Raw genomic sequence first — 230686 nt, 5'->3', positions numbered from 1 at the left:
CCGCGAAGCGGTGGAAAATACGCTCGGCATCGGATCGGGACACGGGCCGACAAACCATTTCGCTTTTAAACGAAACAGCTTAAAAACAAGCCGATGAGATCACCAGCTGATGGTGATCTCTTTCGCATTTGCTACGGTATGCGCTTTTCATCTGGACAAGGTTATGATATGATAGGAATTAAGATCAGGTACTAATACTATGTCTTTATTAAATATAGGAGGCTTTATACATATGAATTTTTCACTTGAAGGCCGCAACATTGTTGTGATGGGGGTAGCCAACAAACGCAGTATCGCGTGGGGCATTGCGCGCTCCTTGCATGAAGCGGGTGCACGTTTGATTTTCACATATGCAGGCGAACGCTTGGAGAAATCTGTTCATGAGCTTGCCGGAACGTTAGAACGCAACGATTCCATCATCCTTCCTTGCGATGTAACAAACGACGCAGAAATCGAAACTTGCTTCGCAAGCATTAAGGAGCAGGTCGGTGTAATCCACGGTATCGCGCATTGTATCGCGTTTGCCAACAAAGAAGAGCTTGTCGGCGAATACTTAAACACAAATCGTGACGGCTTCCTTTTGGCTCATAACATCAGCTCATATTCTCTGACTGCTGTTGTTAAAGCGGCACGTCCAATGATGACTGAAGGCGGCAGCATTGTCACTTTGACGTACCTTGGCGGAGAGCTTGTGATGCCAAATTACAACGTTATGGGTGTAGCGAAAGCTTCTCTTGATGCAAGTGTGAAATACTTAGCTGCTGACTTAGGAAAAGAAAATATCCGCGTTAACAGCATTTCTCGGTCCGATCAGAACATTATCTGCTAAAGGCATCAGCGATTTCAACTCCATTTTAAAAGATATCGAAGAGCGTGCGCCGCTTCGCCGCACGACAACACCTGAAGAAGTGGGCGATACAGCTGCGTTCTTGTTCAGCGATATGTCCCGCGGGATTACAGGTGAAAATCTTCACGTTGATTCAGGTTTCCATATCACTGCCCGCTAAGCAGGATCTATATCAAGCAATCCCGAATAGGGATTGCTTTTTTATTTCTTCTGATTTTCAGCTTTCTGTCATATAGATAGAATATGACACAATCGGAGGGATGAAGATGTCTAATAAGAAAAGAAACGCGGATAAAAAACCGCTCATGTATATTGTTCAGCCGGATTATGCAGAAACCACAAGATCATCCATGCAGGAGATTGTCATCAAAAGAAAGGCCGACAAACCCGCTCCGCCAAAAGCTGAGGAAAAGCCGGCTTACCTTGAGAAGCAGCAGGAGGAAGCCGTGGCACAGGATGTCCTGCAAGCAGACCAAAAGCCTGCAGCCGAACCAGTGAGTCAGCAAACACAAGAGGTGAGGGAGCCAGAGAATATAAAGAACCAGCTGGAGGAGAAAGCAGAGCCGCAGGCCGTAGAAGAAACCGTCGAACACGAGCCCCCGAAAGCAGAAAAAAAGGAAGAGCCTGCACTTGAGGCCAGGAAGCCTGAAAAAGAACCGGAAGCTGTCCATAGTGCTGATAAAGCGGAGGAGAAAGCACCGTCAGCACGAAAAGTGAAAAAACCGATGAGCAAGATGACGATCCACGAAAAAATTGACTTTTTAACAAAGCTGCCTCATAACATGCCGAGAGCGCTTTGCTTGATTGAAGCCAATGGAAGAACGTACAGAGGCGTGATTGTCGGAAGAAGGAATGATTCCGTCCTGCTTCGAACAACCGGAAACGGAGCCCCGACCGAGCTGGCAATCGATGATATTACCTCTTTGCACCCGCTCGGATTTTAATGAAAATGAAAAGAAAAAAGCTGCCCGGCTGATGTTCCCGGGCAGCTTTTTTCCATAGAGAAAAGCCTGCAGGCCTGCAAGCTTTTCCAGCTTATGATTAATGATGATGATGATGTGTACGATTGATTAATCGAGGATTTAAGCAGTTGACTGCGCAGAAGCAGTCTAAGTCTACTTCAATACAGTAGTTCGTTTTTTCAAGTCTGAACACTTCACAAACCGTATCCTTATCGGTGAAGTCCAAAATGTGTTTGTGTTCGTCGAATGCGATTAATAATGACAGAGTTGCGCAGCTGTCATGAACTTTTTCTACTCTGAAAAATACTGTATTAAAGCAAGGGCCGTTATCGAGTTCGCCGACATTTCCGAAAGCGACCAAAGGATTTGATTTTGATGTAAATAGCACGAAAGGCACTGTATCGCCTAGCGAATGGGTTGGTGACAAAAGCTTTGAATGGCAGCTTGTCGGGCAATCCTCTTCAACAGCGTTTTGCAGTTCTTCAATATTTTCTATTGCTTCACGCACGCAGCATGATGTTTTCTGGCTCATATTATCCCTCCTGCCTTATAAATTTGAGACTGGCGAAATGATGGAGAGTCAGCTGCCTCACGCTGGAAGCAGCTGAATGATTTACACCCGTAATAGAGTTTGGAAGGGGATTCCTCTTTACAAGTGTTTATCCATTGTGATGATGCTTTTTATCCTTATGAGGCGAAGTTCTGTCAACTAACTCTGGCGACAGGCACTGAATGGCACAGAAGCATCCAAGATCCACTTCAATGCAGAAATCCGTTTTTTCAAGCCCGAAGAAATCCGGGTCGCAAGGGTGGCAAACACTTAAGGTATCGCCTTTAACATCGACCGGGCGTAGAATCGACAGGGTTGCACAGCAATCACATAATTTTTCAACGCGGAAGAAAATGGACTCAAAGCATTGCATATCATCCACAAATCCCCCCACGTTTCCGAATGTGGAGAACAATCCGCCTTTTTTATCAAACAAGAGAAACGGAATTGTGTCTTTACCTGCAATTGTCGGATTCAAAAGGTTTGTATAGCAGCCAGTCGGACACTGTTCCTCAACTGCCTCCTGCTCTGCTAAAATCTTTTCCACTGCATCGCATACACAGTTCTCATGCCGGCCATGGGTTTTTCCGCAGCTCATTGATTTCAGCTCCTTCTTTATAGGGTATTTGACTTTAGTCCTTAACAACATATGTACCCGTGCCCCACTTGGTGTGGGTGAACGTCTATATATTCATCATATGCTTGGAAAATAAGAAAAAGCAGAGCGTTTTTGGCTCTGCTTTTAGGTCCTAGAGGACAAGAGTGATAACTAGGATGGCTACGAGGGTATTTGTTGCTGTAGAGATAAGGGTTGCGATATCAGCATCTACTGTTGTGACGTTTACGCCGCGGGAGCATTCGATGAGAAGTTTTTGGCGGTTTACTTGTTTGTTAGCTGTAAGCTGTAACAAATCTTGTGCGACTAATTCGGCAATTACGCCGTCTGCAATGGATGTCAGAGTAGCCGTTACGACTGCGGCATTAAGTGCTGTTACAACTGATGTTACGGCTTGAACGTCTGTAGATGAAACGTTGATGTCACAAGAATCTCTAATAATAATTGTCTCATCGGAGACTTGTTTGTTGAGATTTGCCTGGGCTAGATCTTGGTCGATAAAGGCGTTGTCATTGCCAAACCCATTGTTATTGCAGCAAATATCACAATTGCATTTTCTTTCTTCTTTTTCTTTCTCTTTGTGCTCTAATGGATGGTCACAGTCAGGATCAAGTGCAACCCAAGAGTATGGTCTGCTTTCCATATCTATTCCTCCTTTTCTTTTACTGTTATTAAATGAGCGAGCCTCTTACTTTGACTGAGGCATATATCCTGATGAAGTTCCCTATTTTTTATGATTAATTTGAATTGTTATTGTTTTGCCGTCTTTGTCTGAGCTGTTCAATGAGCTGCTCTCTGCGGCTTAGCGGTTTTTCGTTCTTTTGCTCTTGCATGGCTGCTTCTTCTTTTTTCTTCTTTTGGTTTTCTATTAGCGCTTGTGATTTAGCTTGTAAGTCTTTTACAAGATTCAAGAGCATTTCTTTTTCTTCGTCTGATACTTTTTTCATTTTGTCTTTCGTCACACCATGTTTAGAAAATATATTTTGGACCAGCAATTTCGTCATTGGATCAACTTCTGGAAGCTTCGCAAGCTCTTCTTTTAATTTGTCATTATCTGACATTTGTTTTCACCTCGTCTTATAAGTTTGTGAAAAAGAAAGGGTTAAAGGACGTCTAGTTCACTGAGAATGCTATTTAACACCTGAAGCAAGATTTGTACAAAGGTTATTATCTCGTCAGCAGACAAAGTAATTTTGATATTTCGGCTGTTGATAATTTTAATGATGGTTCTTTTTTTAATTTGTGAGCTATCGAGAATAAGAATCTCACTTGCCACTGCGTCAGCCAAATCCTCGTCGGCGATAATGAGCTGAGTCGCCACGATAATCATGGTTGTCACAAAGGCTTGTATAGAAAGGGCAGATGTTATATGTGACGTATCTATTGTGATATTTTCGCAATCAATCACTTCGATCTGCTGCTCGAATTCGCTTGATAATTGCTCAAATATTGCAGGGTGCAGGGATTCGATTTTTTCTTCAAATGACATAACCTTCACTCCTTTCTTATCCATACTCTATATAATGCAAATGGGGTGCAGAGCGGAATAATAAAAATAACCAATTTTCCTCCGGACAAGATACAATTCATGAAGAATAGGGTTTTCGCATATATGTGAAGGGATCATGATTGGCAAAGGAGTGAACGAGTGGTTATTAATGGACTGACAATTGCTCTTCTTTCGCTTGCGGTCTTTCGGCTTGCTCGCCTGCTGGTGTTTGACACGATTATGGCGCCGCTTCGCAGTCTGTTTCATGAAGAGAAGGAGGAAAAGGATGCGGACGGGAACATTGAAACCTATATCGTGATTAAAGGAACTGGTCTCAGGGCGTTTATAGGGGAATTGCTGAGCTGCTATTGGTGCACAGGCGTATGGTGCGCCGGCTTTTTGATTTTATGCCAGGCGTTGATCCCGCAAGCAGCGCAGTGGCTGATTTTACTTTTGGCGATCGCGGGCCTTGCCGGCATCATAGAAACGCTTGTATCAAAATGGCTGCAGGAATGAGGCATTCCCACCAGCAACTTTCCGTCAGGATACGCATAAAGTAGCATATATGACATAAGGAAAGGAAGGGAGCAAAAATGAATCAATATAATAAACCTTCCCAAAAATCTCCATATACAGATTCGTCGTATCAATCAAAAAAGATAAAAAAGAAGGGCTGCGGGTGCGGAAATAAAAAGAAAAAGCCTCAATAGCCTGGCAAAGAAACCGGAGAACTCCGGTTTTTTGTTTTTTAACAGGGCGGCCGCAACCGGCATATATCATAAGCGGGGGGATCAAAGTGAATGAGTTTGAAAAATGGATAGAAGGAAGGTATGAACCGCACGAACAAAAGCAAAAAGAGCATGAAGACACGATGGGCAGCATCAGAAAAGACTTGGATGCATTTGATAAAGCAGGTCTGGAATTTGAAGATGAGATTGAAGCGTTGGCTGAAAAAACAGAGGCCTTACTTAAAAAACATCAAGCTCAATATGATCAATCGTAAATCCGCAAACGCCCTATGCGAATATCCAAGCCAATCCAAGCAGCTCACATAGTGTATAGAGAGTAAAGGAGGTGCTTATCTATGGGCTTTGGATACGGATTCGGTGGTGGTGGCTGCTGCGGCGGCTACGGTGGCTATGCCGGCGGTTACGGCGGCGGCTATGGTTCAACATTTGTTTTGTTGGTCGTATTATTCATTCTCCTCATCATCGTAGGTGCATCTTTCTTTTAAGATGTATTGAGGAAGTACGGGTTATAACCCGTACTTCCTTGCCTTGTGTTTATTTTTAAAAATGTTGGAAAAGCACATTGTATTATGTGCATTCATACAATACCGTATTACTCCGCCAAAAGGAGGCGCATTATGGATAATCAATTTTTTAAGAATATCGAAAAGAAAACAGGTGTGAAGATGCAGGATGTAATGAATCTTGCCGGATCACTCCAAAACGCTAATTTTAAAGATGAAAATACAGTGCGCAGTGTCATTAACCGCGTAGCGCAGCTGGCAAACAGACGCGTGCCAAAAGAATTAGAAGATAAAATCGTGGAATCTATTACAAGCGGAAAAGAAAAGCTTGATTTTGGCACGATTTCTAAAATGATGGATAATAAATAAGCAGATGGCCTGGCTGATTCACTGCAGCAGGCCTTTTTTTACGGTAAAAACCCGGCAGTAATCTGCCGGGCTGTTAATGATGCAAGGGCTGTCTTGCTTTCTGTAGCAGGGGATACAAAAATCTTGAGCGGTTGGCTGTTTTGCCGCGCCTGTTTGCGGGGCAAGACAAATATAAATGCTGTTTCGCCCGTGTCATCGCTACATATAAAAGGCGTCTTTCCTCCTCAAGAGCGGCCTCGTCTCCTTTTCTTGCCGTTTCTAATGAGAAATCGTGCGGAATTGAGCCGTCTACAGTGCCTAACACGTAGACTGTTTTGAATTCAAGGCCTTTTGACCGGTGAATGGTCATCAGCTGAACGCCATGTTCATCCGTTCTGTTTTTCTCAGCGGCCCTCATATGATCCACGTGGGCAAGAAAGTCAGGAATCGTTTTGAACTTCTTGGCGACGACCTTGATATCACGCAGGTCATCGGAGCCTTTTTCTAGCTTGTTGCCCTCATTGCCCCGTTTTTTTAGATACTCGGAGAAGCCCATTTTTCCTTCTGCAAAGGTGATGGCTTCTACAGGCTTCATCGTGCGCAGGCTTGCGAAAAACGGTACGATTTTCTTGATTTTGTCAAGCTGAAACGGCTTCAGATCAGGCAGTTTGGCCAGCGCTTGAATCATCGAGCAGTCTTCGGTAATCGAGAGCGCCTTCAGCGTATTCAAAGCGGACTGCTTTAAAAACAAGGCGGGAAGCAAGTGCTTAATCGCTTCAGTGTCATCCTCATTTTGGCTTGCATACAAGTAGGCGAGAATCTGACGGACGATCCGTCTGCTATAAAACGATTGGACGCCGCGGTCAGCTGTATACGGAATTGACGATTGATGAAGCCTTTCATAGATAGCGCGGCCCCCGCTGTTTGTGCGGTAAAGAACCGCAAAGTCTTCTGGACTGGCGCCGTTTTGAATTTTTTCTTTGATATCGGAAACGACCATTGTGGCTTCTTCCTCTTCGTCGTAAGGATAAAAAAGCACAGGGACCTGAATGTCATCACGAGCGGCTTCAAGCGTTTTGGCATACCTGTTTTTGTTCTTTTTCACGACGATGTCAGCACTAGAGACGATCGGATGCGTAGATCTGTAGTTCGCAGTTAAATAGATCGTCTTCGCTCCGGGATAATCCTTTTGGAAATCAAGAATGAAAGACGGATTGCTGCCGCGAAACGCGTAGATGGACTGGTCATCGTCTCCGACACAGCACAGGTTTTGCTCCGGGCTGGCGAGCATTTGCATGATTTTGTATTGAACCGGATTAATGTCCTGAAACTCATCGATTAAGATATACGTAAACCGAGATTGATATTGTTCCAGAAGGTCAGGCCGCTCGATAAACAATTCATAGCAGGCTGAAGCCATGTCATCAAAATCAAATTGGCTATGTTCTTTTTTCTGGCGTTCATAATGTTCATATAAACGATAAACTTGTTTTTCCCACTCATCTTTTAGAGGGATGCGTTCATTTGGGACATAAGTGTTTTTCCAAAAACCGATCTGCTGCAGAGCTTGGTCAACTGGGAACTCTTTCTCATCGATGCCCTCCTCATAGAGTGCTTTTTTGATATATTGTTCCCGCTGCCACTCCATTTTCAGCAGATGCTCACCGTTCCATTTAGCAGAATCATAATGATATAAGATTTTATAAAACAGACTGTGGAATGTTCCTGTGACAAGTCTTCTGACTTTTGCCTGCTGTAATCCGTACTGGTTCGCCATACGCTCTTTCATTTCAGCGACAGCTTTTGTTGTAAAGGTGACAAGCAGCATGTTTTCCGGCGGTATGCCCAAGTGTTCGATCATGTGGGCGGCACGGGCTGTCAGCACGCGTGTTTTTCCGCTCCCCGCACCTGCAAGCACAAGCAGCGGGCCTTCTGTTTCCGTGACAGCTTTCAGCTGATCCGTGTTTAAACCGACAGACGGAAAAAGGCTCGTATTGGGTTCTATTGTTTTTGGAACAAATGGTGTTCCTGGTTTAATGCTTCTTGGACGGTGCCATTCCGTGACAGCCGGGGACGAGTCAGCGGCGATCGCTTTTCCCTTTGGCAAACGAATGACACCAGATTCCTGATCATCTTCTTTTTTTTCCTCTTTGGCGGGCTTCGGAGCGCACGCCTCCTCACATGCCGGGAAATCGCCTGGCTGGCGATGGATAAACTTTGGCGGATCGGCGATGTTAAGCCGTAACAAAACGGGATTTCCGCAATGAGAACAAAATAAATGTCCTTTTATTCCTTCTTCAAAGAGGAATTGATAATGTTCTCTCGAATATGTATGTAAATGTATAATTCGATCATTCAGTCGGGCGCATTTCAAAAAGGGGTCCTCCCAATCAAAAGGTGTTCATTACAGACAATGACTATCATATCAAAAGAAATGTGTTTCAAAAAGTAAGTTTAAGGGAAAAGAGACAGCAGAGGGGTGGGTATCGTATGATATATGCAGGTCACATTCAAAACCAGCAATACGCTCAATATGCTAATAGAACGATTGGACATAAGCAGGATTATGCCGGAACCGAAAAAATCAGCTATGTCCCGTTTCAGCGGGTATACAAAGAACTTGAAAAACAGCAGGAGAATCAAACGGCTGCTGAAAGAAAAGTAAACGAGGCAAAACGTAAGCGCTCTCTTTATAAGAGATTGCGAGAAAAAGGAATGGGCACATATATTAATCGATATGTATAAAAAACCGTTCATACGAGAGAACGGTTTTTTATATGCGGAAAAATCCGGATCTTAATAGACCCGGATGCTGTTTAGTCTTTCATCATTTGTAAGTGAGGAATGCCGGCATCGAGGAATTCTTTTTCGGAAAGCACGCGATACCCGTATTTCTTGTAAAACGGCACAGCCTGTGTTTGCGCGTTTAAAATGAAACCGGAAGCGCCGCCGTCTGAAGCGGCTTTTTCGAGCGCCTTCATAATGATGCCGCCGACACCGGCTGAGCGGTGGCTTTTCAATACGCAAATGCGCTCTAACTTGCCGTAGCCGTCCTTCAAACGCCATCTTCCGGCGCCGACAGGCTTTTCACCATCATACACGACGATATGTTCCGATTCATTTTCAAGTTCGTCAATTTCTTCTTCAGCAGGCACGTTTTGTTCTTTGACAAAGACTTCTTCTCTTACATAAAAAGCATCTTTCAGTTGTTCTTCATTTTTTGCGATCACTGCTTCCAAACATTATTCTCCTCTGCCTAACAAGAAGGTTTCGTAAACTGTCCACGATCCGTTTTCCAGCTGGTAAAGCAAGTGGAAACGGTCAACAATTTCTTCATGCGACACTTCCTGCATTTTTAATTGTCCCAGCACATCTGAATGCTCATCGTCGGAAAGATTTTGGCCGACCGTCACATGCGGAACGAAATTATATTCCTGTTCGCCGGCCAACACACCGGTGTATAGCTTTTCATTGAGTGTTTTTAACTCATCCGTCGGCTCTGCTTTAATATAAATGACATTATTGACAGGCGCAAATGAGCTGTATTTTGTCAATTTGAGAACGACTGGGTGGGACTCTTTTGCGATGTTTCTCAAATGCGATACGAGCTGATCCGCTTTCTCCTCCGCACATTCAAACGATGCTCTCAGCGTCAAATGTGGCGGGATCAGAGAGTAGCTTGGGTCATAGCGCTTTCTGTAAGAGTTTGCAAGGTCTTGGAGCTTTTTTGATGGAAATAAAACGATTCCATATTTCATATTATGTCCCTCCTGGAAATAAAGTATGATAGAGTGTTAAAGCATTTTTTTCAGCGCCGGGGTGATGAGCGGCTGCCAGTATGTCCATTTGTGGTCTCCGTCAAATGGCTCAAAATCATAATCGGAAAGCTTCTTCTCCAGCAGCTGTTTCAGCTCCTGATTCGGTTCTGTAAAGTCCAGAATGTTCCCGTCTGTCGTGTGGACGTCAGTTTCTTTTGTTCCGATTTGGTGATAAATAGAGAGGTGTTTGATATCGTCAGACTGTTTCACGGCTTCTAGCACATGTTTGTCAACATAGGGAGACTGCATGATGATGTTGCCAAACATATTCGGATAATCAAGCGCTGTCATAAGTGACACGGTTGCTCCGAGCGAATCACCGATCAGCGTTCGGCCGTAACCGACCTGATAGGTTGGATACTCATCATCTGCAAAAGGAACGAGCTCATGGGCGATGAACCGTTTATACGCCGAAAATTTTGAACCCTCCGGATGGTAGGTGTTTCTGCGCTCTTTTACATCCTTATAAGGAACACCGATAATAATGCTCCGGTCTATTTCGTGTTTTGACAGCAATTCCTCGGCCTGTCTGCCGATTCTCCCCAGCCTGAAATAATCGTGGCCGTCCTGCGCGATAATGACATGGTATTTATAAAGCGGGGAGTAGTTGGACGGCAGATAAACAAGTAAGGTCATTTCCTCATTAAGCTCTTTTGAAAAGAATTTCTTTTCTTGCACTGTGCCGTTTTTTGGTGCCATAAAAACATTCCTCCAGGACATCACTATACTTTCTTGCATTTTCAATTATTGTACCATGAATTATTAGAAATTTCTCTCTTTAAACGGTTCGGCACACGAAGAAAAAAGTGTTGAAATAAACTGTGAATTGCGCTAATATAAAACAATCAGAAAATTGAAATCGATATTTCTTATCGTGAGAGGTGGAGGGACTGGCCCTTAGAAACCTCAGCAACCGGCTTGTTTTGCATGTGCAAAGCGCCAAGGTGCTAAATCCAGCAAGCGTTTTTTATGCTTGGAAGATAAGAAGAAGCGTTAAACCCCTTCTTCTTATGAAGAAGGGGTTTTTATTTTGAAAAGGGAAGGTGTCAGCTATATGTCACAGCACGTTGAAACGAAATTAGCTCAAATTGGGAACCGTAGCGATGAAGTCACGGGAACAGTGAGTGCTCCTATTTATTTATCAACAGCATACCGCCACAGAGGGATCGGAGAATCAACCGGATTTGATTATGTCCGCACAAAAAATCCGACACGCCAGCTTGTTGAGGACGCGATCGCTAACTTAGAAAACGGCGCAAGAGGGCTTGCCTTTAGTTCGGGAATGGCTGCTATCCAAACGATTATGGCGCTGTTTAAAAGCGGAGATGAACTGATCGTTTCATCGGACTTATATGGCGGCACGTACCGTCTGTTTGAAAATGAATGGAAAAAATATGGATTGACCTTTCATTATGATGATTTTAGCGATGAGGACTGTTTACGCTCTAAGCTGACGCCGAATACAAAAGCCGTGTTTGTGGAAACGCCGACAAATCCGCTCATGCAGGAGGCGGACATTGAACGTATTGCCCGGATTACAAAGGAGCACGGTCTTCTGCTGATCGTAGATAATACATTTTATACACCGGTCTTGCAGCGTCCGCTTGAACTGGGGGCAGACATTGTCATTCACAGCGCAACAAAGTATTTAGGCGGGCATAACGATCTGCTTGCGGGACTTGTCGTGGTAAAGGATGAGCAGCTCGGAGAGGAAATGTTTCAGCATCAAAATGCGATCGGCGCCGTCCTGCCGCCATTTGATTCGTGGCTTTTGATGAGAGGAATGAAGACGCTGAGCCTAAGAATGCGCCAGCATCAGGCAAACGCGCAGGAGCTTGCGGCGTTTTTGGAGGAGCAGGAAGAAATTTCAGATGTGCTGTATCCCGAAAAAGGCGGCATGCTGTCCTTCCGTCTGCAAAAAGAAGAGTGGGTCAACCCATTTTTAAAAGCGCTGAAGACCATTTGTTTTGCAGAAAGCCTCGGCGGGGTGGAAAGCTTCATTACATACCCTGCGACCCAGACGCACATGGATATTCCTGAAGAGATCCGTATCGCAAACGGGGTCTGCAATCGATTGCTGCGCTTTTCTGTCGGAATTGAACATGCGGAAGATTTAAAAGAGGACCTAAAACAGGCATTATCTCAGGTCAAAGAGGGAGCTGTTTCATTTGAGTAATCACAATTGGACGCTGGAAACCCAGCTCGTGCATAATCCATTTAAAACAGACGGCGCAACCGGGGCGGTCAGTGTGCCGATTCAGCACGCCTCGACCTTTCATCAATCTTCATTTGAAGAATTCGGCGCATTTGATTACAGCCGCTCTGGCACGCCGACAAGAACAGCTCTTGAAGAAACAATTGCCGCACTGGAAGGCGGAACAAGGGGATTTGCTTTCAGTTCAGGCATGGCTGCCATCTCAACAGCCTTTTTACTGCTGTCACAGGGTGATCACGTTCTTGTGACAGAAGATGTATACGGCGGAACCTTCCGTATGGTGACAGAGGTGCTGACTCGGTTTGGCATTGAGCATACGTTTGTCGACATGACGGATCGTAATGAAGTGGCGCGGAATATCAAGCCGAACACAAAGGTCATTTATATGGAAACACCATCAAATCCGACACTTGGGATTACGGATATTAAAGCAGTTGTTCAGCTTGCAAAAGAAAATGGCTGCCTGACCTTTCTGGACAATACATTTATGACGCCGGCACTGCAGCGTCCGCTTGATCTCGGTGTAGATATTGTGCTTCACAGCGCAACCAAGTTCTTAAGCGGACACAGCGATGTGCTCTCAGGTTTGGCTGCTGTCAAGGATGAAGAGCTTGGGAAGCAGCTGTATAAGCTGCAAAACGCGTTCGGCGCCGTCCTTGGCGTTCAGGATTGCTGGCTTGTCCTGCGCGGATTAAAAACATTACAGGTCCGTTTAGAGAAAGCGAGCCAAACAGCCCAGCGGCTTGCGGAGTTTTTCCAGAAGCATCCGGCGGTCAAGCGCGTGTATTATCCGGGACTGTCTGATCATCCCGGCGCTGAAACCCATAAAAGCCAGTCGAAGGGAGCGGGCGCAGTGCTATCTTTTGAGCTTGAAAGCAAAGAGGCCGTTAAGAAATTAGTCGAGAATGTGTCACTTCCGGTCTTCGCTGTCAGCCTTGGCGCAGTGGAATCGATTTTGTCTTATCCGGCAACGATGTCTCACGCGGCAATGCCTAAGGAAGAGCGTGAAAAACGCGGCATTACTGATGGCCTGCTCCGTCTTAGTGTGGGAGTCGAACATGCAGACGATTTAGAGCACGATTTCGAACAAGCGCTGAAAGAAATTGCACCAGTGGCGGTTCGTTAAAAAGAAGCCGGTGGCCCGGCTTCTCAGATTGTAGACAAAGTCCTAAAACGGTTTCTGTTTTAGGATTTTGTCATCTTTTCAGCGTGATTGAAAACCTTTGAAGTCTAGGAAGAACGAGCATTGGAGCGGAGCGAATGTTATAATTCGTGAGCACTAACGCGCAGGACTGACAACGAATGCGAGGGTTCGTCGACACGCTGAGAAGCCGGGGATGGCCCGGCTTCTTTTATTGTTCATCATCAGGATTCAAAACCGCGAGGACTTGATGATCCTCCCAAACGCCATTAATTTTTACGTTTTTTCGGGCGATGCCTTCTTTATGAAATCCCGCTTTTTCTAAAACACGCATGGACCCGAGATTACGGGGCATCACACCGGCTTCAATTCGATGAAGTCTCAATTCGCGGAACGCATAATCAACAACCAATCTGACAGCCTCTGTCATAATTCCCTTTCCGTTATGAACCTTGTCTAAAAAATACCCGACGAACGCAGTTTGCAGCGATCCGCGGAGGATCTGAAAGAGTGAAACCGTTCCGATTAATCTTTCGTTTGACACTGTAAAAATGCCAAAATGATATTCTTCATCTTTCTCAAGTCTTTGCTGATACTCAGTTATTCGTTTTCTTTGCCCCTCAACCGTATAATAATCGTCTGCGCGTATCATAGAAAACTGTTCGAAGAAATCTCGATTTTCGCTTTGCAGCCGCAGATTTTCTTCGGCATCCGTTACTTCTAAAGGTCTAACATAAATGGTTTTTCCTTTTAGCATACAGTGACCTCTCCGTTCTCATGTCAGATTCCTCTTACATTATTCTCAGGGAAATGCAAATATCCTTTTTATAAGAAGGAAGAAAACCAATTTCCCATAAAAGTGCCAACATAGTTGCCGATTAAGTAGCCGAGCGTACCGACAAGCATGATCGGAGCGACAAGCTCCCGCCATCCCTTGGCAATTGCCATCGCAGCCGCAGTCGTCGGTCCCCCGACAGCAGCGTTGACGGCGAGCAGAATTTCTTCAAGCCGAACGCGGAACAATTTTCCGACAGCTAAGGAAACCGCTAAATTGCTGATCGCAATGATAAACACAAATAATAGAATAAGAGGCGCATTGGTAACGATTAAGCGCAGATCTGCAGGAATGCCAATCACCACAAAAAACAAATAAATCAAAAAGGTTCCAAGCTCTTGAGATCCATTGAGCCTTTCAAAAAAACGCGGGAAAAGAAAAATGATAAGAACAGTTAAAGACGTAAGCATTAGATACTGATCGCCAAGCGTTCCGGTCAAAAGAGGATGAGAAAAAACGCTTTTACAATAGCCGGAAACCTTCACACTAACCGAAACAAGAGCAAAAGCAGCACCGGCATTATAAGCAATATCCTTTAAGGAGATACCCTTCCGTTTCCAATAGCTTTCAGCACTGTTTTCGCTGTTTCCTTTGGCTTTCACTTTCTCCTCAAACGGCATGGCATAGTGCCGCTGAAACCATTTGAGTGCAGGAATGCTGATTAATATAAAAAACAAAAGTGCCATCATAAAGTTATCAGCCACAACGGTAGCTGACACATATTCACCAGGCGTCTCAAATTTTGCCGCCATCGCCGCAAAGTTGACCCCGCCGCCGATATAAGAGGCGCTGATCATCCCGCCGATTTTATCGAGATAAGGAATATGCTGTTTGAGCAGAAAAAAAGCAAGAATGCTCCCAAGCACAGTGCCAGCGGAGCTAATCAGAAAAATAAACAGCAAACGCCTGCTTTCCTTAAAAATCTGCCGCACATTGATCTGAAACAGCAAAAGAGGGATCGCCAGCGGCACTACATAAGACCATACGGTATCATATACAGGCGACTCAACAGGAAGCACTCCTACATTCGTAAACATCATAGCACCTGCAAGCGCGATAATAGCGCCCGACACAGCGGACGCCCACTTAAAGCGCTGCTCCACCCCGATGCTCACTGCCGCCCACACCGCAATAAACCCCCACAATACCCAAACATCATCGGAAGAAATCAAAGAATGCAAAACCCCATCACCCCTGTTATTAGAAAATTAAGACATATTATAATAGCCGGGGAACAGAACAGCAAGTCCGGAAAAAGTTTTTCTAAAAAAGCAGTTGACGAATAAAAGGGAAGGTTATATAATAGAAATTGTCAGAAAGACAACAACATACCCAGCAACACATACATATCATGATTCCGTAGCTCAGCTGGGAGAGCGCTACCTTGACAGGGTAGAGGTCGCTGGTTCGAGCCCAGTCGGAATCATAGCTTAAACCCTTGCGTAGCAAGGGTTTTTTTACTTTGCTTTAATAAAGGCGGTTTATCAAATTCGCAAGTTGTTGGCAAACTGTTGGCGAACTTGATTTTTTGGCGAAGTAAAAAAAGGCCCCTTGAATTTCCAAGGTGCCTAAAGGATTAAAGCTTCAATCAACGCTCTTATACCTTTCCGGGATCTTGTCTCTCCAAACAAGCATAAGGCTTTTAAGTTTTTCTGTTTCCATGGAACTTTTGTCGTTTTCACTTTCTGTATAAAGGTGTTCTACGACTGTTTGATCTTTTTTTATATATGCAATGGTGGTGTTTAATTGAATCTCATATTCTTCAGAAGAGCCATCCAATACTTCTTGAATAATTTTTAAGTATTCATCAGCTTCATCCACCGAAACAATGTCTTCAATGAAATCAGAAAAGTATTCTAGTTCTGTAGGAAGAACTATTCTTAAGTATCCTAAAGGGTCTCTTTTAAATTCAAATGAATATTCCATGATCAATCATTCCTTTGGTTTTTTATATAAAGGATAAGCAGTTGCTATTGAGCCATCCTTATTAAGGTACATCTCCACATCAATTCCTGATGAAGTTTTGCCGATATACTTATTATCTCGTATTTGTTTTTTGTTTTTGTAAGCTTCGGAAATTGTATTGTAAACTTTTACTCTATCCCATTCTTTTGGAAAGAAAGATGACTTCGCTACTTTTTTTACTCCTTTTACTTCTACCTTAGCTCTATATACCCCATTTATATCAGGTACTTCTTCTGTTCCTGGAATTATTCTGCTACCACTCATCATACTCTCATGATGATAACCTACAGCTTTGTTTTTTCTGTTAATTTCTCCATGATATACGTGCTTTACTGTTTTTTTAGTAATACCATTTGTGCCTCTATTACCATTTGGATTAACAGATTTAGTGAGAACACTCTCTTTTTTATCTTCCGCAATACTTTTTAGCAGCGGAGTATTTTTCACGTTAATGGTTTTCTCAGCATCTTGAAGGATTCCTTCTAATGCAGGAGTATATCGATTGACAGGAGAATTGACAAACTGTTTTACAGACTTTCCACCTTTCTTAACTGTGCCACCAGCTGCTTTCCCAACTTTAGCAAGATCTTTCGAGCCTGTTGAGACAGAGGACTTTCCACCTTTCAATAACAGAAGGCTTCCGCCCAAATAAGTAACATAGTGCAGCCGTGTGTATGCATCCCCGTGAATCATTTTTGTATCCCAATTATCCTTCAATGTGTCAACCATGCTTTGAAAGGCAGCTTGATAGTCGTATTCCAAAACGGTATCCAGCACTTTTTGAGGATCCTTGTTTAAGTTGTCAATCGTCCAACCGATATTCCATCCAAATTGAATGGCTCCTTCACCGGTATCCTTGGCAAGATCGTATATACCAACAATCGCACCCTTGGCGCCATCACCTATGATTTGCAACACTTCTTTTCCGTTATCCATGAAAGCTTTACGCTGTTCAAGAAATGAAACAAATTCAAGCTGCTCAGGGGTAAGATTCTCATAGCCGACCTTCTTGGCAATTTCTAAGTATTCATCCGGATCCGTCACTCCGTCAGCTAGCTTCTTCTTTAAATCTTTGATTTCTCGTTCTTTCGCTTCATCTTTCTTGATCTTCAAATAAGCTTCAGTCTGTTTCTCAATATCGCCTTTTTTCTTATGTATGTCACTTTCACGGTACGCCTTGGCGTTGTAGTGAATGGGTGTGGCGTTCTTCCCTTTGCCTGTGGATTCCTCAAGCTTTTGGAAGTCCTTCTTGATGAATTGCTCGTTTGGCTCTGACTGGGCATATTCAGTAACAAGTGCTTCGTCCACGCTACCTAGTTTGTCGACTGTTTTTTTGCGCTTGTCCTCCGCATTGGCGAGTTCGTCTTTGAAGTTTTCTGTCGAGAACAAATCAAGCGGAAGTATATCGTCAATATCATTTAAGATATCCTTCATGGCTTTCTTTTGTTCTGACATAATAGATTTTGATTTTGTGTAGGCGTTAGCCAGTTCGTGTTCTAAGAAGGATTCTTCTATATATGCATCAGATAAGCTGGCGTCCTCTAAAGTGCCTGAAATGCTCGTCAAGAAAGCAATTTTCATATCAAGTAAGTCAATCCAATTGTCAGCTACACCTGCATGATCTTGATAAAATGCTTTGATGTTGTCGGCGCCTTTTCCGGAAAACTCACTGTCATCTAAATCAGCTACGGCTTTAAAGGCCTTCTTGAGATTGACCATCTGACTTCTTAATTCTTTGTATTCCTTTGCGCGTTTATCTGCTTCGGAAAGCAACGTTTTAGCTTCAAATACTTTCATGTTCATATCCTTTCATCGGAATTCCTAACCAAGATATTACCATGGAAGAAAGAAGAAAAAGACATATACGTATTTCGAAAGTGGAAAATGATTAATTCGGTCTAGGTCTTTGTTCTTATTTATTGTGTTGTTAAGCAATTGGTGATAGGCCAAGCTCGAATGGTCCCGGGAACCGTAATTTGATTGGTGTTGGTATTGTTATAGCAAGTCAGGATGCGCTGAATACTACACTGCTGAAAAGCTAGCTATCAAGTTTGTAGCGTAGCTGCTTAAAGAGTGCGGCTGGGGAACTTGATCGTGTCCGTACACATCAGAACTGGAGCGGAAAGTATTGCCTGCACCGCATTTTAGCTGAGGGCAGATGAAACCAAGTTAAGTCAGCCATTGAGTCAGAATTGAAGGTGCTGGGAGGAAAGACAACATCTAAACTGTTATCATCTGCGTCTAAAGCTTCTGGGGGCATTTACACAGTCAAAAAAAGTGATACTCTTCCGTTTTTTAATAAAAAGGGAGTTTAATTAATGATTAAAAAAATTCGATATAATTAATGAAGTATCGACAGAAGATTGTTACCACAAATGCAAAGCAAGAAACGAAAGTGCCCATGCAAATATGCCGAACGTTACAAAGAATCTAAGAAAAGTTTCATATTTTGTAAGTTTCCGTTCTTTTTTTATTTTGCCTAATTTCCAGTAAAGGGCGTAGCCGGAGAACAATAAAATTATTTGTCCCAGTTGCGACACGGACTCTAAAAATTCTATACCATTCATTGATTTCACCTCTTATTTAATTATCGCAGGCTGAAAAACCGTTTCCAACAGTTATATAAAAATTAAGCAATCCGTAATATGTTTAATGGTATATGAAATGATGTTTCCCTTATCCAGTTATTATTTTAACGAAGAAGAACTTTTTTACTAAATCTAGATAAAGCGGAAGGATATTTCTATAGAGAAGTTTATTCACGTTATAAGTTGAATCCATTGTAGGTTTTAAGGCTGGTATTGTTTTAAATTCAGCCCTCGTTGAGTCATTTGTGGGGTCTACTGCGATAAAAGCAAATTACCACGCAAAAAGAGCCCATCTTATATAAGGCGGGCTTTATACCAATAGAAAAAATGTTGTTATGCCTATTTACAATGATCACAACATTTATAAATCACTTACACCAGCCAGTAAACCTATAAGACTCAAAACAATTGTTATAGCAAGGAAAGCCCAGACTAACGCAGCATATGGAGTGTTAATTCCTGTGCTTTCTTTCCACTTGGAAAATCGACTTGTTCTGAATTTTCCTAGCTGAATACATAAAATTACGTTTAATAATACTGATATGACAAGGGCTGTTACTAAATATAAGTTCAAACCCATCAACCTTTCTTTTATAGGCTTTATCCTAGTGTAATCTATAAGCAGATGTAGATTTCAAGTGTCATTATTCATGTTTTTTTCAGAGACTAAATATGATTGTGGAGTTGTTGTAAAGATTCTGATAGAAGGAGTACCATGAAAAAGTTTGCGGTTTTTTGCGGATATACATATTTTTAGGAATGTTAGAATGTTACATAAAGGGTGGGGCTGTCGGTTTATTAATGCAGTATATGATTTTAAAAAAACTCAGGAATAATATTGAGTTGAGAAGATAAAATAAAAACCCCATTTTTAAAGTCCAAAATGGGGTTATTTCTTAATATCATATTAAGTTGCTGCTCTATCTGCGACCTTATAAGTGGACTGCTCAGAAAGAGCGTATGAAGCGCTAGATACTCCAACAACGCCAAGCAAGAGCGCTAAACAAATTGCAATTTTACATTTTTTCATTTAAATGCTTCCCCCTTTGAATTTGTTTGCGTGCTTCAATTGCCATTTGATAAAAATCGACCGCATCATGTCTGTCTTCTTTGTTGGTCAAAAAATCAGCAACAGCAACAGCGTATTCTTCCATATCACCGTAAAGGTTTTTCTCTTCGAAGAACTTGAACACTTCTCTAAGTGTTTGTAAGTCGAATGATAAATAAAGGCCTTTAACCAGTTTTAATTTCTCGGTTACTTCCTGGTTGTTGTGTCGGGCAGCAACCTTCTGACCTTCCTGGTATAATTCTAATGCAGCCTTTAAATCATTTTTCTTTGCTTTGACATATGCCAGATTAAAAATCGCTTTGGACTCATAAATGTGTTTTCGATCCTTATGAATTTCATAGGCGATTTGAAAATGTTTCTCGGCATTGTCAAGTTCTTCAAGGTTATTATAGCATAATCCCACGTTAAAATGAGCTGAACCAATTAAATGTTGCTCCCCTATTTTTATAGCATCATTTAAGGCTTTTTCAGCTGTTTCTAAAGCATCCTCATAACACATTTTATCTAGCCAGTTCCCAAAGATAACAAACTGACATTGGACCATTTCTTTGCCATATGTAAGGTTCCCCTGAGCATCTTTTTGCTCTTTAAATATAGAGTATGCTCGCTGAGCATAATTCATTGAGAAATGAGTCTCTTTCATATAGTAATAGACTTCTGACACTTTAAAATAGAACTCTGCCTTATCTGTATTTGCGTTTTCATCTAATAAATCAAGATATTTTTCGGCTTCGCGATAATATGTTAAAGCAATAACTAAATCTCTCGTTCTAAAATGATACATGCCGGTAAAAAAATGATAATAGAATTCTATTGTATTCGTGAGGGATTCAGGGGCCATATTTTCCCTTGTCTTTTTGAGGTCAGCATATACACCATCTATATTTTCAACAGAGTCAGGTTCGAGATACGACAGCATTATTTCGTGCCGCAGCTTTAATAGCTGGAGATAGACTGCTACTTTTTCATTTTTTTCCATCATATCGAATGCTTTTTCAACTTTTTGTTTCATTTCTTTTGCTTTCTCAACTCGACCCTGTTTTATGACAACATACCAATGATTAATGTCTGTAGTTACATAATGATATGGGATTAAATCCGAAACAGACAATCAAATACCTCCTTTTTTTTACATATATTTAATATTATATCACTAAGGACACCCTCTAATAGAATTATTTTTTTTTGAAAAGTCCATCTATTTAGACTAGAAAAAGTCAGAATAAACATAAATAAGGACCGTATTGTCTGATACGAACTCTTTAGCTTGCTTTAGAATTTAGGGAGGCTGATCTAAAAGGCACTTGAAGTCGTTTAATGATTTATAAATGGCATCTGCATTTTTCAAGAAAATGTTATAATGAAAAGCCATAAAATGATAGGAGGGGGATTTTCGATGCATTACATAACGGCATGTTTAAAAATCATCAGTGATAAAGACCTTAATGAGATAATGAAGGAATTCAAAAAACTTGAGGAAGAAACGAACAAAGAAGAGGGTTGTATTACATTCCATGCTTATCCGCTTGAGCCATCAGAACGTAAAATAATGCTTTGGGAGATTTGGGAAAACGAAGAAGCTGTGAAAACCCATTTTACGAAAAAACACACAATAGACGTTCAAAAACAAGAATTAACGGAAGTAGAATGGTTAATGAAAAACAATGTGAATGATTGAAAGGCTTTTTAAAAAGAGACATTCAATGACATAGAATCAGCCACTTGTGATTAAGTAGTGAATTGTTGTCCAACTCTTATTTTTTTCTATTTAATATTTTTTGGAGACGAAAATGTTTTTTTTGAGCTGATTTTGAAATGTATTCAAAGTCAGCTTTGCTAGATTTACTGGATTATATCTTTAGATAACTTGTTACCATAATAATGGAGATACTCCGTATAAATTGGAGGTTAAAATAATGAGTCATTCTCAAGAAAAAATTGCACTAATTACAGGAGCAAGCAGTCAAGGAGATATTGGTACGGCTATATGTCGTAAGTTAGCCTCACAGGGTATACATACCTTCTTTACTCACTGGAATTCTAATGCGGCCTGGATAGAAGAATTTCAACAAGAAATTTTACATATGGGTGTCCGTTGTGAGGCAATGAAAATTGATTTATCAGATGCACATGCTGCATTCACAATACATGAAAAAATTTCAGATAAATTAGGATATCCTTCCATCCTTATTAATAATGCAGCTCATTCCGCAAGTGATAATTATGTATCGTTAGATGCTAAATCACTTGATGATCATTATGCGGTTAATATGAGATCAAATTTTCTTCTTTGTGTTGAATTCGCCCGTCGGTTTAAAAAATCTAATTTAATATCAGGAAGAATCATCAATATGACATCAGGGCAGGATTTAGGCCCTTTGCCTGGGGAGTTAGCGTATGCAGCTACTAAAGGAGCTATTTCTGCCTTTACTAGGTCGTTATCACAAGAACTTGCACCATTGGGCATCACTGTTAACGCTGTAAACCCAGGTCCAACAGATTCTACATGGATGACAGATGAAATAAGAAATTTTCTTTCACCTAAATTTCCAATGGGGCGTATTGGCACACCAGATGATGCGGCACGAATTATTGCTTTTCTTGCAAGTGATGAGGCTGAATGGATAACTGGACAAATTATTCATTCAGAAGGTGGATTTATTCGGGGCTAAGCTAATGAAACACAATATAAACCAATGTATGATGTATTCCCAAAACTAAATCTAAACTTGAAGCGCAATTGAAATAAAATAAGGTCCCTTCTCTTTTTAGAGGGGAACCTTATTTTATTCATGCATGTTTTGCATTCAGAAAATCTGGCGGTTAAGAGATTAATAAACCGTTACATATACTTTTCCGAATACTGCAGTACCTTTAAACAAAGTAATCGTGGCTTTCCCTTTTGATTTAGCCGTCACTAAACCATTTTGATCGACTTCAGCAACTTTTTGGTTATCAGTCCAATAACGAGTAGCTGAATTATTTTTAACAGAATAGGTTTCTCCAACTTTTAGAGGTAAATTATAGTCTTGAATCTTGATAACATGTGTAGGTGAAATAGAAATGTTCTTTACTTCAGTAGGTGTGGAGTTTATTTCATGAGCTGAAGCTACCCCGCTGACCGACAGAGCTAACGCAGAAATCGATAAAGCAGAAACAACAGTTTTTTTGAAATTCATTTTGAAACACTCCTTTAAAGTTTTTTGTCTTGCACTATAACAATTCAATAAAAGTAATTATTTTCCTTGTAAATAAATGTTAATAATATGTGAACGATCAACTGATTTGAGCTAAGACTATTGTGTGCCCTGCACAGAGTTTGTATTTATGATTGAAAATTGCTGAGAGAGAATGGCCATCTTTAAAATCTTAATAAAACACATTTGGTGGGGTTATTAGTTTGTTGAGCGCGTGGGAATTTTGTTACCTGCACTTTATCCCCAAAGATACCAAATCACTTTTCTTCATCATGTTCTTACTTTCGTACTCATACATTAGAAAATCTTCGTTCTAAATAGGTGAAGAATTGGAGTATTTTTATGAATTTCTGCTGAATAACGATAAAAAATACATTACATAACAAACTCAAAGAATATAAAAATCGCTTTTTTCCGGAAGCTTCGGTAAAAAACAAAACTTTTGTCTCTATGATTTTATTTTATAATGTAAACGGTTTCTTATATAGTATACTTATACTATGAATTTGCTCAAGTGGATACTGACAGGAAGGATAGAAAAACAGATGGAATACATAAATTCAAGACAAAAAAAGATTTTGTATCTGTTGTTATCTGAACCTGATGACTATTTAGTTGTGCAAGATTTCGCAGATAGGGTACAGTGTTCTGAAAAAACAATCCGGAATGATTTGAAAGTGATCGAGGATTATCTCAATGAGCAATCTCATGCACAGCTTATTCGAAAACCAGGGTTGGGCGTTTATTTACATATAGAAGAACAGGAAAGAACCTGGCTAAGCCAACAATTACATACTGATCATTTTTCTTCTAGGAAGCGGAGCGATGAAGAAAGAATGCTGCAAATTGCTTATGATTTATTAATGAATCCGAAGCCTGTTTCCGCAAAAGAAATTGCCGCTCGGCATTTTGTCAATCGATCTGCCATTAAAAAGAATTTATACGCAGTAGAAGAGTGGCTGAAGCGTTTTGATCTCACGCTCGTTTCTAGACAGCGGCTTGGATTAAAGGTTGAAGGGAACGAAAGAAATAAAAGAAAGGCATTGGCAAGAATATCTGATTTGATTCACAATACAGAGTTTACGAGCCAATTTATTAAAAGTAAGTTTTTACATTATGAAATAGACTTTGTGACGAAAGAAATCAAATCATTACAAAAAAAGCATTCTCTCTATTTCACAGATGAAACGTTTGAGAGTTTGCTGCTGCATACATTATTAATGGTCCGCCGGATCAAAATGAAGCAGCCGATCTCGTTGTCCTCGAAAGAAATGGCGGCAGTAAAAAAGAAGAAAGAATATCAATGGACATTTGCTTGTTTACAACGGCTTGAACCGGTTTTTGCAATCCGTTTTCCAGAAGAAGAAGCCGTGTATTTAACATTACATATATTGGGCGGTAAAGTTCGTTATCCATTACAGAAAGAAGAAAACTTTGAAAATGCTGTGCTTCCTAAGGTTGTAGAGCATTTAATCAATCGTGTTTCAGAGCTGAAAATGATGGATTTTCATAAAGACCTGGATTTGATCAATGGTTTGAACATTCATCTCAATACAGTGTTACAGCGGCTGAGCTACGATCTTTCAGTATCAAATCCTATGCTGAATGATATTAAAAAGATGTATCCTTATTTGTTTCATCTTATCATTGACGTTTTGGAAGACATCAATCAAACATTTGATCTTCATATTCCTGAGGAAGAGGCAGCATATTTGACACTGCATTTTCAAGCAGCCATCGAACGGATGCAGGGCAGCAGCGAGACACATAAAAAGGCGATCATCGTCTGCCATATGGGAATTGGGATGTCCCAATTGCTGCGGACGAAAATTGAACGGAAATATCACCAAATCGCTGTAATGGCTTGTATTGCAAAGGCCGATTTAAAGGATTATATCAAAAAGCATGAGGATATCGATCTTGTCATATCCACCATTGCGCTGGAGAATATAACGGTCCCCCATATTGTTGTGTCTCCGCTGTTAGAGCCTGGCGAAGAGAAGAAATTAAGTGCATTTATACGTCAGCTGGGCGAACCACACCGCCAAAAACAAAAAACGTTTCAGATGCTGAACAATACGACTCCTTTTTTGGTTTTTTTGCAGCAGGAGGCGGAGCATCGCTACAAGTTAATTGAACAGCTGGCGACAGCTTTGTTTGAGAAAGGCTATGTTGAAAAGGACTATGCGGTTCATGCGGTGATGAGGGAAAAAATGTCCGCGACAAACATTGGGTCAGGCATTGCCATTCCTCATGCGAACGCTAAATTTATTAAACAATCAGCAATCGCGATTGCCACATTAAAGGAGCCGCTTGAATGGGGAAATGAAAAAGTTTCGCTTGTCTTTATGCTGGCTGTCAAACACGAGGATCAAACCATGACAAAGCAGCTGTTTAGCGAGCTCTCATATCTTAGCGAGCAGCCGGCCTTTGTCCAAAAGCTGACGAAAGAAACCAATGTCATGTCATTTTTATCTCATTTGGATTATTAAAAAGCAGGGATTATTCCTTGCTTTTTTTTGTTATAGGGAAAAATGCCTTTATTTCCGGAACCTATGGTAAAAAAAGCGATTTTTAAGTGCTGATTTCGGTATACAGTTGAGACAAGATCTTATTATTCACACTTTAAAGGAGGTTTCCTATGAAACTGTTAGCGATTACATCTTGTCCGAACGGTATTGCCCATACGTATATGGCAGCGGAAAATCTGCAAAAAGCTGCAGACAGAATGGGCGTCAGCATCAAAGTTGAGACCCAGGGGGGAATTGGTGTCGAAAATAAGCTAACCGAAGAGGAAATACGCGAAGCGGACGCAATCATTATTGCTGCAGACCGCTCGGTAAACAAAGACCGGTTTATAGGCAAAAAACTGCTGTCTGTCGGGGTACAGGACGGCATCCGCAAACCGGAAGAATTGATTCAAACCGCTCTTAACGGGGATATACCGGTCTATCGTTCCGCTGCAAAATCGGAATCTGGCAATCACCAGGAGAAGAAGCAAAATCCTATTTACTGTCATTTAATGAACGGCGTTTCATTTATGGTTCCTTTCATTGTCGTCGGCGGATTATTGATAGCGGTTGCATTAACGCTTGGAGGGGAGAAAACACCTAAAGGCTTAGTTATTCCGGATGACTCCTTCTGGAAAACGATTGAACAGATCGGCAGTGCTTCATTTTCATTTATGATTCCGATTTTAGCCGGCTATATCGCCTATAGCATCGCTGATAAACCGGGTCTTGTGCCAGGGATGATCGGCGGATATATTGCGGCGACTGGCAGTTTTTATGACAGCGCAAGCGGCGCCGGATTCCTTGGGGGAATCATTGCCGGATTTTTGGCCGGATATGCTGCACTATGGATAAAAAAAGTAAAGGTGCCAAAAGCCATCCAACCGATTATGCCGATTATTATTATTCCGGTATTTGCATCTCTGATTGTAGGTTTAGCGTTTGTATTTTTGATCGGTGCGCCTGTAGCTCAAATTTTCACTTCATTAACGGTTTGGCTGGCGGGAATGAAAGGGTCGAGCTCGATCCTTCTGACATTGATTTTAGGTGCGATGATCTCATTTGATATGGGCGGTCCCGTAAATAAGGTCGCATTTCTGTTTGGATCGGCAATGATTGGAGAAGGAAATTATGAAATTATGGGACCAATTGCTGTCGCCATTTGTATCCCGCCGATTGGCCTTGGCATTGCGACGTTTTTAGGAAAAAGAAAATTCGAGACATCCCAAAGAGAAATGGGGAAAGCGGCATTTACGATGGGGCTCTTCGGCATTACTGAAGGAGCGATCCCATTTGCGGCACAGGACCCTCTGCGCGTCATTCCAAGTATTATGGCAGGCTCAATGACAGGTTCTGTGATAGCCATGATTGGCAATGTGGGGGACAGAGTGGCACACGGAGGACCTATTGTTGCAGTGCTTGGCGCAGTTGATCATGTCTTGATGTTTTTTATTGCTGTGATTGCAGGTTCCCTTGTCACCGCTCTGTTCGTCAATGTCCTAAAAAAAGATATTACGGCGTCTCCTGTGCTCAGTGAAACTGCACCGTCCTCTGCGCCAAGTGAAGCTGCGGCAGCAAACGAAATAAAGCAGCCAATTCAAGTCGAAAGCCCAAAAGCTGAGGTGGCGGAGATAAAAAAACTGACAGACATTATCAGCCCGGAATTAATTGAACCAAATTTATCGGGTGAAACCAGGGATGACATCATTGAGGAAATGATTCAAAAATTGTCCCGCAGAGGTGCGCTGCTTTCAGAGAGCGGGTTTAAACAATCCATTTTGAATCGTGAACAACAGGGAACAACGGCGATTGGCATGAATATCGCGATTCCGCACGGAAAGTCTGAGGCTGTTAGGGAGCCAAGTGTTGCCTTTGGAATCAAACGATCAGGTGTTGACTGGAACAGCCTGGATGGATCAGAAGCTAAATTAATCTTTATGATTGCTGTACCAAAAGAAAGCGGAGGGAACCAGCATCTGAAAATATTGCAGATGCTATCTCGAAAGCTTATGGATGACAATTATAGGAAGCGGCTGCTCTCCGTGCAAACAACAGAAGAGGCATACAAACTGCTGGAAGAAATCGAATAAAGCGGGGGGATTTTCATGACGATTGAACCGTTATTTTTCAAGCCTGTTTTCAAAGAAAGAATTTGGGGCGGAACCGCTTTAGCTGATTTTGGCTATACCATTCCGTCACAACGAACAGGGGAGTGCTGGGCTTTTGCCGCGCATCAAAACGGTCAAAGCGTTGTTCAAAACGGAATGTATAAGGGGCTCACGCTCAGCGAATTATGGGAACATCACAGACATTTATTTGGACAGCTTGAAGGGGACCGTTTTCCTCTGCTTACAAAAATATTAGATGCTGACCAGGATTTATCTGTTCAGGTGCATCCCAATGATGAATTTGCCAAAATACATGAAAACGGTGAGCTTGGAAAAACTGAATGCTGGTACATTATTGATTGCGAAAAAGATGCAGAGATTATTTACGGCCACAATGCAAAAACAAAGGAAGAACTAATTGCCATGATAAAGCGTGGAAAATGGGAAGAGCTCTTGCGCCGAGTAAAGGTAAAACCGGGGGATTTTTTCTATGTGCCAAGCGGCACTGTTCATGCGATTGGAAAAGGGATTCTGGCTTTAGAGACGCAGCAGAATTCAGACACAACCTACAGATTATATGATTATGACCGAAAAGATGAAGAAGGCAAGCTGCGCGAGCTTCACCTGGAAAAGAGCATCGAAGTGATAGAGGTCCCGTCTATTCCAGAGCGGCAAACGGTTCATCATGAACAAATTGAGGATTTGCTTACAACGACATTGATTGAATGCGCTTACTTTTCGGTGGGGAAATGGAAGTTATCAGGATCAGCAAGCTTAATGCAGCAAAAACCATTCCTTCTTATCAGTGTGATTGAAGGGGAGGGCCATATGATCTCTGGTGAGTATGTCTATCCCTTCATAAAAGGAGATCATATGTTGCTGCCTCATGGTTTTGGAGAATTTAAACTCGAAGGGTATGCCGAATGTATCGTATCCCATCTGTAACATGGCAGGGCTTGAGAAATACATTTGCAAGTGAAGACGCCTATTCTCCAGCGATGATCTAAATCAAATAAGAGTTTAATAGTCGGAGAAGAAATGCTACACTATTTTCTGTATATGGTAAAGAATGAAAAAACACGATTCGGTTGGTAGTCCGGATGCATGATTGATCATGTCAGTAACCTTCCCCTCCTCGGGATGTCCATCATTCTTTCGTATCTTTTATGAGGAGGGAATCGTTATGAAATTAACGGTTTACTATGATGGTCAGTTTTGGGTAGGCGTTGTTGAAACTGTGAACAATGGAAAGCTAAGAGCCTTTCGTCATCTTTTTGGCAAAGAGCCGAAGGATTCTGAAGTGCTGGCGTTTGTTCATAACCAACTCTTGAATATGATGGCCCAAACAGAGCAGGAAGGAGTTCGTTTACAAGGCAGACGTCAGAAAAAGATCAATCCAAAAAGATTGCAGCGTCAGGTATCAAAAGAAATGAAAAATGCCGGAGTAACTTCAAAAGCTCAAGAGGCAATAAAACTAGAGCTTGATGCAAGAAAGCAAAAGAAAAAACAAATAACGAAAGAACAACGAGAACATGTAAAAGAGCAGAGGTATATGCTCAAAAAGCAAAAAGCGAAAAAGAAGCACAGAGGTAAATAATCCAGCAAAAGCAGGCACTGAGCCTGCTTTTGTAATTACGCCTCTACTTTGTAACATATATCCAATGCATATAATCCGCTGATTTATGATCCAATGTGAACCCTAGCTTCTCCAAAGTTTTTTGTGATCCTAGATTATCATGTTCACATCTTGCGGTAATCCGGTTCACTGCTTCTTGGCTTAATGCCCAGTTTATTAGTTCTTGGCAGGCTTCCACACAATAACCTTTGCGGCGATGACTTTTATTTGTCGCAAAACCGATTTCAATCACGCCATTCTCGTCTGGGTCACCTAAAAATCCAGTTCCTCCAACAATTTCATGACTGTCCTTCTTTACAATAATCCATGAATCAAATCCTTTTGTTCCATTGTTTATCACTAAAATCTCACGAAAATAAGGTAGCGCTTCAAAAAAATCAGAATTTGGCCATTCACCATTTGTTTCATATCCTAAGTCTTTGATCGCTTGATGATCTTGTTTAGACGCGGCGTCGAGAAGGGGAATATCAATTGTTTGTAATCGTAATCGATTCGTTTCAAGGAGAACCATATATCTAATCCTCTTTTCTTTTTACTGGAAATCATAATAACATATAATAATTTTCTCTGGTACCTTGGCAGTAGAAAAAGATGAGGAACTTGAGGGGGATTGATAGGTGAGAGCTAGCCCAGTACCAAAATGGGTAGGAAAATGCTGATGTCAAAGTGTTCCTACCCGTTTTTCTGTGCTGAATGCAGGATTTCTGATAACATGTTGTGCTACCTTTTCGCAATCAAATAAAGCGATAGGGCTCTTTGGGTTTGAACAGGATTATGAATGATAATGACCCATTGGTTTCTTCGTCTTGGAAAGCTTGCTACCGCATACAATGGAGCAGTATCCCGCGGAGTGAACCCGCCATTTACCACGTTGATATCCCTTCCTTCGAGATGACAAACTAGGTATTCACCTGGATTGATGACCTGCTGGTTCGTCCATGCGTAAGAATAAAAGCCGTCGCCGAGATCCTCGGAGGAGGATGGGGGGATAATGCCGTCTACAGTCAATGTGATTTCTCTTCTTCTCTGTCTTTCTGAAAAGTCCGGACTTCTTTGAGGAGTATGAGTATGTGAAAAGTAAGGAATTAACGCAGGACCATACAAGTAATGATACAAAGCAACCACTCCTTATTTTTACATTCATACAAATTGTATGTGGTTGTCATTCGTTCATTCCTGTTTTGTTTCATGTTGATTAATAATGAGCTATAGGCGTCCGGTATAATCAATTTGTCCTTTCGTTGATTCAATGCTAGTAACCTTGAAAATGCAGGTTAGGATGATAGAATTTACATATTAACTGCAAGAAAGAAGATTACATTTATTTTGATAGCGGGTGAAAACGATGGCGAAAAAAATGGCAAAAACAAATGCGGTTCGTCTAATTGAACAGCAGAACATTTCTTATGAGTTATTAGGGTATAAAACAGACGGCCAGCCTGTAGATGGCATCTCTGTTTCGGAGAAAATCGGTTATCCTTTGGAGTATGTATATAAAACATTGGTGGCAGCAGCAGGTACTAATCAATATTATGTCTTTGTTGTGCCTGTAGCAGAAGAGTTAGATGTAAAAAAGGCAGCAAAGGTGACAGGGGAAAAGAAAATAGAGATGATTGCAATGAAAGAGCTATTAGCGGTAACTGGCTATCTTCGCGGCGGCTGTTCACCAATTGGCATGAAAAAATTGTTCCCGACCTATATTGACGCATCTGCAGAAACGCTTGATTTTATCATTGTCAGTGCAGGGAAAATCGGTATGCAGATAAAGTTGGCGCCGCAAGATTTAGCCAAATCATGTGATGCCGAATTTGCAGAAATTGTATAGATTGCAGATATAGGGTAAACGAAAAAGCTTAGTCGTATCGATTAAGCTTTTTCCGCATCTCTTTCAAATATGATTTCAAAATAAGCAGCTGCCCCATACCCATCTATACTGGGCGCGAAAATCTGAACGAATCTCCAGCCTCTTTTTGCATAATCATGGATGATTTGCTGGTAGTCTTCTTTAGGCCTTCTTCTCATCGTACTCAGCTCAACTCTTACGAATTCATATTCTTTCATCATTTGATCCCTCCTATTAGGATATACGTAAGATTGAGCAAGAAGTTCCGAAAACCTCAGGGATTATTAACATGAATCTCATTGGCTCAGCAGTCCAAATGAATCTCTTGCTTATGGCGTTTGACTGAGTATATAAGTAAAAACAAAGCGGCCAGAACATATAAGAAGGAGATGATCATTAACGCACTCATAACAGGGTAGTGTTTAGCGGAATAGATGAAAAAATCAAGCTGTGAAATTTGTTTGGGGCTGCTGACGGTATCCATTCCATTAAGCAGTTTTGAGATTTTAGCAGTATAGTTCCAATCAAATCGATCTGAAACAAGCTCGCTTCCTTGATACCAATTAACAGCGGCTAAAAACAGAAATACCATAATAGAAAATCCAAGCTGAACAACTAAAAATATTCCCTTCACTTTTGTGTGACCTCCAAATCTAAATATGGGAAAATCAAACAATATATTACCACCCTCTGGGTTATTCTTGCAATTTCTCTTTCGTGCAACTCAAACGTAAGTCTATTTTTTTATTTGTGTTTGGATTATAATACCTGATGATGGAAAAAGCGTTCGGGTTTATGGATTGGAGAATCATATATTAGCGATTTTACTTATGTACTTTAGTAACACCCGAAAGTAGGCTGGGGGGCTGCAATCTTTTTGCTAATTGTTACTGAATTTTTAAATGTTCGTATTGATAGTAGGAGAAAGTACTGAAGCAGACGGTTCGGCCTTTCCTCCGCTTTGTCTATTTCAAAAGATCTGTTTAATCACTGAACGGTTTTCATCTGTTTTGCTGAACTTTGCAATGGGCTGCAAAAAAACATCAACATGCAACGATGGCGGCATGTTTTATATTTGGCTGACTGAACTGATCATTTATTTTGCTTTTAAGTCATCCTATTCAAGAAAGCGATGGTATTTCATGAACAAAGAAACTCTAAAAAACATACTCATGATTTTTTCAATATGCGCAACCCTCCGAGAAACCGATGGCATGCGTATTGCTGATAGCTGGATTTTGAGTGAAATCGTACGGTTTTTGATTTGCATGGCAGTGTTTTTTGCTGTGACATTTCTATTAGAGGCTGTCTTTCCAAACAAAAAAGAGTCACATTAATGTGTGGCTCTTTTTGCATCATCTGATCAGAAACATCACAAATGAATCGATCATCATGATGAAGAACAGCAAACAAAAATAAATGAGCGAGTAGACAAACATATCCTTTGCCCACATCACGTCATCGTCTGTTTTGAATCCCTTGATGCTTTTTTTGATCCATATGCCCCCAAGAACCAAGGCGGCTAAGAAATAAAATGGGCTCATATGGCCAGTGCCGAGAGAAAAAGGGAATAATAGCGTGATCGGCACCAGAACGGCAATATATTGCATCATTTTTATTTTTGTTACATGATTGCCTTTGACTACAGGCAAAAGCGGAACGCCAGCCGCACGATATTCCTCTTTGCGTCTTATCCCAATTGCCCAGAAATGCGGGGGCTGCCACAAAAACATAATCGTGTACAACAGCATTGCTGTCATACTGAAATCTCCGGTTACGGCACAATACCCCATCAATGGCGGTGCAGCTCCAGGAAAGCTCCCGACAAATGTGCTCCACACAGACGTTCGTTTCACCCATACTGTATAGATGATCGCATAAAAAATAAAGGAGGCCAGTCCGAGAAGGGCCGTTAATGGATTGAGGGAATAAAGCATGGCTAGACCTGCGATTCCTAACACAGTGCCATATGTTAGGATCATGGCTGGCGGCATTTTCCCTGTGACCGAGGCCCTGCTGCGAGTGCGTGCCATTTTTGCATCCATATGCCGATCAAAATAGTTGTTATAGACAGTGCCGGAAGCCATCACAAACGCGGTTCCCAACATTGCTGTCACCATTGTCATCAAAAAAGCCATTCCGGTTAATTGTTTTTCTGCGCTTGCAAACGCGATCCAAAATCCGCCAAAGGCTGCTATCGAGTTTGATATGATAATGCCGGGTTTTGCAAGTTTGATAAAATCGTAAATGGTTACCCGGTTCGAAATTTTTATGTATTTCGTTTTAGATATGGCTGCCGAATCTCTTGTATTCCCCAAAAAATAGACGCCCCCCCAAAAACTGCATGCTTTAGTTATCGTAACAAGAGGGCTATGGAATCACAATTGTTTCCTATATTTGTCATGATATTGTCATTTTTAATAAAAAAAAATGGGGAGCTGGACTGCCCCCATTTTGGCAAGCGACGCTTAATATCCGTAACCGCCGCCGAATCCTCCGCCGTAACCGTACCAAGGGTAGTAAGGCCGCGGGCGCGGGTAATAGTAAGGCGGACGCGGATAAAACGGATAGTACGGTCTTGGATAATAATAAGGCGGATAAAATGGCGGTCTCGGACGCGGATAAAAATAAGGCTGTCTCTCATCATAAGGTGTCATTTGTTCAAATAGCTGTTCATTCAAAGGATAATCCAAGAGGAAAACCTCCCTGCTTTTTTTATTCCTTTTACCATATTCTTGATGCTTAAGTTGGGTGTATGTACATTCATGAAACCCGGTTTATTTTATGACGAAATTCCTTAAAAAGGATTGACATGAACTTCTAAATCTCATATTATTACAAATGTGAAATAAATGTTACTGGAATATTACAATAGTGTTTCTAAACAGATACAGTTCTAACTGATGAAGAATAAATCGAAATGGCTACGAAAGAAGGAGTTTTTGTTGTTAGTAAAAAGAATCAAATGGTTTCATGTATTAATAGCAGTTGTAATTGTGGTGGGCCTTATCGGCTTTTTCCATAATCATTCGTTGAAAAAAGAAACGGTCATGAATAAAGTAAGAACTGATTCTCAATATGGGAATGTTGAGATCGCAACGCTTGTCAATGACGGGAAAACGTTTAATTACGCGGTAAACTATCCCGTTTTCAAAAATAAAAAAATGGATTCGGTATTAAAAAGATTCGCAGAAAAAGAGGTTCGCCAATTTCAAAAGGAAACAAAAAACGTTGACCAAGAGCATACGACTAAGCGCAACGAATTAAATGTTGATTATAAAATTGTCCATTATGCCAAACAGACAGTGGCGATTGTATTTAATGAATACAAATATATCGGGGGCGCACATGGTCAAACCGTGAAAAAAACGTTTAACTATGATTTTAGTAAACAAGCGTTTCTTTCCATTGATAATATTTTCAAAGAGGACGCTGACTACTTACACAAGCTTTCGTTAATCGCTTATCACGAGCTGAAAAAGAATAAGGACATTGCAGCGGACGATGCGCTGTTAAAGGAAGGGACGGCTCCGAAAAAAGATAACTTCAGCCGGTTTGCCATCAAGGAAGATTATATTGAACTTTACTTTGATACATATCAGGTTGCAGCAGGCTATCTTGGAGAGCAATCAATTGCCATTAAGAAAAGTCTTTTGAAAGACATTCTGAAAGAACAATATATTGATAAAGCAAAAAATAAAAATAAAATCAAAGAACAAAAGCCGAAGCATGAAGTGATTTCTTTACCCAAAGAGGAAACGGTTGATCCAAATCAAAAAGTCATTGCACTTACTTTCGATGACGGGCCGAATCCTGCGACAACAAATCAGATTTTGGATTCCTTGAAGAAATATAAGGGGCATGCCACGTTTTTTGTTTTGGGGAGCAGGGTTCAATATTATCCGGAAACGCTAATCAGAATGCTGAAAGAAGGAAATGAGGTGGGGAACCATTCGTGGAGCCACCCGCTTCTCACAAGGCTTCCAGTGAAAGAAGCGCTAAAGCAGATCAATGACACGCAAGACATCATTGAAAAAATAAGCGGATACCGCCCGACGCTTGTAAGACCCCCATACGGCGGCATTAATGATGAACTGCGGAGTCAAATGAAAATGGATGTCGCATTATGGGACGTTGACCCGGAAGATTGGAAAGACCGTAACAAAAAAACAATCGTTGACCGTGTCATGAGCCAGGCGGGAGATGGAAGAACCATCTTGATTCACGATATTTACCGCACCTCTGCTGATGCGGCCGATGAAATTATGAAAAAGCTCACCGATCAAGGTTATCAATTGGTGACAGTTTCTCAGCTTGAAGAGGTTAAAAAACAAAGAGAAGCAAATCAGTAGGAAAAGGCTGCCCGTACGGACAGCCTTTTTTCTATTTAATAAGAGCCTGTGGTGGCCCAAACATTCAAGTTCGGCCCTGAATACTTGCCGAAAGCGTAAGAAGTCCTTGGATCTAAATCATATACCATCGGTGTATAACAAGATTTTTGGCCGGCGACCGCTTTTCCGTTGCCGCCTGCAGAATCGCAGTTATATCTTTTTCCGTCCGTGTTCCGGGTAATCTCCGCATTTGCTTCAAAGCCTGACGTCAATGTATTATTCATCGTGATTTTTGCCCAAGCCGTTTTACATGTACTGCTGAACTTAAGCTCGACTACTCCAATGACTTGATTGCTGGCATTCACTAAGTTTGAGGATTTTTTTGTAGAGCCGCTGGACGCACAATCATTGTAATAAGGGCTTTTACCATCGTAGGCATGGGTTTCCGCCTTTGCGGGTGCACCTTTGACGGCAAAAACAAATACTACTGCGAATAACACCAATGAAGCCTTCATAAACAGTCTTTTCAATTTATGACCTCCTTAATATGGCAAACAATAAATCATATGGAGGAACAATCAAAACATGCATGCTTTTTTGTGAACAATAAAGGCGGCCGGGAGGATGGAGTTCTTGGCCGCCTTTGGTGTGAGGTTATGCTTTTACATCAATGGTTTGTCCGAGAGTCGGGTGCTGTATCATCTTTAAGGTTTGATCAGCATTTTGCTGGGCGGTGTCCAGCATTTTTTTCGTTAAAGCGATATTTACATTCTGGGCAAGGGATGCTTGATGCATCGCAACCGATAAAGCAGGAATATCCATGGTTCCACCTCCTATGCCTTACCTATCGGCGGGTTTGTATGATTTTACAGTGAAAAATGGCTTAATTTCTCCTGTTGACCCTTACGCTGCGGGATACCGTATGTTTTTGACAAGGAGGGATCAGGATGAATCTTGTCATGGAAAAGACCTTTGAGCAATACGAAAAGCTGTTTTCAATGGAAGAACAAAAAAGAAAGGATAAATTTCGGTATACGATGATGAGGCCGTTTGAAAAGATGTGGACCGCCATCCATGTTCCGCTGAAAGCGAAGGAGCCAAACGGCTATGATGTGATGATGACTGCGAAAATGCTTGGCTATTTGGATGTCCGTGATGTTGAAATCGGGCAGAAAGCATTGCGAATACTGAAGGAATCACATGCTTTAGAGACAGCGGAATCTGCACTTCGACAATGCATCCTTTTTGCTGAGCGCGAACAGCTGCGGGTGAATGCAGAGGAGATCAAATTCGGCCTTTATATCGCCGATCCAAATAAGCTTCAGCTGCAAAAAGGCTACTGCGGGTTTGGCGGGATACCGGGCTTTATTCATGTATGGATTCATCCGAACAGTTATAACCTGCCAAGGATTCCTTCCATTATTGCTCATGAGTTTCATCATAATGTGCGGTTTTCGTATACTGATTTTGATCATGGCTCTGTAAGTGTCGGGGATTATCTTGTGATTGAAGGATTGGCCGAATCATTCGCCCGAGAGCTATTTGGCACAGAACGATTGGGCCCTTGGATAACTCGTTTTGATCATGAGGATTTGCAATATTCCATTGATGTGATCAATGAGGTGCTGGATGTGAAAGGCTTTTCGGAAGTCAGCCGTTATATGTTTGGTGATCCAATTGCTAAAGACCAAGGTTTTAAGCCTGCAGGTTTATCGGCTTTTGCAGGTTATGCGGTTGGATATCATGCCGTTCAGTCATTTATGAATCAACATCATATCACGATAAGCGAGGCCACACGTTTGGATGCGAAGACCATTCTTTCTCAATGCGGGCTGTTTTCTACATGAAAAAAAGCGTCACATACAGCGGCGCTTTTTGATTCCCAAAACGAGCAGTTCAATGGCGGCACAGGCTGCAATTCCAATTGTATATGCTTCGATATCGCTCCATAAAAAACCGTACCCCAGTACAAGCCCGCCAAGAGAAGTATCCCTAATCTGGTCGATCCATTCGGCATGATAGAGCTGGCTGAATTCAATGGCAAAACAGAAAGAAAGACTGATAATGCCCGTTTTCATTGTCTTCAGCTTCCGAAATAGAAATCCGCATCCCGTAAAGATCATGGCGGCCCACAGCGAGTCTCCCAGATAAGTATTGAGGGAATCAGGAAGAGCACTGGCGAATGCTCTGGATCCAAGCCCGAGCCCCATGATCAGTATGGTGAAAGCTGCATATATCCATCGATTTCGCTTCATTGCGAATTGATACCCCGTCTCTTCTTCATCTCCCTGTATTGTAAGAAATATATCTTTTATTTGTCCACTAAAAAAGCGGCTGGATTAGCCGCCTAGGGTGTTTATTTTGCTTTTAGGTTTACATGGTCGGCTGTCTGATCCGTGCCTATTACAAAATGAAGTTCATAGCGGCCTGTGTCATATACATAGTCGATTTCATCGGTAAACGGGACGGTCAACACTCGATTCGCTGGGCCTAATTGCTTCTGCAGCACTTCCGGCGTAACACCGCCTAAATTCAAATGCCGTTCCACACCGGTTCCAAAATAGCGGATTTCTGAAATAGTCATGTCTTTATGATAGGAAAATCCGTAGCCCGGCTGTCCCATATTCCAGTGATATAAATCAAATCGATTGTCTCCCCCGACTGGTCTTTCCGGTTCCCCAAACGCAGCATGGACATCTCCTTTTGTGCTTTTGTTAATGGTAAGGCCTTGCGCCTGCTGAGGCATTTCTCCTTTGTAGGCGGTGTTGTAAAGGTTTTTGACAAGCTCAGCGGCTGATTGGTTTGTGTTTTCATAGAGTGTATTTGTTTGAGCTGCGGCCTTTGCCGGTGCTGAAAAGGACGCAGCCCCAAAGCCGGTAAAACAGCTTGTTACTGCTGCCGCCGCGGTTATAGCAGACATTGTCTTTTTCATGTTAATCCCTCCTTATTCATCTACCATTCCGTTTCCCCGTGTTTTTGCAACAAAACATGTGAGTGCGCTTTGTATGTTTTATTGAGTTGTTGTAAGGGAACTGAAATAGGTAATTCGGTATATATAGCAAGAAAGGGGAATGGAGATGGCTGGCAAGAAAAAAATCACAATAAACGGCGTTGAAATGGAAGCGTCAGAGGAACAGACGGTGCTGCAGCTTTTGAATAACAGCTCGATTGAAGTGCCGCAAGTTTGCTATCATCCAAGCTTAGGGCCGATTGAAACATGTGATACGTGCATCGTCAGCATCAATGGTGAGCTGAAGAGGTCGTGCTCCGCTGAATTAAAGGATGGGGATGTCATTGATACGCTCTCACCTGACGTAAAAAAAGCGCAGGTGATCGGAATGGACAAGATTTTATATAATCATGAGCTTTATTGCACAGTTTGCGATTACAACAATGGGGGATGCGAAATACATAATACGGTGAAGGAAATGAAAATCAATCACCAAAGCATTCCGTTTGATCACAAGCCATACCATAAGGATGAATCCCATCCGTTTTATCGGTATGATCCAGATCAATGTATTTTGTGCGGACGCTGTGTTGAAGCGTGCCAGGACGTGCAGGTCACTGAAACGCTGACCATTGACTGGGAGCGGAAACGCCCGCGCGTCATTTGGGATAACGACGTGCCGATCAATGAGTCGTCATGTGTGTCATGCGGCCATTGTTCAACCGTCTGTCCGTGCAACGCGATGATGGAAAAAGGAATGGAAGGGGAAGCCGGATATTTAACAGGCATCAATAACGAATCGCTGCGTCCGATGATCGAGATCACGAAAGGCGTAGAGACAGGCTACGGTTCAATTCTCGCTATTTCTGATATGGAATCCGCTATGCGTGATGAACGAATCAAAAAAACGAAAACAGTCTGCACCTATTGCGGCGTCGGCTGCAGCTTTGATGTTTGGACAAAGGGCAGAGACATTCTGAAAGTCGAGCCCCAAGAGGAAGCGCCGGTCAACGGCATTTCTACTTGTGTGAAAGGAAAGTTCGGCTGGGATTTCGTCAACAGTGAAGAACGTCTGACAAAGCCGCTGATCCGAGAAGGCGAGCATTTTCGTGAAGCAGAGTGGGAGGAGGCGTTATCGCTGATCGCCAGCAAGTTCACGGAATTGAAAGAAGCGTTTGGACCGGATTCACTTGCTTTTATTACATCGTCTAAATGTACGAACGAGGAATCCTATCTCATGCAAAAGCTGGCCAGAGGAGTCATTGGCACAAACAATGTGGACAACTGCTCGCGCTATTGCCAATCTCCTGCGACTGCCGGCCTGTTTCGGACAGTCGGCTATGGCGGTGATTCAGGCTCAATAACAGATATCGCACAAGCCGACCTTGTTTTGATTATTGGTTCGAACACGTCTGAGTCGCATCCAGTCTTGTCCACTCGCATTAAACGGGCCCATAAGCTGAGAGGGCAGAAAGTGATCGTCGCGGATATCAGAAAACACGAAATGGCAGAGCGCTCCGATTTATTTGTCCAGCCGCGTGCCGGATCGGATATCGTCTGGCTGAATGCGATCGCCAAATATTTAATTGAAAACGGCAAAGCTGATGAGCGCTTTTTGCAGGAAAGAGTGAACGGACGGGATGAATATGTAAAAAGCCTGGCGCCGTACACACTTGAATATGCCGAGGAGAAAACCGGGATCAATCAAGAGACCCTTATCCAGATGGCAGAGATGATTGGGCAAGCTGACAGTGTGTGCGCATTGTGGGCGATGGGCGTGACACAGCATATTGGAGGAAGCGACACGAGCACGGCGATCTCTAATCTGCTGCTTGTGACAGGAAACTATGGAAAACCGGGAGCAGGTTCTTACCCACTGCGCGGCCATAACAATGTGCAGGGAGCAAGCGATTTCGGAAGCATGCCTGACAGCTTGCCGGGCTATGAAAAGGTGACGGACGAACAAGTCCGCCAAAAATACGAACGGGAGTGGGGTGTGCCGCTGCCGAAGGAGCCGGGTATGACTAACCACGAAATGATCGAAAAAATCCATTCCGGCCAGCTGAAAGCGATGTATGTAAAAGGTGAAGAAATGGGTCTTGTCGACTCCAACATCAATCATGTGCACGCCGCATATGAAAAGCTTGATTTCTTTGTGGTGCAGGACATTTTCCTTTCACGTACAGCCGAGTTTGCTGATGTGATTCTTCCTGCGAGCCCGAGCCTTGAAAAGGAAGGAACCTTTACAAACACAGAACGCCGGATTCAGCGGCTGTATCAGGTGTTTGAACCGCTGGGCGAATCAAAGCCTGACTGGCAGATTATTATGGAGGTAGCCAATAAGCTTGGCGCCGGCTGGCACTATGAGCACCCTGCAGACATTATGGAGGAAGCAGCCAAACTGTCGCCAATTTATGCCGGTGTCACCTATGAACGCCTTGAAGGCTACAATTCCCTGCAATGGCCTGTAAGCGCTGATGGAAAGGATTCGCCTTTACTCTTTACGGATCGCTTCCCTTTCCCGGATGGAAAAGCCATTCTTTACCCCGTTCAGTGGACAGAGCCTGAGGAGTTCGGTGAGGAATATGACATTCACGTCAACAATGGACGGCTCTTAGAGCATTTCCACGAAGGGAACCTCACCTACAAATCGAAAGGGATTTCGGAGAAAACACCGGAAGTGTTCTTGGAAATTTCTCCTGAGCTTGCGGCAGAACGAGGGATTCAGGATGGAACCCTCGTCAGACTCACATCGCCTTTTGGCAGTGTTAAAGTGAAGTGTGTGATGACTGATCGTGTCAAAGGGAAGGAAGTGTATCTGCCAATGAACGATTCAGGGGAAGCGGCGATCAACCTGCTAACAGGCAGCCATGCCGATAAGGATACCGATACGCCAGCTTACAAAGAAACCTCAGCCAAGATGGAAATTTTGAAGCGCGATGGAATCAATCCGCTGCCTAAGATCAATCACCGCAACGGCAATCCGCAGCCGCAAATCGGTGTGCAGGTTCAAAAGAAATGGGCGCGGAAGGATTATATTTTCCCTGGCGACGCAGTGAAAAGGGGGATTGGGCATAATGGCTAAAGCGATTAAACGAATTCAGAAAATCGAGGTAACCGAAGAGGATCAGCGAAAGCGTGATTTGCGGGAAATTGAAGATGCCTTAGTCGATCACAAAGAAGCGATTCTCGAAACATTGCATATGCTGGGCCATATGAACGAGCGCGGTGTCCTGCCGTTGCTCCGCGGCCTTTTTGGCCAAGGGGATAAAGTTCTTGATATCCTGGTGAAAAAAGCAGATACAGAGGAAACTGCCAACACGCTGAAAAATCTATTGCTTCTGTTTGGGACGCTCGGCATGCTGGACGTGAAACAGCTGGAGCCTCTTATTTTAAAAGTGAATGCGGGTGTGGCAAGCGCTGTAGAACAGAAAAACAGCGAAGAAAAGACAGGATATTTTGATATTATCCGCTCGCTTAAAGACCCGGAAATCAACAAATCAATTACACTGCTCTTTTCCTTTTTAAAAGGAATGGGACAAGATACAAAGGAGATGGAACGCACGACGCAGCCCCCCGAGCATCAAAAACATCATCAGGAACCACGAGAGAAAAGAGGAATGAATAAGCGAGATTGACCTCCCGCCCGAGCCGGCTTCAGCCAGCTCGGGTTTTTTTGATGAAAAGGTCTAATGGACTAGTAAAAAATATTCAAATACTAGGAAGAAGTAAGTTTATGATGAATGAGATAGAAATAATCGTTACTTTCTTACCTGTTAGGAAAAGGGGATATATGATTATAATGGAAATCGATTACTTTAGATGGGGGAACAATCATGAAAAAAGTCTTATTGCTATTATTTGTCTTGACGATCGGGTTAGCGCTTTCTGCGTGCAGCCAATCGAGCGATGCATCAGAGAAGGAAAAACCGAAAGAGAAAAAATCACAAGAAGAGCTTGAAAAGGAACTTGATAAGGAATTGAAAAAAGGCGGTGAGCCGAAGATCAAAAAAGATGATCAAATACATAAAATAGGTGAAACATTTAAAGCAGGACATACGAATTTTACAGTGAATAAAGTTGATAGAGTGCAAAAAGGTGAATATATGAATGTTGGCGGTGCTGTAAATGAAAAGACAAAAACAATAAAAGATGATGAGGAACGGCTTATTATAGAAGTTACGATGGAAAACATAGGAGAAGATTCAATAAGCTACAATTTTATCGGGTTTGATTTAAGAGACAAGAATGATCAATCAGTGCGGCCTGTTTTTTCTATAGAAGAGAAGGGCAGAATTCTTATGGGAGGAACACTAGTATCGGGGAAAAAGGTTACAGGTGTACTCAGTTATGTCATCCCTAAAGGAGAACAGAAACATTACACACTGGTATATAATCCGTTTTTAGCTGATACAAATAGCAGTAATACAAAAGAGAGAGTAAAGGACAATATTGATTACTTGGTGAAGTTAGATTAGAAGCTAATTTACAGTTGCACGTTTTTCATCTGTGGAAAACGTGCATTTTTTATAGCGAAACTTGACTTGAAAGGATGAGTGATAAAAGTGCAAACCAAATGGCTGGAACGGGCACAGCGGATTCGGGCGATCGCACAGGCGGGGCTTGCTTTTTCCAAGGATGTGTACGACAGGGAGAGGTACGAAGAGCTAATGAAGCTCAGCGCGGAAATGATGGCGGATTACTCACAGACGGACATGGAAGTTATCACTGATTTATGGAATAGGGAGAGCGGCTATCCGACGCCGAAAGCGGATGTGCGCGGCGCTGTATTCAGAGAGAATCAGATTTTGCTAGTCCGGGAGAAGCATGATGAGATGTGGTCGCTCCCGGGCGGATTTTGCGAGATTGGTTTATCACCGGCTGAAAACGTGGTCAAGGAAATCAAAGAAGAGTCGGGGTATGATACAGAGCCGTCTCGTTTGCTGGCCGTGCTGGACAGCCAAAAACACTCTCATCCTCCTCAGCCTTATCACTATTATAAAATCTTCATCGCATGCAGCATAACGGGCGGGCAGGGGGAAACAGGGATTGAAACGAATCATGCCGCTTTTTTTTCGGAAGACAGACTCCCGCCGCTTTCTCCAAAACGAAACACACCTTCACAGCTTGGCATGCTGTTTGACTTTTTGCGCCATCCGGACAAGAAAACGATATTCGACTAAAAAAGAAAGAGCCTCCGGGCTCTTTCTTTTTTATAATGTAATGTGTTTTTCGTTGGCGAGTTTCAGAAGGGTCAAAATAGAATCGGCTTCTTTATGGCCGAGTTTTTGCTTTAATTTGTTTTCCTCAACTAGTCGGCTGCCATAAATTTTGACAGAGGCTTTGTCGACGACAGCATGCCAGTTTTCCTGCTTTTTTCCCTCAACAAGCGGTTTTTCATGTCTCTCAGAAAAAGAGAACACAAACAGTGCGAATGCCAGTGAAAGTAGGATGCCGACAACTAGTTTTTTGTAATCAGTCTGTGCTGCCATGTTGTTCTCTCCTTCACCTTTTACCTTCTATTTAATCATAGAACCAGTTTATTTTACATAATGGGAAAGTCATTTTTTGGAGTTAGTGCATTTGGTTGAAAACAGAGATGTTTTTTGAGCGGAGCGGTGCAATTGAATGCATATTGAATGTGCGTGCTTATGCCTAAGGTCACGTTGTGAGCCAAAACAGCAGCGCAGAATAGAAAAAAATTGAAAGATTATGGTAAGATGAACGAAATTCGAGGGGGAATATATGATGCCTGCATCGAACATCGTGATCGCCTGCCTGCTGTTATTAATTTGATTATATGTGGTAGTCCCTCTCTTTCACGAAAGCGGGAGGTGAAGTGGCACATCAATTGCTAAATTCTTTCAATGGGAGTGACTATACATGAATGTGTTAAACCGCCGGCAAGCCTTGCAGCGAGCGCTGCTCAATGGGAAAAACAAACAGGATGCTTATCATCCGTTTCCATGGTACGAATCGATGAGAAAGGATGCGCCTGTTTCCTTTGATGAAGAAAACCAAGTGTGGAGCGTTTTTCTTTATGATGATGTCAAAAAAGTTATTGGGGATAAAGAGCTGTTTTCCAGTTACATGCCGCAGCAGACAAGCTCTATTGGAAATTCCATCATTAACATGGACCCGCCGAGGCATACAAAAATCCGTTCAGTCGTGAATAAAGCCTTCACCCCGCGCGTGATGAAGCAATGGGAACCGAGAATTCAGGAAATCACAGATGAACTGATTCAAAGTTTTCAGGGGCGTAGTGAGTTTGACCTTGTTCACGATTTTTCATACCCGCTTCCGGTTATTGTGATATCTGAGCTGCTGGGAGTGCCTTCAGAGCATATGGATCAGTTTAAAGCATGGTCTGATCTTCTGGTCAGCACACCAAAGGATAAAAGTGAAGAAGCGGAAAAAGCCTATTTGGAAGAACGAGATAAATGTGAGAAAGAACTGGCCGCGTTTTTTGCCGGCATCATAGAAGAAAAGCGAAACAAACCGGCACAGGATATTATTTCTATTTTAGTGGAAGCGGAGGAAACAGGCGAGAAGCTTTCCGGTGAAGAGCTGATTCCGTTTTGCACGCTGCTGCTTGTGGCCGGAAATGAAACCACAACAAACCTGATTTCAAATGCGATGTACAGCATATTAGAAACGCCAGGTGTGTACGAGGAACTGCGCAGCCATCCTGAATTGATGTCTCAGGCAGTTGAGGAAGCCTTACGTTTCAGAGCGCCCGCCCCGGTTTTGAGACGCATTGCCAAGCGGGATACGGAGATCGGGGGGCACCTGATGAAAGAAGGTGATATGGTTTTGGCGTTTGTGGCATCGGCAAATCGTGATGAAGCAAAGTTTGACAGACCGCACATGTTTGATATCCGCCGCCATCCCAATCCGCATATCGCGTTTGGACACGGCATCCATTTTTGTCTTGGTGCGCCGCTTGCCCGTCTTGAAGCAAATATCGCGTTAACGTCTTTGATTTCTGCTTTTCCTCATATGGAGTGCCTCAGTATCACTCCGATTGAAAACAGCGTGATATACGGATTAAAGAGCTTCCGTGTGAAAATGTAATAGATAAGGAGACTGGAGATTCATGAAAAAGTACCATATCTCGATGATTAATATCCCGGCGTACGGTCATGTCAACCCTACGCTTGCTTTAGTAGAGAAGCTTTGTGAGAAAGGGCATCGTGTCACGTACGCGACGACTGAGGAGTTTGCGCCCGCTGTTCAGGAAGCGGGTGGAGAAGCATTGATCTATCATACATCCTTGAATATTGATCCTAAGCAAATCAGGGAGATGATGGAAAAGAATGATGCGCCTCTCAGTCTTTTGAAAGAATCACTCAGCATTCTGCCGCAGCTTGAAGCGTTATATAAGGATGATCAGCCTGATCTGATTATCTATGATTTTGTCGCGCTGGCTGGAAAATTGTTTGCTGACAAGTTTAATGTTCCGGTCATTAAGCTCTGTTCGTCATATGCCCAAAATGAATCCTTTCAGTTAGGAAATGAAGACATGCTGAAAAAAATAAAAGAAGCAGAGGCTGAATTCAAAGCTTACTTGGAAAAAGAGCAGTTGCCGGCTGTTTCTTTTGAACAATTAGCTGTGCCGGAGGCCTTGAATATTGTCTTTATGCCGAAATCTTTTCAAATACAGCATGAGACGTTCGATGACCGTTTCTGTTTTGTCGGCCCATCTCTTGGAAAACGGACGGAACAGGAAAGCTTGGAAATGAAAAAGGGCGATCAACCGCTTATGCTGATTTCATTGGGAACGGCGTTTAACGCCTGGCCGGAATTTTACAAGATGTGCATTGAGGCATTTCGGAATTCTTCATGGCAGGTGGTCATGTCGGTCGGAAAATCAATTGATCCAGAAGACTTAGAAGATATTCCTGCTAACTTTACCATTCGACAAAGCGTGCCCCAGCTTGAGGTGTTAGAGAAAGCTGATTTGTTCATCTCTCATGGCGGGATGAACAGTACGATGGAAGCGATGAACGCAGGTGTGCCGCTTGTCGTCATTCCGCAAATGTATGAGCAAGAGCTCACTGCAAATCGGGTTGATGAATTAGGCCTTGGCGTTTATTTGCCGAAAGAGGAAGTGACTGTTTCCAGCCTGCAGGAAGCGGTTCAGGCTGTATCCAGTGATCAAGAGCTGCTCAGCCGCGTCAAGAATATGCAAAAGGATGTAAAAGAAGCTGGCGGAGCGGAGCGTGCGGCAGCTGAGATTGAAGCGTTTATGAAAAAATCCGCTGTCCCGCAGTAAAAACATAAAAACCGAAATCAATTTGATTTCGGTTTTCTGTTTAAATATTTTTTTTCATCCCGCATCTCCGGCATTCTCTAAGAAATTTTCCGCCTTTTACAGAGCTTTTGAATAGTGTGTAATCACAGTTGTCGCAGCGCCCGCTGCGGGCATCCGGATATTCATTGAATTCGTAAACAATCGATGTATCGTAGCCTTTTGTTTCATATTCTTCTTTTTTTGTTTCCATGTCGATCCTCCGTTACAAGACGTGTCTGCTGTTTATCTTACAGCAAGCTTCCGGCGTATTCAATGGATTTTAGAGGTTTGGGTTTATCTTGATTTCTTCCTTGGTTTGCGCCAAAATAGCTTTATTAAGCTTATATACATAAAAAGCCTATGCAAAGAGGAGAGGAAACGGGTATGGGAAAAGGGTTACTTGGAAAACGCGTGGCAATCGGTGGCTCACGAAAAACGGAAGAAATTAGTACAATCATTGAAAAACAGGGCGGAATACCTGTCATCCGGCCTCTCCAAGGCACGGTTTACTTAGCAGAGAAGCAGGTGGAGCCGGATTTGCGGACGTTTGCGGAAGAAAAAGCTGACTGGGTCATTTTCACGACAGGCATCGGGTTGGAGACTCTTGTCGATATGGCAGAGAAAATTGGACTGAAAGATGAGTTTCTGCAGGCCATTCGCCAAGCGAAAGCGGCATGCCGGGGATACAAAACCCTGTCTGCGCTGAAAAAGCTTGGGATCACACCGGAAGCTTCAGATGAAGATGGGACAACAAGAGGCTTAATCCGTTCCTTGGAGCCTCACGACTTTTCAGGGAAAAAAGTCATGGTGCAGCTTCATGGAGAAAATGCGCCGGCCCTTATCGCATTTCTTAAAGAAAAGGGCGCGTCTGTCCTGCCGATTCTTCCTTATCAGCACATCCCGCCGGAGGAGGAAACGGTGGAGCGGTTATGCCGAGAGCTGATGAATAATGATATCGACGCTGTTTGTTTTACAACGGCCATTCAGGTTCGTTCCCTGTTTGATTTTGCCAGGGAGCGAGGCTATATCAATGAAGTGAAGACAGTATTCGAAGAGCGCACCATAGCAGCTGCTGTCGGAAAAGTGACTGCTGAGGCGCTGCGGGAAGAAGGCATCACGAGACTGCTTGCGCCAGAGATTGAGCGGATGGGCGCGATGATTATTGAGCTGGCCAAATATTATGAAGAAAAGGAATAACAAGTACAAAAAGCCGCTTTCCAAGGGAAAAGCGGCTTTTGTCTGTTATTCATTCTCCTTTAGCTGCTGATGAACGGTGAATAATGACGGGTATGTCAGCACGCTTAAGATTACGCAAGTCAGCGCGGCTGAGGCCATTGTTGTAAACACGATTAAGAGCTGAAAGCGCACTGCCTGAATCGGGTCCGCTCCGGCTAGAATCTGGCCTGTCATCATGCCGGGAAGCTGGACAAGTCCCAGTGTTTTCTGGCTTTCGAGCGTCGGGATCATACTCATTTTCATCGCTGAAGTAAGAATGCGCTGTATGGATTGCTTCGGTGTGCCGCCAAGCGACAATATTAATTGAATTTCTTCTTTGCGAACGCCAACTTCTGAGCTGAGCCGATTTAAAAACAAACTCGAAAGCACCATCGAGTTTCCGATGACCATCCCGCTGATCGGAATGACATATCGTGCTGTAAGCGGAATGATATGAAGAGACAGCAGAATTCCCTGCGTCACAATTTCTACAATGGCTAATGCAGCAAACACCCTCCAGAACGAACCAATTGTATTTTTCTTTCGTTTGATGACATTTTGTGCCGCCACCGCCAGCATTAACAGCACCATTAGCAGGATAAAAACAGGGTGGTCTCCGCGAAAAATCAGAGACAAAACATAACCGATGATAAGCAGCTGCACCGCGGCCCGGATGGTGGCAATGATCATATCTTTTTCTACGCCGGCTTTAAAGGATTTTGATAAAAACAAGGCGATCAAAACAAAGGTCATCGTTAAAGAGAGAGAAAGGTAATCCATTACCGAGTGCCTCCCTTCAAAAACTCTTTGGCTGCTTCATGCTGCGGAGCGGAGAAAAATGTTTCGGTTTCAGCGATTTCAAGCAGCCGCCCCTTCGCCATAAACCAAATGGTATCGGCTACTCGTTTTGCCTGCTCCATATTATGAGTGACCCACATGACTGTCCATTTTTTCTCTCGATGCTGACGTTTGATCAGTTCTTCAATCTCGAGAGCAGAAACTGGGTCCAAGGCCGACGTGATTTCGTCCAGCAATAAAATAGAGGAAGGATTTGAAATCGTTCTGGCCAGTGACAGCCTTTGCCGCTGTCCGCCCGATAAGTCTCTGGCGCTTCTGTCTAACAGCTCTGGCGAAAGCCCTGCAAGAGAAGCCAGCTTTTCTGGAGCGTACAGCTGGGATTGATGCAGCCTTTGGACCAGACTTAGATTGTCACGCACTGTCCCGTCGAGCACAGGAGCCGACTGAAACGCGAGGGCAGCCGTTCGTCTCAGCTCATTGACATTCCATTCTCTGATTTCCTTTCCATATATGTTGACTTCGCCGCTGTCAGGCGTTCTCATTAAATTACACAAGGAAAGGAGGGTGCTTTTGCCTGAGCCGGAAGGGCCTAAAACGGCTACGATTGCACCCTGTTGAATGTCTCCGGTGACATCCCGCAGTACATCATAGGTTTGTCCATCTTGTTTATAGCTTTTTCTGACTGATCTGAAGGAGATGGCTGGTATGTTTTGTGTTTGATCGTTTGCTTCCATTACAATAATCACCTTTCAATATAAGTAGGCTGACATTATATTTAACTATAACGTGAAACAGATTCCTTTTGGTAGCACAAATAAAGGAGAACAGGCTTTCACCCATTCTCCTGCAGATGCTACGCAGTCAGATTTGACTGTGCTTTCTTTTTCGGTTTTCTCGGCTGTGAAGCGAAGGTATGTAACATCATCCCCGCTATTATAATGAACAAACCGGCAAATGATAATAGAGATGGGAAAACGCCTGACAGCAGAACAATTTCACCAAGCAGCGCGAAAATCACTTCACCGGATTGAGTGGCTTCAACAGCTGCGAGTTTTTGCGGATTGTCTCTTACCATATCAGTGGCCCAGAAAAATAAAACCGTCGCAATGATGCCTGAGCTGACGGCAACGATAAAGGATTGAACGGTTTGCCCCGCTGTCGGCAGGCCGTCTGACCACCAACCGTAAGCTGCTAATAGAAGCCAGAACGGAAGGCTTGCCAATGTCATTCCAAGCACGCGCTGAAATGTATCAAGCCGGCCACCGTATTCCTCGAGCATTCTCCTGTTTCCTAACGGATAGGCAAAAGCCGCAATGACAACCGGCAGCACACTGAAAAGCAGCATCTTTCCTGAAAGCGATTCTGCATGCTGAAGCTGAATCAGAGCCGCTCCAATCAGGATGATCACGGAAGTGCCAAGTGAAACCAGGGGAATCTTTTGCCGAACGAGCTGCGGACCGCCCGGCATATCTTGTTTGACATAAAACAAAGGAGACAAGAGCACACCGGCTACAATTGTAATTTGCCAGGTGCCGGCTATAAGCCATCCCGGACCGTAGGCAGCCGCAAATGTGATCGGCGCGTAAAAAAGCACGAAGCCGACAAAGCTCCATTTGAGCCAAAAGAACGGCTTTTTCCGCATCTCTTGTACGAGAGGCGTGAATGTCCCTCTCATGATGACAATCACACATAAAAACGGCACCATAAAAATAAAGCGCAGCGAAGAGCTCCAGAGCCAGCTGCCTCCAGATAACTCCATCGCTCTATTTAATATAAAGGTAACGGCGAAAAAGAGTGAAGCTAAAATTCCGATAACAATAGCTTTCATGGTATCCCTCATTCTGGCATTATTTTTTATACTATACTATTTGGTATCATGCAGATCAATGGAATCGTGAGAAAAACATCATGTTTTGCGAACCGCTATGTGTGGAAGATAAAAAAGGGAGGTGAAATTGATGGAAGCAAAGACACAGACATATTTCTTTCCGGATGACGGCAGGATTCCGAATCACCCTGAGTATCCGCTCGTGGTATATCAAAACGCGATTAAGAATACCAGTCAGGCAGAGCGGATCGTCACCCGGCATGGCTGGTCAAACAGCTGGTTAGGAAGTGTTTTTCCATACCATCATTATCACAGCAATACGCATGAAGTCCTGATTGCAGTTAGGGGAGAGGCTGTCATTCAGTTCGGGGGAGAAAAAGGAGCTGTCATCCCTTTCAAAACAGGCGATGCAGTCGTGATTCCAGCCGGAGTCGGTCATAAAAAGCTAAGCTCAAGTCCCGATTTTACTGTCCTTGGCGCCTATCCCGGAGGCATTCAGTATGATATGAAGACGGGAAAGCCGGATGAGTGGGAGGAAGCGGTCAAACAGATAAAGAAGGCGGCGTTGCCGGCGAATGATCCGATCACAGGAAAAAGAGAGCCTTTATTGGAAATATGGGTAAAGTGAAGGGAGAAATTGCTGGATTGTCAATAACTAGTGTCACAGAAACGTTATGACATGAGCTCCATATAAATTAATTTCATAATCGAAGCAATTCACGTTCAAATTTTGTTCAAAAAGTGTTATCATATAGAAGGTAATCGAATTGGAGTTTTTTGTGTTTGCTATTTTCAGAGAGAGTAAAGGATTTTGACTTATTCAATTGTTTATTTTTTGATAAAAATAATACTGAATATGGCAAGATGAAAAACTGGGTAGTAAACATTTATTTTTGTAAATGATTGTGCATGAATTCACAATCCTTATTCTTATGCCTTAAAAGCGTGAGACAGGGAGAGGCACTACCCTTTCCAAACAAATCAGCAAACTGCTTATAGTAAAGGAGAATTGGATATGCCAGAAACAATCGATCAAACAAATGCGTCTGTCAGCCAAAGCCAGCAAGATCTTATTGATCAGCTATTAAAGCCAGAAGTTCAAGAATCATTGACTGTTTTAGTTGACCAGCTTCCGAAGCTGACTGAGTTAGTCAATATTTTAACGAAGTCTTATGATTTCGCTCAGTCTGTAGCGACTGACGAAGTGTTAAAAAACGACACAGTCGGTGCGATCACTGAAATTCTTGAGCCTGTAAAAGAAACAGCGAAAGAAGTAGCTGCGACTGCGATCGAAGCAAAAGACCGCGCGGAAGCAAGCAACGAAACAATTGGTCTTTTCGGCCTGCTGCGTATGCTGAAAGATCCTCAAGCTCAAAAGCTGTTCCGTTTTGCTAACAGCTACCTTGAAGTCATGAACGAACGCGAAAACCAAAAATAATCTCAGATTCAAATTGATATAAAGGACGGAGGATATACGATGTCAAAACATATTGTCATTCTAGGCGCTGGTTATGGCGGAGTTCTTTCTGCTCTAACAGTTCGCAAACATTACACAAAAGAACAAGCACGCGTGACAGTGGTAAACAAATACCCAACTCACCAAATCATTACGGAATTACACCGTCTTGCTGCAGGCAACGTGTCTGAAAAAGCGGTTGCTATGCCATTAGAAAAACTTTTCAAAGGCAAAGACATTGATCTTAAAATCGCGGAAGTAAACTCTTTCTCTGTTGATAAAAAAGAAGTTGCGCTTGGTGACGGTTCTACATTATCTTACGATGCGCTTGTTGTAGGTCTTGGTTCTGTAACGGCTTATTTCGGCATCCCAGGTCTTGAAGAAAACAGCATGGTGTTGAAATCTGCTGCTGATGCGAACAAAGTCTTCCAGCATGTTGAAGATCGTGTGCGCGAGTACTCTAAAACGAAAAACGAAGCAGACGCAACAATCCTTATCGGCGGAGGCGGCTTAACAGGTGTTGAGCTTGTTGGTGAGCTTGCTGACATCATGCCGAACCTTGCGAAAAAATACGGCGTAGACCATAAAGAAATCAAATTAAAGCTTGTTGAAGCTGGTCCGAAGATCCTTCCTGTTCTTCCGGATGATCTTATCGAACGTGCAACTGCAAGCCTTGAAAAACGCGGCGTTGAGTTCTTAACAGGTCTCCCTGTTACAAATGTAGAAGGAAACGTAATTGATCTGAAAGACGGATCTAAAGTTGTTGCCAACACATTTGTTTGGACTGGCGGCGTACAAGGTAACCCATTAGTCGGTGAATCAGGCCTAGAAGTGAACCGCGGACGCGCGACTGTAAACGACTTCCTGCAATCTACATCTCATGAAGATGTATTCGTTGCTGGAGACAGCGCCGTTTACTTCGGACCAGACGGCCGTCCATACCCGCCAACTGCACAAATCGCATGGCAAATGGGTGAGCTGATCGGTTACAACCTATTCGCTTACCTAGAAGGCAAAACACTTGAAACATTCAAGCCAGTTAACTCTGGTACACTTGCAAGCCTTGGACGCAAAGACGCGGTTGCCATTATTGGTGCTAATTCTACACCGCTTAAAGGTCTTCCTGCTTCCTTGATGAAAGAAGCAAGTAATGTACGATATTTGACACATATTAAAGGACTTTTCAGCCTGGCTTACTAATCCTTTTAATGAATCTGGCATTGCCAAAAGCGTTCCTTTCCGAGTGCTTTCTGGCAATGTCTTTTTTCATGTTTATGATAGCGTTAACATTTCATTTTCAAAAAAGAGATTGATCCCAGAGGAATATAAAGGTAAAATAAAAACAAATCAAAATGTTAACGTTAACATTTTGAAATAGAATGAAAGACGGTGAGGACATGGAACCCTTCATGGGCGAAAACTTTTTATTGAAAAATGAAACCGCTGTCAGCCTCTATCACAAGTATGCGAAAGACATGCCGATTATTGATTACCACTGCCACTTAAGCCCGAAAGAAATCTATGAAAATAAAACATTTCAAAACATCACGGAAGCCTGGCTGTATGGTGACCATTATAAATGGCGCATCATGAGAGCCAATGGAATTGAGGAGACATACATCACCGGAGATGCGCCAGATGAGGAGAAATTTATGGCTTGGGCGAAAACCGTGCCGATGGCGATCGGAAATCCGCTCTACAACTGGACCCACTTAGAATTGCAGCGTTTTTTTGGCATTTATGAGATTTTAAACGAGAAGTCCGGACCGGCTATATGGAAACGGACAAATGAACTGCTCCAAGGGGAAGGCTTCGGGGCAAGGGATTTAATCATGAAATCAAATGTAAAGGTTGTGTGCACAACGGATGACCCTGTCGATTCTCTTGAATACCATCTATTATTAAGAGAAGACAAAGATTTTCCTGTCAGCGTGCTGCCTGGATTTCGGCCGGATAAAGGACTTGAGATCAATCGTGAAGGCTTTCCGGATTGGGTGCAGTCACTTGAAGATGCCGCCGCCATATCCATTACAACCTATGATGAGTTTTTAAAAGCGTTGGAAAAACGAGTGCGATTCTTCCATTCAGCTGGCGGCAGAGTGTCTGATCATGCGATAGATTCAATGGTATTTGCCGAAACGACAAAAGAAGAAGCTGGACGGATTTTTGCTGACAGATTACAAGGAACAGAGGTTTCTTATGAAGATGAGAAGAAATTTAAGACATATACGCTTCAGTTTCTTTGCGGGTTGTATGCGGAGCTCGATTGGGCGATGCAGTTTCATATCAACGCTTTAAGAAACACGAATACAAAAATGATGAAAAGGCTCGGTCCTGATACAGGCTATGATTCTATGAACGATGAAGAAATTGCGAAGCCTTTATACAAGCTGCTGAACTCAGTTGAGATGAAGAACCAGCTGCCGAAAACGATTTTATATTCACTGAATCCCAATGATAACTATGTCATTGCCAGCATGATCAACAGTTTTCAGGACGGTATAACCCCGGGAAAAATACAATTCGGCACAGCCTGGTGGTTTAACGATACTAAAGACGGGATGCTGGACCAAATGAAAGCGTTATCAAACGTTGGCCTTTTCAGCCGTTTTATCGGCATGCTCACCGATTCCAGAAGCTTTCTTTCGTATACGCGTCACGAATATTTCAGACGAATCGTCTGCAATTTAATTGGGGAATGGGTGGAAAACGGTGAAGTGCCGTGCGATATGGAGCTTCTTGGAAACATCGTTCAGGGAATTTGCTATGACAATGCGAAACACTACTTTCAATTTCAAGAAGAGAAAGCAAACGTGTAACAAAGTGGTCCGCTCAGCATCACTGAGCGGACCACTGCCCGAAAATTCTTAAGACACAGAGGTGGAACATGCGAACTGAACTGGCAAATAAGGTTGTGTCGGTCGAAACGGAAAAAAGGCTTTCGTTGAAGGAAAAAATCTCCTATGGTTTTGGTGATTTTGGCAACGGTTTTATGTTTGATCTCGGCCAGATTTATTTATTGAAGTATTTCACTGATGTAGCGGGAATTCCGGCTGCGATGGCCGGCGGCATTTTTTTAGTCAGCAAGCTGTTTGCGGCGATAACAGATCCAATTGTCGGCTCATCAATCGATTATCGCAAAAACATCGGCAAACGGGGGAAATTCAGGCCTTATTTATTAATCGGCAGCATCGTGCTCGCGGTGCTTACTGTTCTTATTTTTCTGTCTCCAAATGTATCAACGACCGGAAAACTGATTTATGCCTATGCATCCTATATGATTTGGGGCATCGGCTATTCGTTTGTGAATATTCCCTACGGCTCATTAGGAGCAGCAATGACTCAAAATTCTGAGGACCGAACCTCCATTTCGACGTTCCGCCAAATCGGATCACTTGGCGCCTTGTTTATCACAAGTGTGGCCGTAATGCCGCTTCTCGTCAAATTTGATAATCCGAAGGTCGGCTACCCCGTGGTCATGGGCTTGTTCGCGTTACTCGGTGTGCTTTGGTTTTATATTTGCTACCGCAATTGCAAAGAGCGCGTTGTCATATCGGAAGCTCCTAAAGAAAAATTAACATTCTCATCTGTCGTCAAAACATTTATTACAAATAAACCGCTGTTAACCCTTGTCCTAATGACGATTTTTTCAATCTCCGCATACAACATCAAATCCGCCATGCTCGTCTATTTCGCACAATATAACCTGGGCAATGTTGAATTAATGGCTTATATGAACTTCATCATTATTGGTTCTTCCTTTTTGGGCGTCGTATTCCTTCCAAAGCTCGTCAAGATGTTTGGAAAGAAACGAACGGCAATGATTGGCTTTGCCATCAGTGTGGCCGCGGATCTGATCAACTTTATGCTTCCATCTAACGTTTATGTGTTTACCATTCTCGCCAGCATCGCCTTTATCGGAATCAGTATCCCAAACGGCATCACGTGGGCTCTTGTCTCCGATATTATCGACTATGGCGAATGGAAATCCGGTGAACGGAAAGAAGCAACGACATATTCACTTTTCAATTTTTCCAGAAAGCTAGCTCAGTCTTTGTCTGGGTTTCTTTCGGGGATCGGTTTGGGGATAATCGGCTATGTGCCGAATGCAGTCCAGACAGCACAGGCGCTGATTGGCATCAAAGCGCTGCTTCTTCTGTATCCGGCAATTGCTTTGGCATTGGCGATGATGATTATTGGTTTTCTTTATAAACTCACAGACCAGCAGCATGCTCAGATTGTTCAGGATCTTCATCAAAAGAGCTGACGATGTAATATAAAGAATATTTGAAATAATCGGTAAATAAAATGTGTTTGTAGGGGTTTTCACTAATGGGTGCCCGGAAGCACTGAAAAGGAAGGAGGCACTTAATTGAAAACGATAACAATTGCAGCTGAAGAAGCAAAGGGACTCGTTCGGAAAAAGCTTGCCGGTGCCGGTTTGAATGAACGAGATGCTGAAAAAGTAGCAGATGTCCTCGTGCACGCTGATTTGCGCAATGTACATTCGCACGGCGTGCTGCGCACAGAACACTATGTGAACAGGCTTTCAGCGGGAGGGATCAACCCTGAGGCACAGCCTGTTTTTAAAGAAACGGGGCCTGTGACCGGAGTGCTGGATGGTGATGACGGATTCGGCCATGTGATTTGTGATATGGCAATGGACCATGCAATTGTCATGGCCAAGAAAAATGGTGTCGGCATGGTCACGGCCGTCAACAGCAGCCATTGCGGGGCGCTAAGCTATTTTGTGCAAAAAGCGGCTGACGAAAAACTGATCGGATTGGCAATGGCGCATACGGACAGTATCGTTGTCCCGTTTGGAGGGAGGGCTCCTTTTTTAGGGACAAATCCGATTGCTTACGGTGTTCCGGCTAAGCATAAAAAACCGCTTATCCTCGATATGGCGACGTCCAAAGTGGCTTTCGGGAAAATTCTGCAGGCCCGTGAAGAGGACAAGGAAATTCCTGAAGGATGGGGAGTCGATGAAAACGGAGAAGCAGTAACGGATCCTGACAAGGTTGTTTCACTTTCAACATTCGGAGGCCCGAAAGGCTATGGATTATCGATTGTGGTGGATGTGTTTTCCGGATTGCTTGCTGGCGCGGCTTTTGGCCCTCATATTGCGAAAATGTACAGTGGCCTTGATCAAAAAAGAAAGCTGGGGCATTACGTTTGCGCGATCAATCCCTCCTTTTTTACCGACCGGGATACGTTTTTAGAGCAGATGGATGCCATGCTTCATGAACTGCAGCAGTCTCCTCCAGCTGCTGGAGTCGAGAGAGTGTTTGTGCCTGGTGAGATCGAGCAGCTGCATGAAGAAAGAAATAAGGAACACGGAATATCAATTGCTCGGAGTGTATATGAATTCTTAAAAAGCAGGTGAGAAAAATGAAAGCGGTTCAAGTACGAAAACCGTATGATCTGGTGACAGAGGAGATAAAGAAGCCGGTTCTTTCAAAGAGTGATGAAGTGCTCGTAAAAGTTAAGCGAGTCGGGATTTGCGGATCAGACATGCATATTTATCATGGGACGAATCCGCTGGCTACCCTCCCGAGAGTCATCGGACACGAGGTAACGGGACAAGTGGAGGCAGTTGGGGCGGATGTGCAGAGCCTAAAAGCCGGTGACCATGTGGTAATTGAGCCGATTTCTTATTGCGGAACTTGCTATGCCTGCCGCAAAGGGCGGCCGAATGTTTGTGCCAAGCTTTCTGTGTTTGGCGTACATGAAGACGGGGGCATGCGGGAATATATTGTGCTTTCGGAAAGGCAGCTTTACGCGGTTTCAAAGGACTTGCCTTGGGAGGAAGCGGTCATGGCCGAGCCTTATACGATAGGGGCCCAGGCAGTGTGGAGAGGGCAGGTGGAAAAAGGTGATACCGTTCTGATCCAAGGAGCGGGGCCCATTGGGATCTGTGTGTTAAAAATGGCAAAGCTGGCGGGTGCTGCTGTCATGATGACTGACTTGAACAACGAGCGGCTGGCGTTTGCAAAAGAAAACGGCGCCGATGCTGTTGTAAATGTCCAAGCAGAACATGTTGCCGAGCGGGTCCGTGAATGGACTGGGCATGAGGGAGCAAATGTGGTCATTGATGCTATTTGCCTGCCGGAGACTTTTGCGCTTTCAATTGAGGCCGTTTCACCGGCGGGACATGTGGTTGTGCTTGGATTTGATGAAAGAGCGGCACAAATTTCTCAGCTGCCGATTACAAAAAAAGAAGTCACAATAACCGGATCGAGATTGCAGACCAATCAGTTTCCCAAGGTGGTAGAGCTTTTGAATAAAGGCCGGTTAGCGCATAACGGGCTTGTGACCCATACATTTTCAGTGGATGACGTCCATCACGCCTTTCAGTTTATTAAGGAGCATCCAGATCAGGTACGGAAAGCCGTCATCGCGTTTGATTAATCGACTGAATCGGGAGGTGAAAGCATGAATATGACATTCCGATGGTATGGACGAGGCAACGATACAGTCACACTTGAACACGTGAAGCAAATTCCCGGAGTCAAAGGCATCGTTTGGGCTCTCCATCAAAAGCCTGTCGGCGACGTGTGGGAAAAAGAAGAAATCAGAGCCGAGACCGAATATATTCAATCCTATGGTTTTCATGCTGAAGTTGTAGAAAGCGTGAATGTTCACGAAGCAATTAAACTTGGGAACGAAGAACGCAGCCGGTATATTGAAAACTACAAGCAAACGATCCGCAACCTTGCCGGATTTGGCGTGAAAGTGATCTGCTATAATTTTATGCCGGTTTTTGACTGGACACGCACGGACATGTTCCGGCCGCTAGAAGATGGATCGACCGCTCTGTTTTTTGAAAAGGCCAAGGTGGAAAGCCTTGATCCTCAAGAGCTGATTCGGACGGTGGAGGATGCATCTGACATGACACTGCCGGGGTGGGAGCCCGAAAAATTGGCTCGGATCAAAGAGCTTTTTGCTGCCTACAGAACGGTCGATGAAGAAAAGCTATGGGACAATTTATCATTCTTTTTGCAGGAAATTCTTCCTGTTGCTGAGGCCTATGGTGTTCAAATGGCCATTCATCCGGATGACCCGCCGTGGCCGATTTTCGGACTGCCGCGCATTATCACAGGAGAGGCAAGTTATAAGAAACTGCGGGCGATATCAGATTCACCGTCTAATTGTATCACCCTTTGTACAGGTTCAATGGGAGCCAATCCCGCTAACGACATGGTGGAGATCGCTAAAACGTATGCCGGCATCGCTCCATTTTCACATATTCGCAATGTGAAAATTTATGAGAATGGTGATTTTATTGAAACATCGCATGTAACAAAGGATGGTTCAATCAACATTCAAGGCGTGATGGAAGAACTGCATAAGCAGGATTACGAAGGATATGTCAGACCGGATCATGGGCGCCATCTTTGGGGCGAGCAATGCCGCCCGGGATATGGCTTATACGATCGGGCACTTGGCATCATGTATTTGAACGGGCTGTGGGACGCCTATGAAGCAATGGCAAAAAAAGAGGTGGGCGTATGATCTCGCTGCATGAGAACCTGGCTGGTAAAACGGCTGTCATCACTGGCGGCAGCGGCGTGCTTTGCTCTGCGATGGCACGGGAGCTAGCCCGTCATGGCATGAAGGTGGCGATATTGAATCGGACGGCTGAAAAAGGCCAAGCGGTCGTGAAGGAGATAACGGCGGCTGGCGGCACAGCGTGCGCTGTTGCTGCGGATGTGCTGGACAGGATGTCACTGGAGCGGGCAAAGGAAGACATCCTTGGCCAATTTGGCGCTGTTGATCTGTTAATTAACGGGGCTGGCGGCAATCATCCTGCCGCGATAACCGATGTGGAGACATATGAAGAAGCGGGAGAAGGCCAATCCTTTTTTGATATGGATGAGAGGGGCTTTCTAACTGTATTCTCCACCAACTTCACCGGTGCCTTTCTGGCCTCGCAAGTGTTTGGAAAAGAGCTGCTGAAAGCCGATTCACCGGCGATTATCAATCTTTCTTCGATGAGTGCTTATTCACCTATGACGAAGGTTCCGGCATACAGTGCCGCCAAAGCATCGATCAATAATTTTACGATGTGGATGGCTGTTCATTTTGCCGAAACCGGGCTGCGGGTCAATGCGATTGCCCCAGGCTTCTTTCTGACAAAACAAAATCATGATCTGCTGATCAACCAAGACGGAACGTTCACCAGCCGATCTCACAAAATTATCGCGGGAACACCGATGAAGCGCTTCGGAAAACCGGAGGACCTGCTCGGCACGCTTCTTTGGCTGGCGGATGAATCCTATTCGGGTTTTGTCACCGGAATCACCGTTCCTGTCGATGGAGGATTTATGGCTTATTCAGGTGTGTAACGAAAGCGGCGCAACAGAAACTGAATCAACATAGGGGTGAGGTTGAGATGTTTTCAAAAGATAAGCTTCCTATTATCCTTTTTTTGTTCCTGGCAGGGGTAATTAATTACCTGGATCGCTCGGCGCTTTCCATTGCAGCTCCTTTTATTCAGGATGATCTCACATTGTCAGCCACGCAAATGGGCTTGATTTTCAGCAGTTTTTCGATTGGTTATGCCATTTTTAACTTTCTTGGGGGCGTGGCATCCGACCGCTACGGGGCAAAACTGACCCTATTTGTCGCGATGGTCGTTTGGTCGCTGTTTAGCGGAGCAGTCGCCCTCGCTTTTGGTTTTGTCAGCCTGCTGATTATCCGTATTCTCTTTGGAATGGGAGAAGGCCCGCTGTCTGCGACCATCAACAAGATGGTGAATAACTGGTTCCCGCCGACCCAGCGGGCGTCCGTTATCGGTGTAACCAACAGCGGCACCCCGCTCGGAGGAGCCATTTCCGGTCCGATTGTCGGCATGATTGCAGTGGCGTTCAGCTGGAAATTATCCTTCGTTCTCATTATGATCATTGGTTTGATATGGGCAGTGCTCTGGTTCAAATTTGTCAAAGAAAAGCCGTCAGAGAGGGTGAAGGAAGCACAGGTAATCAAAGCAGAAACGTCTCCTGGAGAAAAAATTCCGCTCACCTTTTATCTGAAGCAAAAAACGGTCCTGTTCACGGCGTTCGCTTTTTTCGCTTACAACTACATCCTCTTCTTCTTTTTGACGTGGTTTCCAAGCTATCTTGTCGAAGAGCGGGGCTTAAGTGTTGAATCGATGAGTGTTATCACGGTCATACCGTGGGTTTTAGGCTTTATCGGGCTTGCTGCAGGAGGATTTGTTTCTGACTATGTGTACAAAAAAACAGCCCGAAAAGGCGTGCTGTTCTCACGCAAGGTTGTGCTTGTCACGTGTTTGTTTTCATCGGCTGTCCTGATTGGTTTTGCCGGGCTGGTGGGAACGACTGCGGGCGCTGTCACACTGGTCGCTTTGTCAGTATTTTTTCTATATTTAACAGGTGCAATCTATTGGGCTGTGATTCAAGATGTGGTTGATCAAAACAATGTCGGTTCTGTTGGCGGCTTCATGCATTTCCTCGCCAACACGGCAGGAATTGTCGGCCCGGCTTTAACCGGCTTTATTGTTGACCAAACGGGCACGTTTTCTGGAGCGTTTTTGCTTGCCGGAGGGTTAGCTGTCTTCGCGTCACTTGCTGTAATTCGTTTTGTCCGTCCGATCATCGGCAAACCAACAGGAACAGAAGCTGAGAATCCGGTGTCTTATTAATCTGGAAATATAGTGGGAGAGGCGGTATGTTTGATGATACAATATACAGTAAATAATCGCAGCCGGTATGATAAGGAAGGGAATTAGATGGTAACCATAAAAGATATCGCAAAACTCGCTAACGTATCCCACACAACCGTTTCCAGAGCACTCAACAATAGCCCTTACATCAAAGAGCATACGAAGAAAAAAATAGTAGAGCTTGCAGAGAAGCTGAACTATACACCAAATGTAAACGCAAAAAGCTTGGCGATGCAAAAGTCACATACGATCGGACTTTTCTTTACAAGCATCACAAACGGAACTTCACACAGCTTCTTTGCAGACACAATCAAAGGCGTCAATCAAGCCATAAGTGAGGATTACAATCTCTATGTGCGCGGCATTGATGATCTGAAAAACTATGACTCCGTTACACCGATGAGGTATGACGGCATCATTTTAATGAGCCAAAGTGATATTGATAATTCTTTCATTTACCATATACGAGAAAAAAACATTCCGCTTGTCGTGCTGAATCGTGATATTGATGACCGCACCATCACGAATATTTTATCCAATGACAAGGAGGGCTCCCAGGAAGCTGTAGAATACTTTATTAAGAACGGACATCAAAACATCGCCATCATCGAGGGGATGGAAGGCTTTAAATCCTCCCAGCAGCGAAAGGAAGGCTACTTATCCGCACTGATTCAACATCATATTCCAATCAAGCATGAATACAGTGTCAAAGGACAGTACGATATGGAAAGCGGCTTTCAAGCGATGGAGCGGCTGCTGGCGCTGCCGAATCCTCCAACCGCTGTCTTTTGTTCGAATGATGACATGGCAATCGGAGCGATGAATGCGATATTCGCAAAGGGCCTGCGCGTACCTGATGATATTTCGGTAATCGGGTTTGATGATATTGGGTTTTCACAATACATCACGCCAAGGCTTTCAACAGTAAAGCGCCCAGTGGAGAAAATCAGCGTGCTCGGTGCGCAAAAACTATTGTCGCTGATCAGCGAGCCGGAAACAAAAGCGGAGAAAATCTTGGAAAACACAGAATTCATAGTACGTGATTCAGTCAGACGATTGACAACGTGATGCCCCGATTTTTTAGCGGGCATTCTTTACACAGAAAAATGTTAACGTGTGCATAAAAGAAGAGGGAGGCAATAAGGGTGCAGAAGCTGAATAAACATGTGTACGATCACTATACTCAGTATCCAGAAAAAATTCTCCAATTCGGAGAAGGAAACTTTCTTCGGGGATTTGTCGATTGGCAGATTGATCAATTGAATCAACACACTGATTTTAATGGGAGCGTGGCAGTTGTCCAGCCAAGAGGCTCAGAAAAAATCAAACGATTAAATCAGCAAGATGGGCTATATACGCTCTTTTTACAAGGAATGAAAGACGGAGAAGCGGTAAACGAGCATATGATTATCAACTCAATCAGCCGGGGAATTGACCTGTTTTCTGATTATGAGGCATACAAAGAATTGGCATCAAGCGAAGAGCTGCGGTTTATCATCTCCAACACGACGGAGGCCGGGATCGTATGTGATGAAAAAGATCGTTTAGAGGATAGGCCGCCAAAAACATTCCCTGGGAAATTAACTGCATTTCTCTACTTCCGCTATCAGGCTTTTAAAGGAGATCAGACAAAAGGGTGTGTCCTAATCCCATGTGAGCTGATCGAGAAGAACGGCGAAAAGCTGAAGGAAACGGTTCTTCATTATGCACATCTGTGGAAGCTGGAGGAAGGATTTACACAGTGGATTCATGAGGCCAATACATTTTGTAATAGTTTAGTAGACCGGATTGTCCCGGGTTTTCCGGTCGACAGCATTGATGAGATCACGGCAGAACTGGGCTATCAAGATGAACTGATAGTTGTGGGAGAGCAGTATTATTTATGGGTTATCGAGGGGCCGGATTGGATTGGAAAAGAAATTCCCTTTGCGGCTGCAGGGCTCAATACAAAAATCGTCAGCGACCTCACCCCGTATCGGACAAAAAAAGTAAGAATTTTAAATGGCGCTCATACAGCAATGACGCCAGTGGCATTGTTGTACGGCTTAAAAACTGTTCGGGATGCTGTCGAGCATCCGGAAGTGGGGCGGTTTATAAGAGAGCTGATCAATGACGAAATTCTTCCTGTTTTAAAACTGGAAGGTCTTTCTCAGTATGCTGACGATGTGCTGAACCGTTTTAAAAACCCGTATATGAAGCATTATCTGGAAAGCATTGCATTGAATTCCGTTTCCAAATTCAAAACGAGAAACCTGCCGACTCTTAAGGAATATGCTGAACAAAAGAGACAGCTCCCTGAACGCTTGGTGTTTTCCTTCAGCGCTCTTCTGTATTTTTATCAGGGTTACGAGACATTGCAGGATGATCCGGCTGTTCTTCAATTTTTCAAAGAGGTTTGGAGCCAGGAGGATGGAGACATGCTTCGAATTGCATCAAGAGTGTTAGGCGAACAGCGGCTGTGGGGAACAGATCTCAACGAGATACCGAAACTGACTGAAAGAGTCGCTGATTACTTGAATCATATTCATGAGCTGGGCATGCAGCGGGCTCTTGAACAATACAGCATACAAAGGGGAGAGGTACGTTGAAGTCGTTTATAAAGATTCATAAGCAAGATAATGTCCTTCTTGCTTTACGGGATATCCAAAAGGGAGAGCGGCTGCATGCGGACGGCGTGTCGATTGAAGTAAAGGATGATATAAAAAGAGGCCACAAGATTGCATTGCAGTCTATTAAAGAAAACGACAGCATCATTAAATACGGGTTTCCAATTGGGCATGCATCACAAGATATTTCGATTGGAGAGCATATTCATGTCCATAATACGAAAACAAACCTGTCAGATATCCAATCATACAGCTATACACCGAGATTTGATGAAAATCCGTATTCTAATGAGAACCGGACGTTTAAAGGTTTTAGAAGAGAAAACGGTGATGCGGGTGTACGCAATGAATTGTGGATTGTGCCAACTGTCGGCTGCGTCAATGGAATTGCAGAAAAAATGCTGCAGCGTTTTGTCAGAGAAACGGGAGATATCGCTCCATTTGATAACGTACTCGTGCTGAAACATCAATACGGATGCTCGCAGCTTGGCGATGATCACGAAAATACGAAGCAAATCCTGCTGAACGCCATTCGCCATCCAAATGCCGGCGGCGTCTTGGTGCTAGGGCTAGGGTGTGAAAACAATGAACTGGCAAAAATGAAGGAAGCACTCCAGGATGTAAATCTGAATCGAGTGAAATTCCTCGAATCCCAGTCGGTGACCGACGAAATGGAGGCAGGCGTTGCTTTGCTAAAGGAAATACATGAAGCGGCCAAAGGGGATACGAGAGAAGACATTCCGCTGTCCGAACTGAAGATCGGACTGAAGTGCGGAGGTTCGGATGGTTTTTCCGGCATAACCGCAAACCCGCTGCTTGGCCGTTTTTCAGATTATCTCATTGCACAGGGAGGGAGCACGGTGCTGACGGAAGTTCCGGAAATGTTCGGTGCAGAAACCATCCTGATGCAGCGGGCTGCCAATGAAGAAGTGTTTCATAAGATAGTCCAATTAATCAATGATTTTAAACAATATTTTATCAAACATGATCAGCCAGTGTATGAAAATCCTTCACCGGGCAACAAAGCAGGCGGCATTTCTACACTTGAGGATAAATCGCTGGGCTGTACGCAAAAAGCGGGGATTTCTCCTGTCACGGATGTCCTGAAATACGGGGAAGTACTCAAGACAAAAGGGCTGACGCTTTTGAGCGCGCCGGGCAATGATTTAATCGCTTCCTCCGCATTGGCGGCGGCCGGCTGCCAAATTGTCCTCTTTACAACGGGGAGAGGCACGCCGTTTGGCACCTTTGTCCCGACCGTGAAGGTAGCAACAAACACCGAGCTGTATGAGGCGAAGCCGCATTGGATTGATTTTAACGCAGGCCTTTTAGCGGAGGATGATGTTCATGAGGAGTATGTGCTGCGGGAGTTTATCCACTATATGATTGAGGTGGCAAGCGGCCAGCTTGTGAACCATGAAAAAAATGATTTCAGAGAGCTCGCCATTTTCAAATCGGGTGTAACGCTATAATAAGAGAAGGCTATCCTTCAAGCGGATAGCCTTCTTCATTAAATCAATTTTAAACCGCTGACTAAAATAATGGACGCCATAATAAATTGCAGCGGACGCGGGGAGAATCGAGGCGAAAGATGGCTTCCGATCAGCACGCCAGGAATTGAACCAATGAGCAGATTAGCTGCCAGCATGTAATCCACGCTTCCGAAGCTTGCGTTCAAAATGCCTGCTGCCGTAACGAGAAGAAAAGCATGCGCGATATCGGTTCCGACAATCTGAGACGCTTTCATGTTAAATAAGTAAATCATGGCGATTGCAAATAATGAGCCGGAACCGATTGATGTTAAGCCGACGATAAACCCAAACACAACACCAATAAGAATCGTCAGCGCCCGCTTATTTTCAAGCGGCATCAGCTGCCAGCGATTGGGACGAAGCTTTCTATCCAAAAACAAACGAACGATGATTGAGATGGCAACCAGCGTTAACACATATCCTAGAGCGTGCTTAATAATTTCTTCCTGATGCTGGTGGAAGGCGGGGAACAAATGCAAGATGCCAATGGCTAGCGAGGCACTCGGAATACTGCCGATGGCTAAGTATTTTACCAATTGAAAGTTAATCGTTTTCTGCCGCCAATGGGAGGCAACGCCAAACAGCTTTGTGATCGAGTTATATACAAGATCCGTACCGACCGCGATGGAAGGGTTAATTCCAAGCACAATTAAAAGGGGAGTCAATAAGGCGGCTCCGCCCACACCCGTCAATCCGACTAAGGCTCCGACAAACAAACCCATCAATATGATGCTTACACTCATGATAAAGGCCTCCTGAAAACCCGACTATTTTTATCAGATTATATATGATTAGGTCACGTTAATCAATTAAATTTTTTGAATTTTTGCACGTTAGCTGTTTGAAATTTTGGTATGCTCCATATCTTTATTCATTTGCCCTATGATGAGTGTCTGGTCGAAACCGGGAAGTGAGGCGGAAGCACAAAAAAAGATACCTTTTAACAGGTATCTTTTTTTCGTACGCTACATGCGCTGCTGATAGAAAGGAAGCTCTGTGTGGCCCATTTCCCGCACATAAACGAACAGGTTGCCTTTATGGTGAATTTCATGTTCCATTGCAAGCTGAAGCAGCGCGCGGCCTGTGACTTTTCTGCCGAAAGCGGATGTCAGATCAATTTCTCTGTCCAGCTGTTCTTCAGTCAGCTGTTCAAGGATAGCGACCGTTTTGTCCGTATATGTTTTTGCCAGAACATTGAGATCGGTTTCTGTCTCTTCCTGCTTGTTTTGAAAAGGTGAAGCATTGCCTTCTTTAATGACATTTGCGAACAAGTGGAACGACGTAAGAATGTGTTTGACCAATTCTTCCGCTGACATTGATGTTTCTGCCGGTTTGTAGCTGTAATGGTCTTGGCTGATTTTTTCAGCAAGCTCATTCGTCACGTTTCGATGGGATAAAAAATGGCTGACAATTTGATTGGATTGGCTCATTATGATCTCCTCCATATGTAAAAATAAATGGTGCAATGAAATCCTATATCAACGGTTACGAATTCACAAGTAATATGCTGTGGGATGAAACAAAATGCTATGTCAATCGTATATATAACGTTCACAAAATATGAAATGGAGTATAAACATGACAACCATACCTTTCATTTATCAGTACGAAGAAAAAGAGAATGAAAGAGCTGCAGCGGGCTACGGCACTTTCGGTTACCTTATCACACGGATTGAAGAAACGCTTTATGATCAATACGGTGTATTCTATGAGCTCTATGCCAGTGATGACCCGAACACGGAATACTGGGAGCTTCTTGTAGAAGATGTCCGCAGCGGTTCATTGGAGCCTGAGCATGTGGCATATATATTTGAAAAGCTTGAAAAGAAAACCTTTGCTTACGATGAAGATGAAAAAGAACCGGATTATACCGTCCATAAGTCTATAAGAAACAGTGTATACGCGTATCCTGAAAAGGGAGTTGCTTTTGCCAGAATTCCTTATTTTCAAGATGGGAGCATCATGAGTTTCGATTGTCTGTTTGCGGTTAACGATGAAAAGATGCGTGCATTTCTGGAGGGAGTCAGACCGCGTCTCTGGGAAAAAAGCAAGCGGAAAGTGACCGTTTTTACGGATGGAGATGGAGGGACTTCAAGAGAGCAGGAAGCCATTGTCAGAGAGGTTCAGCGGAGTCAGGTAATCATGAATCCGCTATTGAAAAAAGAGATATACAGATCAATTGATCAGTTTTTTCATAGTGATAAATCGTTTTATCAAACGTATGACATCCCTTACAAGCGCGGCATTCTGTTATATGGACCTCCTGGAAACGGAAAGACGACATTAGTGAAGTCGATCGCAGGCAGTATCGATGCACCTGTTGCCTATTGGCAAATTACTGAATTTACGTCGAGCGAGACAATAGAAGAAGTCTTTCAGGCAGCGAGACGCCTCGCTCCTGCAGTTCTCGTTATCGAGGATATAGATTCGATGCCGGAAGATGTGCGATCCTTTTTTCTCAATACGTTGGACGGCGCGACATCAAAAGAGGGGCTATTTCTCATCGGCACGACAAACTATCCCGAAGAGATCGATCCAGGTTTGATGAATCGTGCAGGACGATTTGACCGTGCCTATGAAATCGGGCTTCCGGATGAAGAGCTGCGGCTGGAATATATGAAAATGAGAGGCTTTGACATCTTTTTGAGTGAAGAAGAAATAAAAAACGCCGCAAAGCTTACAGAAGGCTTTTCCTTTGCACAGCTGGGAGAATTATATGTATCTTCAGCGCTTCAATGGCACCAAGAAGGGGATCATCATATTGAAACCATGGTGAAAGACATGACAGGAGAGCAAAGAAAAAGCCGGCAGGGAAGCTGGATGGAAAGAAACAAAGTTGGTTTTCACTAAAAGAAAGCACGGGTTTTTGAAAAACCCGCGCTTTTTTGTTGCGGTTAGCCGAAATTCGACAATTGCGGTTATTTTGCGTTCTTCTTTTTCTTGTAAATATGATAAAATATGACATATCTCGGGTAATTCAAAAGGGGGGATTAATTGAGGATGAAGCAGACGATTCCGTCCTCTTATGTCGGGCTTAAAATTAATGAATGGTATACTCATATCCGGCAGTTCCACGTCGCTGAAGCCGAACGGGTCAAGCTCGAAGTAGAAAGAGAAATTGAGGATATGGAAGAAGACCAAGATTTGCTGCTGTATTATTCTTTAATGGAGTTCAGGCATCGTGTCATGCTGGATTACATTAAGCCTTTTGGAGAGGACACGTCGCAGCTGGAGTTTTCAGAATTATTAGAAGACATCGAAGGGAATCAGTACAAGCTGACAGGGCTTCTCGAATATTACTTTAATTTTTTTCGAGGAATGTATGAATTTAAGCAGAAGATGTTTGTCAGTGCCATGATGTATTATAAACGGGCAGAAAAGAATCTTGCCCTCGTCTCGGATGATATTGAGAAAGCCGAGTTTGCTTTTAAAATGGCTGAGATTTTTTACAATTTAAAACAAACCTATGTTTCGATGAGCTACGCCGTTCAGGCATTAGAAACATACCAAATGTATGAAACGTACACCGTCCGCAGAATCCAATGTGAATTCGTTATTGCAGGTAATTATGATGATATGCAGTATCCAGAAAGAGCATTGCCCCACTTAGAACTGGCTTTAGATCTTGCAAAGAAAGAAGGCAATCCCCGCCTGATCAGTTCTGCCCTATATAATCTCGGAAACTGCTATGAGAAAATGGGTGAACTGCAAAAGGCAGCCGAATACTTTGAGAAATCTGTTTCTATTTGCAAGTCGGAAAAGTTCGATAATCTTCCGCATTCTATCTACTCTTTAACACAAGTTCTGTATAAACAAAAAAATGACGCTGAAGCGCAACAAAAGTATCATGAAGGATTGGAAATCGCCCGTCAATACAATGATGAATTATTTGTGGAGCTTTTTCAATTTTTACATGCGTTATACGGAAAAAACATTGACACAGAATCAGTCTCTTACACCTTTCAATTTCTTGAAGAACATATGCTGTATCCTTATATTGAAGAGCTGGCGCATGATGCTGCCCAATTCTATATAGAAAACGGACAGCCCGAAAAAGCACTTTCATTTTACGAGAAAATGGTGCACGCACAAAAACAAATCCAGAGAGGAGATTGTTTATATGAAATCTAAATGGTTGTCAGGTTTGTTGCTCGTTGCGGTCGGGTTCAGTTTTACTCAGGTGATGGTTCATGCAGATGACACAGCAAACACAGAGGGGAAAACATTTCATATTGCTGCACGCAATCAAACATGATGCATAAAAAAAGACCCTTAGGGGTCTTTTTTATTTCAGCTTCCATTCTTTTATCGTCAGCTCAGAAGATCCGCTTGCCACCAGCGGATCTTCATGCCCGATTTCCGCTGCCTCTTCCAGCGAATCTGCTTCGATGACATACGCTCCGCCTGTGGCGTCGCTGAATGGCCCAAACATTTTTAAGCGCTTTTCTGACTGTAAGCGGTCCAGAAATTCATAGTGCCCAGCCACATGCTCCTGATTAAATTTCTCCGTTCTCATTGTGAGCATTAAGTATGTATGCATATTCAGCCCTCCCATTGAAATTCAGTTTAACACATTTAACCATATAGCAGTTATAGATGATATGAGCTTTTCGTCCTACGAATGCCACCTATTTATGAAAAAAGAAAAGGAGAGATGATAGGTGAGCATTCCAGTAAAGAAAAATTTGGTTTCTGAGGCGAAATACGCATTGAAGTGTCCGAATGCAATGTCCGCTGAATACATTACCATCCACAACACGGCAAACGATGCGTCAGCAGCCAATGAAATCAGCTATATGATCGGGAACACAAGCTCGACAAGCTTTCACTTTGCTGTCGATGATAAAGAGGTCATTCAAGGTCTGCCGCTTGACCGAAACGCCTGGCACACAGGTGACGGCACAAACGGTCCGGGGAACCGCAAATCAATTGGCGTTGAGATTTGCTACAGCAAATCGGGAGGTCCAAAGTATGAGGCAGCTGAAGCCTTAGCGATTTCATTTGTCGCACAGCTTTTGAAGGAGCGCGGCTGGGGAATCGATCGGGTGAGAAAGCATCAAGACTGGAACGGAAAGTACTGCCCGCACCGCATTTTATCAGAGGGGCGCTGGGATCAAGTGAAGGCGGCAATTGAAAAGGAATTAAACGGGAGCGTATCAGCGAAAAAGGCAGCAGTCACTTCTTCAGCGTCTGAATATCATGTGAAAAAAGGCGATACACTTTCAGGGATTGCCGCATCCCACGGAGTCAGTGTAAAAACGCTGCAAAGCATCAATCATATCACTGACCCGAATTACATTAAAGTCGGACAAGTGATCAAACTGCCTCAGACGGCATCTGCTTCTAAAAGCCATGCCGCATCCTCATATCCGCTCCCATCCGGGGTGATGAAAGTGACAAGCCCGCTGACGAAAGGGACAAAAGTGAAGCAGGTGCAGGACGCTTTAGCCGCCCTTTATTTTTATCCTGATAAAGGAGCGAAAAATCACGGCGTTGACGGCGTCTATGGCCCGAAAACAGCAAATGCAGTCAAACGTTTTCAGTCTGTCAGCGGTTTAACGGCTGATGGGATTTACGGTCCGAAGACGAAAGCGAAGCTGGAGGAAAAGCTGTAATGAAAAGACGGAAGCTTCACAGCTTCCGTCATTCATCTTACATACAAACTGCGGCAAGCACCTTTTGAATATCATAAATGCTTTCATCTTTTTTAAACTGCTTTGAGACGGCGGGAAGTTCCGCGCCAGAGATCCAAATTTTCAGCTCTGAATCAAGATCAAAGCGGCCGGCAGTTTCCACGCTGAATCTGGAAATGCTTTTGTACGGAATTGATTGAAACTCCGTTTTCTTGCCTGTGATTCCCTGCTTATCTACAAGAATAAGCCGCTTGTCAGTAAAGACAATCAAATCGCGAACCAGCTTAAACGCGGCTTCAACCTTCTCACCCTCAAGTAAAATATGAGCAAGCTCTTCTTTCACAGCAGCCGTTGACAGTGTTGACGCATTGCCTAGTAAACCATCAATAAATCCCATCATATACCTCCTGTCCGTATTCTATCAAATCATACTATAAAAAGGTTTTCATTCATAGAAGAGTAGAGTAAACTGATGCTGACTGGAAAAGGAGGGCGTTCAAAATGAAAGATCGGTATGACAGCTTTGCGGCCCTTTCTGCTTCTGAATCGGAGTATCGGATTATTTATGAGGAAAAAAACGGAAGTGAACTTATCGTCCTCGGTCCCCACGGCGGCAGAATTGAGCCTGGTGTCAGTGAACTGGTGCGGGCATTTTCCGATCGATGTTCCATTTATTTGTTTGAAGGTGTAAAACAGCGAAACAATCGTTCCTTGCATCTCACTAGCATTCATTTTGATGAGCCGTTGGCTTTAGAAAAAGTGAATGCCCATGATTACGCATTAGCGTTTCACGGGTATTATGATCCAAACATCCCGCAAACATTGGTCGGCGGGACGGATCGCAAAAAAGCCGAGCTTATTTGTGAGCGTCTGAATGAAGCGGGTTTCAGCGCCGAACTCACTAGTGAGAAAGATCGGCTGGCAGGTGTACATCCAAACAATATTGTCAATCGGACGAAAAGAGAAATGGGGCTCCAATTGGAGGTGAGCACTGCACAAAGAAACGTGCTGTTCTGCAATTTTGGGTGCCGTGATAAAAGCTACATACAAAACGATTTGTTTGATCGATATGTGGAAGCCGTCAAACTTGGCTTTTATAAATAAAACCAGACGGGACCTGCACGGTCGGCCCATTCCTTCATACGCTGGGGTTGTGCGAAAGTGTAGGGAGGAATGATTCATGTTTTATCATATAAAAGAGCTTCAATATCAAGCAAAGCCAGCTCATCCCGATCCGGTTTATGCGAAAAAGCTCCAAGAGGTGCTGGGCGGCCAATACGGTGAGATCAGTGTTATGATGCAGTATTTGTTTCAGGGTTTTAACTGCCGTGCAGATGCGAAATATAAAGATTTGCTTTATGATGTCGGTACAGAAGAGATCGGGCATGTGGAAATGCTTGCGACGATGATCTCCAGGCTTTTGGACAATGCACCGGCTGATGTGCAGGAAAATGCTTATAAAAGTGATCCTGCTGTGGCAGCGGTGTTGTCCGGAATGAACCCGCAGCATGCGATTGTCGCAGGTTTAGGCGCGATGGCGGCTGACAGCGAAGGATATCCATGGAATGCCAAATATATTATTTCAAGCGGAAATTTGCTCGCAGATTTTCGCGCCAACTTAAATGCGGAATCCCAAGGGCGCCTTCAGGTGACACGGCTTTATGCCATGACCGATGATCCAGGGGTAAGAGATATGCTGTCATTTTTGATTGCAAGGGATACTTATCATCAAAATATGTGGTATGCGGCCATTAAAGAGCTGGAGGAAAGAGAACGGGATATTGTCGTCCCGACGACGTTTCCGCGTGAGCTCGAAAAGCAGGAAGTCTCCTATGATCTGTTTAACTTTTCCAGAGGGGATGAAAGCTCACAAGGAAGATGGGCACATGGGGAAGCCTTTGATGGCCGGGGTGAATTCAGGTATATCCCGGCTCCGATTGCGTTCGCATCTGCGTCTCATCTTAAACCGGCGCCAATGTGGCTGCAGAATACCATTCCACCGATGTCAAAATATTAATATCTCTGCCGGGCTGAGGATAAATGTCCCCAGCCCTTTTGGATCAGATGTTTTTGCCGACATGATAGAACGCTTTTTCCTCTGCGACTTGCAAGTGCTGCTGATCGCTTTCCTCGTACGCATTTGGCCGCTTGTGAGCTAATAAATAAGCGAGCCGCTTCTGAAATTGAATACCTGCTTTACGCCGTTCAAACATGTCAAGCCTTTTTTCAGCAAATTCCTTTGTTACCCGGAATACCGCCGCAATTGTGGCGAGTGCCTGGCTTCTCCATTGCGGCAGTTCCATCTGCAACAGCATAAAGGTTGGCACACAGAAGTGGTACATAAATTGATTCGCCTGAAATTCCTGCAGTTCTCTGAAGAGCTTGTTCATCTGAAAGTGATTGCCTGCATGCTTTAGCACGTGGCACAGCTCATGGCCAAAATCCTCCCATTGCTCTTCCCGTGACTTTTTTTGGTTCAATACGATACTGTACATGCCGTCGTATTTCACCATCATGCTCCCCATATCCTCAAAATGCACCCAAATATCCAGGTCCTTTGCGATTTTCAGCATGTCAATGTGATGAGGGGATGTGATGCCCAGACGGGTGTACAAATTTTTAACGTATTCCTCCAGATGTGATAAGTAATCGCCCAATTGAATACTCCCTTTCGAACGTGTGTTCTGTTTTTAGCGAGAAAGAAAAGCCCGTATAGGACTGGAAAGTAGTGTAGAAATCTTTCCCTTTTCTTTAAAAAATAAACACTTTTTCTTTATATCGGTCTATTTTTAATATGTTTTAGAGAACAGAGAACGATTTATTAATTTTTCGGTTTACGGTTTTTCTCTTTTTCTTTTAAATAGTTGATAAATTCGATGGCCTGCTGTTTGCTTTCTGGGGAAAAATCCTGCATATCACGGTATGCAAGCTGCAGGTCCGGATCTGAGAACATATCGTCGTCGGATTTTTTGTCTTTACCCGTTAATAAGTAATCAGTCGTTACTTGAAAGTAATCAGCCAGTTTTTGGAGTGTGTCGTAATCAGGTTCGCTTCGCCCGTTTTCATAGTGGGAATATCGTGCCCGTGACACACCGATGTGTGATGCGATTTCTTCCTGTGTCCTTTTCCCTCTGAGACTTTTCAATCTGCCGCCTATCATACTATGACCTCTCTTTTTTAAACTCCCTAAGTTACTTATGATTATAGATACAATATGTATCAAAATAAAGTTATGATAAAAAAAGTATCAAAAATAACTTGATGATACCGATTGTATCGTTTATACTTGGTAACAGTTGATACGAAATGTATCGAAAACAGATCAGGAGAGTGATCACATGTATCCAATCCAAATTGTTTTTAGTGAAAATCCCATAGATCAGCGCCATCTCGGACAATCCGGCGGCACCATTTCGTTTACGGCATGCGGCCTTCCGGTGTTCCACTTTGAAACGCAAGAGCAGTTTCAAGCATACATGATGTTAAAAGGAGAAGCGGCGTACAATGAAAAACGATAAAAGCTATCCTTTTCCGATGTATTCAGGACTATTGGATTCAGAACATTATGACAAAATCGGACCGGCACTATGGCTGTTTCTCTGGTTTATCAGCTCAACAACAAAAGAAATCGAAAAAGACGGCGTAAGCTGGGGCATCGTACTCGGCCATAAGCCATTAAAAGCGAGAGAAATGGCGGCAGTCTTCGGTGTAAGTGAAAAAACCGTCAGAAGGTGGCTAGAGCTTCTCGAAACCCATGAGTACATAAAGGCAGTCCGTGCGCCATACGGACTGGTGATTTCGGTTAAGCATTCCAAAAAATTCGCCTTCAGATCGGACAAAATAGTGCACCGGAGTATAAAAGAACGGTCATTTTCGCCGCAGACACCGGACACAAGCGACCGCACAGATAAAGATAAAACAAACAAATATACTGCTGCTGATGAGGCAGTGGATCACATTGCGAAGCGGTTTACAGAATTACGGTCGGCTCAAGAAGGACGCACCGTATATCCTTCCTCAAGAGATTATCAAGCCATCGCCCGCATTGTTGCTATCGGCGTTCCTGTCACGCAAACAATCAAATGGCTTGAGGAATGCTTTCAAGCTTTTGAAAACCGGCGGACTTCCGCTTCAGAAACAATCAAGGCCTTTCGCTACTGCTCGAAATTCATTGAAGACCGATTTAACGCGCAGCAAGCCAAAAAGAATGTTGCAATTCAGCATGAGAGGATGAAAAAACATGACAAAACGAACAATCGAACAGATTTTAGACGAGCTGAGAAGAGGGAGACGTCCATTACTGGCGGACAAACCGGCCGAATTAGACGCAGGCCGGTATGATTGCCTGCGCTGCAAGGACCAGGGAGGTTATCTCGTCAAGCAGAATGGCCTGGAAGTCTGGACGATGTGCAGCTGCATGGCAGAACGGAAAGTGAAGCGGCTGCTGGGGGCAAGTGAGATTACTCACGCTTTCAGACAGCTGGGCTTCAAGGAATTCCGCACGGAGGGAAAGCCGCAGGCCATAAAAGACGCGTTTGAATGTACTAAAGAGTATGTGGCGGATTATGGACAAATCAAGGATTGCCGGAAAAACAGCATTGCCCTTCTAGGACAGCCCGGTTCAGGGAAAACGCACCTTTTGACCGCCGCTGCCAATGAATTAATGAGAACTTGCTATGTGCCTGTCATTTATTTTCCGTTTGTGGAGGGCTTTACCGATCTGAAAAATGACTTTGACCTATTAGAAGCAAAGCTGAACCGGATGAAGCAAGCGGATGTGCTGTTCATAGATGATCTGTTTAAACCGGTTAACGGCAAACCCCGCGCTACAGATTGGCAATTAGAGCAAATGTATTCGGTACTCAACTACCGCTACTTAAATCATAAACCGATTTTGCTTTCGAGCGAGCTGACAATTGAAGCACTTGTACGGGTCGATGAAGCGCTCGGCACGAGAATCTACGAAATGTGCAGTGACTATTTAGTGATTATCAAAGGGGCAGCCTACGAGCTGAACCATAGATTGGAGGGCGTCAGATAATGTGCAAGCTTTGTCAGACAAAGAAAGTCATTGTGGAGCATACAGGGATTGGAGTCGTTTTTCATCCATGTCCGAACTGTCGGTCCGGCACTGATTTAACGCCTGTCATTCAAAAGCTGGAGCAAATGCTGACAGCGGGAAAAGCGAGGCTGAATGTCCGTGATTAAACAGCTGACTGCCCTGATCGCTTTGCTGTTTCGGGCAAAGCGAACAGAAAAAAACATTGAACAATGGTATAAGGATGACGGGAAGTGAAAGTGTTGGAAAAAACAAAACAGACAGAGAAAAGCCCTGCGCCGTGGCATGCTGTCCCGTGCGGGGATACAAAACCAATCTATATTTATTCAGCTTACAGTGAAGAAGAAAAAGAAAGATTTCCGTATTCAAACGGGCGGCTGATTGCCGCTGTATTTGACCTCAGCTCTTATTCGCAAAAAAGCAATGCCGCTTTGATGGCCGCTGCGCCTGAATTGCTGGAAGCGTCTAAAGCAGCTCTTGATTTTCTGAAGGGAAATGCTGTTCATTCAAAGGAGCGCATCATTCAGCTGTTAGAAAAAGCCGAAGCAAGCGCTGCACCGAAAAAGGGAGGAAAAGAAACATGATTCATCCTAAAAAACTGCTGCATATTGATTCCATCACGCTGGAGAGCCAGCTGGAAGACGGAAAAATCCGTGTCATTATTGTGGATGGCATCAAGCAAGAAGCATGGATTACAGAAGCGCCGGAGCATGGAAAAACGCTCGTTGAAACAAGAAAGGGCGACCTTGCCCGTGTGGAATTTGAAATCGGCTACAAGTTAAATTAAACGAAAACAGAATACGTCCAAGACGGAAAGCCTGCGGACACTGATCAACTGCACAGCATTTGTGCGTTGATTGGTGTCCGTTTTTTATTGCAAAAATGAGGAGGATCATAGAATGCAAGACTTACTATTTGAATATAAACGCACGCTCAAACAAACAAGAACACAATATAAACCGCTCGCTGAGGCAGATGAATCCGTGCTCTCAGCTGAAGAGCTGAAGGATAAAAAAATTATCAGAAATATAATTACTGATCTTGAATATGTAACAGAATGGCTTGAAAAAGGAAGACAGCCCGGCATCAGACGGGCGATTGACCGGCGTGATGCGTACCAGCGGCTTATGATTAAGGATCCGAGAATCATCGAATCATTTTCCAGCGCTATGATGTTTGAGCCGGACGGACAGGTATCAGAAGAAGACAGAGAGAGAATTCAAGCAGCATTAGCCCTGTTAACGGACAGAGAAAAAGAAATGTTTTTGCTGCACAAGGTAGAATGTTTTTCTTATGAACGGATCGCTGATCTTCTCGGCGTAAAAAAATCAACAGTGCAAACGACGATCAAACGGGCGATTGGAAAGATGCAAAGACAGCAGGAAGAATTGAATCGATCACTTGCATGAAAGCTTGTCATACGTTTGCCACCTATAAGTGAATAGAGCATGACACATAAGCGGCTGGGATAATCAGCCGCTTTTATGAATAAACAACCATGCTGGAGGTGGCGGTGATGCCGTAGCATGAAAACACAACAGCGCGAACAAGCATTAGCAATCTATCAACAACATCAAGGAAAGATCACAAATCGGGCGATCGCGGACACCATCGGCGTTTCCGCGAAAACAATCGGCCTCTGGAAAAAACAAGACAAATGGAAAGAGGCCCTGTTTTCTGCGTCCAAAAACGAACAAACACAGCGCCGGATAGACAACGATGAATTAAATGAACGCCAGCGGCTGTTTTGCCTGTATTACGTCAAAAGCTTCAATGCCACGCAGTCAGCAATCAAAGCGGGCTATTCTCCGGACAGCGCTCATGTGACGGGGAGCCGGCTCTTAAAAAATGAAAAGGTCGCTGCTGAAATCAGACGCATAAAAAAAGAAATGGTCAACGAGATGTTTATTGAAGCAATGGATGTGCTTCAGGTTTATATCAAGATCGCGTTTGCAGATATTACGGACTATGTGACTTTTGGAAAAAAAGAGGTCCAGGCTGTCGGGAAATCGGGCCCGCTGTTTGATGAAGATGATAACCCCATTATGAAGGAAATCAGCTTTGTCGATGTCAAAGACTCCGGGCTCGTTGACGGCACCATCGTGACGGAAGCAAAGCTTGGCAAAGAAGGCATTGCCATCAAGCTTGCAGATAAAATGAAGGCGCTTGAGAAGCTATCCTTATATTTTGATTTGTTTCCAGATCAATTTAAACAAAAAATTGAAAATGAGAAATTGAAGCTTGCCAAACAAAAAGCGGAGAAAACAGATGACAGCCAAGAGCCGATTGAAATTATGATCAAACGAAAAGAGCGCAAGTCATGATTGTAAAAGAAATCAACCCACATTTCGAAGATTACGTGTTCAATTGGGAGCAGACGTACCAGTTTCTCGTCGGCGGTTATGGATCATCCAAAAGCTATCATACCGCATTGAAAATCGTGTTAAAGCTGCTGAAGGAAAAACGGACGGCCCTTGTCATCCGCGAGGTGTTCGATACCCATCGGGATTCGACCTTCGCCTTGTTTCAAGAGGTGATTGAAGAGCTCGGTCTGACAAAAGCTGTGGCAGCCCTTTCTTCCCCGCTGCAGCTGCGATTTCAAAATGGCAGCCGGATCATGTTCAAAGGCATGGACAATCCGGCAAAATTAAAATCGGTTCATAACATTTCATTAATATGGATTGAAGAGTGCTCAGAGGTGAAGTATGAGGGATTCAAGGAATTAATCGGACGTCTTCGCCATCCTGAGCTGAAGCTTCATATGATCTGTACCACCAATCCCGTCGGCACCTCCAATTGGACGTACCGGCATTTTTTTCGAGATGAACGCAATAAACGGTTTGTGCTGGATGACAGCGAGCTTTATGAAAAGCGGACGATTGTGAAGGGTGATACGTATTACCACCATTCCACCGCTAACGACAATCTTTTTCTCCCGGAAAGCTATGTGAAACAGCTTGACGGACTCAAAGAGTATGATCCCGACCTGTACCGGATTGCCCGCAAAGGACGATTCGGCGTCAACGGGATCAGGGTGCTGCCGCAGTTCGAGGTGCTCCCGCATGATCAAGTAAATGAATGTATCGCAGCCATCAGCAAGCCGATTTTTCGTACAGGCATGGATTTTGGATTCGAGGAATCCTATAATGCCGTCGTCCGGCTTGCTGTCGATCCTGAAAAAAAATATCTCTACATTTATTGGGAGTATTATCAAAACAAAATGACAGATGACAGGACGGCTGAGGAGCTTCGTGAGTTTATCGATACACAGGAATTGATCAAAGCCGACTCGGCTGAGCCGAAAAGCATCCAATATTTCCGCCAGCAGGGCTTTCGGATGGTTGGAGCCAGAAAATTTCCTGGCTCGAGGCTTCAATATACCAAAAAGGTAAAACGGTTCAAAAAAATCTTCTGTTCGGACCGCTGTGAAAATGTCATCTATGAGCTCAACACGCTGACGTATGCTAAAGATAAAAACGGGGCTCTGATAGAGGATGAATTCACGATTGACCCGCATACGCTTTCTGCCATTTGGTATGCACTTGATGATTATGAGGTTGCTGATATGAAAGAGACAGCACACAAACGAATCCGGCCGAACCGAGAAAGGAGGAGGTCATAAATCATGCACAATCAAACAGTCAGAGCAACTGTATTTAAAGCCAATGCCGCCGCTCCTCAGACAAAGCAAATCTATGAAGATGACTTTTCTGAGCTGTACGGAGAGGACATTATCGCTCCTCCCTATAATATCCTCGAACTCAAAACCATTGCCGAATACTCGACCATTCTGCAGCAATGCATTGATGCGTACAGAGTGAATATTACGGGTTTTGGCTTCGATGTTGAGTACACATTTGATGTCAACGCGAGTGATGTCGATCAGGCAAAAAAGAAAAGAGCGGAAAAAGACTGGGCCAGACTCGAAGCCTTTTATAAATGTCTTCACTTTGATGAATCAGCTGAAATGATTTTAGGCTATGCCATCGAAGACAGAGAAAAAACAGGCAACGGCTTTATGGAAGTGCTTCGTGACGGGGCGGGAAAACCGGCCGGCATCGAATATTTAGATGTGAAATATATGCGTGTATGCGGAGCCGGTGAGCCTGTTGAGGTCTCATTTATATATGAAGAAAACGGGAAAATGAAAAGGATCAAAAGGCAAAAACGCTTCCGAAAATATGTGCAGATGATCAATGGAAAGAAAGTATTTTTTAAAGAATACGGCGATCCGCGAAAAATGGATATGCGCACTGGTGAATATGTAAACACATTGGCAGAGAAGCATCAAGCGAATGAAGCCATTCATCTCAAAATCGGAAGCGGCGTATACGGTGTGCCCCGCTGGATCGGCAATATTGTCAATTTATACGGAGCCCGAAAAGCAGAAGAACTCAATTTTATGTATTTTAAGCAGGGGCGCCACGTCCCCGCTGCGATTACAGTGGAAAACGGGATGCTGTCAGAAGCTTCTTACCGGGAGCTGCAGGAATACATGAATGATCTTGAAGGCGTTGAAAACGCCCATAAATTTCTCCTGATCGAAGCCGAAGGAATCGCAAAAGAAAAGGATCTCCACGGAGGCGAGGATATTACGCCGGTTTCCGTGGAAATCAAATCCTTGGCCGAAATTCTGCAAAACGACGCCTTGTTTCTTGAATACGATGAAAAAAGCAGAAATAAGCTGCGCTCGGCGTTCCGCCTCCCGCCGCTGTATACAGGCGAGGCCCAGGAATACAACCGGGCGACAGCGGATACGGCGAGAAAAATTACGGAGGAGCAGGTTTTTCAGCCGGAGCGAAAAACGCTCGTGAATAAACTGAACACACTGCTTTTGCCGGAGCTGAATATCCATGACGTCAGGCTGACATTAAAAGGACCGGACTTTCGTGATCCGCTTGAGATTGCGAAGGTGCTCGGTCCTTTTATTACAGCCGGAGCAGTCTCGCCGAATGATTTACGCGACCTTGCCGGACGGGTGCTTGGCAAAACACTGGAGGAGTGGCCTGAGGACATTTATAAACGGCCTGCAGGACAGGATGCGGAAAAGACAAACCTGACTGCGCTCATGCAGGAGCTGAAAGAAAGCATCGAAGATATCAAAACGTCCTGAAGGGAGGTGAATCAAGCAGGTGGCGCGCGAATTAAAGAATGCCAAAATCAGCTTTGTCAGTTATGTGGACAAGGCGGCTAACCAGACAGAATTTTTCTTTACGAAGTCAGCCAAACCTCCGTCATTTGAAAAAAAGGTTCGGCTGTTTACAAAAAGTGAGCAGGATGAACAAAAGCTCGTGTACGGAATCGTGTATGAGCCTAATGTTCCTGATGCCCACGGTGATTTTATGACCGCCGAGGAAATTGAAAAAGCGGCGCACGGTTTTCTCGCTGAAGCACGGGAGATTGATATCAATCACAGCTTTGAGGGCGGAACCGGCGTCGTGGTCGAGTCCTATGTGGCGCCCGATGATTTTATGATCGGGTCAAAGCGGATTACAAAGGGCTCATGGGTGCTCGTGACAAGAGCGTCAAACGAGGTGTGGGAACAGATCAAGGCTGGAATCATCACCGGCTACAGCATGGCGGGCACTGCAGATGTGTATGAGGAAGAACCGGTTGAAAAAGCGGGATTACTCAGTGTATTCAAGCAAATGCTTGCTGACAAAACAGGGAAGGAGACTGAAGAAATGAGAAAAGAAGACATGAAAGAATCATTCGAGCATGCGCTTTACCCTCTGCTCAAACGGCTTGAGCGGATTGAAAAAAACACAGACACGGAGGAAAAGCCGGAGCAGACGGGTGATGACGAGCGTCTGAAAAAGCTCGTTGAAGACATGCTTGCCCCGCTGATCGAGCGCATCGATGCTTTGGAAAAAGCGCGAGGCGCGTCTAAGCAGACAGCGGACGATACGGGCGGCAATACAGAGCAAGTCAAAAAATCAATCTGGAGCGGACTGCTGTAAAACCAGTCAAGGAGGAGGAAATCAATTGAGAAATCAAGAGATCATTCGGAAAGCGGAAATGTCGCTTTCTGCTTTAAAAAGCGGCGGGCTTATGAACCCTGCGCAAGCATCGGCTTTTATCCGCATGGTGCAAAACACGCCGACCATCTTTAGTGAATCCCGCGTGATTCAAATGGAAAACGACTCGCAAAAATTTGAGAAAATCGGCTTCGGCCAGCGTATTCTGCGGGCTGCGCAAGAAGGAAAAGCATTGTCAAACGACGAGCTGACAGTTCCAACGACAAGCACGGTCCAGCTAAACACGAAGGAAGTCATTGCGGAAATTAACATTACGTATGACACACTCGAAAACAACATTGAAAAAGACGGCCTGCAGCAGACAATCATGCAAATTTTAGCAGAGCGCGCAGCCGTTGATATTGAGGAGCTGATTGTAAACGGCGATACAGCATCAGCTGATCCATATCTGGCACAGCTGGACGGCATCCGTAAACAGGCGGTTTCCCATATCGTTGACATGAACGGTGAAGAACTGTCCAGAGCGACATTCAAAAAAGGCTTAAAAGCAGTTCCGCCAAAATATTTGCGCATCCCTCAGGAATTCAGATTCTATACGTCACACGGCTTAGAAGTTGAATGGAAGGACCGCGTGGCAGACCGCCAGACAAACCTTGGGGACCAGGCTGTTCAGGGCGGCTTGTCAACAGCATTCGGCGTGCCGGTCAAAGGGGTATCCAATATTCAGCCGTACACAGTCGGTGAGGGAGACGCGCAATATGACGCTTCTGATATCATTCTCACACATCCGAAAAATATCATTCTCGGCTTCTCCCGCAATATCCGAATTGAAGTCGACAAAGACATCCGCTCCCGTAAATTCATTATTGTCTTAACGGCCAAGCTCGACAGCAAGTTCGAGGAAGAGGATGCCTGCGCGAAATTAATTAACGTAAAAGAATAATAGAAACGGGGTGGTCAGCTCATGCTCATTGAACCGACTGACGTAGCCTCCTATTCGGTCTATGATCGGGTGAAGAACAGGCCGGAAGAACTGCTGGCGCAGGATATCATCGAGGCGGAGGCAGAGGCGGCTCTCATCACGGGCCACCGCTTTGAAGATAGCTTGTATGATCCGCTGCCCGGCAAGTTGAAGTTGGCTTTAGTAAAGCTTGCCCAGTATTTTGCGCTTGTCAACAGCGATGAATCTGCCTCATCAAGCTATCAGTCTGAGAAAATGGGGGATTATTCCTACACGGTTTCCGGAGAAGGCGGGATTCAGCGGCCAGAGGTGTATCATTTGCTCGAAGAGTTTATCACGCCGGGCTACGTCCCTGAATCCTCCAGACTGAAGGTGAGGTCTTTATGAGCTATCAGCAGATGCTCATTCATCGCTGTGACATTTATCATGAAGCAGCGCAAGCGCCATCTGCTGGCCGATTTGGGATTCCGGCAGATAGACTGCAGCCGGTGACTTCATATCCGGAGACACCCGATGAACAAGATGTCGCTTGTTATTTTACCGAAAAAACGCAGCAGCTGGTTCAGGAGGAGCCGGATCAAACTGTATATCACAGCTTTCTCGTCCATTTTCCGTTGTCAGCGGATATCCGCGTAAACGATAAAATCATTTGGGAGAATCATCAATATATACTAAAGCTGCCGAAAAGAATCAGACATCATCATTGGGAAGTCATCGCAGTCAGGGATGAAAGCCTATGAAAATAGCGGGATTGAAACAGCTAAACGCGGCATTAAAAGAAGCGGCTTCGGGCGGCTTTTCCCGACAGGCGACCCGGTGGCTTGAGGAGTGCGGGCAAGATTTTCTGGAGATCGTCCAATCTGAGCTCATCAGCACACAAACGGTTAATACAGAAAAACTGTTCCGCTCGTTCGAAAGAGGCACAAAGGACAATCTCTGGATTGCGCAAAGCGGCGGTCTTTCGCTTGAGGTGGGTACACAGCTTGATTACGCCTCATTTCTGAATGACGGCCATTGGACGTCAAAACAAGATGTGAGATGGGTGCCGGGACGTTTTCAAGGTTCGCAGTTTATTTATGATCCCGCGGCTTCAACGGGAATGGCGCTCAAGAGAAAATGGATCCCGGGCACGGGCTACTGGGATCATGCGCTGCTTTTATATGAACAGCTGTTTGAAAAATCGCTGGAAAGCAAACTGCGCCAGTGGCTGAAGAAGCTGTAAAGGAGGAGCAGGATGAACAGTGAAACAGGATCGATCATGGCATTTTTGTACAGCCAGTGGTCTGTTCCCATTTATGAACGCGAGCTTCCTGATCACTTTCAGGTGCCGTCGTTATACGTCCCATCGCCATCTGTTTTCGAAGAAACAGATACGGTCTCCACATTTAAAAAAACCTACAGTCTCAATGTGAAGCTGTTTCATCATGACTCCGTTCAGGCGCTGGATGAAGCGGACAGGCTCGCGGATGCCATCAGAGAAGCGAGAAACATGGTTCCGCTGCTCAGTGAATCCGGCGAGAAGACGGGGGATATGGTTCGCGTTACCCGAATTGAGACAAGGGTAGGAGACAGGGGCGAGGCGGTCATGGTGATCAGGTGGAGCAGCCGATATTATTATCACAAAACAGAACAGCCTGTCTTACAGGATATCGACATGAACAGCGGGGTGAAATAAGCGGTGGCAAAGAACAAACAACAGAAGAAGGCTGTACATACGGAGAGCCGGGAAGCTTTTTTTGATACAGCGGACTTGATTAAGCACGCGAAGGAACTGTTCGGCGTTAAGCCGGATATTCTTCAGGGGGCTTTATTTGGCGTGGATCAAACACGTATGACGAAATCAGAAGCCAATCAATTGATTCAAACATTTCTAACCAAGGAGGTCATGTCATCATGAATGGCGGAACATTTACAACAGGCAAAGAAAAAGAACGTGCAGGCATTTATTTTAACTTTAAAACAACGGCACAGGAGCGGGTATCACTCAGTGAACGGGGAACAGTCGCACTTCCGGTCGCATCAAGCTGGGGCGAAGCGAAAACGTTCGTCTCCATTTCAAGCGTTGAAGACCTAAACAAAAAAGTGGGTCTCAGCATTGATGACCCGTCTTTATTGCTGCTGCGTGAAGCGAAGAAAAACGCGAAAACGGTATTGATGTACCGTCTAACCGAAGGCGTCCGAGCGTCTGCTGATATTGCTGAAGGCGTTAAAGCGACTGCGGTATATGGCGGAACAAAAGGTAATGATATTATCATCCGCGTCAATCAAAATGTGCTGGATGCTGATTCTTTCGACGTGACAACATATATGGACGAATCAGAGGTTGACAAACAGACCGTCAAAAAGGCTGAAGAATTAAAAGCTAACGGCTATGTCACTTTTACCGGAACTGGCGATCTTTCTTCGACGATTCCTCTCACTGGGTCAGAAGGAGACACTGCCGGTGAAACGCTGAAAGCATCCGCGGGTATTCGTTTATCCGGAGGTACGGATAAAGCCCCTGTCAACTCCGACTATACAGATTTCTTAGCCGCGGCTGAAACAGAGAGCTTTGATGTGATTGCGCTGCCTGTTGCGGAGGGGGACCAGCTAAAGGCGACGTTTGCTGCTTTCATTAAACGCCTGCGCGACGGCCAAGGACATAAAGTGCAAGGCGTCACAGCCAATTATGCCGGTGACTACGAAGGCATCATCAACGTAACAGAAGGTGTCCTGCTGGAAGATGGCACGGAAGTTACACCGGACAAAGCAACAGCTTGGGTAGCTGGTGCGAGTGCAGGAGCAACCTTTAATCAATCACTTACATTTGTAGAGTACGAAGGCGCCGTTGATGTGTTACACCGCCTTGACCACGACACGATTGTTGAACGTCTGGGCAAAGGCGAATTTTTATTCACATTCGACGCCCGCGATAAATCCGTCAGTGTAGAAAAGGATATTAACTCACTCGTGACGTTCACAGCTGAGAAAAACAAGAAATTTGCGAAAAACAAAATCGTTCGTGTCCTGGATGCTGTGAATAATGATTTAACACGCGAGCTGAAAGCCTTAATTAAATCAAGAAAAGGCAGCGGGAGCGATATCCCGGCGTCTGAAGACGGCCTTCAGTATGTAAAAACGATGATCACGCAATACATGACAACGCTTCAGGATGCGGGCGGCATCACTGGCTTTGATTCCGATGAAGATATCACAATTTCAATGAATGAAGATCGTGACGGCTTCTTGATTGACCTGGCTGTACAGCCTGTCGACGCAGCAGAAAAATTCTACTTTAATGTGGAGGTAAACTAATATGGCATTAAAAGCACAAAACACAATTTCAGGAAAAGAAGGCCGCTTATTTCTCGATGGTGAGGAAATGGCGCACATCAAAACATTTGAAGCAAACGTTGAGAAAAACAAGTCTGAAGTCAACATTATGGGCCGCCGCATGACAGGCCATAAAACAACAGGGGCAAATGGAACAGGGACCGCGACGTTCTACAAAGTCACATCGAAATTCGTGCTATTGATGATGGACTATGTCAAAAAAGGCAGCGACCCTTATTTCACACTCCAAGCCGTGCTGGATGATCAATCCTCCGGCCGGGGCACAGAGCGAGTTACGCTGTACGACGTCAACTTTGACTCTGCCAAAATCGCAAGCCTTGATGTCGATTCAGAAGCGTTAGAGGAAGAAGTTCCATTTACCTTCGAAGACTTCGACGTGCCTGAAAAGCTTTCTGACACGTTTTAATCAAAACTGAAATAGCCATACGCAGACCTTTCACAGAAAGGTCTGTTTTTCATGATGAAATCAATCAAAAGACAAGGGAGTTTTTTACATGAGCGAGAAGAACGAAAACGTATATGATCTTTCCTTTTTTATGCCGGGAAAAACAATTGAAGCTGAGGAAATCAAAGTGCCGATCTCAAAGCGTTTTGTTGATAAAAAAGGGAACATCGTGCCATTTATTTTTAAAGCGATCACAACGGAGCGTATTGATGAATTGGAGAAAGAAACAACAACGTATAAAAATGTCAAAGGCAGAGGCCGTGTTAAAGATTTAGACAGCCAACGCTTTTATGCCCGAATCGCAGTTGAATCAACCGTTTACCCTGACTTCCGTTCAAAAGATCTTCGAGAAGCTTACAAAACGGCTGACCCGGTAGAAGTTGCGAAACGCGTCCTCTCAGTTGGAGGCGAATACGCGAACTGGTTAAACAAAGCGATTGAGATTAATGGATTCGAAGATGAATTAGAGGATCTGGAAGAAGAAGCAAAAAACTAATCAAGGATGGGCATAAAGAAGCCGTGTATCTCTACTATGCGATGCACGAGCTTCACTATTCCCCATCAGATTTATTAGCGCTTTATGAAGCGCCGCGCAATTTTAAGGCGCTGTTGTATGGACTGATCGGATATAAGCTCGATCTTCTTGAAAAACAAGCAAAGAAAGGAGGGGCATCGTAATTGGCAAAGCTGACAGCAAGATTTGACTTGGAAGACCGGGTAAGCAAAAAGCTAAGAAAGATACAAAATGGATTTAGAGCGCTTGAAAAGTATAGAAAAATGACGCAGCGAAATAGAGCTATCGATATACGAAAAGAAAGCAAAACTGTGTTAAGGACAATTGACCGCATACAAAAATCATTAAAGAAAAAGCTTGGCGCCCAAATGATTTCCATTTCAGCTGAGGATAACGCCAGCACTGTCATTCAGAAGGTTCAAACTCAATTGCAGGGATTGCCGGCATCGGTATCTATTAAAATTGGCGCCAGTGACCAAGCAACAGAAAAATTTGAACGACTAAGAGAGCTCGTTGCGGGATTTAAAGGATTTACGATAATGCTGAGTGCAGAAGACCAAATTTCGCCGGCTGTTCAAAAAATACAGCGTTATATGGAAAATGCACTTCAAAATGGCTACTCTGTTACAATACGCGTGATTGATCACGTCATGAAAACAGTCGGTCGCATTTCAGCCGGTATTGATGCCTTAACAGGAAAAGACAATAAATTGGAGCTGGCTATTAATGACAAGGTGTCAGATAAGCTGGATTCCTTGCAGAAAAGAATTGATAGTATGGGAAGCTCAGGTTCACCGGATAAAGCAGCTTCTTCAGCCGGAGGAAATGCCGGTGATATTGCAAGCATGTTTGATCCGGAAACGATTTTGACAGCACTGGACAAATTTGCTGCATCATTCATGGAAAAAGTGGATGAAATCGCCACAAAATTCAGCCCGGAAACAATCCTAACAGAGCTGGATAAATTTACAACATCGTTCATGAATAAGGTGGATGAAATCGCCACAAAATTCAGCCCGGAAACAATTCTAACAGAGCTGGATAAGTTCACAACATCATTTATGAGTAAAGTGGATGCGATTGCGACAAAATTCAGTCCAGAGACGATTCTGACACAGCTTGACAAGTTCACAACATCATTTATGAGCAAGATGGATGCAATTGCGACAAAGTTTAGTCCAGAAACAATTCTGGCACAGTTGGACAAGTTCACAACATCGTTCATGAGCAAGGTGGATGCAATTGCGACAAAGTTCAGTCCAGAAACGATTCTGGCTCAGCTGGATAAGTTCACCACATCATTTATGAGCAAAGTGGATGCAATCGCAACGAAGTTCAGCCCGGAGACAATTCTGGCACAGCTTGACAAGTTCACAACATCGTTCATGAGCAAGGTGGATGCAATTGCGACAAAGTTTAGTCCAGAAACAATTCTGGCACAGCTTGACAAGTTCACAACATCGTTCATGAGTAAGGTGGATGCAATCGCAACGAAGTTCAGTCCGGAGACAATTCTGTCCCAGCTGGATAAGTTCACCACATCATTTATGGGCAAAGTGGATGCGATTGCGACAAAGTTCAGCCCGGAAACGATTCTAAAACAGCTGGATAAGTTTACAGGCTCATTTATGAAGAAAGTAGATGAAATCGCAAGTAAATTCAGTCCTGAAGCCATTTTTAAACAATTGGATAAGTTTACAGGCTCATTTATGAAAAAAGTAGACGAAGTCGCAAGTAAATTCAGCCCAGAAGCTATTTTTAAGCAGCTGGACAAATTTACAGATTCCTTCATGAAAAAAGTAGATGATATCGTAAGCAAATTCAGCCCGGAAACCATTTTTAACGAGCTTGACAAGTTTACAGATTCCTTTATGAAAAAAGTGGACGATGTCGTAAGTAAATTCAGCCCGGAAACCATTTTTAACGAGCTTGACAAGTTTACAGATTCCTTTATGAAAAAAGTAGATGATGTCGCCAGCAAATTCAGTCCAGACGCCATTATTACTAAAGCGGAAGACTTTGTAACAAATATTGTTGATAAAATCTCAGAAAAATTTAATTTTCTGAATCCGGATAAAATCGCCAATAAAGCAGAAAAGTTTTTTGATAATATTGTCTCGAAAATCGCAAAGAAGTTTGAGAAATTCAGCCCTGATAAAATTATTGAAAAAGTGGGAGAGTTTTTTGAAAAGATTATAAAAGGCATTGCTGAAAAACTGGGGAATCTGGATTTTGGGGGACTGCTTGGCGGCAAATCCAGCGGAAGCAAAGGCAAACAAAAAGCCTCAAAAGCCAATACAAATAACTCAACTTCAAGCAACTCAAACCGCACTAAAAAACCTTCTATGAACCAAAAAGCGTCAGGTTCTAAATCGAAGAAGTCAGGCGGCAAATGGGGCGGGGCTTGCGGATGCTGCTGTGCCGGAATCAGTACAGGCAAAAGCAAAAAAGTTAAAAATAGAAACGGTTCATCAAACAAAGGCAATAAATCAAATCCTGTGAGTACGCCTAAATCTGCAAAAGCAGCTAAAGGCGGATCAGGCAAAGGTTTTTCAGGCCTTCTGAAAACATTGGGAGAATCAAAAGGTTTGAAGGGCGGACTGAAGGGCTTAAAAGGAGCCGCAAAAGGAATACCAGGATTAGGCGAAATATTGTCTCTTACAGACCTAGCCGGAATCAATAAGGATAATGCCGGTGAAAAGGTAGGTTCAGCCGGCGGAGGTTTAGCCGGAGCCGCTGCAGGAGCGGCTATTGGAAGCGTTGTGCCTGGAGTCGGAACCGCTATTGGCGGAGTTGTAGGAGGAATTGCCGGCACTTTCGGCGGTGAAAGTTTAGGTAAGGCAATTGATGCCGGCGCTCTAGAAGATACATGGAACAGCATCACAGAGGGTGCGCAAAATGCCTGGTCAGCCATTCAGGATACTTGGGGAACTGTATCAACATGGTTTATGGATAATGTCTGGACGCCAGTGTCAACCGCAGTTGTGGGTGTAGCAACAAGCATATGGTCCAACATCGTGAATGCTTGGACAACGATCCAAACAATATTCAGTACTGTATCAACATGGTTTATGGACAATGTCTGGACGCCGGTTTCATCAGCAGTTGTAGGTGTAGCAACAGCAATATGGTCTAAAATCGTAAATGCATGGACGACAATTAAAAATGTGTTCAGTACAGTTGCTTCATGGTTTATGAGTAATGTGTGGGGGCCAGTCAAATCTGCTGTAATAGGAGCGGCAACTACAATCTGGGATAAAATGACTGGTGCTTGGAATAAGATTAAGAGTGTTTTCAGTACGGTATCGGGATGGTTCATGGATACAGTTTGGAACCCGGTCAAAAATACAGTCTCAGATGTAGGCAAGGGAATTTCTGATGCTTTCAAAAAAGCGATAGACACAGTCAAGAACATTTGGAAGGGTCTGAGCGGCTGGTTTAAAAAGAATATTCAAGAACCTCTTACAAAGGTTGGAGAAGCCATTTCAGATGCTTTTTCTAAAGCGTTCGGCTGGGTGAAGCAAATCTGGGATAAAGCTGGCGGCGTAGCTAGTAAAGTGATTAATTTTGTAACCGGCGGCGGAGATCCGAATAAAGGGAAGGATCCGGATAAAAAGGCCACAGGCGGCTACATCACCAAACCAACCATCTCGTGGATCGGTGAAGCCGGCAAGGAATTCGTTATCCCGGTCGATAACAACCGAGGCCGAGGGAAGATGCTTCTTTCACAAGCGGCGTCTAAGCTGGGTATGCAAGTCGTAGACGACATGGGTGCGGCTTCGTCTTCCGGTGGAAGTCCGGTATCTGTTTCAGGAGGAGCAGCTGCCAGTCCGTTATCAGGATCAGCCTCCCCTACAATGGACACTGCAAATCTTACAGGCCAAGCATCCGCACTCGGAAACCAATTTTCAGAAGGCTTTGGTAAAGGCATCAGCAATCAGCCGGTTAAATTGGAAGACTGGAAAAAGAAAAACATCAATACGCCATTTACACAAATGATTTCTGCTTCACCAAACTACGGAAAACAAATGGTGAGCGGCTATGCCAAGGGCCAAAACGGTACAGCAACCGGAACAGACGGCTTTTTGCAATCAAAGGTCAAAACACCGTTCCAAGCTACTGTAAACAAATCGTCTTCATGGGGGACAGGTACGGTCAAAGGCTTTGCACAAGGACAAAACTCAACCCAAACAGGAACTGCACAGTATGTGAGTACACATGTTGACAAACCGTTCCTGCGGTCAAAAGACACATCCAACAGCTGGGGCTCCGGCTTGATTGGAAACTTTGTGACAGGCATGAATGCTAAATCCAGTGAAGTGAAACAAGCTGCAAAGGATATGGCAAAGAGAGTAGAGCAGGCTTTCCGTGAGGAGCTAGATATCCATTCGCCTTCCCGCGTTATGATGAGCTTGGGGCGTTTTGCTTCAATTGGTGTTGTCAAAGGCCTTGGCTCAGTAGATGTAAAGAAATATGCTGAAAAACAAGCTGGATCACTGGCTGCTGCCTATTCCGGAATGGGCGCGATGAGCGGGAACGTAAAACAGTGGATTATGGCTGCTCTCATGGCTACAAAGACACCAATAAGCTGGCTGCCGGGACTCATGACGATTGCGCAGCATGAATCCGGAGGCAACCCGAATGCAATCAACCTATGGGACAGCAACGCTAAAGCGGGGCATCCGTCACAAGGGCTGATGCAGACCATCCCAAGCACCTTTAATGACCATAAAGCACCGGGTATGGGTAACATTAAAAACCCGATTCACAACGCTGCTGCCGCAATCGGCTACATCAAAAGCAGATACGGCTCTATTGACAATGTACCTGGTATTAGAAGCATGAAGCATGGAGGTCCTTATGTCGGTTATGCCAACGGCGGACTGATTACAAAAGAACAAATCGCCCGTGTCGGTGAAGGAAACAAGCGGGAATGGATCATCCCAGAGGAACGGGGCATACGCGGTCGCTACCTTCTTCAGAGAGCGGCACAGGCTCTTGGTATGGAAGTGACAGATCCGTCTCAATCCCAGCAGTCTGAGCTTTCTTCAGGACAAGTTTCAGCTGTTACATCCGGTTCACGGCAAACGATACAAACAGCCGGAACGAAAGAAATAAAGATTGAGTTTAACGGCGATCAGCATTTTCATAATGATCAGGACGCTGATAGCTTGGTAGCAAAAATCAAGCAGGCATTACTTGATGAATTACAAAAAGACATTAACACTGGAACAAAGGGGGTCGTGGCTTTTGACTAAGTCTGTCTATGAATTTTGGATATCACAGGGAAAAGAAAAGCTGCGATTCCCTGTTCTTCCTGAAGCGATTGATATAGCGAATAGTGTACAAAATGACTCAGTAAAGATAACAGGACTGGGTGAACTAACGTTTATTGAAGAACCCGGAGCGAAAGAAATTTCATTTTCTTCTTTTTTTCCAAAAAAGTATACGCCGATAGCTGAATATCAAAATCTCCCGTCTCCGGAAAATGCCATTGCGAAAATTGAAAAATGGATGAAGGCTAAAAAGCCTGTTCAATTTTTAATTACGGGAACTAAAATCAATATGGCATGCAGCATTGAAAGCCTTAAATATAGTGAAGGAGACAAAGAGATAGGGGATCGAGATTTTGATATTGTACTAAAAGAATACAAAACCGCTTCCCCCCGAAAAATCAAGCGGAAGAAAAAAACAAAGGCAAAACGCCCGTCGAAGGCTTCCCCGAAAACCTACACAGTGAAAAAGGGAGACACGCTGTGGGACATTGCCGGCAGATTTTACGGGAACAGCACGCAATGGCGCAAAATTTGGAACGCCAATAAAACAGCAATGATTAAACGAAGCAAACGAAACATCAGGCAGCCGGGCCACTGGATATTTCCCGGCCAAAAATTAAAGATACCGCAATGAAACAGGTGATGTATGATGATAGAACTGTTCGTCATTAAAGACACAGAGTGGCTTGAACTGGTGGCAGAAAGTGTATCGCTTGAAGGCCATCGTTATCAGGCGCCGCGCTCCATTGAAGCGACCATTGTCATCAAACAGGGCGACCAGACGTATTACAGTGTCTCAGAAGGAGATACGGTCTTGTTTAAATGGAAGGGAAAAGAGCTTTTTCGGGGCATTGTTTTTGCAAGAACCCCGGACGAGCATACGCTTGCCTTCAGCGCATATGATATGCTTCAGTACCTGGTCAAAAACCAGGATATGTACGTGTTTTCCAATCAGCGGGCCGACCAGATCATCAGAAGGATTGCCAATGATTTTCAGATACCGACAACCTCGATCGCGAACACAGGCCATACGATCAAAAGTCTTGTCATTAAAAATGATACGACATTGTATGACATCATATTAAAAGCGCTGAAACAGACGAAAAGCCAGACAGGGCGACATTACCAGCTGTATTCGGAAAAAGGAAAGCTCGGCCTGCGCGCGTGGCCAGATCCGTCAGAGGTATGGGTGCTTGAAACGGGTGTCAATATTACGGGTTACCAATACAGCACTTCTATAAACGACACTGCTACTCGGGTGGTGCTTCGCCGGCAGAAGGACAATAAAACATATAAAGCCTCTGCCAAGGACAGTTCAGGCTTAAATAAATACGGTGTGCTTCAATATACGGAAACGGTCACAGATGACATCAACCAGGCACAGCTTCAGCAGCGGGCAGATGTACGCCTAGCTGAAAAAAAAGGCGTGAAAAAAGAACTGAAAAATATTCAGGCAGTGGGCATCCCGGAAGTGCAGAGCGGCTTACCCGTCTATATTTCTATTCCGGAGGCCGGAATCAAGAAAACCTATTGGGTAGATACGGACCGGCATGAATTTAAAGGAACGAAACATACGATGACGATCGATGTTGTCGAAAAGAATACGATGCCGGAAGGAGTATCCTGATGAGATTAAGTGAGGCTATAAAACAGTTGGCTGTTGGTGCAGTTGACGCTGAGTCTCCGGTGGAACTGCTCCCGGCTGAGATCGTTTCGGTTTCTCCTGTGGAAATCAAATTAAAAGAAAACAGCAAACTGATCATACCGGCAGACGCCATCATTATCCCAAAACGGATGAAATCCGGAGGAGACGATGCACTCGAGCCGGGGGATCGCGTCATGACCGCGGCTCTGACTGGCGGTCAATCGTTTTTTATTTTAGATAAAGTATAGACAAACCGCTTCAATCGAAGGGGTTTTTATTTAGCTTGTAAAAAGGAGTGGGCATCATGGCCCTGACACCAGAAGTGGAGTTTGAGGATTTTGAAGATGAGAGCGAAGTCATTGAAACCTCGAAAACGTACAAAATAGATTTTGAAAATGGAAGAATTACGAATGAGCTGATTACCGGTCTTGAAGCGATCAGGCAATTCGTCTATATCGCCTTACAGACAGAACGCTACGCGTATTCCGTATACAGCCATAATGTCGGAAATGAGCTTCAGGACGTGCTGACAGATCATGAAACGACTGATGCGTATAAAAAGATGGAGATTCCGAGACTGATAGAAGAAGCGCTGGTTTATGATGACCGGATATCGGCTGTAACAGATTTTGAGATTGAAAAACAAGGCGACGCGTTTCATGTGTCCTTCGTGGTGGAGACGGATGAAGGAACGCTTGAGATTGAGGAGGTGATTGGCGAAGATGTTTGAAGATCAGACTTTTGAAGCGATTATGGAGCGTATGCTGAACAGCATTTCTGCAGATATTGACACAAGAGAAGGCAGCGTCATTTATAATGCGTTAGCCCCGGCGGCGGCCGAGCTTGCGAAGTCTTATATATGGCTGGATACTGTGCTTGAGCTAGTTTTTTCTGATACCGCGCAAGGCGAATTTTTAGACAGGCGTGCAGCAGAAGCGGGAATTGAACGGACAGCCGCGACAAAGGCGGTCAGAGCGGGAGAGTTTACATCTGGAGTTACTATTCCTGTCGGCTCCCGCTTTTACGTGGATAATCTTTATTTTCAATATACGGCAGACGGGACGCTCATCTGTGAAACACCTGGTGAAGCGGGAAATGCCAACCTGACCGGGCGCAATTTACTATCATTGGATACCATTCCCGGTTTAGAAACGGCCATTGTCAAAGAAATCCTAATTCCGGGACGCGAGGAAGAAGGAGATGACAGCCTGCGGGAACGGTATTTTACAAGGGTTCGTCGGGAGGCTGTCAGTGCCAATAAAATGCATTATAAGGAGTGGGCTGAAGAAGTGGACGGTGTGGGGAAGGCAAAGATCTTCCCGCTTTGGAACGGTGAAGGCACGGTTAAAATTGTCGTCACGAATGCGAATCTTGAGCCCGCTTCTCCTATTTTAATTCAAAAAGTGAAAGATTATATCGACCCTGAACCAGGGCAGGGAGAGGGACAGGCGCCAATCGGAGCCGTAGTCACAGTGGAAAGCGCGGTCTGGAAGGAAGTTGAGATTTCTGCCGAGGTGCTGCCAGAGATCAATCACTCAATTGATGAAGTGAAGTCAGAAATTGAGGAAGGCGTTTTAAATCTCTTTAAGAAAATGGCGTTTGAAGACAACGTCATCCGTCTTTCTCAAATTAACAATATTGTCTATAATTCGCCGTCAGTCAGTGACTACTCCAATATTCAAATCAACGGCACGTCTGAAAATCTGGTGCTGAGCGACGTGGAAATTCCTAAGCTTGGGCAGGTGAAGATTATTGAGCAAACAAGATGACATGAGAGCTTATCTGCCGCCGTTTCTCACTAGCCTTAAAGAAATGGCTGAGCTGCTGAAAGCGGAAGCGCCTGAGTTTGATAAACAGAATAACAGCATATTTGATCTGACGGATCAGCTATTCGTGCCGACGGCGACATGGGGGCTCAGTCGCTGGGAAAAGATTTTAAACGTCCCGCGTGAATCAGGCGACACAGATGAGATCAGACGATTGCGGCTCATTTCCAAAATGTCGAACATCCCGCCAATCACTTACAAGGCCATTGTGCAGGCGGTGAATCGTTTCTTGAAAAACCCGTCTGCACAGGTCCGTCTGCTCCCCGGTGAATACCGCTTTAACGTAGATATCAATGTTGATGACCTTCAGCACATGAATGAGCTGATCGAAGCGATAGAAAACATGAAGCCTGCTCATTTGGCGTATACGCTCAGAGGCGGATTAAACGAGACGCTACAAATCAAAGACACAGTCATCCTGAATCACCGCAGATACCGAACAGCCAGTGAGCTGAAGGTCGGTTATTCTGTCACCCTTAACAACAATGAGGTGGTTTTAACTTGATTTCAACCATATACAGAGAACGTACAGCGGCAGATCTGAAAAGCAGAATTGATCACGTGCTGCTCAACGGCCAAAAAACAGAAATAGTAGAACTCACCATTGACGGAGCGACAGTCACCGTCCTGACAAAACGTGAGGAAGACATCAAGCATATCGAAACGGTCCAAATTTTTGACGAGCAGGGCAATGTGATCACTGAAAGAAAGACTGACCTGGACGTCAGCGAAAACAGAACACTCGATTTCAGATTTACTTTTGAGGTGGTGTAAACATGGCATACGAAGAAAAAACAGACTGGCTTCCGGACGACCCCATCAACGAAGACGACGTCAACCGCTGGGAAAAAGGCATAAAAGACGCCCACACAGACCTGGCCGCCCACAAAAACGACATGAACAACCCCCACAACATAACAAAGGCGCAAATCGGGCTGGGGAATGTTGATAATGTGCAGCAGGCGGCTAAGAAGGATTTTGACAAGCATATTTCAGATGAAACCATACACATTTCATCCAGTGAGAGAACAAAGTGGAACAACGCACAATTAACTAAGTTAACTGATGAAAAAGGAAAATATCTAGCAAGCATCCAAAACGGTCTGGATTTTCACAAGATTGTGGAAGAATTGGATCAAACCTTTTTCTTTTATACTGATAAGACGGGAATCAATACCCCACCGTTTGCCACTAGAGGATTGTATATTGGCTACAAATCTTATGGAGAAGCTTTGGCAATGGATTATGAAGGAGGTACATGGCGAAAAACCCTGAATGATTCCGGCTGGACTGATTGGGTTCAATTAGAAACTTCAGAAGGCGCTCAATTTAAGGTGAGGAACCATGAAGAAAAAACTGAAATACATGTAAATAAAAGCGATAAAGACAAATGGAATTCGGGACAGTTATTTAAAGTAACTGCCGATAACGGGACACAAAAGATTAACCTGTCATCTGGATCTTTTTATGATTCGCTCAAAGATGTTGGGACTGTTACTTTCTATGGAACAAACGCGGTCACAGATAACCCGTCAAACACAAGTCTTCGAGGTATGCAATTGGTCGGTCAGCTAGGAATAGGCATTGGATATGCTGTGGATGTGAGAGGTAACGCTTGGTGGTTTTTCTATAACGCTAACGATAGTGCGATCAATTGGTATCAAATTGAGTCTACAACGGATGCGCAGTCAAAGATAGATGAACATGCCAATAAAACAGATATCCATGTAACACAATCTGATAAAGACAAATGGAATAATGCACAATTATATAAATTAACTGATACTCAAGGCTGCCGAACTAAAATCCCAGATGGAACTGACTTATTAACGCTGCCATCTGGCTTTTATTATGCATTAGGGAATGTCATAATAAACAATCCTGTTTCAGGAGATGGATCATGGTATAACTATGATGTAATCGAAACAGGGAGTGGCGGGCGAAAAACAATTTTGGCCTCTAAAAGTTATGACGGAACCTATTGGACGGCAACGATCCATACAGACGGCGTGTTTAAAGGTTGGAATAAGATCGAGACTGAGGCAAGTGCTCAAACCAAAGCAGATAAAGCGCTGGCTGATGCTAAAAACTATGTTGACACAAATTATACAAATCAAAAGTTAACTGTACTTACAGGCTCTAGTGCAATTCAAGACGCAAGAACTGGAGGGAATGAATATCCTCCGGGGTTAACTTTAATGGATATTGGGCAAGGTAATACAACTGGTTATCCGCTAGGTTATGGAATCGTCAAAAATGAGAAATATCATGATTATAGATTTACTCAATATTTTTACGGTACAGGAAATGAATCAAATAGTTATATTGATAGTACTGGAACGTGGGTTCGTCACTGGTGGAGTGGTTCAGGCTGGACTGCGTGGCAAAAGATATCAGGATTTGCTCATGCTAATATTGGGACTACTGGGCGTCAAGCTCTGATTAAAGGAGAAAATAACAAAATTAAATATAACCGTATTATAAAAGATAGCCATAAATTGTTTGATACAAAAAACAATAGGTTTGTAGCCAGCCATGCAGGAATGCATCTAGTCAGTGCTAGTTTATATATACAGAATACTGAACGATACTCCAATTTTGAATTATATGTTTATGTAAACGGCACAAAGTATAAATTAATGAATCAATTTAGAATGCCTACCCCTTCCAATAACAGTGATAATGAGTTTAATGCAACTGTTACTGGATCTGTTACAGTTCCGCTTGATGCAGGAGATTATGTTGAAATTTATGTTTATGTTGGTTATTCCGGGGATATAACACGATATGTTACAGATTCGAATGGAGTTCTCAATTATTTTGATGTTCTGGAGCTTGGCGGAAGAAATTATCCGAGAGTTTAGGAGGTACCTTTATGATCTTATACGACGCAATCATGTACAAATACCCTGACGCTGTGCCGAGAATGGATTTTGAGCTGAGGAATGACGGTAATGGTTCTTATATTGAAAAATGGAACCTGCGCGCCCCCATCCCAACGCAAAAAGAACTCGAATCCTGGTGGGAGGAGCTGCAAAAAAACCCGCCGTACGAGCCGCCTGATCAGGTGGAGCTCCTCGCTCAGGAGTTGTCGCAGGAGAAGCTGGCGCGCAAGCAGCTTGAAGAGTTGAACAAAACGTTGGGAAGCGAGCTGGCAGATATAAAGCTTTCCATACTTTCTTTGAAAGGAGATCATGCTGAATGAATTATTGGGTGCTTGCCCTCTATTATGAGTGGGCGACAATGGATATGGTGAAACAGGCCTTAGCATATGAAGACTGTTCTATTGAGGATCTTGCAGAAGGTGTGAACAAAAAGCTGATTACAGCTGATCAGTATAAAGAAATTACCGGTAAAGCCATGTAAAGGCTTTTTTATTTTGCCTTTTTTTAAATCAAAGGAGGATGAAAATGGTGAAGTATCAATATGAATTTCCTCTCGATAAGACTGGAAAAGCCGGAGCTGTAAAGCCCTATCGAGGAGGAAAAAATGATTTTGTGACACCTGTTTCGAATTTGTCGGGTGTAGCGGAGGTTTTAACAAATGCTTCCTTAAAGGCGACTGAGGCATACAGCCAGCTCGGGCAGGACAGGCTTGGCGCAGTTCTGATTTCGAAAGTGAAGGGCTGGGCGTATGCAGATCGTGAAGGTACGCTCTTTATAGAAGAAAGTGACAACAACAATGTTTGGACGACGACAGCATCCGTTAATGTCGCAGCAGGTGTCCTGACAGCGACGGACTGGGTATACCTTTCTAAACGCTATTACCGCTTCCGCTATGTGAACGGGAATCTTCAGCAATCAGAGTTTGTATTATACCAATCAGTCGGTGCTGGTGAGATGGATGTGCGTGTCAAAGGAAATACGCCTTTGCAGATTGACTTTCAGGAGAATCAAATACACGATGGACGGTTGAAAGTGGAGTCTCGCAAAACATTTGACTTTGTCTTTCATGAAAATGCAGAGTCCGCCGGCGAGGGTGCTGCTTTACCTGTTGACGGTGCCGGGCATTTACTCGTTGAAGTATACGGCACAGCGGAAATGAGCGAAGTCAAATTTTGGGGGAAATCGGTGTCAGGACAGAAACTACCGATCAGAGGCGTGAAAACTGATGATGCCAGCTCTGCATTGAGTACATTAGGAAAAGCTGAGGCGTGGGCCTTTGATATTAAAGGGTTTAAGGAGATCATCATGGAGATCGTCAGTGTCACCGGCGGTACTCTTTCGGTAAAAGGGACCGCTGTTTCATAACAGTTTTGGCCCTCGGAAGGGAGGTGATCTGCATGTGAAGGAGGAGTAAGTAATGCAGCAAGAGGCAGATGTGAATGTGTTTCAGCAGGATTTAGCAGACATGAAAGGCGAGCACAAAGCGCTTGAGCAGAGGGTTTCCGCATTAGAACGCGTGTCTGACCGTCAAGACCAGCAAATCATGACGCTGAACGAAAAATTAAACAAAATTGAAGAAAACACAACGTGGATCAAACGCACCATCACAGGTGCCATCATTACAGCAGTGTCTACAGGCATCATTGGCGGAGCCATCGCCATTATGTACAGCCTGCTGCAGCATTAAAGGGGGATTTTCATGAACACGTTTGACAAAGGCACGGTCATCAGGACGGTGCTTCTTTTAATTGCTTTAATCAACCAGACCATGTTGATGCTCGGCAAATCACCATTGGACATTCAGGAGGAGCAGGTCAATCAGCTCGCTGACGCTCTTTATTCAGCCGGTTCCATTGCCTTTACAATTGGAACGACACTTGCTGCTTGGTTTAAAAACAACTATGTAACAGAAAAAGGGAAAAAGCAGCGTGACTTGTTAAGAGACAATAATCTGACAAAATAAGGAGAGATGAAAATGGTTAACATTATCCAAGACTTTATTCCGGTTGGCGCAAATAACCGTCCAGGCTACGCAATGACGCCGCTTTACATTACGGTGCACAATACAGCGAATACTGCAGTAGGGGCGGATGCTGCGGCCCATGCCCGCTATTTGAAAAATCCTGATACGACGACAAGCTGGCATTTTACAGTTGATGATACAGAAATTTATCAGCATCTGCCTTTAAATGAAAACGGCTGGCATGCGGGAGACGGAAATGGCAGCGGCAACCGGGCTTCTATCGGTATTGAAATTTGCGAAAATGCTGATGGAGATTTTGCAAAAGCAACAGCAAATGCCCAATGGCTCATCAAAACATTAATGGCTGAACATAATATCAGTCTTGCCAATGTCGTCCCTCATAAGTATTGGTCAGGGAAGGAATGTCCGCGAAAATTGTTAGATACGTGGGATTCGTTCAAAGCAGGAATTGGGGGAGGCGGCAGCCAAACTTACGTCGTGAAACAAGGTGACACACTCACATCGATAGCGAGAGCATTCGGTGTTACGGTTGCTCAGCTGCAAGAGTGGAACAATATCGAAGACCCGAATCTTATTCGGGTTGGTCAAGTATTAATTGTAAGTGCGCCATCGTCCGCTGAAGAACCAGAGCTCTATCCGCTCCCTGATGGTATCATTCAATTGACAACACCTTATACCTCAGGAGAACACGTCTTTCAAGTGCAACGAGCACTTGCGGCTCTGTATTTTTACCCTGATAAAGGAGCTGTCAACAACGGAATTGACGGCATTTACGGCCCGAAAACAGCTGACGCAGTCGCACGTTTTCAGTCTGTTAACGGTCTGACTGCTGACGGTATTTACGGGCCTGCGACGAAAGCCAAGATCGCAGCGCAATTAAGCTGATCACAGACCATAAAAATCCCGGAGCTGGTTCCGGGATTTATTTTTTCTTCTTCAACTTTTTTAAAATTCCTGCACTGCGCTCCCTCACCCGAAGCGAGTACCCGGAAAGCCCAAACTTACCGTAATCAACAAACTTCACACGTCTCACCAATTTTTTCACTGTATCACCTGACATTATCCTCTGTTTGTATTTATTATATGTAACCCATTAAGAAAAGGAATAAGGACAAGAGCTGTTTTCTCTTGTCCTTTTAGTGTGATCATGCTTTTTTTCGTTTATACTCGTCAATCAGCCGTTCGTTTTCTTTGAAGATTCTTGCTGTGTGCGGACTGACTTGATAGCTTGCGACACTGGTGGTTGAACGTTTTTTCAGGATTTTAAACGGTTTGGCCGCTCTGGGCTCGCATCCGTTTTGAAACGCACGTTCCATTATCCTTCACCTTCCTCCTCAATTGGCAGCACCAAATCATATATGCTCGTTAATGACGTAAATAGCAAATAATCAAATTCCGTGACAATGCTGTCAGACGTCAGCTTGATGACATAGTTCTTTGTCTCGATGGTAAAAGGGATGAGAACCATTTTTCCGTATTGGTCGTAATAAACATCCTTTCGATCGAGCCGTGTTTGTACATCTGCCGGATCATCCATATGCTCGGTTAACCGGTCTTTATCAGCCTGTGTCGAATATTGGCAAAGAGAAGCCGTTAAGTTCATTTTATCAGCATAGGTTTTCAGCAGCTTATCAATGCCTTCAGCATAAGCATCTATACTTCCATAATAAACATGGATCGGTTCGTTTTTCAATAGGTATTGGTATGTTTTCAGCCGATTGAGATACATGTGGAGCATTTCGTTGTTTTCTTCAAGAATTTCTCTTGTGTCTGTTTCAAGCTCGCTGCCAGCCAGTTTTTTGACGTATGCACTTAAGAAGATGAAAGCATCAATCAAAGCAAAGCTGACTGCGACAATAAGATACCGATCCCAGTGGGTAAATAGGGAAGTGGGCTCATATGTCCAGTATACCATAGCGCCCAGAACAAACAGCAAATACCATGTTTTCCGGATGGCGGACATTTTTTCTTTGACCTTCGCTTCGAAACGCCACGTGGCATACACGTATAACCCCAGTCCAGCCACAATGCACCAGACCATGATCTGAAAGAATAAAACCATACTCGACTCCCTCACATCTGAAATAGGTTCTGCTTATTGTATTCGAGAGATCCGGATGGTTTTCCTCTTCCATCAAAAAAACCGCTCCTTTGACAGAAGCGGTGTGACATTAAAAAATCATATTTAAAATAAAGTAGGCGATGGCACCAAGTGTCGCAGAAATCGGAAGCGTAATGACCCATGTAATGAGCATTCGCTTGGCCGTACCCCAGTTTACGCCTTTTACCCGGTGTGACGCACCGACGCCAAGAATTGATGAAGAAATGACGTGGGTTGTACTGACCGGCAAATGAATAAATGTAGCGCCGAAAATAATGGCTGCCCCGGTTAAGTCAGCGGAAACCCCGTTTACCGGGCGAATTTTCATGATCTTTCCGCCAACGGTTTTGATGATTTTCCAGCCGCCGATTGATGTTCCTAGACCCATGGCTGTCGCGCAGGCGAATTGCACCCAGGTAGGAATATCGTTAGAAGAAGTATGTAAATTCGCTGTGATGAGAGCCATTGTGATAATTCCCATTGCTTTTTGCGCATCGTTTGTTCCGTGCGTATACGATTGCAGGGCAGCTGTTACAATCTGCACTCTGCGGAATTGCTTGTTTGTTTTCGCCAAATTGCTGTCTTTGAAAATCAGCTTGACGATACTGTATAAAATAAAACCAAGGACAAAAGCGATAATCGGTGAAAAGATCAATGCTTCAATGATTTTAATGAAGCCTTTATAATTTAACGCAGTAAATCCGGCTGCCGCAACGGCTGCTCCGGCAATAGCTCCAATGATGGCATGGGACGAGCTGCTTGGGATGCCGTAGTACCATGTGATAAGGTTCCAGGCAATCGCAGCGACTAGCGCGGCCAGAATTACGACAGAGCCATTTTCCAGTGTATAAGGATCTACAATGTCTTTCGTAATGGTTTTGGCAACACCTGTAAATGTCATTGCTCCGATAAAATTCATCACAGCCGCCATGATAATGGCATGGCGCGGTTTCAGCGCTTTTGTTGATACCGAAGTCGCAATAGCGTTCGCCGTATCATGAAACCCATTGATGAAATCAAACGCCAGAGCACAAATGACTATTAGTATTGTTAATATGAATAGAATATCCATTTTTACCCCTCGTTACGCGTTTTTCATAATGATGGTTTCAAGATTATTGGCAACACTTTGGCAAGAGTCGGCAATTTCTTCAAGCGTTTCATAAATTTCACGATATTGAATAACTTTAATCGGATCTGTTTCATTTCCGAAAAGATTCTTTAATGATTTTCTGTGCAGGTTGTCACAGCTGTGCTCATACTCTTTAATTTTGATAGCGTGAGGCTGAATATCCTTTAACCGGTTTTCTGCCAGCAGTTCAATTGTAATTAAAATTTCTTTCGCACATTCTCTGATGTATCCGCTGAATTTATCGATATGCTCGTCAGATGAGGTAATTGAGAAAATCTCCATCATGGCAGAGAAATGTTCGATTCCGTCAAGCACATCATCCAGGCTGTTTGTCAGCTGAAGGATATCTTCGCGTTCAATAGGAGTGATGAACGCTTTGTTAAGCTCTTTAATCATGACATGAACATGATTGTCACCTTTTGTTTCATATTCCTTTAACGTATCTGCGAATTCTTTAAGCGTCGTTTGGTTTGTGACCTTAAAATTCACAAAATATTCGGCAGTTTCGTCTATGTTCTTTGCAATTTCTGTTAAAAGGAGTGAGAACTTATCTTTTTTTCTTCTTATCATTAAAAACCCTCCATAGTTTGAATGAGACAATGCACACATCAAATTATTATATAGCCTTTTGTCGAAAAAAAACAGGTAAAGTCGAAAAAAACACGGCTTGACTTTTTCTGCAAATCATGTCCCCTTATTTTGACCTACTTCGATTCAAAAAACCGACCCAAGTTTGCAAAATCTTTCTGCTTAACGTAAAAAGTATATCAAAAGTTGTGTTTTTCCTGTCAACTTTTATCTTCTGTTTCACCAAAAAACGGTTCCCTAAACAAGGGAACCGTTTTATCAGCTTGCTTTTCGTTTTTTCATCCAGTAATAAACAGGCAGTCCGGCAAGGCCGATGAGGATGGATAATCCGCAGCTCATTGTATCTGTAATGAGTGTGCTGCCTAATACAAAGAAAGAGCCTGCGATGGCCAAAATCGGCATGAATGGATAAAGCGGAACACTGTAGGCGCGCTTTTCTCCCTTTGTTCGCTTGCGGAGAATAAACACCGCAAAAAAGGCCATCACATAAAAAATGTAGATCATAAAAATAGAGATTTCAGAGAGCTTATCCGGGTTGCTGATCAGCATCATAATCAAAGCCAAAGCAATCTGGAAGGAAATCGCGATCCATGGTGTGCGGAATGTCGGGTGTACATGTGAAAGCTTATCAGCAAATGGAAGCTGTTTGCGTTCCGCCATTGCAAATGAAACACGCGGGAAAGAAAGTACTTTTCCATTTAAACACCCAAAGATGCTGACGATAATTCCGACACTAATCAGCTTTCCGCCAATTGAACCGAACAGCATGGTGGCAGCAGTGCTTGTCGCATTTTCGCCAAGTGTGACAATTTCGTTCGCAGACAGGATGTGAAGCAATGCAAAGTTAATGAAAATATAGATGGCTGTTACGATTAATAATCCGCCCGTCATTGCGCGTGGCAGCAGCTTTTCGGGATTTTTCATTTCTCCGCCTAGAGCGGCCAGAAGAATCCATCCGTCGTACGCAAATAGTGTAGCCAAAATGGCCGCTCCGAAGTTCATATCGGAAATACTTTCGTTTACTGCTGTGAAGATGTGCTGATCACCTTTCCAAAGGCCGAAGATGATGATGCATGCAATCGGAATCAGTTTACCGATCGTTGTCAGCGTTTGGACAAAGCCGCCGTATTTTGTACCGATTATATTAATGACGCATAAAAAGAGAACTGCTATAATTCCGATTGCTTTTGACAATCCAGATCCCCAGCCGAAAAGATTCGCCATTAAAGAGCCAAAATATAAACCCAGCGCGGCTATAATCGCCGGACCGTAAATGATAATCTGCACCCAGCCGCACAAAAATCCCCAAAATTCGCCATACACTTCTTCAAGGTACGTATAAAGCCCGCCGGTTTTTGGAATCTGCGTTCCGATTTCCGCGATTGTCAAACCGCCTGCCAACGTTAAAATCCCGCCTAACAGCCAGGCGAAAAGCGCGGTTTTTGAATCACCTGAATAAGCAAGCACAGCGCCGGGCTTCATAAAAACACCAGAGCCGATAATGGTTCCGATGACAAGAGTAAGGGCAAACAAGAGGCCTATCTCTTTTTTCAAACCGTTGTCTTCAGTATGCATGTCCGTAACCTCCTATGGTGTTGAAGCTTCATGATGAAGAATCTATTTTTTCATATTGTAAACCCTATTTTAGAAAAGTGAAATAAAATAAATTTTCTGATTTTAGATATTTGCTTTTCGTACAGTTGAAAAAACGGTGGAAACGTCTCTTTCAACAACCTATAAACGAATGAATCACATTATTTCTTTTTATAAAGTTCGTGTTTTCTGCAGATGAATTTTAGACGGATCAGAGGAGAGGCAGAAGTCAGAAAATGAACGAACCGTCGGTGAAGCTGATATGTTGACTTTCCCTTGCGAATAAAATACCTTGTTATTAGAACAATAAATAGATAACTATGATATTTTATCTTGAAATCGAGATAAAATGACCTGGAGGGACAGCATATGAAAGTCAACGGCATTCACCATGTATCGGCATTAACGGCCGACGCACAAAAAAACTTGGATTTCTATAAGAAAGTATTAGGATTAAAGCTCGTCAAAAAATCCGTCAACCAGGATGAACCAACAATGTATCATCTGTTCTACGGAGATGAAGTGGCAAATCCGGGAACTGAGCTGACGTTTTTCGAGATTCCCCGCATTGCACCATTTCATGCGGGAACAAACAGTATTTCTTCTATTGGGTTGCGCGTCCCAAGTACAGAAGCTCTGCATTACTGGAAAGAACGTTTTGAAGAGCACGAAGTGGTGCACAGCGGCATCTCAAAAAGAGCCGGACGTGACATATTGGCATTCCAAGATCATGAAGGGCAGCGGCTTGTGCTGACTGCTGATGAGAAAGGAAAAGGATATGGCCTGCCTGTTAAACAGAGCGGCATTCCGGAAGAATTTTCGTTTCGCGGATTAGGACCGGTTGAACTGACTGTGCCATATGCCGAACCAACCTTACACGTGCTGACGAATATTCTTGGATTTACAGAAATCAGCCGTGAACCAGTTGGAGGACAAGGAACCGCTGTTATTTTGGAATCAGGTGAAGGCGGTGCGGCAACGGAAATCCATTTAATAGAAAGAAACGATCTTCCGCGCGAGCGCCAAGGCAAAGGAAGTGTTCACCACGTCGCATTTCGGGTAAGAGATGAAGAAGAACTTACCGGGTGGCACCAGATCATCAGCCGGGAAGGCTTTAGCAATTCTGGCATTGTTGAGCGCTACTATTTCAAGGCGCTGTATTTCAGAGAACCTAACGGCATTTTGTTCGAGTTATCAACAGACGGACCGGGCTTTATGGTAGATGAAAATCTTGATGAGCTTGGCCAAACGATCGCTCTTCCGCCGTATCTTGAGCATCGAAGAGCTGAAATTGAAGCGAAATTGAAACCGATCCAATAAATTGTGATTCATCTGCCTTCCGGCGCCGCCGGAGGGCTTTTTTATTACCATAATTAATTTTGACCTAAACAGCATGCCTTATTAGGGAGGAAATATCAGATGCTGATTGGGAGAAATGGCTTAAAACCCTTTGTAAATATGGGTGATTGGTATGGAATGGCCTCGGCAAAAATATTGTCTTTGTTTATTAATAGTTTATTCATATTTGCTTGTTACACTATTTCCAAGTTAGACAAAAAGGAGTGAAAAACACGTGGAAAAGAAAAAACGCGAGCTGGATATTTTCCTCATCCTCATTTTGCTCGCATCTGCATTCTTAAATATCTATAACATCTGGAATGATGATACGGTGAATCCTTATTACACCGCTGCAGTCACAAGTATGATGCAAAGCTTTCATAATTTTTTCTATGCCTCATTCGACGCGGCGGGGTTTATAACGGTTGATAAACCGCCTATTACGTTCCAGATACAAACCATCAGCGCACTTATATTCGGTATGCACGGGTGGAGCGTCATCCTGCCTCAGGCACTTGCTGGTGTAGGTTCTGTCCTTTTAATGTATCTGTTAATAAAACCGACATTCGGTAAGACGGCAGCAAGAATTGCCTCTTTCATCATGGCATGTACACCGATTGCTGTAGCTGTAGCACGTACAAACAATGTTGATGCATTACTGGTATTTTTCTTATTGCTTGCTACATGGCTTCTCTTTAAAGCGATCAGAAAAGGAAAGCTGATCTGGTTGTTAGCAGCGTTTTTCGTTGTTGGAGTAGGTTTCAATACAAAAATGCTGCAGGCTTACATGATTTTACCGGCTTTCTTATTATTCTATTTGATTGCGGCAAACGCTACGATGAAGAAAAAAATCATTTCGCTGGTAAGTGCGTTAGCCGTATTAGCAGCCGTTTCGTTATCGTGGCCGCTCATTGTTGACAATATCCCTGCAAGCAAGCGGCCTTATATCGGAAGCAGCCAAACCAACTCTGTGCTGGAATTGGCTTTTGGTTATAACGGAATCCAGCGGCTGACAGGCCAAAATTCCGGCAGCGGCCAGGGGGCGCCAAACAAAGACGCTTCAAAAGAAATGTCTTCTTCTGATAACACTCAAGCACCGCCTAATCAGTCATCAAGTGATGACAAATCCTCAAATGGAAATATGACGGCACCTCCATCCAATGGCCAAATGCCAAGCGGAGGAGAAATGCCAAGCGGCGGTCAAGGAGGCCCTCCAAGCGGCGGAGATGGCGGCCAAGGAGGACCTGGCGGAGACGGAGGGAAAGGCGGAACAGGAACCGGCTCAAAAATGCAATCAGGTTCAGGAATGTTTGGAACGGGAACACCTGGTCCACTGCGGCTTTTCCAAACAGAGTTATCTGATCAAATCAGCTGGCTTCTGCCATTTGCGATTTTTGGAATCGCAGGCTTACTGATCGCTGGCGCGAGAGAAAGAAGAAGATTATCTATAGAGCAGAAGGAAACGGTGTTCTGGGTAGCGTGGCTTGTACCGATTGCCGGATTCTTCAGTGTCGCAGAATTTTTCCATCATTATTATCTCATCATGCTGGCACCGCCGATTGCGGCTCTTGTCGGTGCGGGGTGGGTTGCCCTTGTTCATCTGTACCGCAATCAGACAGGCTGGAAATCATGGCTTCTGCCAGGCGCAATCATTGCGACAACTGGATTTGAATTGTTTATTCTCAGAAACTACAACGATCAAATCGGTGTTGGATGGAGTATCGGGGTAGGGGTTATCGGCGTGTTGTCAGCGATTGCTTTGCTGCTGTTCAAACAGCGCCAAAAACCGATCAGTTATTATACTTCGCTTGCAGCTCTTCTCGCATTGCTGGTGATGCCGATATATTGGGCAAGCACACCGCTATTGTACGGCGGCAACAGTTCACTGCCTGAAACAGGCCCTCAGCTCGCATCGATGAGCGGACAAGGCATGGGAATGTCTGATGCGACGGTAAATGAAAAACTGATCAAATATCTAGAGGAGAATAACGCCGGAGCTGAATACCTATTCGCCACAACCGATTCGAACACAGCGGCGCCATATATCATTAAAACGAAAAAAGCTGTCATGGCTATTGGCGGATACAGCGGTTCTGACCCGGCGATCACGCTGACTCAATTTAAAAAGCTCGTAAAAGAAGGAAAAGTGAAATACTTCTTGGCTTCAGGAATGGGGAAAGGCGGAAACAATGACATTGTCGAATGGGTTGAGAAAAATGGAAAAGAAGTAGCATCAGAAAAATGGCAATCAAGTTCTGATCAAAAAACAGAAGATACTGATTCAGCTGATACATCAAGCAACAGCAAGGCTTCAGGTCAAACCGGCAAAATGGGCGGCGGGCCTGGCGGAATGAACCAGTCAGCAACATTATACGAACTAAATGCTGATGAATAGGAGGAAAAAACATGAGCAGACATATTCAATATTCAATTGTTGTACCTGTGTATAACGAAGAGCTTGTCATTCATGAAACCTATCAGCGCTTAAAAGAGGTCATGGATCAAACGAAGGAAAACTACGAGCTGCTTTTCGTCAATGATGGCAGCAAAGATCGCAGTGTTGAGATTTTAAGAGAGTACAGCCTGATCGATCCGAGAGTAAAGATTATAGACTTTTCAAGGAATTTTGGGCACCAGATCGCCATTACAGCGGGTATGGATTATGCACAGGGGAATGCCATCGCCGTTATTGACGCCGATTTGCAGGACCCTCCTGAGTTAATTTTAGACATGATTGAAAAGTGGAAGGAAGGCTATGAGGTCGTATACGCCGTACGTACAAAACGAAAAGGGGAAACCTTTTTCAAAAAACAGACTGCAGCTATGTTTTACCGGCTTCTCAGCAGCATGACAGATATTGATATCCCGATTGATACCGGGGATTTCCGCCTCATGGACAGAAAAGTCTGTGATGAAATGAAAAAATTAAAGGAAAAAAACCCTTTTGTCCGAGGACTCGTCAGCTGGGTAGGCTTCAAACAAACGGCAGTTGAGTATGTACGTGATGAAAGGCTTGCCGGAGAAACGAAATACCCGCTTAAGAAAATGCTGAAGCTTTCAATGGACGGCATTACGACATTTTCACATAAACCGCTGAAGCTGGCAAGCTATGTCGGGGTCTTAATGTCAGGAGCAGGATTTCTGTATATGTTTATCGTGCTGTATCTGAAGCTGTTCACCGACAGCACGATTACCGGCTGGTCATCACTTATTGTGATCCAGCTCCTGTTCAGCGGCATTGTCCTTCTGATTCTCGGCATGATCGGCGAATACATCGGCAGAATCTATGATGAAGCCAAAGACCGGCCGCTTTACATCGTACAGAAATCGTACGGGATTGAAAATAAAAGACTCTATAGAGACCAGCACATGTCATAACCTTAAAACCTCTGTTCTTAACGGACAGGGGTTTTTTTATGTTCTGCCGATCAAAGTGAAAAATGCGAATGGATATATGGAATAAGAGAAGGCAGAAGAGATTTCGGGCTTGCACTTCGGTTCACTCACGCTGAAAGAAAAACGGCAAAGCCTAATCGTTTACGTCTTAGGCTTTGCCGCATGTCAACTATTATATTGGGGGGCTTTTAAGAAACGCATGATCACTGCTGTACCAGTGACGTTTAATAGAATACTGGCACCCAGTACAACTCCCCATGCCAACGTCGCTTCAGAGAGAAGAAAGCTCAGCAAAAGAAAAGCTAATCCTGCGCAGATCATACTCAATCCCGCGGTTTTCATGTTTATACCTCCTAGCAAACGATGTTTCTAGCATCTTGGTGCGAACGATGTCAGTCTGTATGATATACGGATATCTCGCCAGAAAGTTTCATAGAGCAGTTAGGTCTTTGTCTATTAAAAAAGCCTCAGGCCGAATTTTGCGGCCCGAGGCTTTATCTCTTACGAAGTTTTCTCTTCTTTTTGATCGAGTTTAATTTTTTTCGTCATTTCTTTGCCGTTTCTGAGAATTTTCACTTCAACGGTATCACCGATTTTTGCGTCTTTATATAAGATATTGCGCAATTCACTGCCTGTATCCGTTTCTTTACCTTTTAGGCCGATGATAATATCCTCCGCTTTTAATCCAGCCTTTTCAGCAGGAGAGCCTGAAGCGACCTCACGGATGTAAACACCTTTATTCAGCTGGCTGCCGAACAGGCCGAGTGTGCCTTCTTGGTAGTTTTGCGGCACTTGTTCTAGATCAAGCATGCTGACACCGATATATGGACGTTCAATTTGCCCTTTCGACAGCAATTCTTCAGCAATCGGTTTTACGTCATTGCTTGGAATGGCAAATCCGATACCCTCAACATCATCCTCACTGATTTTCATACTGTTAATGCCGACAATTTTGCCGTCTGTATTTAACAAAGGACCGCCGCTGTTACCTGGGTTAATTGCTGCGTCTGTCTGAATGACGTTAATGCTCGTTTCGCCGGCTGAAGTAGACATTGAAACCGTCCTGTCCACGCCGCTTACAATTCCTTGTGTTACCGTGCGGGACAGGTCTTTTCCAAGCGGATCCCCAATCGCAATAACGGTCTCGCCTGTTCTGAGATCAGATGAATTTCCGAAGTTTGCCACTTTTGTGACATGATCATCACTGATTTGGAGGACAGCTAAATCAGTTAACGAGTCACTGCCTACCAGCTTTGCTGTCACTTCAGTGCCGTCATATAAAGATACCTTCAGTGAAGATGCTCCTTCTACGACGTGGTTATTTGTAATGATATAAGCCTTGCCATTCTCTTTTTTGAAAATGACACCAGACCCTGAACCGCTTTCTGTATCTTCGCTGGAATCAGAGCTGGAACTGGATGAGCCAGAGCCGAAAAAAGAGCTGTTTGATTGTGCCTGAAGATTTGTAATGCCGACTATTGCTGGTGAAAGGTCTTCTACCATATCTGAGATTTTAGAAGAGTCCTCGCTCTTGAATGCAGATGAGCTGCTTGAGCTTGATGAGCTTTTTTTAGATTCAGAGGACGTGCTTTTAGCAGTAACAGATTGCGTTTGCTGCTGGCTGGATGATTGTTTTGCAGTGTCCTGAGAATCATGGTCGCCAAGCGGTGTAAACGTGTAAATGCCAAGGGCGAGACTGCCGCCGATCACTCCGCCAAGCAACGGCCTGAACCATCCGAACCCTCGTTTTTTCTTCTCCTGATCATGAATGACATTGCGGGCTGAGTAGGAGGTGCTCTGATCGTTCTCTTTTGTTAAAAAGACCTCATTCTCATTACCTTCCGTTCTATTTTCATCACGATAGTTATTCATTATGTTCACTCCGTTTCTCTATTTTCACATTTCTCTTTATTTATGATAGGTTTATGACTTGAGTTTATCATAAACAAAAACTGTGGGATAAAAATGAAAAGATTATGGGAAATTGTGAAAAAGTGCGGAAAACGGTACACTTCATATTGTATATGAAAGGACTGAGTCAATGGAACAAATTGGATTGATTGGATATGGCAGCATGGCGGATATGATCGCCAGACAGCTGTTGAAGCACGGACAAATAAAAGAGAATGAGCTATTTATTGAAACGAGAACGAAGGGGGAGAGGCTGCAGGCACTCATGTCAGATTATCCAAACGTATCGGCTGATTCGCTGGAGAATTGGGCAAATACATGCCAATTGATTTTGATATGCGTCCCGCCGCTCCATGTCATCGAAACAATGCGCCGTCTGCACCCGTATGTGAACAGAAATACTCACATCGTATCCATAGCTGCCGGTGTGCCGCTGCGTCTTTTGGAGGCAGAAACAGAAGCGGGTATCTCACGCGTTATTCCTCCCATAACGTCCGAAGCAGAAGCCGGCATCTCACTTGTCGTTCACAGTGAAGCACTGGCTGCGGAGAAGAAAGAGCATCTGAATGAATTGTTATCGGTTTTCAGCCGTGTACGAGAAATCAAAGAATCGAATGTTGATGCGGCCAGCAATTTAACGAGCTCGGCACCAGGATTCATAGCTGCAATCTTTGAAGAATTGGCACTGTCTGCCGTCAGAAACAGCAGCCTGTCCAAAGAAGAAGCCTTTGATTTTCTGATTCATTCACTATACGGAACTGGCAAGCTGCTGACCGAAAAAAATATGTCTTTCGAGGAAACGCTGGAACGTGTTGCAACGAAAGGCGGAATAACGGGAGAGGGAGCTGAGGTGATACGCGCCTCTGTGCCGGACGTTTTTGATCAAGTGTTTGAAAGAACGCTGAAAAAATATGAACTGCTTACAGAACAGACAGAAAAACAGACATGAATCCTTGCAAGAGGATTCTTTTTTATCACTGAATGGTCGAGATTTTCCCCAGTTATATTGCATTTTTCCTCTTTTTTTAATATAATTTGTTAGAATATTCATAATTTAGTAAAAAAGGAGGAGCGTTATGAAATTGTACCTGTCAGTAGATATGGAAGGTATTTCGGGTCTTCCGGACGATACCTTTGTGGATTCCGGCAAGCGTAATTATGAACGCGGGCGGCTCATTATGACTGAAGAAGCAAACTACTGTATTGCCGAAGCATTTAACAGCGGGTGTACCGAGGTGCTGGTCAATGACAGTCATTCGAAGATGAATAATCTGATGGTTGAAAAGCTTCACCCTGAAGCAGATTTGATTTCCGGTGACGTCAAACCATTTTCTATGGTTGAGGGACTGGATGATACGTTTACAGGCGCTTTGTTCCTCGGTTATCATGCGAGAGCCTCGACTCCCGGTGTCATGTCACACAGCATGATTTTCGGTGTCCGTCATTTTTACATAAACGATCAGCCTGTCGGTGAGCTCGGGCTAAATGCATACGTTGCCGGTTATTATGATGTCCCTGTATTAATGGTAGCCGGGGATGACCGGGCGGCGAAGGAAGCGGAAGAGCTTATTCCGAACGTGACGACAGCCGCAGTCAAACAAACGATTTCAAGATCTGCAGTGAAGTGCTTGTCGCCTGCGAAAGCCGGACGGCTGTTGACAGAAAAAACCGCATTTGCCCTGCAAAACAAGGACAAGGTCAAACCGCTTACACCGCCTGACAGGCCGGTTCTGAGCATTGAATTCGCCAATTACGGCCAGGCAGAATGGGCGAATCTGATGCCGGGAACGGAAATCAAAACGGGAACCACAACCGTTCAATTTCAGGCGAAGGACATGCTCGAAGCCTATCAGGCGATGCTTGTCATGACTGAGCTTGCGATGCGGACATCATTCTGCTAAAGGGGTGTTTTAGGCTTTGGCACGATACATGATAAAGCGTTTTTGGGCAATGGCAGCTACGATTTTGGTGATTACCACCCTGACTTTTGTTCTCATGAAGGTCATTCCCGGATCTCCTTTTAACGAGGAGAGAGGCACAAATGAAGCCGTTCAAAAAAATCTCGAAGCCTACTATCACTTAGACGATCCTCTCATTTTCCAATACATCATCTACCTAAAATCCATCATTACATTCGATTTTGGACCTTCAATAAAAAAACCATCCGACAGCGTAAATGACATGCTGGAACGCGGATTTCCAGTTTCCTTTGAGCTTGGAATGACGGCGATTGTCATTGCTGTGATTTCTGGGCTGGTACTGGGCGTAATCGCTGCGCTCCGCCGTAATGGCTTTTTGGACTACGCTGCAATGAGTCTTGCGGTACTTGGCATCTCCATCCCGAATTTTATTCTCGCAACATTGCTCATCCAGCAATTTGCAGTCAATCTCAAACTGTTTCCTGCTGCCACATGGACGAGCCCGATTCATATGGTGCTTCCGACCGCAGCGCTTGCTGTAGGGCCAATGGCGATCATTGCCAGGCTGACACGGTCAAGCATGGTCGAAGTTCTGACTCAGGATTATATCCGCACAGCAAAAGCAAAAGGGCTTTCCCCGTTCAAAATTATTGTGAAACACGCACTCAGAAATGCACTCATGCCCGTCATTACCGTCCTGGGCACACTCGTCGCCAGCATCTTAACAGGAAGCTTTGTCATTGAAAAAATCTTTGCCATTCCGGGAATGGGAAAATATTTTGTGGAAAGCATTAATCAGCGGGACTATCCCGTGATTATGGGAACGACCGTTTTTTACAGCGTCATTCTGATCATCATGCTGTTTTTGGTCGATTTGGCCTACGGTCTCTTAGACCCGCGCATTAAACTGCATAAGAAAGGGTGAAGCGTGTGAATCTCCCTGTACAAACGGATGAACGCCAGCCAGAACAGCACATTCAGGTGCCGGATGAGTGGTTTGTCTCAAATCAGGAAAAAAATCGGGAAGCCGATTCGGTCAAGCGGCCGAGTTTGTCATACACGCAGGATGCCTGGAGGAGGCTGAAGAAAAATAAATTAGCGATGGCCGGACTCTTTATTCTATTATTTCTTTTTGTCATGGCAGTTATCGGGCCCTTTATATCGCCTCATAGTGTCGTACGCCAATCGCTGACCGAACAAAATCTTCCGCCCTCAGCCGATCATTGGTTCGGCACCGATGAACTCGGCCGGGATGTGTTTACCCGAACATGGTATGGCGCGAGAATTTCGTTATTTGTCGGCGTGATGGCAGCGCTGATTGACTTTGTGATCGGTGTCATTTACGGAGGCGTTGCCGGCTATAAAGGCGGCAGGATTGACAGCATTATGATGCGGATTATCGAAGTGCTGTACGGGCTGCCGTACCTGCTTGTTGTCATTTTGCTGATGGTGCTCATGGGGCCGGGACTGGGCACGATTATTGTGGCGCTGACTGTGACCGGATGGGTCGGCATGGCGAGAATTGTAAGAGGCCAGGTGCTTCAGATTAAAAATTATGAATATGTGCTCGCCTCGAAAACCTTTGGCGCGAAAACGTTTCGCATCATACGGAAGAATTTGCTGCCGAATACAATGGGAGCGATCATCGTACAAATGACATTAACCGTACCTGCCGCTATATTCGCAGAATCATTTTTAAGCTTTCTCGGCCTCGGCATACAGGCCCCGTTTGCAAGCTGGGGTGTGATGGCAAATGACGGCCTGCCTACGATTTTATCTGGGCATTGGTGGCGCCTGTTTTTTCCGGCCTTCTTCATATCCTTGACGATGTATGCGTTTAATGTGCTGGGGGACGGATTGCAGGATGCGCTCGACCCTAAGCTGAGGAGGTAGCAGTATGGAAAAAGTTCTGTCAGTCAAAAATCTGCACGTGTCTTTTACGACTTACGGCGGGACGGTTCAGGCGGTCAGAGGGGTGAGCTTTGATTTGTATAAAGGAGAAACCTTTGCGATCGTCGGCGAATCCGGCTGCGGCAAAAGCGTGACCTCCCAAAGCATTATGGGCCTGCTTCCGCCTTATTCGGCGAAGGTGACAGACGGCAGCATTCTATTTAAAAACAAAGACCTTTGCCGTCTCTCTGACAAAGAAATGAGAAGCATAAGGGGAGCCGACATTTCTATGATTTTTCAAGACCCGATGACGGCGTTAAACCCGACGCTGACTGTCGGCGACCAGCTGGGGGAAGCGCTATTGCGCCACAAAAAAATGGGCAAAAAAGCGGCGCGGAAAGAGGTGCTTTCCATGCTGTCATTGGTCGGTATTCCAGATCCCGAAGAGCGTCTAAAGCAATATCCCCATCAATTCAGCGGCGGCATGAGACAGCGGATTGTCATTGCGATGGCGCTGATTTGCGAGCCTGACATCTTAATTGCGGATGAACCGACCACCGCCCTGGATGTAACCATTCAGGCCCAGATTTTAGAGCTGTTTAAAGAGATTCAGAGAAAAACGAATGTGTCTGTCATTCTGATTACGCACGATTTAGGGGTTGTTGCCCAGGTAGCTGACAGAGTCGCAGTCATGTATGCCGGGAAAATAGCGGAAATCGGCACAAGAAAAGATGTTTTTTATCAGCCGCAGCACCCATATACAAAAGGCCTGCTGGGCTCTGTCCCAAGGCTGGATTTAGAAGGCGCTGAGCTGATCCCGATTGACGGAACGCCGCCGGATTTATTTTCGCCTCCGCCGGGCTGCCCGTTTGCCGCCCGCTGTCCGAACAGGATGGTTGTGTGTGATAGGGTATACCCGGCCCAGACGATCAGATCTGACTCGCATACCGTCAACTGCTGGCTGCAGGATCAACGAGCAGAGCATGCGGTGCTGTCAGGAGATGCAAAGGGTTGAACATGAAAAGGGGGAAGAGGATGAAACGAGTGAAAAAGCTATGGGGGATGGGCCTTGCATTAGGACTTTCGTTTGCGCTGATGGGATGCACAGCAAATGAACAGGCCGGAAAAGAAGGCAGTCATGATAAGGCAAAAACCAGCGGAGAAAAGGTGCTTTATTTAAATAACGAAAATGAACCGACTTCATTTGATCCGCCGATCGGTTTCAATAATGTGTCATGGCAGCCGTTAAATAACATCATGGAGGGGCTGACGCGTCTTGGCAAAGAGAATGAGCCCGAGCCGGCAATGGCGGAGAAGTGGTCTGTATCAAAGGATAAAAAAACCTACACGTTTACGATTCGAGAAAATGCGAAATGGACAAACGGAGATCCGGTAACAGCCGGAGACTTCGAATACGCGTGGAAGCGGATGCTTGATCCGAAAAAAGGCGCTTCATCGGCATTCCTAGGCTATCTTATTGAAGGCGGCGAAGCGTATAACAGCGGGAAAGGGAAAAAAGACGATGTGAAGGTGACGGCAAAGGATGATCGAACCCTTGAAGTTACGCTGGAAGCACCGCAAAAATATTTTCTCAGCGTCGTCTCCAATCCAGCGTATTTTCCAGTAAACGAAAAGGTCGATAAAGACAATCCAAAGTGGTTCGCTGAGGCGGATACTTTTGTTGGGAACGGTCCGTTTAAGCTGACGGAATGGAAGCATGATGACAGCATCACTATGGAGAAAAGCGACACGTATTGGGATAAGGATACCGTAAAGCTTGATAAGGTGAAATGGGCAATGGTCAGTGACAGAAATACAGATTATCAGATGTTTCAATCAGGCGAACTTGATACTGCTTATGTCCCTGCAGAGTTAAGCGACCAGCTGATGGATCAGGATAACGTCAATATTGTTGACCAGGCGGGTCTCTATTTCTATCGGTTTAATGTGAACATGGAGCCATTCCAAAATGAAAACATCAGAAAAGCCTTTGCGATGGCTGTGGATCAAGACGAGATTGTAAAGTACGTCACGAAAAATAATGAAAAACCGGCGCGCGCCTTTGTATCGCCTGGATTTACGCAGCCCGACGGCAAAGATTTCCGTGAAGCGGGCGGAGACCTGATCACGCCTAACGAAAGCAAAGCGAAGCAGCTGCTCGAAAAGGGCATGAAGGAAGAAAACTATAATAAGCTTCCTGCGATCACGCTTACTTACAGCACAAAGCCGGAGCATAAAAAGATTGCCGAGGCTGTCCAGCAAAAATTAAAAAATACCCTTGGAGTCGATGTAAAGCTGGCCAATATGGAATGGAACGTATTTTTAGAGGATCAAAAAGCATTGAAATTCCAATTCTCTCAAAGCTCATTTTTACCAGATTATGCGGACCCTATCAGTTTTCTGGAAGCCTTCCAAGCGGGAAATTCGATGAACCGCACAGGATGGGCCAATAAAGAATACGATCAGCTGATCCAAAAGGCGAAAAATGAAGCCGATGAAAAAACACGTTTCTCTCTTATGCATCAAGCTGAAAAGCTGCTCATCAATGAAGCGCCGATCATTCCAATTTATTTTTATAATCAGGTTCACCTGCAAAATGAACAAGTAAAGGGAATTGTCCGTCACCCTGTCGGCTATATCGATTTAAAATGGGCAGATAAAAACTGATGGCGGTGATTGAGGAAATACTGCTTCTTTATGCGAAGGAGCGGTATTTTTTCTCTTTCTTGCACGTATACGTAGGGTGCAGAGCAAATGAAAGGAGTGTTTCCGTTGAATCACAAGCCGAAAGCGCTGAAAAAGGGTGATACAGTCGGAGTGATCGCGCCCGCAAGCCCGCCGGATCCAAAAAAGCTTGACACCGCGCTTTTATTTTTAGAAGAGCTCGGTCTTCAGGTGAAGTTGGGCAAGGCACTGAAAAACCAGCACGGTTATTTAGCGGGACAGGATGATGAGCGGCTGGCGGATCTCCATGAGATGTTCAGAGACGAGGAGGTGAAAGCAGTGCTGTGCGCATGCGGGGGGTTTGGGACAGGACGTATTGCCGCGGGCATTGATTTCAACTTAATCCGCAAACACCCTAAAATCTTTTGGGGATACAGCGATATTACGTTTTTACATACTGCCATTCATCAAAACACAGGTCTTATCACCTTCCATGGCCCGATGCTTAGCTCGGATATTGGCCTTGACGACGTTCACCCGCTGACAAAAGCTTCGTATAAGCAGCTCTTCCAGGAGACGGAATTCACCTATACTGAAGAGCTTTCTCCGCTGACCGTGCTTGTTCCCGGCAAAGCGGAAGGTGAGCTTGTCGGGGGAAATCTGTCTTTGCTGACGTCTACACTGGGCACGCCATTTGAAATTGATACGAGAGGAAAGCTTCTGTTTATTGAAGATATTGACGAGGAGCCTTACCAAATCGACCGGATGCTAAATCAGCTGAAAATGGCGGGGAAGCTGACGGAAGCGGAGGGGATTTTAGTTTGTGATTTTCACAATTGTGTCCCGGTGAAGAGAGAGAAGTCTCTCTCTCTTGAGCAAGTGCTGGAAGACTATATTATAACAGCCGGAAAACCTGCTCTGAAAGGATTTAAAATTGGCCACTGCTCCCCAAGTATTGCCGTTCCGGTCGGTGCGAAAGCTTCTATGAATACAGCAGAAAAAACAGTTGTCATAGAGGCAGGTGTTTCAGAAGGGGCGCTGAAGACATGAAAATCATTCGAATCGAAACAAGCCGAATCGCCGTCCCGCTGACAAAGCCATTTAAAACCGCGCTTCGCACTGTGTATACGGCTGAATCAGTCATTGTCAGGATCACTTATGACAGCGGCGCAATCGGATGGGGAGAAGCGCCGCCGACGGTCGTGATTACAGGTGACAGCATGGATAGCATTGAAAGTGCCATCCACCATGTGTTGAAGCCGGCATTGCTTGGAAAAAGTCTGTCGGGCTATGAGGCTATTCTGCACGACATCCAGCATCTTCTTACAGGAAATATGAGCGCGAAGGCTGCTGTGGAAATGGCGCTATACGACGGCTGGGCGCAGATGTGCGGGCTGCCGCTTTATCAAATGCTTGGCGGATACCGGGATGCGCTTGAAACAGATTATACCGTCAGTGTCAACTCACCTGAAGAGATGGCAGCGGATGCTGAGAATTATCTCAAACAAGGCTTTCAAACGCTGAAAATAAAGGTTGGAAAAGATGATATCGCAACAGATATCGCCCGCATCCAGGAAATCAGAAAACGTGTCGGATCAGCCGTGAAACTGCGTTTAGACGCTAATCAGGGGTGGACGCCGAAGGAGGCTGTAACTGCGATTCGGAAAATGGAGGATGCGGGTCTAGGCATTGAGCTTGTCGAGCAGCCTGTTCATAAAGATGATCTCACAGGGCTTAAAAGGGTGACAGATGCGACAGATACCCCGATTATGGCTGATGAAAGTGTTTTTACACCGCGGCAGGCATTCGAAGTTCTGCAAACCCGAAGCGCAGACTTGATCAATATTAAATTGATGAAAGCGGGCGGCATCAGCGGAGCAGAGAAAATCAATGCCATAGCGGAGGCCTGCGGGGTGGAGTGCATGGTCGGCAGCATGATCGAAACAAAGCTGGGCATTACGGCCGCGGCGCATTTTGCGGCAAGTAAAAGAAACATCACACGCTTTGATTTTGACGCGCCGCTGATGCTGAAAACAGATGTCATCAAAGGCGGTATAACATACAGCGGCAGCACGATTTCGATGCCTGGCAGACCGGGTCTCGGAATCACCGGGGCTGCGCTTTTGAAAGGGGAAACAGAGCAATGATGCACACCGTCATATCAGCAGTGGCCAACATCTGGACAGCGCCTGATTCACCGCGTCTGTCTGATCAATTCATGCTTCAACCGACTGTAAGGATCAGAGACTGGCTGGAGCGCATGACGTATGATGAACGGCTTGGATTATGTACAGACAATGTAATCCAAACTCAAGTTCTCTTTGGCGAAAAGGTACTTGTGACAGCAGAACAGGGGGAATGGGTTTCTGTGATCGTGCCTAGCCAGCCATCCCGAAAGGATCCGCGCGGATACCCGGGCTGGATGAAAAAGAACCAGCTGGAAAAATCTACGCCCATCCATTCACAACACGATGTGATGATCAGCAAACCTGCTGCCTTTTTGTACAAAAGCAATGGAGAAAAGGAGATCGAATTGAGCTTTTTGACAGTTCTCCCCCTCATTGCAGAAGAAAACGGATATTTTAAGGTTTCGACCGTTTTTGGGGAAAGGTTTGTGAAGCAAAGTGATGCAGTGCCTGTCAGCGAACAGAAAGGGACTGCTGAAGACATCATTCAAACGGGGGCGTTTTTTCTTGGCCTTCCCTACCTGTGGGGAGGGATCAGCGGGTTTGGGTTTGATTGTTCCGGGTTTATGTACAGTATATTTAAGGCCAATGGATACCGCATCCCCCGTGATGCGGGAGATCAGGCTAAGGCGGGGGAGGATGTACCGCTTGATGATATGAAGGCTGGTGACCTGCTGTTTTTTGCTTATGAGGAAGGAAAAGGAGCGATTCATCACGTCGGTCTCTCCGTTGGCGGCGGGAAAATGCTTCATTCTCCAAAGACGGGAAAATCAATCGAAATCCTTACATTAAAAGAGACAATCTATGAAAAAGAACTTTGTGCGGTGCGCCGCTGTTTTTCAGAATAAGGAGGGAGACAAATGACGCCACTGCCCTTGTTAGAGGTCAGCAAGCTAAAAATGCATTTTGACGCAGGGAAAAAGCGGACAGTCAAAGCCGTCGACGGGGTTACCTTTCAGATTCGTGAAGGAGAAACGTTCGGGCTAGTCGGGGAATCAGGGTGCGGTAAATCAACCTTGGGGAGAGTGCTGATGCGCCTCTATCAGCCAACAGAAGGAAGTGTGGTATACCGCGGCACAAATCTTCATGCACTAAGTGAAAAAGAGCAGTTTGCCTTCAACCGCAAACTGCAGATGATTTTTCAGGACCCCTATGCTTCATTGAACCCGCGCATGACCGTTCGAGAAATTATTTTGGAGCCGATGGAGATTCACAATCTCTACAATACCCATAAAGCGCGGCTTCTCGTCGTGGACGAGCTCCTTGAGGCAGTTGGGCTTCACCCCGATTTTGGCAGCCGTTATCCGCATGAATTCAGCGGCGGGCAAAGGCAAAGAATAGGGATTGCGAGAGCACTGTCGCTGAATCCTGAATTTATCGTGGCGGACGAACCGATTTCTGCTCTTGATGTCTCGGTTCAAGCGCAGGTGGTCAATCTGCTGAAGCGGCTTCAAAAAGAAAAAGGGCTCACATTTTTATTTATTGCCCACGATCTTTCGATGGTGAAGCATATCAGTGACAGGATCGGTGTCATGTACTTAGGGCACATGATGGAAATTACAGAGAGCGGCACTTTGTATCGTGAACCGCTTCATCCCTATACAAAGGCGCTTTTATCCTCGATTCCGATTCCGGATCCCGAATTGGAGGACAAGCGAGAGCGTATTCTCTTGAAAGGGGAGCTGCCGAGCCCGGTTAATCCGCCGAGCGGCTGTGTGTTTCGGACCCGTTGTCCGGAGGCGATGCCTGAATGCGGGGAATCCCGTCCCCAGCTTCAAGAAATTGAACCCGGCCGCTTTGTCGCTTGCCATTTATATCGAAATGCTGAAACGAAAGAAAAAGTGAGATGAACAAAAAGAGTGGCTCCCATTTTACTAGAGCCACTCCATTTGTTTATACTTGATGTAAAAACTTTACACAAACCGGGTAAGGGACAGAAACAGTTGACGGAAGCAGTGTCAATCTGCCGGTTTCTTTGTCTCTTTCAAACAGGACAAGGCTGCCTGTTTCTTCATTTGAGGCAACGAGGAACCCTTCCGTTGGGTCAAATACAAAGTCACGAGGCCAGTTTCCTTCTGTCGAAACTCTTTCTATGAAAGCCAGCTCTCCTGAATATTGATTCACTTCAAATACGGCGATACTGTCGTGGCCGCGGTTTGCGACGTAAACAAAGCGTCCGTCCTGTGTGACATGAATTGCACTTCCCTGGCTGTTATCCGTAAAATCATCAGGGATGGCAGAAACGACCTGAATTTCTCTAAATTCACCGGCTGTCGGATTGTATTCAAGCGCAATCACTTCATTGCTTAATTCTGTCATGACATAAGCGTATTTTTCTTTCGGATGAAAAGCGATATGGCGAGGCCCTGTACCGGGAGCGAAGGAATGGCTTCCGGATTCAGCCAATACGCCGTCTTTCAGCTTATAGGTGTACAGCTTATCTGTACCTAAATCAACCGCTACGACATAATTGTGTTCAGGTGTGAACCCTGCGTAGTGTGTATGCGGTTTTTCTTGTCTTTCGTGCGGCCCTTTTCCTGTGTGAGCGGCTTCAGAAGCAGGTGATTGCAAGCTGCCGTCTTCCTGAACCGGAAACGCGTGTACCTTCCCGCTGTGATAATTGGCAGTCAGTACGAATTGATTTTGATCATCAACACTTACGTGGCATGGAGAAGGACCATCAATTAACTGATGATTCAGAAATGTCAACTCGCCGCTGTTTTTATTGATTTGATAGGCAGCAACTCCGCCTTGGCCGTCTGCTTTTTCGATGGAATAAAGGATGGTGTTGTTTTTATTCGGCGTCACATATGTCGGGTTGCCCAGCTTAGCGGCAAGCTTTGGCTCGCTGAGTGCTTTTTTCTCAGTATCAAGCTCAAATGAATAAATTCCTTCGCTTCCGCCTTTTGTATATGTTCCGACATATCCTATGTATTTTGTCATGCGATTTCCCCCTTAAAAATGATGTCACCTCTATATTAACGTATCTTGATAAAATAAGCTGTTCAAAACATGAAAAAGGGGAAGATTCTTCATTCGCCGCGAATCAGCGGCATTGTACAGCACCTGAAGGAGCCGCCTGATTTGATGATTTCTGACAGGTCAATTTCGATAATGTGATAGCCTCTTTTCGATAGCTCTTGATTGACATGGCGGTTGCCAGGGAGGCTGATGATCGTTTTTCTCCCGATTGAAAGGACGTTGGTGCCGAGCGTAAATTGTTCGTCCTCGGGCACTTCAATAAGATCATAACGTTTTGCCAGCATATCAGCTGCCTCTGGCTCAAGGGCTTGAGGATAAATTAACGCTTCGCTTTCAGATACAATGTTAAAAACACAGTCCAAATGCAAAAACTTTTCATGCAGCTTCACTGGAACGATCGTATACTCAGGAAGTGCCTCTTCAAGCTGGCCGATGGCTGAAATGTCGGTGCGCTGGCTGATTCCGACGTAGACGGTATCCCCATCGATAATGACATCTCCGCCTTCAATGCTTGTATCAAGCATACGGGTGTAAGAGATACCTTGGCTGTGAAAAAAATCTTTTATAACGGCCTCTTCTCCTTGGCGAATCGGTTCAGTCATGCTCGACAGAAAGGCTTTTTCTCCGATGACAAACCCTATATCCCTAGTAAAAACCTGTTCTGGGAGCCCGTCGCGAACGGGCAAAAGGATGACCTCAACGTTATGTGACCTGAGTGCCTCCACTAAGCGGCTGTGCTGATTGTTGGCGGTTTTCACATGAATATTGTCATCTTCAAAATGTTTTTGTGTTTCGTTTATGACATCTTTTATGGTCATGTGCTCAGGTCTGCATAAAACCACTTTCTGAAGTGTGCCGTATTCCGTTCGGCATACCGTTTTGTGCTGAGATTTCGGGATGGATACGTCCATTTGTTTTTCCTCCTAAAGTGTGAAGAATACATTTATTATTCCCTCATCATGAAAATCATTAAACCATTTTAAATTTTAGACAAATGGAAGAGAATATTGTTTAATAGGAGAATATAAGTGCATTTAGCTAAAAGATCAGACATCAAAGGGGAGAAAGGTATGGAAACACCGGAAACAAGATTTTGTAAAGAGTCAAAGGTTGTAAAAACCAGCAGGGTGTTCCCGCTTGATACGAACAACCATAATACGCTGTTTGGCGGGAAATTAATGAGCTACATCGATGACATTGCCTCTATTTCTGCGGCGCGCCATTGCAGACGTGAAACCGTAACAGCTTCAATGGATTCTGTAGATTTTTTAAAACCGATCGGGCAAAAGGATTCTGTCTGCCTGGAGTCATATGTGACATGGGTCGGGACATCTTCCATGGAAGTATTTGTGAAAGTTATTAAGGAGCATTTGATGACTGGCGAACGGGAACTCGCTGCCACATCCTTTTTGACATTTGTCGCATTAGATTCAAATGGCAAGCCGGTGCCTGTACCGAGAGTTGTACCGGAAACAGAAGAAGAAATCATGCTGCATAATACAGCTGTACAGCGCGCTAATGAACGAAAGAACCGCAAGAAACACAGCCAGGCGCTTGCAAATGCGCTCGGAACTGATAAGCCTTGGTGAACGGTAACCCAAAACATAAGTTGTTTTGGGTTTTTTTTGTACTTTTCAATGGTGATTATTACAATGGTTAGTCCGTTTTTGCTAGGGGATTCTATAAAAAAGCAACAAATGTCATGTTAAATTGATAATTTTGTGACAACTTTATTAAAGATTCATTTTAGATATATCTTTTATTCGTAAGATCATGTATTTTAAAGATATATTCTAAATACATCTTTTCGAAAGGATTGTTTATACAATGTTAGATAACAAAACAATCGAAATTATTAAAAGCACTGTACCCGTATTGCAACAGCATGGAGAAACAATCACTGGCCGTTTTTACGATCGGATGTTTCAAGACCATCCAGAGCTTTTGAACATTTTTAACCAAACAAACCAAAAGAAAAAAACACAGCGAACTGCATTGGCAAATGCCGTTATTGCAGCTGCGGCAAATATTGATCAGTTAGGAAATATTATTCCGGTTGTCAAACAAATCGGCCACAAGCACCGCAGTATTGGAATTAAGCCTGAACACTACCCGATCGTCGGTAAATATTTGCTGATTGCCATTAAAGATGTATTGGGAGATGCTGCAACCCCTGACATTATGCAGGCATGGGAGAAAGCGTACGGAGTAATTGCTGACGCGTTCATCGGAATTGAAAAAGAAATGTATGAACAGGCGGAAGAGCAAGCCGGCGGCTGGAAGGAGTATAAGCCGTTCGTCATCGCGAAAAAAGAGCGGGAAAGCAAAGAAATTACATCCTTCTATTTGAAATCAGAAGACGGCAAGCCGTTACCTGAATTCCAAGCGGGGCAGTACATCAGCCTAAAAGTTCGAATTCCTGATTCTGAATATACGCATATCCGCCAGTACAGCCTGTCTGATATGCCGGGAAAAGACTATTATCGAATTTCAGTAAAAAAAGATGGTGTCGTGTCTTCCTATCTACATGATGGGCTTCAGGAAGGAGATTCAATAGAGATCAGCGCACCTAAGAGGGGACTTTGTTTTAAATCCTGCATCACAGAAAGATCTCGTTTTGATTAGTGCCGGAGTTGGCATTACACCAATGATCAGCATGTTGAAAACATCTGTTTCCAAACAGCCTGAACGGCAAATTCTGTTCATTCATACGGCGAAAAACAGTGAATATCACGCATTGCGCCATGAGGTAGAAGAAGCCGCAAAACATTCTGCTGTTAAAACAGCATTTGTGTATCGCGAGCCGACAGAGGAAGACCGTGCAGGTGATCTTCAATTTCATGAAGGGCAGATTGATCAGCAATTCCTCAAAGAACTGATTGCCAACACAGATGCGGATTACTATATTTGCGGTTCACCGTCGTTTATTACGGGAATGCATAAGCTTGTATCAGAGCTTGGATCAGCGCCGGAGTCTATCCATTACGAGCTATTCGGCCCGCAATTAAGTTTGGCACAGTCCGTTTAAACACGAAACTCTTCTCCTTTCAGAGAAGAGTTTTTTATTAAGAGAGAAGAAGGCGGACAAGCGCCGGTTTACATCCGGACAATCACTGACCCGCCGCCGTTTGTGCATACACGGTTTTGCTGTTCTAGCATTGTTCTCAGCTATTCATTGTTTACCTCAATCGCTCTGCTGCTCCATCCTTAGCTCTAAACCGACCAGCCTGTCAAGTGTTTGCTGTTGCTGATAGCTCGCGGGCTGGGGAGCCGATGGCAGATCGCAGGGCCAATGGGAATTCGTCTTCTGATATTTCATATTGCGCCTCCAATCGGTGTCACTTTCTATTGGACAAAAGGCATGCATAGAGGGTCTGCCACGGGGCACAATAGGCTCAATATGACCAGCGGATGGAGGTAAAGACCGGTGTTATGGATGGTATGGGTATTTTTACTGAAGCCAGTTATCGTATTTTCGATTGCATATATTTTGTTTCGGCTTGCCGGTAAAAAAGCTGTGTCACAAATGAACAATTTTGATCTGCTTTTGACCTTCGCAATCGGAACCATCATCAGTGAGCCGATCCTAACATCCAAGCTGCCGATGTCAATTTATTATGCGGGCGCTTTTTTGGTGCTTTATCTAATAATGAGCAAGCTCTCTTTATCTAATAAATGGCGATGGCTCCTGGTCGTGAGCCCAACTGTCTTAATCCGAAACGGGGATATTGATGAACGCGGCCTCCGTAAAGAAAGGCTGACTGTTAATGAACTGCTCGGAAAGCTGAGGGAAAAGGGCTATGCCGATCCGGCTGACATTGATCTTGCCATCATTGAAGAAACGGGAGAAGTAAGCGTTATTCCAAAAGAGGAAGCGAGAGCGGTGCAGGTGCGGGATTTGAATATGAAAGCTGAACGGAATTTTATCCCGATTCCGCTCATACTGGACGGCGAAATCCTTGATCATAATTTGAAATATCTCCAAAAAAACCGATCCTGGCTGTTTGAGAAGCTTGAGGAAAAAGGGTACAGCCCGAAACTGCTGTCTTCAATCACCCTTGGCACGATGAATGCGCGCGGCGATATATCCCTTGATTTAAATACCTCGAATGAACCCCAGCATGATCCTTATTTATATAAACCGGGAAATAACAATTAAGATGGCTCTCTATTGCAATGAGAGCTTTTTTCTTTTTTAAAGGGAATTTTTGTTTGGTGTCAAATGTACCTAGTTAGGAGGGGAGCTGAACATGAAGGACTTATTCATAAGAAACGATATGGCACCAACGGTCAGTCTGCTATATTCCGCAGTGGAAGAAAACAGTCTCCGTCTGGCTTCTATCGTAAGCCACATGACGCACAGTGAACTTTACTATAAGGGGCGCTGCCAAACAAAAAACAGCACGGCTCAGCTTTTGCACCATATCGCAAATGTTGATATCAGATGGGTCTGGCGGATCAAGGGAAATCGGATACCGAATCATATTGAACAGGCATACGGCCCGATGACAGATCAAAACGGACAGCTGCCTGAACCGAAGAATCAACCCGGATTAGATGAACTCCTGAAGAGACATCAGCATGTGGTAAACGAGCTGAAATCGGTTTGTTACACCTTAACTGAAAATGATTTGCATCAGCCTCTTTCTTACGATGGTGACACCGCGACCATACGGTGGGGCATTTGGCATATGGCAGATCATAGCCGCTATCATCAAGCACATATTGAAGCCCTCAAAAAAGAATGGAAGCAGGATGCGGCGAAATATGAGCGCTAAAACGAAGCTTGTAACCGATCGAATTCGTTTGCGCTGTATGGAAGATCGGGATCAAGCCTATTTGTTTGAACTTTTTAACGATCCTGACGTCATGAAATATTACTCCGGTTTAAAAGATAAGAGGCAAACCCGCGAGTGGATCAATTGGAACAAACGACATGAAAAAGGGTACGGCGTCAGTCTGTGGGTCGCCGAAGATAAGCGGACAGGGGATTTTTTGGGACAATGCGGCATCGTACCACAGCAGATCGAAAATCAAACAGTAATGGAAATTGGCTATATGTTTGCCCGCCGCCACTGGGGGAACGGCTATGCGCAAGAAGCGGCTCGGGCCTGTCTGGACTATGGCTTTAACGAGCGGCAGTTCGGCAAAATGGCAGCTTTGATTGATCCGGGTAACAAAGCGTCCATACGGGTAGCGGAGAAAATCGGCATGCATTACAGCAAAACGATCAGAAAATGGAATAAACCGATCGCTGTTTATGAAAGAAAATCTTACAATTGAAAGATAGAGCTGAGTTTAGTATCATGATATCATGTAAAGTTTTCTAGGGTTCCGCATGTCAATGGACATGGACTGGTCCGAGAGAAAACACATACGCGTAAATAGAAGCGCGTATGCACACGGAGGGAAAAAAGCCCGGGAGAGTCAATCTCATGTGAGACGACTGTCCGGGGTTTTTTTGTTTTGGGAGAATCTTAATAGATAGAAAGGAATGACTCAAATGAAATGGGGATTGGTCGTGCTTGCCGCTGTTTTCGAGGTTGTTTGGGTGATAGGCTTAAAGCACGCTGACTCAGCCTTAACATGGAGCGGCACTGCCATCGGCATCATATTCAGCTTTTATCTTCTAATAAAAGCAACTCATAGTCTGCCTGTCGGTACCGTATACGCCGTCTTTACCGGACTCGGCACAGCGGGAACGGTACTTAGTGAAATTATTCTGTTTCATGAACCAATTGGATGGCCGAAGCTATTGTTAATTGGCGTGCTCTTAATCGGTGTCATTGGATTGAAGCTTGTGACACAGGATGAGACAGAGGAAAAAGGAGGCGGGGCATAATGCTGCACTGGATCAGTTTACTGTGCGCGGGCTGTTTAGAAATGGCCGGCGTGGCCCTTATGAATCAATATGCGAAGGAAAAAAGCGTGAAATGGGTGCTGTTGATCATTGTTGGTTTTGCCGCTTCATTTTCCTTGCTGTCTTACGCAATGGAAACCATTCCGATGGGAACGGCTTACGCGGTCTGGACAGGGATTGGCACCGCCGGCGGGGCGCTTGTCGGCATCCTCTTTTACAAGGAGCAGAAAGACGCCAAACGGATCTTCTTTATCGCGTTGATTTTATGCTCAGCGGTTGGTTTAAAAATTTTGTCATAAATTGATTTTTATCAAATCTTCAGTATAATGGATAAATAGTTTAGACTTACAAAGATAAGAGGGATTATTCATGAAATCATATATGACTCAGCGGATGGACGATTACCGTGACGGAAATGAGGATAAAGGGCGCCTTTTGGTCAGCTGTCCCGATCAGCCGGGGATCGTCTCCGCGGTTTCCGCGTTTTTATTTGAACACGGCGCTAATATTATCGAATCAAATCAATATACGACAGACCCTGAAGGCGGACGGTTCTTTCTGAGAATCGAATTCGACTGTGCGGGCATTCGTGAGAAAAAAGAATCCCTTCAAGCGGCGTTTGCCTCTGTTGCGGAAAAATTCGACATGACCTGGAGCTTAACATTGGCAAGCGAGCTTAAGCGCGTCGCCATCTTTGTTTCAAAGGAGCTTCACTGCCTGCATGAGCTGATTTGGGAATGGCAAACCGGCAACCTTATGGCTGAGATCGCTGTTGTCATCAGTAACCATGAGGAAGCGAGAGAGCTGGTTGAGCGCCTGAACATTCCATTCCACTATATGAAAGCGAACAAAGACATCAGAGCGGAAGTCGAAAAAAAGCAGCTTGAACTCCTGGAGCAGTACGATATTGATGTGATTGTGCTCGCACGCTATATGCAGATTCTAACTCCTGATTTTGTTTCGGCTCATCCGAATCGCATCATCAATATCCACCACTCATTCCTGCCTGCTTTTATCGGTGCGAATCCGTACAAACGGGCCTACGAGCGCGGCGTGAAACTGATCGGTGCGACATCTCACTATGTGACAAACGATCTTGATGAAGGGCCAATCATTGAACAGGATATTGAGCGCGTAGACCATCGCGATAATGCGGAAGCGTTGAAAAACATTGGAAGAACAATTGAGCGCAGCGTGCTTGCCCGTGCTGTGAAATGGCATTTGGAAGACCGCGTCATCGTTCATGAAAATAAAACAATCGTCTTTAACTAGACCGCAAAATGCCCGCGCAATGCGGGCTATTTTTGATCACAAAAAACCTTGACAAGTGTCTCTTTTCTTTGCATAATATAAAAAAATCATTGAGCGTTGAAGAGGATTAGTAAGCAGACCTTTCTGTGACAGAGAGCAAAATGACCCGCTGAAACATTTTGCCGCATGAAACCTGCCGAACCTGCCTTGGAGTCTTAGGGGGAAAACCTAGGCGCATAACCTGGCGTTACAGGAGAGCGGAGCGTGCACAAGCGCGTTCAATCAAGGTGGTACCACGGAAACCCATTTCGTCCTTATGAATCAGGATGAAATGGGTTTTTTTATTGTAGAAGAGCCGCGGAGGAGAATAAATGAAAAAACAAAGAATAGTAGTGAAAATAGGAAGCAGTTCGCTCACGAATAGCAAAGGGAGCATTGATGAGGCAAAAATCAGAGAGCATGTTCAGGCCATTTCCGTGTTGAAAAAAGCGGGGCATGAAATGATCCTGATTACCTCGGGAGCCGTAGCGGCGGGTTTTTCAAGCCTCGGTTATCCGTCCCGCCCCGTTACCATCAAAGGAAAACAGGCGGCAGCTGCGGTCGGACAAACACTGTTAATGCAGCAATATATGAATCAATTTAAACAATACTCATTGACTCCGGGACAAATCCTTTTAACGAGAAATGATTTTTCGAAAAGAGAACGGTATCGAAACGCATATGCTACGATAATGGAATTATTAGAACGGGGCGTCATTCCGATTATCAACGAGAACGATTCTACATCTGTTGAAGAATTGACTTTCGGAGATAATGATATGCTTTCTGCATTAGTCAGCGGATTGATTCACGCAGACCAGCTTATGATTCTCACCGACATCAACGGACTGTATGATGCCAATCCGAATGAAAATCCTGAGGCGAAACGATTTGATTATTTGCCGGAGATCACGCCTGAAATGCTTGGATATGCAGGTTCAGCCGGATCAAAGGTCGGCACCGGCGGAATGAAATCAAAGCTGTTAGCCGCACAAACCGCGCTGTCTCTGGGAGTGAAAGTGTTCATTGGAACAGGCAGCGGGGCGCAAAAACTTGCGGACATTTTGGACGGGAGGGGAGACGGCACTTATATCGGAGACAAAGAACTATCTTCGGTTAACAACACGAGGCAGTGGATTCAGTTCCACTCTCCGATATCTGGAGAAATCATCATTGATGCGGGTGCCGAAGAGGCGATGATCCATAACGGAAGCAGTCTGCTGCCCGCTGGCGTTGTGGGCGTTAACGGAAGTTTTCCGAAAGGGGCGGTTGTGGAAGTCAGGGGACCGGGCGGCGTGATCGGCAAAGGCCAAACTCATTACTCCTCCGAGGAGATTATGGAGGCTAAAGGCAAACGAAGTGACGAACTTGATTTTGAGAAAACGTTTGAGGTTATTCATAGGAATGACTGGGTCAATGTAAAAGACTAGGAGGCGGAAAAATGAGTGAAGTTTCTGTAAAAGCGAAGCAGGCGAAAGAAGCAGCAGCCGAAATGATCATGAAAACAACAGTCGAGAAGGATGAGGCGCTCAGTCTCATTGCAAACGGACTCCGTAAAGAACTGGATTTTCTCTTGGCGGAGAATGCAAAAGACATTGAGAACGGAAAAGAGAATGGTTTAACACCGGACATCATTGACCGTCTCACGCTGGATGAGAAACGTATACGCGATATCGCGGACGCGGTGGAGCTCTTAATCGACTTAGCGGACCCGGTCGGCGACTCTCTTGAAACGATTGAAAAAGAAAACGGCCTGTTTATTGAAAAAATCCGTGTGCCGCTCGGTGTCGTAGGAATGATTTATGAGGCGAGGCCAAACGTCACAGTCGATGCGGCTACCCTTTGCCTAAAGACAGGGAACGCGGTTGTTCTGCGGGGGAGCTCCTCAGCCATCCACAGCAACAAAGCGCTCGTCAGTGTCATTCACAGAGCACTTGAGCAATCAGCGCTTCCGATTCATGCTGTGCAGCTGATTGAAGATACGAGCAGAGAGACAGCAAAAGAGCTCTTTACGTTAAATGATGGCTTAGACGTATTGATTCCGCGCGGAGGCAAGAAACTAATTGATCTCGTTGTAAGAGAATCAACAGTTCCTGTATTAGAAACGGGAGCTGGAAACTGCCATATATTCATCGACGAAACGGCTAAACCGCAAATGGCAGAAAAGGTTGTCGTAAATGCCAAAACGCAGCGCCCTTCCGTATGCAACGCGATTGAATCATTGCTGATTCACAAGGCATGGGCAAGACAGCACGGGAAAGAATTGCTGGCCCAGCTGGAAAACGCGGGAGTTGAAATTCGCGGTGATGAACTTGTATGTGAACTTCACCCTTCAAGCAAACAAGCATCAAAAGAAGATTGGGAAACTGAATTTTTAGCGCCTGTCCTCAGCGTAAAGACGGTTGAGAACGTCCAAGAAGCTGTGAAGCATATCCAACAATACGGCACCAATCATTCTGAAGCGATATTAACTGAAAATGACAAAAACGCGGCTTATTTTCAAACGGCTGTCGATGCTGCCGCTGTCTATCATAACGCGTCAACCCGTTTTACTGATGGCTTTGAATTCGGCTACGGAGCCGAAATCGGCATCAGCACGCAAAAGCTTCATGCAAGAGGGCCAATGGGGCTTCCTGCACTGACTTCTACTAAATACATCATTAAAGGAACTGGGCAAATCCGCGAATAGCGGGGAAATATTTGATACAGAAGCTTATCTCGTTACGGGATAAGCTTTTTTTATGCGGCAAAAAATTGACATTACAAAATAGATTGTGTACAATTTAATTGTACAAAAGATATTAGGGGGATAAAAAAATGAGTCAGCCATTATTTACAGCAACTGTTTCAGCGGTAGGAGGAAGAGAAGGAAAGGTCATTTCATCAGACCGCGTTCTTGAGCTTGATGTCGCAATGCCGGGAACACCAAGAGCAAAGAAATTAGAAAAAGCGACAAATCCAGAGCAGCTGTTTGCAGCAGGTTATGCAGCTTGCTTTGACAGCGCATTGCAGCTTGTCGCAAGAACAGAACGGGTAAAAGTAGAGACAGAGGTTACAGCGAATGTCAGCCTGTTAAAGGATGAAGCGGACCAGGGTTATAAGCTGGGTGTGACGCTGCAAGTAAAAGGAGAAGGAGTCAGTGCATCAGAATTGGAGGCGCTTGTGAAAAAAGCGCACGGCGTCTGCCCGTATTCAAAAGCAACCTCCGGAAATATTGAAGTGACGCTTGAAGTTGTTGAATAAATAAAAAGAGGATGCCCCGCACAGGGCATCCTCAATTTTTTTAATGAAGTGTTTCCAACAATGTATATAGAGCGGACTTTAACTGTTTGAGATCCTCTCCAGATAGCTTTGAGAGCCCTAGAATCGTCTCTGGAATGTCAACCGCTTTTTCTTTTAATAACGCCCCGTCCTCTGTCAGGCTGACCAACACGGATCGCTCATCCTCTTCAGATCTTTTTCTCGTAATCAAACCCTGTTGTTCCATTCGTTTAAGCATTGGAGTAAGTGTCCCTGAATCTAAATACAGCAGCTCGCCCATTTTTTTGACAGTAAGTGTTTCATGTTCCCATAACAAAAGCAAAGCCAAATATTGAGGGTATGTTACATTCAGCTTATCAAGCAGCGGCTTGTATTGCTTTGTCATTTCCCGCGAACTCGCATATAGCAAAAAACAAAGCTGATTCTCCAATTTCATATGATCAAATTTATTTTCCATTTTGTTCACCAACTCTTTTTTTCATTCGATTCTATTGTATCTGAAAAACTTCACTTTTCCTATTCTCGGCAAACATAGCATGTTTAAAAAGATCAGAAAGGGAAATATAACAACTAGATATAAATAAGGAGGCTGAATACAAATGGCATTATTTACAGCAAAAGTAACCGCGCGAGGCGGACGGGCAGGACATATTACATCAGATGACGGTGTTCTTGATTTTGATATTGTGATGCCAAACGCGAAAAAAGAAGGACAAACCGGCACCAATCCGGAACAGCTCTTTGCGGCAGGGTACGCTGCATGCTTCGGCGGCGCGCTCGAACATGTGGCCAAAGAGCAAAATATCGAAATTGATTCGGAGATTGAAGGGCAGGTCAGCCTCATGAAGGATGAGAGCGACGGCGGCTTTAAAATCGGTGTCACACTTGTTGTGAACACGAAAGATTTAGACCGGGAAAAGGCACAAGAGCTTGTCAACGCCGCTCATGAATTCTGCCCTTACTCCAAGGCAACCAGAGAAAATGTTGATGTGAAACTAAAATTAAAATAATAACCGGCATCCTGAGACTCTCAGGATGTTTTTTGTGTGGAAGCAAACAGAGCGGGCGTGATTTTTCTCGAGGTCTGAAACATGTCTTATAAATGGATTCAGACTTATGCATGATGAATTGACGCGGAACGGGATAGGTGTGGGCACAGATGATTGATAAAATGTCAGAGAAGCGATCACAGCGTTTGAAGCCTGAAAAGTTACAGGTGAAGCGGGCGGCTGGTGCGGTGTCTGCCGTGCTGAATTGGCGTATATGACTGCTGTTTTGGGGCATAGCGGCTACTTGAAGAAATAACACGAATCAGGCCGTACATGCCTGATTCTCTTAATATTCTTTCTTATCGGCTAAATTCCGCCATGCTTGAAATGGGGATAAATGCTCTGTCAGAGTCACTTGATAAAAAGGAATTGTTCTTTCTTCAGCGGGTTTATCAATTTCTTCATAAATGAATGAATCATCAAACCCGGCTTCGGCGGCGTCTGTATGCTCCGCTGCATAGAAAACGGCTTTCGGCCGGGCCCAGTAGATGGCGCCCAAGCACATTGGGCATGGTTCACAGCTCGTATACAAAATGCAGTCATCAAGCTGGTATGCCCCTAACACCTTACAGGCGTTCCGAATAGCTGTAACTTCCGCGTGGGCAGTCGGATCATTGCTTGTTGTGACGTTGTTCTGGCCCTCTGCAATAATGGCTCCACCTTTCACGATAACGGCTCCAAAAGGTCCGCCAATTCCTGCATTCACTCCTTCACATGCGAGAGTGACAGCCCGTTTTAAGAACGTTTCATGATTCATCCCAATCCCTCCTGTCAATAGAGTGTTATTAGTATAGCCGAAAAGAATGCAAAGAACATTCTTAAATAAGTGCAAAATAAACAAAGTATTTGGGGGATTTGCTAAAATGAGAAACCGATTATGGCTGTATTATAGAAAAAACCACCTGCTAAATGCAGATGGTTTTTGAAAAATTATACTAGCTGTGTTTGCTGTGCCCTCGCCTGCTTTGCAGCTTCAACCATGTTTTTCAATGCGGCAACCGTTTCTTCCTGCTGTCTTGTTTTCAATCCGCAGTCCGGATTTACCCAGAAGCGGTCAGTCGGACAGACGGCAAGCGCATCAACAATAATGTTGTACATTTCTTCAGTTGACGGCACACGAGGGCTGTGAATGTCATATACACCAAGGCCAAGCCCTTTCAAATACGGATGGTTTTTTAAGTAATCTAAAAATCCTCCGTGGCTTCTGCTATGTTCGATTGTAATCACATCGGCATCAAGATCATTGATCGTATCAACGATATCTTCGAAGTTGCTGTAGCACATATGTGTATGAATCTGCGTCTCGTTTTTCACGGAAGAAGTGGTTAATCTGAATGCTTCTGCCGCCCAAGTCAAATACTCATCCCAATCGCGGGTTTTCAATGGAAGGCCTTCACGCAGCGCTGGTTCATCGACCTGAATGATTTGAATGCCTGCGTCTTCAAGCGCTTTAACTTCTTTGCGAAGCGCAAGCCCGATTTGGAAGGCGATTTCTTTTCTCGAAATGTCGTTTCGAGGGAAAGACCAGTTTAAGATTGTAACAGGTCCCGTCAGCATTCCTTTCACATGCTTGGAAGTCAATGACTGTGCATAGACTGTGTCTTTCACTGTCATCGGTTCAATAAATTCAACATCTCCGTAAATGACTGGCGGGCGTACACAGCGTGATCCGTATGATTGAACCCAGGCGTATTTAGTGAAGGCGAAACCGGCCAGCTTTTCACCGAAGTATTCGACCATGTCTGTCCGTTCAAATTCGCCGTGAACAAGGACATCAAGCTCCAATTCTTCCTGAATATCAATCCATCTTTTTGTTTCCGCATTGATAAAGTTTTGATACTGTTCATTGGACCACTCAGCTTTCCGCCATTTTTGGCGCGCGCTCCGCACTTCAGCAGACTGCGGGAAGCTGCCGATCGTTGTCGTCGGCAAAAGCGGAAGGCCGAGAGATTCATTTTGCAGGGCTAAACGTTCTTCAAACGGAAGCGGGCGCTTGAAGTCTTTATCGGTTAATTGCTCAAGCTCTTTCTTTTGTTCAGAATTGGCGCCTGTTGCAAACTGTTTAAGCGCCTGGATATCAGCCTTAGCCTGCTGAATCTCTTCGCTGATCGCCGCTTTTCCTGATACTAATCCCTCTTTCAAAGCTGTCAGCTCGGCCAGCTTTTCTTTTGCGTAGGATAATCCGTTCAATAGATCTGTTTCCAAGTGCTCATCGGGGTGTTTCGCTACTGGAACATGCAGCAGGCTGCTTGAAGGCTGAATCCACAGTTCATCAACTTTTGCAACGCTGAGAATATCAAGAACGGCATCGAGACGCTCTTCAAGATCTGCTTTCCAAATATTGCGTCCGTCGATAACGCCGGCTGCCAGCACTTTGTCTGTCGGAAAGCCATGTGTTTTAAGCTGTTCCAGGTTTCTCCCTTTATCGTGAACGAAATCAAGGCCGATTCCCTGAACTGGGTAAGAGATCAGCTCTTCATAAGCATCAACAGAATCAAAATACGTCTGCAAAAGCACATTCAAGGATGAAAGCTCACTTGTAATGCTTTCAAATAATTCTTTTGCGCCGCGGACATCTTCGCTAGAAGCGGTAACGAGCGCCGGCTCATCAATTTGAACCCATTTTACGCCTTCTTCTTCAAGTTCTTTCAAAAGCTGTACATATAATGGCACAAGACGTTTTTGGATCGCTTTTGCTTCAGACGGTTCATAGCCTTTAGCAAGCGTAACAAATGTATAAGGGCCGACAATCACAGGCTTTGTTTCAACACCGTATGCCTCTTTGATGCGGCGATAATCTTCGAGCTGTTTATTTCTTGTCAGACGGAACTCAATGCTCTCGTCATATTCCGGAACGATGTAATGGTAATTTGTATTAAACCATTTTGTCATTTCACTGGATACAGCGTCTTTGATTCCGCGGGCGATAGCGAAGTATGTATCGGTAGCGTCAGTCAAATGCCTGAACCGTTTCGGAATCCAGTTGAAGCTGACGGCTGTGTCGAGTACATGATCATACTGTGTGAAATCAGAAACAGGCACAACATCAATCTGCTGGTCAATTTGTGTTTTTACTGCGGATAAAAATAGTTCGTCAATTTGCTTCAAAAACGTATCTTTATCAGTACTGCCTTTCCAATACGCTTCAAGTGCTTTTTTCCATTCTCGGTTTAGTCCGATTCTGGGAAATCCTAAATTCGATGTTTTGATGGTTGTCATTGTTTCTCCTCCTTTATATGTAAAACACTCTCGTTAACCCGCGGATACAGGCTGCTAAGAGGTTTTCTCACAACAAAAAGCCTCTTTCCCATGAGAGAAAGAGGCTTTTCTACGTAAAACACTGCCTCTCTCATCTCTCAGATTCAATCTGATGGAATTAGCACCGTGCCTTATGAGACATCAGTCTCGGCGCGAAAAGCAGTGCGCCCCATTTCACAATGGTATTACGGTCGGTTGCTGTTGGGGTCAAAAGGCCAATCCCTCGCCCAACTCTCGATAAGAGAAAATGTTATTAATTTTTCGAAAAGTTGAATCATTTGTTGGTAATCTTAACAGTAATTCAAATTCATTGTCAACATAGAATTTGAAATTTTATCTACATGATTTGGAGCATATTATATAAGAAAAATAATTTTATAGGGTCAACAAATGTGATTGCTCTGCTTTTTCTGCGAGCTCATCAGGAGCTGTTAAATACAGGAATCCATTGCCTGCCAGCGTTTTTGCAATATCAAGAGGAAGTGTCCTGCGGATTAGCTGTGCGAAAACTTCAGATTCTGAAAGCTTTCTTTGAAATGATTCTTCTTCATAGCTTTTGATTAAAGCAAGCGCACCGCTGACATGAGGGGCAGCCATTGAAGTGCCGGTAAGCTTACCGTACTTCTTGTTGGGAAGAGTGGATAAGATGTTTTCTCCTGGTGCTACAAGGTCAATCTCTTTATTGGCGTTAGAAAATTCTGATAATTCTCGCGCTACAGAAACAGATCCAACTGCAATCACTTCATTATAAGCCGCAGGGTAGGAAAGCTCTTCTGTGCGTTCGTCGCCGTCACCCTCATTTCCCGCTGCACACACGACAAGCACTCCGTTTTTGACCGCGTTTTTCACGGCTTCTTCCAGCTCCGGCACATCACTTGGTCCGCCAAGGGACATTGAGATGATATCGACTTTCTGTTCCACCGCGTAGTTAATGCCGTTGATGATCCATTCGTATTGTCCGCTGCCGTTCTCGCCGCCAAGAACCTTCACAATCAATAGGCTTGCCTCAGGCGCGACTCCGGCAATGCCTCCGTTTGAATCATTAGCTGCAATCGTTCCGGCGACGTGTGTGCCGTGTCCGTTGTAGTCGGAAATCGCATCTTCCTTGCCGCCGTCATCATCCGTGAAGTTCTTTCCGCCAATGATTTGGCTTTTTAAATCTGGATGGCTCGTATCGCATCCCGTGTCCAATACAGCAATTTTTACATTCTTACCTTTTACCCCTTTCGCCCACATTTCTGGCGCCTTAATCACTTTAATGCCCTCAGGAAGCTCGTTTACATCCATGATCTGCTCATTCGTCACATACGGGATCAAGCGGATTTCACCATTCATAAAAAAGCCCTCCTTTTTTATGCTTTCAAGTGGATTCAAGGGTGTTGCCTCATATTATATGAAAAAAGCAACCGATCGGACAGAGCCATTTGAAGCATTTTGAAAAAATAGGATACACACCAAAGAATTAGTAATTTTCAAAATATTGGATGGCTTCAGCGTGTATGACTGGGATTTAGCTGGCAGTCAAGTTATAATAATGTTGGAGAAAGGAGCAGTGTGATGAAACTGAATGAAAAATTATATGCGTTTTTTTCAGAACATGTGGAGCAAATGGCCGAGGAATGGATAGAAACGATGGAGGAAAGTGATCCGAATTCGCTTTACGCCTTACATAATGCAACAGTAACGGAAGAATTGAAAGAGCAGGACAGAGAATTTTACCGGCATCTGAATTACATGTATGTTTTACCGGAAAAACAATTTCTCGAAGAATTTCAAGAGTGGGTCATTGAGCTGACGAATGATCAAAAGCATCTCGACACACCGGTTCAGTATGTCATTCGGGAGTTTATGAGAAACCGGAGATTATATACGAAGTATTTTGAGAAGTTCGCAGAAGAAAATGAGTCAGCATTTGAACCGGGAGAGAAGCAAAAATGGGCTGATTTGATTGTAAAAGTATTTGATTTCACCATTTATACATTCGTTGATCACGCTGAAATGAATGCTAAGCAACAATTAAACGCCCAGAGAGAAATGATATTGGAATTAAGCTCACCTATCATTACCCTGAGCAAATCAACAGCTCTGCTGCCGCTTGTCGGTGACATTGATACCGAACGGGCCAAGTTTATTCTGGAAAACACGCTTCAAGCTTGTGCAAAAAGACGCGTGGAGCATCTGTTAATCGATCTGTCAGGTGTTGTGGTAGTGGATACGATGGTGGCGCACCAGATTTTTAAATTGATTGAGGCGCTCAATCTGATCGGTGTCCGGTCAACCCTGTCAGGAATCAGGCCTGAGATTGCGCAAACCGCTGTACAGCTGGGAATTGATTTTTCAAATATTACCATCAAAACCAATCTTGCCCAAGCGTTAAACTATCATCAATAAAAAATCCGCTATCTTTGATAGCGGATTTTTTTATGAAGCGAAACATAAAGATACGAGAAAAGATCCCGCGAATAATAAGAGAACGAGGCAAAAGAACACCCAGTCGCGTCGGTTCACGGACAGCATCCTGTAATATGTCCGGTTTCTGCTTCCTGTAAAACCTTTCGATTCCATCGCAAGCGCTGTCCGTTCTGCTTTTCTGATGGCGCTTGCCAATAGCGGTATGGTATATCGTTTTAACCCGCTGATTTTATTTATGAAGCCGCTCTCCGCCGCACCTTCTCTGATTTTATGAGCCTGCTGGATCAGCTGGACCTCATCCTTTAACAGCGGAAGAAAGCGAAAGCCTGCAATGACACCGTACGCGAGCTTTGGTGAGAGCCTGCACTGCTGGACAAGGCTCAGCATAAATAAAATCGGATCGGTCGTAAAAACAAACATCATCGATAAGGCGGAAAAGCACAAAATACGAAAGCCCAATGAGATGCCGACAGACACATTATCGCTGTTAATGGAGATAGGGCCTGCTTGAAACAAAAAATTATCCGGTGTTGTCGGCACCTTTCCAAAAACGGCGGCTGTCCATACGCATCCGAATGCTAAAATCAAAAACGGAATCGTAAACAACAACCATTTTTTCAATGGGATTCCGGCCGCCAATAGAATACCCGCAACGATGATGATATAAAAACACGCCGGAGTGTAAGGGTTGTAAATAAACGACAGCATGACGACACAACAAAAAACCGCCGCCGCTTTTACGGTTGGATTAATGAGATGTAACGGCTGCTTCATCGCGCACCTCCTCTTGATAGGCCATCCATTCATATAGAAGGGGAAGGGTGAGCTTTGCTTTTTGGGCAAGCCCTGTTTCTTGAGAAAACAACTGCACTGGAGATCCATCAAAGGCCAAGCCTGTATTGTGAAGCACAAGCACGCTGTCAGCATACGAAGAGACTAGCTCCATATCGTGTGTAACCATGAGGACAGCGGTTCCCTCTGCCTTAATGCGCTCAATCATTTCCATACATTCAGCCGCCGTGCGGGCGTCCTGGCCAAAGGTTGGTTCGTCTAATAATAAAACCTTTACGTCGTGCATGAGCATGGTAGCAACGCTCAGTCGCCGTTTTTGCCCTTGGCTGACCGCAAACGGATGATGATCAGCCAAATGCGCAAGATCGAAACGATTCAGCAGGTGTTGCGCTTTTTTCTCAGTTTCAGCATTTACCTTCTGGCCGAACAGCAGCTCATCATACACCGTATCGGTGACGAATTGATGTTCAGGGTTTTGAAAAACAAAACCCATTCGTTTACGCAATTCTTTTTCCTTATATTGCTGCAGCGGCTGATCATAGAGAAGGATTTTGCCGCTTTGCGGTTTCATAAGACGGGCCAGAACAGATAAGAGCGTCGATTTTCCAGTGCCGTTCGGGCCGACAAGCGCCGTCAAAGAGCCTTCGCGCAATGAAAAGCTGATGTCTTCGAAAATCGTTTGTTGTCCTCTCGCGAACGAAAGGCTGCGGACTTCGAGCACACTCTTTCCAGAAGGAGTTGGCTTCTTTTCAGCACGCCCGGCAGGAAAGGGCTCTTTGAACAGCGTTTCTTTTGATAAAGTAAACGGCATACTCAGCTTTTCCTGCAGATGGCAGACCTTTGGAATTGCGATGCCCAATTTCTTTAGTGTCTCCGCTTCGTGCTGAAATAGATCTTTCGTCAGGCCATCCAGCGCTTTTTGGCCGGATTTATCGAGCACGATCGTCCTCTCAATCCAAGGCGCCCATTCATCAAGCTGATGCTCAATGACGAGGAGGCTGAAACCTTTTTCCCGCTGAAGATCTTTCATCAGATGAACGAATTCCCGCGCTGAGAAAGGGTCTAAAAGAGAAGTCGGCTCATCTAAAATAATAAGCTCAGGCTCCATCGCCAAAATACAGGCGAGAGCCACTTTCTGCTTTTGTCCTCCTGAAAGGGTGGATATCGTTTTTTCTTTTAAATGGGTAATACGTAATTTTTCTAATACGGCATTGATTTTCTCTGTCATTTCTTCTTTTGGAATCTGCAGATTTTCCAGCCCGAAAGCGATTTCGTCCTCCACCGTCAGCATGCAGAACTGCTGATCAGGATCCTGAAAAACGACCCCGGCATGCTGAGCAATCGTTTCGGTGGTTTCAGCGTTTGTGACCGGCTTTTGAAATAGAAAGACATGTCCGGACTGAATGCCGTCGCAAGCTTCCGGATATAGACCGTTTAAACAAAGGGCGAGCGAGCTTTTACCGCACCCGCTGGGGCCTAGCAATAAAACACATTCTCCTTTTTGAAGCTCAAACGAAATATTTTGAAAAACCGGTTTCTCGTCTTCTTCATAAGAGAAGCTGAGCTGGTCAACTGTCAGAAGCTCGTCAAAGGCTTGCATGTTCTGACGCCCGCTTCCGTTTCTTTTTCAGTTCCTTTCCGAGTGCCATTCCGTTTAACACACCTGTATAAGCGAGAGAGTCGCTGACGGCTTTTCCGAGAAGCCCCGCCAAGAGCGCGCCGGAAATGAGACGGATCACAAGCATAATGAGCAGATAACCTGGTGAATAGGCTGCATAGCCAGAAACAAAGAGATCGTAGATAAAGCTGGCTACTGAAGATCCCATTCCGGCCAGCATAAGGACAGGGAGAGAGTATGCTTTCCAGCGTGTTGCAAGGAATACAGCTTCAGCCCCGAGTCCTTGAACAATGCCGATGACGATGACCATCGGGCCAGACGGATTTCCCAGCAGGCACTCAACGAGAGCGGCAATGATTTCAGAAACGAGCGCCGCACCCGGTTTTCGAATGATGTATGCGGCGATGACCGAAACGATAAACCAAATGCCGTAAATCGGTTCATAGGCAATTGGCCCAAACATACCTGCAAGCACGTTTCCGAAATGTGTAAATAATAAATAAACAACGGCAAATACGATACTGATAACGGACATGATGACAATTTCTTTTACTTTCCAGCTTTTCATGTTATCCCTGCTTTCTGTTTTTTCTTGATGGGCTGTTAGCCGAAAGATTCACAGTCATGGTGATGTGGTTTGTTTGCTGCTCAGCCATGCGGAAAACGGCTTCCAATGTTCTGAATACGTCATGGGCATCCCCGTCAAGCTCGCTCGCGTAATGGACACCCTGTACAAAAGTACCTTGGGCTTTTGCGATGTCGACAGCCTTCATAATCAATCCCATATAATCCGGCTCATTCATTGGATAAAGCGCAAATTGGCACGGCGCTTCCGCGTTCAAGCCTCGGACAGCATCTTCATTGACACGCTTATTGTCTTTGGAAAGATATGTATCTCCCTGAGTGTCGCCCGGGCACCCAATGGAAAACGTGCCACTCATGACGATGTGTGTCTCGCTGTTTGCTGCATAAAGGTAAATGGCTTTTGCGGCATCGAATACATGATCAATCGATCCGCGTAACAACGTGCTGATATGGTCGGTTTTCGTCCAAACCTTGGACGTATCTGTTTTTTTCAGCGCAGACTTGATCACACTGATAAAATCATCCGTCATCGGATATAAAGAGAAGCGAAAACCGGCGATTCTGCTTGTACCGCACATATGCTCCATTTCTAAAAGCCTCCTGTTTTTTGGATAAAATAAAAAACTGCATATCCTAAGGGAATATGCAGTCATAGATCGATTAAGCGCACAAAAAAATACACCATTCGGTCAACCTGCACTTCCCCACGCTGGTATTATCCAGATCGGGTCATAAGGGATCAAAACGCGATTCTCCCGCGTTTTATCTCAGCCAAAACAGCACCCCTAGTGCTTTCCGTATACAATTTTTTATTTTGACATCATAATAGATGATAAGAATCATTTTGTAAACAACGAAATCATTTTTTTCATATAGGGACAGGAGAGGATGATCACATTTGGACAAAGGACACATATTAATTGTGGAAGATGAAGAAAAAATCGCCAGGGTTCTGCAGCTTGAATTGGAATATGAAGGATACGGCGTGACCATTAAACACAATGGAACAGAAGGCCTGAATGCGGCCGCGGAAGGCGGGTATTCCTTGGTGCTTCTTGATGTCATGCTGCCGGGGCTCAGCGGACTAGAAGTGCTGCGCCGCTTGAGAAAAACGGATCAACAGACACCGGTCATTTTATTAACGGCGCGAGACAGCATTCCTGATAAGGTAACAGGTCTGGATATCGGTGCGAATGACTATGTCACCAAGCCGTTTGAAATCGAGGAATTACTTGCGAGAATCAGGGCGGCGCTACGCCAAAATGGAACAAAAACGGAAGAAATCGGCACCTTTCTTACATATGACGATTTACGGGTGAACGAAAAAACGCGTGAAGTGAGACGCGGAGACAAAGAGGTGGAATTAACGCCGCGGGAATTTGATTTGCTCGTCTACATGCTAAAGCATCCGCAGCAAGTGCTGACACGGGAGCAAATTCTAAGCGCGGTATGGGGATTTGATTATATCGGTGATACAAATGTCGTAGACGTCTACATAAGATACATCAGAAAAAAACTGGACTATCCTTACGAAAAACAGCTGATCCATACGATTCGCGGGGTCGGCTATGCCATTAAGGGGTAAACGATGAAGCTGAAAACCAAGATTCATCTGTACACATCAATATCACTGTTGATTTTATTAATTTTGGTTCATACCGCAGTATATCTCATTTTTTCGTCTGCGCTGACATCAAAGGATGCGGCCCGGCTTGCTGATGAGACGGATAACATGGCCGAAGCGCTGCATGCTGCTGAAACAGAAGGAGTGGCTATGCAGGACATGCTGCAGGCCTACCTGCCGGCAAATGGCATGGTGCGTGTAGTGAATGGTGATCAAAAAGCCATCATGACGATCACAAAAGAAAAAGCGTATAAAGATTTTCCTCTCTCTTTTCACAGCGGGGAAATGGCAGATGTGAGGAATCATGACGGCAAGCTGTTTGCTGAGGCTGCAATTCCGGTGATTTGGACCGATGGACAAGTGGTTTCTCTTCAATTGGTGGAAAGGCAGGAGAATACAGAAGAGAGCCTGTTTCTGTTGAAAATCATCTTAATCGCTGCAAGTGCCGCTGTTTGCATTGCTTCTTTTTTTGCCGGCAGCTTGCTCGCCCGCCGTATTATCAATCCGATCAGACGATTAATGATGACCATGAGAGACATACAGCGAGAGAAAGCATTCAAAACGATTTCTTTAGAGGGACAGTCGCACGATGAATTGTATCAAATGGGGCTGACATTTAATGAGATGGCGATGATGCTGAAAGAGCACTACGATAAACAGCAGCAATTCGTTCAAGATGCTTCACACGAATTAAAAACTCCGCTCACCATTATAGAAAGTTACAGCAGCCTGATGAAGCGATGGGGGGCAAAAAAGCCGGAAGTGCTTGAGGAATCGATAGAAGCCATTCATGCAGAAACGGTGCATATGAAGAAACTGACCAATCAGCTTTTGGCGCTGGCCAAAAGCCATCAAGGACTCGAGGTTGATCTGAAAACAATCGATTTGATTGAAGTGTCGCGCGCCGTCACGCAAACGCTCCAGCCTGTCTATCAGCGCGACATTTTACTCGAAACAGATAAAAAGAGCCTGCCTGTAACAGCTGATGAAGAACGCATCAAGCAGCTGCTGACCATTTTGCTCGATAATGCCATAAAGTATAGTGAAAAAGCCATTGTGATATCAGCCGGAACGAAGGATGGACAGCCGTTTCTGTCAGTAAGGGATGAAGGTATCGGGATACCTGAGGAACATATCCCGCATTTGTTCGAACGGTTCTACCGGGCAGATGAGGCACGGAACAGAAAAACAGGCGGAACGGGTTTAGGCCTTTCCATTGCCAAGCAAATCGCCGATGAGCATGGCATTGAGCTATCTGTCAAAAGCAAGCCGGGACAAGGAACAGCTGTCACCATGCAATTCAGTGAACAGAATGGGGGAGGCCGATGAACAAACCAATAAAAGCAGTATCTTTTGCTGCAGCAGCAGTTTTAGCCGTTACCATCTGTACGTTTCTCATCATTCGGCATACCCATGAGGACGTACTTTCAAAAGAGGCTGTCATAAAAAAAGTCGAAACCTCTTATGAAGGCAAGGTCACGAAATCAACACAGTCAAAGGATAAAAAAACATATGAAATGACCCTTGAAAATCCCAAGGGAACTTATTTTCTAAAAGCTGACGCAACATCAGCTGACATTCTTTCAATGAATAGAGTAAAAGCGATGAATCCATCTGTTATGACAGAAAAAGAAGCCGAGCATCTCGCGCTTAAGCGGGTGCCGGGTACGGTCAAAAAACGAACACACAAGAATCGCGTTGCCACATATATCATTCATAAAGAAGACGGAAAAACATACGAAGTGAAGGTAGATATGCAGACAAAAACAGTCTTGTCTGCCGATCAAATCAGCAATAAAGACCAACAAAAAACACCGATTACGAAAAAAGAAGCCAAAACAATTGCAGAGCGAGAAACGGGCGGGACAGCGGATGACGCAGATCTCGAAGAAAGTGAGGGCACTCTCATCTTTGAAGTGGATGTTGATCTTCCTGATGATAAAGAAGCGACAGTGAAGATCAATGCCTACACAGGTAAGGTAGCTAACATTGTCTATGAAGACTAAAGGTTTCTCATCAAATTCTCATCTTGCTCTCGTTTTCCTTTCATGTTGAGTGTGTAAACTGTACTCATACAAAACAAAGGAGGACTCACAAATGCTCAAGAAAAGATGGATGGTCGGGCTTTTAGCAGGGTGCCTAGCGGCTGGAGGATTCAGCTACAACGCGTTTGCCAAAGAAAACAATGGAAACAGTCAGCCTTCTTCTAAGACGGATGCACTCACTGAACAACAAGCAGAATCAATTGCTAAAAAAGTTGTTGCCGGCAACGTAGAAGACATTGACAGAGAGCTTTACAATGGCAAAGAAGTCTATGAAGTGGAGATTGAAAAAGCGGGTGAAGACTACGACGTTTATGTAGATATTCATACAAAACAAGCGCTTAATGACCCGTTAAAGGAGAAAGCAGAACAAGTTGCCATAACAAAAGAAGAAGCGGAAGAAATTGCTTTAAGGCGAACAGATGGAACCGTAACAGAAAGTAAGCTGGACGAAGATGACGGTGTTTACATCTATGAAATTGAAATCCAAACGAAACAAGGAACTGAGACAGAATTTGAAATTTCCGCAAAGGATGGACGCATGATCAAAACTGAGATAGACGACTAATCAAACCCCCGCTGCAGCGGGGGTTTTTCATGATAAGAAACCTTCTTTTGGACAATCTAAGTGAAAAGGAGGCGAAACACATGGAAAAGAAAGAGGAGCAATACATCAATCAGGCTGAATATGTCCCTCATCCAACGAAGGATGGAGAGTACGCTTTATTTCTTCATGAAACGTATCATTTGCTTTCTGAAGATGACGAGAAACAAACAACAGAATAAGGGCTTAGGCCCTTGTTTTGTTCCGTAATTGTGATGTAAGCGCATTTATTACTTTTTTGAGTTGACACAGCTTGTTTTTTTCTGTAATCTCAGTGTGTCAATTCAATTAGGAACTTCGTTAGGTGAGGCTCCTGTATGGAGATACGCTGCTGCCCAAAAATGTCCAAAGACGCCAATGGGTCAACAGAAATCATCGACATAAGGTGATTTTTAATGCAGCTGGATGATTGTCCTATGCCATACAGTGCTAAAGCTCTACGATTGAAGGCGCCCGCACGCTTTTTTGCCGTGCTTCTTTCACCTTCAATCCTGAAGGCTTTTTTTATGCCTTTAAAACGAACCCAATCAAAGGAGGTGCGGAGTATGGATTCTCCCCATTCGAGTCAATCTGAAGAAGTACCCATATACTATGACAGCAAGGCAATTGATTACACGATGAGGAGACGAACTGCCGCACCTTCTGGCGAGGCCGGCACGTCTCCGTAGAGGAGGTACGAGTCCCGATGGTTCAAAACATGACCTATGACGAACTCATTTTACGCATCATTATTTTATTGCGAGACGGGAAAATCAGGGATTTCAGAAGCGTTATTGATGAGCTTCAGCCCTATGACATGGCGTTTATTTTTAAAGAAATGCCGGAAAAACACCGCGCCCGCTATTTATCTTATTTAACTGTAGACGATATCACTGATATGATCGGGGAGCTGGAACGCGAATTTCAGCTTGCCGTCTTAAATAAAGTCGGGAAAACAAAAGCAACACTGGCGATGAACAAAATGGACAACGATGACCTCGCACAATTGCTTGAAGAAATGGATGAAGAACTGAAGGAGCAGCTTTTGTCCAGCATGGAAGCGTCAGAGTCAAAAGCTGTACAGCTCTTGATGAATTATCCGGCTGACTCAGCAGGACGCATGATGACAAACCGGTATGTGTGGATTCCTCAGCATTACACGGTGAAAGACGCGGTCGTCAAATTGAAAAGCTTCGCTGAAATCGCTGAATCGATCAACTACTTATATGTTATTAATGAAAGCAAACAGCTGGTTGGGGTTCTTTCCTACCGCGATTTGATCCTGGGTGAACCTGAAGAAAAGGTGCAGGATTTAATGTTTACCCGCGTCATATCAGCAGATGCTCTTCAGGACCAGGAAGAAGTTGCCCGCCTGATTGAACGTTACGATTTCTTGGCAATACCGGTTGTAGAAGAAAACAACGTGCTTGTCGGCATTGTAACGGTTGATGATATTATCGACGTCGTCATTCGGGAAGCTGATGAGGATTACGAAAAATTTGCCGCTTCCGGTAAAGACATCACCTTTGACACAAAAGCTTACGTTGCGGCATACCGGCGCCTGCCATGGTTGATTTTACTCTTGTTTATCGGGCTGATTTCAGGAAGCATTATCAGCTATTTTGAGGATGCGCTGAAGCAGGTTGTCGCGCTTGCGTTTTTCATGCCGATGGTGTCAGGGATGACAGGAAATACGGGAACACAATCTCTCGCGGTTGTCATCAGAGGTTTGTCTAAAGAAGAAATGAACAAAAAAACGATTGTGCGCCTGATCTTCCGGGAGTTCAGAACAAGTATTTTTATCGGAGCGGTTTGTTCTGTGCTAATCGCGATTGTCTCCATCATATGGCAGGGGAATGCGCTTTTGGGATTTGTTGTTGCTTCTTCACTGTTTTTAACCTTAATCATCGGCACGATGTCAGGAACGATTATCCCTATTATTTTGCACAAACTGAAAGTAGACCCGGCGATTGCTTCTGGACCGCTGATTACAACGTTAAACGATATTTTATCTTTATTAATCTACTTTGGCATTGCCACTGCATTCATACACTCATTATAAATATAAAAAGTCCGTCTCAACTGCGAGCCGGACTTTTATCATTTAACGGTTTTTGTACCGAAAGTGAGCATTAAGCTGCCCTTCCAGCATTTTTTTCCGCACTTGCGGATCGTTTTTTAACATCTGTTCTTTTTTGCGCATATCCTTTAAAATCTCTGCCGTCTGTACACCGTCTTCACGCTTATTGGCGATATCCATCAGCCGCTCCACATCGGCAAAGGAGTATTTTCTTGTCCCCCTTGAAGAACGCTGCGGGTAAATGAGTTTTCGTTCCTCATAATACCTGATCTGTCTTACGGACAATCCTGTCAATTCACTCACAATTCCGATTGAAATCACTTTTTTGTCTTTATAAGAATGATCTTCTGTGGTCATTTTTCCACCCCTGGATGTCTTTTGATAATAGTATATAAAAAACAAAGAGAAAAAACCTGACGCTTGTCATATTTTCTAACATCAAATAGAAGATTTTTGAAAAAATACGGAAGAAAAATTAACAAGAATAATGCGTAACATACAAGCGCGTTTTATCCTTTATGTAACGAACAAACGAGGAGGAAGGATAATCATGGAGGAAGAAAAAGCGGTCTCACTGGCAAAAGAAATTATCGAGTTGGATATCAAGCGTGATGAAATGCTGGAGACGTTTATGCAGCTTGCCGGAGAACAGGCTTTTCAATTATTAAGATCCGTTCAAAACGGACGGTACCGTAAATCTTCGTAAACATAAATTCTTTACATTAGATTCATACCACGTTCATTTAAATAGAGTATCTTTTGTATAGGATACCTCAAAATGAAGGAGGACGCTATGAGTAATTTATTGAAAACCGCTTTAGAAAAAGAACGAAGCCATTATTCTGAAAAACTCTATCAAATTGGGGTTTATAATAAAGAGGTCATGAACAAAATGACGATTTCTGAGCTTCGGAAAGAATATGCTTATTTCTTTCGAAGCATTACAAATCACAGAAATTATCCTTATACAAGATAATGTATAAGGATTTTTTTGCTTTTAGAAGGAATTTCTCGAATTATAGCGAACACGTATAGTAAGGGACTGAACTCTTATTATATGTAAGGGTTTTCATTATTTTTTTATAAAAATCCTATATACGAGGTAGATATGATGAGATTATCGTTTAACGAAGAAGAAGTTGAGCGTGCGATGAATTTGTACAGAGTTTTTGCAAGGGCTTTCAAAAGTGTGTCCGAACATAGTATCCGAGATAGCAAAGAGCACGGTTTTAATCCCACTGAATTTGCTGTACTGGAGCTCCTGTACACAAGAGGCCCGCAAAAATTGCAGCAAATTGGGTCGAGACTTCTGCTTGTAAGCGGAAACGTCACATATGTTATTGACAAACTAGAAAGAAACGGGTTTTTAGTAAGGGAGCAGGACCCGAAAGATAAACGCTCCGTTTACGCACATTTAACTGACAAGGGAAATGAGTATTTGGATAAAATTTATCCGATCCATGCTCTGCGAATTGCGAGAGCGTTTTCAGGCCTTTCGCCTGATGAACAGGACCAGCTGATCGTCCTGCTCAAGAAAGCGGGCATACACAGCCAGCATTTGCTGTTTCGTTAACGACTCTACACTCTCTGTTTCAGGAGAGTGTTTTTTTGTGTCATAGGATTCTCCTTAAAACATCTTCAATCTTCCTATCAGACATTTCGTCAAGATATCCATTGACGTGTGTTTGATATTTCTTCATCAGTTCACTTGATTGAAAAAATACCGCAAAACGTTCTTCTGCTTTTTGTACATCCCAGTTTCTCATATCTATGACAAGCTTCCTTTCTTTTAAAAGGTTCAAATTCATTTCCTCCTGTCCCGGCAGTGCATGATAAATAAATACGGGGAGCCGCTTCTGTAAGCATTCACTGATGGTCACGCCTCCGGGTTTTGTCATGATGCCTGCCGCCTGTTCGTACAAACGGTTCATCTCTGCTTTGCTGTGAAGGTAAGGAATCGCCTCAATTAAAGGGTGGTGTAAACTTTTGACATAGCAGTAGAGCTTTTCGTTTCTGCCGCATAATATTTTGTATAAGATCTTTCCGCCTGGCGACAGTTTCTGCACCCATTTTAACATTCCCCCGACTCCCATACTGCCTCCTGTGATGATGATGGTATATGGCGGATGATGCTGACAGGCATCTGCTGATCCCATTTCAAACATTCGGTGAACGGGTATGCCGGTCAAGTATATGTTTTTCTGATCGATCCCCTCTGATATGAGCTGCTTCTTTACTTCGGTGCTCGGAACAAAATGGTAATCAATGTTCTTCCGTCCCCATAATTGATTCACGAAAAAATCAGTGTATACATTCACAACCGTCAGATTCGGATATTCAGGCTTTAGCCGGTTCAGCAGATAAGAAGGCAGCGCATGTGTGCAGAAGGCGAAATCAGGCTGTTTTTCTTGGAGGATGTGCCTCATTTGCTGTGTGAACAGCCATTCGTACATGGAATAGCGTTTGTCATGCTGATATTCTCCGCAGGCGAGCAGCCGGTAAATGCCGCTATACGTTTTCGGGAAGTATTGAATCCATTTTAAATAAGCCGCGGAGGACAGTTTTTCTAACCGCCTATACGCATGTGAAAAGATATCAATGTTCTCAGCTGCAAGCCCCTGAGACTCTAATTCAGCCTGCAATGCATCAGCGACATGATGATGACCGATGGAAATGCTTAAAAAAGGAAAAATGAGAATGTTTTTCATGACAGTCCTCCCAAAAAAATATGGCAACTATATTTTGGGGAGAACGCTCACAAAATATAAGGGTGTTTTTGATCATAAGGAAGGTGAAAAGATGAAAACCTGTTTCCTTTCCATTTGGAAAATGCTTGACCCGATTTATTTCTTTTTTTCTAGGCTAAGCTTGATTGACAAAGAGCAAAAAAGCGTTTTTCGAGTCAGGCTGACGAAGTATAAAGGACATCATGTCGTGCTGAGCGACGGAACGCATATTAAAAAAAATGATGTGCTCGTTAAAATCCATCTGCACAATATTAAGCTGATAAGAGAACTGCAAAGCATTGAGAGTACGGTCAGAAAAGGAATCATTATTTATCAGAAAGTATATCAATCAATGCCGCTTCTTCTTGACTATATCAACAATCATAAAAAAAGCGAGAAAATCAAAGGAATCATTGGGATTACGATGCTTGACAAAGGTGTAAAAAGGCTCGGCTTTGATGTGATCACCCCGGTGAACCCTTTTTACAGATGCTTTAAAAAAATGTCCCATGTGCCGATTTTATATTTGACTTCAAAGCCTGTGAGCTTGCGGCATTTACCGAATTCATCCTATTTGTTGATCTCAAAAGAAAAGCTGCAGAAAACCTATCAAAAAAAAGACTGATGCCTCGGTCAGCACAGTCTTTTTTGCTTAAATCTGATGAAATGTCACTTCAGGGCGGCTTCCGACACGGATATTTACGCCGGTTTGTCCCAAGCCTTCGCTGATATAAAATGGCTTATCATGATGATAATGAAGACCTTTAATCATGTTCATGCGCACGAGCTTGCCCATTTTCACCAAATGATACGGTTTTGGCCAGTGGATTTGCCCGCCGTGAAAATGGCCTGACAGCAGGTAATCATAATGAACATCTTTCATATCCAGAATAATATTTGGGTCATGTGTTAGTACAAGCTGATAGCCGTTTTCTAAACTTTGATAAGAGCCGGTGATATTACTGCGATTCGTACTGTAATCATCAATGCCAATAATATTGATTGGTCCAGCAGCCGTCTCGATTCGAACATGTTCATTTTGAAGCGTGATACAGCCGTTTTCCTCTAAAACACGCTTCAGCCTCTGAAAGTCTCTTTCTTTCAATACATAATCGTGGTTACCGAACACCGCGTACATTCCATATGCAGGCTTCAGCTTTTGCAAGGCGTTCAAGTAACCTGCCAGCTTCGGAATATTACGTTTCCGATCAAGAAAATCCCCGGTAAGAGCAATGATGTCCACAGGCTGATCTTTTGTTAAAAGATACAGCTCCTCAGGTGAGACTGAAATGTTTTCCAAGTGAAGATCTGATAAATGAAGGATATTTAATTTTTTTCTGGCTGGAAGGCCGTCTTTTTGATCGATTGAAATGGTGTTGACCTTCACATCTTTTGTATTGCGGTTCGCTTTATATAGAAATGGTACAAATACGAGTATGGCCAATGAAAGTAAGATTGTAAACAAAATATATCCCCTCCCTGCTATCAGTATAGTAAGTGATCAAGCACTATGGATAGCGGGAATTAATGGGTAGAGACAGGCAGAAAAACGGATTGTCATATGATGAATGATTTGGAAGGGAAAAGGGATAATAAATTTTGACACATGAGGCAGAACATGCCGACGGAGTCAGAATAACAAATGGATGTGTAAGCAATGTTACGGTTGATGAGACAACAAAAAAAAGAAACATATTATCTCTGGATCGCATTATTTCTTCTTTTGCTGTATGTATCCCCGCTTTTTATTTTAAAGGAAGATGCCCATATCCGAGTCCACGATAATTTAGATTCCAACATCGCGTGGTACAAGGTTCTTGCCGATAGCGGAGAAATCGTCGGCAAGGTTGACGCTGCCATTCCGCAAATCATTAACGGGCTGCCACGGGATGCCTTTGGCACCGAGTGGAGCGGCATTGTTTGGCTTCATGCATTCTTTTCTTCCATGACCGCCTATGCAATAAGCCAAACGGTTACAAGAGTTGTCGCTTTTTATGGAATGTATGTGCTGCTGAAGAAACATGTGATCCCGGAACCAAAAGCGGCTTTCATCCGAATTGGCGTATCTCTTGCATTTGCCTTAACACCTTTCTGGCCTTCGGGAATGCTGAGTACGCTTGGGTACCCTTTGGCACTGTGGGCTTTTTTAAATATCCGAAAAGGGGATATCTCATGGAGAGAATGGCTGACGCTCGGACTGCTTCCTTTATATTCAAGCTTTGTGTTAGGCTTCTTCTTTTTCCTGGCAGGAATGGCGTGTTTTTGGCTGTATGATGCCATTACAAAAAGAAGATGGAATCTGATTTTCTTAGGCAGTATTGCATTTATGACGAGTATCTATCTTTTCGTTGAATATCGGCTTGTCTATTCGATGTTGTTTGAGCATGCACCGATGCATCGGATTGAATTTATCTCATCCAGGCATGACGTTTGGCATTCTCTTCGACTATCCGTAAAAAACTTTGTCTATGGCCATAATCATGTGATGACCGTTCATACCGTTGTCATCCTCCCGATTCTGCTGCTCGTATTTGCTGCTCTGCTGTTCAAACGAAATCGGACAAAGCCAGAAAATGTTTATCTGTTTTTATGTGTGCTTAATTACGGACTGTCATTATGGTATGCGTTTTGGTTTAACAAAATTTGGGCAGTGCCTAAGCAGACATTTGCCTTTTTAGCAGAATTTAATTTTGCCCGATTTCATTTTCTGCGACCGCTTGTTATATACGTGAGCTTTGCGCTTGCTTTATATCTTATTTGGCGGATGGGGAAAGGGTGGAAATGGCTTGTGTACGCCGCGGTCGCTGCACAGCTGATGGTGCTGGCGCCTTTTAATGAAGAGTATACGTATGGTGTTCATTACAACGCGCCGACATTTAGGGAGTTTTATGCATCCGAGCAATTCAACGAGATTAAGGAATTTATCGGACGCCCGCAAGATTCGTACAGGGTGGCGAGCATCGGCCTGCATCCGTCTATTGCCCAATATAACGGGTTTTATACGTTAGATACGTATAACAATCTATATCCACTTTCTTATAAATATGAATTTAGGAAAATCATCGAAAAAGAGCTGGAAAAAAACACTCGGCTGAAACAATATTTTGATGAGTGGGGCAGCCGCTGCTACCTTTTTGTCGATGAACTCGGTAAACGATACGATTTCAAAAAGAACTCGAAGAAAACGATCAACAATCTTCAATTAAATACAGATGTATTTAAAAAAATGGGCGGACGGTACATTTTTTCTTCAGTTCCGATCATGAATGCTGAACAAAACCATCTTGCGCTTGTCAAGACGTTTGACCATAAGGATTCCGCTTGGCGCATTTATTTATATGAAACAAGATAAGGAGGATATCGATTGAAACAGCCACAGCCAGTATTAACCATCGTCGTCCCGTGTTTCAATGAAGAGGAAGTGTTTCAAGAAACAAGCCGTCAGCTGACAGAGGTTATAGACGATTTAATTGAAGAGAAATTAATTGCCGAGAACAGTAAAATTCTATTCGTCGATGATGGCAGCAAAGACCGCACTTGGGCTTTGATTGCCATGGAGAGCATAAGAAACAAGAAGGTTACCGGCTTAAAATTAGCCTGCAATGTCGGCCACCAAAAAGCGCTTTTAGCCGGACTTCATAAAGCGAAGAATAGGTCAGACTGTGTCATTTCGATTGATGCTGATCTTCAGGACGACATCTCTGTGATCCGGGATTTTATGCTGAAATATCATGAAGGCTGCGAGATCGTGTACGGTGTCCGCCGGAGCAGAAAAACCGATACCTTTTTCAAACGCACGACCGCATTAGGATTTTATCGCCTCATGAATAAGCTTGGAATTAAATTAATTTATAATCATGCTGATTTTCGTTTAATGAATAAAAGATCCCTTGAAGAGCTTGAGCGTTATCCAGAAGCGAATTTGTTTTTAAGAGGCATTGTTCCCATGATCGGTTTTAAGTCAGCCGAAGTGTTGTATGACCGCAAGGAACGCTTTGCCGGCAAAACGAAATATCCGCTGAAAAAAATGCTGTCATTCGCTTTTAACGGGATTACATCATTCAGTGTCGCACCAATTCGATTCTTTACGCTATTGGGATTTGTTTTATTTTTTCTCAGCGCTGTGGCAGGGATTGGCGCGTTTATTCAAAAGCTGCTCGGCCATACGAATGCAGGCTGGGCGTCTCTCATCATTTCCATTTGGTTTTTGGGCGGGCTGCAATTGATGGGAATTGGGATTATCGGAGAGTATATCGGGACGATATTTTCCGAAGTGAAAAGACGCCCGAAATACGCGATTGATATCGATTTGTATAATGAGCCGCTGAGCCCGCTTCAGCGCCAGGAAAAAGAGCGATTAGAGAAAAAGTACAGTTAAACGGAAAGAGCTGACTTCATTAGTCAGCTCTTTTTTTCAACTGATGTAATATAGCGCTAAGAGGTTCGTCCTGCGGGTTGCGGTAAAAATCAAAAAATGGACAGCCCTTTTTCTTAATCCGATCAATGACGGTATCAATTGTAAACAGATCGGGTGTTAAAGATGATTGGACTTCATGCCAGTAAAGCGGTGCCGCGACAGTCCCGAGCTCATTTCCTCTCGTCGAATAGGGACAGATAATCGTTTTTCCTTCTGCATGCTGCAAATAATCAAGATACAATTTGCCGTGCCTGTTTTTAATCAAGCGTTCAGTGGTAAATAGCTCGGGAAATGCATTGGTGCAGTACTCGGCAATCAGCTGTGTAAATTGGCGTGTTTCTTCATACGTGAAAGCCTCAAAAGACAAGGGAATATAAAGCTGGATGCCTTTGTTGCCGGACAGCTTCGGGTACGAAGTAATGCCAAAGGAGTCAAACAGCCGCTTCAGTTCATTTGCAGCCTGAACGGCCATAATAAAGTCATCTCGCGAAGGCGGGTCTAAATCAATGACAATCTCAGCCGGACGCCTGCTTCTAATGGTTTGAAAAGGAACGTGAAACTCCAAAGCAAGCTGGTTGCAAAGCCATAACAACGTAGACATATCCTCGCAGACAATATGCTCATGGCTTCCGTCATAGAAAGATTGAACAAAATCCGGCGCATAGTCCGGCTTGTTTTTTTGGAAAAATGATTCGCTCCTAGCTCCATGCGGATAGCGAATGACGGTGACAGCACGGTTTTTCAGAAATGGAAACAGGTAGTCACTGACTTCAATCATATACTGAATAAAATCTTCTTTTGTTTTTTTATTCTTTTCAAATATGATTTTATCCAGGCTTGTGAACTGAAGCTTTGGGTGAACCGGTTTGGAGTGGCGTATGACTTGCGCATACGTGCATTCGGTCCAGTCCATTTGGAATTCGAAACCGACAAACGATAACTCTCTTAGTGTGCCTTGAAGAATCGTTAAGTATTGAACAGTTGCACAAATAGAAGGTTCAAGCGTAAATTCGCCAGAAGGTGCTTGATGTCCGTGCTGTTCCATAATCTCTCGTATCGCGCTTTTTTCCTCATCACGCATTCCGTGGGAGACAGAGGCAATCGGTGTCATGATCCCGTTTTTTAATACGGACACCGTCAGAAACCCATTGTTAGGGTTGAAGCCTGTTATGCAAACATGTGCTTGTTTAAAGTTTTTATATTTGAGCCAATCGGACGACCGCTTCTTTCCAAGCCATTTGCTGTTTGTTTTTTTCGCTACAATTCCTTCTCCGTCATATTTCATTACCATTTCCCAGAGTTGATCAAAATGATCGTAACAGGGGATATATTGGATGGTTTCCTTTGCGTAAGGGTCTGGAGACGCAGGAAGCTTTGCTGCGGACATGAGGTCATACAGCGATTTTTTACGGTCCAAATACGAAAGAAGCGTTACATCTTCTCCGTTTCTCTCTAATAAGTCAAAAGCGAGAAAGCAGCACGGCCTCGCGTTTGCCGATTCCTGAATCTTGTCTGGCCTTTTTAAACGTCCCCGTACTTGAAGATGTTCAAAATCTGCACGACAAGGATTCACCAAACATACGATTTCTCCATCAAGTGTCAGCGGAAATTCTTTTTCTATAGGCTGAAAGACGGTTTTGGCGAATTGTGTGATTTCAGGGAAGGTGCTGTTGAGCTCCACACCATTTCTGCTGGTTAAGGTCACACCTGAAGAATGGATGCGAAGAATACATCGGTACCCGTCATATTTAACTTCGTAACGCCATTCTTCTCCGATTGGCGGTGACGAAGTAAGGACCGGCTGCATGGTTAACGCCATGGACTATGACGTGCCGGAGGCTTTTTTTCTAGTCGTTTTCCGTTTTTTATCTCCGGCTCCTTTCGGTTCAGCGGCTTGTGCAGGTGCGGCAGCCGGTGTCTCGGGGTTCGGTCTTCTGGTTCTGTCGATGCTGGCTTGCAGTGCGCTTACCAGGTCAATGACATCTTCACGCGGTGGCGCTTTATCAGGAGTGACGGCTGTCTCTTTATTTTCAAGCTTGTCATTGACTCTTTGCAGCAGAGCCTGACGATACGTGTCCTCATATTTTTCAGGTTCGAACTCAGCAGTCAGTTCATCTATTAATGTGATAGCGGTTTGCAGTTCCTTATCATTTACATTCGATTGATCAGGTACACCTGGGACATGAGCGGCGCTTCTGACCTCATCCGGATAATGGATGGACTCCATGACGATACAATTTTCATAAACGCGGAGAATCGCCAGCTGCTGCTTTGACCTGATTGTCATATTGGCGATACCGATCTTTCCGGTTGAACGCAGCGCCTCACGCAGCAGGGTATAGGCTTTCGTCCCGTTATCTCCGGGGCCGACGAAGTAGGAGCGGTTAAAATAAATCGGATCAATTTCCTGAAGCTGAACAAAGTCAACAATCTCAACTGCTTTCTCCTCATGCTCCTGCTTTAAGCTTTTTAAATCTTCGTCCGTCAGCACTACATATTTTCCTTTTACATATTCATATCCTTTGACAATTTCATCAGGACTAAGTGTTTTTTCGCAATTCGTGCAAACTTTCTCGTATTTAATTGGTGCGTGATCCTCTTTATGGAGGCTGCGCAGCTTAATATCTTTATCTTCTGTGGCCGCATATAGCTTGATGGGGATGTTTACTAGTCCGAAACTGATCGATCCCTTCCACATTGTATGCATATCGATAAACCCCTTTTTTTCTTTAGTGTGAAGAGGAGGGGGGCGATTCATGTGTAGTAACTTATGGGTGAAAAAAACAGCCGCGCTATTATTGCGGCGGCTGTTCAATAATGAATTGTTCGATTTGTTCCGGCGGTATTGGCCTGCTGAAAAAGAATCCCTGCAAATGGTCGCAGCCTTTTTCATAAAGGAGCTGCTTTTGTGCTGAATTTTCAACACCTTCGGCAATCACCTGCAAAGACAGCTGATGGCCCATGGCAATAATAGCCCCTGTAATTTGCTCTGATTTACGATGGGTTTGAATATCGTCAATAAATGATTTGTCAATTTTCAGCCTGTGAATCGGAAAGTGCTTCAAATAGCTAAGCGAGCTGTGGCCAGTACCGAAATCGTCAATACTGATTCTGATTCCTAATTCCGTTAGCGATGACAAAACCTTTTTGGAGTGGTCAAGATTGTCCATTGTCATGCTTTCTGTCACTTCCACTTCAAGAAGGTGCGGAGGAAGCTTGTATTTATTCAGCGTATCCTTGATGAGGGGAATCAGATCTTCGGATTGAAACTGTTTGGCGGAAATATTGATGGCGACAGAAAGATCATAGCCTTTGTCATGCCAAACCCTTGCCTGTTTGCATGCTTCATCTATAATCCACTTTCCGATATCAATAATAAGGCCCGTTTCTTCTGCGACACCGATGAATTCTCCGGGTGGGCACAGCTGCCCGGCGGGTGTGACAAGGCGTATTAATGCTTCTGCCCCTGTCATTTTTTGATTTTTTGCACTGAATTGCGGCTGATAATATAAGACAAATCTATCGTTTTCAATTGCTTCTCTAAGTACGATCTCTTGATTCAGCTTGACGGTTTCTTTTTTCCCGATTGAAAAAGAAAAGTACCTGTATTTGCTTTTGTTCGGTTCTTTAGCGGCATACATCGCCATATCAGCCTTTTTCATCAATTCAAGGCCATCCGTCCCGTCTTTTGGAGATATTGCAATCCCGATACTGACAGAGGTGACTAGAGTGTGCTCTTGGATTTTAAAAGGTTTTTCGAATTTTTGGATAATTTTTCTTGCTAAAACATCTGCCTCGCCTGTTCCTGTATTGGCGTCTGTCAATATAATAATAAATTCATCGCCGCCAAGACGGGCAATAAATCCGTTATCAGGAACTACAGATGATAGGCGCTTAGCTGCAAGCTGAAGCAGTTGATCACCGACATTATGCCCTAATGCATCGTTAATCACTTTAAATCGGTTTAAGTCCAGAAAGAATACAACGGTGTTATAATGTAAGGTATGCTCGCGATTCAGCACTTCTGTTAGGTGAGAGATGGCATGCCTTCTGTTAGGTAAGTCTGTAAGCGAATCATAATGAGCCATTCTATGGATTTCTTTCTCTGCTCTGTACTGCTTTGTCATGTCTTTGCAAATAACATAAATGCTGTCAAGCTCTTGATTGACCTCAACAGGTATGAGCGTAATATTTAAGTGAAACTGGCCTTTTTCAGTAATCAGATCGCTATCACTGTTCATCGCTTGTTTATCTTTTTTAACTTGCTCAAAAAGGCGCTTAATCTTCTGGGATGTATAATTTCTCCAATCGTGCATGCTGAATCCAAATTTGCTGATCATTTCCTCGCCGGCATGATTTGATGATATAATGTCGCCTTCTAATGACAAAATAAAGATGGCGTCAATATTGTGGTTGATTAAAGATTGAAATCTCTGTTCGTTATCCTTTATGCGTTCGCTTTGTTTCATAAACTTTCGGTCTGCATGGGAACTGAATAATAATAATGTTTGTATACAAAAAATAATTAAAGTAACAAAAATTGACCAATGAAACGTATGTACTTCCATATGGCTTCCGGGATGAGCCGTGTCCTCATGGAAAGTTGCGGCAAGCATTCCTGTATAATGCATGCCCGAAATCCCTAAACCCATTACAAGTGAACTGATGACTTTATAGTACATAAGATGATCAGAATGTTTTTTTGCGGCCAAGTCAAAGAATATCTTTAACGAGACGAAAGATGCTGCAATCGCAATGATAATTGAAACTGTAAATAAAATCGGTTCATATATAATCATTACCCGGGAAATGGCAGACATTCCGATATAGTGAATAGAAGCAATAGATGCGCCAAGCACAACTGATCCGGTAAGCAGTCTGTAAAATGTAAGAATGTTCCGGCTGACAAAATATAATGACACAAATGATCCAGAAACAGATGCACCAATGGATGCCATTAAAGGCATGAATTCATATTCCAACTGCATTTCCATCTCCATATGGACGGCCATCATCCCTACAAAATGCATTGACCAAATCCCGAATCCCATTATAAGTGAGCCGCCAATCAGCCAAACTTTACTTTTTAAACCCGTATGGATCGTGACTTTCCTTGACAGTTCAAGGGAAATGTATGAGGCGGCACAGGCAATAAGAATAGATAAATATATGAGCGTCGTATTATACGTAACGTGTATTTCCAAATGGAGATTCCTCCCGTATCTGATGTTCCAGTCTTGTTGACTCTCTTTATTATCGGCTGCTTAACTCCAGACTTTCAGCCTTCAAGATGATAGAAATACGAGTGAGAGCTATTTTTAGTTCAGCTGACCGTGAAAAATGTGTTAAAATCATGTTGACGTTTTCCGAAAAAATAAAATGTACAATACATAAATAGGGAAAAGGGGAGTTGAAGGCTATCGAAGAGCTGGTAATGTCATGGATAGAAGCATTTAAAAGCTTATCTTATTTTGGAATATTTCTAGCGCTCAGTATTGAGTTTATCCCCGCTGAAATCGTCCTGCCTCTTGCGGGCTACTGGGTATCGAAAGGCGATATGACGCTTGCCGGCGTTGTTTTGGCAGGAACGCTTGGAGGAGTGGCCGGTCCGCTTACGCTGTATTGGATAGGAAGGTACGGAGGAAGGCCGTTTCTTGAACGTTTTGGGAAGTACCTTTTTATTAAGCCTGAAGCGCTTGATAAGTCGGATCAATTTTTTAAAAAACATGGGGGCTTTGTCGCCTTCAGCGGCCGTTTTTTGCCTGGCATCAGGACATTGATCTCCATACCGTGCGGCATTGCAAAAATGAATGTTTGGGTGTTTTCGCTTTATACATTCATCGCTATGCTTCCGATTACATTTGTATATGTTTATCTCGGTGTGAAGCTCGGTGAAAATTGGAAGGAAGTCGGCTCTATTCTTGATCAATATATGCTTCCGATCGGGATAGCGATTTTGGTGCTGTTCCTGCTCTACTTATTGATGAAAAAGAGGAAGAAACGCACGCACTCCGAACATTTATCAGTATTTTTAAAAAATAAACGTTGACAAATCACCGCACTGCGCATATTATTGACGTATAAAATGATATTTCTTGAAATCCCAAAGGGGAGTAGCGTCCGGAATATATTCCGGAAACAAAGTCGTCATTTCATGGATGGTATCCATCGGCTTTGTTGGCATGCTTGAATTCATGTCTAGCAAGACCTTTGCCTTATGTCGGCAAAGGTCTTTTTTGCATGGTCCGGCCGGCATAAGATCGGATGAAGAGAAAGAAAACAACTTTTTTGGGAGGGTATCATTTATGGATGCAGCATTATTATTAGAGTATGGTTGGGTTCTTCTCGTCTTGATCGGGCTGGAAGGGATTTTAGCCGCCGATAACGCACTGGTTATGGCGGTCATGGTAAAACATTTGCCGGAGGAAAAAAGAAAAAAAGCGTTGTTTTATGGATTGGCAGGGGCTTTTGTGCTGCGATTTGGCTCTTTATTTGCAATTTCTTTCTTGGTCAACGTATGGCAGGTTCAAGCGATTGGCGCGATCTATTTGCTGTATATCTCAGCAAGCCACATATTGAAAAGATATGTATTTAAGAAAGAAGACACGCATAAAGAGACGAAGAAAAGCGGTTTTTGGCCGACTGTTTTAAAAGTGGAACTGGCAGATATCGCGTTTGCTGTTGATTCTATTTTAGCAGCAGTAGCACTGGCGGTTACGCTCCCTGGGACATCACTCCCGCAGATCGGCGGACTTGACGGAGGGCAATTTATCATCATTTTGGCCGGTGGTATCATCGGACTGGTGATCATGCGATTTGCGGCTTCAATGTTTGTAAAGTTATTAAAGGAACGTCCAAGCCTAGAAACAGCAGCCTTTGTGATTGTCGGCTGGGTCGGAGTGAAGCTTGCTTTATATACGCTTGCCCATCGTGACATAGCGGTTGTTTCTGAACACTTTATCCATTCTGGAGCATGGAAGCTGATATTCTGGGGTGTCTTAGCGGCAATTGCAGTTAGCGGCTGGTTTATGTCAGGTGGGAAAAAACAGCTGGAGGGCACACAAAACGAACAAAAAAACAGCACTCGGGAACGGGCGTAATCTGAAAGACTCTGCTTAAAAGCAGAGTCTTTTCGTGTTTGAAGCGTTTTCATACCCGAAATAAAATAACATTTTTATAACAGGTTTGTTACAAAAAACACGCATAAAACCCCCTTAATTCTTTAGAAAGGCACGAAATCATGTATAGGACGTCAGAATGGTTTGTCATAATTGAGACATTGGAAATCAATATTTCTTTTTCTCCTTTGCGAATCCCTATCAAATTAGCTATCATTAATGAGTAGTTATAGGGAGGAACTGAGGTGAAACCAGTGCTTAGCCTTTTGTTTAAATTGGGAAAAAAGAAGCAAACGCTTGAAAAAGCTGTTGAGAGTATACAAAAAGGCAATAAAGATCTGCAAAATGAATTAATACAGCAATATAAGCCATTTATCGCAAAGACGGTTTCATCCGTTTGTAAACGATATATAGATGAAAAAGACGATGAGTTCAGTATTGGACTGATCGCGTTTAATGAAGCCATTGAAAAATATTCACCTGAAAAAGGAAATTCTCTGCTCGCATTTGCTGAGCTTATTATAAAAAGAAAAGTCATTGATTACATTAGAAAAGAAGCCAGAAGCGCACAAAATATAAATATCGATTTACAGGAAGGAGACGATCAGGAGTCATCACAAAGCCTGATTGAAGCCGAGCTTTCCATAGATGAATACCGCCGTCAGATTGAACAGGAGCAGAGGCGGGAGGAAATCCTCTATTTTCAAAAGCAGCTCAAGGATTATGGTTTGTCGTTTAAAGAACTGCTTGAAAATTCTCCAAAGCACACGGATGCAAGGCAAAATGCTATAAAAGTGGCAATGACGCTTGTTGAACACGAAGAATTGGCCGCTATTCTGTATACAAAGAAGCAGCTTCCAGTGAAACAGCTGGAGCAGCTTGTCTCTGTAAGCCGAAAAACGATTGAGAGAAACAGAAAATATATTATTGCGATGTGTATTATTATTACGGGTGATTATATTTATTTAAAAGATTATCTTAAAGGGGTGCTGCACTCATGAGAAGAGGGATTATAGTAGAGAAAAATAAAAAATTCGTCACGTTGCTGACCCCTGACGGACAATTTTTAAAAGCCAAAAATGATCGCCACAGCTATGAAATCGGAGAGGAAATCATGCTTCCGAGTGAAACACGCATGGGCAGAAGGGCCAGCTTTTTTGATTTTTTTAAACTGCGCCCTTTCAAAATGGGGATTTTTACGATGACTGCTATTATGCTTTTTATTTTTATAGTTCTCCCCGTTTTTTCTAACAATAAGGCCTATGCGTATATGACAATCGATATCAATCCAAGCGTCGAAATGGCGTTAAACAGCGATTATGAAGTGATTGAACTGACGCCTCTAAACGATGAGGGAAAGCAGGTCGTAAATGATATTGATGATTGGGAGAAGACTGATTTTAAAAAGGTGATTGACGATATTATAACCGACTGCAATGAGCACGGGTATGTAAAGAAATCGAAAGAAATATTGATTTCCACTGTTTATGAAAATACGGAAGACAATACATATAAAAAAGCTGTGAAAAAACAGCTCAACGATGTGACTGAAAAATATAAAACGACATACCGCATGGAATCTCTCGAGTCTGATATGCAAACGAGGGAAAAAGCGAAGAAAGAAGGCGTTTCAACAGGCAGCTACATCAAATCAAATGAAAAGAATAACAATAAAGATTTAAAAGATGACTCCAGCAAACCATCCGGGGAAGAGGATCAAAAGAGTGAAGAAAATGAAGGTGAAAACACCGATCAAACCGACTCCCAGGACAGCAAGCAAGGAGATAATGAACAGTTGAATGATACGGATTCCGGTGACCAGAAAGAAGATAAAGCGGATTACCAGACTGATAAAAGTGATAAAGATAAAAATGTAAAGGAATCAGATGAAAACACAAATACCGAAAAAGATGGGGACGATGAGCAAACCCCAATACAAGATCCTCAAGATAAAGGAAATGAAAATAACAGCGCTGACAAAGGTCAAAGCCAATACCACAGGGACTGGAACAATGGTGAACAAGGCAAGAATCGTTCTTCATCCAGAAGGGATAACGCTTCAGACCGCCGTAATCCAAACGGCTACAGCAGTGATAATAATTCAGCTCAAAATGAAGATTCGCCGAGTGCCCCCGGCGAATAAAGACCTGAATTTATTTAGTTGTGCCGTTTAACTGAGATTGTGCTTGCTGCACCAGCCGCTTTGTCATTTCTCCGCCTACAGAGCCGTTAGCGCGTGCGACTGTATCAGAACCAAGGTTCACACCGAATTCTTGAGCCACTTCGAGTTTAAATTGGTCTAGTGCCTGCTCCACCCCTGGAACAACGAGTTTATTTCTGCTCGCCATCTTTTTCATCTCCTTTTTCTATAAAGAAATTCTTAACGCGTATTTAGTTTGAAATATACGGGGATTATTTATGCTGGCAATTGTTGTGGAGAAAAATAAACCCCCGGCCTCTGAGCCGGGGGTGCGCAGACTATAAAATGTCTGCTGTCATTTTATGAGCGGTTGCCTGAATATGGAACGTTAAAATGGAGAGGACTGTAATGGCGATAATCTGTCTGATTTTAAGCCATTGGCCGTCATTCAGTTCTTCAAAACGGTAGCGGAGACGTTCTGTCTCCTGTTCGACGATCACCTGCAGATTTGATTCTTTCATAGAAGGAGTATCTTGGTGATGAACGGCATCAAGCACATATGCACAACTTTCATAATAAGCAATCGGGCTAATGACATCATCAGATCTGTCTGAGATTGTGTTAAAGGCCACTTTTAAAATAGCCCGTATGTGTTCAAAGTCATAAATGGATTTTAAATCACGTACAATTAAAAGAATAACTGCTTGTTCAACTGAGTATTTTTTGCCCAGCTCAGGGTGTCCGATCAGATCCTTGATATCACGCTTTACCCAGTTTTGAATCGCGGTTGACTTTAATGAAGTCAGTTCGCATAAGTTGCCGAGCTCTACGATTTCATTTGTAGAGAGGCCGTATTCTTTTTTCTGTTTTTTTCGTTCGTATCTTGTAAGAAATTCAGGAATTTCAAGATGATTGGCTGCTTTTTCTGCTGACATGTTCGCTGATTGGACGAGAATGTCGAGCGGGCTATGTTCTCCTTGTCCTTTTAGGGAATAGAGCAGCCGCACCATATGGGTTCGAGAAAGTTTAAAAATGTTCATTGTTCACCTCTTTAAACAATTTGACGCGGATAAGCGGTTTATGTATAAGTTCAAAATTGAAGCGTCAGCAAATTACATTAACATCATACGTCGAATTCCTTGCATTTTCAAATGGATGTTTTATAATTTAAATATACAGGTTCTTTTGAACTTAAAATAACGGAGGTTGTTATGGCGAAAAGAATTTTTCTGTTTATTTTAACGAATATTTTGGTGCTTACAACAATCGGGATTGTTTTGTCTATTTTGAGCTCTGTTACCGGAGTAGGGACATACTTTACAGCTGATGGCGGTATCGATCCACTGGCGCTTCTTGTGTTCAGTTTAGTCGTTGGCTTTGTCGGTTCCTTTACGTCTCTTGCAATGTCCAGATGGATGGCAAAGACGATGATGGGCGTGAGAGTGCTGAATCCGAAAAAACACTCACTCAGCTACGAGGAACAGCAATTGGTTGATCGTGTCCATAGATTAAGCCGTTCTGCAGGGTTAACGAAAATGCCGGAAGTCGGGATTTACCGTTCACCTGAAGTAAACGCGTTTGCGACTGGACCGTCTAAACGCCGTTCTCTTGTCGCAGTATCGTCTGGGCTCTTGGAGCAGATGGATGATGCGGCGGTCGAAGGAGTGCTTGCCCACGAGGTCGCGCATATCGCTAATGGTGATATGGTAACAATGACGCTTTTACAAGGTATCGTCAATACCTTTGTCGTCTTTCTATCACGCATCGCCGCTTGGATTGCAAGCCGTTTTGTCAAAGAAGATCTAGCGCCGATCGTACATTTTATTGCAATGATTGTCTTTCAGATTATCTTTTCGATACTTGGCAGCCTGGTTGTGTTTGCGTATTCACGCCATCGTGAATTCCATGCTGACAGGGGAGGAGCGGATCTTGCCGGCAAGGATAAGATGATTCATGCGCTTCGGACGCTTAAAGGCTACTCTTCCCGAATGATGGAAGACGATCAGACAGCTGTCCAAACGTTAAAGATCAATGGCAAGAAGCGCTCTTCACTTTTCTCTACTCACCCTGATTTAGATGAGCGTATCAGACGGCTGGAAGCTAAGTAATACAACACATTGTTCCTCTGAGGAAATTCTCAGAGGTTTTTTTATTTTATCCATTGATTAAAAACATAAAAAAATAAGCAAGTTAAGAAAATGTTACGTAAAAGCCTTTAAAAATGGACCTAATATCTTTAGAATAATTACCGTACTTAAAAAGAGAGGCAGAAGGATTTTACATGAAATTAAAGTTTGGAAAATTGATACAGGCCCTGTCACCGGCCCAGCTGATCGCATTATATTATTTTCTTGCAGTTACTGTGGCCGTTATATTGCTGAGTTTGCCGGCGGGCCATAAACCGGGGGCGGACTGGACGTTCATTGATGCGCTGTTTACCGCCGTCAGTTCAGTCAGCGTAACAGGGCTGACGGTCGTTGATACAGCTGATACATTCAGTACAACAGGCATTTTTATATTGGCATTTGTTCTGCAATTTGGCGGGATCGGGATTATGACGCTCGGAACGTTCATTTGGCTGATCATGGGAAAACGAATCGGGCTGAAAGAACGGAAATTGATTATGGTTGACCAAAATCAATCCCAGTTTTCCGGGATTGTCAATCTGATGAAGCAGGTTCTTTTTCTGATCTTGTGGATTGAATTTTTTGGCGGGCTTATACTCGGCACTTATTTCTTAACCTACTATGATTCCTTTCAGGAAGCTTATTTACACGGGTTTTTTGCCAGTATCAGCGCAACGACAAATGGCGGATTTGATATTACCGGTAATTCGATGATTCCATTTCGTCACGATTACTTTGTGCAGTTTATTACAATGCTTTTAATTATATTTGGAGCGATTGGATTTCCTGTGCTGGTTGAAGTAAAGGATTTCCTGTTTTCAAAGCATCGCCGTTATCCATTTACGCTTTTTACGAAGATCACAACGATTACGTTCGGCTCGCTTGTCTTGTTTGGAGCCATAGGCATCTTTGCCCTGGAAGCAAACCATGCGTTCGCAGGAAAATCATGGCATGATATTTTGTTTCTGTCCCTGTTTCAATCAACGGCAACCCGAAGTGGGGGTCTTGCCACAATCGATATCAGCCAATTATCAGATCCCACACTCTTTTTTATTTGTGCGCTGATGTTTATCGGAGCGTCGCCAAGTTCAGTCGGGGGAGGCATACGGACAACGACTTTTGCCTTGAACCTTCTTGCGCTGTTTCATTTCGCCCGCGGTAATAAGTCCGTAAAGGTATTCAAACGGGAGCTGCACCCTGCTGATCTGATGAAGTCGCTTGTTGTCACAATGATGGCGATCTTGCTCGTTTTTGGCGCGACACTCATTCTGACCATTACAGAAAAGCATTCCCTGCTGGAGCTTTTGTTTGAAGTGTGCTCGGCATTTGGTACAACCGGTCTGTCACTTGGAATTACGGCTGATTTGAGCAGTGTTGGAAAATGCGTCATTATGATTGTTATGTTTATCGGGCGAATCGGCATCCTGACCTTCCTGTATCTGATCGGTAGAAAGGAAATTGAAGCGAATTATCATTATCCGAAGGAAAGAGTGATTATCGGATAGACAAAACACCGCCAATTCAGCGGTGTTTTTTGATTGCCAAAAAAAAGATGTGTGCCTCCTGTTCAGTTGGAGAACCTAACTTCGACAGGTGCAGTTTAATGCCCCTGCATCTATAGCCGAAATGTGTGAAAACTGGCGAGGAGGATTCGAATGAAGCGTAAAGCTGAAGTAAATGAAGCCATTAAAAATAACAATACACCTACCGAGAGCATGGACCCAAATTCATATAAGACACAATATCATGACGACCCCAATTTTAGAGGGGCAAACCGCAATTCCAAACAGGGTAAGCAGGGAGGCATGTGATTGTGAAGAAACACCGTCATAGCAGAGATATGCAAAATCATAAAAAGCCTATGAATAAGAAGGTGCTGGAGGAAGAATTCTCAAGTGAATTTGGGGATTATAATGCCGGAAAGATCATCGAAACGCTGGAAGTCACAAAGCCTGAAAAGAAAAATGAAAAAAACAAAAATAATAAACAGAAATAAAAAAGACCTCTTAGGCGGTGTCCCGCTTAAGAGGTGCTTTTCTATTTTAAATAAGCATTTTTGCCCGTTCCTCTGACAAATTGCAATAAGCTGGTCATCCTCAGCTCAATGAAAGGCTGAGCGACTGTCTTAACAAAGTTGCTGGAGAGTACTGATGTCAGTGCTGCTGTTAAAAGCAAGAGGATCACTAAGCTTTGATAGTCAGTAAGCCAATCCTCAAGACCGACCTGCCGCAACGTTTTAATAATAAACCCGTGAAGCAAATACACGTAAAATGTCCGGGTCCCCCATTTGGTAAAGAAATACCGTTTTTGCGGAACGAGCGCTAAAAAGCTAAAGGTTGCCGCAAAGGCGAGTACATACCAGCCGATTCGGGATAGTCCGCTTACAAGGGTAACGTCTCCAAATGACGAATACGGTTTTGAACCAAACAGAAATGAATAGTCAAAATCGATGCCCCAGCAGATGACGAATACGGCGGCAAGCACCCCGAGCGCAATTTGTTTGCCTCGTTTTGATCTCAATAAATCAAAATGGTGTTTATTTAAATAAAAACCGACAAGGAACATCGGTAAGAATACGAATGTCCGTGACAAACTCAGCGTGCTGCTGACAAAGTCCAGATAACCGATCAGCACGGCGAATCCGCAGCTGACAAACAGCGCCCCCAGCTTTGAAAGCTTTGAAAAAGGATATAGAAGCAGGTTCCAAAAGAATAAGCTTACAAGAAACCATAACGACCATTGCGGGTCAATCGGGTTCACATTTGCCATGCTTTCATCTTGCATAATGTAATAAAAGACGGAATAAATGATTTGGAAAATCAAATACGGAATAATCAGCTTGGCCGCCAGCTTTTTTACATATCCCGCCCGTTTAAAGCCTTTTGCGAAATAACCGGATACAAGAATAAATGCAGGCATATGGAATGTGTAAATGAACTTGTAGAGGTAGAGCATAAAGTGATTATCATTAATAAATGAACGAAGAATATGACCGAATACAACAAGGAATATCAATAAAAATTTTGCGTTATCGAAATAACTGTCCCGCGATTTACTCATAGCATCACCTTCTCTTTCATCAGTCACTAAGAGATTATTCCCTGCTGGTACATATTTTAAAATAAAAGATGAAAAAGGAATCTAAAAAAATGCTGATTGTTAGGACGATGTAAAGTCGCGGTAAGGATCGTAGAAAATGTCTTCGGAATGTAATGGCGCTGAAATTTTCTGAAATTTATAGGGCAAATGAAGGAAGTTCCCGCGTTTTGTAGAAATATTGAGGGATAGGTTTTGAAGAAGGAGTGTACATGCATGGAAACTCTTGATGTCCAGACAAACTCGGAGCTGCGAGAGGAACTGAATCGCCTCAAAGAAGAAAACGCGCGACTGAAAAAGGAATTGAATCAGCATCAAGTGATTGTCAACAATACGCTCGATGCTATTTTTATTTGTGATAACGAAATGCGAATCGTTAAGGCGAATGAAGCAACAGAAAGGATGCTTCAAGTTGATTCGGAAGATTTAAAAGAGCGTTCTGTTTTGGATTTTTTGTTTTCAATCCCAAAGGATGAACTGAATCTTGCCGTAAAGAAGTTTTTTAAAAAAGGCTTTCTGTGGAAGGAGGTCCCGATCAGGCTTGATTGCGGGGCGACAAAATACATAGAATTTCTGGCCAAAAGAGGCATTGGCGAGGATTTCTTTTTTGTTGTCATGAGAGACATATCTTCTAAGAAGATTTTGGAGCGGGAATTCTCTATGAATGAACAGCTTTTTAAGGACTTGTTTGACAGAGCGGTTGATGGAATCGTCCTGTTTGATAAAGATGGCGGTTTTATTGATGCCAATTTGTCCTTTTGTAAAAGCTTTGAAATCAATCATAATGAGCTGTCTCATTTATCGTTGTATGAGTTCATAGACAGCGGCTCAAGAAAAGATTTCGACAATATCTGGAAGGCGCTCAACCGCAAGGGAAAAGCGAAGGGGGAGCTGCCTGTCAAGCTTCGTTCAGGAGTCCAAAAGCTATTTGAATTTACGATTACATCAAACATCATCAGCGGTTTTTATATGTCCATTATGAGGGATATCACAGAGAAGCGGTCTATGGAGCTTCAGCTCTTTAAAAGTGAGGAGCGATTCAGAGAAATCTTTGAAAATGCGATGGACGCCATCATCATTTGGTCGAATGACGGAAGAATCGTTAAGGCGAATCAATCAGCCTGCAAAATCTTTGAGCTGCCGATGAACTTGCTGTTGAAAAGAAAGCTGTGTGATTTTCTCGTCGACTCGCAGCAGAAATACAGCATAACGAAAAGGAAATATGCAAAGTACGGAGAGATCAGAGAAGAGCTGCTGTTTCAAATGGGGAATGGACAGTTCAAAGAGCTCGAATTCACTTCAAAGCGGACCATACTTGAAAACCAGCATTTGACGATCTTAAGAAATGTCAGCGACAGAAAGCGGATGGAGAAGGAGCTTCGGGAAAGCGAGCTGAAATTCAGAAAAGTGTTCAACGGCTCAATGGACGGCAATGTATTGTTCGACAATCAATACAGGATTATCGACGCCAACCCATTAGCAAGCCATATTTTGGGCCTGTCACATGAAGAGATCAAACAGCACAGCCTGCTAGATATTATTTCTGCTTATGAAATAGAAAATCTGGCATCACCGGCAAGGCAGATTAATTTTGATGAAATGGACAACGAAATTCCATTTTTGCTAAGCTGCAGTGACAATCGAAAACTCGAATTCTCATTTAAACGGAATATTATTCAAAATATGAACTTGGCTATCTTTAAAGACGTTACAGAGCGAAAAGAATTGGAGGAACGCCTGCGCAAATCAGATACCCTTCATGTTGTCGGCGAACTCGCAGCCGGCATTGCCCATGAAATCAGAAATCCGATGACCGCTCTTAAAGGCTTTATTCAGCTCCTGAAAGGAAGTGTCGAGGGAGACTACGCCCTTTACTTCAACGTGATCACCTCAGAACTAAAGCGCATCGAATCCATCATCACCGAATTCTTGATTTTAGCCAAGCCCCAGGCCATTATGTATGAGGAAAAACATGTTACCCAAATTATGAGAGACACGATAGACCTTCTAAACGCGCAAGCCAATCTCAGCAATGTACAAATGCAGCTTGATTTAATGGACGACATTCCCCCGATCTACTGTGAACCGAATCAGCTGAAACAGGTTTTTATCAACATATTAAAAAACGCCATCGAAGTGATGCCTGACGGCGGAAACATTTTTGTGACGATAAGGGTACTGGATCAAGATCATGTCCTCATCTCCTTAAAAGACGAGGGGATTGGAATGACAGAAGATAAATTAAAGCGCCTTGGTGAACCATTTTATACGACAAAGGAACGGGGAACTGGACTTGGGCTTATGGTAAGCTATAAAATTATTGAAGAACATCAAGGCGAGATTATGGTCGAAAGTGAAGAAGGAAAGGGCACCGTTTTTCATATTACGCTTCCCGTCAGACAGAATGCTGAAGAAAGAAGGAATGATGAGTGAATTACTATATGACAGCTGAAACGCCGCTCGGTGAATTTATCATTGCCGAAGAGGAGGGCAGGATCACCCGTCTATTTCTCAGTCAGGAAGATTGGATGGATTGGAAAGAAACCGTTCAGAAGACAGAACACAAGGAAACACCTCTTCTTGCAGAAGCGAAAAAACAGCTTCATGAATATTTCGCCGGAGAAAGAAAGACATTCTCCCTGCCGCTCAGCCAAAAGGGCACACCTTTTCAGAAAAAAGTGTGGGAGGCGCTGGAGAGGATCCCATATGGTGAATCCCGAAGCTATGCTGATATTGCCGCTGCGGTCGGGAGTCCGAAGGCGGTGCGCGCTGTCGGACAGGCTAATAAACGTAACGACCTGCCGATTTTTGTTCCGTGTCACAGAGTGATTGGCAAAAACAGTGCGTTAACAGGCTACGCCGGAAGCAAAACGGATCTCAAAGCATTTTTGCTGAACATCGAGCAAATCTCCTATAAAGAAAAATAAAACATATGGCACGTTCCCTTTTTTCACAGCCGACATATCATTTTATTAAGTTAAAAAAGTTGGTCTGATGAAAAAGGAGGACAAAGCAATTGAAGCCGAGCCGCTCTGAGAAAATTGCCGTTTTTGCCAAACTGTTTGTGAAACTGCATATCATATCAAGCGCTCAAAAAGATGAAATCATCAATGTTAACAAAAAGAAACAAAAAAACCGCTGACTCAGCTCCACATGAGCAAAGTCCAGCGGTTTTTTAATGCACCTTTTCACCTTTAAACAACTGTTCAATCTCTTCTGCATAGTTACCGGTCATAATCCCTTTTTCTGTGATGATTCCTGAAATGAGATCATGAGGTGTAATGTCAAAAGCGGGATTAAAGACAGGCACATCTGATGGAGCGGTCCGTACTCCGGAAATCTGTCTGACTTCGTCGGGATCTCGCACCTCTATCGGGATATCAGCGCCGCATTTGACCTTCGTATCAAATGTAGATAAAGGTGCGGCGACAAAAAACGGAATATCAAAGGCGTTTGCTAAAATAGCAAGGCCGTATGTGCCGATTTTATTTGCTGTATCACCGTTCTTTGCAATTCGGTCAGCTCCGACGATAACAGCGGAAATTTGTTTTTCCTTCATCGTATGGGCGGCCATGCTGTCTGTAATTAGCGTGACATCAATGCCTCCCTGCATCAGCTCCCAAGCAGTAAGGCGTGATCCTTGCAGGACAGGCCTTGTTTCGCAGGCATAAATGTGCAATCCCAAATCTTTTTGTTTGGCCAAGTAAAACGGAGCTAGCGCCGTTCCATAGCGGCTTGTCGCGATTGAGCCGGCATTGCAGATCGTCATGATCCTGTCGCCTTTTTTGAAAAGCTGCAGGGCGTTTTGGCCGATCAACCGGCACGTTTCCTCATCCTCGACCTGAATCTGAATTGCTTCATGGACAAGGTTTGTTTTTGCTTCATTTACGGAAATCGCGTTTTCGACCGAATGACTCAGTCTCTCAAGCGCCCATGACAAATTAATGGCTGTAGGCCGTGAGCTGTTTAAATATTGTTTGATGTCTTCCAGTCTGCGTCGGAATTCTGTGACATTCTCTGTTTCAATGTCTTTGGCAGCAAGCGCTAGTCCGAAGGCAGCCGTAATGCCGATCGCCGGAGCACCCCTTACTTTGAGCGTGACAATCGCATCAAATACATCCTCTTTCGTCGTCAGCTCCAAATATTCCGTCTCATCAGGAAGCTTTTGCTGATTTAAAATGGTAATAGCTGTTTCTTTCCATTCAACAGAACGTGGAACAGCAAATGAATGGGGCATGAATGGATCATTCCTTTACAAGTAACTTAAATAATTCAATCACATCTGTTATCGTTTTGAATTCCGAACGTTTTTCGATAAAGGCTGTGCCGGTTTCAAGCGCCAGCCGTTTTCTGCCGATTCGTTTATCAAACGGCACGATCGTATCCAGGTCAGCTACATGGGCAAGGCCGATCGTGCGTCGTATCAGCTCACAGCCCGCAAATCCGATTGCTTCTTCAAAAATATGGCTGAGCGTATCAGTGAGGTAACCGTCGATGTTGGCGTAAACATCCAGACTGTCCTTCTGCCAGGCTTCACTAAACGTCTCTTCAAACGTTTCCCAGAGCTGGTTGACATGTTCATATAACGGCTCTCTGTCAGCCCCGTCACGGCTGAGTGCGTTCAAAAATAAGTTGGCGATAAATTGCCCTACATCAAAGCCGATCGGTCCGTAAAAAGCAAACTCAGGATCAATCACCTTTGTTTCGTGCTCACTTGCGAAAATGCTTCCTGTATGCAAATCACCATGAATCAACGTTTCCGCAGACGTTAAAAATGACTTTTTCAGCTTAGCGGCTTCGATTTTAACGTTGTCATTATTCCAAAGCTTCTCGACAAAAGGACGAAGCTCTTCTTCAAAATCATTTGTGTCATGGTCGAAGAAAGGATCTGTAAAAACAAGTCTTTCCGTAATGTCGCATAGCTCAGGGTTTGTAAACTGTTTAACAAGCTGTTTTTTCACCTTAGGTTCAAGCGCGTAATCTGATGAGTAGAAAAGTGTTTTTCCTAAAAATTCACCGATGTGCCGTGACAGGTGCGGATAATTTTCACCCTCAATGAGTCCTTTTCTTGCGATTTTCAGGTGAGAGAGATCCTCCATGACGGTAACCGCCATTTCCGTATCAGAGTAAAACACTCTTGGAACCAAGTGAGGCACATGCTCGCCCTGACGGATGAGAGCGCTGCTTTCGATTCTTGCACGATCGATTGTGAGCGGCCAGCTTTCTCCCACCACTTTTGCATAAGGAACCGCCTGTTTAATGATCAATGCTTTGTCATGTTCTTGATCATAAATATGAAAAACGTAATTTAAGTTGCCATCGCCGATCTCCTGACATGTCAGGGTGCTTTTGCTTGGAAATAAGCCGAGCTTCACAGCCAATGCCACAGCGGAACTTTCATTTAACGTTTCGTATAAAGGTGTTTTTGTGACTGCCATCATCATAACCTCCAATTATGTAATCACTTAATTTGTGGCCGTAAAAAAGCCTCCTTCTCAGAGAGAAGGAGGCTTAACATCTATGTCCGCCTCTCTTATCTCTCAGATCAGATCTGAATGGAATTAGCACCGTGCCTTAAGAGACAAGCGTCTCGGCGCGAAAAAGATGCGCCCCATTTCACAATGGAATTACGGTCGGTTGCTGTTGGGGTCAAAAGGCCAAATCCCTCGCCCAACTCTCGATAAGAGAATATATTCATTTGTTAAACAATTCTAATTTATCAGTTGATGAACATACTAACAGGTGTTTTAATAAGTTGTCAATATATTTTTTAATATAAATCTTTTCTGATATCATCGAAAACAGGGATGCTCTCCCGCACCTCGACGCTTTTATGAAGGTCGATTTCCGCACGGACTATGCCTTCCTCACGGCCGCCTTCAGCAAGTACACGCCCCCATGGATCAATAATCAGGCTATGGCCTGCAAATTCATTATCCGGATTTGAACCAGTGCAATTGCAGGCTGCGACAAAGCATTGATTTTCAATGGCACGGGCAATAAGCAGGCTTCTCCAATGATCAAGGCGGGGGAGAGGCCATTCCGCGGAAATAAACAGCACGTTGGCACCTTTTGTCGTATGTTTTCTGATCCACTCCGGAAAACGGATATCATAGCAGATCAATCCTGCGCTTTTGACGCCGTCAAGCTCAAAGCATCCATCTTCGGAACCGGCTGATAAATACAAATGCTCATCCATCAGCTGAAAAAGATGGGCTTTTCTGTACTCTTTAATGATTTGCCCTTCCTTATCCGCGATGTACATTGTATTATAAACATCAGAATCCTTTCTGACAGCGACCGATCCGGCAACAAGATGAACTCCATGTTTTTTTGCCGTTTTCTTCAGCCAGCTCTGAACAAAATGGCCGTCTTCATCAGCGAGTTCATCAAGATTGGCCAGATCATATCCGGTCGTCCATAATTCAGGCAGAACAAGAACATCAGCATGTTTGCTTTCTTTTTCGATCAAAAATTCAGCCTTTTTTATATTTTCCGAAGGTTTACCATATGAAATATCAAATTGAAGACAAGATATCGCCCATTTCATCTTTTTAACACCCCAAATTTTTCTTTACTTTTTTCATTTAACCATATATGATGATGGACTATCATTTCAAGATTTTTTTAGAAGGTGAGAATAGATGAAATTTGAACAGTCTCATGTATTAAAGGAATTGCCTAAACAATTCTTCGCTTCCCTGGTGCAGAAAGTGAACCGAAAGCTCGCAGAGGGACACGACGTTATCAATCTAGGACAGGGAAATCCAGATCAGCCGACACCGGAACATATCGTCGAGGAAATGAAACGAGCTGTTGCTGATCCTGAGAATCATAAATATTCATCTTTTCGCGGCTCATACAGCCTAAAGTCAGCGGCTGCTGCATTTTACAAAAGAGAGTACGGCATTGATCTGGATCCGGAAACCGAAGTCGCTGTTTTATTCGGCGGAAAAGCCGGTCTTGTCGAGCTCCCGCAATGCTTGTTGAATCCCGGTGATACGATCTTAGTTCCCGATCCGGGCTACCCTGATTACTGGTCTGGTGTCACACTCGCGAAAGCGAAGATGGAAATGATGCCGCTCGTAAAGGACAGGGCGTTTCTTCCCGATTACAGCAGCATCCCCGCTCAGGTGAGAGAACAAGCGAAATTGATGTATTTAAATTATCCGAATAATCCGACCGGAGCTGTTGCTACCTCTAAATTCTTTGAAGAAACCGTGAGCTTTGCAAAAGAAAACGGAATCTGCGTCGTTCATGATTTTGCTTACGGCGCTGTAGGATTTGACGGCTGTAAGCCTTTAAGCTTTTTGCAGACTGAAGGTGCAAAGGATATTGGAATTGAAATTTACACGCTGTCAAAAACGTATAACATGGCAGGATGGCGGGTTGGCTTTGCCGTCGGAAACGCTTCGGTCATTGAAGCAATCAATCTTTATCAAGACCATATGTTTGTCAGTCTTTTCAGAGCGACTCAGGAGGCTGCAGCAGAGGCACTGTTAGCTGATCAGAGGTGTGTGGCAGAGCAAAATGCCCGATATGAGAGCAGGCGAAACGCTTGGATTGCTGCATGCCGTGAAATTGGCTGGGATGTGACAGCTCCAGCAGGGTCATTTTTTGCATGGCTGCCTGTACCTGAAGGCTATACTTCTGAGAAGTTCTCAGACCTTTTGCTGGAAAAAGCGAATGTGGCGGTTGCGGCTGGAAACGGCTTCGGTGAATACGGAGAGGGCTACGTCAGAGTCGGACTTTTAACAAGTGAAGAAAGGCTCAAGGAAGCCGCTTATCGAATTGGCAAACTAAACCTGTTTACCCAAAAAACCATTGACAAGAGCCTATAACGATGGGATAATTCAAAATAATTTATAAAATCTATATTTTCTTATCAAGAGCAGGCAGAGGGACGAGCCCGATGAAGCCCGGCAACCGACTTATAAAGCACGGTGCTAATTCTTGCAGCTAGCGGCTGAGAGATAAGATTCGGACGAGAAACGAAACCTCTTCAGACGCGATTGCAGTTTGAAGAGGTTTTTTGTTATGGATGAAATGAAAGGAGCTCTGGCATGAGTGAGTTATTAGCAACATATCTCCTAACAGAACCGGGAGCTGATACAGAGAAGAAAGCAGAACAAATTGCAACAGGATTGACAGTAGGTTCCTGGACTGATCTCCCCCTTGTAAAGCAGGAGCAAATGCAAAAGCACAAGGGGCGGGTGATAAATGTTGAGGAGAGAGAGGGATCTTCTGTATCAGAAAAACAAGCCGTCATCACAATTGCCTATCCTGAAATCAATTTCTCTCAGGATATTCCGGCTTTGCTGACAACAGTGTTTGGCAAGCTGTCCTTGGACGGAAAAATCAAATTAATCGATCTTCACTTCTCTGAAGCATTTAAGCGTGTACTTCCGGGACCAAAGTTTGGCGTATACGGCATCCGGAAGCTGCTGGGAGAGTTTGAAAGACCGCTGTTAATGAGCATATTTAAAGGTGTAATCGGAAGGGACCTGAGTGATATTAAAGAACAGCTTCGACAGCAGGCGCTTGGCGGAGTTGACTTGATTAAAGACGATGAAATTTTCTTTGAGACAGGTCTAGCGCCTTTTGAAACAAGAATTACAGAAGGAAAGCAAATATTAAAAGAAACGTATGAGCAAACCGGACATAAAACGCTGTATGCGGTGAATTTGACTGGACGCACGGCTGATCTGAAAGACAAAGCGAGACGTGCTGCCGAATTGGGGGCTGATGCGCTTTTGTTTAATGTCTTCGCTTACGGCTTGGACGTTATGCAAAGCCTTGCGGAAGATCCTGAAATCGCAATTCCGATTATGGCGCATCCAGCGGTCAGCGGGGCCTTTACATCTTCTCCGTTTTACGGATTTTCTCATGCACTTTTACTCGGGAAATTAAACCGATATTGCGGTGCTGACTTCAGCCTCTTTCCGTCTCCATATGGTTCGGTTGCGCTGCCAAGAGCTGATGCGCTGGCCATTCATGAAGAATGTGTGAGAGAGGATGCTTTTAACCAAACATTTGCCGTTCCGTCAGCAGGCATTCACCCCGGCATGGTTCCGCTATTAATGCGTGATTTCGGCATAGATCATATCATTAACGCCGGAGGAGGCGTACATGGACATCCAAACGGTGCCCAAGGCGGGGGGCGTGCGTTCAGAGCCATAATTGATGCGGTCTTAGAAGCCCAGCCGATTGATGAAAAAGCCGAACAATGCAAGGATCTTAAGCTTGCGCTAGACAAATGGGGAAAGGCTGAAGCCGTATGACGACTCGAAAACCTTTGATTATATGTGATTTTGACGGAACCATCACGATGAACGACAACATTATAAATATCATGAAAACATTCGCTCCGCCGGAGTGGGTGGCATTAAAAGACGGCGTACTTTCCAAAAAGCTGTCGATCAAGGAAGGTGTCGGGCGGATGTTCGGCCTTCTGCCCAGCCGTTTAAAAGAAGAAATTACAAGTTTTGTATTGGAAGATGCAAAAATCAGGGAAGGCTTTCGGGAATTTGTAGCGTTTATCAATGAGAATGAGATTCCGTTTTATGTCATAAGCGGAGGGATGGACTTTTTTGTATATCCTTTGCTTGAAGGCATTGTGGAGAAAGACCGCGTTTATTGCAATCATGCGTCATTTGACAATGACTATATTCATATTGATTGGCCTCATTCTTGCAAGGGAACATGCAGCAATCAATGCGGGTGCTGTAAGCCGTCGGTCATCCATGAACTTTCTGAACCAAACCAATATATCATCATGATCGGTGATTCGGTTACAGATGTGGAGGCAGCAAAGCTGTCTGACTTATGCTTTGCAAGAGATTATTTATTAAACGAATGCCAGGAGCAAAACCTCAATCATCTCCCGTATCAAGATTTTTATGAGATAAGAAAAGAAATTGAGAATGTAACGGAGGTACAGGAATGGCTGCAAAACAAGAACGATGGCGAGAGCTCGCTGAAGTAAAACGGGAATTGGCAGAGAGAGATTGGTTTCCGGCGACTAGCGGCAATCTGTCCATTAAGGTTACTGATGAGCCTTTAACATTTCTCGTCACTGCAAGCGGAAAAGATAAACGCAAAGAGACGGATGAGGATTTTCTTTTGGTCGACCAAAACGGAGAGCCCGCTGAAAGCGGGCATTCTCTGAAACCGTCAGCGGAAACACTGCTTCATACACATTTGTACAATAAAACCAATGCCGGATGCTGCCTGCATGTCCATACGGTAAACAATAATGTGATTTCAGAGATATACGGAGACCAAAAGAAAATCACATTCAGAGGCCAGGAAATTATAAAAGCACTCGGCTTATGGGAAGAGAATGCAGAAGTGACCATTCCGATCATTGAAAATCCGGCTCATATTCCGACGCTCGCGGCACTGTTTGAGGAAGAAGTTTCAGGAGATTCAGGAGCTGTTCTGATCCGCAATCACGGTATTACCGCATGGGGGAGAACAGCATTTGAAGCAAAAAGAGTGCTTGAAGCGTTTGAATTTTTGTTCAGCTACCATTTAAAATTGAAAACCCTTCAGCATCAGCTGGTTAAATAAAAGGAGGAATTGAAATGGCTACAATTCGAATTCATGATGAGGCAAATACAACGATTAAACATCAAGAGGAAGTAGCAAGCTTTCTGGACAGTCAAGAGGTTATTTATGAGCAATGGAATATCGCGAAGCTTCCGGAACATCTCTCAGAGAAATATGATTTGACAGAAGAAGAAAAACAGCAAATTCTTGATACCTTTGAAACTGAAATTAAAGACATCTCAACCCGCCGGGGCTACAAAGCACAGGATGTTATTTCATTGTCAGACAGCAACCCGAAACTTGATGAACTGCTTGAAAATTTTAAAAGAGAGCATCACCATACAGACGATGAGGTTCGTTTTATCGTAAGCGGACACGGTATTTTTGTCATTCAAGGCAAGGACGGCACGTTTTTTGATGTCCGTTTGAACCCTGGAGATTTAATCTCCGTGCCTGAGAATATCCGCCATTACTTCACGCTTCAGGAGGACCGCAAAGTTGTCGCGGTGAGAATTTTTGTCACAACTGAAGGCTGGGTTCCGATTTATGAAAAAAACAGCGTGAGTCAATAAGCATGAGAAAGCCCCGTTCACCGAACGGGGCTTTTTATATTTATTGCAAACGCCACTTTTCATACTGTGACAGTTCTTTTTTAATTAGCATCCAAATGAAACCTAAGACAGCTGCATCGTCAATAAACCCAAGACCTAGTATAACGTCTGGAATGATATCGAGCGGCATGACGATATACAAGATGGCAGCAGTTAGCAGCAAAAGTGTTTTAACCTGTGAACGAGGGTAATTGCCATTTCGCCAATCGCGAATCATCTGAAAAAAAGTAGTGATGTGCTGGATACATTTTTTTCGGTTTTTCCTCTTTAAAATCGCTTTTCCGCCTGCCGCTCCGAGCATTATTGCTTTCTTTTTCTTCATTGGGCATACCTCCTGCCTGGCGGCGTGTTTAAGATATTCTTCACCTGGGTATTATTTTTCTAATCCTATCAATATATCTATTATACCTGAAAAATTAACTTATTTAATGAAAATATGTTTACAAATAAAGTATAATCTGTAATAATGCACAATAACCCAATCAAACTTGTTTCCTATTTCTTAGCGGCGAGGGGTGAAGTGAATGGGCGGTTCTTCTGAACAAGAAAGATTGTTGGTGTCTATTGATGAAAAAAGAAAGTTAATGATAGATGCCGCTAGAAAGCAGGGATTTACAGGGCATGACACGATCAGGCACAGTCAGGAGCTGGATTGTTTAATAAATGAATATCACCAGCTTATGCAAGAAAACGAACATTCCCAAGGGATTCAAGGTCTTGTAAAGAAATTAGGCTTGTGGCCCCGCAGAGATGTTATGCCAGCATATGATGCAAATAAATAGCGGCCTATCAGATGCATATATAAAGAGAGAGAGCTTTTCAGAAGCGCTCTTTTTTTCTGGAAAATTTCATATGAAAGAGGGAACTAATGAAAGAACTGGCGATTCTTATTACTGAAATGGTCAATGAATTTCATGATGCTTTTATTTCTATATGCGGATTATTCGGCATTCACTTAACTGACAAAGAAATGCATTTTTGGGTGATCGGCATTTTTGGCATTCTTTTTTTCGGTTTCACTCATGTTGTGTTTACGTGGCTTTCTAAATGGAGTATAACAGCCTTGTCCTTTATCTATACTGTTACAGTTATCATTGTGATCGTATTTGCGATTGAGATTCAGCAAAAAGTGACGGGGAGAGGGAATATGGAGTTTTTAGATGCCACAGAAGGCATAAAGGGTTTTTTAGTATTTTTTATGGTTTTTTGGCTTCTGAAAATGCTGCTGCGTTTCATCAAAATCCTTTTTTCCGGCAGTCCAGCAGGCAAGTCGAATGGAAATGCCCGGTCACGAAGATAAAAAAACCCTCCTGACAAGGTCAGGGGGTTATGAAGCGGACACGGGGAGGGTAATTGTCACCTCTGTGCCTCTTCGCACTTCACTTTCAATATGAATAGAGCCTCCGTACATCAGCACGATCCGTTTACAAACGACAAGACCGAGACCGGTTCCTTTTTCTTTAGAAGTAACAAAGGGAAGGAAGATGTGATCCAGCATTTCCTGAGAAATCCCTTCACCGTTATCCACAACTTTGATTATGGCTTTTTTATCTAAAGCTCCCAAGGAGATCGTCAGTTTGCCTCCTTCAGGCATTGACTCAAGTCCATTTTTTGCCACATTTAAAATCACTTGTTTAATATGATCTTTTGTACATTTTACGAGTAAGGGCTGCTCGGTTAAATACTGTAATTCGACTTCAACATTGTATAGGTTCCCCTCAGAATAGATGATCGGCATAATTTCTCCGATAATGTCCTGAAGCGAGTTCAGTTCCCATTTTTCAGCTGTCGGCTTGCCGAGAACGAGAAACTCACTCACAATTTGATTGATGCGCTTGATCTCCTGTTCGATAATGGAGAAGTAAAGCTGATCTTCCTCACCTTTATATTTCTTCTGCAACAGCTGAATAAAGCCGCTTATCCCTGTGAGAGGGTTACGGATTTCATGGGCTGTGCTGGCCGCAAGCGTCCCGATCAGCTCTAATTTTTGCGCCTCATTTTCTGAGCGCTCCAGCTGGGTCTGGCGCTTCAGCAAATAATACAGCACGAGAATAAAAAGGATATTCAGCAGCACAATACTGCATGAAAGCGGAAGTACAAGGCTTTTTGTCAATTCTTCTATTGTGACAGGGTTCGGATATACTTTCATATTCCAGCTGATATCATCCAAATATCCGCTGACAGGTTTCTGATCTTTTACACGGGAGGCCTGTCCGCTCGCAAAAATCATTTTCCCGTCTTGGTTCACGACTTCAATATAAACATCAGGGCTCAGCAAGTTAATGAGATTTTTCAAATAATCAATTTGAATAGCTGCGACAAGATAATCTGTCACATTTTGTTTTGAGTCCAAAACAGGGACACAAATTGTAAAAATGGGCTGTCCTGTAATTCTGCTCGAATAACTATCTGAAATGACTGTCTTTTTTGTTTCCTTTGCTTTTGTAAAAAAAGATCTGTCGGCCAGGTTTACTTTCGTTTTTAATTCGGTTGTGCTTGCGGTGACGTCTCCTTTGGCATTTAGAAAATAGAGGCCGGAAAATCTCGGCTCTGAATCAAAGGTCTTTTCCAAAATCGACTGCATTTTCTTTATATCAACCGGTCTGTCAATGGCGATGGACAAGGAGGTCATTCGTGCCATCGTTTCTCCGATTAAATAATTGATTTTATTGCGGTGAAGGTTTAGCAGGACACTTGCTTCTTGCTTATGTTCTGCAGCTATTGTGTCTTTTTCTTTTTCATATACGAAAAAGCTGATGACGATTGCCGGAATCACGACCAGTATGATATAAAGTTTGACTCTCCCGCAGGCGCCTTTTAGTATTTTCAATTTGCATCGCTCCAACATACACCTGATTAGAGGTATTATATCATTGTTTCTTCTTCTTTAATAAGAAAAAATAACCAAAAAAATTAGAAAAAGATGTTGAGCAGCTAACATTTTAAAAAAGAAGAGAAATATTGGAAAGATTTTTATTGACATTTTGGTCTTTGTTTATTAATGTTTCTCTGTAACGGTTTCTAAAAGGATGATTGAGACATGACAGAAAAATCACTGAAGTTATTTATCGTGCTGTCGCGCGCGTATCGGTCTATTAATGATCATATGAATAAGCATATTCATAAGCACGGGCTGAATCCGACTGAATTTGCTGTACTAGAGCTTTTATATCATAAAGGCGATCAGCCGCTGCAGCAGATAGGGGATAAAATTCTATTGGCTAGCGGGAGCATCACATACGTTGTAGATAAGCTGGAGCAAAAAGAACTTCTCATTCGGAAAGCTTCTCCTACAGACAGACGGGTGACATTTGCACAAATTACTGAAAAAGGCATCGGTCTTTTGAACGATATTTTCCCTGATCACGCTGCTGAAATTGATGAAATGATCAGCGTATTAAGCGAAGAAGAGGTAGAGATGTGCACTGAAATGTTAAAAAGAGTAGGGTTAAACGCAAAACAGTTTCACAATAAGTAAAAAAAGGAAGCCTGATATGTCACAGGGCTTCCTTTTTTTCTATTTTTCATTTGTTTCCGCTGCGCCTCTTGGCAGGATGAGAACTTCAACCCGCCGGTTTTTGCTTCGGCCTTCCGCAGTTTTGTTGGAAGCCACCGGTTTGTACTCGCCATAACCCTTGGCACTGAACACTTTTGCATCGAGCTTGGGGTTTTCAATCAAAAGCCCCATAAAGTTTACCGCTCTCATGACGCTTAAATGCCAGTTTGATTGGAATTCAGAATTTTTAATTGGCATATTATCAGTATGTCCGCTGATAATGATATTTCTTGGCGGGTTAATCACAAGAAGATTTGAAATCTCCTTTGCAAGCGGTACATCTTCCTTACGAATGATCGCTTTTCCAGAGTCAAAGAAGATACTGTCTTTAATCGTAATCAGGAGGCCTTCACTAGTCATCTTCGTCTCAAGCTGATGTTCAAGCTTTTTATCTTTGATGAATTTTTCCACCTGGCTCTTCACATTTTTAAGTTCTTCTTGATCAGCTGCTTTTTCTTTTTCTTTCTTGTTTTTTTCTTTCTCTTCTTTTTCCTTTTTCACTTCATCGATGCCGTCTGACTCGTTTTCAGGAGGAGTGACACTGGAGTAGTCCAGTACGCCGGTGCCGCCTGTAAAGACTTCATTAAATGATTTTGAAAGCATTTGAAACTTAGCTGCGTCAATTGAGCTGCTCGCGTACAGCACAATAAACAATGCCAGGAGAAGAGTAAGGATGTCGGCGTAAGGCACGAGCCATGATTCATCAACGTGCTCGTCCTCATGCTTCTTCTTCTTTTTTCTCGCCATTTTGCGCCTCTCCTTGTTCTGCAAATTTCAAGCGGTCCTTCGCAGGAAGATACATTAAAAGCTTTTGTTCGATGACTTTCGGTGCCTGTCCTTCTAAAACGGATAACACACCTTCAATCATGACTTCACGCAGTTTTACTTCTTGTTTTGATTTTCGCTTTAATTTATTTGCGAAGGGATGCCATAACACATATCCTGTGAAGATACCAAGAAGTGTGGCAACAAAGGCAGCACTGATGGCGTGCCCAAGCTCATCTGTGTTATCCATATGAGAGAGGGCGGCAATTAGCCCGATTACAGCGCCGAGTACACCAAGTGTTGGCGCGTATGTTCCCGCTTGTGTAAAGATAGCGGCTCCGGCTTGGTGCCTGTCCTCCATTGCTTCGACTTCCTCTGTCATGATATCTCTGATAAATTCCGCGCTTTGCCCGTCAACAGCCATGCTGAGTCCGTTTTTCAAGAAAGCATCATCTACATCCTCAATGCTTGCTTCTAAAGCAAGCAGACCTTCGCGGCGTGCAAGCTGGGCCCATTCAGAGAACATAGGAATGAGTTCCTCTATTGTCAGCTGTTTATTTTCCTTAAATAGCACTCGGAACAGCGCAGGCACTTTTTTAATTTCTTTTGTTGGGAACGCAATAACGACTGCTGAGATTGTCCCGGCGATAATAATTAAAATGGCGGCGGGGTTTGCAAGCGCGTTGAAGCTGACGCCTTTCAGAACCATTCCCACACTCAATGCCACAAAAGCAAGAATAATACCGATTAACGAAGTTTTATCCATAGTTTTCACCAAATCCTTTTTTACTAGCTTGTCTATGGTTAATATCGGTTTTGGTGCCCGGAACTTTAGGGACATTGTGAATTTGTTCATGAAATATTCAAGGAAGAGGCATAGAAGGGAGAAATAAACAAAAACGGACTTTTCAAAATTGAAAAGCCCGGGGGTTTAATGAAATTGGCAGTTTGTTTGCAAGCTGTCCTTCAGACTGTATTCATATAATAGTAGAAATACATATTCACTATATATAAACATGTTCCATCCCTCCTTAAAAAAAGTCTAAAAGATGAAAGGAATCAGCGCTTCAGGGGAAGGGACGGTATTTTCTCAGTCAAGAGTATGAATGCATAAAAAAGCGGCTTCCTAAAAGGAAACCGCTAATTGTTAATTCGCTTGTACTTTGATTTTATCATCTTCTAAAATGACGTGAAAACCTGTGATCTCGCTGTTATCAAGCAGCAGATCAGTCATTTCATCCTCAACCCATTCTTGGATGGTTCTTCTAAGCGGACGTGCACCGAATGAAGGGTGGTAGCCAAGCTCAGCGATTTTTTCTTTCGCTTCAGCTGTCACATTCAAGCTGATGCCCCGTTCAGCCAATGTTTCTTCAAGTTCTCCAAGAAGAAGGCTGACGATTTTGACCAGATGTTCTTTATCCAATGAGCGGAACTCAATAATGCTGTCAAAACGGTTGAGGAACTCAGGTTTAAAGTACATGCTCAGTGAATCAATCAATGTTTGTTCTTCGATGACACTGTCATCTGATTGGAAACCGACTTTCGTTTGTTTCTCGCCAGCACCCGCATTGCTTGTCATAATGATCACAGTGTCTTTAAAGCTTACGGTTCTGCCTTGGCTGTCTGTCAGACGGCCATCTTCCATAATTTGCAGGAACATATGCTGAACGTCTGGGTGTGCTTTTTCAATCTCATCCAGCAACACAATGCTGTAAGGATTGCGGCGCACTTTTTCAGTTAATTGTCCAGCTTCCTCATGGCCGACATATCCAGGCGGTGAACCGATAATTTTAGATACGGCGTGTTTTTCCATGTATTCGCTCATATCGAGACGGATAATAGCGTCTTTTGTGCCGAACAATTCATCCGCCAGTGTTTTAGAGAGCTCTGTTTTCCCTACGCCGGTAGGACCGACAAAGAGGAAGGAGCCGACTGGTCTGTTTTTGGATTTTAATCCGGCGCGGCTTCTTCTTACCGCTTTTGCCACTTTTTGAACAGCGGCTTCTTGTCCGATCACGCGTTCATGAAGTTTTGCTTCAAGCTCTTTCATTTTCGTTTGTTCGTCTGCCTGCAGTTTGCCGACAGGAATGCCTGTTTTTTGTTCAACAATTTCCTGAATGTGCTCAGCTTCCACAGTGACAGCGGTTTGAGCGGAGGAGCTGTTCAGTTTTTTCTCCAATGCGATTTCTTCATCACGGAGTTTTGCCGCCAGTTCGTAATTTTCTTCTTCAAGGGCTTTGGTTTTTTCGGCTTCAATTGCAGTTAAGCGTTCAGCCGCATCCTCATCATTCAGTTCATCGATTAACAGGTTGGCTTTTGAACCTGCTTCATCTAATAAATCAATTGCTTTATCCGGCAGGTGTCTGTCCTGAATGTAGCGGGATGATAACGTGACACATGCTTTGATTGCTTCATCACTGAATGTCACGCCATGGTACGCCTCGTATTTGTCTTTAATTCCTTGCAGAATGAGGATAGCTTGTTCAATTGAAGGCTCCTGCACCATGACAGGCTGAAAACGTCTTTCCAGCGCAGCATCTTTTTCGATTTGACGGTATTCTTTCAGTGTTGTCGCCCCAATGACTTGCAGTTCGCCTCTGGCTAGGACCGGTTTGAGAATATTGCCGGCGTCCATTGATCCTTCTGCAGAGCCTGCGCCGACGAGAAGATGAATTTCATCAATGAAGAGAATGACATTTTTTCGTTCCTTCAGCTCAGTGATCAGCTGTTTCATTCTCTCCTCAAATTGGCCTCTGATCCCTGTATTTGCAACAAGGGATGCAACATCAAGCAAGTATAGCTCTTTGTTTTTCAGTTTGTTTGGAACATCGCCTTCAGCAATTTTTAAAGCGAGTCCTTCAGCGATGGCAGTTTTCCCTACACCCGGCTCCCCAATAAGAACCGGATTGTTTTTGTTGCGGCGGTTTAGAATTTCGATCACTCGCGCCACCTCGTCATCACGGCCGATGACGGGATCAATGAGACCGGCTTTAGCACCGTTTGTAATATTTTGAGCCAGCTCATCAAGCAGCCCTTTTTTTCCGCTTTGTTTTGCTGCGCTTTGTTCTTTCGGCTGGAATGCCTGTTCAAAAGGAAATCCGAAAGATTGAGGACCCATACTCATTGAAGGTTTACGGGTCAGTTCGTTATAACAAGTTTCACATAGAACCATCTGTTTATGAACGGAATTTATTTGCATGTTAAGGCGAATCGTCGCCTCGTTTTGATGACAATGTTGACAACGCATTTGCCAAAACCTCCTTAATAATTTGATCTTCTTTGACCAATAAAAGTGAATAAAAAGGTCTATTGAATTTGACCTTCTTTGACTATTAGTATATGGCAAACGTAACGGCATTCAAAACAATATGCTCAAAGCAACCTTACTTTTTGACTATCTTTGACCAAATGTTTTTTAAAAAAGGCCGGTTTGTTTGACCAACTTTGATTAATAGTATACTCTGACCATCTTTGACTTTCAAGTCTTTTGCACAATATTTTTTAATTTGTTACAAAGTAAAACATGTTTTCTTCGTCTTTTCAAGGAACTTGTCTCATAGGTTATAAAAAGGCATCTATGGACAAAACTGCGGTTCGTTCGGAGGGGAGAAATGGAACAATCAAAAGGGTCTGCAGGTCAGCTTGCTTTTGTGTATGTCGGCACAGTAGTCGGAGCTGGATTTGCGACTGGCAGAGAAATTGTTGAGTTTTTTCTGAAGTTCGGCTGGTTCGGTTTATTCGGCATTCTCGTCAGCGGCGGAATGTTTACGTTACTGGGCGCCAAGCTGATGATCATTTCAAAGCGAATCAATGCCAAGTCATATCAAGAAATGAACATCTTTTTGTTCGGGACGACTGCTGGGCGGATTATCAATGTATTTATGCTGTTTGTTCTCCTCGGAGTTACATCTGTTATGCTCTCAGGAGCAGGGGCGCTTTTTGAGGAACAATTGGGGATGTCCGCTCAGATTGGGATGCTTATTACAATCGGTCTGAGCTTAATTGTGATGACCAGAGGAGTAAAAGGCATTTTCGGTGTCAATGTGTTTGTTGTTCCCCTTTTAATCATCTTTTCAATGATTGTAGTGGCCGACTCTTTTATATTCAGTGAATCACGAAACGCAGCTCAGTGGGTCTGGCCGCATCGCTGGGATTGGCTGTTATCAGCCTTTTCTTACGGGGCTTTGAATTTATCGCTGGCCCAAGCGGTTTTGGTTCCGCTGGCGAATGAAATGTCCTCGGAGAAAGTGATCAAAAAAGGCGCTTTAATCGGAGGCACGATGCTGACGATTGTGCTGTCCGCGAGTTTTCTGTCTTTGTCGACTCTTCCGGATGTATTTTTGTATGATATACCGATGGCGCAAGTGGTTTATCTTTTTGCAAGATCTGTCCATTTGATTTATTTACTCATTATTTTCGGAGAAGTGTTCACATCAGTTATCGGTAATTTATATGGATTAGAAAAACAAGTCCAGAGTTTTCTTCCAATAAAAAGCAAATATATCTTTGCAGCCATTATGATCACGGCTTATATCACGAGCCAAATAGGGTACGGCAAGCTCATTTCAACGATTTATCCCATGTTTGGCTATGTGAGTCTGGCCTTCATAGGCGCCTTGATTTGTAAAAAGGCTCCTCGGCGGCGCAGTTTATAACTATATATAAAGAAGCGAACCGTCACAATAGATCTTGAAGCGGGGACTGACTTTTTTATTGTCAAGAAAAACAACATTATGGTAAGATAGCAGAAGTGAAAAAATTGAAGAAAATCCGTGCGGTATGCGGGAGAGGTTCTAGCTACACCCTCTATAAAAAACTAAGGACGAGCTGTATCCTTGGATACGGCCTTTTTTATGTTTTTCTAGAGCACCTTCCGAAAAGGTGTTTTTTTGCGTGAATCAGCTGTAGCGATGTCTCTCGCCGATGTGTTTATTGCGGAGAAGGAGAGGAATCATGAAAAAAGAAAAAGCAATTGTCGTATTCAGCGGCGGTCAAGACAGCACCACATGCTTACTGTGGGCTTTAAAAGAATTCGAAGAAGTCGAAACGGTGACTTTTCATTATAATCAGCGGCATTCGCAGGAAGTTGAAGTGGCAAAATCCATTGCGGAAAAGCTTGGTGTGAAAAATCATTTGCTTGATATGTCACTTTTAAATCAGCTTGCACCGAATGCCCTGACTAGAAATGATATTAAGATAGAAGCAAAAGACGGCGAACTGCCATCCACATTCGTTCCAGGCCGCAATTTGGTATTCTTATCCTTTGCGTCTATCCTGGCTTACCAAATTGGCGCGCGCCACATTATTACAGGAGTTTGCGAGACAGACTTCAGCGGTTATCCTGACTGTCGTGACGAATTCGTGAAATCTTGCAATGTAACGGTAAATCTGGCGATGGAGAAGCCGTTTGTGATCCACACGCCTCTCATGTGGCTCAATAAGGCGGAAACATGGAAGCTTGCAGATGAGCTTGGCGCGCTGGATTTTGTGAAAAACAACACGCTGACGTGCTATAACGGCATCATCGCAGACGGCTGCGGCGAATGTCCGGCATGCCATCTTCGTTCAAGAGGTTATGAAGAATATATGGTGATGAAAGGAGAGCGTGCATAAATTGTTATCTCAAATTTATCCGCAGGTCCAGCATCCTTATTCGTTTGAACTGAATAAGGACATGCACATCTCAGCCGCTCATTTTATCCCTCGGGAAAGTGCGGGAGCGTGCAGCAGGATTCACGGGCATACGTATACCGTAAATATAACCGTTGCCGGCGACGAACTTGACGACTCCGGCTTCCTTGTCAATTTCAGCGTACTCAAAAAACTGGTGCATGGAAACTATGATCATACGCTATTAAATGATCATGAAGACTTTTCTCAGGACGAGGTATTCGCTGCCGACAACTGAAGTCGTGGCGAAAACAATTTATGACAACGTACAGGCTTATTTAGACACTTTGGAGAATAAGCCGGCCTGTGTACAGGTGTTTGTCCGTGAAACACCGACAAGCTACTGTGTCTACCGTCCGAAAAAGGGTGGTTTGAATGGCTAAAGGAATTCCTGTATTAGAAATTTTCGGCCCGACGATTCAAGGAGAAGGCATGGTGATCGGACAGAAAACGATGTTCGTCCGGACAGCCGGCTGTGATTATTCCTGCAGCTGGTGTGACTCCGCCTTCACTTGGGACGGGTCTGCTAAAAAAGATATTCGCTGGATGACGGCAGAAGAAATTTTTGCAGAGCTTAAGGACATTGGGGGAGATGCGTTTTCTCATGTGACGGTCTCAGGCGGTAACCCGGCTCTGTTAAAACAGCTGGATGCTTTTATTGAACTGCTGAAGGAAAATAACATCCGTGCAGCGCTTGAAACTCAAGGGACCGTCTATCAGGATTGGTTTACGCTGATTGATGATTTGACAATTTCTCCAAAACCGCCAAGCTCAAAAATGGTGACGAACTTTCAAAAGCTTGACCACATTTTAACTTCACTTCAAGAGAATGATAGACAGCATGCTGTCAGCTTGAAGGTTGTCATCTTTAATGATGAAGATTTGGAATTTGCCAAAACGGTGCACAAGAGGTACCCCGGGATTCCTTTTTATTTACAAGTCGGCAATGATGACGTGCATACGACAGATGACCAGTCACTGATTGCACATTTACTTGGAAAATATGAAGCGCTTGTTGATAAGGTAGCTGCCGATGCGGAGCTGAATCTCGTCAGAGTGCTCCCGCAGCTGCACACCCTGTTATGGGGCAACAAACGCGGAGTATAATAGAAAGGAAGATGAACATGACGACAAGAAAAGAATCAGAATTAGAAGGTGTAACACTGCTAGGCAACCAAGGTACAAATTATTTGTTCGAATATGCGCCGGACGTGCTGGAATCCTTCCCGAATAAACACGTAAACCGTGATTACTTTGTAAAATTCAATTGTCCTGAATTCACATCTTTATGTCCAAAAACAGGACAGCCTGACTTTGCAACAATCTACATCAGCTACATTCCTGATGAAAAAATGGTTGAAAGCAAATCATTAAAGCTGTACTTGTTCAGTTTCAGAAACCATGGTGACTTCCACGAAGACTGTATGAATATCATCATGAATGACTTGATTGAATTAATGGACCCGCGCTACATCGAAGTTTGGGGCAAATTCACGCCAAGAGGCGGAATTTCCATTGATCCGTACACAAACTACGGAAAGCCTGGCACGAAGTATGAAAAAATGGCCGAATACCGTATGATGAACCATGATTTGTATCCGGAGACGATTAATAATCGTTAATTATTCCGTTGTGTGAAACGGAGTGTGAGACGAAGTGGAGTCACGGTAAAAGTGGGAAAAGTCACACCTGAAAATGGCTCTATTCATGGGGACTGCATCAAAAAGTGTGACCTGAGGTGCAACCTGAACTGTGACTTTAATGCAGCTAAAAATGGATAGTACAGAAGCAGTTTAAGGCGTACAAATTGTACGTCTTTTCTTTTTTTATCCACAAAAAAATGCCCTGCATAGGACATCATTTTTAATCTAGACTTTTAATTGGTTTAATTATTTTAGGTTTACCAAATGCAGTTTTTTCTTTGTTAATACGATTTGTTTCCTCAATGACTGTATTTAAAACTTTTAGCATTCCCTGTTCATCTAATCTTGGTAAATCACTGTTGAACAATTTTGATGTAAAATTGAATAGTTGTTTATTGAGTATCATTTCACCGGTAAGTTTATTTAATCCACTAACAATTTCAAATCCCTTACCTGATGGTTCATAAACAATATTTTCGAGTACTTCTGCAACTTCTCCCATATATTCATTAGACTTTTCTTTGATTAAATCAAATCCATTGTTAGAAATTCTACTCCTATTCCTGCTTACAACATCATTATCTAAATATTTAAGCTCTCTTTCAATATAGCTTGGATCGTTGTAAAGTTGTTTTTGTCTTTCTTTTTGAGCTTCAGCCTCTGCATGCTCCCATTTTTCAGGAGACCAATACCCGAAATGATCAAGGTAATCTTCAATTCGCTCTTCTTCAATTCCTAACTTTTGAAAAATCTTATACAAAGTATCGTAATCAGGCTGTTTATTCCTGTTGTTTTCAATTTGGCTAATGTATGCGTCTGATTTGCCAACTTCGCTCAAAAGACAGTATTGAAACAACATAATCTTACTAAATAAAACGGAGGAACCTAATATGACAATGTATTATTACTCAAGAAATATGGACAATATGGACAATATCAACAAACTTGCGGATAACACAAAAGCAGCTGCTATATTGGCTTACGCAGAGAAAAACAAAATTGGCGTGCTTATCTATGGAACGATTCGTACTGAAGCACAACAACGCCAGAATGTTAATAAAGGTGTTTCACAGACAATGAAATCATATCACCTTGGGTCAGGCTTTGGACTTTGTACCAACTGGTGGCTATTCTAAATCTGATACTAAATGGAATGGCTACGGTGCTGCAGATATCAAAAAATTTATTGCTTATGCCAAGTCAATTGGATTTGAATGGGGAGGAGACTGGAAAGGTTTTGTCGATCAGCCACATCTTCAATTTAACTATAAAGGCTATGGTACAGACACCTTAGGAAAGAAAATATCTTCTGCACCAGTTAAAGCCTCTAAACCTTCAAAATCCACAAATTCAGGCATTAAATCAGTCGGTAACATCAAAATTGCAGGTGTTAAAAATGCCGCCATTATTATGGACAAACCTGACCGTATTAAAGCTAAAAATGTTGGTACAATTGGGCTGGTAAGACAATTGATATCGCTGGGTCTGTTAGAGGCTCCAATAACTCTAAAGGATACTGGGAGATCATTCATAACGGTAAACGCCGATATGTGTCTGGTCAGTACGGCAAAATGGTTTAAGTAAATAAATAGTTCCCTTGAATATTTTCGAGGTAATTCTTTTATTTATTTGAAAAGGAATAAACGTTAAGAAATATGAAACTATTGTTTTAGTTATCCCGTATATTAATGATACTTATAGAAGGGGAGGACAAATAAAATGAAAAAACATGAAGAAGAGGAATTGAAATCTCGTATTTTAGGTGATAGGGACATGTTTGCTTATTATTTGAAAGAGGTTTTAGAGAATGAATTGATTGAAAATGCCGCAGCTTTAGGCATTGCTCGTTTGATTATTGATAAGGGAGCAGAAGAATTAACTGATAAACAATGGTATACATTTTTAAGACATGGTGTTGGAGACATTAATTATGTTCCACATTGCCGTAGGGATTATGAGCGTATCCCTTGGGAAGAAATGCTCGCAGCTGTCCACATTGAAGAAGATGAACTATGCAGCTACTGTAGACATAAAGAAGAAAAAGGGGAATAAAAGATGGTAATCTCAAAGTTTGATCCTCCTGTTGGAATGTAAATTGATCGAGAAGTTCACGTTTGTTTAAATTTTGAATTGAATTAAGAGAAAAGTAAGAAAGGTATGAACTTCACAGTGAAATTACTAATGAGTTTTGTGTTCGGATTTTTAGGGGCATTATTAATGGGAAACGTGAGAGAAAATTTTTCTTTCAATGTGACATTAATTGTTTTAGTTGTTGTTATTATAGTTGCATTTATTCTTGAAAAAGTGTGGAAAAGGTATAAAGTCAAGAGAGGAGAAAATTAATTTATTCTCTCTCTTTTTTATTTAGTTTTATTTTGGTCTTTAGGTTTAGTGAATTTTGTGGAATATCCAGCGACTAATAAAAAGATAATGGCAAGAACATACGCTAAAATACCTTGATGAAATACGAAGATAGAAATTAAATTTGATGCTATAGCAAGGATAATGAAAATAATTGTATATATGTTTAATCGCAATAGGGAGACCTCCCTTGGTTTCTTTTGAAGAATTTTATCATTTGTAAAGAAAGTTAAAGTACCCAAATGGTGAACTAACAACAATACAGGATTAAATAAAGCTCTATCCTTAACTTGATAGAGCTTTATTTTACTTAATACTCACATAATTTATCTTCGCATTCAGGTTTTCGGGTAGCATTTACTTTGAATACTCCAACTTCATCATTTGCCTTATCATATATCCCCCAAATTTTTTTGTCTTTGTTTCCGTTTAAATAGCCATTAATTGAAATACCACCCATTGGGTTTATTTCATAATCATTGTTGTATTCAATTGACTGGATATCTTTATAGTTTGTTTCAATAAAATCATTCATTCTTTTTTTAGCCAAAGAGTACAACTCTTCCTTTTGCTGAGTTTCTTGGGCTTCCATTTTTTTGTCGTGTTGTTCCTTCATGAAAAGTCCTGCAAGTGTTATAAGAGCCAGAGTAGTAAGTATAATTATGGCTTTCTTCATTAAATCATCCTTTTGGCCGTGAAATAAGAGTGGATTCATATATTTTGTTTAACATTAAATTAACTGTGGAGAGAATCTTTCTTTCAATTGTTTTGATTCTTGTTGCATTTATTCTGGATGAGGTAAGGAGAAGGCGTAAAAAAGACCCCTCGACATTAAGGGGAGAGTTGTATACTTAATACTCACATACTTTATCTTCGCACTCAGGCTTCTCGGTTGCATCCACAGTAAATGATCCTATTTCGTCATTAGTTTTGTCGTAAATTCCCCATATTTCTTTTTTCTTATTTCCATTGAGATAACCATTGATTTCAATGCCGCCCATTGGGTTTACCTCATAATCATCAGTGTAATCAATTCGTTCAATATCTTTATAGTTTGTTTTAATAAAGTCAGTCATTCTTTTTTTAGCCACGGTATACAATTCTTCTTTTTTTGCTTCTTGGGCTTCCATTTTTTTGTCGTGTTGTTCCTTCATAAATATCCCTCCAAGTGTTATAATAACCAGAGCTATAAGGATAATTATGTATTTTTTCATAAAACCATCCTTTCTGTCTTATATTTTACATGAGGGTAGGGGTATTGTACATGAATATAAAGACCGACATACCTAATTTATCAGATAAAGACTATTTTTATCTCAGTCAAAATACATACAGTGAAAAGAAAATGAAAAAAGCCTATGAAAATAAGACTCCCATAGTAAATAAATCAAAAAAGGCATTTTACGTGGATAAAATCAAAAAAGATCCAGACACAGGCCTAGATGTTTACGTATTTGTCCAAGCCAAGAAAAAAGAAGGCAAATGGGTAAAACCAAAAGAACCAGAAAATGTCGTTGTAGGTTTTCAAGGAACAAATCAGGAACAAATTAAAGCTGATGTTATAAGTGCAGATGGCGGCAACGTGGTAATGGGTAAAGACCCGAAAAAGAAAGTCCAATACATAATGAAAAAAGATGCGTCTGAAAACTCTAAAGCTATTGCCAAGTATAACGGCAGTATGGAACAAGCAATGTTGATTAAGAGCGGAAAATACAAAATTGTCACTAAGACATCTCAATTTGATCAAGGTGATAAGCTCGTTGCCAATGAAGTGAAAAAGTATGCTGGCACTAACACAGTGATTTCCACAACAGGTCACTCACTTGGAGGAGCAGATGCCGAATATGCTGGTGTAAACAATAACGTTTACAGTGTCGCTTTTAACAACCCTTCCATTGTTAAGCTGCATGATGAAGAAACACAGAAGAAAATCAGAAATGGCGAATTTGACCTGTATCACAAAGCAATCATTAATCCTGATGATATGGTGGGTTCAGGTTGGTTTTTAGAATACGACAGACACAACGGAACAACGATATACACGAAAAATCCTAGCATTGCCCGCCAAGATAGAGCAAACCGGCTTAATACATCTTTAGGTATTCCAGGTGTTCTAGGGAGTCTTATTACTTCCTTCTATGGCCAAGCATTTGCAAAAAATCCTGATACTCATAGTTTAAACGATTCGAACTTTACATTTGATAAGAATGGTAATATCCAAAGTGTTGATGGCAGCAAAGGTGTTTATAACCAGAATATCGAATCATTCTCATCTTTCTCAGGCATGAATGGCCAGACAATTAAAGTGGATGCAAAGTATGCAAAAGAATTAGCTAAACTATCGAAGACTTAAAAACAAAGAAACAAGCAATTGAACGATTCCCTCATGATCACAGCAAAATGGTTTATGACGTAAAAACTATTTGTGGTAAGAGGTTAGGAGAATTCAAGGATCTAGATCCAAGCGATGTTGATAAAGCTGTATTGTTTCACGCACCTTATGTGAAAGATGGGGCAGCATTTTATGACTCAGAAGAACAGTATCAAACTGAAGCTTCTCTTCATTATTTGATTAGAGATTTAGAGGATATTAGTGAGTTTATTGTTAAAATGGCTGAGGATTTAAAAGATAAGGATAATGAATTAGCAAGCTGGTTACGGTTATAAGGGGGGATTTGAATTGCCATATGGTGTTAACATGGATGCGGATGAATTTTACAGACGTTTACAACAGAATGAGGAATTAAAAAAAATTGTGGGTTCAACTTTAAAAACTCATTGCCAGAACCTAAAAGAAGACACAAAAAACGCATCAGACTTTTCATCAGCTCAACAGGTTATAGCTGAAGTGTATGTTGCTTTACTCTCTTCATTTGAAGGTAAAGCTAAAGAAGCATTAGTACAAAGGTTCAATGAAAATGCAACAATGCTGACAAATGCCACTGAGAACAGAAGTGCTTTTCTAAGAAGTATTAAAACTAAATAGCATAAAATAACCCCTTCACTTTAGATGTGATGGGGTTTTGCTATATCATCTATTTTCCTTAATTTCCTTTTTTGTTCTTATCTTCAAGATATTTTTCAAAAAGTAGCTTTGCAAATTGTTTGTAAAACTGATCTAAATCTTCACTGGCATCAGTTTGTTCTACATACCTTATTGAATATTTTTTCCTATAAAGAAAATAATGATTGAAGTTAAGGAAGAAAAGAAAAACTACTTTTGACCTCAATATGAATTTTGGAAAGTACGCAGAAAAATGGTTTGAAGACAAAACAATTCGTTTGCGTCCTAGTACGATTGTAAATTACCGAGAACAGTTTGAATACAACATTATCCCTTATCTTGGGAAGTTTAAAATTAAAGAAATAAATGAAGCAGTTTTACAAGCATATGTGAATAGACTAGCTAGAGAAAGAAACCTTTCAGCTGCAACAATTCGAACGGCTTATGGCATTGTAGCAGAGATTTTGAAGAAAGTTTCTAAACAAAGCACGTTCAATTATAACGTTGTAAATGATGTCAGTAGACAATAAGATTGTTCGGTCTTGGGATGAAGAGGACATAAGAGCGTTCCTGAATGCCAGAAATGTTTTATTGAATCTAACCAGGAATTACATTGGACTTGAAATTCAGATTCAAACAGGAATTAGAATGGGAGAAGTATTAGGGCTAAGGTGGAGAGACGTTAATTTTGAAGCAAAGACTATAACAGTTCGTCAGACTTTGGCCAAGATAAATGAAAAAGGATCATACGGTTTAGTTCCTGAGGTAAAAACACTCACATCTTATAGAACAATATGTATCCCAGAAATGCTCTGTGAGAGTTTGAAAAATCACAAAGCAATGATTGAAAAGGAGAAGCGAATTGTAGGAAACGATTATAAGAACTACGATTTAATTGTATGCTCTAAAACAGGGAACTGGGTACATCCTAATAATTATAGGAGAGCATTTAATGTAACAAGAGATGCATTGAATTTACCTAAACTTCGCTGCCATGATTTAAGACATACACATGCTACCTTTTTAATTGGGATTCTAAAGTTTAACCCCAGGATCGTCAGGAAAGATTGGGGCACGCACGAATTACAACAACACTAAAAACATATACTCATGTGCTGCCTGCAATGGACGCTGAAGTGTCTAAAAAAACCTTGATCAATCGTTTGGCAAGGTGTGAAATTGGTGTGACTTCATGTTTAATGTCTGGAGCAAGCACTTATGGGACAAGACTTTGACCTGTCTTTTCTTCCACGAAGACTGCATGAACATCATCATGAATGACTTGATTGAATTAATGGACCCGTGCTACATCGAAGTATGGGGCAAATTCACGCCAAGAGGCGGAATTTCCATTGATCCATACACAAACTACGGAAAACCTAGCACGAAGTATGAAAAAATGGCCGAATACCGTATGATGAACCATGATTTGTATCCGGAGACGATTGATAATCGTTAATGGCACAAGATGTCCTTACATAGACGTGGGTAACACTACGTCTATTTTTGTTTTTTAAAGCATCTTAGTTACTCGTTCTACACATCTTGATTATGTAAAAAAAGACGAGCGAATCCGGGGGGAATTCCACTCGCCGCTTTCTAATGAAAAGACGGGATGCTGGATGGCAGCTCGTCTGTTTTATTATAATTTAACGAACGTATGTTTGTAAAGGTGTCTTTTCTAAAGAAATGGTGAACATAACGATCAGAACAGATTTATTGTGAAAGTTCGTTAAGGTATGCTAAGATGCATGAACCGTAAAGGAGCTGATAAGAAGTGAAGACACTGCGATTAAACAATGTAACATTAGAAATAGCAGCATATCAAGAAGAAAACGAGCCGAAGCGCAAAATTGCATGTACCCTAAACGTTACGAGTGAGACTTACCACGATATCGCCGTCCTGTTGTATGAAAAAACGTTTAATGTCGAGGTTCCGGAACGCGATCTTGCTTTCCGAGGTGAAATGACAAATTATTCAACGTCATTGACCAACCTGTACGAACCAGGGGCCGTCAGCGAGTTCTATATAGAAATAACGGAAATAGACCAAAACGCCGATTCATAAATCGGTGTTTTTTATGTAAAAAAGCTGTTTACAGCTTTTGAGAAAGCGAATTTCATATGTAAGGTGTTTAATTGTCCGTCTTGCAGTTTTTTTCGAATCAATGTGGAAATAAGGAGGTTTTAATAGGAGTCTCTGATGATCTTATAATTTTTATGATTAACAACTGTCAATGAATCTAACTCAAGATCCCGATAGTTATCCATGATCGTCACATCAACGATAACAGAATTCTCATTTACTTTTTCAACGACACCGGTTAATCCGTTTTTAAATTCAATGACATTCCCAACCTTAGCGATTTTCACAAGCTTCCTCTCCTTTAAACATAATAATGCCTTTTGAAAGTATTTTGCAGTATTTTCATTGAGAAGTAAAGCGATAAGGAGTTTTATCTCCCTTATGAATTGTCCTGTCGCATTAAAGATGATATATTGATTTTCGTCAATAGAAAGAAAAGGGGGAATTTTCGTTGCATCCCGAAGAGATCACAGAAATGATTGAACAGCTGCGCACCGGCGCCATAAACGAACTGAGAGTCCAAAAAGAGCATTTCCTTGATTTCAGGGCTGTGTTATCTAAACAAGATGATTTTAAACATTTCCGAGGAATTGCCCAGCAAGGCGGAGATGTCATATTTCAATACTTAGAACAGCCAAGAAGCTGAAGGTTTCTCATATGTGAGAAGCCTTTTTATCATATATGACAGAATACAAGCCTTTTATTACGTCTGTCTGTAACAGATGTAAATAAAATGTAAAGTGTTATAAATGGATAAACATGTATCAATTTGACAAGATTTATAGAATTTCAGGCTGTTTTTCTGCCAGTAAGCAGTGAGTCATCCTCTTTATTCCATCCTGATGCCTCCTTGGGAGAGTTGGAAAATCTTTTTCCGTGAAAATGAATGGATCTCTTGTTAAGGTAATGAAGTGTTTTTTTGAGCACTTTAAGGAGGAAATTGTATGACAACGAAATTCACTGCTCTGGCTGTTTTTCTTCTTTGTTTCATGCCTGCAGCCAAAATTGAGCATACACAAGCTTCACTACTGAGCGCAAAGAAGACAAAACATGAAGAAGCGAAATGGCTTACACATATAGATCGAAATACGAATGAATCTTTCCCTTCACTGTCTGCTGATAAGGACAAGAAAATAAAACCGATTAAGCTATCAGCACACACTGAAAAGAAAGAGAAAGATAAACCGGACAAAACAAATGATGAGAAAGAAACATATACACAGTCTGAAAAAGAGTTGCTGTCCCGTCTCGTTCACGCAGAGGCCAAAGGAGAATCATATAAAGGCAAAGTCGCTGTAGCAAGCGTTGTACTGAACAGAACGGAGAAAAAAGGTTTTCCTGATACGATTAGAGGAGTTATCTATCAGAAAAACGCCTTTGAACCGGTCGCAAATGGCAGCATTAATCAAAAGCCTGACAAAGAATCGATTGAAGCTGCCGAAGAAGCACTGTCCTCAAAAAATAGAGAAACAGATGCCATCTTCTTTTATAATCCGAAAACAGCGTCAGATAATTGGATTCGTTCAAGAAAAATCGTCGAAAAAATCGGCAGACACGTTTTTGCCGTCTAAGCATAGAAGAGACAATAGGTCTCAACTGTGCTTTTTTTCATATAAAGAGTAAAAATAAAATAATTTTTTGACTTGTCTCATATGATGTTGGTAGTACAAGAGACAAGGAGAGACATCATGAATCGATTTGTGAAAGGGATCATTCTTCTATCCATTGCCGCCTTTTTCGCTGAATGCCTTGAATTTGTCGTAAATATGATTTTGGCACGGGAGCTTGGCGAGCATGGGATGGGGCTTTACATGAGTATTTTGCCCACGATCTTTTTAATTATTGTCATCGCAAGCCTGGAACTGCCGATATCCATTTCTAAATTCATTGCCGAGTCAAATCCTAAGCTTCATGAAAGCATGCTAAGGCACGCTTTTAGAATGACAGCCATTTTCACCGCTTTTTCTACTGCCGCCGCTAGTATTGCGCTTCCGTTTATTCCGGTATTTGATACATACCACCCGTTTATTAAAGGGATTGTCATAGGCTTAATTCCTGTTGTCGCCTTTACTTCGATCGCCAGAGGCTACTTTATGGGTGTGCAGAAAATGGGGAAAATCGCAATTGCCAATGTGCTGAAAAAAATCATTCAGCTCTTGTGCTTATTCATCTTCTTTCAATGGTACTCATTTGAATTGGACATGGCTGTGCTGATTTCCTTGTTTGTTTTAGTCGTGAGTGATGTGGTCGTGCTTGTTTATTTATATTCACAATTTATTATGGCAAGGCGTGCGGTATCCGGCCAGCAGCACATTCATTTGCGCGGAAAGGATGTAAGAAAAAGGCTGCTTGCCGTTTCAATTCCTACTACAGGATTGCGCATTTTTCATGCCGTTGTCAACGCAATTGAACCCTTTTTAGTGAAAGGAGCGCTTTTGGCTGCGGGCGTTGCGGGGACAGCGGCGATCGATCAATACGGAATGCTGGCTGGAGTGGCTGTGACGATAGGTTCGTTCCCTGCATTTATTGCCCATTCGTTAATGGTTGTCATGATACCAAGTATTTCGGAAGCTTATGCACTTTCACAGTATGACATCGTGTTAAAAAGGCTGAAGCAGTCGATTTTCATTACATTAGGTTACGGTATACCGGCTGTCTGGATCATGTTCCAGTTTGCGGGACCTCTCACACATTTGTTTTTTCACTCTCCTGAAGCGCAGTATTACTTGCAGCTGTTGTGGCCTTACTTTCTCTTTCATCTGTTTGTCATGCCGCTGCAGGCATGCTTAATCGGAATGGGTTTTGTGAAAGAGGCTTTTTATCACAATGTGTGGAGCCATATCGTTGCGCTGAGTATGATGTATGTACTGGGGTCAATGGAGAATCTGCAAATGCTCGGGATTATCCTCGGGATGAACACTGGCATGATTCTTTTGACGAGCCTGCACTATGCCACGATCTGCAAAGCACTGCAAGTATCTGTATTGCTTACGGGAGGGAACAGAGCGCCGCGAATTGAAGGATGATAAAGGAACAGCAGGGGCAAGCTAATTGAAAAGCATGAAAGGAAGATTCCATGTTGACGAAGCGCTTGCTTACTATATACATTGTGTTATTAGGGTTGATTGCATGGTTTCCAGGTTCGGCACAAGCCGAGGGGAAACAGCCTGCTGTTCCCGCTGTTTTTCTTATGAAAACGATAGAAGGGGAGGACATCTCGATTCCCAATAAAGGGCAAAAAACAATTCTCCATTTTTGGACATCATGGTGTCCGCCCTGCAAAAAGGAGCTTCCACAGTTTCAGTCGTTTTATGATGCCCATCCATCCGACAGCGTAAAGCTGGTCACGGTGAATTTAGTGAATTCGGAACAAAATCAGCAAGCCGTTGAAGACTTTATTAAAGCAAACAAGCTGACGTTTCCGATTGTCCTTGACTCAAAAGGGGAATTGATGAAGGAGTATCATATCATCACGATCCCAACATCATTTTTGCTGAATGAAAAGGGAGAAATTGAAAAAACAAGAATTGGCCCGATGACGGCGGAACAACTGAAGGAATGGACGGAAGAATAGCTGAGAGCATAGACTCTCAGCTTTTTTCATTAAGGGAAGAATTGAGAATGCTAATGATAATTATTATCAAAAAGAAATTAAAATAATTATAATTGAAATTCTCTTCTTGCGTGCTATAATAAAGGAAGACATCAAGAAATAACTGACGATAAAGCTGCCTTTTGGGCGGCGATTTTGTTTTTTATAATAGAAATGAAGATGATTTACGTTCTCAATTAGAGAGGAGAATTCGATATGAATGAACAAGTTATCGTTCAACGCGATCCGCACGAGCCATTGAAAACAGACAAGAGAGAAAAAAACTGGGCGCAGCACGCAGAGCTTATTGCAGCACTTGTATCAGGCGCCCTTATCTTGGCTGGCTGGCTCTTATCCGGCCATCAAGTATTATCCATAACACTTTTCTTGCTGGCTTTTGTGATCGGCGGATTCGCTAAAGCAAAGGAAGGAATCGAAGAAACGCTCGAATCCAAAACGCTGAATGTAGAACTTTTAATGATTTTTGCTGCCATTGGCTCCGCCTTGATTGGATACTGGGCAGAGGGCGCTATTTTAATATTTATTTTTTCCTTTAGCGGAGCTTTAGAAACATACACAATGAATAAAAGCAGCAGAGATTTAACGTCTTTAATGCAGCTTGAACCTGAAGAAGCAACATTGCTGATCGATGATGAAACCAAAAGGGTTCCGGTTTCAGACTTGCAGGCCGGTGATATGATTGTAATCAAACCTGGAGAACGAGTAGCAGCAGACGGTATCATTGAATCGGGCTCGACAAGTCTTGACGAGTCGGCATTAACAGGTGAATCAATGCCTGTAGAAAAAAACACAGGCGACGCTGTATTCACAGGGACGGTGAATCGCAATGGATCCTTGACTGTTCGTGTCACGAAAGCAAATGAAGATTCGTTATTCAGAAAAATTATCAAACTGGTTGAATCAGCGCAAAACAGTGTATCACCCGCACAGGCTTTCATCGAACGATTTGAAAATGCTTATGTGAAAGGTGTGTTAATTGCGGTGGGGCTCCTGTTATTCATCCCGCACTTTGCGCTGGGCTGGAGCTGGAGTGAAACCTTCTACCGCGCAATGGTGTTTATGGTTGTCGCGTCACCTTGTGCGCTTGTCGCCTCTATTATGCCGGCGGCGTTGTCCCTGATTTCAAATGGCGCCCGCAACGGTATGCTTGTGAAAGGAAGCGTCTTTCTTGAACAGCTGGGCTCTGTGCAAATGATCGCCTTTGATAAAACCGGTACTGTAACAAAAGGCCAGCCGGCAGTTGAGACGATCAGAATAGCAGAAGGGTTCAATGAAGCGGAAGTTCTTGAGGCTGTCTATGCCATCGAAACGCAATCAAGCCATCCGCTTGCCCAGGCCATAACGGCGTACGCTGAAAGCCGCGGCGTGAATCAGTCCGGCTACATATCTATAGAAGAAACATCAGGGTTTGGCGTTATGGCAGAAGTGTCGGGCGCGAAATGGAAGGTCGGTAAAGCAGGTTTTATCGGCGAGGAAATGGCAGCACAATTTATGAAACAGACAGCATCAGATATCATTCAAAGCGGCCATACGATTGTATTTGTGAAAAAGGATGATCAAATAGCGGGCTGTATTGCACTGAAGGACCAAATCAGGCCTGAAGCAAAAGAGGTCATGGAGGAACTGAACCGACTTGGGATTAAAACGGCCATGCTGACAGGAGATCACGAGGACACGGCTCAAGCGATTGCCAAGGAAGCCGGCATGACAACTGTTGCGGCAGAATGCCTGCCTGACCAAAAAGTGAATGAAATCAAACGATTAAAAAAAGAATTCGGAACGATAGCAATGGTTGGTGACGGAATCAATGATGCGCCGGCGCTCAAAGCGGCGGATGTCGGCATTGCGATGGGCGGCGGAACAGATGTAGCACTTGAGACCGCTGATATGGTCCTCATGAAAAACGACTTGAAAAAGCTCGTAAACATGTGCCGCTTGTCACGGAAAATGAACAGGATCATTAAACAAAATATCGTGTTTTCTCTAGCTGTGATCTGTCTGCTGATTTGTGCAAACTTTTTGCAGGTGATGGAATTGCCATTTGGCGTGATTGGTCATGAGGGAAGTACGATTTTGGTCATACTAAACGGATTAAGACTCCTAAAATAAAACCAGCAGCCCCATCAGGCTGCTGGTTTTTTATGTATCAAGCTTTCCCTTCATTTTTGTCTTTGGCAGATCTTTTCGTAACCAGGATGAGAGCGAGAATGCAGCAAAGGAAGCCCGCTGCACAGCCTATAATTGAGCTGTAATAATAAAAGCCCACCATCTTCATTCCGATAAAAGGAGCGGAAATTCCCAAAATCGTTAAGAGCATAACTGCTTTTCGCCTGAAAAAATTCATCAGCAAACGGAACAACCCCCTGCGATTGAACGTTACTGTCAGTATACAGGAAGCGGAGCAGGAAATAAAATGCATCGGAAAATGAAGGCGTTGTGAAAGGCAAACATCTGCAAAACCTGATACAATGAAGGATAGAACAATGCATTGCAAATGGCGGGGAGGAACAAGAAGTGAATAGAATACAACGCGTCTCTTCATGGCTGAAGGAAGCGGGGCATACTGCCGCATTTATTCATACGAAAGAAAATGTTTTTTACTTAACCGGTTTTTACACAGAGCCGCATGAAAGATTAATGGGGTTATTTATTTTTCAAGAAGAGGAGCCTTTCTTTATTTGTCCAGGAATGGAAGCAGGGCAGGCCCGCAACGCAGGCTGGAATTATGAAATTATTGGCTATGCGGATCACGAAAATCCGTGGGAGCTGATAGAGAAAGCCTTGAAAAAGCGAAATATCAGCATACATACGCTTGCGGTAGAAAAGGATTCCATCTCGCTATCACGCGCTGAACAGCTGAAGCATTCGACGGGCGGGGCTCAATTTGTTTCAGCAGAAGAAACACTCAACCAATTTCGCCTGATTAAAGACGACAATGAAGTTCGTTTGCTGAAAGAGGCGGCAAAGCTTGCGGATTACGGTGTTGAAGTCGGTACAGCCGCTTTGCGTGAAGGCATTAGTGAAGTGGAAGTGCTCGCTCAAATTGAGTATGAGCTGAAGAAAAAAGGAATTCAAGGCATGTCTTTTTCGACAATGGTTTTATTCGGAGAAAAATCAGGCCAGCCTCACGGAAATCCTGGTACAGCCACGTTGAAGAAAGGTGATTTTGTTTTATTTGATCTTGGTGTTATTCTTGACGGCTATTGCTCTGATATTACAAGAACATTTGCATACAAAACCATCAACCCGAAGCAGGAGGCGATTTACGAGACTGTGCTTCAAGCGGAAAAAGCCGCGATTGAGGCAAGCAAACCCGGTGTCAGAATCGGAGATCTGGATTTGACAGCCCGCGGAATCATAGAAAAAGCGGGATACGGTGACTATTTTCCTCACCGGCTTGGACACGGACTCGGAATTTCTGTCCATGAGTACCCATCAATGAGCCAGGCTAACGATACGCTTCTGCAGGAAGGCATGGTCTACACGATCGAACCGGGAATTTATGTGCCTGAAATCGGCGGCGTGCGCATTGAGGATGACGTTCATGTAACTAAGGACGGGGCAGTTGCCCTGACACAATATCCGAAGGAATTAATCATACTGCCGTAACAGGAAGTAAAAAAGGACTTTGTTCGAGACATCGTCCTTTTTTATCTGCATTAAATAAAAAAATCATCAAAAGTTCGAAATGGTTTAATTTCATGTTTTTGGTTGAGAGGTTTTACAGCAAGACAGCTGCCGCCGAGAACAGTGAGACATAATCCAATTAAAATGAAAAAACCCATGTGATCTTCTCCTTTCAGCAAAAAACATAAAATATGTCTGGTACGTTCCTATCATATTGTATGAAACGCATTCCAGATCAAGGGATTTAGAAAGAAGGGAATCTATGGCTAATATTAAAGACATTGCAGAAAAAGCCGGTGTCTCCGTTACAACGGTTTCCCGGGTGATAAACAATCATCCGTACGTTAGTGAAGACAAAAGAAAAAGAGTGCTTGAAGCGATGGAGGCATTGGAGTACACGAGAAATATTCATGCTGTCCATTTGTCGAAAGGATTTTCAAACATGATTGGTGTTGTCTTGCCGACGGTTAGCCTGCCATATTTTGCAGAGCTGATTGCAGGAATAGCTGACGCAGCCGTGGAATCCGGGATTCACCTCTCTTTATTTCAAACAAACTATGAGGTCCAAAAAGAAATCTTTGCGCTGTCTCAATTAAAACAGCGACAGGTTGACGGCCTGATTTTTTGTTCAAAGGCACTTGCTGATGAGAAACTCATGGAATGGGAGGGCCCGATATTGCTATGCCAGAATTCAGATATTGGCCGTTTCCCAACCATCAGCATTCCACACCAAGAAGCATTCCGGAACGGCTTGGACTATTTAATTGCCAAAGGGCACAAAAAAATAGCGATCTGTTTGGCAAGAAAAAAAGGCATGAACAGCCATTTTCGAATCAAAGCCTATAAAGAAGCATTGGAAGAGATCGGGGAGGCATTTCGTGAAGACTGGGTAGTTGAGAAAGCGATTACAATCAATGATGGGAAGGCGCTTTTTCATAAATGGAAAACGTGGAAGGAAAAGCCGACGGCTATTTTTGTTGCCAATGACCAAGTTTCAGCAGGGCTTTTTCTTGAAGCAAAGAATCAGCAGGTATCAGTACCGGATGAGCTTGCGATCTTAAGTGTTGATAACCACGAAATCAGCCAAGCCCTTGGAATCACAACGATCGATATTCAAACAAAGGAAATGGGAAAGCAGGCATTTGCCATGCTGGAAAAAAGAATTCAAGGGCAGCCGGTTGAAAGGAAGGTTTTGGATTACCAACTCATCGAAAGATCGACTGTTTAGTGAAAGCATCGAAAAAAGGTTTGACGTGCATTCCGTTCGTTATGTACGATATGAGGTATTGAATGACAAAGGAGCTGAGGATCGTGAATGGGTCCTTCACAGTGAAAAAGGTACTGAATAATAATGTATTAATTGCTTCTCATCATAAATACAGCGAAGTCGTTTTAATCGGAAAAGGTATTGGTTTCGGAAAAAAACAAGATGATGTCATTGAAGATAAAGGCTACGATAAAATGTTCATTTTAAAAGACGAGAAGGAACAAAAGCAGTTTAAAAAGCTCCTTGACTATGTTGATGAAAAGCTCGTTGATATTTCGAACGATGTCATCTATCACATCAGCAATAGGACTAATCACTCATTAAATGAACATATTCATATTGCGCTGACAGACCACATCGCATTTGCGATCAAAAGGCAGCAGCAGGGATTTGATATGAAGAATCCATTTTTAATGGAGACTCAGTCACTATACCCTGAGGAGTACCAAATAGCTAAAGAAGTCATAGAGATGATCAATGAAAAAGCGGGAATCTGCCTCCCAGAAGGGGAGATTGGTTTTATCGCTCTGCATATCCATTCAGCGCTGACAAACCGCCCGTTGTCTGAGGTCAATCAGCACTCGCAGCTCATGGCGCAGCTTGTCGAAGTGATTGAAGACTCATTTCAAATGAAAGTAAATAAGGAAAGTGTCAACTATTTGCGGCTGATCAGGCATATCAGATTTACAATAGAAAGAATTAAAAAAGAAGAACCGACTAAAGAACCAGAAAAATTAATGTTCTTATTGAAAAATGAATATCCGCTATGCTACAATACAGCTTGGAAATTGATTAAAATCTTGCAGCAAACATTGAAGAAACCAGTTCATGAGGCGGAAGCGGTTTACCTAACGCTTCATCTGTACCGATTAACCAATAAAATTTCATAAATTCAGTTTAACCTTATAACGTGTTACTGATCCGATCAGGCATGAGTGATTGAGGGGAAAAAAACGGGAAGTTATTCTCGTTCTTTTGCGCACCCAATTTTGCTCATGCCCTTTTTGTTGTGTAAAAGGGCAAATGTAAACGGTTAAACTGGAAGACTTACGCCTGTGAATTCGTTGTCATGATTTTTAGCTGTAAGGTCAGACTAGTAAAAAGAGGAGGTCAATTCTTATGTTTAAAGCATTATTCGGCGTTCTTCAAAAAATTGGGCGTGCGCTTATGCTTCCAGTTGCGATCCTTCCGGCTGCGGGTATTTTGCTTGCGATTGGGAATGCGATGCAAAATAAGGACATGATTCAAGTCCTGCATTTCTTAAGCAATGACAATGTTCAGCTCGTAGCGAGTGTTATGGAAAGCGCTGGGCAAATTGTTTTCGATAACCTTCCGCTTCTATTCGCAGTCGGTGTAGCCATCGGGCTTGCCAACGGTGATGGAGTTGCAGGGATCGCGGCGATTATCGGTTATCTGGTAATGAACGTATCCATGAGTGCGGTTCTTCTTGCAAACGGAACCATTCCTTCCGATTCAATTGAAAGAGCCAAGTTCTTCACGGAAAACCATCCTGCATATGTAAACATGCTTGGTATACCTACCTTGGCGACAGGTGTGTTCGGCGGTATTATCGTCGGTGTGTTAGCTGCACTATTGTTTAACAAATTTTACACAATTGAACTTCCGCAATACCTTGGTTTCTTTGCGGGTAAACGTTTCGTTCCAATTGTTACGTCAATTTCTGCACTGATTCTGGGTCTTATTATGTTAGTGATCTGGCCTCCGATCCAGCATGGATTGAATGCCTTTTCAACAGGATTAGTGGAAGCGAATCCAACCCTTGCTGCATTTATCTTCGGGGTGATTGAGCGTTCGCTTATTCCATTCGGATTGCACCACATTTTCTATTCACCGTTCTGGTACGAATTCTTCAGCTATAAGAGTGCAGCAGGAGAGATCATCCGCGGGGATCAGCGTATCTTTATGGCGCAGATTAAAGACGGCGTACAGTTAACAGCAGGTACGTTCATGACAGGTAAATATCCGTTTATGATGTTCGGTCTGCCTGCTGCGGCGCTTGCCATTTATCATGAAGCAAAGCCGCAAAACAAAAAACTCGTTGCAGGTATTATGGGTTCAGCAGCCTTGACATCCTTCTTAACAGGGATTACAGAGCCATTGGAATTTTCATTCTTATTCGTTGCACCAGTCCTGTTTGCGATTCACTGTGTGTTTGCGGGGCTTTCATTCATGGTCATGCAGCTGTTGAATGTTAAGATTGGTATGACATTCTCCGGCGGTTTAATTGACTACTTCCTATTCGGTATTTTGCCGAACCGGACGGCATGGTGGCTTGTCATTCCTGTCGGCTTAGGGTTAGCGGTCATTTACTACTTTGGATTCCGATTTGCCATCCGCAAATTTAACCTGAAAACACCTGGACGCGAGGATGCAGCGGAAGAAACAGCAGCAACTGGGAAAACAGGTGAAGCAGGAGATCTTCCTTATGAGATCCTGCAGGCAATGGGTGACCAGGAAAACATCAAACACCTTGATGCTTGTATCACTCGTCTCCGTGTGACTGTAAACGATCAGAAAAAGGTTGATAAAGACCGTCTGAAACAGCTTGGCGCTTCTGGAGTCCTGGAAGTCGGCAACAATATTCAGGCTATTTTCGGACCGCGTTCTGACGGGTTAAAAACACAAATGCAAGACATTATTGCGGGACGCAAGCCTAGACCTGAACCGAAAACATCTGCTCAAGAGGAAGTAGGCCAGCAGGTGGAGGAAGTGATTGCAGAACCGCTGCAAAATGAAATCGGCGAGGAAGTTTTTGTTTCTCCGATTGCCGGGGAAATTCACCCGATTACAGATGTTCCTGACCAAGTCTTCTCAGGAAAAATGATGGGTGACGGTTTTGCGATTCTCCCTTCTGAAGGAATTGTCGTATCACCAGTTCGAGGAAAAATTCTAAATGTGTTCCCGACAAAACATGCGATCGGCCTGCAATCCGACGGCGGAAGAGAAATTTTGATCCACTTTGGTATTGATACTGTCAGCCTGAAGGGCGAAGGATTTACGTCTTTCGTATCAGAAGGAGACCGCGTTGAGCCTGGACAAAAACTTCTTGAAGTTGATCTGGACGCAGTCAAACCGAATGTACCATCTCTTATGACACCGATTGTATTTACAAACCTTGCTGACGGAGAAACAGTCAGCATTAAAGCAAGCGGTTCAGTCAACAGAGAACAAGACGATATTGTGAAGATTGAAAAATAAGGGTGTTAGTACGCCGTGCTTGTCAGATGACAAGTACGGTTGTATGATATAATATTGTGAAGTAATATAGCTTTAAGTTAAAAGGAGAATGATAAAAATGGCACAAAAAACATTTAAAGTAACTGCAGATTCTGGAATCCACGCTCGTCCTGCGACAGTTCTTGTACAAACTGCTAGCAAATACGACGCTGACGTTAATTTAGAATATAACGGCAAAACAGTTAACCTTAAATCTATCATGGGTGTTATGTCTCTAGGTATCGCTAAAGGCGCTGAGATCACAATCTCTGCTAGTGGAGCTGACGAAAACGATGCTCTTAACGCTTTAGAAGAAACAATGAAAAGCGAAGGACTCGGCGAGTAATGCAAGAGTTAAAAGGGATTGGCGCTTCAGCCGGCATCGCGATTGCAAAAGCGTACCGGCTTGAAGAGCCAGATTTAACGGTTGAAAAGAAAAGCATCTCTGATTCTGAAGCGGAAGTAAGCCGTTTTGATGAAGCGATTGCACGTTCAAAAGAAGAGCTCGAAAAAATCAAAGAGCACGCTTTGAAGGAACTGGGTCAGGATAAAGCTGATATTTTTTCTGCGCACCTTTTAGTTCTCAGTGACCCTGAGCTTCTGAACCCTGTGAAAGAAAAAATCAGCACTGATTCTGTGAATGCTGAATTCGCTTTAAAAGAAACGTCTTCTATGTTCGTTACCATGTTTGAGTCTATGGACAACGAATATATGAAAGAGCGTGCGGCAGATATCCGTGATGTAACAAAACGCGTAACTGGCCACCTGCTTGGCGTCGAAATTCCAAACCCAAGCATGATCTCAGAAGAGGTTATTATTGTAGCTGAAGACTTAACACCATCTGACACAGCTCAATTAAACCGTGAGTTCGTAAAAGGATTCACAACTGATATCGGCGGACGTACATCTCACTCGGCTATCATGGCGCGTTCTCTTGAGATTCCAGCAGTTGTTGGAACGAAAGCGGCTACAGGCACGATCCAAAACGGCGTGACTGTTATCGTTGACGGTATCAATGGCGATGTCATTATTGACCCATCTGCGGAAACTGTAAAAGAGTATGAAGAAAAACATAATGCTTATTTGGCTCAAAAGGCTGAGTGGGCGAAGCTTGTCAATGAACCGACTGTCTCAAAAGACGGACATCATGTAGAGCTCGCAGCGAACATCGGTACTCCTGATGATGTAAAAGGCGTTCTTGAAAACGGCGGAGAAGCAGTTGGCCTTTACCGTACAGAATTCCTTTACATGGGAAGAGATCAGCTGCCTACAGAAGATGAGCAGTTTGATGCTTACAAAACGGTTCTTGAGCGTATGGAAGGAAAATCAGTTGTCGTGCGGACACTTGATATCGGCGGAGACAAAGAGCTTCCTTACCTGCAGCTTCCTAAAGAAATGAACCCGTTCTTGGGATACAGAGCGATTCGTCTTTGCCTGGAAGAGCAAGAAATCTTCAGAACACAGCTTCGCGCGCTGCTTCGTGCAAGTACATACGGAAACTTGAAAATCATGTTCCCTATGATTGCGACAGTTAACGAATTCAAAGAAGCAAAAGCGATCCTTCTTGAAGAGAAAGAAAAGCTCGTAAAAGCGGGACAGGCTGTATCTGATGATATTGAAGTCGGTATGATGGTTGAAATTCCGTCAACTGCAGTCATCGCTGATCAGTTTGCTAAAGAGGTTGATTTCTTCAGTATCGGAACAAACGATTTGATCCAATACACAATGGCAGCTGACCGTATGAATGAACGTGTATCTTACCTGTATCAGCCATACAACCCGGCAATCCTTCGCCTGATTACACTTGTAATTGAAGCGGCACATAAAGAAGGAAAATGGGTTGGCATGTGCGGAGAAATGGCAGGAGACGAGATTGCGATTCCGATCCTTCTCGGCTTAGGCTTAGATGAGTTCTCAATGAGCGCAACGTCTATCCTTCCGGCAAGAACACAAATCAGCAAATTGTCTAAACAAGAAGCTGAGTCATTCAAAGAGAAAATCTTATCTATGGGCACGACAGAAGAAGTTGTCGCGTTCGTAAAAGAAACATTTAAGTAATGTATAAAAACCAGACGGCCTCCGGCCTGTCTGGTTTTTTTCATAAGTAAGGGTATAGAAGGACACAATAACATGGCTAGGAGGGATAGTATGTCAAACCAATTTAACGCAGGAGATACTGTTTATGTGATCTACAGAAATCCGCACGCCGCCAATGTTGCTCACATCAAGGAAGCCGAAATTGTGCACCACCCATACCATGAAGGCGAGCTTTCTCTGTTTATTTATGAAACCTACCATCCGTTTGCAGAGGACGACGCTGTGTTTGCAAGCTATGAAGAAGCTAAATCACTTTACAAAGAACTATTTGATATTGATCCGTATGAGTAACAAGGAAATCATTACAACTCATATCCTTTCCGTCTGGTGAGAAAAGTAACAGTAGTAAAGGAAAAGGATGTGGCATCATGCAGAACCCATTTGTTCCGCAGCTTGTGTATATAGAACCAAGAGCGCTGGAATATCCGCTGGCTCAAGAATTACAAGATAAGTTTGAGAAAATGGGCATTGAAATCAGAGAAACGACATCCCACAATCAGGTGCGTAATATTCCTGGGAAAAATCATCTTCAGCAATATCGCAATGCGAAATCAACTTTAGTTATCGGTGTTCGGAAAACATTAAAGTTTGATTCATCCAAACCCTCAGCCGAATATGCCATCCCGTTTGCAACAGGCTGCATGGGGCACTGCCATTATTGCTACCTGCAAACAACCATGGGATCAAAGCCATATATCAGAACTTATGTAAACGTCGAAGAGATTTTGGATCAGGCGGATAAGTATATGAAAGAGCGCGCGCCAGAGTTCACAAGGTTCGAAGCCTCTTGTACCTCAGATATCGTAGGAATTGATCATCTGACACACACGCTGAAGCGCGCCATTGAACATTTTGGTCAAAGTGATCTCGGAAAGCTTAGATTTGTAACGAAATTTCATCATGTCGATCACCTATTAGATGCAAAGCATAACGGGAAAACGAGATTCAGGTTCAGCATTAATGCCGACTATGTGATTAAAAACTTTGAGCCGGGAACATCACCTCTTGATAAGCGGATAGAAGCGGCTGTTAAAGTTGCAAAAGCAGGATACCCGCTAGGCTTTATTGTTGCACCGATTTATATTCATGAAGGCTGGGAAGAAGGGTACAAACATCTATTCGAAAAGCTTGATGCTGCTTTGCCGCAGGATGTTAGACATGATATTACGTTTGAATTAATTCAGCACCGTTTTACAAAACCGGCCAAACGAGTGATAGAGAAGAATTATCCGAAAACGAAGCTTGAATTAGATGAGGAAAAGCGCCGTTATAAATGGGGCCGTTACGGGATCGGAAAATATATATATCAGAAAGATGAAGAGCACGCACTTCGAGAAGCGCTTGAATCCTATATTGATGCTTATTTCCCTAATGCGAAAATCGAATATTTCACTTAACCGGGCTGTTGTGATGAACAGCTCGCTTTTTTATAGAAAGGATTTTTCCATTCCATCAAAACGCCGTAATTCAATGATTCTGTATCCTCTAAATAATTGTTGACTACACGAATAGGTGAACGCCCGCAACGGAGGAGAAAGGACAGCACAGGGTCGTTTTTCCTGCCTTCCATCACATCTTCAACGTACTGAACAGCGCTGATCTCGTGTGCGTATTTATGATATAAAGGAATGCGTCCGCCTCCGAGAAGGCGCTCCAGCCTTTTATCAACAGTAAGCTCATACATCGTATTCATCAGCCATTTTCCGATTCCAAGCTTTCGATAACGTGGAGAAACAGAAATATCCACTACATATAAGGTATTTCCATGAGGGTCATGATTCTTAATTGATCCGTTGTCTGTTGCTTGCGCCCATGTATGGTCAGGAGATTCAGGTTCAAATTGTACAATAAGAGCCGTCATGGAACCAATAATTCTGCCATTGATGAGCGCGCATAAAGCGCCTTCCGGAAAGGTTTTGATATGACTGTCAAGCTGATCCTCAGACCACAGCATTTCTTGGGGAAATGGGGGAGGGAAACATTCTCTTTGAAGAGAAATCAGCCCCTTGATGTCAGTCTCATTGTAGTTTCTGATGGTTAGAGCTTCAAATTTTCTTCCGTTATGCACATATATTTGTTTCAGTATGATCATCACTCTCCTTATGTTGTTTTATTATAACGAAGATTGAATTTTCAGTAAATATATTTCGATATTCTTATAATTTATTTTTTGATTATTCATTTTTCAAACGAAAGGGCCGATATAGAAATTAGGAGGGGATTGGTTTGTTTAAAAAACTTCACATGAAGATTGCTGTTTTTGTTTCGATTATGTTAATCGCCACAGTTGTTCTTTTAATGCTGTCTTCTTATTTAACGCTAAAACCGATGATTACAGAGGATGGGAAAAATACAACTCAAAACGTGACGCAGTCACTTGAACAAAATATTGAATTGCAATTAAAGAGCTATGCTATTTCGTTATCAAGGCTGGCTAATGGGGAATTAACGCATACATTTGTAACGAAACCAAGTAAAGAAGCTGCTCGGCTGTTTAATGATGACATTAAGCAAATCAAAGATAATGATGATTATGTTGCGATGGCTTACATAGGCACCGCAAAAAAAGAAATGTTTACATATCCAAAAGCGGATTTCGCTGAGGATTATGATCCAACATCAAGACCTTGGTATAAGCTTGCAGCTGAAGCCCCGGATCAAGTTGTTTGGACGGAACCTTATAAAGATGTCGTGACAGGAGACATGATTGTTACTGCATCGAAAGCGATCTTAGACGGGCAAAAAGTGATAGGGGTTGCCAGCTATGACCTGAAACTCTCTGCTATCCAAAGTATGGTCAATAAACAAAAGGTGCCTTACAATGGATTTGCCTTTTTAGCTGATGCGAGCGGCAATCTTTTAGCCCATCCGTCAAATCAAGGGAAAAATATATCAAAGGATCAAACACTGAAAACCATTGCGTCCGAGAAAAAAGGGATACAGGATGTGAATGGGAAAATGGTTGTGTATCAAACGATTGGTGAAACGGGCTGGAAGGTCGGAACGCAATTTAATACCGATCAATTAATGTGGATTTCAGATAAAATGAATCGGGCAAATCTGTGGATATCATTGATTGCGCTTATCATCACAATTATTCTCAGCTACTTCCTGGCCAAAACGATAACCGGTCCGATACAGCAGCTGATCGCTAAAACGAAAGCCGTTTCCGCAGGCGATTTAACAGTGCACGCGGAATCAAAATCTAAGGATGAAGTCGGTATTTTAACAAGGGACTTCAATCTGATGGTTGAAAATATGAAGGAAATGGTTGAGCAAGTGAGGATCTCTTCAGGGAAGGTATCTGATACCACTGAGCAATTAACGGCTGTCTCTGCAGAAACAAATGAAACAAGCGGACAAATTGCAAAAGCGATTGAAGAAGTAGCTGCAGGGGCATCGGAACAAGCTTCTGAAGTTGAAACCATTAATGAAAAATCAGAAAGCCTGTCAATGAAAATCAGACAAATCGCTGAGGAGGCAGGCGGAATAAAAGAACGCTCAAAATCGTCCGAGGATGCGAGCTATAAAGGACTTGACGCACTCGGCCAGCTGCTGATGAAGTCAAACGAAGCCAACATGGAAACAAAAAAGGTCGAAACGATGCTGCTGGATTTAGAAAATCAAACTAAGAATATTGAAGAAGTCGTTACGGCGATTTCAAACATATCTGATCAAACCAATTTGCTTGCTTTAAATGCCAGCATTGAGGCAGCCAGAGCGGGAGAAAGCGGCCGCGGTTTTGCCGTTGTAGCTGATGAAGTGAGGAAGCTAGCTGAGCAATCAGCCCTCTCTACAAAGCATATCAGTGAGACTGTGAAGCTTATCCAGCTTGAGACAAAAGAGGCCTCTCATGCAATGATTGAGGCAAGCAGAATGAACGATGAACAAAACAGTGCCATTCACGAGACTGGAGAGGTATTAAACACGATAACTTCGGAAATGCAGTCACTGGTGCAAGGCATTGATCACATTTACGCAGAAATTCAAAGAATGAGTGAAGAACAGCTCGCGATTTCTGAAGCGATTCAAAGCATTTCAGCCATATCACAGGAATCAGCTGCCGCAGCAGAGGAAGTGAACGCATCAACTGATGAACAGCTGATCACTCTTGATAAAGTCAAACACTCAACAGACACGTTAAAACATGCAAGCCAAGAGCTTATGAAAACAATCACAAAATTCACATTATAATCCAAAAAATCCCTAAAACACGATATGTTTTGGGGATTTTTTATTTTAAGAGTCTACTCTATGATGTAGAGTTATGGTAGTCTAGAAAATGAAGGAAAAATGATAAATTTTAACTAAAATCTAAACGAAACATCTGGGAGGAATGACCTTGAAAAAAACAATTGGTTTTATCGGTCTTGGAGTAATGGGAAAAAGCATGGCAACACATATTCTCAATGACGGCCATCCTGTATTGGTGTACACCCGGACAAAAGAAAAAGCAGACAGCATCCTGCAAAAAGGCGCGGTATGGAAAGAAACGGTCAAAGATCTTTCGAAAGAAGCGGATGTTATCATTACAATGGTCGGCTATCCCAGTGATGTTGAAGAAGTGTATTTCGGAACAAGCGGAATTATTGAAAACGCAAAAGAAGGAGCATATCTTATTGATATGACGACATCTAAGCCCTCGCTTGCGAAGAAGATTGCTGAAGCGGCCAAAGAAAAAGCTTTATTCGCTTTAGACGCTCCTGTTTCAGGCGGAGATGTCGGTGCACAAAACGGAACACTCGCCATTATGGTTGGTGGAGAAAAAGAAGCTTTTGAAGCCTGCATGCCGATTTTCTCTTTAATGGGAGAGAATATTCAGTACCAAGGACCGGCTGGAAGCGGACAGCATACCAAGATGTGCAATCAGATTGCAATTGCAGCTGGTATGATCGGTGTTGCTGAAGCAATGGCATACGCTCAAAAATCAGGCCTAGAGCCGGAAAATGTCCTGAAAAGCATCACAACGGGCGCAGCGGGAAGCTGGTCATTGTCAAATCTTGCTCCCCGTATGCTGCAAGGCAACTTTGAACCAGGATTTTATGTAAAGCATTTTATTAAAGATATGGGAATTGCGCTAGAGGAAGCAGAACTAATGGGAGAAGAAATGCCAGGCTTATCGCTTGCTAAATCCTTATATGACAAGCTTGCTGCACAAGGTGAAGAAAACAGCGGAACACAGAGTATATATAAACTTTGGGTGAAATAAAAGACTGCCTGTATCCTGCAGGCAACCATCAGGCTGTCGTGATAATCTCGACAGCCTTTTTCTGGGCGCTAGGTGGTAAAACAGAAAAATACCACTTGGAAATGCTTATTTGTTTTGTTTATTATGAGATAGGATTATGGTGTAATGTTTTTATTTATGACGAAATCGGCGCCTATTTAGGTATGAACGTAAGTATTGCCTCCTATTACAGAACAGTGAGAATAGGAGGCTTTTTTGCAGATTATATTGAAGGGGGGAATTAAGTTATGGAGCTTGAACAGCAAGAAATAAGTATTTTACATTCTGATTCTGGCCCATACGGGATAGCCATTTCACACGAGGGAAAAGTATGGTTTACCCAACATAAAGCTAACAAAATAAGCTGTATTGATAAGAAGGGAAAAATTCAAGCGTATACGATTCCGACACCTGATGCTGGGGCCATGTGTTTAACGGTGTCTTCAAAAGGTGATATCTGGTTTACAGAAAATAGAGCTAATAAGATAGGAAAACTGACCGAAAAAGGGCAATTTAGAGAATATCCATTACCGCATCAACATTCAGCCCCGTATGGGATTACGGAAGGTCCAAACGGCGATATCTGGTTTACTGAGATGAATGGAAATCGTATAGGAAAATTGACGATAGAGGGCAAGATTTATGAATATGAACTGCCTAATGAAGGATCATACCCTTCTTTTATTACATTGGGTTCAGATGATTCGCTTTGGTTCACTGAAAACCAGAATAATGCTATCGGCAAAATAACTGAATCAGGAGAGGTAACGGAGTTTCCAATTCCGACACCGGGAGCAGGACCAGTTGGTATTACAAAAGGGCATGATGGTGCACTTTGGTTTGTAGAAATCATGGGGAATAAGATAGGTAGGATTACAGTTTCAGGTGACATAACTGAATATGATATTCCATCACCAAATGCACGTCCTCACGCTATCGCTGCAGGGCGAAAATCCGATTTATGGTTTACCGAATGGGGAGGAAATAAAATCGGAAGGCTGACAAGTGATCACAAAATTGAAGAATATACAATCAACACACCTCATGCTGAGCCTCATGGAATTGGATGCGCTAATGATGGAACAGTATGGTTTGCATTAGAATGTAACAAAATAGGAAAGCTAAGATTAACCACATAATAGAATAGAGGCCGCCCTTTGTACCTCAGGCTGTCGAGAAACCTCGGACAGTCTCTATTTCCCTATCATATAATCAAAGAAAGGCTTTAAAGAATGATGTCTTTCTCTGTTCCTCACAAAAAACTGCGACGAAGCCTATATTGCTCAGACTGAAAATTTTTCCTTAATTGCAGAAAAGGTCAATTCTATCAAAGGCATATTTGCTATGGAAGGTGGAAAACAAAACGGATTGTGAGTGAACAAATTTCCAGAATGTAAAGAAGCATGCCGCATCCTATCCTTGCTTGGCTGGCGGCTTTTTCTATTTCTGCATCAAAAATATGAATAAAGTAAAAAAGCTTGCAGAAAAAACATGGTTTTTTCTGCAAGCTGAAGATTACCTGTATCGTACAGGAAATTTTTTATTATTTACCGATGAATTGTTGTGTCCAGATGCTTCCAGACTCAACGTAGCCAACACCGATGTGAGTAAAGTTAGGGTTTAGAATGTTTTTTCTGTGTCCTTCACTGTTCATCCAGGCTTTTACTACTTCTTCAGGTGTCTTTTGGCCTTTCGCAATGTTTTCACCTGCTGTTTTGTAGCTGATTCCGAAAGATTTCATCATATCAAACGGTGAGCCATAAGTTGGGCTTTGGTGATCAAAGTAGTTTTTGTCTTTCATATCCTGAGATTTTGCGCGTGCAGATTTGCTTAACGTTTCATCAATTTGAAGCGGTTTTAAGCCTTGTTTTTGTCTTTCTGCATTTGTAAGCTCAACAACTTTTTTCTCATATGCACTTACAGATGAAGGTGCAGATGTTGTTGTGTTTGTTTTTTCAGCAGTTGCAGGTGCTTTAGAAGCGGTGTTTTGATCAGCAGCTGTTTTTTCAGTAGTTTTTTGCGCCGGTTTTGCCGTTTCTGTCTTTTGAACATCCTGAACCTTCATGTTAGATTGCTTCGCATGTTTTTGAAGAAACTGCTTAATCTCTTTTTCGTTTGCAGCGTTTAACGTTTTAATATTTGTGTTAATATGCAGTTTTTTCACTGCATCGTTAAGTGACATGTTTTGTACTGTGTTCCCCGTTTTTACTGTTACCACAGACTGGCAGGAGAGTTCTTTCGCTGATGCTTGCTGTACGCCTCCGAATGTGAATAATCCAACCGCAGCGGCAGCAGATAAAATAAATGCTTTCTTCATTAGTTCGTAACCTCCTAGAGTTGTTTGTTTCTACAAAAAAATCATAACATAGCTTTTTTGTCATAAAGACTCCAGCACTTTCCTTTGACAAATGGAGATTGTCATTTTCGTAAAGTAAATCCGCTGAATCGCTAAGAATAAAGAAGTCAGCAGCATTTATGGTTTTATCGTACTGTTACATATCTTCCTTTTTTTTGAATCGTTAGTTATATTTTAATGTGTTTTTATGTTGACAGCTTTTTTTACTCCTTTTCGCTGTAACAACTATTACAAAAGTGTTACAATTAATCTCAGTATATGTAAATATATTGAATGATTTGAGAGGGGTAACCAGAAGTGACTGAAATAGGACGTGAACCAAAGAAAAAGAGCAAAGGAAACAGAGCAATCAGAATGAACCTTTTTTTCCTAGCTGTCTTTGTTTTATTCACTGCATTAATTTTTAAGCTCGGGGTCGTTCAAATTGTTGAAGGCGAACAGCATGAAGAAGACGCTGAGAAATCAAATGCAAAAACAGCTTACTATCCTGCTCCTCGCGGGAAGATGTACGACAGAAACCAGAAAGTTGCTGTCGACAACCAGAGCGTTCCAGAAATTGTGTATGTATCAACATCTAGCACAAAAACCGAAGATAAGATCAAAACAGCGAAGAGGCTTGCTTCTTTCATTCATATTGATACCGAATTTTTGAAGGAAAGGGATTTGCGTGATTACTGGATCGCAGCTCATCCGAAAAAAGCCGCCGCCCTGCTTAAGGAATCGGAAAGCAATCTGAAAGGAGCCCAGGCTTACAAGCTTCAACTAGAGCGTGTTCCGGATCAAGAATTGAAGGCTATTCAGCATGATGACGAAGAAATGGAAACGGCTGCGATATATACAAGGTTCTCAAGCGGAAATGCCTACGAACCTCAAATCGTAAAGGCAATGAATCCAAATGAAAGCAATAGCAATGGAAAAAACGGAGCGCTGCTTGATGAGAAGAAAAACTCCTCGCAGAGACCCAAAAATGACTTAACATATGATGAAATTTCAATTGTTTCTGAGCATTTAGAAGAGCTTCCGGGAATCGACATTGTAAACGATTGGACACGAAAATATCCTTATGACAAAACCCTTTATTCCGTTTTCGGGGGCGTCACGACACCTGATCAGGGCCTGCTGAGCGACCGGAAAGATTTCTATTTAACAAGAGGCTATGCGAATAATGACAGGGTGGGAAAAAGTTATTTAGAGTATCAATATGAAGATTACTTAAATTCGCATAAAGAAAAAGTGGAATACGTAGAAGACAATAAAGGAAATGTCGTCAGCCAAAAAACCATTGATAAAGGCAGCAGGGGATACGATCTTCAGCTTTCCTTTGACATGGAGCTTCAAGCAAAGATGGAAAAGATCATTGAAGAAGAAGTGAGAAACAGCCGCGCACGCGGAAATTACATGCTGGACAGAGCTTTTGCCGTAATGATGGACCCGAATAACGGCGATATTTTATCGATGGCAGGGAAAAAGATAGACTTAAAAACCAACAAAATTGAAGATTATGCGATAGGGGCATTTACCACCCAATATGAAATGGGCTCAGCAGTGAAGGGCGCCACCGTGCTGGCCGGCTATCAGGATGGAATTCCGCATTATAAATATTTTGTGGATGCTCCAATGCTTTTAGGAACAAATCTTATAAAAAAATCTTATACCAATATGGGAACAATCAATGAATTAACCGCATTGCAAAAAAGTTCTAACGTATATATGTTCAATGTTGCCATGCATATTGCAGGCGTAACATATAAGCCGCATGGACCTCTTCCAGCTAATCAGAAGGATTTACTGAAAATGAGAAACTATTACAGTCAGTTTGGCCTAGGAGTAAAGACAGGTATTGATCTCCCGCAGGAATCAGCCGGAATGCAAACCACCCCTAAAACTGTTGGAGGTTTAATTTTAGACTTAGCAATTGGCCAGTACGATACATACACACCACTTCAAATGGCCCAGTACATCTCAGTAATCGCCAATGGAGGTTATCGTGTTCAGCCAAGAATCGTAACAAGTATTCATAAGCCAGGAAAAAAAGACCAGCTTGGTAAGGCGATTGAACACAGAAAACCTAAAGTGCTGAATAAGATTAATAATTCAGAGAGCGATTTGAAGCAAGTGCAAACAGGTATGAAATTAGTTACTTCTTCAGGGACAGCTAAAAATACGTTTACAGAAGATGTATCAGGGAAAACGGGAACAGCGGAAACATTTTACTACGGCACGAATCGCAACTGGTGGGGGAAAAAAACATACAATCTGACTTTTGTCGGCTATTACCCGTCGAAAAAACCAAAAGTGGCCTTTAGTGTTGTTGTTCCATCAGTAGATGATGATGAGAAGATCAATAAAATTATTGCCAAAAGAGCTATCCACGCCTACGCAGAGCTCGAAAAAAAACACAGTAAAAAATAAAAAACAGGGTGCACAACGAAAAGATTGTGTGCCCTTTCTTTTATTCAAAAATTGACGTTCACCATAAGAATAGAAGGAGAATACTCATTTTCTAGCGAATCATACTAGGTAAAAGTCAATCTGTATATGTCGAAACACGATGATCATGCAAAGGAGGGATTCTGTGGAACAGGATACGCAGCATGTTAAACCATTTCAAACGAAAACCGATATTCATGCAGTCTTGGCCTCTAATGGACGTATCATTTATATATCTGCCAACTCCAAACTGCATTTGGGCTATCTCCAAGGAGAGATGATCGGATCATTCCTCAAAACGTTTTTACATGAGGAAGACCAATTTTTAGTTGAAAGCTATTTTTATAATGAACATCATCTGATGCCGTGCACCTTTCGTTTTATTAAAAAAGATCATACGATTGTGTGGGTGGAGGCTGCAGTAGAAATTGTTACGACAAGAGCTGAGCGGACAGATCGGGAAATCATTTTGAAAATGAAAGTTCTTGAAGAAGAAACAGGCCATCAATCTCTAAACTGCGAAAAACATGAAATCGAGCCTGCAAGCCCGGAATCGACTACATATATAACGGATGATTATGAACGGTTGGTTGAAAATCTCCCGAGTCCGCTATGCATCAGTGTCAAAGGCAAGATCGTCTATGTAAACAGCGCGATGCTTTCAATGCTGGGAACCAAAAGCAAGGATGCTATTATTGGCAAATGGTCCTATGAATTTATTGAAGAAGAATATCATGATATCGTGAAAAACAGGATTATACGAATGCAAAAAGGAATGGAAGTCGGAATGATTGAACAGACGTGGAAAAGGCTTGATGGCACACCTGTTCATTTAGAAGTGAAAGCATCCCCGACCGTCTACAAAAACCAGCAGGCTGAGCTGCTGCTGCTGATCGATATCTCTTCAAGAAAAAAATTCCAAACCATCCTGCAAAAAAGCCGTGAACGATATCAGCTGCTGATTCAAAATTCAATTGATACCATTGCGGTGATTCACAATGGAAAATGGGTGTTTATGAATGAATCGGGAATTTCCCTGTTTGAAGCGGCTACCTATGAGGATTTAATTGGCAAAAACATATATGATCAGCTGCATCCTTGTGATCACGAGGATGTAAAAGAGAGAATTCAAAACATTGCCGAGCAAAAAACAGAATCAGAAATTGTCAAGCAATCCTGGTTCACCTTTCAGAATAGGGTCATCTATACGGAGATGGTCTGCATTCCGACGACCTTTTTTGGTGAAGCGGCCGTCCAAGTCATTCTTCGGGACATCTCAGAGAGAAAGTAAACAGAAGAATTGATGCTGAAATCGGAAAAATTATCAATCGCAGGCCAGCTCGCGGCGGGAATCGCCCACGAGATCCGCAACCCGCTGACAGCGATCAAAGGATTTTTACAGCTGATGAAGCCGACAATGGAAGGAAACGAGCATTACTTTGATATTGTGTTTTCTGAACTCAGCCGCATTGAATTAATACTCAGTGAACTGCTCATGCTTGCGAAACCTCAGCAAAATGCTGTCAAAGAATATTTGAACTTGAAAAAATTAATTGGTGAGGTCTCAGCCCTGTTAGAAACACAGGCAAATTTAAATGGCATTTTTATTAGAACCAGCTATGAAAAAGACAGCATTAATATAAATGGGGATCAAAACCAATTAAAGCAGGTATTCATTAATTTAATCAAAAATGCAGTTGAATCAATGCCTGATGGGGGAACAGTAGACATTATCATCACCGAGGATGAGCATTCTGTTCATGTCACTGTCAAAGACGAAGGGGAAGGTATACCCGAAAAAGTGCTAAACCGGATTGGAGAGCCATTTTTAACAACAAAAGAAAAAGGTACGGGTCTTGGATTGATGGTGACATTTAATATCATTGAAAACCATCAGGGAGTCATACATGTGGACAGCCATCCTGAAAAAGGCACAGCGTTTAAAATTTCATTTCCAAAAAAATAAAAACAACGGCTTAAACGCCGTTGTTTATCGTCTGCATTGATTCCCGTTTTTTTAATACAAATAATTCTAAACGATCCAAGCCTTCTCTCAGCGTGTCCATTGAACATGCAAAAGACAGCCTTACATATCCTTCACCATATGTTGAGAACGAGCTGCCAGGCACGAGTGCCACGCCAGCGTCTTCCAAAAGAGCCATACTAAAATCAAATGAACTCATTCCAAAGGATTTAATAGAAGGGAAGATATAAAACGCACCGGACGGTTTAACAACGTCAATTCCCATGGAAACAAGACGGTCATATACATAATCCAGACGTTTTTTGTATTGTTCTCTCATAATTAGTGCATCATCAAAGCCGTTTGTGACAGCTTCAAGCGCGGCTTTTTGAGAAATGGATGAGGCACATGACACATTGTATTGATGAACCTTTAAAATGTGCTTTGCGATGTCTTTCGGTGCGAATAAAAATCCAATTCTCCAACCGGTCATGCTGTGTGATTTTGATAACCCGTTAATGACAATCGTTTGATCCCGCAAATAGGTTGCGATGGAATAATGCGGTCTGTCATATGTTAATTCACTGTATATTTCATCAGACAATACGAAGACATTTCTGCCTTTTAAAAGAGCTGCGATACTTTTCAGCTCTTCTTCAGATAAAGTCACGCCGGTAGGATTTGACGGATAAGGAAGCACGACACACTTAGTGTTAGGTGTCAGCGCATCTTCAATCAGCCGGGCAGTAAGCTTAAAGCCGTGTGACGTAGTATCAACAATGACAGGCTTGGCCCCGCATAAATTGATAATAGGTTCATAGCCTGGATAAATAGGCCCTGGCATAATCACTTCATCACCAGGAGACAAAATCGTCCGGAATGCAGCATCAATGGCTTGGCTTGCACCTGTTGTGATGATAATTTCAGATTCAGCATCATAGTTGAAATCCGCTTTTTTCTTCATATAAAGCTGCACAGCTTGTCTCAGCTCCAGGTAGCCGGCATTCGGTGTATATGACGTCACGTTTTCATCAATGGCTTTTTTTGCGGCAGCTTTCACATGATGCGGCGTGAAAAAATCAGGCTGGCCGATTGTAAGCGAAATGACGTCTTCGTGTTGGGCTACAAGATTCGAGAATTTGCGTATTCCTGAAATTTCAATCTCTCTTGCTTTCGGATTCAGCAAATGTTCCATAATTCATCACCTTAACAAATATAATGAGTTTATCCTATTTTACCACTAGCTGATTATTTGTCACCTTTTTAACTGATATATTTCGATTGTATGCGCCTTATTTCTAAACATACCTTTCTTTTCAGAAAAAAAGAAGACAACCAGCGATTTGATTGTCTTTATTGTATCATGTTCTATTATTGTTTATATGTGCCAATTTCATTAATAGCCATAATCAAAATGAAGGTCTTCGTGCCAAATCAGATACGGGGGATGCTCTTCTTGAAGGTCAGCTGATTCTTTCTTCATATTCAGGTAAGTTTCTTCACTGATATCTTCTAAAACAGTCATTTCGTTTTCTTTAAATATTACTAAGGTACCCATTATTTACACCCTTCTTTGGAAAAATCCTTGACTATTTTATCACTGTTAGTTGGAAAGTCAATGGT

245 protein-coding genes, 1 tRNA gene, 10 pseudogenes and 9 riboswitches (1 of these 265 cut by a window edge) are annotated in these 230686 nt (G+C 43.3%); of the genes and pseudogenes, 174 read left to right on the top strand and 82 right to left on the bottom strand.

Features of this window, described 5'->3' with window-relative positions; translation table 11 throughout:
* The 3 genes and pseudogenes from thiD to cotO form a co-directional block, all read left to right on the top strand.
* On the top strand, positions 1–97 hold the 3' end of the coding sequence (gene thiD / locus QA442_RS16180; RefSeq protein WP_095432613.1) for a bifunctional hydroxymethylpyrimidine kinase/phosphomethylpyrimidine kinase. It extends 719 nt beyond the left edge of the window; the window shows 97 of its 816 coding nt (coding positions 720–816); its start codon lies off the left edge, out of view; its stop codon occupies positions 95–97.
* A 135-nt stretch (positions 98–232) separates the two neighbouring features.
* Positions 233–1007 (top strand): annotated as a pseudogene (fabI, locus tag QA442_RS16175) (enoyl-ACP reductase FabI).
* A 100-nt stretch (positions 1008–1107) separates the two neighbouring features.
* Positions 1108–1791 carry a spore coat protein CotO gene (cotO, locus tag QA442_RS16170; RefSeq protein ID WP_095432612.1) on the top strand — a complete coding sequence of 228 codons (684 nt, stop codon included), beginning with the start codon at positions 1108–1110 and terminating at the stop codon, positions 1789–1791.
* 97 nt (positions 1792–1888) lie between these two features.
* On the opposite strand, the gene cotZ is transcribed toward cotO, so the two are convergent.
* The 5 genes from cotZ to cotV all read right to left on the bottom strand — a co-directional run bounded on the left by cotZ (position 1889) and on the right by cotV (position 4464).
* Positions 1889–2341: a spore coat protein CotZ gene (gene cotZ / locus QA442_RS16165; RefSeq protein WP_040083433.1), complete on the bottom strand. Its 453-nt coding sequence runs from the start codon at positions 2339–2341 to the stop codon at positions 1889–1891.
* A 127-nt stretch (positions 2342–2468) separates the two neighbouring features.
* On the bottom strand, positions 2469–2957 hold the full coding sequence (gene cotY / locus QA442_RS16160; protein ID WP_014479465.1) for a spore coat protein CotY: 489 nt from the start codon (positions 2955–2957) through the stop codon (positions 2469–2471).
* A 151-nt stretch (positions 2958–3108) separates the two neighbouring features.
* Entirely contained in the window at positions 3109–3618 is a 510-nt protein-coding gene (cotX, locus tag QA442_RS16155; protein WP_095432611.1) for a spore coat protein CotX, read from the bottom strand.
* Positions 3619–3712: 94 nt separating this feature from the next.
* Positions 3713–4036, bottom strand: coding sequence for a spore coat protein CotW (cotW, locus tag QA442_RS16150; protein ID WP_095432610.1), 324 nt, complete (start codon positions 4034–4036; stop codon positions 3713–3715).
* A gap of 41 nt (positions 4037–4077) precedes the next feature.
* Positions 4078–4464, bottom strand: coding sequence for a spore coat protein CotV (gene cotV, locus QA442_RS16145; RefSeq protein WP_095432609.1), 387 nt, complete (start codon positions 4462–4464; stop codon positions 4078–4080).
* Positions 4465–4623: 159 nt separating this feature from the next.
* On the opposite strand from cotV, the gene yjcA reads away from it, so the two are divergent.
* The 4 genes from yjcA (at position 4624) to spoVIF (ending at position 6085) form a co-directional block, all read left to right on the top strand.
* A complete protein-coding gene (yjcA, locus tag QA442_RS16140; protein WP_095432608.1) occupies positions 4624–4980 on the top strand; it encodes a sporulation protein YjcA in 357 nt (118 codons plus the stop codon).
* Positions 4981–5260: 280 nt separating this feature from the next.
* Positions 5261–5467: a hypothetical protein gene (locus QA442_RS16135; RefSeq protein ID WP_103748907.1), complete on the top strand. Its 207-nt coding sequence runs from the start codon at positions 5261–5263 to the stop codon at positions 5465–5467.
* 81 nt (positions 5468–5548) lie between these two features.
* Positions 5549–5698 (top strand): YjcZ family sporulation protein, encoded by a 150-nt coding sequence (locus tag QA442_RS16130; RefSeq protein WP_095432606.1) that lies wholly within the window; start codon positions 5549–5551, stop codon positions 5696–5698.
* Between the two features lie 132 nt (positions 5699–5830).
* On the top strand, positions 5831–6085 hold the full coding sequence (spoVIF, locus tag QA442_RS16125) for a sporulation-specific transcription regulator SpoVIF (RefSeq protein WP_014479471.1): 255 nt from the start codon (positions 5831–5833) through the stop codon (positions 6083–6085).
* Positions 6086–6158: 73 nt separating this feature from the next.
* On the opposite strand, the gene QA442_RS16120 is transcribed toward spoVIF, so the two are convergent.
* Positions 6159–8438: an ATP-dependent helicase gene (locus QA442_RS16120; RefSeq protein WP_141237731.1), complete on the bottom strand. Its 2280-nt coding sequence runs from the start codon at positions 8436–8438 to the stop codon at positions 6159–6161.
* 116 nt (positions 8439–8554) lie between these two features.
* On the opposite strand from QA442_RS16120, the gene QA442_RS16115 reads away from it, so the two are divergent.
* A complete protein-coding gene (locus QA442_RS16115) occupies positions 8555–8809 on the top strand; it encodes a hypothetical protein (protein WP_040083429.1) in 255 nt (84 codons plus the stop codon).
* Between the two features lie 71 nt (positions 8810–8880).
* Here QA442_RS16115 and QA442_RS16110 read toward each other — a convergent pair whose 3' ends face one another.
* Genes QA442_RS16110 through QA442_RS16100 form a run of 3 tightly spaced genes read right to left on the bottom strand, consistent with a single transcriptional unit; the run spans position 8881 to position 10581 of the window.
* Positions 8881–9303 (bottom strand): GNAT family N-acetyltransferase, encoded by a 423-nt coding sequence (locus QA442_RS16110; protein ID WP_095432605.1) that lies wholly within the window; start codon positions 9301–9303, stop codon positions 8881–8883.
* 3 nt (positions 9304–9306) lie between these two features.
* Positions 9307–9822: a YjcG family protein gene (locus tag QA442_RS16105; RefSeq protein WP_095432604.1), complete on the bottom strand. Its 516-nt coding sequence runs from the start codon at positions 9820–9822 to the stop codon at positions 9307–9309.
* 36 nt (positions 9823–9858) lie between these two features.
* The gene (locus QA442_RS16100; protein ID WP_095432603.1) at positions 9859–10581 is read right to left on the bottom strand and encodes an esterase family protein; all 723 of its coding nucleotides are present in this window, start codon (positions 10579–10581) and stop codon (positions 9859–9861) included.
* A gap of 167 nt (positions 10582–10748) precedes the next feature.
* Positions 10749–10869, top strand: a riboswitch (SAM riboswitch).
* 67 nt (positions 10870–10936) lie between these two features.
* Between QA442_RS16100 and metI the strand changes: the two genes are divergently transcribed.
* Both metI and metC read left to right on the top strand, forming a co-directional pair.
* Entirely contained in the window at positions 10937–12058 is a 1122-nt protein-coding gene (gene metI, locus QA442_RS16095; RefSeq protein ID WP_095432768.1) for a cystathionine gamma-synthase/O-acetylhomoserine thiolyase, read from the top strand.
* Positions 12051–13223, top strand: coding sequence for a cystathionine beta-lyase (metC, locus tag QA442_RS16090; protein ID WP_014663568.1), 1173 nt, complete (start codon positions 12051–12053; stop codon positions 13221–13223). The genes metI and metC overlap by 8 nt, the downstream gene beginning before the upstream one ends.
* Positions 13224–13449: 226 nt before the next feature.
* On the opposite strand, the gene QA442_RS16085 is transcribed toward metC, so the two are convergent.
* Together QA442_RS16085 and QA442_RS16080 are read right to left on the bottom strand one after the other, a co-directional pair.
* Positions 13450–13995 (bottom strand): GNAT family N-acetyltransferase, encoded by a 546-nt coding sequence (locus tag QA442_RS16085; RefSeq protein WP_095432602.1) that lies wholly within the window; start codon positions 13993–13995, stop codon positions 13450–13452.
* 68 nt (positions 13996–14063) lie between these two features.
* On the bottom strand, positions 14064–15254 hold the full coding sequence (locus QA442_RS16080) for a DUF819 family protein (RefSeq protein WP_095432601.1): 1191 nt from the start codon (positions 15252–15254) through the stop codon (positions 14064–14066).
* 172 nt (positions 15255–15426) lie between these two features.
* On the opposite strand from QA442_RS16080, the gene QA442_RS16075 reads away from it, so the two are divergent.
* Positions 15427–15499, top strand: a tRNA-Val gene (locus tag QA442_RS16075).
* 158 nt (positions 15500–15657) lie between these two features.
* Here the strand turns inward: QA442_RS16075 and QA442_RS16070 are convergent.
* Together QA442_RS16070 and QA442_RS16065 are read right to left on the bottom strand one after the other, a co-directional pair.
* Positions 15658–15999, bottom strand: coding sequence for a tRNA-Val4 (locus QA442_RS16070; protein ID WP_095432600.1), 342 nt, complete (start codon positions 15997–15999; stop codon positions 15658–15660).
* A 6-nt stretch (positions 16000–16005) separates the two neighbouring features.
* The gene (locus tag QA442_RS16065; RefSeq protein WP_095432599.1) at positions 16006–17835 is read right to left on the bottom strand and encodes a T7SS effector LXG polymorphic toxin; all 1830 of its coding nucleotides are present in this window, start codon (positions 17833–17835) and stop codon (positions 16006–16008) included.
* A 155-nt stretch (positions 17836–17990) separates the two neighbouring features.
* On the opposite strand from QA442_RS16065, the pseudogene QA442_RS16060 reads away from it, so the two are divergent.
* Positions 17991–18326, top strand: a pseudogene (locus QA442_RS16060) (N-acetylmuramoyl-L-alanine amidase); the annotation flags it as partial.
* A 78-nt stretch (positions 18327–18404) separates the two neighbouring features.
* On the opposite strand, the gene QA442_RS16055 reads toward QA442_RS16060, so the two are convergent.
* Positions 18405–18605 (bottom strand): hypothetical protein, encoded by a 201-nt coding sequence (locus QA442_RS16055; RefSeq protein ID WP_014663576.1) that lies wholly within the window; start codon positions 18603–18605, stop codon positions 18405–18407.
* A 1037-nt stretch (positions 18606–19642) separates the two neighbouring features.
* Positions 19643–20806 carry a response regulator aspartate phosphatase gene (locus tag QA442_RS16050; RefSeq protein WP_071580515.1) on the bottom strand — a complete coding sequence of 388 codons (1164 nt, stop codon included), beginning with the start codon at positions 20804–20806 and terminating at the stop codon, positions 19643–19645.
* Between the two features lie 249 nt (positions 20807–21055).
* Between QA442_RS16050 and QA442_RS16045 the strand changes: the two genes are divergently transcribed.
* Both QA442_RS16045 and QA442_RS16040 read left to right on the top strand, forming a co-directional pair.
* Entirely contained in the window at positions 21056–21373 is a 318-nt protein-coding gene (locus tag QA442_RS16045; protein WP_095432598.1) for a putative quinol monooxygenase, read from the top strand.
* A gap of 238 nt (positions 21374–21611) precedes the next feature.
* Positions 21612–22367, top strand: a complete 756-nt coding sequence (locus QA442_RS16040) for an SDR family oxidoreductase (RefSeq protein WP_095432597.1) — start codon at positions 21612–21614, stop codon at positions 22365–22367.
* 159 nt (positions 22368–22526) lie between these two features.
* On the opposite strand, the gene QA442_RS16035 is transcribed toward QA442_RS16040, so the two are convergent.
* On the bottom strand, positions 22527–22874 hold the full coding sequence (locus QA442_RS16035; RefSeq protein WP_003232839.1) for a BLB8/JUQZ-1 family protein: 348 nt from the start codon (positions 22872–22874) through the stop codon (positions 22527–22529).
* A 563-nt stretch (positions 22875–23437) separates the two neighbouring features.
* Between QA442_RS16035 and manR the strand changes: the two genes are divergently transcribed.
* From manR to QA442_RS16015, 4 genes are all read left to right on the top strand, one after another.
* On the top strand, positions 23438–25384 hold the full coding sequence (manR, locus tag QA442_RS16030; RefSeq protein WP_095432596.1) for a mannose transport/utilization transcriptional regulator ManR: 1947 nt from the start codon (positions 23438–23440) through the stop codon (positions 25382–25384).
* Between the two features lie 149 nt (positions 25385–25533).
* Positions 25534–27492, top strand: coding sequence for a PTS mannose transporter subunit IIABC (gene manP, locus QA442_RS16025; protein ID WP_279473313.1), 1959 nt, complete (start codon positions 25534–25536; stop codon positions 27490–27492).
* 15 nt (positions 27493–27507) lie between these two features.
* Positions 27508–28455: a mannose-6-phosphate isomerase, class I gene (manA, locus tag QA442_RS16020; RefSeq protein WP_279473312.1), complete on the top strand. Its 948-nt coding sequence runs from the start codon at positions 27508–27510 to the stop codon at positions 28453–28455.
* Between the two features lie 169 nt (positions 28456–28624).
* Positions 28625–29107 (top strand): YjdF family protein, encoded by a 483-nt coding sequence (locus QA442_RS16015; RefSeq protein ID WP_151256934.1) that lies wholly within the window; start codon positions 28625–28627, stop codon positions 29105–29107.
* Between the two features lie 43 nt (positions 29108–29150).
* Here the strand turns inward: QA442_RS16015 and QA442_RS16010 are convergent, their stop codons facing one another.
* A complete protein-coding gene (locus tag QA442_RS16010) occupies positions 29151–29657 on the bottom strand; it encodes a GNAT family N-acetyltransferase (RefSeq protein ID WP_279473311.1) in 507 nt (168 codons plus the stop codon).
* Between the two features lie 209 nt (positions 29658–29866).
* A complete protein-coding gene (locus QA442_RS16005) occupies positions 29867–30262 on the bottom strand; it encodes a hypothetical protein (RefSeq protein ID WP_134975752.1) in 396 nt (131 codons plus the stop codon).
* 229 nt (positions 30263–30491) lie between these two features.
* On the opposite strand from QA442_RS16005, the gene ybaK reads away from it, so the two are divergent.
* The gene (gene ybaK / locus QA442_RS16000; RefSeq protein ID WP_279473310.1) at positions 30492–30971 is read left to right on the top strand and encodes a Cys-tRNA(Pro) deacylase; all 480 of its coding nucleotides are present in this window, start codon (positions 30492–30494) and stop codon (positions 30969–30971) included.
* 41 nt (positions 30972–31012) lie between these two features.
* On the opposite strand, the gene QA442_RS15995 is transcribed toward ybaK, so the two are convergent.
* From QA442_RS15995 to QA442_RS15980, 4 genes are all read right to left on the bottom strand, one after another.
* On the bottom strand, positions 31013–31207 hold the full coding sequence (locus QA442_RS15995) for a DUF4177 domain-containing protein (protein WP_003232825.1): 195 nt from the start codon (positions 31205–31207) through the stop codon (positions 31013–31015).
* A gap of 86 nt (positions 31208–31293) precedes the next feature.
* Positions 31294–31623 carry a YjdJ family protein gene (locus tag QA442_RS15990; RefSeq protein ID WP_243571960.1) on the bottom strand — a complete coding sequence of 110 codons (330 nt, stop codon included), beginning with the start codon at positions 31621–31623 and terminating at the stop codon, positions 31294–31296.
* Positions 31624–32344: 721 nt separating this feature from the next.
* Positions 32345–33346, bottom strand: a complete 1002-nt coding sequence (gene cyoE, locus QA442_RS15985) for a heme o synthase (RefSeq protein ID WP_423856558.1) — start codon at positions 33344–33346, stop codon at positions 32345–32347.
* A gap of 111 nt (positions 33347–33457) precedes the next feature.
* On the bottom strand, positions 33458–33682 hold the full coding sequence (locus QA442_RS15980; RefSeq protein WP_279473307.1) for a spore coat protein: 225 nt from the start codon (positions 33680–33682) through the stop codon (positions 33458–33460).
* Positions 33683–33934: 252 nt separating this feature from the next.
* Here QA442_RS15980 and pdaC point away from each other — a divergent pair, with 252 nt between their 5' ends.
* Positions 33935–35341, top strand: coding sequence for a peptidoglycan-N-acetylmuramic acid deacetylase PdaC (pdaC, locus tag QA442_RS15975; RefSeq protein ID WP_279473306.1), 1407 nt, complete (start codon positions 33935–33937; stop codon positions 35339–35341).
* A gap of 35 nt (positions 35342–35376) precedes the next feature.
* Here the strand turns inward: pdaC and QA442_RS15970 are convergent, their stop codons facing one another.
* Together QA442_RS15970 and QA442_RS15965 are read right to left on the bottom strand one after the other, a co-directional pair.
* Positions 35377–35850, bottom strand: coding sequence for a YjfA family protein (locus QA442_RS15970; protein WP_042974194.1), 474 nt, complete (start codon positions 35848–35850; stop codon positions 35377–35379).
* 124 nt (positions 35851–35974) lie between these two features.
* The gene (locus QA442_RS15965; protein ID WP_014476499.1) at positions 35975–36142 is read right to left on the bottom strand and encodes a YjfB family protein; all 168 of its coding nucleotides are present in this window, start codon (positions 36140–36142) and stop codon (positions 35975–35977) included.
* 125 nt (positions 36143–36267) lie between these two features.
* On the opposite strand from QA442_RS15965, the gene QA442_RS15960 reads away from it, so the two are divergent.
* On the top strand, positions 36268–37167 hold the full coding sequence (locus QA442_RS15960; protein ID WP_279473305.1) for a DUF2268 domain-containing putative Zn-dependent protease: 900 nt from the start codon (positions 36268–36270) through the stop codon (positions 37165–37167).
* A gap of 9 nt (positions 37168–37176) precedes the next feature.
* On the opposite strand, the gene QA442_RS15955 is transcribed toward QA442_RS15960, so the two are convergent.
* Together QA442_RS15955 and QA442_RS15950 are read right to left on the bottom strand one after the other, a co-directional pair.
* Complete coding sequence (locus tag QA442_RS15955) at positions 37177–37575, bottom strand: ribosomal maturation YjgA family protein (protein ID WP_134975757.1); 399 nt, start codon at positions 37573–37575, stop codon at positions 37177–37179.
* Between the two features lie 101 nt (positions 37576–37676).
* A complete protein-coding gene (locus QA442_RS15950; protein WP_071576569.1) occupies positions 37677–38252 on the bottom strand; it encodes a YjgB family protein in 576 nt (191 codons plus the stop codon).
* Between the two features lie 145 nt (positions 38253–38397).
* Here QA442_RS15950 and fdhF point away from each other — a divergent pair, with 145 nt between their 5' ends.
* From fdhF to QA442_RS15930, 4 genes are all read left to right on the top strand, one after another.
* Positions 38398–41355, top strand: a complete 2958-nt coding sequence (gene fdhF / locus QA442_RS15945; protein ID WP_279473304.1) for a formate dehydrogenase subunit alpha — start codon at positions 38398–38400, stop codon at positions 41353–41355.
* A complete protein-coding gene (locus QA442_RS15940) occupies positions 41348–41908 on the top strand; it encodes a helical membrane plugin domain-containing protein (RefSeq protein ID WP_014663599.1) in 561 nt (186 codons plus the stop codon). Before fdhF ends, QA442_RS15940 begins: the two co-directional genes overlap by 8 nt.
* Before the next feature lie 198 nt (positions 41909–42106).
* Positions 42107–42748, top strand: coding sequence for a DUF4352 domain-containing protein (locus tag QA442_RS15935; protein ID WP_279473303.1), 642 nt, complete (start codon positions 42107–42109; stop codon positions 42746–42748).
* Positions 42749–42826: 78 nt separating this feature from the next.
* A complete protein-coding gene (locus QA442_RS15930) occupies positions 42827–43453 on the top strand; it encodes an NUDIX hydrolase (RefSeq protein ID WP_279473302.1) in 627 nt (208 codons plus the stop codon).
* 30 nt (positions 43454–43483) lie between these two features.
* Here the strand turns inward: QA442_RS15930 and QA442_RS15925 are convergent, their stop codons facing one another.
* Complete coding sequence (locus QA442_RS15925; protein ID WP_040083402.1) at positions 43484–43762, bottom strand: hypothetical protein; 279 nt, start codon at positions 43760–43762, stop codon at positions 43484–43486.
* Between the two features lie 391 nt (positions 43763–44153).
* Between QA442_RS15925 and yjiB the strand changes: the two genes are divergently transcribed.
* Both yjiB and QA442_RS15915 read left to right on the top strand, forming a co-directional pair.
* A complete protein-coding gene (yjiB, locus tag QA442_RS15920) occupies positions 44154–45344 on the top strand; it encodes a monooxygenase YjiB (protein WP_014663603.1) in 1191 nt (396 codons plus the stop codon).
* A gap of 22 nt (positions 45345–45366) precedes the next feature.
* Positions 45367–46545 carry a glycosyltransferase gene (locus tag QA442_RS15915; protein ID WP_095432582.1) on the top strand — a complete coding sequence of 393 codons (1179 nt, stop codon included), beginning with the start codon at positions 45367–45369 and terminating at the stop codon, positions 46543–46545.
* Between the two features lie 40 nt (positions 46546–46585).
* On the opposite strand, the gene QA442_RS15910 is transcribed toward QA442_RS15915, so the two are convergent.
* Entirely contained in the window at positions 46586–46774 is a 189-nt protein-coding gene (locus QA442_RS15910; RefSeq protein WP_003232781.1) for a DUF8096 family protein, read from the bottom strand.
* A 173-nt stretch (positions 46775–46947) separates the two neighbouring features.
* Between QA442_RS15910 and QA442_RS15905 the strand changes: the two genes are divergently transcribed.
* Entirely contained in the window at positions 46948–47760 is an 813-nt protein-coding gene (locus QA442_RS15905; RefSeq protein ID WP_279473300.1) for a uroporphyrinogen-III synthase, read from the top strand.
* A gap of 45 nt (positions 47761–47805) precedes the next feature.
* On the opposite strand, the gene QA442_RS15900 is transcribed toward QA442_RS15905, so the two are convergent.
* The 3 genes from QA442_RS15900 to QA442_RS15890 all read right to left on the bottom strand — a co-directional run bounded on the left by QA442_RS15900 (position 47806) and on the right by QA442_RS15890 (position 50404).
* Positions 47806–48558: an ABC transporter permease gene (locus tag QA442_RS15900; RefSeq protein ID WP_095432580.1), complete on the bottom strand. Its 753-nt coding sequence runs from the start codon at positions 48556–48558 to the stop codon at positions 47806–47808.
* Entirely contained in the window at positions 48558–49310 is a 753-nt protein-coding gene (locus tag QA442_RS15895; protein WP_095432579.1) for an ABC transporter ATP-binding protein, read from the bottom strand. Before QA442_RS15895 ends, QA442_RS15900 begins: the two co-directional genes overlap by 1 nt.
* Before the next feature lie 119 nt (positions 49311–49429).
* A complete protein-coding gene (locus QA442_RS15890; protein WP_095432578.1) occupies positions 49430–50404 on the bottom strand; it encodes a DMT family transporter in 975 nt (324 codons plus the stop codon).
* Positions 50405–50534: 130 nt separating this feature from the next.
* Here QA442_RS15890 and QA442_RS15885 point away from each other — a divergent pair, with 130 nt between their 5' ends.
* From QA442_RS15885 to QA442_RS15825, 13 genes are all read left to right on the top strand, one after another.
* Positions 50535–51032, top strand: a complete 498-nt coding sequence (locus QA442_RS15885) for a cupin domain-containing protein (protein WP_069838953.1) — start codon at positions 50535–50537, stop codon at positions 51030–51032.
* A gap of 387 nt (positions 51033–51419) precedes the next feature.
* Entirely contained in the window at positions 51420–51842 is a 423-nt protein-coding gene (locus tag QA442_RS15880; RefSeq protein WP_014663610.1) for a DUF1641 domain-containing protein, read from the top strand.
* 39 nt (positions 51843–51881) lie between these two features.
* Positions 51882–53060, top strand: a complete 1179-nt coding sequence (locus QA442_RS15875) for an NAD(P)/FAD-dependent oxidoreductase (RefSeq protein WP_014663611.1) — start codon at positions 51882–51884, stop codon at positions 53058–53060.
* A gap of 197 nt (positions 53061–53257) precedes the next feature.
* Complete coding sequence (uxaC, locus tag QA442_RS15870; protein WP_095432577.1) at positions 53258–54679, top strand: glucuronate isomerase; 1422 nt, start codon at positions 53258–53260, stop codon at positions 54677–54679.
* Positions 54680–54747: 68 nt separating this feature from the next.
* Positions 54748–56127, top strand: coding sequence for an MFS transporter (locus tag QA442_RS15865; RefSeq protein WP_095432576.1), 1380 nt, complete (start codon positions 54748–54750; stop codon positions 56125–56127).
* A 105-nt stretch (positions 56128–56232) separates the two neighbouring features.
* On the top strand, positions 56233–57246 hold the full coding sequence (gene allD, locus QA442_RS15860) for an ureidoglycolate dehydrogenase (protein WP_095432575.1): 1014 nt from the start codon (positions 56233–56235) through the stop codon (positions 57244–57246).
* Between the two features lie 5 nt (positions 57247–57251).
* Entirely contained in the window at positions 57252–58271 is a 1020-nt protein-coding gene (locus QA442_RS15855; protein ID WP_095432574.1) for a zinc-binding alcohol dehydrogenase family protein, read from the top strand.
* 24 nt (positions 58272–58295) lie between these two features.
* Positions 58296–59375, top strand: coding sequence for a mannonate dehydratase (uxuA, locus tag QA442_RS15850; RefSeq protein WP_095432573.1), 1080 nt, complete (start codon positions 58296–58298; stop codon positions 59373–59375).
* Positions 59372–60208, top strand: coding sequence for an SDR family oxidoreductase (locus tag QA442_RS15845; protein ID WP_095432572.1), 837 nt, complete (start codon positions 59372–59374; stop codon positions 60206–60208). Before uxuA ends, QA442_RS15845 begins: the two co-directional genes overlap by 4 nt.
* A 47-nt stretch (positions 60209–60255) precedes the next feature.
* A complete protein-coding gene (locus QA442_RS15840; protein WP_095432571.1) occupies positions 60256–61524 on the top strand; it encodes an MFS transporter in 1269 nt (422 codons plus the stop codon).
* An 87-nt stretch (positions 61525–61611) separates the two neighbouring features.
* Positions 61612–62613 carry a LacI family DNA-binding transcriptional regulator gene (locus tag QA442_RS15835; protein WP_095432570.1) on the top strand — a complete coding sequence of 334 codons (1002 nt, stop codon included), beginning with the start codon at positions 61612–61614 and terminating at the stop codon, positions 62611–62613.
* Positions 62614–62690: 77 nt separating this feature from the next.
* A complete protein-coding gene (locus QA442_RS15830; RefSeq protein ID WP_071580547.1) occupies positions 62691–64133 on the top strand; it encodes a tagaturonate reductase in 1443 nt (480 codons plus the stop codon).
* Entirely contained in the window at positions 64130–65623 is a 1494-nt protein-coding gene (locus tag QA442_RS15825) for a UxaA family hydrolase (RefSeq protein ID WP_014663622.1), read from the top strand. Before QA442_RS15830 ends, QA442_RS15825 begins: the two co-directional genes overlap by 4 nt.
* Positions 65624–65661: 38 nt before the next feature.
* On the opposite strand, the gene QA442_RS15820 is transcribed toward QA442_RS15825, so the two are convergent.
* Entirely contained in the window at positions 65662–66426 is a 765-nt protein-coding gene (locus QA442_RS15820; protein WP_014663623.1) for a sulfite exporter TauE/SafE family protein, read from the bottom strand.
* A gap of 222 nt (positions 66427–66648) precedes the next feature.
* Positions 66649–67113: a DinB family protein gene (locus tag QA442_RS15815; protein ID WP_014663624.1), complete on the bottom strand. Its 465-nt coding sequence runs from the start codon at positions 67111–67113 to the stop codon at positions 66649–66651.
* A gap of 148 nt (positions 67114–67261) precedes the next feature.
* On the opposite strand from QA442_RS15815, the gene yjoB reads away from it, so the two are divergent.
* The 3 genes from yjoB (at position 67262) to phrA (ending at position 69938) form a co-directional block, all read left to right on the top strand.
* On the top strand, positions 67262–68533 hold the full coding sequence (gene yjoB / locus QA442_RS15810) for an ATPase YjoB (RefSeq protein WP_095432569.1): 1272 nt from the start codon (positions 67262–67264) through the stop codon (positions 68531–68533).
* A gap of 144 nt (positions 68534–68677) precedes the next feature.
* On the top strand, positions 68678–69814 hold the full coding sequence (gene rapA, locus QA442_RS15805) for a response regulator aspartate phosphatase RapA (protein ID WP_095432568.1): 1137 nt from the start codon (positions 68678–68680) through the stop codon (positions 69812–69814).
* Positions 69804–69938, top strand: coding sequence for a phosphatase RapA inhibitor PhrA (phrA, locus tag QA442_RS15800; protein ID WP_095432567.1), 135 nt, complete (start codon positions 69804–69806; stop codon positions 69936–69938). Before rapA ends, phrA begins: the two co-directional genes overlap by 11 nt.
* 30 nt (positions 69939–69968) lie before the next feature.
* Here the strand turns inward: phrA and QA442_RS15795 are convergent, their stop codons facing one another.
* A complete protein-coding gene (locus QA442_RS15795; RefSeq protein ID WP_095432566.1) occupies positions 69969–70223 on the bottom strand; it encodes a YciI family protein in 255 nt (84 codons plus the stop codon).
* 121 nt (positions 70224–70344) lie between these two features.
* Between QA442_RS15795 and QA442_RS15790 the strand changes: the two genes are divergently transcribed.
* Positions 70345–71298, top strand: coding sequence for an N-acetylmuramoyl-L-alanine amidase (locus QA442_RS15790; RefSeq protein WP_069838939.1), 954 nt, complete (start codon positions 70345–70347; stop codon positions 71296–71298).
* Positions 71299–71335: 37 nt separating this feature from the next.
* Here QA442_RS15790 and QA442_RS15785 read toward each other — a convergent pair whose 3' ends face one another.
* On the bottom strand, positions 71336–71713 hold the full coding sequence (locus QA442_RS15785; RefSeq protein WP_014479546.1) for a PH domain-containing protein: 378 nt from the start codon (positions 71711–71713) through the stop codon (positions 71336–71338).
* A 104-nt stretch (positions 71714–71817) separates the two neighbouring features.
* Here QA442_RS15785 and QA442_RS15780 point away from each other — a divergent pair, with 104 nt between their 5' ends.
* Complete coding sequence (locus tag QA442_RS15780) at positions 71818–72420, top strand: poly-gamma-glutamate hydrolase family protein (RefSeq protein ID WP_095432565.1); 603 nt, start codon at positions 71818–71820, stop codon at positions 72418–72420.
* Positions 72421–72496: 76 nt separating this feature from the next.
* Entirely contained in the window at positions 72497–73333 is an 837-nt protein-coding gene (locus QA442_RS15775) for a manganese catalase (RefSeq protein ID WP_279473299.1), read from the top strand.
* A 43-nt stretch (positions 73334–73376) separates the two neighbouring features.
* Here the strand turns inward: QA442_RS15775 and QA442_RS15770 are convergent, their stop codons facing one another.
* Both QA442_RS15770 and xre read right to left on the bottom strand, forming a co-directional pair.
* The gene (locus QA442_RS15770) at positions 73377–73973 is read right to left on the bottom strand and encodes an ImmA/IrrE family metallo-endopeptidase (protein WP_095432564.1); all 597 of its coding nucleotides are present in this window, start codon (positions 73971–73973) and stop codon (positions 73377–73379) included.
* Between the two features lie 164 nt (positions 73974–74137).
* Entirely contained in the window at positions 74138–74476 is a 339-nt protein-coding gene (xre, locus tag QA442_RS15765) for an HTH-type transcriptional regulator Xre (protein WP_014663633.1), read from the bottom strand.
* A 178-nt stretch (positions 74477–74654) separates the two neighbouring features.
* Between xre and QA442_RS15760 the strand changes: the two genes are divergently transcribed.
* The 36 genes from QA442_RS15760 to QA442_RS15585 all read left to right on the top strand — a co-directional run bounded on the left by QA442_RS15760 (position 74655) and on the right by QA442_RS15585 (position 102107).
* Positions 74655–74834 (top strand): hypothetical protein, encoded by a 180-nt coding sequence (locus QA442_RS15760; RefSeq protein ID WP_003232712.1) that lies wholly within the window; start codon positions 74655–74657, stop codon positions 74832–74834.
* Complete coding sequence (locus tag QA442_RS15755; RefSeq protein WP_279473298.1) at positions 74821–75657, top strand: phage portal protein; 837 nt, start codon at positions 74821–74823, stop codon at positions 75655–75657. The genes QA442_RS15760 and QA442_RS15755 overlap by 14 nt, the downstream gene beginning before the upstream one ends.
* Positions 75557–76357, top strand: a complete 801-nt coding sequence (locus tag QA442_RS15750) for an ATP-binding protein (RefSeq protein ID WP_095432562.1) — start codon at positions 75557–75559, stop codon at positions 76355–76357. The genes QA442_RS15755 and QA442_RS15750 overlap by 101 nt, the downstream gene beginning before the upstream one ends.
* A complete protein-coding gene (locus QA442_RS15745; RefSeq protein ID WP_014663637.1) occupies positions 76357–76524 on the top strand; it encodes a hypothetical protein in 168 nt (55 codons plus the stop codon). The genes QA442_RS15750 and QA442_RS15745 overlap by 1 nt, the downstream gene beginning before the upstream one ends.
* Positions 76525–76608: 84 nt before the next feature.
* The gene (locus QA442_RS15740) at positions 76609–76959 is read left to right on the top strand and encodes a hypothetical protein (RefSeq protein ID WP_014663639.1); all 351 of its coding nucleotides are present in this window, start codon (positions 76609–76611) and stop codon (positions 76957–76959) included.
* A complete protein-coding gene (gene xtrA, locus QA442_RS15735) occupies positions 76956–77162 on the top strand; it encodes a phage-like element PBSX protein XtrA (RefSeq protein WP_071580556.1) in 207 nt (68 codons plus the stop codon). The genes QA442_RS15740 and xtrA overlap by 4 nt, the downstream gene beginning before the upstream one ends.
* Positions 77163–77274: 112 nt before the next feature.
* A complete protein-coding gene (locus QA442_RS15730) occupies positions 77275–77784 on the top strand; it encodes a sigma-70 family RNA polymerase sigma factor (RefSeq protein ID WP_014663641.1) in 510 nt (169 codons plus the stop codon).
* Between the two features lie 117 nt (positions 77785–77901).
* Positions 77902–78699: a phage terminase small subunit gene (xtmA, locus tag QA442_RS15725; RefSeq protein ID WP_040083376.1), complete on the top strand. Its 798-nt coding sequence runs from the start codon at positions 77902–77904 to the stop codon at positions 78697–78699.
* On the top strand, positions 78696–79997 hold the full coding sequence (locus QA442_RS15720) for a PBSX family phage terminase large subunit (RefSeq protein WP_095432561.1): 1302 nt from the start codon (positions 78696–78698) through the stop codon (positions 79995–79997). Before xtmA ends, QA442_RS15720 begins: the two co-directional genes overlap by 4 nt.
* Positions 79998–80000: 3 nt before the next feature.
* The gene (locus QA442_RS15715) at positions 80001–81488 is read left to right on the top strand and encodes a phage portal protein (protein ID WP_069149437.1); all 1488 of its coding nucleotides are present in this window, start codon (positions 80001–80003) and stop codon (positions 81486–81488) included.
* Between the two features lie 19 nt (positions 81489–81507).
* Complete coding sequence (locus tag QA442_RS15710; RefSeq protein ID WP_071580559.1) at positions 81508–82335, top strand: XkdF-like putative serine protease domain-containing protein; 828 nt, start codon at positions 81508–81510, stop codon at positions 82333–82335.
* A 25-nt stretch (positions 82336–82360) separates the two neighbouring features.
* The gene (locus tag QA442_RS15705; RefSeq protein WP_003232690.1) at positions 82361–83296 is read left to right on the top strand and encodes a phage major capsid protein; all 936 of its coding nucleotides are present in this window, start codon (positions 82361–82363) and stop codon (positions 83294–83296) included.
* 21 nt (positions 83297–83317) lie between these two features.
* Positions 83318–83701 carry a protein YqbG gene (gene yqbG / locus QA442_RS15700; RefSeq protein ID WP_071580560.1) on the top strand — a complete coding sequence of 128 codons (384 nt, stop codon included), beginning with the start codon at positions 83318–83320 and terminating at the stop codon, positions 83699–83701.
* Complete coding sequence (locus QA442_RS15695; protein WP_014663647.1) at positions 83698–84054, top strand: YqbH/XkdH family protein; 357 nt, start codon at positions 83698–83700, stop codon at positions 84052–84054. Before yqbG ends, QA442_RS15695 begins: the two co-directional genes overlap by 4 nt.
* Positions 84051–84536 carry an HK97 gp10 family phage protein gene (locus QA442_RS15690; RefSeq protein ID WP_095432560.1) on the top strand — a complete coding sequence of 162 codons (486 nt, stop codon included), beginning with the start codon at positions 84051–84053 and terminating at the stop codon, positions 84534–84536. Before QA442_RS15695 ends, QA442_RS15690 begins: the two co-directional genes overlap by 4 nt.
* 12 nt (positions 84537–84548) lie before the next feature.
* Positions 84549–84989, top strand: coding sequence for a phage tail terminator family protein (locus tag QA442_RS15685; RefSeq protein ID WP_040083370.1), 441 nt, complete (start codon positions 84549–84551; stop codon positions 84987–84989).
* Positions 84990–84992: 3 nt separating this feature from the next.
* Entirely contained in the window at positions 84993–85211 is a 219-nt protein-coding gene (locus QA442_RS15680) for a YqzN/YkzM domain-containing protein (protein ID WP_095432559.1), read from the top strand.
* A complete protein-coding gene (locus QA442_RS15675) occupies positions 85208–86608 on the top strand; it encodes a phage tail sheath family protein (protein ID WP_095432558.1) in 1401 nt (466 codons plus the stop codon). Before QA442_RS15680 ends, QA442_RS15675 begins: the two co-directional genes overlap by 4 nt.
* Position 86609: 1 nt before the next feature.
* Entirely contained in the window at positions 86610–87053 is a 444-nt protein-coding gene (locus tag QA442_RS15670) for a phage tail tube protein (protein WP_003232677.1), read from the top strand.
* Between the two features lie 88 nt (positions 87054–87141).
* The gene (locus QA442_RS15665) at positions 87142–87588 is read left to right on the top strand and encodes a phage tail assembly chaperone (RefSeq protein WP_014663652.1); all 447 of its coding nucleotides are present in this window, start codon (positions 87142–87144) and stop codon (positions 87586–87588) included.
* A 41-nt stretch (positions 87589–87629) separates the two neighbouring features.
* On the top strand, positions 87630–87770 hold the full coding sequence (locus QA442_RS15660) for a hypothetical protein (protein ID WP_003220596.1): 141 nt from the start codon (positions 87630–87632) through the stop codon (positions 87768–87770).
* 681 nt (positions 87771–88451) lie between these two features.
* Positions 88452–92864 carry a transglycosylase SLT domain-containing protein gene (locus QA442_RS15655; RefSeq protein ID WP_481125106.1) on the top strand — a complete coding sequence of 1471 codons (4413 nt, stop codon included), beginning with the start codon at positions 88452–88454 and terminating at the stop codon, positions 92862–92864.
* Positions 92857–93516, top strand: a complete 660-nt coding sequence (locus QA442_RS15650) for a LysM peptidoglycan-binding domain-containing protein (protein WP_014663654.1) — start codon at positions 92857–92859, stop codon at positions 93514–93516. The genes QA442_RS15655 and QA442_RS15650 overlap by 8 nt, the downstream gene beginning before the upstream one ends.
* 15 nt (positions 93517–93531) lie before the next feature.
* The gene (locus QA442_RS15645; protein ID WP_071580564.1) at positions 93532–94509 is read left to right on the top strand and encodes an XkdQ/YqbQ family protein; all 978 of its coding nucleotides are present in this window, start codon (positions 93532–93534) and stop codon (positions 94507–94509) included.
* The gene (locus QA442_RS15640; protein WP_071580565.1) at positions 94509–94775 is read left to right on the top strand and encodes a DUF2577 family protein; all 267 of its coding nucleotides are present in this window, start codon (positions 94509–94511) and stop codon (positions 94773–94775) included. The genes QA442_RS15645 and QA442_RS15640 overlap by 1 nt, the downstream gene beginning before the upstream one ends.
* 56 nt (positions 94776–94831) lie before the next feature.
* Entirely contained in the window at positions 94832–95257 is a 426-nt protein-coding gene (locus QA442_RS15635; RefSeq protein WP_071580566.1) for a DUF2634 domain-containing protein, read from the top strand.
* Positions 95250–96296, top strand: a complete 1047-nt coding sequence (locus tag QA442_RS15630; protein WP_003232669.1) for a baseplate J/gp47 family protein — start codon at positions 95250–95252, stop codon at positions 96294–96296. Before QA442_RS15635 ends, QA442_RS15630 begins: the two co-directional genes overlap by 8 nt.
* Entirely contained in the window at positions 96280–96858 is a 579-nt protein-coding gene (locus QA442_RS15625; protein ID WP_095431473.1) for a YmfQ family protein, read from the top strand. The genes QA442_RS15630 and QA442_RS15625 overlap by 17 nt, the downstream gene beginning before the upstream one ends.
* Positions 96855–97127 (top strand): hypothetical protein, encoded by a 273-nt coding sequence (locus tag QA442_RS15620; RefSeq protein ID WP_014663660.1) that lies wholly within the window; start codon positions 96855–96857, stop codon positions 97125–97127. The genes QA442_RS15625 and QA442_RS15620 overlap by 4 nt, the downstream gene beginning before the upstream one ends.
* Before the next feature lie 2 nt (positions 97128–97129).
* Positions 97130–99217, top strand: coding sequence for a terminase (locus QA442_RS15615; RefSeq protein WP_095431472.1), 2088 nt, complete (start codon positions 97130–97132; stop codon positions 99215–99217).
* Between the two features lie 11 nt (positions 99218–99228).
* A complete protein-coding gene (locus QA442_RS15610; protein ID WP_040083361.1) occupies positions 99229–99558 on the top strand; it encodes an XkdW family protein in 330 nt (109 codons plus the stop codon).
* Positions 99555–99719, top strand: coding sequence for an XkdX family protein (locus tag QA442_RS15605; protein ID WP_040083360.1), 165 nt, complete (start codon positions 99555–99557; stop codon positions 99717–99719). Before QA442_RS15610 ends, QA442_RS15605 begins: the two co-directional genes overlap by 4 nt.
* 44 nt (positions 99720–99763) lie before the next feature.
* Positions 99764–100603 (top strand): phage-like element PBSX protein XepA, encoded by an 840-nt coding sequence (xepA, locus tag QA442_RS15600; RefSeq protein WP_095431471.1) that lies wholly within the window; start codon positions 99764–99766, stop codon positions 100601–100603.
* A gap of 52 nt (positions 100604–100655) precedes the next feature.
* Positions 100656–100925 (top strand): hemolysin XhlA family protein, encoded by a 270-nt coding sequence (locus tag QA442_RS15595; RefSeq protein ID WP_003232655.1) that lies wholly within the window; start codon positions 100656–100658, stop codon positions 100923–100925.
* 12 nt (positions 100926–100937) lie between these two features.
* Positions 100938–101201: a phage holin gene (locus tag QA442_RS15590; protein WP_003232653.1), complete on the top strand. Its 264-nt coding sequence runs from the start codon at positions 100938–100940 to the stop codon at positions 101199–101201.
* 12 nt (positions 101202–101213) lie between these two features.
* A complete protein-coding gene (locus tag QA442_RS15585) occupies positions 101214–102107 on the top strand; it encodes an N-acetylmuramoyl-L-alanine amidase (protein WP_095431470.1) in 894 nt (297 codons plus the stop codon).
* Between the two features lie 37 nt (positions 102108–102144).
* Here QA442_RS15585 and spoIISC read toward each other — a convergent pair whose 3' ends face one another.
* The 6 genes from spoIISC to steT all read right to left on the bottom strand — a co-directional run bounded on the left by spoIISC (position 102145) and on the right by steT (position 106618).
* Positions 102145–102282, bottom strand: coding sequence for a three component toxin-antitoxin-antitoxin system antitoxin SpoIISC (gene spoIISC, locus QA442_RS15580; protein WP_136654612.1), 138 nt, complete (start codon positions 102280–102282; stop codon positions 102145–102147).
* A gap of 85 nt (positions 102283–102367) precedes the next feature.
* A complete protein-coding gene (gene spoIISB, locus QA442_RS15575; protein WP_003239095.1) occupies positions 102368–102538 on the bottom strand; it encodes a three component toxin-antitoxin-antitoxin system antitoxin SpoIISB in 171 nt (56 codons plus the stop codon).
* Positions 102538–103284 (bottom strand): toxin-antitoxin-antitoxin system toxin SpoIISA, encoded by a 747-nt coding sequence (gene spoIISA / locus QA442_RS15570; RefSeq protein WP_095431469.1) that lies wholly within the window; start codon positions 103282–103284, stop codon positions 102538–102540. The genes spoIISB and spoIISA overlap by 1 nt, the downstream gene beginning before the upstream one ends.
* Before the next feature lie 109 nt (positions 103285–103393).
* Positions 103394–104395, bottom strand: a complete 1002-nt coding sequence (locus QA442_RS15565; RefSeq protein WP_014663667.1) for an inorganic phosphate transporter — start codon at positions 104393–104395, stop codon at positions 103394–103396.
* A 12-nt stretch (positions 104396–104407) separates the two neighbouring features.
* On the bottom strand, positions 104408–105025 hold the full coding sequence (locus QA442_RS15560; protein WP_003218470.1) for a DUF47 domain-containing protein: 618 nt from the start codon (positions 105023–105025) through the stop codon (positions 104408–104410).
* A 276-nt stretch (positions 105026–105301) separates the two neighbouring features.
* Positions 105302–106618 carry a serine/threonine exchanger gene (gene steT, locus QA442_RS15555; RefSeq protein ID WP_014663668.1) on the bottom strand — a complete coding sequence of 439 codons (1317 nt, stop codon included), beginning with the start codon at positions 106616–106618 and terminating at the stop codon, positions 105302–105304.
* Between the two features lie 387 nt (positions 106619–107005).
* Between steT and QA442_RS15550 the strand changes: the two genes are divergently transcribed.
* The 4 genes from QA442_RS15550 (at position 107006) to QA442_RS15535 (ending at position 111352) form a co-directional block, all read left to right on the top strand.
* Complete coding sequence (locus QA442_RS15550) at positions 107006–107956, top strand: ring-cleaving dioxygenase (RefSeq protein ID WP_095431468.1); 951 nt, start codon at positions 107006–107008, stop codon at positions 107954–107956.
* Between the two features lie 99 nt (positions 107957–108055).
* Complete coding sequence (locus tag QA442_RS15545) at positions 108056–108202, top strand: hypothetical protein (RefSeq protein WP_141237713.1); 147 nt, start codon at positions 108056–108058, stop codon at positions 108200–108202.
* A gap of 7 nt (positions 108203–108209) precedes the next feature.
* Positions 108210–110369 (top strand): glycosyltransferase family 39 protein, encoded by a 2160-nt coding sequence (locus QA442_RS15540; protein ID WP_095431467.1) that lies wholly within the window; start codon positions 108210–108212, stop codon positions 110367–110369.
* 11 nt (positions 110370–110380) lie between these two features.
* Positions 110381–111352, top strand: coding sequence for a glycosyltransferase family 2 protein (locus QA442_RS15535; RefSeq protein ID WP_095431466.1), 972 nt, complete (start codon positions 110381–110383; stop codon positions 111350–111352).
* A 183-nt stretch (positions 111353–111535) separates the two neighbouring features.
* Here QA442_RS15535 and QA442_RS15530 read toward each other — a convergent pair whose 3' ends face one another.
* Positions 111536–111712, bottom strand: a complete 177-nt coding sequence (locus QA442_RS15530) for a hypothetical protein (protein ID WP_176465936.1) — start codon at positions 111710–111712, stop codon at positions 111536–111538.
* 159 nt (positions 111713–111871) lie between these two features.
* Positions 111872–113242, bottom strand: a complete 1371-nt coding sequence (htrA, locus tag QA442_RS15525) for a serine protease HtrA (RefSeq protein ID WP_095431465.1) — start codon at positions 113240–113242, stop codon at positions 111872–111874.
* Between the two features lie 169 nt (positions 113243–113411).
* On the opposite strand from htrA, the gene proG reads away from it, so the two are divergent.
* From proG to QA442_RS15475, 10 genes are all read left to right on the top strand, one after another.
* Positions 113412–114230 (top strand): pyrroline-5-carboxylate reductase ProG, encoded by an 819-nt coding sequence (gene proG, locus QA442_RS15520; protein ID WP_095431464.1) that lies wholly within the window; start codon positions 113412–113414, stop codon positions 114228–114230.
* Positions 114231–114357: 127 nt separating this feature from the next.
* Positions 114358–115182, top strand: coding sequence for a D-aminopeptidase DppA (gene dppA / locus QA442_RS15515; RefSeq protein ID WP_014663676.1), 825 nt, complete (start codon positions 114358–114360; stop codon positions 115180–115182).
* Between the two features lie 16 nt (positions 115183–115198).
* A complete protein-coding gene (dppB, locus tag QA442_RS15510; RefSeq protein ID WP_014663677.1) occupies positions 115199–116125 on the top strand; it encodes a dipeptide ABC transporter permease DppB in 927 nt (308 codons plus the stop codon).
* Positions 116126–116130: 5 nt separating this feature from the next.
* Positions 116131–117093, top strand: a complete 963-nt coding sequence (gene dppC, locus QA442_RS15505; protein WP_014663678.1) for a dipeptide ABC transporter permease DppC — start codon at positions 116131–116133, stop codon at positions 117091–117093.
* A 4-nt stretch (positions 117094–117097) separates the two neighbouring features.
* On the top strand, positions 117098–118105 hold the full coding sequence (gene dppD / locus QA442_RS15500) for a dipeptide ABC transporter ATP-binding subunit DppD (RefSeq protein ID WP_014663679.1): 1008 nt from the start codon (positions 117098–117100) through the stop codon (positions 118103–118105).
* A gap of 2 nt (positions 118106–118107) precedes the next feature.
* A complete protein-coding gene (gene dppE / locus QA442_RS15495; RefSeq protein ID WP_014663680.1) occupies positions 118108–119757 on the top strand; it encodes a dipeptide ABC transporter substrate-binding protein DppE in 1650 nt (549 codons plus the stop codon).
* A gap of 87 nt (positions 119758–119844) precedes the next feature.
* Positions 119845–120804 carry a S66 peptidase family protein gene (locus QA442_RS15490; RefSeq protein ID WP_095431463.1) on the top strand — a complete coding sequence of 320 codons (960 nt, stop codon included), beginning with the start codon at positions 119845–119847 and terminating at the stop codon, positions 120802–120804.
* Positions 120801–121901, top strand: a complete 1101-nt coding sequence (gene ykfB / locus QA442_RS15485; RefSeq protein WP_095431462.1) for an L-Ala-D/L-Glu epimerase — start codon at positions 120801–120803, stop codon at positions 121899–121901. The genes QA442_RS15490 and ykfB overlap by 4 nt, the downstream gene beginning before the upstream one ends.
* Positions 121898–122788 (top strand): gamma-D-glutamyl-L-lysine dipeptidyl-peptidase, encoded by an 891-nt coding sequence (gene eepC / locus QA442_RS15480; RefSeq protein WP_095431461.1) that lies wholly within the window; start codon positions 121898–121900, stop codon positions 122786–122788. The genes ykfB and eepC overlap by 4 nt, the downstream gene beginning before the upstream one ends.
* 12 nt (positions 122789–122800) lie before the next feature.
* A complete protein-coding gene (locus tag QA442_RS15475; protein WP_095431460.1) occupies positions 122801–123790 on the top strand; it encodes an ABC transporter ATP-binding protein in 990 nt (329 codons plus the stop codon).
* A 43-nt stretch (positions 123791–123833) separates the two neighbouring features.
* On the opposite strand, the gene pgl is transcribed toward QA442_RS15475, so the two are convergent.
* Both pgl and QA442_RS15465 read right to left on the bottom strand, forming a co-directional pair.
* Positions 123834–124883, bottom strand: a complete 1050-nt coding sequence (pgl, locus tag QA442_RS15470) for a 6-phosphogluconolactonase (protein ID WP_095431459.1) — start codon at positions 124881–124883, stop codon at positions 123834–123836.
* A gap of 89 nt (positions 124884–124972) precedes the next feature.
* Positions 124973–125833: a dimethylarginine dimethylaminohydrolase family protein gene (locus QA442_RS15465; RefSeq protein ID WP_095431458.1), complete on the bottom strand. Its 861-nt coding sequence runs from the start codon at positions 125831–125833 to the stop codon at positions 124973–124975.
* 159 nt (positions 125834–125992) lie between these two features.
* Here QA442_RS15465 and QA442_RS15460 point away from each other — a divergent pair, with 159 nt between their 5' ends.
* Together QA442_RS15460 and hmpA are read left to right on the top strand one after the other, a co-directional pair.
* Positions 125993–126511 carry an acyl-CoA thioesterase gene (locus QA442_RS15460; RefSeq protein WP_003232595.1) on the top strand — a complete coding sequence of 173 codons (519 nt, stop codon included), beginning with the start codon at positions 125993–125995 and terminating at the stop codon, positions 126509–126511.
* 238 nt (positions 126512–126749) lie between these two features.
* Positions 126750–127950: pseudogene (gene hmpA, locus QA442_RS15455) on the top strand (NO-inducible flavohemoprotein).
* 68 nt (positions 127951–128018) lie between these two features.
* Here hmpA and QA442_RS15450 read toward each other — a convergent pair.
* Positions 128019–128241: pseudogene (locus QA442_RS15450) on the bottom strand (hypothetical protein).
* A gap of 108 nt (positions 128242–128349) precedes the next feature.
* Between QA442_RS15450 and QA442_RS15445 the strand changes: the two are divergent.
* From QA442_RS15445 to QA442_RS15405, 9 genes are all read left to right on the top strand, one after another.
* A complete protein-coding gene (locus QA442_RS15445; RefSeq protein ID WP_040083340.1) occupies positions 128350–129081 on the top strand; it encodes a DUF421 domain-containing protein in 732 nt (243 codons plus the stop codon).
* Positions 129082–129172: 91 nt separating this feature from the next.
* Positions 129173–129700 carry a DinB family protein gene (locus QA442_RS15440; protein ID WP_095431456.1) on the top strand — a complete coding sequence of 176 codons (528 nt, stop codon included), beginning with the start codon at positions 129173–129175 and terminating at the stop codon, positions 129698–129700.
* Positions 129690–130205 carry a GNAT family N-acetyltransferase gene (locus QA442_RS15435; protein ID WP_071580587.1) on the top strand — a complete coding sequence of 172 codons (516 nt, stop codon included), beginning with the start codon at positions 129690–129692 and terminating at the stop codon, positions 130203–130205. The genes QA442_RS15440 and QA442_RS15435 overlap by 11 nt, the downstream gene beginning before the upstream one ends.
* A gap of 32 nt (positions 130206–130237) precedes the next feature.
* A riboswitch (guanidine-I (ykkC/yxkD leader) is annotated at positions 130238–130349 on the top strand.
* A 76-nt stretch (positions 130350–130425) separates the two neighbouring features.
* Entirely contained in the window at positions 130426–130764 is a 339-nt protein-coding gene (ykkC, locus tag QA442_RS15430; protein ID WP_014663694.1) for a multidrug efflux SMR transporter subunit YkkC, read from the top strand.
* Complete coding sequence (gene ykkD / locus QA442_RS15425; RefSeq protein ID WP_014476583.1) at positions 130764–131081, top strand: multidrug efflux SMR transporter subunit YkkD; 318 nt, start codon at positions 130764–130766, stop codon at positions 131079–131081. The genes ykkC and ykkD overlap by 1 nt, the downstream gene beginning before the upstream one ends.
* A 70-nt stretch (positions 131082–131151) precedes the next feature.
* Complete coding sequence (gene purU / locus QA442_RS15420; RefSeq protein ID WP_014663695.1) at positions 131152–132054, top strand: formyltetrahydrofolate deformylase; 903 nt, start codon at positions 131152–131154, stop codon at positions 132052–132054.
* A 350-nt stretch (positions 132055–132404) separates the two neighbouring features.
* Positions 132405–133502 carry a glutamate 5-kinase gene (proB, locus tag QA442_RS15415; protein ID WP_014663696.1) on the top strand — a complete coding sequence of 366 codons (1098 nt, stop codon included), beginning with the start codon at positions 132405–132407 and terminating at the stop codon, positions 133500–133502.
* An 11-nt stretch (positions 133503–133513) separates the two neighbouring features.
* Positions 133514–134761, top strand: coding sequence for a glutamate-5-semialdehyde dehydrogenase (proA, locus tag QA442_RS15410; RefSeq protein WP_014663697.1), 1248 nt, complete (start codon positions 133514–133516; stop codon positions 134759–134761).
* 128 nt (positions 134762–134889) lie between these two features.
* Positions 134890–135315 (top strand): organic hydroperoxide resistance protein, encoded by a 426-nt coding sequence (locus QA442_RS15405; RefSeq protein WP_014663698.1) that lies wholly within the window; start codon positions 134890–134892, stop codon positions 135313–135315.
* Positions 135316–135355: 40 nt separating this feature from the next.
* Here the strand turns inward: QA442_RS15405 and ohrR are convergent, their stop codons facing one another.
* Entirely contained in the window at positions 135356–135790 is a 435-nt protein-coding gene (gene ohrR, locus QA442_RS15400; RefSeq protein WP_014663699.1) for an organic hydroperoxide resistance transcriptional regulator OhrR, read from the bottom strand.
* Positions 135791–135932: 142 nt separating this feature from the next.
* On the opposite strand from ohrR, the gene ohrB reads away from it, so the two are divergent.
* Positions 135933–136343, top strand: coding sequence for an organic hydroperoxide resistance protein OhrB (ohrB, locus tag QA442_RS15395; protein ID WP_095431455.1), 411 nt, complete (start codon positions 135933–135935; stop codon positions 136341–136343).
* 325 nt (positions 136344–136668) lie between these two features.
* Here the strand turns inward: ohrB and guaD are convergent, their stop codons facing one another.
* From guaD to isp, 3 genes are all read right to left on the bottom strand, one after another.
* On the bottom strand, positions 136669–137139 hold the full coding sequence (gene guaD, locus QA442_RS15390) for a guanine deaminase (protein ID WP_095431454.1): 471 nt from the start codon (positions 137137–137139) through the stop codon (positions 136669–136671).
* 173 nt (positions 137140–137312) lie between these two features.
* Positions 137313–139601, bottom strand: a complete 2289-nt coding sequence (gene metE / locus QA442_RS15385) for a 5-methyltetrahydropteroyltriglutamate--homocysteine S-methyltransferase (RefSeq protein ID WP_095431453.1) — start codon at positions 139599–139601, stop codon at positions 137313–137315.
* Between the two features lie 127 nt (positions 139602–139728).
* Positions 139729–139884, bottom strand: a riboswitch (SAM riboswitch).
* 131 nt (positions 139885–140015) lie between these two features.
* Positions 140016–140975: a serine protease Isp gene (isp, locus tag QA442_RS15380; RefSeq protein ID WP_014663706.1), complete on the bottom strand. Its 960-nt coding sequence runs from the start codon at positions 140973–140975 to the stop codon at positions 140016–140018.
* A gap of 222 nt (positions 140976–141197) precedes the next feature.
* Between isp and rsbRB the strand changes: the two genes are divergently transcribed.
* Entirely contained in the window at positions 141198–142031 is an 834-nt protein-coding gene (gene rsbRB / locus QA442_RS15375) for an RsbT co-antagonist RsbRB (protein WP_014663708.1), read from the top strand.
* A gap of 30 nt (positions 142032–142061) precedes the next feature.
* On the opposite strand, the gene thiX is transcribed toward rsbRB, so the two are convergent.
* From thiX to thiU, 4 genes are read right to left on the bottom strand one after another with little or no spacing between them, the layout of a single operon-like run.
* On the bottom strand, positions 142062–142826 hold the full coding sequence (thiX, locus tag QA442_RS15370) for an HMP/thiamine ABC transporter permease ThiX (RefSeq protein WP_095431452.1): 765 nt from the start codon (positions 142824–142826) through the stop codon (positions 142062–142064).
* Entirely contained in the window at positions 142801–144444 is a 1644-nt protein-coding gene (locus tag QA442_RS15365; RefSeq protein ID WP_095431451.1) for an ABC transporter ATP-binding protein, read from the bottom strand. Before QA442_RS15365 ends, thiX begins: the two co-directional genes overlap by 26 nt.
* Positions 144431–145030, bottom strand: coding sequence for an ECF transporter S component (locus tag QA442_RS15360; protein ID WP_095431450.1), 600 nt, complete (start codon positions 145028–145030; stop codon positions 144431–144433). The genes QA442_RS15365 and QA442_RS15360 overlap by 14 nt, the downstream gene beginning before the upstream one ends.
* Position 145031: 1 nt before the next feature.
* Positions 145032–145634, bottom strand: a complete 603-nt coding sequence (gene thiU, locus QA442_RS15355; RefSeq protein WP_095431449.1) for an HMP/thiamine ABC transporter substrate-binding protein ThiU — start codon at positions 145632–145634, stop codon at positions 145032–145034.
* Between the two features lie 97 nt (positions 145635–145731).
* Positions 145732–145844, bottom strand: a riboswitch (TPP riboswitch).
* Between the two features lie 101 nt (positions 145845–145945).
* On the opposite strand from thiU, the gene ykoG reads away from it, so the two are divergent.
* The 7 genes from ykoG (at position 145946) to mgtE (ending at position 151358) form a co-directional block, all read left to right on the top strand.
* A complete protein-coding gene (gene ykoG / locus QA442_RS15350) occupies positions 145946–146632 on the top strand; it encodes a two-component system response regulator YkoG (protein ID WP_071580593.1) in 687 nt (228 codons plus the stop codon).
* A 3-nt stretch (positions 146633–146635) separates the two neighbouring features.
* A complete protein-coding gene (locus QA442_RS15345) occupies positions 146636–148000 on the top strand; it encodes a sensor histidine kinase (protein WP_095431448.1) in 1365 nt (454 codons plus the stop codon).
* Positions 147997–148677 (top strand): PepSY domain-containing protein, encoded by a 681-nt coding sequence (locus QA442_RS15340; RefSeq protein ID WP_095431447.1) that lies wholly within the window; start codon positions 147997–147999, stop codon positions 148675–148677. The genes QA442_RS15345 and QA442_RS15340 overlap by 4 nt, the downstream gene beginning before the upstream one ends.
* A 91-nt stretch (positions 148678–148768) precedes the next feature.
* Positions 148769–149281: a PepSY domain-containing protein gene (locus QA442_RS15335; RefSeq protein ID WP_095431446.1), complete on the top strand. Its 513-nt coding sequence runs from the start codon at positions 148769–148771 to the stop codon at positions 149279–149281.
* Positions 149282–149361: 80 nt separating this feature from the next.
* The gene (locus QA442_RS15330) at positions 149362–149499 is read left to right on the top strand and encodes a transcriptional regulator SplA domain-containing protein (protein WP_071580597.1); all 138 of its coding nucleotides are present in this window, start codon (positions 149362–149364) and stop codon (positions 149497–149499) included.
* A 107-nt stretch (positions 149500–149606) separates the two neighbouring features.
* Positions 149607–149772: riboswitch (M-box (ykoK) riboswitch) on the top strand.
* A gap of 90 nt (positions 149773–149862) precedes the next feature.
* Positions 149863–149985 carry a hypothetical protein gene (locus tag QA442_RS15325; protein ID WP_071580598.1) on the top strand — a complete coding sequence of 41 codons (123 nt, stop codon included), beginning with the start codon at positions 149863–149865 and terminating at the stop codon, positions 149983–149985.
* Positions 149986–150002: 17 nt separating this feature from the next.
* Positions 150003–151358 carry a magnesium transporter gene (gene mgtE / locus QA442_RS15320; protein WP_014663717.1) on the top strand — a complete coding sequence of 452 codons (1356 nt, stop codon included), beginning with the start codon at positions 150003–150005 and terminating at the stop codon, positions 151356–151358.
* A 42-nt stretch (positions 151359–151400) separates the two neighbouring features.
* Here the strand turns inward: mgtE and QA442_RS15315 are convergent, their stop codons facing one another.
* A complete protein-coding gene (locus QA442_RS15315; protein WP_003232541.1) occupies positions 151401–151733 on the bottom strand; it encodes a MerR family transcriptional regulator in 333 nt (110 codons plus the stop codon).
* A gap of 193 nt (positions 151734–151926) precedes the next feature.
* Between QA442_RS15315 and QA442_RS15310 the strand changes: the two genes are divergently transcribed.
* The 3 genes from QA442_RS15310 to QA442_RS15300 all read left to right on the top strand — a co-directional run bounded on the left by QA442_RS15310 (position 151927) and on the right by QA442_RS15300 (position 152949).
* Entirely contained in the window at positions 151927–152082 is a 156-nt protein-coding gene (locus tag QA442_RS15310; protein ID WP_052438165.1) for a hypothetical protein, read from the top strand.
* 87 nt (positions 152083–152169) lie between these two features.
* Positions 152170–152352, top strand: coding sequence for a stress response protein YkoL (gene ykoL / locus QA442_RS15305; protein WP_014663719.1), 183 nt, complete (start codon positions 152170–152172; stop codon positions 152350–152352).
* 132 nt (positions 152353–152484) lie between these two features.
* Positions 152485–152949 (top strand): MarR family winged helix-turn-helix transcriptional regulator, encoded by a 465-nt coding sequence (locus tag QA442_RS15300; RefSeq protein WP_003232536.1) that lies wholly within the window; start codon positions 152485–152487, stop codon positions 152947–152949.
* Between the two features lie 5 nt (positions 152950–152954).
* Here the strand turns inward: QA442_RS15300 and QA442_RS15295 are convergent.
* Positions 152955–154084, bottom strand: a pseudogene (locus QA442_RS15295) (MGDG synthase family glycosyltransferase).
* Between the two features lie 91 nt (positions 154085–154175).
* On the opposite strand from QA442_RS15295, the gene QA442_RS15290 reads away from it, so the two are divergent.
* On the top strand, positions 154176–154727 hold the full coding sequence (locus QA442_RS15290) for a YkoP family protein (RefSeq protein WP_040083805.1): 552 nt from the start codon (positions 154176–154178) through the stop codon (positions 154725–154727).
* A gap of 27 nt (positions 154728–154754) precedes the next feature.
* Here QA442_RS15290 and QA442_RS15285 read toward each other — a convergent pair whose 3' ends face one another.
* The gene (locus QA442_RS15285) at positions 154755–155567 is read right to left on the bottom strand and encodes a metallophosphoesterase (protein WP_095431444.1); all 813 of its coding nucleotides are present in this window, start codon (positions 155565–155567) and stop codon (positions 154755–154757) included.
* Positions 155568–155759: 192 nt separating this feature from the next.
* Between QA442_RS15285 and QA442_RS15280 the strand changes: the two genes are divergently transcribed.
* Positions 155760–157454, top strand: a complete 1695-nt coding sequence (locus QA442_RS15280) for a DUF6044 family protein (protein ID WP_071580601.1) — start codon at positions 155760–155762, stop codon at positions 157452–157454.
* Positions 157455–157466: 12 nt separating this feature from the next.
* Positions 157467–158480, top strand: coding sequence for a glycosyltransferase family 2 protein (locus QA442_RS15275; RefSeq protein WP_071580602.1), 1014 nt, complete (start codon positions 157467–157469; stop codon positions 158478–158480).
* A 19-nt stretch (positions 158481–158499) separates the two neighbouring features.
* On the opposite strand, the gene QA442_RS15270 is transcribed toward QA442_RS15275, so the two are convergent.
* The 3 genes from QA442_RS15270 to QA442_RS15260 all read right to left on the bottom strand — a co-directional run bounded on the left by QA442_RS15270 (position 158500) and on the right by QA442_RS15260 (position 163723).
* The gene (locus tag QA442_RS15270) at positions 158500–160338 is read right to left on the bottom strand and encodes a DNA ligase D (RefSeq protein ID WP_095431443.1); all 1839 of its coding nucleotides are present in this window, start codon (positions 160336–160338) and stop codon (positions 158500–158502) included.
* A gap of 3 nt (positions 160339–160341) precedes the next feature.
* Complete coding sequence (ku, locus tag QA442_RS15265; RefSeq protein WP_071580604.1) at positions 160342–161226, bottom strand: non-homologous end joining protein Ku; 885 nt, start codon at positions 161224–161226, stop codon at positions 160342–160344.
* A gap of 88 nt (positions 161227–161314) precedes the next feature.
* The gene (locus QA442_RS15260) at positions 161315–163723 is read right to left on the bottom strand and encodes an EAL domain-containing protein (protein WP_141237712.1); all 2409 of its coding nucleotides are present in this window, start codon (positions 163721–163723) and stop codon (positions 161315–161317) included.
* A gap of 230 nt (positions 163724–163953) precedes the next feature.
* On the opposite strand from QA442_RS15260, the gene QA442_RS15255 reads away from it, so the two are divergent.
* From QA442_RS15255 to rsgI, 4 genes are all read left to right on the top strand, one after another.
* Positions 163954–164568, top strand: coding sequence for a DedA family protein (locus tag QA442_RS15255; protein WP_069150765.1), 615 nt, complete (start codon positions 163954–163956; stop codon positions 164566–164568).
* 47 nt (positions 164569–164615) lie between these two features.
* Positions 164616–164775: riboswitch (yybP-ykoY riboswitch) on the top strand.
* A gap of 49 nt (positions 164776–164824) precedes the next feature.
* The gene (locus tag QA442_RS15250) at positions 164825–165619 is read left to right on the top strand and encodes a TerC family protein (protein ID WP_251198926.1); all 795 of its coding nucleotides are present in this window, start codon (positions 164825–164827) and stop codon (positions 165617–165619) included.
* Positions 165620–165882: 263 nt separating this feature from the next.
* The gene (gene sigI / locus QA442_RS15245; RefSeq protein ID WP_003245855.1) at positions 165883–166638 is read left to right on the top strand and encodes an RNA polymerase sigma factor SigI; all 756 of its coding nucleotides are present in this window, start codon (positions 165883–165885) and stop codon (positions 166636–166638) included.
* A complete protein-coding gene (rsgI, locus tag QA442_RS15240) occupies positions 166635–167780 on the top strand; it encodes an anti-sigma-I factor RsgI (protein ID WP_095431441.1) in 1146 nt (381 codons plus the stop codon). Before sigI ends, rsgI begins: the two co-directional genes overlap by 4 nt.
* Before the next feature lie 10 nt (positions 167781–167790).
* Here the strand turns inward: rsgI and sspD are convergent, their stop codons facing one another.
* Together sspD and htpK are read right to left on the bottom strand one after the other, a co-directional pair.
* On the bottom strand, positions 167791–167985 hold the full coding sequence (sspD, locus tag QA442_RS15235; protein ID WP_003218568.1) for an acid-soluble spore protein SspD: 195 nt from the start codon (positions 167983–167985) through the stop codon (positions 167791–167793).
* 130 nt (positions 167986–168115) lie between these two features.
* Positions 168116–168817 carry a transcriptional regulator HtpK gene (htpK, locus tag QA442_RS15230; RefSeq protein ID WP_095431440.1) on the bottom strand — a complete coding sequence of 234 codons (702 nt, stop codon included), beginning with the start codon at positions 168815–168817 and terminating at the stop codon, positions 168116–168118.
* A gap of 171 nt (positions 168818–168988) precedes the next feature.
* Between htpK and htpX the strand changes: the two genes are divergently transcribed.
* The 4 genes from htpX (at position 168989) to QA442_RS15210 (ending at position 171899) form a co-directional block, all read left to right on the top strand.
* Complete coding sequence (gene htpX / locus QA442_RS15225; RefSeq protein WP_095431439.1) at positions 168989–169885, top strand: protease HtpX; 897 nt, start codon at positions 168989–168991, stop codon at positions 169883–169885.
* 173 nt (positions 169886–170058) lie between these two features.
* Positions 170059–171408 (top strand): Ktr system potassium transporter KtrD, encoded by a 1350-nt coding sequence (ktrD, locus tag QA442_RS15220; RefSeq protein ID WP_071580608.1) that lies wholly within the window; start codon positions 170059–170061, stop codon positions 171406–171408.
* A gap of 150 nt (positions 171409–171558) precedes the next feature.
* The gene (locus QA442_RS15215; protein ID WP_014663734.1) at positions 171559–171714 is read left to right on the top strand and encodes a hypothetical protein; all 156 of its coding nucleotides are present in this window, start codon (positions 171559–171561) and stop codon (positions 171712–171714) included.
* A 2-nt stretch (positions 171715–171716) separates the two neighbouring features.
* Positions 171717–171899, top strand: coding sequence for a hypothetical protein (locus QA442_RS15210; RefSeq protein WP_041521312.1), 183 nt, complete (start codon positions 171717–171719; stop codon positions 171897–171899).
* Between the two features lie 41 nt (positions 171900–171940).
* Here QA442_RS15210 and QA442_RS15205 read toward each other — a convergent pair whose 3' ends face one another.
* Positions 171941–172963: an acyltransferase family protein gene (locus QA442_RS15205; RefSeq protein WP_040083314.1), complete on the bottom strand. Its 1023-nt coding sequence runs from the start codon at positions 172961–172963 to the stop codon at positions 171941–171943.
* Positions 172964–173215: 252 nt separating this feature from the next.
* Between QA442_RS15205 and kinE the strand changes: the two genes are divergently transcribed.
* From kinE to QA442_RS15190, 3 genes are all read left to right on the top strand, one after another.
* The gene (gene kinE / locus QA442_RS15200) at positions 173216–175432 is read left to right on the top strand and encodes a sporulation two-component system sensor histidine kinase KinE (protein WP_095431438.1); all 2217 of its coding nucleotides are present in this window, start codon (positions 173216–173218) and stop codon (positions 175430–175432) included.
* Positions 175429–175926, top strand: coding sequence for a methylated-DNA--[protein]-cysteine S-methyltransferase (locus QA442_RS15195; RefSeq protein ID WP_095431437.1), 498 nt, complete (start codon positions 175429–175431; stop codon positions 175924–175926). The genes kinE and QA442_RS15195 overlap by 4 nt, the downstream gene beginning before the upstream one ends.
* Before the next feature lie 89 nt (positions 175927–176015).
* A complete protein-coding gene (locus QA442_RS15190; protein WP_014663738.1) occupies positions 176016–176141 on the top strand; it encodes a hypothetical protein in 126 nt (41 codons plus the stop codon).
* Positions 176142–176174: 33 nt separating this feature from the next.
* Here QA442_RS15190 and mtnA read toward each other — a convergent pair whose 3' ends face one another.
* The 3 genes from mtnA to QA442_RS15175 all read right to left on the bottom strand — a co-directional run bounded on the left by mtnA (position 176175) and on the right by QA442_RS15175 (position 179549).
* The gene (mtnA, locus tag QA442_RS15185; RefSeq protein ID WP_095431436.1) at positions 176175–177236 is read right to left on the bottom strand and encodes an S-methyl-5-thioribose-1-phosphate isomerase; all 1062 of its coding nucleotides are present in this window, start codon (positions 177234–177236) and stop codon (positions 176175–176177) included.
* 7 nt (positions 177237–177243) lie between these two features.
* A complete protein-coding gene (gene mtnK / locus QA442_RS15180; RefSeq protein ID WP_040083311.1) occupies positions 177244–178437 on the bottom strand; it encodes an S-methyl-5-thioribose kinase in 1194 nt (397 codons plus the stop codon).
* Between the two features lie 92 nt (positions 178438–178529).
* Positions 178530–178686, bottom strand: a riboswitch (SAM riboswitch).
* A gap of 83 nt (positions 178687–178769) precedes the next feature.
* On the bottom strand, positions 178770–179549 hold the full coding sequence (locus tag QA442_RS15175; RefSeq protein WP_095431435.1) for a carbon-nitrogen family hydrolase: 780 nt from the start codon (positions 179547–179549) through the stop codon (positions 178770–178772).
* Positions 179550–179643: 94 nt separating this feature from the next.
* Between QA442_RS15175 and mtnE the strand changes: the two genes are divergently transcribed.
* The 5 genes from mtnE to mtnD all read left to right on the top strand — a co-directional run bounded on the left by mtnE (position 179644) and on the right by mtnD (position 184122).
* Positions 179644–180840 (top strand): methionine-glutamine aminotransferase, encoded by a 1197-nt coding sequence (mtnE, locus tag QA442_RS15170; protein ID WP_095431434.1) that lies wholly within the window; start codon positions 179644–179646, stop codon positions 180838–180840.
* Between the two features lie 38 nt (positions 180841–180878).
* A riboswitch (SAM riboswitch) is annotated at positions 180879–180979 on the top strand.
* An 83-nt stretch (positions 180980–181062) separates the two neighbouring features.
* Complete coding sequence (gene mtnW, locus QA442_RS15165; protein WP_041521503.1) at positions 181063–182280, top strand: 2,3-diketo-5-methylthiopentyl-1-phosphate enolase; 1218 nt, start codon at positions 181063–181065, stop codon at positions 182278–182280.
* Entirely contained in the window at positions 182277–182984 is a 708-nt protein-coding gene (gene mtnX, locus QA442_RS15160; protein ID WP_069149498.1) for a 2-hydroxy-3-keto-5-methylthiopentenyl-1-phosphate phosphatase, read from the top strand. The genes mtnW and mtnX overlap by 4 nt, the downstream gene beginning before the upstream one ends.
* Complete coding sequence (locus QA442_RS15155) at positions 182942–183571, top strand: methylthioribulose 1-phosphate dehydratase (protein ID WP_095431433.1); 630 nt, start codon at positions 182942–182944, stop codon at positions 183569–183571. Before mtnX ends, QA442_RS15155 begins: the two co-directional genes overlap by 43 nt.
* Positions 183572–183585: 14 nt before the next feature.
* Positions 183586–184122, top strand: a complete 537-nt coding sequence (gene mtnD / locus QA442_RS15150; RefSeq protein ID WP_095431432.1) for an acireductone dioxygenase — start codon at positions 183586–183588, stop codon at positions 184120–184122.
* Between the two features lie 40 nt (positions 184123–184162).
* On the opposite strand, the gene QA442_RS15145 is transcribed toward mtnD, so the two are convergent.
* Complete coding sequence (locus QA442_RS15145) at positions 184163–184483, bottom strand: YkvA family protein (protein ID WP_095431431.1); 321 nt, start codon at positions 184481–184483, stop codon at positions 184163–184165.
* A 202-nt stretch (positions 184484–184685) separates the two neighbouring features.
* Between QA442_RS15145 and spo0E the strand changes: the two genes are divergently transcribed.
* Together spo0E and QA442_RS15135 are read left to right on the top strand one after the other, a co-directional pair.
* Complete coding sequence (gene spo0E / locus QA442_RS15140) at positions 184686–184943, top strand: aspartyl-phosphate phosphatase Spo0E (protein WP_003218598.1); 258 nt, start codon at positions 184686–184688, stop codon at positions 184941–184943.
* Positions 184944–185029: 86 nt separating this feature from the next.
* Complete coding sequence (locus tag QA442_RS15135) at positions 185030–185461, top strand: hypothetical protein (protein WP_014663748.1); 432 nt, start codon at positions 185030–185032, stop codon at positions 185459–185461.
* A 27-nt stretch (positions 185462–185488) separates the two neighbouring features.
* Here the strand turns inward: QA442_RS15135 and kinD are convergent, their stop codons facing one another.
* Entirely contained in the window at positions 185489–187009 is a 1521-nt protein-coding gene (gene kinD / locus QA442_RS15130; RefSeq protein WP_080478213.1) for a sporulation kinase KinD, read from the bottom strand.
* 192 nt (positions 187010–187201) lie between these two features.
* On the opposite strand from kinD, the gene mhqR reads away from it, so the two are divergent.
* A complete protein-coding gene (gene mhqR, locus QA442_RS15125) occupies positions 187202–187639 on the top strand; it encodes a MarR family transcriptional regulator MhqR (protein ID WP_003232475.1) in 438 nt (145 codons plus the stop codon).
* 39 nt (positions 187640–187678) lie between these two features.
* Here the strand turns inward: mhqR and motB are convergent, their stop codons facing one another.
* The 3 genes from motB to clpE form a co-directional block, all read right to left on the bottom strand.
* On the bottom strand, positions 187679–188464 hold the full coding sequence (gene motB, locus QA442_RS15120) for a flagellar motor protein MotB (RefSeq protein ID WP_095431430.1): 786 nt from the start codon (positions 188462–188464) through the stop codon (positions 187679–187681).
* On the bottom strand, positions 188436–189248 hold the full coding sequence (gene motA, locus QA442_RS15115; protein ID WP_014663751.1) for a flagellar motor stator protein MotA: 813 nt from the start codon (positions 189246–189248) through the stop codon (positions 188436–188438). The genes motB and motA overlap by 29 nt, the downstream gene beginning before the upstream one ends.
* Positions 189249–189629: 381 nt before the next feature.
* Positions 189630–191729, bottom strand: coding sequence for an ATP-dependent protease ATP-binding subunit ClpE (gene clpE / locus QA442_RS15110; RefSeq protein WP_095431429.1), 2100 nt, complete (start codon positions 191727–191729; stop codon positions 189630–189632).
* A 364-nt stretch (positions 191730–192093) separates the two neighbouring features.
* Here clpE and QA442_RS15105 point away from each other — a divergent pair, with 364 nt between their 5' ends.
* From QA442_RS15105 to queF, 5 genes and pseudogenes are all read left to right on the top strand, one after another.
* Positions 192094–193137, top strand: a complete 1044-nt coding sequence (locus tag QA442_RS15105) for a YkvI family membrane protein (protein WP_095431428.1) — start codon at positions 192094–192096, stop codon at positions 193135–193137.
* 126 nt (positions 193138–193263) lie between these two features.
* Positions 193264–193308, top strand: a riboswitch (PreQ1 riboswitch).
* A 127-nt stretch (positions 193309–193435) separates the two neighbouring features.
* Positions 193436–194095 (top strand): 7-cyano-7-deazaguanine synthase QueC, encoded by a 660-nt coding sequence (queC, locus tag QA442_RS15100; protein WP_095431427.1) that lies wholly within the window; start codon positions 193436–193438, stop codon positions 194093–194095.
* Positions 194088–194535: pseudogene (gene queD, locus QA442_RS15095) on the top strand (6-carboxytetrahydropterin synthase QueD). The gene queC and the pseudogene queD overlap by 8 nt, the downstream one beginning before the upstream one ends.
* The gene (queE, locus tag QA442_RS15090) at positions 194528–195259 is read left to right on the top strand and encodes a 7-carboxy-7-deazaguanine synthase QueE (protein WP_095431426.1); all 732 of its coding nucleotides are present in this window, start codon (positions 194528–194530) and stop codon (positions 195257–195259) included. The pseudogene queD and the gene queE overlap by 8 nt, the downstream one beginning before the upstream one ends.
* 17 nt (positions 195260–195276) lie before the next feature.
* On the top strand, positions 195277–195774 hold the full coding sequence (gene queF / locus QA442_RS15085) for a preQ(1) synthase (protein WP_095431425.1): 498 nt from the start codon (positions 195277–195279) through the stop codon (positions 195772–195774).
* Positions 195775–196015: 241 nt separating this feature from the next.
* Here the strand turns inward: queF and QA442_RS15080 are convergent, their stop codons facing one another.
* The gene (locus QA442_RS15080) at positions 196016–196651 is read right to left on the bottom strand and encodes a helix-turn-helix domain-containing protein (protein WP_095431424.1); all 636 of its coding nucleotides are present in this window, start codon (positions 196649–196651) and stop codon (positions 196016–196018) included.
* A 34-nt stretch (positions 196652–196685) separates the two neighbouring features.
* On the opposite strand from QA442_RS15080, the pseudogene QA442_RS22150 reads away from it, so the two are divergent.
* Together QA442_RS22150 and QA442_RS15065 are read left to right on the top strand one after the other, a co-directional pair.
* Positions 196686–197375, top strand: a pseudogene (locus QA442_RS22150) (M15 family metallopeptidase).
* 139 nt (positions 197376–197514) lie between these two features.
* Positions 197515–197847 carry a hypothetical protein gene (locus tag QA442_RS15065; protein WP_041336582.1) on the top strand — a complete coding sequence of 111 codons (333 nt, stop codon included), beginning with the start codon at positions 197515–197517 and terminating at the stop codon, positions 197845–197847.
* A 619-nt stretch (positions 197848–198466) separates the two neighbouring features.
* Here the strand turns inward: QA442_RS15065 and QA442_RS15060 are convergent.
* Together QA442_RS15060 and QA442_RS15055 are read right to left on the bottom strand one after the other, a co-directional pair.
* Positions 198467–198832, bottom strand: a complete 366-nt coding sequence (locus QA442_RS15060) for a DUF1433 domain-containing protein (protein WP_095431423.1) — start codon at positions 198830–198832, stop codon at positions 198467–198469.
* Positions 198833–199007: 175 nt separating this feature from the next.
* On the bottom strand, positions 199008–199370 hold the full coding sequence (locus tag QA442_RS15055) for a DUF1433 domain-containing protein (RefSeq protein WP_041334455.1): 363 nt from the start codon (positions 199368–199370) through the stop codon (positions 199008–199010).
* A 50-nt stretch (positions 199371–199420) separates the two neighbouring features.
* Here QA442_RS15055 and QA442_RS15050 point away from each other — a divergent pair.
* The 6 genes and pseudogenes from QA442_RS15050 to QA442_RS15020 all read left to right on the top strand — a co-directional run bounded on the left by QA442_RS15050 (position 199421) and on the right by QA442_RS15020 (position 203228).
* Positions 199421–200823 (top strand): annotated as a pseudogene (locus tag QA442_RS15050) (lipase).
* A 13-nt stretch (positions 200824–200836) separates the two neighbouring features.
* On the top strand, positions 200837–201142 hold the full coding sequence (locus QA442_RS15040) for a hypothetical protein (protein ID WP_095431422.1): 306 nt from the start codon (positions 200837–200839) through the stop codon (positions 201140–201142).
* A gap of 203 nt (positions 201143–201345) precedes the next feature.
* On the top strand, positions 201346–201690 hold the full coding sequence (locus QA442_RS15035) for an N-terminal phage integrase SAM-like domain-containing protein (protein WP_279473290.1): 345 nt from the start codon (positions 201346–201348) through the stop codon (positions 201688–201690).
* Positions 201674–202258, top strand: coding sequence for a site-specific integrase (locus QA442_RS15030; protein WP_279473289.1), 585 nt, complete (start codon positions 201674–201676; stop codon positions 202256–202258). The genes QA442_RS15035 and QA442_RS15030 overlap by 17 nt, the downstream gene beginning before the upstream one ends.
* Before the next feature lie 148 nt (positions 202259–202406).
* A pseudogene (locus QA442_RS15025) lies at positions 202407–202619 on the top strand (tunnelling fold family protein); the annotation flags it as partial.
* Positions 202620–202937: 318 nt separating this feature from the next.
* Positions 202938–203228, top strand: a complete 291-nt coding sequence (locus QA442_RS15020) for a YkvR family protein (RefSeq protein ID WP_014663762.1) — start codon at positions 202938–202940, stop codon at positions 203226–203228.
* A gap of 119 nt (positions 203229–203347) precedes the next feature.
* Here QA442_RS15020 and QA442_RS15015 read toward each other — a convergent pair whose 3' ends face one another.
* The gene (locus tag QA442_RS15015) at positions 203348–203533 is read right to left on the bottom strand and encodes a YkvS family protein (protein WP_003232446.1); all 186 of its coding nucleotides are present in this window, start codon (positions 203531–203533) and stop codon (positions 203348–203350) included.
* Between the two features lie 164 nt (positions 203534–203697).
* On the opposite strand from QA442_RS15015, the gene QA442_RS15010 reads away from it, so the two are divergent.
* From QA442_RS15010 to pfeT, 5 genes are all read left to right on the top strand, one after another.
* Entirely contained in the window at positions 203698–203892 is a 195-nt protein-coding gene (locus QA442_RS15010; protein ID WP_014663763.1) for a hypothetical protein, read from the top strand.
* A gap of 298 nt (positions 203893–204190) precedes the next feature.
* Positions 204191–204817, top strand: coding sequence for a cell wall hydrolase (locus QA442_RS15005; RefSeq protein WP_003232442.1), 627 nt, complete (start codon positions 204191–204193; stop codon positions 204815–204817).
* 117 nt (positions 204818–204934) lie between these two features.
* The gene (gene ykvU / locus QA442_RS15000) at positions 204935–206272 is read left to right on the top strand and encodes a sporulation protein YkvU (RefSeq protein WP_014663764.1); all 1338 of its coding nucleotides are present in this window, start codon (positions 204935–204937) and stop codon (positions 206270–206272) included.
* A 50-nt stretch (positions 206273–206322) separates the two neighbouring features.
* Positions 206323–206820, top strand: coding sequence for a sporulation thiol-disulfide oxidoreductase StoA (gene stoA / locus QA442_RS14995; RefSeq protein ID WP_095431420.1), 498 nt, complete (start codon positions 206323–206325; stop codon positions 206818–206820).
* A gap of 234 nt (positions 206821–207054) precedes the next feature.
* Positions 207055–208968: a metal-transporting ATPase PfeT gene (gene pfeT / locus QA442_RS14990; protein WP_095431419.1), complete on the top strand. Its 1914-nt coding sequence runs from the start codon at positions 207055–207057 to the stop codon at positions 208966–208968.
* A gap of 37 nt (positions 208969–209005) precedes the next feature.
* Here the strand turns inward: pfeT and QA442_RS14985 are convergent, their stop codons facing one another.
* Positions 209006–209209 carry a hypothetical protein gene (locus tag QA442_RS14985; protein WP_014663767.1) on the bottom strand — a complete coding sequence of 68 codons (204 nt, stop codon included), beginning with the start codon at positions 209207–209209 and terminating at the stop codon, positions 209006–209008.
* Between the two features lie 164 nt (positions 209210–209373).
* Between QA442_RS14985 and papB the strand changes: the two genes are divergently transcribed.
* The 8 genes from papB to splB all read left to right on the top strand — a co-directional run bounded on the left by papB (position 209374) and on the right by splB (position 218484).
* Complete coding sequence (gene papB, locus QA442_RS14980) at positions 209374–210468, top strand: di/tri-peptidase (RefSeq protein ID WP_095431418.1); 1095 nt, start codon at positions 209374–209376, stop codon at positions 210466–210468.
* A 280-nt stretch (positions 210469–210748) separates the two neighbouring features.
* Positions 210749–211714 carry a LacI family DNA-binding transcriptional regulator gene (locus tag QA442_RS14975; RefSeq protein ID WP_095431417.1) on the top strand — a complete coding sequence of 322 codons (966 nt, stop codon included), beginning with the start codon at positions 210749–210751 and terminating at the stop codon, positions 211712–211714.
* 62 nt (positions 211715–211776) lie between these two features.
* Positions 211777–212643: a glucose PTS transporter transcription antiterminator GlcT gene (gene glcT, locus QA442_RS14970; RefSeq protein WP_014663771.1), complete on the top strand. Its 867-nt coding sequence runs from the start codon at positions 211777–211779 to the stop codon at positions 212641–212643.
* Between the two features lie 229 nt (positions 212644–212872).
* The gene (gene ptsG / locus QA442_RS14965) at positions 212873–214972 is read left to right on the top strand and encodes a PTS glucose transporter subunit IIABC (RefSeq protein WP_069149508.1); all 2100 of its coding nucleotides are present in this window, start codon (positions 212873–212875) and stop codon (positions 214970–214972) included.
* Between the two features lie 97 nt (positions 214973–215069).
* Complete coding sequence (locus QA442_RS14960; RefSeq protein ID WP_003154654.1) at positions 215070–215336, top strand: phosphocarrier protein HPr; 267 nt, start codon at positions 215070–215072, stop codon at positions 215334–215336.
* Positions 215336–217048 (top strand): phosphoenolpyruvate--protein phosphotransferase, encoded by a 1713-nt coding sequence (gene ptsP / locus QA442_RS14955; protein WP_095431416.1) that lies wholly within the window; start codon positions 215336–215338, stop codon positions 217046–217048. Before QA442_RS14960 ends, ptsP begins: the two co-directional genes overlap by 1 nt.
* A gap of 90 nt (positions 217049–217138) precedes the next feature.
* Positions 217139–217378, top strand: a complete 240-nt coding sequence (splA, locus tag QA442_RS14950) for a splAB operon transcriptional regulator SplA (protein ID WP_003218644.1) — start codon at positions 217139–217141, stop codon at positions 217376–217378.
* A 77-nt stretch (positions 217379–217455) separates the two neighbouring features.
* Positions 217456–218484: a spore photoproduct lyase gene (splB, locus tag QA442_RS14945; RefSeq protein ID WP_014663774.1), complete on the top strand. Its 1029-nt coding sequence runs from the start codon at positions 217456–217458 to the stop codon at positions 218482–218484.
* Here the strand turns inward: splB and QA442_RS14940 are convergent.
* Entirely contained in the window at positions 218481–219179 is a 699-nt protein-coding gene (locus QA442_RS14940) for a GNAT family N-acetyltransferase (protein WP_095431415.1), read from the bottom strand. The two genes, splB and QA442_RS14940, sit on opposite strands and share 4 nt — an antisense overlap.
* Before the next feature lie 134 nt (positions 219180–219313).
* Between QA442_RS14940 and mcpC the strand changes: the two genes are divergently transcribed.
* The 4 genes from mcpC (at position 219314) to QA442_RS14920 (ending at position 223453) form a co-directional block, all read left to right on the top strand.
* Positions 219314–221281 (top strand): methyl-accepting chemotaxis protein McpC, encoded by a 1968-nt coding sequence (gene mcpC, locus QA442_RS14935; protein ID WP_095431414.1) that lies wholly within the window; start codon positions 219314–219316, stop codon positions 221279–221281.
* Positions 221282–221429: 148 nt separating this feature from the next.
* Positions 221430–222296, top strand: coding sequence for an NAD(P)-dependent oxidoreductase (locus tag QA442_RS14930; protein WP_069149512.1), 867 nt, complete (start codon positions 221430–221432; stop codon positions 222294–222296).
* Positions 222284–222559, top strand: coding sequence for a hypothetical protein (locus QA442_RS14925; RefSeq protein WP_095431413.1), 276 nt, complete (start codon positions 222284–222286; stop codon positions 222557–222559). Before QA442_RS14930 ends, QA442_RS14925 begins: the two co-directional genes overlap by 13 nt.
* 3 nt (positions 222560–222562) lie before the next feature.
* Positions 222563–223453 carry a Vgb family protein gene (locus tag QA442_RS14920; protein ID WP_095431412.1) on the top strand — a complete coding sequence of 297 codons (891 nt, stop codon included), beginning with the start codon at positions 222563–222565 and terminating at the stop codon, positions 223451–223453.
* A 404-nt stretch (positions 223454–223857) separates the two neighbouring features.
* Here the strand turns inward: QA442_RS14920 and QA442_RS14915 are convergent, their stop codons facing one another.
* Complete coding sequence (locus tag QA442_RS14915; RefSeq protein WP_095431411.1) at positions 223858–224631, bottom strand: CAP domain-containing protein; 774 nt, start codon at positions 224629–224631, stop codon at positions 223858–223860.
* A gap of 336 nt (positions 224632–224967) precedes the next feature.
* Here QA442_RS14915 and QA442_RS14910 point away from each other — a divergent pair, with 336 nt between their 5' ends.
* Both QA442_RS14910 and kinA read left to right on the top strand, forming a co-directional pair.
* Positions 224968–227082, top strand: coding sequence for a peptidoglycan D,D-transpeptidase FtsI family protein (locus QA442_RS14910; RefSeq protein WP_141237708.1), 2115 nt, complete (start codon positions 224968–224970; stop codon positions 227080–227082).
* A 163-nt stretch (positions 227083–227245) separates the two neighbouring features.
* Positions 227246–229066: pseudogene (gene kinA / locus QA442_RS14905) on the top strand (sporulation histidine kinase KinA).
* Positions 229067–229076: 10 nt separating this feature from the next.
* Here kinA and QA442_RS14900 read toward each other — a convergent pair.
* Together QA442_RS14900 and QA442_RS14895 are read right to left on the bottom strand one after the other, a co-directional pair.
* Positions 229077–230258 carry an aminotransferase A gene (locus QA442_RS14900; RefSeq protein ID WP_069838855.1) on the bottom strand — a complete coding sequence of 394 codons (1182 nt, stop codon included), beginning with the start codon at positions 230256–230258 and terminating at the stop codon, positions 229077–229079.
* Between the two features lie 201 nt (positions 230259–230459).
* Complete coding sequence (locus QA442_RS14895; protein ID WP_003245246.1) at positions 230460–230621, bottom strand: hypothetical protein; 162 nt, start codon at positions 230619–230621, stop codon at positions 230460–230462.
* Positions 230622–230686 lie beyond the last annotated feature (65 nt).

This window comes from Bacillus stercoris (assembly GCF_029772985.1).
Classification (GTDB): Bacteria; Bacillota; Bacilli; order Bacillales; family Bacillaceae; genus Bacillus; species Bacillus stercoris.
Note: the sequence above shows the minus strand (reverse complement) of the source record. Positions and strands in the feature narration are given on the sequence as shown.

Coding starts and splice junctions, on each gene's coding strand:
- cotO (WP_095432612.1), top strand. CDS start 1,108: ATGAAGATGTCTAATAAGAAAAGAAACGCGGATAAAAAACCGCTCATG.
- cotZ (WP_040083433.1), bottom strand. CDS start 2,341: ATGAGCCAGAAAACATCATGCTGCGTGCGTGAAGCAATAGAAAATATT.
- cotY (WP_014479465.1), bottom strand. CDS start 2,957: ATGAGCTGCGGAAAAACCCATGGCCGGCATGAGAACTGTGTATGCGAT.
- cotX (WP_095432611.1), bottom strand. CDS start 3,618: ATGGAAAGCAGACCATACTCTTGGGTTGCACTTGATCCTGACTGTGAC.
- cotW (WP_095432610.1), bottom strand. CDS start 4,036: ATGTCAGATAATGACAAATTAAAAGAAGAGCTTGCGAAGCTTCCAGAA.
- cotV (WP_095432609.1), bottom strand. CDS start 4,464: ATGTCATTTGAAGAAAAAATCGAATCCCTGCACCCTGCAATATTTGAG.
- QA442_RS16130 (WP_095432606.1), top strand. CDS start 5,549: ATGGGCTTTGGATACGGATTCGGTGGTGGTGGCTGCTGCGGCGGCTAC.
- spoVIF (WP_014479471.1), top strand. CDS start 5,831: ATGGATAATCAATTTTTTAAGAATATCGAAAAGAAAACAGGTGTGAAG.
- QA442_RS16115 (WP_040083429.1), top strand. CDS start 8,555: ATGATATATGCAGGTCACATTCAAAACCAGCAATACGCTCAATATGCT.
- QA442_RS16105 (WP_095432604.1), bottom strand. CDS start 9,822: ATGAAATATGGAATCGTTTTATTTCCATCAAAAAAGCTCCAAGACCTT.
- QA442_RS16100 (WP_095432603.1), bottom strand. CDS start 10,581: ATGGCACCAAAAAACGGCACAGTGCAAGAAAAGAAATTCTTTTCAAAA.
- metI (WP_095432768.1), top strand. CDS start 10,937: ATGTCACAGCACGTTGAAACGAAATTAGCTCAAATTGGGAACCGTAGC.
- QA442_RS16085 (WP_095432602.1), bottom strand. CDS start 13,995: ATGCTAAAAGGAAAAACCATTTATGTTAGACCTTTAGAAGTAACGGAT.
- QA442_RS16070 (WP_095432600.1), bottom strand. CDS start 15,999: ATGGAATATTCATTTGAATTTAAAAGAGACCCTTTAGGATACTTAAGA.
- QA442_RS16065 (WP_095432599.1), bottom strand. CDS start 17,835: ATGAAAGTATTTGAAGCTAAAACGTTGCTTTCCGAAGCAGATAAACGC.
- QA442_RS16055 (WP_014663576.1), bottom strand. CDS start 18,605: ATGAATGGTATAGAATTTTTAGAGTCCGTGTCGCAACTGGGACAAATA.
- QA442_RS16045 (WP_095432598.1), top strand. CDS start 21,056: ATGAAAAGCCATAAAATGATAGGAGGGGGATTTTCGATGCATTACATA.
- QA442_RS16040 (WP_095432597.1), top strand. CDS start 21,612: ATGAGTCATTCTCAAGAAAAAATTGCACTAATTACAGGAGCAAGCAGT.
- QA442_RS16035 (WP_003232839.1), bottom strand. CDS start 22,874: ATGAATTTCAAAAAAACTGTTGTTTCTGCTTTATCGATTTCTGCGTTA.
- manR (WP_095432596.1), top strand. CDS start 23,438: ATGGAATACATAAATTCAAGACAAAAAAAGATTTTGTATCTGTTGTTA.
- manP (WP_279473313.1), top strand. CDS start 25,534: ATGAAACTGTTAGCGATTACATCTTGTCCGAACGGTATTGCCCATACG.
- manA (WP_279473312.1), top strand. CDS start 27,508: ATGACGATTGAACCGTTATTTTTCAAGCCTGTTTTCAAAGAAAGAATT.
- QA442_RS16015 (WP_151256934.1), top strand. CDS start 28,625: ATGTCAGTAACCTTCCCCTCCTCGGGATGTCCATCATTCTTTCGTATC.
- QA442_RS16010 (WP_279473311.1), bottom strand. CDS start 29,657: ATGGTTCTCCTTGAAACGAATCGATTACGATTACAAACAATTGATATT.
- ybaK (WP_279473310.1), top strand. CDS start 30,492: ATGGCGAAAAAAATGGCAAAAACAAATGCGGTTCGTCTAATTGAACAG.
- QA442_RS15995 (WP_003232825.1), bottom strand. CDS start 31,207: ATGAAAGAATATGAATTCGTAAGAGTTGAGCTGAGTACGATGAGAAGA.
- QA442_RS15965 (WP_014476499.1), bottom strand. CDS start 36,142: ATGGATATTCCTGCTTTATCGGTTGCGATGCATCAAGCATCCCTTGCC.
- QA442_RS15960 (WP_279473305.1), top strand. CDS start 36,268: ATGAATCTTGTCATGGAAAAGACCTTTGAGCAATACGAAAAGCTGTTT.
- QA442_RS15955 (WP_134975757.1), bottom strand. CDS start 37,575: ATGAAGCGAAATCGATGGATATATGCAGCTTTCACCATACTGATCATG.
- QA442_RS15950 (WP_071576569.1), bottom strand. CDS start 38,252: ATGAAAAAGACAATGTCTGCTATAACCGCGGCGGCAGCAGTAACAAGC.
- fdhF (WP_279473304.1), top strand. CDS start 38,398: ATGGCTGGCAAGAAAAAAATCACAATAAACGGCGTTGAAATGGAAGCG.
- QA442_RS15940 (WP_014663599.1), top strand. CDS start 41,348: ATGGCTAAAGCGATTAAACGAATTCAGAAAATCGAGGTAACCGAAGAG.
- QA442_RS15935 (WP_279473303.1), top strand. CDS start 42,107: ATGAAAAAAGTCTTATTGCTATTATTTGTCTTGACGATCGGGTTAGCG.
- QA442_RS15925 (WP_040083402.1), bottom strand. CDS start 43,762: ATGGCAGCACAGACTGATTACAAAAAACTAGTTGTCGGCATCCTACTT.
- yjiB (WP_014663603.1), top strand. CDS start 44,154: ATGAATGTGTTAAACCGCCGGCAAGCCTTGCAGCGAGCGCTGCTCAAT.
- QA442_RS15915 (WP_095432582.1), top strand. CDS start 45,367: ATGAAAAAGTACCATATCTCGATGATTAATATCCCGGCGTACGGTCAT.
- QA442_RS15910 (WP_003232781.1), bottom strand. CDS start 46,774: ATGGAAACAAAAAAAGAAGAATATGAAACAAAAGGCTACGATACATCG.
- QA442_RS15905 (WP_279473300.1), top strand. CDS start 46,948: ATGGGAAAAGGGTTACTTGGAAAACGCGTGGCAATCGGTGGCTCACGA.
- QA442_RS15900 (WP_095432580.1), bottom strand. CDS start 48,558: ATGGATTACCTTTCTCTCTCTTTAACGATGACCTTTGTTTTGATCGCC.
- QA442_RS15895 (WP_095432579.1), bottom strand. CDS start 49,310: ATGGAAGCAAACGATCAAACACAAAACATACCAGCCATCTCCTTCAGA.
- QA442_RS15890 (WP_095432578.1), bottom strand. CDS start 50,404: ATGAAAGCTATTGTTATCGGAATTTTAGCTTCACTCTTTTTCGCCGTT.
- QA442_RS15885 (WP_069838953.1), top strand. CDS start 50,535: ATGGAAGCAAAGACACAGACATATTTCTTTCCGGATGACGGCAGGATT.
- QA442_RS15880 (WP_014663610.1), top strand. CDS start 51,420: ATGCCAGAAACAATCGATCAAACAAATGCGTCTGTCAGCCAAAGCCAG.
- QA442_RS15875 (WP_014663611.1), top strand. CDS start 51,882: ATGTCAAAACATATTGTCATTCTAGGCGCTGGTTATGGCGGAGTTCTT.
- uxaC (WP_095432577.1), top strand. CDS start 53,258: ATGGAACCCTTCATGGGCGAAAACTTTTTATTGAAAAATGAAACCGCT.
- QA442_RS15865 (WP_095432576.1), top strand. CDS start 54,748: ATGCGAACTGAACTGGCAAATAAGGTTGTGTCGGTCGAAACGGAAAAA.
- QA442_RS15855 (WP_095432574.1), top strand. CDS start 57,252: ATGAAAGCGGTTCAAGTACGAAAACCGTATGATCTGGTGACAGAGGAG.
- uxuA (WP_095432573.1), top strand. CDS start 58,296: ATGAATATGACATTCCGATGGTATGGACGAGGCAACGATACAGTCACA.
- QA442_RS15845 (WP_095432572.1), top strand. CDS start 59,372: ATGATCTCGCTGCATGAGAACCTGGCTGGTAAAACGGCTGTCATCACT.
- QA442_RS15840 (WP_095432571.1), top strand. CDS start 60,256: ATGTTTTCAAAAGATAAGCTTCCTATTATCCTTTTTTTGTTCCTGGCA.
- QA442_RS15835 (WP_095432570.1), top strand. CDS start 61,612: ATGGTAACCATAAAAGATATCGCAAAACTCGCTAACGTATCCCACACA.
- QA442_RS15820 (WP_014663623.1), bottom strand. CDS start 66,426: ATGAGTGTAAGCATCATATTGATGGGTTTGTTTGTCGGAGCCTTAGTC.
- QA442_RS15815 (WP_014663624.1), bottom strand. CDS start 67,113: ATGAGCCAATCCAATCAAATTGTCAGCCATTTTTTATCCCATCGAAAC.
- yjoB (WP_095432569.1), top strand. CDS start 67,262: ATGACAACCATACCTTTCATTTATCAGTACGAAGAAAAAGAGAATGAA.
- phrA (WP_095432567.1), top strand. CDS start 69,804: ATGAAATCTAAATGGTTGTCAGGTTTGTTGCTCGTTGCGGTCGGGTTC.
- QA442_RS15795 (WP_095432566.1), bottom strand. CDS start 70,223: ATGCATACATACTTAATGCTCACAATGAGAACGGAGAAATTTAATCAG.
- QA442_RS15785 (WP_014479546.1), bottom strand. CDS start 71,713: ATGGGATTTATTGATGGTTTACTAGGCAATGCGTCAACACTGTCAACG.
- QA442_RS15780 (WP_095432565.1), top strand. CDS start 71,818: ATGAAAGATCGGTATGACAGCTTTGCGGCCCTTTCTGCTTCTGAATCG.
- QA442_RS15775 (WP_279473299.1), top strand. CDS start 72,497: ATGTTTTATCATATAAAAGAGCTTCAATATCAAGCAAAGCCAGCTCAT.
- xre (WP_014663633.1), bottom strand. CDS start 74,476: ATGATAGGCGGCAGATTGAAAAGTCTCAGAGGGAAAAGGACACAGGAA.
- QA442_RS15760 (WP_003232712.1), top strand. CDS start 74,655: ATGTATCCAATCCAAATTGTTTTTAGTGAAAATCCCATAGATCAGCGC.
- QA442_RS15755 (WP_279473298.1), top strand. CDS start 74,821: ATGAAAAACGATAAAAGCTATCCTTTTCCGATGTATTCAGGACTATTG.
- QA442_RS15750 (WP_095432562.1), top strand. CDS start 75,557: ATGACAAAACGAACAATCGAACAGATTTTAGACGAGCTGAGAAGAGGG.
- QA442_RS15745 (WP_014663637.1), top strand. CDS start 76,357: ATGTGCAAGCTTTGTCAGACAAAGAAAGTCATTGTGGAGCATACAGGG.
- xtrA (WP_071580556.1), top strand. CDS start 76,956: ATGATTCATCCTAAAAAACTGCTGCATATTGATTCCATCACGCTGGAG.
- QA442_RS15730 (WP_014663641.1), top strand. CDS start 77,275: ATGCAAGACTTACTATTTGAATATAAACGCACGCTCAAACAAACAAGA.
- xtmA (WP_040083376.1), top strand. CDS start 77,902: ATGAAAACACAACAGCGCGAACAAGCATTAGCAATCTATCAACAACAT.
- QA442_RS15720 (WP_095432561.1), top strand. CDS start 78,696: ATGATTGTAAAAGAAATCAACCCACATTTCGAAGATTACGTGTTCAAT.
- QA442_RS15715 (WP_069149437.1), top strand. CDS start 80,001: ATGCACAATCAAACAGTCAGAGCAACTGTATTTAAAGCCAATGCCGCC.
- yqbG (WP_071580560.1), top strand. CDS start 83,318: ATGCTCATTGAACCGACTGACGTAGCCTCCTATTCGGTCTATGATCGG.
- QA442_RS15695 (WP_014663647.1), top strand. CDS start 83,698: ATGAGCTATCAGCAGATGCTCATTCATCGCTGTGACATTTATCATGAA.
- QA442_RS15690 (WP_095432560.1), top strand. CDS start 84,051: ATGAAAATAGCGGGATTGAAACAGCTAAACGCGGCATTAAAAGAAGCG.
- QA442_RS15685 (WP_040083370.1), top strand. CDS start 84,549: ATGAACAGTGAAACAGGATCGATCATGGCATTTTTGTACAGCCAGTGG.
- QA442_RS15675 (WP_095432558.1), top strand. CDS start 85,208: ATGAATGGCGGAACATTTACAACAGGCAAAGAAAAAGAACGTGCAGGC.
- QA442_RS15670 (WP_003232677.1), top strand. CDS start 86,610: ATGGCATTAAAAGCACAAAACACAATTTCAGGAAAAGAAGGCCGCTTA.
- QA442_RS15665 (WP_014663652.1), top strand. CDS start 87,142: ATGAGCGAGAAGAACGAAAACGTATATGATCTTTCCTTTTTTATGCCG.
- QA442_RS15660 (WP_003220596.1), top strand. CDS start 87,630: ATGCACGAGCTTCACTATTCCCCATCAGATTTATTAGCGCTTTATGAA.
- QA442_RS15655 (WP_481125106.1), top strand. CDS start 88,452: ATGTTTGATCCGGAAACGATTTTGACAGCACTGGACAAATTTGCTGCA.
- QA442_RS15645 (WP_071580564.1), top strand. CDS start 93,532: ATGATAGAACTGTTCGTCATTAAAGACACAGAGTGGCTTGAACTGGTG.
- QA442_RS15640 (WP_071580565.1), top strand. CDS start 94,509: ATGAGATTAAGTGAGGCTATAAAACAGTTGGCTGTTGGTGCAGTTGAC.
- QA442_RS15635 (WP_071580566.1), top strand. CDS start 94,832: ATGGCCCTGACACCAGAAGTGGAGTTTGAGGATTTTGAAGATGAGAGC.
- QA442_RS15630 (WP_003232669.1), top strand. CDS start 95,250: ATGTTTGAAGATCAGACTTTTGAAGCGATTATGGAGCGTATGCTGAAC.
- QA442_RS15615 (WP_095431472.1), top strand. CDS start 97,130: ATGGCATACGAAGAAAAAACAGACTGGCTTCCGGACGACCCCATCAAC.
- QA442_RS15610 (WP_040083361.1), top strand. CDS start 99,229: ATGATCTTATACGACGCAATCATGTACAAATACCCTGACGCTGTGCCG.
- QA442_RS15605 (WP_040083360.1), top strand. CDS start 99,555: ATGAATTATTGGGTGCTTGCCCTCTATTATGAGTGGGCGACAATGGAT.
- xepA (WP_095431471.1), top strand. CDS start 99,764: ATGGTGAAGTATCAATATGAATTTCCTCTCGATAAGACTGGAAAAGCC.
- QA442_RS15595 (WP_003232655.1), top strand. CDS start 100,656: ATGCAGCAAGAGGCAGATGTGAATGTGTTTCAGCAGGATTTAGCAGAC.
- QA442_RS15590 (WP_003232653.1), top strand. CDS start 100,938: ATGAACACGTTTGACAAAGGCACGGTCATCAGGACGGTGCTTCTTTTA.
- QA442_RS15585 (WP_095431470.1), top strand. CDS start 101,214: ATGGTTAACATTATCCAAGACTTTATTCCGGTTGGCGCAAATAACCGT.
- spoIISC (WP_136654612.1), bottom strand. CDS start 102,282: ATGTCAGGTGATACAGTGAAAAAATTGGTGAGACGTGTGAAGTTTGTT.
- spoIISB (WP_003239095.1), bottom strand. CDS start 102,538: ATGGAACGTGCGTTTCAAAACGGATGCGAGCCCAGAGCGGCCAAACCG.
- spoIISA (WP_095431469.1), bottom strand. CDS start 103,284: ATGGTTTTATTCTTTCAGATCATGGTCTGGTGCATTGTGGCTGGACTG.
- QA442_RS15565 (WP_014663667.1), bottom strand. CDS start 104,395: ATGGATATTCTATTCATATTAACAATACTAATAGTCATTTGTGCTCTG.
- QA442_RS15560 (WP_003218470.1), bottom strand. CDS start 105,025: ATGATAAGAAGAAAAAAAGATAAGTTCTCACTCCTTTTAACAGAAATT.
- steT (WP_014663668.1), bottom strand. CDS start 106,618: ATGCATACTGAAGACAACGGTTTGAAAAAAGAGATAGGCCTCTTGTTT.
- QA442_RS15550 (WP_095431468.1), top strand. CDS start 107,006: ATGAAAGTCAACGGCATTCACCATGTATCGGCATTAACGGCCGACGCA.
- QA442_RS15545 (WP_141237713.1), top strand. CDS start 108,056: ATGCTGATTGGGAGAAATGGCTTAAAACCCTTTGTAAATATGGGTGAT.
- QA442_RS15535 (WP_095431466.1), top strand. CDS start 110,381: ATGAGCAGACATATTCAATATTCAATTGTTGTACCTGTGTATAACGAA.
- QA442_RS15530 (WP_176465936.1), bottom strand. CDS start 111,712: ATGAAAACCGCGGGATTGAGTATGATCTGCGCAGGATTAGCTTTTCTT.
- htrA (WP_095431465.1), bottom strand. CDS start 113,242: ATGAATAACTATCGTGATGAAAATAGAACGGAAGGTAATGAGAATGAG.
- proG (WP_095431464.1), top strand. CDS start 113,412: ATGGAACAAATTGGATTGATTGGATATGGCAGCATGGCGGATATGATC.
- dppA (WP_014663676.1), top strand. CDS start 114,358: ATGAAATTGTACCTGTCAGTAGATATGGAAGGTATTTCGGGTCTTCCG.
- dppD (WP_014663679.1), top strand. CDS start 117,098: ATGGAAAAAGTTCTGTCAGTCAAAAATCTGCACGTGTCTTTTACGACT.
- dppE (WP_014663680.1), top strand. CDS start 118,108: ATGAAAAGGGGGAAGAGGATGAAACGAGTGAAAAAGCTATGGGGGATG.
- QA442_RS15490 (WP_095431463.1), top strand. CDS start 119,845: ATGAAAGGAGTGTTTCCGTTGAATCACAAGCCGAAAGCGCTGAAAAAG.
- ykfB (WP_095431462.1), top strand. CDS start 120,801: ATGAAAATCATTCGAATCGAAACAAGCCGAATCGCCGTCCCGCTGACA.
- eepC (WP_095431461.1), top strand. CDS start 121,898: ATGATGCACACCGTCATATCAGCAGTGGCCAACATCTGGACAGCGCCT.
- QA442_RS15475 (WP_095431460.1), top strand. CDS start 122,801: ATGACGCCACTGCCCTTGTTAGAGGTCAGCAAGCTAAAAATGCATTTT.
- pgl (WP_095431459.1), bottom strand. CDS start 124,883: ATGACAAAATACATAGGATATGTCGGAACATATACAAAAGGCGGAAGC.
- QA442_RS15465 (WP_095431458.1), bottom strand. CDS start 125,833: ATGGACGTATCCATCCCGAAATCTCAGCACAAAACGGTATGCCGAACG.
- QA442_RS15460 (WP_003232595.1), top strand. CDS start 125,993: ATGGAAACACCGGAAACAAGATTTTGTAAAGAGTCAAAGGTTGTAAAA.
- QA442_RS15440 (WP_095431456.1), top strand. CDS start 129,173: ATGAAGGACTTATTCATAAGAAACGATATGGCACCAACGGTCAGTCTG.
- QA442_RS15435 (WP_071580587.1), top strand. CDS start 129,690: ATGAGCGCTAAAACGAAGCTTGTAACCGATCGAATTCGTTTGCGCTGT.
- ykkC (WP_014663694.1), top strand. CDS start 130,426: ATGAAATGGGGATTGGTCGTGCTTGCCGCTGTTTTCGAGGTTGTTTGG.
- ykkD (WP_014476583.1), top strand. CDS start 130,764: ATGCTGCACTGGATCAGTTTACTGTGCGCGGGCTGTTTAGAAATGGCC.
- purU (WP_014663695.1), top strand. CDS start 131,152: ATGAAATCATATATGACTCAGCGGATGGACGATTACCGTGACGGAAAT.
- proB (WP_014663696.1), top strand. CDS start 132,405: ATGAAAAAACAAAGAATAGTAGTGAAAATAGGAAGCAGTTCGCTCACG.
- proA (WP_014663697.1), top strand. CDS start 133,514: ATGAGTGAAGTTTCTGTAAAAGCGAAGCAGGCGAAAGAAGCAGCAGCC.
- QA442_RS15405 (WP_014663698.1), top strand. CDS start 134,890: ATGAGTCAGCCATTATTTACAGCAACTGTTTCAGCGGTAGGAGGAAGA.
- ohrR (WP_014663699.1), bottom strand. CDS start 135,790: ATGGAAAATAAATTTGATCATATGAAATTGGAGAATCAGCTTTGTTTT.
- ohrB (WP_095431455.1), top strand. CDS start 135,933: ATGGCATTATTTACAGCAAAAGTAACCGCGCGAGGCGGACGGGCAGGA.
- guaD (WP_095431454.1), bottom strand. CDS start 137,139: ATGAATCATGAAACGTTCTTAAAACGGGCTGTCACTCTCGCATGTGAA.
- metE (WP_095431453.1), bottom strand. CDS start 139,601: ATGACAACCATCAAAACATCGAATTTAGGATTTCCCAGAATCGGACTA.
- isp (WP_014663706.1), bottom strand. CDS start 140,975: ATGAATGGTGAAATCCGCTTGATCCCGTATGTGACGAATGAGCAGATC.
- rsbRB (WP_014663708.1), top strand. CDS start 141,198: ATGAAACTGAATGAAAAATTATATGCGTTTTTTTCAGAACATGTGGAG.
- thiX (WP_095431452.1), bottom strand. CDS start 142,826: ATGAAGCAGCCGTTACATCTCATTAATCCAACCGTAAAAGCGGCGGCG.
- QA442_RS15365 (WP_095431451.1), bottom strand. CDS start 144,444: ATGCAAGCCTTTGACGAGCTTCTGACAGTTGACCAGCTCAGCTTCTCT.
- QA442_RS15360 (WP_095431450.1), bottom strand. CDS start 145,030: ATGAAAAGCTGGAAAGTAAAAGAAATTGTCATCATGTCCGTTATCAGT.
- thiU (WP_095431449.1), bottom strand. CDS start 145,634: ATGGAGCATATGTGCGGTACAAGCAGAATCGCCGGTTTTCGCTTCTCT.
- QA442_RS15345 (WP_095431448.1), top strand. CDS start 146,636: ATGAAGCTGAAAACCAAGATTCATCTGTACACATCAATATCACTGTTG.
- QA442_RS15340 (WP_095431447.1), top strand. CDS start 147,997: ATGAACAAACCAATAAAAGCAGTATCTTTTGCTGCAGCAGCAGTTTTA.
- QA442_RS15335 (WP_095431446.1), top strand. CDS start 148,769: ATGCTCAAGAAAAGATGGATGGTCGGGCTTTTAGCAGGGTGCCTAGCG.
- QA442_RS15330 (WP_071580597.1), top strand. CDS start 149,362: ATGGAAAAGAAAGAGGAGCAATACATCAATCAGGCTGAATATGTCCCT.
- QA442_RS15325 (WP_071580598.1), top strand. CDS start 149,863: ATGGATTCTCCCCATTCGAGTCAATCTGAAGAAGTACCCATATACTAT.
- mgtE (WP_014663717.1), top strand. CDS start 150,003: ATGGTTCAAAACATGACCTATGACGAACTCATTTTACGCATCATTATT.
- QA442_RS15315 (WP_003232541.1), bottom strand. CDS start 151,733: ATGACCACAGAAGATCATTCTTATAAAGACAAAAAAGTGATTTCAATC.
- QA442_RS15310 (WP_052438165.1), top strand. CDS start 151,927: ATGGAGGAAGAAAAAGCGGTCTCACTGGCAAAAGAAATTATCGAGTTG.
- ykoL (WP_014663719.1), top strand. CDS start 152,170: ATGAGTAATTTATTGAAAACCGCTTTAGAAAAAGAACGAAGCCATTAT.
- QA442_RS15300 (WP_003232536.1), top strand. CDS start 152,485: ATGATGAGATTATCGTTTAACGAAGAAGAAGTTGAGCGTGCGATGAAT.
- QA442_RS15290 (WP_040083805.1), top strand. CDS start 154,176: ATGAAAACCTGTTTCCTTTCCATTTGGAAAATGCTTGACCCGATTTAT.
- QA442_RS15280 (WP_071580601.1), top strand. CDS start 155,760: ATGTTACGGTTGATGAGACAACAAAAAAAAGAAACATATTATCTCTGG.
- QA442_RS15270 (WP_095431443.1), bottom strand. CDS start 160,338: ATGGCGTTAACCATGCAGCCGGTCCTTACTTCGTCACCGCCAATCGGA.
- ku (WP_071580604.1), bottom strand. CDS start 161,226: ATGCATACAATGTGGAAGGGATCGATCAGTTTCGGACTAGTAAACATC.
- QA442_RS15255 (WP_069150765.1), top strand. CDS start 163,954: ATGTCATGGATAGAAGCATTTAAAAGCTTATCTTATTTTGGAATATTT.
- QA442_RS15250 (WP_251198926.1), top strand. CDS start 164,825: ATGGATGCAGCATTATTATTAGAGTATGGTTGGGTTCTTCTCGTCTTG.
- rsgI (WP_095431441.1), top strand. CDS start 166,635: ATGAGAAGAGGGATTATAGTAGAGAAAAATAAAAAATTCGTCACGTTG.
- sspD (WP_003218568.1), bottom strand. CDS start 167,985: ATGGCGAGCAGAAATAAACTCGTTGTTCCAGGGGTGGAGCAGGCACTA.
- htpK (WP_095431440.1), bottom strand. CDS start 168,817: ATGAACATTTTTAAACTTTCTCGAACCCATATGGTGCGGCTGCTCTAT.
- htpX (WP_095431439.1), top strand. CDS start 168,989: ATGGCGAAAAGAATTTTTCTGTTTATTTTAACGAATATTTTGGTGCTT.
- ktrD (WP_071580608.1), top strand. CDS start 170,059: ATGAAATTAAAGTTTGGAAAATTGATACAGGCCCTGTCACCGGCCCAG.
- QA442_RS15215 (WP_014663734.1), top strand. CDS start 171,559: ATGAAGCGTAAAGCTGAAGTAAATGAAGCCATTAAAAATAACAATACA.
- QA442_RS15205 (WP_040083314.1), bottom strand. CDS start 172,963: ATGAGTAAATCGCGGGACAGTTATTTCGATAACGCAAAATTTTTATTG.
- kinE (WP_095431438.1), top strand. CDS start 173,216: ATGGAAACTCTTGATGTCCAGACAAACTCGGAGCTGCGAGAGGAACTG.
- mtnA (WP_095431436.1), bottom strand. CDS start 177,236: ATGCCCCATTCATTTGCTGTTCCACGTTCTGTTGAATGGAAAGAAACA.
- mtnK (WP_040083311.1), bottom strand. CDS start 178,437: ATGGCAGTCACAAAAACACCTTTATACGAAACGTTAAATGAAAGTTCC.
- QA442_RS15175 (WP_095431435.1), bottom strand. CDS start 179,549: ATGAAATGGGCGATATCTTGTCTTCAATTTGATATTTCATATGGTAAA.
- mtnE (WP_095431434.1), top strand. CDS start 179,644: ATGAAATTTGAACAGTCTCATGTATTAAAGGAATTGCCTAAACAATTC.
- mtnW (WP_041521503.1), top strand. CDS start 181,063: ATGAGTGAGTTATTAGCAACATATCTCCTAACAGAACCGGGAGCTGAT.
- mtnX (WP_069149498.1), top strand. CDS start 182,277: ATGACGACTCGAAAACCTTTGATTATATGTGATTTTGACGGAACCATC.
- QA442_RS15155 (WP_095431433.1), top strand. CDS start 182,942: ATGGCTGCAAAACAAGAACGATGGCGAGAGCTCGCTGAAGTAAAACGG.
- mtnD (WP_095431432.1), top strand. CDS start 183,586: ATGGCTACAATTCGAATTCATGATGAGGCAAATACAACGATTAAACAT.
- QA442_RS15145 (WP_095431431.1), bottom strand. CDS start 184,483: ATGAAGAAAAAGAAAGCAATAATGCTCGGAGCGGCAGGCGGAAAAGCG.
- spo0E (WP_003218598.1), top strand. CDS start 184,686: ATGGGCGGTTCTTCTGAACAAGAAAGATTGTTGGTGTCTATTGATGAA.
- QA442_RS15135 (WP_014663748.1), top strand. CDS start 185,030: ATGAAAGAACTGGCGATTCTTATTACTGAAATGGTCAATGAATTTCAT.
- kinD (WP_080478213.1), bottom strand. CDS start 187,009: ATGTTGGAGCGATGCAAATTGAAAATACTAAAAGGCGCCTGCGGGAGA.
- mhqR (WP_003232475.1), top strand. CDS start 187,202: ATGACAGAAAAATCACTGAAGTTATTTATCGTGCTGTCGCGCGCGTAT.
- motB (WP_095431430.1), bottom strand. CDS start 188,464: ATGGCGAGAAAAAAGAAGAAGAAGCATGAGGACGAGCACGTTGATGAA.
- motA (WP_014663751.1), bottom strand. CDS start 189,248: ATGGATAAAACTTCGTTAATCGGTATTATTCTTGCTTTTGTGGCATTG.
- clpE (WP_095431429.1), bottom strand. CDS start 191,729: ATGCGTTGTCAACATTGTCATCAAAACGAGGCGACGATTCGCCTTAAC.
- QA442_RS15105 (WP_095431428.1), top strand. CDS start 192,094: ATGGAACAATCAAAAGGGTCTGCAGGTCAGCTTGCTTTTGTGTATGTC.
- queC (WP_095431427.1), top strand. CDS start 193,436: ATGAAAAAAGAAAAAGCAATTGTCGTATTCAGCGGCGGTCAAGACAGC.
- queE (WP_095431426.1), top strand. CDS start 194,528: ATGGCTAAAGGAATTCCTGTATTAGAAATTTTCGGCCCGACGATTCAA.
- queF (WP_095431425.1), top strand. CDS start 195,277: ATGACGACAAGAAAAGAATCAGAATTAGAAGGTGTAACACTGCTAGGC.
- QA442_RS15065 (WP_041336582.1), top strand. CDS start 197,515: ATGAAAAAACATGAAGAAGAGGAATTGAAATCTCGTATTTTAGGTGAT.
- QA442_RS15060 (WP_095431423.1), bottom strand. CDS start 198,832: ATGAAGAAAGCCATAATTATACTTACTACTCTGGCTCTTATAACACTT.
- QA442_RS15055 (WP_041334455.1), bottom strand. CDS start 199,370: ATGAAAAAATACATAATTATCCTTATAGCTCTGGTTATTATAACACTT.
- QA442_RS15030 (WP_279473289.1), top strand. CDS start 201,674: ATGTCAGTAGACAATAAGATTGTTCGGTCTTGGGATGAAGAGGACATA.
- QA442_RS15005 (WP_003232442.1), top strand. CDS start 204,191: ATGACAACGAAATTCACTGCTCTGGCTGTTTTTCTTCTTTGTTTCATG.
- ykvU (WP_014663764.1), top strand. CDS start 204,935: ATGAATCGATTTGTGAAAGGGATCATTCTTCTATCCATTGCCGCCTTT.
- stoA (WP_095431420.1), top strand. CDS start 206,323: ATGTTGACGAAGCGCTTGCTTACTATATACATTGTGTTATTAGGGTTG.
- pfeT (WP_095431419.1), top strand. CDS start 207,055: ATGAATGAACAAGTTATCGTTCAACGCGATCCGCACGAGCCATTGAAA.
- QA442_RS14975 (WP_095431417.1), top strand. CDS start 210,749: ATGGCTAATATTAAAGACATTGCAGAAAAAGCCGGTGTCTCCGTTACA.
- glcT (WP_014663771.1), top strand. CDS start 211,777: ATGACAAAGGAGCTGAGGATCGTGAATGGGTCCTTCACAGTGAAAAAG.
- ptsG (WP_069149508.1), top strand. CDS start 212,873: ATGTTTAAAGCATTATTCGGCGTTCTTCAAAAAATTGGGCGTGCGCTT.
- QA442_RS14960 (WP_003154654.1), top strand. CDS start 215,070: ATGGCACAAAAAACATTTAAAGTAACTGCAGATTCTGGAATCCACGCT.
- ptsP (WP_095431416.1), top strand. CDS start 215,336: ATGCAAGAGTTAAAAGGGATTGGCGCTTCAGCCGGCATCGCGATTGCA.
- splA (WP_003218644.1), top strand. CDS start 217,139: ATGTCAAACCAATTTAACGCAGGAGATACTGTTTATGTGATCTACAGA.
- splB (WP_014663774.1), top strand. CDS start 217,456: ATGCAGAACCCATTTGTTCCGCAGCTTGTGTATATAGAACCAAGAGCG.
- QA442_RS14940 (WP_095431415.1), bottom strand. CDS start 219,179: ATGATCATACTGAAACAAATATATGTGCATAACGGAAGAAAATTTGAA.
- QA442_RS14920 (WP_095431412.1), top strand. CDS start 222,563: ATGGAGCTTGAACAGCAAGAAATAAGTATTTTACATTCTGATTCTGGC.
- QA442_RS14915 (WP_095431411.1), bottom strand. CDS start 224,631: ATGAAGAAAGCATTTATTTTATCTGCTGCCGCTGCGGTTGGATTATTC.
- QA442_RS14900 (WP_069838855.1), bottom strand. CDS start 230,258: ATGGAACATTTGCTGAATCCGAAAGCAAGAGAGATTGAAATTTCAGGA.
- QA442_RS14895 (WP_003245246.1), bottom strand. CDS start 230,621: ATGGGTACCTTAGTAATATTTAAAGAAAACGAAATGACTGTTTTAGAA.